The sequence below is a fragment of the Vibrio sp. Vb2131 genome (assembly GCF_033338535.1).
Taxonomy (GTDB): domain Bacteria; phylum Pseudomonadota; class Gammaproteobacteria; order Enterobacterales; family Vibrionaceae; genus Vibrio; species Vibrio alginolyticus.
The window spans coordinates 1-178,018 of record NZ_JAWOSW010000010.1 but is presented as its reverse complement, the minus strand read 5'-3'; the positions used below and the strand labels follow the sequence as shown (position 1 = coordinate 178,018).

Genomic DNA, 178,018 nt, shown 5'->3' with positions numbered 1-178,018 from the left:
TTAGCATGAGTAGTTTTACAGGCAAAGCCGAAACGGATGATAACCACCTACTGAAGTAGGTGGTTTAGGGCTGAAAATAAAAAGCGCCTTTCGGCGCTATTAATTATACATCCCTTACCCAAACGTCTTTGACGTCTTTCTTAAGAAGGTCAATCACACTCTGGTGAATAAAAACTAATCCAAAGTCTTCTTCTAGTTTAAATATTAATCGTTCTTCTAAGGGAATATTTTCTAATTTAGAGAAATCAAACTCCGTTGACTTGATATCTAACCAGTTTAACTTGCCGTATTGTTTTTCTTTGTCCGTCAATTTATAAGTTTGATGGATGTAAGGCATTCGATAATCTTCGTAAACTTTAATTTGATCATCTGTTGGTTGGCTTGGAGAACAATCGACACGAGCGTCTAACCACTCTACTCCGTGTACGACCAGTTTCTCCACTTTTGACGCAATATCGCTGATGATAAATAACTTTGGAGAAAAGGTCATTTCAAGCAGTAAATCAGGCTCAACTGGCACTATTGGCTTAGGGCTTTGCTGGAATGGGAAGTCAGTCAAAGATTGTTTAGATAAAACTATGTAGTTAGTCATTATTATATTTACCTACTTACACTAGACTCGGGGCGTCTCTTCGGATGTATCAAATGAAAAGGCAACGATACTAGTGTTTATTTTACCCTCCTCATCTAAACGGACAAGCGCTTCAAACAACTCGATTGAGAAGAACGTTTTTGTCATTCCGACAGGTTTAAAAACATGCCTCTTGCTATCCGGAAGTTCCTTGATCTTTTCATCAGATAAGTAAAAACGAGTAGTTACGTCAGTCACTTTTATGCTTTTATCATAATCAACGACATCTACTAAGTTATCTACTGCTATTAAGTAGCGCTCAGTTAACACTCCGTCTCCGGAACAGGTTAATTTTGCGGGATAAACTTCAACACCGTATGGGTCGAAACTCATAATTAGTTCAGCAATAGGCTTAGTGACATTAAAAGCACCGCCTCTGATTAAATCTAACGCTTCCATTTCATAGATATCATCATCTTTCCACACAATCTCACTTATACAAGAAGTGGGAGTGAAATCATTATCATCATAGAAAGACGACCGACTATCAACGGCTGTAAATAATGATTCACCCTCGTTAAAGTCTTCATTTATGTATGCTATTTCCATCTCAAACCTATAATTTACTAGCAACCTTTAGATAATTGAACTTAAGGGCTTTCTTATAAAAAAGTCCACTCCATATTTCTTCTATCTCCGGCCAAGTTGTATTTTTGTGTGTTCTTTGCTGACAATCTGAGCTTCTACAACCATTTCCTTTTGGAGAAAAGTCACCTCCTGTATTGTGAAGCAATATCGTAAATTCACTTATCATGTCACAAATTCTTTCCGAAAGATCATTCAGTTCTTTTCGATATACAGGAGGTGGCATTTCACAGTGTAGCTTTTCCAACGTCTCTAGCAATTCTTGCTTTACAAACTTATGATAGGCTTTAGAAGGATATGCTTTAATCTTATTTTTGTCTTTGTTCAGCATACTAGCCCTCTTCATTGGATTCCCTCCATTTAACATCGAGGTAGGCTCTGCATTAGAGTACACTTGTTCATCACTCTTAAGATTAAGTTTACTTACTGTATTTCTACCCGTATGACCGCTAGAATGCCAAGGCAATCGATACTTGCACGCAACCTTTTTAGCCGTACCTTTGTCACTGCTGGGAAGTATTACTATATTGTCTAAACTGTTCCAACTGTATTCTTTGTTTCGCATCTGTTCTGTTCGCTGAGTTGATAGCTTTTCGAACAAATTAAAGCTAATCAGATGATGTCCAGTAAGAGGACAATCACATTTTTCAGCTAATATATGATTAGCCTTTAGTAATGCTTCACCAGAAACATGTCGAGAAAAACCGTTATTGCTCATACTCATTTTTTCCTTCCTGGAAGGACACATTTTTTCTTATGTCGTTTATCGGCGATTGCCCGCTTACACACTCTACAACGAACTGTTTTAGTCCCTTTATCCTCATTTGCCTTCGCAGAACTCTTTCCTGACTGTGCAGACTCGCCAGTATTATGTTTTACTTTTGCTGGGTAAGTTTTCTCACTCTTACCTAAAATTCGAGCAAAAAGGTCATCAAACTCGCCCATCGCTTCTTTAAGCTTATCCGGTACCATCTTATCGATGATTTTTACCTCATCCGCTAACTTCAAGAAATACGTACCGAGCTCATCTGCACCCATTCTGTTTGCGTGTGAAGCCAACTCAGTTGCCACTTCAATGCAAGGTTTTAGAACATCGCTAACAATCTGGCTGGTCTGTTTTGCATAATCCATCCAATCTAACGTGCGTAGGAATTTTTCTGGATCGCCTTTACCCATGCCTCTTAAAACAGCAAGCAAAGTATCTTTTGATGTTCCTTTACCGCCTTTTAACGCAACTTTACAAGTGCCTTTGACTGCACTACCAAATGTCGGGACACAACCGATAAGCGTTAATGAAAGAGCTAGCCAGTTTTCCGACTTTTCACGTTCTTCCTCATTCAACAACGTCATAATGTTCGCTGATAAATCGCGGACATCTGCTGCTTGATCGACAACAGGGATCATGGTCAGGGCCGTATTGGCAATAATCTGTTCTACGGAGGCATCATCGTTAAAGTCACCAAGAATGACGCCCCAAACCCAGCTTGCAGCACCAGACATTCTCTTCCACGCATTCTCCCAGAAACCGACTTCTCCACGCTTAGCTTCTTCAATAATTAGCTGCGCGTTTGCACTTGGATCAAAGTTCGGGTTGGTCTTGGTTGGGACATTTGGCATAAAATCACGGCTGTCCTCGCCGTACTCTATAGCAAACTCCCCCGGAGCAACGCCACCAACAGATGCTTTACCGTTGTCGTCGAGAGTTCCTTCAAACACCGCGCCAGATTGATCTGTGAGAGTGTATGTTGCGCCTTGAACGGGTTCACCGTCTGAGTATGAGAGATACAAATCAACCGTATACGTCCCTTCCTGCTCTTCACTCACAGAAACCGATGGGTTTTGTGCGCCGCCAAGACACACAGTGTTGGCTTTGTTCATGGTCATTTGATCGGACAGGCGACATACGCCCTTACCTTCAAACTTAACCGTTGGTGAAGCTGAAATGAATTTTGCTTCGGCTTCTATCGTGCCTGAGGAAACGCCTTTTCTGTCACCGCCCGCATCGCCGGTACTTTTTGAGAACGTACTGCCCTTGATAGCGACACTGTTACCGCCATCCATAGAGACTGTCGTAGTCCCACCAGCAAGGTCTGCTGATTTAGCATTGTTGCCATAAGGGATAGGGACGACTGGCTTGCCGACCTTAGTTAAACAAACATCTGGGAGCGTTGCATTCGCTTCACCACCTGAGCCTTTATGAACTATCGAAAGTCCATTCGCACCAACTGTTACGCCCATAACCAATCCATTTGAATTTTATTGATTGAATGATAAAAGAGATCGCAAACTGCAATCTCTCTAAATAACTAGTGAATTTCACTAAAAGACCAGTGATATTCACAATAAGCCCTAAAACTGGCAGAAGATCTCATTTTAGATCTCTGGTTATCTATACATTTCAAGCAGTTGCTGAAATTTTAAGTCTATGACGATGTAGGTTGCCGCATACATAAGCGCAAACGTCATCGCACTAAGACTTAAGATCAGCTTGGGTGAAATTACCCTTTTTAACGGCTTCTTTAGATATTTAGCTTTAAGGTTGATTAAAGAAACTTTTTCTTGTTCTGCTAGGCGGTCATCTCGCACTAATCGATAAATGGTGCTGCCAATTTCCGCTAACTTTTCGTTGCCACGCTCTTCACGGCCGTACTTGCCTTGGAAACCAAGTTGAAGCAATAAATAGAGAAACTCTATAACGTGACGGTATTTGCGAGGGTCGGCTTTTAAGCGGTCGAGAATAACGAAAAACTTGTCACCACCAGATGTTTCGTTGTGGAATTCAGACAGTAAGCTGTTCTGGCTCCAGTGACTATTTGCCCCCCACTCTTGTCGACAAACAGATTCATCAATCGCCGCACACAAGCAGTAACGAATAACAAGAACCGAAGCACGATCGAGCTCCATTTCATTAAGTTTTCGTTCACCTTTTCGAATCTCACGTGCCACTTGTTCACGAAATGGCATCGGGTCATCAAGCCAAGGGATCGAAGACATACAAGACAGACTGGCGATCAACCATGAGAACTGGTCCACTAGCGGGTTAATACCCATGTTGTCGATAGATAGATCTTGTACTGCGATGTTTCTCGACAAGTCAGGCGCTGGCATTACCTCCATTGGTTTGCCAGGCTCTGGTTGGAATAAGACTACGGTGACGTCGGTTTCTGCGTAACTCATAGACGAACGGCCCAAAGTTGCAATGATAAGTTAGCGAAATCGCCCGCAACGTGAATCGCAATCGCAGCAGTGTTCTTCAATGCCATCCACTCTTCGCCCGTTTTATCGAGCTCGAAATAGGTGTAGCCAGCGTGATACGGCAGCGCGCGTGGCACAACTGGCATTGGTTTGATCTCAATCCCAGGCAGTTGAAGGTTAATCAAGTCACGTATGTTATCGATAGAACCGATCTTCGTTTGGCTGACAAACTGGGTATGCAGAACATCCAAGGTCACGTCGGCTTTAACTGCGAGGATAAAGGTTGTCGTATCAATGATCTTATTGTCAGGGATTGCTGCCGTTCTGATGCCATAGTTCTGATCTTTTAAGGTCAGTGGAATTGCTCTTTGCTCAGACATCACGCTCAATGTCATTTTCGCACTGTCTAGGACGCGAGAAAGACAGCTAGTAAGATCACCATGATTGTACTTCGTAAACTCAATAGGTCGGCGTGTCGTTGAGCACAGCGTCGAAAGCTCACCTTCTGCCTGAAGAAGAATTCGATACAAAGACTCAGGATGCACAGCTTCTGTGCTTGCGAAATGCCAAAACAAGGGTTCGTATCGGTTGAGCGCTTGCAATAGCATAAAGTCAGAAACCGATGATACGCCTTGTTGATCCACCACCCCTAATCGCTGAACTATCGATTCCGCGCGATGCTTCAACATAGAAGCAAACTCGGTCGCAAATTTACTCAGTACTGTCGACGCATGAATATCGATACAGGTAGGAATGAAACTATCATCTAAGATCACGCTGCCATCAGGCTTCACTTCTGAGATCTTTAAGATCGGAATAGACGTGTAAGCACTCTTATCTTCATGATCGTACATTAAGCAAAAGTTAAGCTTACCGACGACGATATTTGCCATGTCTTCCGAATCATAACAAGCGTCAACCGCTTCTTGAGATTCCATCGTATAGCGCGCACCGTCTTTTTTGGTACCAAATAACTCAGAACGTTCCGATGGTAACGGACAGCACAAATAAACGACTTTATCGGCAATCGAAGGATCTACATCTTTCACTTCAGGCAGCTCAGCAAGCAACGGAAGCTCAAATGGTGTCCGGTCTTGTAAAATACCTTCAGCACGAGTAATACCGATTTTACCCAGTGCTAGTAACTGAGAGTTGATTTCTAAACGTTTAATTCCCCAATGCAAAGGCGATGCATTGGCACTCAGTAGGCTCGATAGTTTACTTTGCGAACGATCGAGTTGTTGAAAATGCTGCGGCTTCATGAACATTCCATCTTGCCAAACAACTGGATTGTATAAAGACATGTTTCTATCCCTTAAAAGTAAACCTGTTCAATGCCGCGAGTGTTATCAGAAATTAACTCACTGCCCTCTAACTTGAGCTTGATGTAGTACTCGCTCTTCTCTTCAATAACTTCAACTTTTCGCCAAGACGAACCATCAATATCACGAAAAGCCACTGAAAAACCGACGGCACGAGTGTCAGGGTCTAGAGTTAGCATTTCATGAACTTTTCCACCTGGCTGTATTTGATATTCGTAACGTTTGATGTACTCATCACCCAACGACGCTTTATCGCTCTCAAACAAGGCAAAGAAATCTAAGCTTCGGAACAATACTGGCGAACTTAATTCGTGAAGACGGAGAATAACTGGAGATGACTGGCCCCCATTTCTCACATTGAGTACAGGTGATGCCTCAATAACCAATTCAATCGACGAAGTTTCTGGTGTGATACCAGTGGACTCTTTAAATTGATCCCACATGGAACAACCGGACAACATGGCAAATCCGAGTAATACGGCGATACTACGCATGGTTTCCCTTAATCACTTTGTTATAGTTTTTCTTAATCAGCCCTTTTAAGAATGTTTCATTAAGCAGGCGACGATTATTAGTGTAGAAATCTAGGTATTCGGCCCACAACTTTGACTTAGTTGAGAACAAAGACTGGCTAGTGACCCTGTTAGCAAATGCTACGGGATCGTTCGTTTCTGACTGTTCTAAAATGAGCTCATTCAGTGCTTTGTTAAACATAACTTGGTGGTCGCTCAGCTCATCGAGCATTTGTTCAACCAGTTCATTTGGAGCCAGTAATTGCTGACTATTCAAAGTGAGCATTAGCTCTGCAATGTTCGAGTTAGCCTCACTCGCACTCTGCTCATCTTTTAACGATTCCACTTCGTGCAACTCTTTCTGTAGGTTATCAATACATAAACGCAAGCAAGTGCCCATTTGCTTGAATAACTGCGCCTCGTTTGTCATCAACTCTGAGTTTCGAATACCCAAACCATCAAAAAACGCTTGCGCTATATCTTGAGAGCAAACGGCCGCATCAGTATCGACTTGTGCTTTCGTCGTACTGTTTATCGCGTGCTCTGCCGTAGGTATTTGAAGTTGCTGATTAGTGTTAGGAGAAGGCGTAAAAGATTGGGTCATCTCTTCCCATTTTGACCCTGTGTTAGCCTGCTCTACGACCATCTCAGTAACATTAGGCGTACGATGTTGTCTTTGAATCGTGCTATCTGGGGCTACTGTGCCAGGTTGCATCACCTCAGCTGAGGCAATATCGGCTCTATGTACCTCACCGCTTTCTGGCGCTAATGCATCATTGACTGATGCGTTACTCTTGGTTTCCACAGCCATCCAGTCTTCAGGGATTAGGCTTGGTTGATCAAATTCGGAATATATACTGAAACTGTCATCGACCACCTGACGTGTGCTTTCCACGGTTCTAGGTTGTTCAGATTCTGTACGCTCATTATCACGAATTAAGTAATCGTCATCTCGCTGCATCGAAAAGTTAAGGTGAGCAACAGGATCATGACAATCAATGTCATCCTGTTTAGTCTCCATAAACAAATCCTCTAAGGCACCGACTTTTTCTTCCTCTTCGACAACCGCATCTCCTAGACTAACCAGAGGATCGCTAGATACTCGCTCAGGAGCAATATCAGCGGCGATGTCTAGTGTTGAGGTAACGTGCTCAAGAGAAACACCAATCTCATATTGCCCTAAAGAAATGATGTCGCCATCAACTATCGCAACGGGTTGATTTTTTAATATTTTATTCCCATTTACCATTGTGCCGTTAGTTGATACGTCACTTATATAATAGGTATCTCCATACACGCTGAGCAAACAATGAGTGCCCGATATAAAGCGGTTGTGATCGGCTAAAGACACGCTACAGCTTGGGGAACGACCTATCGAACCACCACTTTCAGGCATTTCAATATGCTTTGCACCGGTGTATTCCTCTGGACACTTTGAGATAAATAAAACTAGCTGATTTGAGTACATTTACGAACCTCAAAAGAGCAAAGAAACTGATAGTTCAAGCCCACCAATTCCATCATTTACAACCGGAAGGATATAAGAGGCCTGCGGGATAATTTGTATATGGGCGTCAGGATTACTGCCTAACTTTATAGCAGTACCAAGGGTCACAACCGCACCTAACTCAAACTGGTCGATGTCTTCAACACTCTCATAACGATAGCCCTCTTGGTCTACTTGCCAGCGATTAGAATATTGCGAGTAACCGACAGACAAGCCCGCACCAACGTATGGCGTGAAAACACTCCAAGAAGTCAACGCATATTGAGGAACAACACGAAGTTCATAGTTCGTCGCTTCTTGATATAAGCCGTTTGCTGGCGCTTCAATATCTTCTGCTAGATAGTTTAGCCCTAACCACCAACGCCAACGGTTATTGTTTTCATCAATAGGACGAGTATGAACCAAGCCGAACCTAAGCGTATCCTGCTCACCACTTTTACCTTCATCGTATTTAATGCTATCGATAGTCAACATACTGGTAGAGAGTCCATATCGCTCCCCTTTTGCCATTGCAACAGAAGAAAATAGACACATGGCTGAAATCAGCCCAATTTGACTTGGTTTTAGCATTTCGTCCCTCTAGGAAAACCGATATTCTACTTAGAGGCGAAAGATATCAATTATATTCTCTTTTTCAATAAGCCTAAAAAAACACCTATAATTTAATACATTTCAACTATCAGGTTGGTTGTTTTACCTACAAACAAAAACTAAAGAACCGACTACAGATTAAGTGACGAGACAGTAAATCTTTCTATTTAAATAGAAGTCACAGAATTTGATTGCTAATTGAACAAACCGTAATCTCCGATAACAATTTAGTTACTTTTTAATCAACGTTCTCATCTTCATATATAAGTTTCTTCTTATAAATAGACTTAACTATTGATATTAATATTATGAACAAAGATCACACTAAAAGTAATTTAATTTCTTTTAATGAATTTTTATTATCTAATCCGCTTATTTTGTCTATAGAATTGCGGCAGATGTGCACTGCTTATAATTTAATATAACAGTAGTGAAATCCTATATAACTTAATACTTCTATATGATCAGTTGGAACTTTCCTTATGTTTTTTACCGACTTCGCTCGAAGACCAATCGATGAAAATAACCCAAGCGGCTCTAATCCTAATGGTTCTGAGGATTTTGACGAAATTAAACGTCAAATAAACAACCTGAATAAAGTCACAGGGAGAGTCTCGTGGAAAACGGTTCAAACACTCTCAAAAAAGATCTTGAGTACCCAAGCGAAAGACCTACGTTGTTGCTGTTACTTTACCGTTGCGTCAACCTATAACGACGGCTTAAGAGGCCTTGTTGAAGGGTTAAACTCAATACTTGATGTGTGTGTCGTATATTGGTTCAACGCGTATCCAGAGCATTCAAAGTCAAAGGCACGAATGAGCGCTATTGAATGGATGGTAGAGCATACTGAAAAACGAATTAATAAGCATCGAGCGTTACCAGAAGAGCTTCCATTGATAGAGGCAGCACATCAGTTATGCTTGAGGATTGAGGAAGAGCTTCGTCTTCATTACGGTATTGAAGCGCCGTCATTAGGTCGCATTCGCCGTATTTTGAATCAATGGATTGAGCAGATAAAAGAACAACAGATTGCGGCTGAGTTACGCGAGAAAAAACAAGCCAACACTAGCGCTCCTGCAGCAACGCAGAAGGCACCTGAAATTAAAGTGAATGTGTCTCCCTCTCCAGCACCGGTGTCACCACCCAACCTAAATAGCCAAGAGAAAGCATCACCGGCAAAGTCTGGTCGATTTATGATCTACTTCGTTATTGGTTTGATTGTTACTGCGATATGTTCACATTTCATGTACGAGCAACAACGTTATCGAACATTGGAACAAAAAATTAATCAAGCTTCACTTAATGAACTTGTAAATTTGGTCGCCTCGTTAGATTACGAAAATAAAAAATATGCTCAGTCATTGAAAACGCAGGCCATTAATCGTGTCGATATTATGATGAATAACTGGTTTTTAGACTCGGCAAAAGTAAGTAACGTCAGCGAGCTCGATAGCTTGACCAATGAATTAATCGCGATCTATCCGGATTCGTCTTCTGCACAGCAACTACGTCAGAACTTTTTGACACAGAGCGCCCATTTAGAAGACCAGTTTATGGATGTTTATAAGCGATTCTCAGACGCAAGAACGGTGTTTGCCAACGTAGCTAGACAGAATGTAGATAAGAACTCTGAAAAGGCGTACGAATACAGTAACTCGTTATTCCCGCTTTTAGGTCGTATTGAATACGCTGAAAAGTATTCACAGCAAAAGGAAATTGACCGCGCAACCCTTTTACTGAACATCTACCTATATAAATTGAGTCAGCTACAAGCTGAAAAAACTGACAATAAATAACAATACAATTAAAGAAGTTTTAGGCTTATGTTCAAACAAAAACTGTTTAGAAATCCAGTGGTGATTTCTACTATATTGATGTTTTTAGTGGCTGCAATTATCACCACTATTTATCTGCTTTTTCTTGACGAAATCGATCAACTTTATCTTTGGCTGACCCTTGGTGCTATCGCCATTGTTTACGTCACTTTTCAATTCACATTATGGTTGAAGAAAAAGAACAACGCTAAAGCTCAACATTTGGAAACCGAGGAAGAAGCACTTTCTATGGTTATCCAGCCTCTTCTTGCTAACTCAGGCAAGAAACCAATTTACCTGATGCTTGGTAATAAAGGGTCAGGGCGACGTCAATTTTTATTTAATTCTAGTGCAATCAAACCGATGGATCGCACTAGAACCGCTAAGAATGACTTTTTTGAATGGTACGAATCTGACAGCGCTGTATACATCAAACCAGACCAACGCTTAGTGTTCCAGGAAGTATCAAGCAGTGATGCTTCTTTATGGAATACGTTCATTGAAGAAGTTATTCATCATCGACCTCGAAAGCCATTTTCAGGCTGTCTATTCTTCACCGATTTCGAGTTCATGATCGTCTCTGAGCCAGAGCAAAAAGAGTACACCATTTCGTCGTTATTGGCGCGCTTGAGTAGCATCAACTCTAAAACGTCTTCGGCATTGCCAATCTATTTGATTATGTCAAAGCTAGACAAGTTAGATGGCTTTAAAGAATACATGCACTTTAGCTCTCTCAAGACACGTGTTGAGTTCCTCTCTATCCCACTAAAAGAAGCCAAAGGTGTATTTGCAGAGTACTACCGCGATAGCTATCGAAATCTAGTGAGAGTGCTTGAAAGTAATGCGCTAGATGCATCCGCTAATTCAACGGACATTGATGAGAAACAAGCAATACTCGCTTTTCCTAAGCAGTTTGAGCTATGTCAGTCTGAGGTCAGCTATGTGCTTGAGCGTCTATGTGATGTTAACAACGGTGTCTATTCACTAGACATCCGTGAGATTTTCTTTAGTTCGAGTCTGCAAGGCGGTCGCAAGTACAATTTACTTGCAAAAAGTTGTAGTAATTACTTCAACTTACCTATTATCGCGTCAGAGCATACTCAGTTAACAGAAACGCCTTATTTCTCTCGCTTTCTGATTGATTCACAAATATTGCCGGAAAGCGACTTTGCGGGCGAAAACAAGACGTATCTTCGTCTAATTCAGAGACAAAGCCGTTTGGCAATACTCGGCTCTATTATCCTGCTTACTGGGGGCAGTTACTTCTTTTTCACGACATTAGACAGTAACTTACATGTGATAAATCAACTCTTGAGTATCGATGACAAATCACAAGTGGAACAAGATGCAAGATTCAAAGAGCTTTTAGCGAAGGCGACGAAAGCAATAGAGCCTTCTTATGGGGCGTGGCTTAAAGGTTCTAAGGCTTTGGATGAAGAGATATTACCACTCAACATTAGCCGTTTGGATCAAAGCACTCGCATCGCATACGAAGCATTACTTAAGGACGTTGCTCAACAGTTGATACCTCTCATTGAGAAAGGTTACCGTCTACAACTGACACAAAATCAAAACACTTTTACACGCGCTTTACCTCTATTGAAGGGGTATCTAATGCTAAACGATCCAACAAAGCGTGATACCCGTTTTTTGCGTCATCAAACTCTCCAAATGATGAACGACTTGAGCAACCAAAGTGACGTCGTCAATCAGGCGATGCGCTATTTGGACGCTTACTTTCGCACGCAGTTTGAGCCAATTGATATCAATATGGATCTTGTTCGCGCAACACGTCGCTCATTGCTAGCAAATTCGAATGTTGATCTCGTTTATGCAGGCATTTTAAACGAAGCAAATTCGATTGATTTAGGAACCCTAGATCTGCAACGAGCTGTGGGTTTTGAGTTTAGCAATGTATTCAACACACCAATCGATAGCGAACGCTTGATCGTAGATAAGATCTATACCTCCACTGGTTTTAGCACTTTTTATCGACCACGCGTGGACCTAATGTCACAACAAGTCATCAGTGACAACTGGGTTTTAGGTCTGTCACAACACGTTATTCCTACTAGTGAAGAACAAGAAGCCTTCAAAGAGGAAGTACGTAAAAAATACACTGATGACTACATCAGTAATTGGCGCAATGCGCTGAGTGAACTAAAAGTCCAGAACTATGACAATGTCGGCGATCTAACGAACGCGATAGACTTAATCTCGGGCCCTTCTTCACCAATGACAACCGTACTGAAACAGGTCTATGCCAACACACAATTTTCACCCGTTGGTGAAAAAAATGCTCTGATTTCAAAACTAGACCCGAAACTCGTGGCAGCGGCAGACTCCGCATCAGACGCAGTAGAGGAAGTAGTTAAGCCTGATTACTTGTTGATGAAACGTGTTGAACAAGCTTTTCACTTATTAAACCAACTTCAGGTCAGTGAAACACCAAACTCCCCTACTCCTTGGGATGAGACCGTAACAGCGTTAAGCCGTGTTCGCACATATATGAAAGACATCGCTGATGCACCTGACCCGCAAATGGCGGCGCTAGCGGCAGCTCAGCATCGAATGAACAGCAGTGAAGCTGACCCATTAATCAAACTTAAACAGATTGCCCAAAAATCACCGGAACCCGTTCGTAGCTGGTTGTTAGATGTGGTTCAACAAAGCTGGTCAGTCATGATTAAAGAGTCCGCTAAAGGCATTCAAACCCAATGGTACAGCGAGATTTACACCAAGTTTAAAGAGATAGGGCTGGGACGATACCCATTTGATCTAACAGCGACCGAGGAAATCTCAATTGAAGATTTTGAATTACTGTTTGCTTCAGGTGGCTTGTTAGACACATTTATTCAGAAAAATTTTGCACCGTTCTACGATACCAATTTATGGACGCCCAAACAGGTGGATGGCGAGACGATGCCAATCTCTCCGGCTCTGTTAGTGCAACTGCGTAACTATAACGTTATTCGAGACACATTAATTAATAAAAGCACTAACCGCGTTCATATTCCGTTTAGTGCAAGAGTACTCGATCTTGATTCTAGTGCGATTAGAGCGAGCTTAAAAATTGCAGATACCAATATAAGTTACTACCACGGTCCAAGCCGCATTCGTGAAATGGCATGGCCACCGCAAAATGGTGACTTCAATATTAGTATCACACTCCAGGATGTAACCGATGAAGGCAGACAGCACGTTTTAAATAAGAGTGGTCAATGGGCGATATACAGATTGCTAGGTGACTCGACCTTGACAAACACTCATAACGGCAGCTTTGTCAGTGACATAAAAGTGTCAGGGAGGGACTTGAGCTTACGCATCACTCCGTTGACACAGAAAAACCCATTCACTCTTGCTGAGCTGTATAACTTTACGCTCCCAGAGTCGATTTAATAACAATATAAAAACAAAATAGGCAGAACACATGATTTCAAACATGACTTTACAAGGTTTAGATAAATTAGATCGAAAAATACTTTCAAGTCTATTGTCGAATGGGCGAGAGTCGATTGCGAATCTATCCCGAAACATTGGTTTGTCTCGAACAGCAGTAGCAGAAAGAATTAATCGTTTAGAAAAGACCGGTATTATCAAAGGCTATACCGCACAGATTCGTGTAGAAAATGAAGGGCGAAAAGCCGCTAGTTATCTACTGATCTCTTGTGAAAAGGGTAAGAAGAATGATGTAACGAATGCACTTAAAGAAATCCCTGAGGTTCGCTTAACGAGCGTTGTTGGTGGCAACTTTGATATTATTGCCCTAATTGAAGCGCCCGACCTGCAGTCTATTCATCATCTTTGTAATGAAATTGAATCATTTAACGGCATTCAAAGGCTTGATACTACCGTTGTACTGCACCAGCCGATCAGTCGTTAAGCTTTTCTGACCTCTTTGAGGAAAACATAAAGGGCCGCTCGTTGAGCGGCTTTCTTATATGCTTCCGATAAGTCGAATTTTGGCGTCTTTATCACCTGGGTTGCCAAGCCAGAACGTTTGACCTAGTTGGTTCCCTTTTCCATTACCCAGTTTGTTTTCTGGAATACTGTCGAGGTTAACTGTCAACTTTAGGTCCCACGACATTGGGTCACGCAGAATAAAGCGCATCAAGCCCACCAGCGTCTTATGTAACTCACCATCGTAGGAAAACTGCTTAAACGTTTCAAAATCAATGTTGTCGATACACAAGTTAAACTTGCCGTTCAAATCCGCAATGCTTTGTCCCAAGTGTAAGCTTTGCCCCAATACACAATTGGAACGATTGAGTTTGTTACGCTGGCTTTCAGCGATTTCTACGCGTCTATAAACCCATTCTTCGATTCGCACATTCGGCAGCGAAAAGTAGTGCGAAACAATACCGGAAATAAGCTTGGGTGAGCGTGTACGCGTAGATAACTGGTTCACGTAAGACAGAACTTTCGCTCGATCTAACTCCGCTACTTCACAATCTTGCATAACGCTAGAAAGACCAGCCAAATGCAGTATGCGCCCAGAAAAAGCATCGCTTGCCCCGCTTTTGTACTGCACGTGATATCGGTATTTCTTCCAAACACGATACAGTAAGCTTGTATAGCGGTTGTGGAAAAAGTCGAAGAAATCCTTCACTGGGTTATCATCGGGATCACGACCGACGAGTTTCTCAGTGTAAGACGCAGGCAGGGGCGAGCTTGAACCATGCAAGCCAAGAAAGTTCGTCTCAATACGTGAATATTGCTGTCCGTTTCTTTCCATATGAGTAATAAAGTCCATATCACTCTTTGGAAAGCACAGGTTTGGCGACACGCTGAACTCAATTCGCTCTTGGTGAAAGTATTTGTTCTCGCCCACGGCAACAAAATTTGAGTTTGGCTCCAGCTGGTAGTGTTTCTCTAACAGCAACACCGCTTGGTAGAAACTAAACTCATTCGACTTATCAGAAAGTGTGTTAATCATAGTATCGTCTGCTGCCCGATTAGGCTTGCCCAGTTGTAAACCTCGCCCGTCGCTTCATCGAACACCTCTAGTTCGGTAAAGGAGTTCACACTCGAATACAAACGGATAAATTCATTCAATACCGTGGCCATAAGGAACATATCGCCTTCATTTACGAAGAACTTAGAGTCCGTCACGAGCTTGAATTGGTTACCACGCACAGATACACCACGAAATACGCGATCGATTGGTTTCATCTCTGAAGAAATAATGCCATCAAGTCGATGAATCGACGCGCGGTGGGCTTGTCTATCGACTCGAGAGTGGAAATCATAAGTCGAGAGCAACACTTTCAACACATCGATATTGGCCAAAGACAAGTAGTTGAGCGACATGTTGGCAATCAACTGCCATTGAAGCTCACCATTAACCTGAGGACTTACTGACTGTGTTGGCTTAGTAATGTTTTTAAACGTCGCATACGTTGGCGATTTGTGCGTCGCGTACGTGATATCTCCTACTGACAGGCGCTCCGCTAAGTCCGCGTTACTGCATTGCAGTTTCATCAATACTGTTTCAGTCCCTAAATCCGCGATGTCGCCATTGTGAGTATGGAATGAGATATAGCGCTCTAACCCTCTTCCGCTTACTCGCTCGCCCACTTTGGATTTGTAGAACTCTCGCTTATCACGCTGGTTGATTTGGTGCTCAAACGATTCAAATTCAATCAGTGGTTTTCGGCGACGCTCGTCTTTACTCCAGCTCTCCACTTGCTCAATGGAATAAACCTCGTAATGCTCCTGAGTGTTACTTTGTGGACGCACCTTGTACTCGTTTCGTCGATGCTCTAAACGGATTGGATCGCCGTCTTTTTCAAACAAGTTGACGGCAGGTGTGCAGTGCAACCTTAAGTGTTTATCTTTAAGCACCACTTCTGAAGGCAAAGCACGCTTAAAGTGGAATTTGATTTTGACCGTACTGCGTTGGGGAATGCCTTTTAACCACTCTAAACCCTTGATGTCGAAGAACATGAACTTATCTGGCAAAGAGAAGAATTCTTGCAGCAAGCGGTAACCTGCGAAGGAGTTTTTACTGTAAGGCAGCAGCGCTTCGTCTTCTTCATGCCCCACTGGCTTAACGTATTCTGGCCCTAGGCGGTGTTTGTAGCCACCACCAACATCTAGCTCGACGTAATCTAGATAACGGAACAGCCATAAGAAGACAGTGCGAGTAATATGAATCTCACCATGCAGGTGCAATCGCAGCGTGTCTAAACCTATCCGAGACAGCTCAAGGCCATGCTCCGTCGATAACGTCACATCAATCATCGAACTGGTGCGGCTGTTAGTTTGTTCAATGTTAGTAATCGTAATTGGGTATAGATTGACGTCATAACAAGTACGGAACAAACACTGCGTGCCTTCTACCTGCTCGCTGGCCATTTCCGCACCACGTTTCACCACGGTTTTCTCAGTAACACTTCCGGTATGCGGTTTTAGTTCGCTAATGCACAAAGACGGGATCGAACGCATGTAATGTGGCCACAGCAAAGTCATCAGAGATTGCGTTAGCTCAGGAAGTTCATCGTCAATCTTTTCGCGGATGCGTCCGGTCAAAAAAGCAAAACCTTCCAGCAATCGTTCGACATCTGGATCAAAAGTTCCTTCAGAGAGAAAGTGAGTTAACTTCGGATGATATTTGGCAAACTCACTACCCGACTCGCGTAAATACGTGAGTTCATCTTGAAAGTATTTACTGTTACTCAAGTGGCACCTACTAAACGTTAAATTGGCCGTCGGTTCCCATGTAGACATCGATCGACATTGGGACTTTACCGCCGTTATGGGAAACTTCGCCGCGAATACCAAAGCCGAGTTGTAATGGATTATGGTGGTCTTCACGGTAATGAACCTCGACATTAAGCAGTCGGGGCTCAAAGCGCTCTATGGTTGACGTGATGTTTTTTTGAATATGGCGAACGAGGTTTGTGTTGTTAGAAAGTACGTCGTTAAAATCTGGCAGACCATACTCATTGTCGATCATTGCGTTGCCGGAGTGCGTATTCAACAAGTCAGCGAGATGCGAGTGAATGGATTCAATCAAATGCTTATGAGACACCACTTTCTCGTAGCAGTTTTTTGGTTCTCCTAGCTCGATCCGCTCTAAAAGACGGTAACCTTTTTCCATATGCGGTCCTACGAAAAAAGCAGCCAGTCTTCACTGGCTGCTTGATGGTTTCAGTAATGGGTTATTGGTCTAGCTTACCAACTAGAGACAAGTCGAAGCTGGCGCCCATGTACTTGAAGTGAGGACGTACAGACATCGATACTTTGTACCAGCCTGGATCGCCTTCTACGTCTGATACTTCAACCTTCGCAGCGCGAAGTGGGCGGCGACCACGAACTTCCGCTGGCGGGTTCTCCTGGTCAGAAACGTATTGACGAATCCACTTGTTCAATTCGATTTCTAGGTCAGAACGCTCTTTCCAAGAACCAATTTGCTCACGCTGTAGCACTTTGATGTAGTGCGCTAAACGGTTGATAATGAACATGTAAGGAAGCTGAGTACCTAGCTTGTAATTCATCTCGGCTTGTTTGCCTTCCGGCGTGTTCGCAAACACTTTTGGTTTTTGAACAGAGTTTGCAGAGAAGAACGCCGCGTTGTCAGAACCTTTACGCATGGTTAGCGCAATGAAGCCTTCTTCCGCTAGCTCGTACTCACGACGGTCAGAAACCAGGATCTCGGTTGGGATCTTAGTCTCGATTTGACCCATAGCTTCAAAGTTGTAAACCGGTAGATCTTGTACAGTACCACCGCTTTGAGGGCCAATAATGTTCGGACACCAACGGTACTTAGCAAATGATTCACTGATCTTAGACGCCATCGCGTACGCTGAGTTACCCCATAGGTAGTTATCATGGCTGTCTGTCACTTGCTCATCGTAGTCAAACGCCTTAATTGGGTTGTCTTCAACAGAGTAAGGCGTACGTAGCATAAAGCGAGATGTACATAGACCTAGGTAACGTGCATCTTCGTGCTCACGCAGACCACGCCATTTCGCGTACTGTGGACCTTCAAATACAGACTTCAGATCTTTTAGGTTTGGCAGCTCTTCGTAGCTGTCTAGGCCAAAGAATTTAGCCGATGCCGACGTGATGAATGGTGCGTGAGACATTGCGCCTACGTTCGCCATGTATTCCATCAGTTTGATGTCAGGCGAAGAGGCAGACATAGCGTAATCACAAATGACGGCGCCAACAGGTTTACCACCGAACTGGCCGTATTCACGTGTGTAGATTTGCTTGTACAGGCCAGACTTCACCACCTCTGGAGCGTCTTCGAAGTCATCAAGAACTTCGTCTTTCTTCGCAGAGATCAGTTCAATTTGAATGTTCTCGCGGAAGTCAGTGTGATCAACCAGGTACTTAAGGCCACGCCACGTTGATTCAATCGCTTGAACTTCTTCGTTGTGAAGAATTGCATCAACTTGCTTAGACAATTTTTGGTCGATTTCAGAGATCATCAGATCAACCAGAGATTGGTCGACTTTCTCTGTGTTCGAACTGCTTAGTAGCTCACTGATGAATGCTTCTACGCCGCGTTTTGCAACGTCAAAACCTTCATCACTTGGCTTTAAACGTGTTTCGTTAAGAATGCTATCCAGAAGTGAGCCTGATTCAACTAAGGCTGCTTCTTGTTCTGGCGCTTGTGCTTCTGCAGACATGATATCCCTTACTCTTCTTTCGCGTCTTGGTCGTTGCCAATGCTTAGTTCATCCAACAGTTTCTTTCTCGCTTCTTCATCTTGAAGAACCGATGCGATCTTCTTACGGAACGCAGGAACATTTCCTAGAGGACCTTTAAGTGCAACCAAGGCTTCGCGAAGCTCAAGTAGGCTGTTTAGTTCAGGTACACTTTTCGCGATCGCTTCAGGTGAGAAGTCCTTCATGTTTTGGAACGTCAGATCAACACCAATCTGGCCGCCTTCTTCATCAGAAAGACGGTTTTCAACGTTGACTTTAACGTTTGGAGACATGCCCTCTAGCACTTCGTTAAAGTTGTCTTTGTCGATGTTAATTGGAGTACGTTCTTCAATTGGTGTCTCATCTGCACGCGCAGTAAAGTCGCCAACTACCATCATGCTTAGCGGCAGCTCTACGTCTTCTTGCGTATCGCCAGTTGCTGGAACATAACGGATATTAATTCGCTCTTTAGGAGCCACCGAGCCGTCACGTGACATAATTCGTTCCTTATCTAACTCTTTAATTAGTCGTAAATTGCTTTCCACTCTTCATACTTCTCAGGTAGAAGATCCTTGCTTCCAAATAACCGATGGAGTGTTTTTCGAATTAGGTCTTCTAACTGTGACGATAAGTGGGGTTCCCAGCTCGCGAGATTAAACGCTTTTTGTACTTCCCACCCCTTCTCAAGATACGGCAAACACAACGGGTATAATCCAACAGACTGGTAAGCTGCTATCAATTGTAAATACAGCATGAACTGCCCACGTCCCGAGCTATCCAGCTCAAGTTTGTGGGCAAGCTCTGCGGCACATTCCCCTAGATTTTCTAGAGTGATATCCTCCATTGGCAGCGAGTCTTCCTGCGAAATCACAACCGTTTGAACAACGGGTTGAGAAGTCGAAGAAGTAGTATCTTGAGTCGATAACCAGCTCAAGGTCGCTTCATCTGCAAATGGTATAGAATTCTTAAATGAGAGGTGCTCGATGCCCTCTAGCGATTCAACAAAACGCGTCACTTCTTGTTTCACAGCAAGCGCTGCATCATCAAAGCCCAAGTTATTAAGCATCGAATACACGAAGTAATGGCCCGTCAGCCAAAACGGCGCATCCGTTAATGTGCGCTCCAAACGCTTAATCGTGTCGATGTCGCTTTCTTGGTCAGCTTTATCTCGGTATTCCGCTTGTTGATCGGACGACACTGCCAAGCTCAAAGACGTTTGATTATTTTGGTGGTCGGGTAGACCATCAATGTCATCCCAAGTCAGATGACGATAAATCCGGTAAGCCAGCGGATCACTTGGGTTCGCATGAAGCATGACTTCCGCAACCTTCTTCAAGGTGCGCTTAGAAGCCGTCGGCGAAGAGAAGTCCGTATCGACATCGACTTCTTTTGCTACCGCTTTCTTAACTGGCGCAGGTTTAGGGGCCGGCGGAACCGCCTTCACCGGTGCGGTTTGCACTTCACTCTGCGCTGGCGTTTCTTCGGCAGCAGGCTGCGTAGCTGGTGCAGGCGCCGCTTGTTCGACGTTAACGACTGCATCATCGCTCTGCTCATCAGCCGCCGCTTGTTGAGATAAAACATTGAGTTGAGTGCGAATCTCAAAGAAATCCGCTTCTGAGTCTTGATAAACCTCGTCGTATTGACGCTGCACTTCTTCAATAGTCGAAATGCAGTTTGATACCAAATCCCATGACTGAGCGCTTTCCGCTAACTTGCTGCTGACCAGTTTAAACTGATGGTTCAACCATTCGACCGCGCCATCTCGACCCCGCTTTCGGGAAGGATACAATTCAACGCCAAAGCGACTTAACGCCTCACTAAGCAGCTTTAGACCTTGTTCAAAGCCTTGCAGACCAAACTCTTCTGTTAGCGCGCGAACGAGGTAACAAATGGCTTTTAAGTCTTTGCTGTGGTGCTCTAGAACTTCGGTCGCGTGCGTTTTTACCACGCTCCAATCTACTGTTTCGCCAAACAAGGAACCGAATTTCTTCACTTCGGACTCCATCATTTCATAGCAAAACTCGTAACGGGCATCGTTTCCCACTGGAGATTCATCAGAAATAGGATTAAGCAGACGGTCGATATCAATGTTGGACAAAATTCACGTCTCCTTCAGTCAAGTAATCTCTCAACGCTCGCGCTACCGCAATTGCGCCATTTGCTGGCTTAGATAATCGATGGCTCTGCTCTATCGCATCCGACGCCATGCTATCTAGAATTTTCGTGATTTCTGTAAATTTACTTGGTGCATTCCGTTCTAAATCGGCAAGGGATTCATGTAGCTTTTGTTTGTCGTAAACGGATTGCTCCATCACGGTGCTAAACAAAATAAATTCGCTTCTTGCGACGATTAAATCCTTTATTTTTTTGTCTAGTTCTGGCGTATTACCGAAGTAGGCTTTGGCTAATTCAGCTTCTTCAATTGCTTTGGTGTAAAAGTGCGCCTCTGCATGTTTATCGATGGAGTCATTAATATTTTCCATCACAGCCTTTGGTAAGATTTGGTTGTAGAAATAGGCTTGTGACTGGTTTAACAACCATGCCTCTTTCATTTCATTTTCTGCGAGCTTAGCTTCACCATCTAAAATTAAGCGAGCAATCTGCTTATCTCGACTGCCAGCTATGGCAGATACTTTCATGGAATCGATAGACGCGACATTTAATCCAGACATCACTTTAGTCAACGCCTCATCCGCATATGGAAACAGGGCACCGTCACGAACAAGGGTTTCTCGCAAGGTGACAAGCTCTTTACGTAATTCGACTAATGCCATTGGTAAGCCATCCGCTAACGATTGATACGACGTTAACTGAGCCTGTTTTTCTTCATATAAATTCGAGAGGCTTAACTGCTGAGCTTGATATGCTGTTCGATAAGCTACTGTCATATCAATACTCTGAGTAGCTTGAGACAATTCTTCTTTGATTTTCCATGGAGGCTGAGCTAAAAAAGAAGCCGTTTCAGAGGGCGTAATAACGTGAGTTACAGTAGTGACACCTCGGGAAAAAATGGCATCCAATTGATCTTTATTCTGTTGATATAAATAACTTCCTGCTGTTGCCAGCACACTCAGCACTAAGCTCGCCTCTAATATTTTAAAGCGACCGTACGCCGTTTTATCATTTGGCTTACAGTGTGTAAGCAGCAAATCCGCGTTACGCAAGCTACTGAAAATTGGTGCGTTAGAATTTGAGCTAATTGATTGCGTATCGATTCGCGCTAACTGTTGAGCAAAAGAAATAGCGGTATAGCCATGCCCTCTTGGTTTGTTGATGACTTCTTTCAGCAATTTCCAAATATGAACCGGGATCAAAGCCGGACGCTTTCGATCTTTTAACTGCTTATTCCAAGCATCACCAAATATTGATCCTAAAAATAGGTGTCCAGCGAGCAAAGCGAGAGAGTAAACATCATCTTGCGGTTCCGCGATGCCAGTTTCTATATAAAGAGGGGAAGCGTAGCTCAAGCTTGCTTCTGCGTAAGGTTCTGTCTCTCCAATGTAACGAGCAGCGCCGAAATCAATGAGCTTAACGTAATCGCCTTCACTCACTAATACGTTAGATGGTTTAATATCAAGATGGCAGATACCTCTTGTATGCATAAACTCTAGAGCGCCAGCGAGTTGATACACCAACCAAGCGATGTGGTCGTGGCGGAAGCCTTTAGAAGAATGACGCTCCATTTTTTCTGCCAGTGATTCACCTTGGATCCACTCGTACATCAAATATGGGCGTTCGAATTCGTTGCCGATTTTTACAAAGTTAGCCACGCTAGGGTGTTGAGAAAGCTCCAGCCTGCTCGCTTCGTTAATCAACATTTTGCTCGCAAATTCTGGCGAGTCATCATTGATAACTTTGCAACAGATTTGCTTCTCTGGCTGCCCTTTTTTTGCAAGATGGTAAACCGTTGTCTTACCATTTTTAGAAGGAAGCTTGTCTAATACATCAAACTGTGAAAAAAGCACGTACTCAAGCTTCGGCTTATTTTTTTCTGCTAGCCTTTGCTCATTCAGTTTCTTTTTCTCAATAGCTTTAACAACCAACTGATCGATATATCCTTTGGCTGTACTCTGATTATTAGACACTTAGTACTCTTTGATAGAATAAATATTATTAGAGTTGAATAATATTTTCTTGAACGTACTTGTATCAAGGTTGGTATTTAAAACAAACAGTAAGCCTATTATTTTAGTTATTATTACTAACTTATTAGACCTTTTTACTTACGCTTTCACTGCATGAGTTATACGCTTTTTCATGTTACAAACTTCAACCTAATAATATGAGTATATTTTCATTGCCATTTGATCGATGAGTGCCCACTAACATTGCAGTAATTGGAGAACTCCTTTGTCACCATGAAAGTCGAACATTAACAATGTAGTTGGTTGCTTAAAGTGGTGCTCTCTGACCGCAAAGGCAATTAAAGCGAGAGAAGAACAACTACCCATTGTGCCCCACAACTCATTGATAAGCTGCGGTTGTTCTGGGTTCGTGAATCGTTCTGCTTTCGCCCCCAGAGCAAAGCCGTAATCTTCCGAATGCATGCGCAGGTTCGTCATATCGGAATACACTTCACCAAATGAATCGAGCTTTTTACTCGCACGTTGAACAAGTCGAAACATGCCTCTTCGGTCTGAAGTGTTTAATTCCGTATCAATGTAGCCAAGCTGCGCTTGAGGCTTAAGTTTCAATGTTTCTACGGTGTTTTTTCGACAAAGAATTAAACCCGCCCCACCCTCGCTCGGAATAACGCCCCATGGATTATTGGTACTCATTACCATCGCATCGTCGATGAGTGTTTGCATCGAACTCACCAAGGAATCGACACTGATACACATCATAGCATCATATTTATCCAATGATTTCATGGCCTGGAGAACGAAACTGGGCCCACTGGCATGAACAGCATTCACCACAGAGAGAAATTCAGCATAGTTACTTTCACCAAGCCATTCTTGCACCTTTACTAGTGAAACAGACGCAGGCACAGCTATAAGCAAAGGTATTGGTCTCAATGAACGTGGTAACTGTGCTAACAATGAATCAAGCAAGTGGGTGATTAACTCACACGTTTTCTCAAACTGCTCACTTTCTTTGGTGTATTCGATTTTGGCGTAAGTAAAACGCTCGATACCATCATCCCCTACACATTGGTCGAATCTTCCTAAATCAGCATACGAAACTGCACTAGCAATATCTAAATTCATACCGGTTGGCGTCATCACTTCCATCCCTAGCACGTAACGGCCTGTTGAATTATGCATGCTCGCTTACCTCTTCCAACTTAGTGATCGATGTCGACACCAACAAATGCTCCTTGCCCTGACAAGGAAACGCAGCGGTGTAACTGATTGATATAGTTTTCTTTTCCGCATCAACGAATAAGGTGTACATCGCCATATCAGCTTGATAACTTTGATCTTTGAACGTCGCGATCGCACGGTATTTTTCTTTAGGAATTCGAAATGAAAGCGTGTCATCATGACAAAAGCCACTCATCATCAAACGCTCCCCCCCACGAAGGAAGCCTTTGCACTGTTGATCAATAGGCGCGCTTTGGAAGAACCGCTTATCAAAATCGAGTGGCAACATTGGCTTGCGGTTCTCAATCCAATCGTCATCGAACGTGCCGGCCAGCTTCTGGCGCACCTCAAAGAACGGAGGTACTGGCCCGAACCCCGCAACGCGTAGTTTTTTCGCGGCGGCACTCCAGTCCTCTCGGGGATAAAAAACCGAGGGTACTTTCTGTTCAAGCAATTCTTTGTTGGAGTCGGCAACCCCACCACCTATCCGGTTACGTAAATCACCGCCTACCGCGCAAGTGTAATCAATGTCTTTTTCAATAAATGGGACTGGATTGCTCAGCGTGATACTGCCAGCATGCTCAACCCATACGCGTTCCCCGTGAATAGCGAGAGTCTTATCGATATGACCATCAATCAGCACACGACACTCTTGGTATGTCACTGGCTTTTTCGCGTAGCTGCGCGCTTTGCCGTAAACAAGTACATCTGTGTTTTCTTTGGTATACGCGAACTCGTGGTCAACTTTCATCGCAGAGAAACCTTCTTCGCCCAAATATTGGGGATCATCAAAGATTTCACTTTCACCTAATTCGTGCCAAACCACACCATCGAATTGCCAAGTACGTTTAGCGACCACAACCCACACTTCATCGCCGTTTTCGTCACGTTGAAAACGACCTTTAAGTGATAGCTCAGGGTGCGCCTCAATATCCCATAACTGCATTGCTATTCCTTAAGTTGAATCGTTCGCTCGCAGAAGGTGCGGCCTTTAAATTGTTAAAGTTCCAGTCTTGTTGATGAATCGGCATTGCCATATCCCAAGGCACGTAGGCTCTGGATTGAATACAGAGTTGACGCCATAGCCAATCGCGGAACAGCACATCAACGTTAGAATCTTGCATCGCAGCTAACGTAGACTCGAAGCTCAATGCGTAACCCAAGCGGCTTGGTAGATTTTGGATATATTTTTCGTCTTCCACCCACTCATTGAGCAGATCGACGATCTCTTCCCATTCATACTCGACACCAACATCTTGCGGAGTCAGAGGAAGAAGCTTTCCGTAGACGACATACAAAGCTTGAAGCCAAATTTCACCCTCAGCTTCCTCCAGACTTTCCAAGTGCTCGATGATTTGAGGTACCAGTTTCCAATCACCACCCAGCGCAAAATCAACAGGTGCTAATGAAGAAGAGATATCAAACGCCTCAAACTCTTTTAACTCAAGCAACTTGGCATAAGTAAGCACTTGCGCTGATGGTAATCCATTTGGTTCGATGCCAAAGCACTGACGGAACCAAGTGCCTCTGTCACGTTTGGTAATCAAACGTTCAAATAGATATTGTTCGCTGCCTGCATTGTCATTGAGCCAATCAATCCCCTCTTTCACGTCTTGTAAAGCGAGCAGTGGCAAAGCAACATGAGAGCTAATGATGCTGGCTTTGTGCCAGCGCTTGATGAGAGAAACACTTAATGTTTGACGTACACGTAAGCATTCAAAGTAAAACGCACTGGATGTCGCATTACCCTCAATAAGCTCCGAAAGCGTGCTATCCATAGATTCAACCGGAGATTGTACGGCAATGACCATTGCGGTTTTAGCGTCAATATCTTCGAGTAAACTCAAGCCGCACAAAAGGTTATCCAACGCTGAGCCCAACTCGCCTTGTAGCATCAGCCAGCTGTAGATTTCTGGCTCCTGGCCTCTTAACTGATGAATCAACCCCGGTGCTAGCCGATAAAACGACAAGTACACCTGCTTCAGTTCTTCAATTTGGCGTTCGATCAGCTTGAGATACGCCAACTCACGACTTGGATAACCCCTTTTGTGAATTTGAACTCGCTGCCTGATTAAAAACCCGATACTTTCAGAAGCAATGGACAGCTTTTCATTACAGAAATCCAGCCATGTTACTGGCAACTGGGAAAGGTCATTCACAGCGCGACCAGCTTTTGCTAACGCGCCTTCGACTTCTTGATTGGTTATGGGTGCCTTTAGGTGCTCGACACCGATTCTTTGTCGCATCTAGTTATCCGTTATTAGCGTGCCATAACGCGATTGCAATTAGTTAATACAAAGTAATTAGCTAACTCGACGTAAATTAGCTAATGCTAGGTAATTAGTTAATTGCGATCGTTCCGCCTTGAATTTTTTGTGCTTTTTCTGCTTGAGAAGTGACGTACTTCGCTTTAGTGGTAATTCGTCCATCGCGCCCGCTATAGCGAGTTTCTGTCTCACCACTTTTGACTACCAACTCTTGTTCTGTCTCGATAACCATCTTCTTCGCTCGCAATACAAACTCATCAGAGTCATCCAGAATGGAGAAGAAAATGTCCGTCACAAGAGGCAAGCTTAAGTCGTCGTTCAAAAACTCAACTCGACAACTTAATCGATTATCGATAGCCATTTGCAGTTCAGAACGACGAAAGCCACGTCCTAATCTCGCAGTGAGTGGCTGCTTAAATGGGTTACCATCAAAATCAACTCGCACACTGCCCATAGACTCATTGATAGCCACTATTCTTCCAAAACGCGAAAAGCAAGCCGTTGATTCGGCTTGCTGCTCTGATATTACTTCTGTTGTAAGAGGTTGTTTTTCCATTGTTAGTTAACCACTACGTTGCCACCTTTCACGACGACTTTGTCACTGCCTTCGATCGTAATAGCCGAGCCTGATAACTTTATTGAACCATCACTGTTCATCACTAAAGAGGAGCCACCCGTTTTCAATACAATCTTGTCGCCACTGATAATTTGCGTTGCACCATCAGCTTTATAAGCGGTGTTCCCTTTCACTGATACCGTTAAGTTGCCACCAATCGTCTGGTTATCATCCGCACCAATATCTGAACTCTTAGACGCACCGATAGTAAGGTTACTGTTTTCGCCAATATCTAAGTCATCATTTTTACCGATCTTAGTCGTACGGTTATCACCAATTTCTAAGTCAGAATTGTTTTTCACATACTGGGCTTCGTTCGCGTTGTATGTGACGGTAACGTCTTGCTCGACTGTCTCGGTAAACGTACTGTTTACTTGTGTCGTTTTATGTCCATGAATGGTTTCTTTATGGTCACCATGAACTTCATTCGTTTGGTGACGTGCAACCTTCAAGAATTCATCTTGACCGATATCACGGTAACGGTTGTTGAGCACCTTGGTCGACATGTCTTTTTGAGCGTGAATATAGACTTCTTCTTGGTTCGCTTCGTCTTCAAAACTCAACTCGTTGTAACCTGTTCCTTTGTGCGTTTGCGTGCGGAACGTGGTACGAGTTTTGTTTTCTGGCAAAGAGTACGGTGGGAAATGCAAACCGTTGTAAACTGCGCCCGTAACTAACGGACGATCTGGGTCCCCCTCAAGGAAAGTCACTACGACTTCATGGCCAATACGCGGCAAATAAACTGCGCCCCATGTTGGCGCCGCCATGGATTGGCTTACACGAATCCAACAGCTTGAATGCTCGTTGTTATCACCGTAGCGATCCCAATGGAACTGTACTTTCACTCGACCAAGCTTGTCGGTGTAAATCTCTTCACCTTCTGGTCCTACAACGACCGCCGTTTGAGGGCCATCCACTACTGGTGCCGCTAGTTTAGGCGCTTTAAACACCACATCACGTGGAATACACGAGAACTGGTTGTAGTAAGTGGTTGGCATACCACTCGCTTCATCTTCATGCACTTGCGGATCTTGACCTGTGTGCATTACAGACAACATGAGGTAATCGCGGTTAATCTCAGAACGCGGGTGGTCACTGACGTTAAAGCTGTAACCAGATGCTAAGCGCATTACGTCACTCGTTGCTTCCACTTGTTGATTATCGACTATGTGTTCCGACATCCACTCCGTGGTTCTCACCTGACCCATCAGCGGGTCAACGTATCGTCCAGGATAATCAAACTGCTTGAGATCTTGGTCTAGCTCGCCAGCCTGTGTCATCTCTTGTGGAATTTTAGGGTGTTCGTAGTTGTAATCTGTGTACGTAACCTGTCCCGTTCTAACGCGGTTAACTAACTCGAGATCAGAGATATGTTCGCGATCGGCAACACCGCCACCATCGGCATGATAAACAATCGGCCCAATGTAAGAAGCATTTAGTGGCGAGCTTATCAAAGGTGCAATCGCGTCATTACTGTCGACAATGACCATCGTATGATTTGAATCGCTATGGTCAAAGTAATACCACATACCGTGTTCAGCCATCATACGCTGCACGAAGTGCAAGTCAGACTCACGGTATTGCAGAACGTATTCTTTTGGAGGATAAGTACCCGACACTTCAAATCGGTAATCGGTGACTGCCCCATCATCGAGTACTTCTGTGATGATGTCTTGCGCTGACTTTTGCTGGAAAATACGACAATCTTGGCGCTGAGATAAGAACCAAGCTTGAGGAACCAAGACTAATTGATAACGAGAAAAACGACGTCCAGTCCCTAAGTAACGCACTTCATTCACCACGCCGTTGAACACGCGCGCAGCCCCAACACCTTGTCCGTAAAGTGTCAATGTTCCTGCTTTACGTATTAACTCATCGAACGAGATATCTGGATCAAGTGAAAGTAATGAGAGATTGATGTGGAAAGGCTTAGATAACTCTTCATGAACATGAAAGCTCTCAACCCGAAATTCATGCCCACATCCAGGCACTTCAAATTTAAATTCTACGTCATTCACCATATCTTTTACCTGATACAAATAATCGAATTAGGGCCAACAATCGTTGGCCCTGAATCTTTACGCGACGAGCAATTAAGCTTCGCGTGGAGCACGCCAGTCGTCGTTACCCGCAGTACCACAGTTTTCGTGAGTTACTTCGATCGCACGGTAAGTGAACTTAAGCACTTCTTCTGTCACGCGGTCAGCTGTTGCTGCGTCTTGACAGTGGTTCATACGAGTTTGGATATCGACAAGTAGCGCATCAATCAATTTGATTGAGTAGTAGTGCTCTTGTTTACCTTGAACTGAAGTACGGTAGAAGCGGATCACACACTCAGGAAGTTTTTCGCCAGATACTAGTGCGTTGAATAGTAGTGGAGATGAGCGATCTTGAACTTTAGTTACAACAAGTGGACGGTGTACACGTTGACCAGTTGGCTGACCACTTTGTGGATCACGTGGAACAGTTAGCACGTGATCAAGTTCTTGTACTAGGAACTCATCAACGTGAGCTTCTTGCCATGTGTTACCTACTGAATCTGCAGAGTAAGTATCTTTAGTAATATGGCCTTGAGTCTCACCTTGGATAGACATATATGCTGGAGTTGGCATCGCTATTTCCTTTTCTAAAATCTGTTTTGTTTAAATCACCAAATCGCTTATCACCGCGACTACTTGGTACAATCAAAGTCCGTGCCAACTTTAAAAATACAATAAAAACAACAACTTAAACAAACAAAGACATTATTCACTAATATCTTGAGTACAATTTATTGGATAAAAAACCAAAAAGTTGGATTAAGATAATAATAAATTGTTCTAACTTTAAAAAGTGAAAATAACCATATAAAACCGTGTAAATAAAGTCATTAAAACTAATAAATCCGACACTTTTACTATCAATTAATTTAGAATGACAACGCCATTAAAATAACCGCAAACATTAATGTCACAATAATCATTAAAAATAACCAACAAACGATAGTCAAAATATCTTGATAAAAAAAGAACGCAATCACTTTTAGTATAATAGCCGCTACCTCTTTTCCTCTAAAGAATAAAATGGCTATGATAAATATAAACCTTTCTTCATTAATTCAGCGTCTACACCCGATTGCAAAAGTAGCATTAGAAGACGCCGCTGCACTTGCAGTCTCTGAAAAAGCAAACGAAGTTCAAATTGAGCATTATTTACTGAGTCTATTAGAAAGACCAAATAGTGATTTTGACGTCTTATTAAGTCATTTTGATTGTTCTGAGAACTTATTAAGACAATCGGTTCGATCCACACTCGACACCAGCGCCAAAGGAAATGGCAGCAAACCTGTTTTTTCTGCGTTATTAATCGAATGGTTACAAGAAAGCTGGCTGGTTTCTTCTTTAGATCTATCCGAAACACAAATCCGCTCTGGTGCCCTACTCCTTACTCTTGTTAGCAACCCTCTCCGTTACGGCCAACATGGTTACGCCTCTATCCTTGAAGCGGTAAACCCTGACAGCCTTAAGCGTAACTTTGCAGAGCTAACAAGCCAATCTATTGAGGCGCAAGTTGCTACTTCAGAGAAAACACAAGCTCGTGAGGATGGCTCAGCACTGAGCAAGTTCACAACAGACTTCACTGGTAAAGCACGCAAAGGCGAAATCGATCCTGTTTTCTGCCGCGACCAAGAAATCCGCCAAATCGTGGACATTCTTGCTCGTCGCCGTAAAAACAACCCTATTGCTGTTGGTGAACCGGGCGTTGGTAAAACCGCAGTAGTAGAAGGCTTGGCACTTAAGATTGTACAAGGTGACGTACCAGACAACCTCAAAGGTGTTGAGCTTTACGGGCTAGATATGGGTCTTCTGCAAGCTGGTGCAAGCGTAAAAGGTGAATTCGAAAAACGCCTAAACGCGGTATTGGATGAAGTGAAAAACTCGCCAACCCCTATCATTCTTTTCATCGATGAAGCACACACCCTTGTTGGCGGTGGTAACCAAGCGGGCGGCAGCGACGCGGCAAACTTGCTAAAACCAGCCCTAGCGCGTGGTGAAGTGAAAACCATCGCCGCAACAACATGGTCGGAATACAAGAAGTACTTCGAGAAAGATCCTGCCCTTGCACGTCGTTTCCAATTGGTGAAACTCGACGAACCGTCTCCTGAGCAAGCAGCATTGATCATTCGTGGTCTGCGCCCAGCATACGAGAAGTCACACAACGTTTACGTGCGTGACGATGCTATCACTGCTGCGGCAGCACTTTCTGCTCGTTACATCTCTGGTCGTCAACTGCCAGACAAAGCGATCGATGTACTAGATACGGCGTGTGCTCGAGTGAACATCAGCCTTAATGCCATTCCTGCTTCTGTTGAGACTCTGCAACAAGAACTTGCAGCTCAACAGCGCGAGCTTGAAGCACTTGAGCGTGATGCTCTGCAGCAAACTGGCGACAAGCACAGCCTTGCTAACATTCCAGACCTAAAACTGGCAATGGAAACAACGAAAGAAGAGCTAGCAGAACAAGAAGCGCAATGGCACAAAGAAAAAGAGCAGATCCAAGAGATGATTGCTCTACGCTCTCGCTTACATGAACTGGTCTTTGGCGAAACAAATGAAGAAGAGCTTGTTGCAGACGAAGATTCAGAACAAGAGCAAGACGTTTCTCCATATACAGAAATGGACGAAGAAGCCGTTCGCATTGCAATTTCGGCCTGCCAAGAGCAGCTAGATGTAATCCGCAATGGCAACCCACTGGTTCACTTTGAAGTGGGCCCAGATGAAGTCAGCCATGTGATCTCGGACTGGACTGGTATTCCAATGGGTAAGATGCTTCAAGACGAAGCAGAAACCACGCTAAAACTGAAAGAAAGCCTAACACAAAGCATCAAAGGCCAAGAATACGCTATCGATGCACTGTCTGAAGGCATTCAAACTGCGAAAGCTGGTCTAGGTAACCCAGACGCACCAACAGGCGTATTCCTGCTGGTTGGCCCAAGTGGCGTGGGTAAAACCGAAACGGCTCGTGCGATCGCTGATCAAATGTTTGGTGGTGAGCGCTTTATGACGACCATTAACATGTCTGAGTTCCAAGAGAAGCACACGGTATCTCGCCTAATCGGTTCACCTCCGGGTTACGTAGGTTACGGTGAAGGCGGCATGCTGACAGAAGCGGTTCGTCAACGTCCATATTCTGTTGTTCTTCTTGATGAAGTGGAAAAAGCCGACCCTGAAGTGTTGAACCTGTTCTACCAAGTGTTCGACAAAGGCACGCTGAACGACGGCGAAGGCCGCACAATCGACTTCAAGAACACGCTGATCATCATGACCAGTAACCTTGCGACGCATGAGATCGAATCTTTGGTTCATCAATCCAAAGACATCGATGCAAACATCATCGCAGAAGCTATTCGCCCTACTTTGAACCAACACTTCAAGCCGGCGCTGTTGGCACGTATGTCAGTACTACCATTTGTTCCGCTGTCTGATGAAGCAATGACAGAAATTATTCACCACAAGCTGAACAAAGTTTCTCAGCGTCTACAGAGCCATCACAAGTTGTCTCTGAGCTACGAAGAAAGCTTGGTTGAGTTCGTACTAGGTAACTGTCGCCTTGCTGAAACGGGCGCGCGTAACATCGACGCGGTCATCAACCGTCAGTTGCTGCCGCAACTATCGACTCAGCTATTAGTGCATGACAAGGATGATTCACATACGCAAATCGAAGTGTCTGTCGATGAGCAAGGAACACTAACCTATGCGTTCAGCTAACCATAGCGAACTTAGTAACGCCCTACTTGCGATCAGTCAGTCTTTGGCTGATCGCAGCCAGCTTACCCAAACGTTGGATGCTGTGTTGACCGCTGCGAGACAAATGACCCTCGCAAAGCACGGCATCATTTACGTTTTGGACCAAACTGGGCAGGCGTTGATTCCAAGTACCGCTCACCATAACGATAAAACGATTGTTTCCCACCCTTGGGAAGCATTACAGTTAGACTCAGCCAGTGAGAACGACCCATTTAACTTTGCCATTCGTAATGGTGAAGTGGTGTTGATTAACGAGTTGTATAAGTACAACGGCTATGACTGCGAAAGCATCTATCAAACTGAGCAGACACTGGGATTAAAAAGCGAGAACTTATTGGCTTGGCCTTTGATTGATAGCGAAAGCAAAACCATTGGACTGTTAGTCTTACTCGATTTAAGTGTTATCGACAATGAAGCTGCATTGACTGAGTTTTGTCGTATGGCCGCGAGTAATATTCGCCAAGCTGTGTGGTTAGAGCAATACGGGCAAGTAATAAAAAATCTCAATGCCGACAATCAAGCCCTAGTGCGCGAGAACACTCAGCTCAAAAAACGTACCCAGAAAGCCTATCAAGGTCCTATTGCAGAGAGCGAAGAAATGCTCAATGTCTTGAATCGTCTTGATAAGGTGCTATCTCTTCCTGTCGACGTTCTGTTGCGTGGTGAAACGGGCGCTGGTAAAGAAGTGATCGCGAAATACATTCACGAAAACTCTAATCGTTCAGAACAGCCTTTGATCGTTCAGAACTGTGCGGCTATTCCAGAGCAGTTATTGGAATCTGAGCTTTTTGGGCATAAGAAAGGTTCATTTACGGGCGCAGACAAAGACAAAGTCGGTTTGTTTGAAGCAGCCAACGGCGGCACGCTTTTCCTAGATGAAATTGGCGATATGCCAATGCTACTGCAGGCAAAGTTACTGCGTGTACTACAAGAACGCAAAGTTCGCCCTATCGGTACCAGCAAAGAGATTGAGGTGGACGTTCGCGTTATCGCGGCAACACACTGTAACCTTATGCAGCAAATCAAAGATGGCGGATTCCGTGCCGACTTGTTCTATCGCTTGAATGTATTCCCGATTACATTGCCGCCCCTGAGAGCCCGTAAGTCGGACATTATTCCCCTTGCCGAACATTTCGTGCAACACACCACCAACACGCTAGGTTTGCCGCAAGCGCCAGGGTTAAGTGCCAACGTACGTAAACAGCTGCTTGCCTACCAATACCCAGGGAACGTGCGTGAGCTTAAGAACATCATTGAGCGCTCGGTGCTACTGTCCGATTTTGAAACCATTACTCACATTGAGTTTGGCGAACAAATCCCAGAAGATGTACCAAGTATCGACATGAAAGCAGCTTCACCTACCCCAGAGCAACCTGCTTACGAGCAGCAAGCACAAGCGGATTTAGAAGACGTTTCAAAGAGCCTTAAGGACGTTGTCAGCCAATACGAGCGCACAGTGATCATCGATTGCTTAAATGCTTGCAATTGGCACACAAAGAAAGCAGCTGAGCAATTGGCACTTCCAATGAGCACACTCAACCATAAAATGAAGAAATACGATATTTCTGCAGCTGGTTAAGCGAGAAGCGAGAAGCGAGAAGCGAGAAGCGAGAAGCGAGAAGCGAGAAGCGAGAAGCGAGAAGCGAGAAGCGAGAAAATCTTACTTCGGTTTGCATTGATAAGAAAAGAAAAACCGCCCGAAGGCGGTTTTTTTATTTGTTATTTTGCCTGTAAAAGAGCGATTTCCGGAGCATTAAGAGAAGACGCTTGTTTCTTTATCCAGTTCTCAACATATCGTTTCTGCTCGTTCTGTACCTCTAGGTTTTTCCAGTGCAAATGATTCGCCTCACTTGTCGGCTTTTCCTTTTCAACCGTTTCTATCCATGGCTTACCCGTCATGAAGTCTTTCACCGCAGGAACTCGAAGCTCAAACTTCGGTAGTTCATAACCTTCACTCGTATCCATTTGTTCAAATGAAGCCAACTCGAGTCTGATAGGTTTTAGATCATTACCATCTAAAACATCACCAAAAGGTCTTAAACCATTAACTAATTTGCCTGTAGGCGACACATAAGAGTAATCAAAACGAACGATATAAAGGTGTTTTTTCTCGCTTGAAGTTAATAAACCGGAGAAATTAGCGTCATTCTGATCAATAAATTGAACGGCGCTTTGCTCCAGACCTGTAAGCTTAGTAGCGTCGCTATCGTCAAGGTCTAGATCAAAAACGGTTCTTGTTTCTATTCCGTGATACCCAGTATTTGACTTCTCGGTAACAAGACGAGAACGAATGTTGACCACTCCAGCATAATGCATCACGTCATGTTTAACTGGACCATCTTTGATCTGCAGTTTCACCCCACATTCAATGGCATTGAGTAACATTGTATCGTAATCGTCACTCGCACGATCATCCCCTAACACCGCAAAACAAAGTGAGAACCGTTGCTCTTTCGACCAATCAAACTTGTTGCTTATCAGTTTATTCGCATTGCTTTCACCCCAAGCAAGGTCACCGTCAATTTCAACACCAGGCAAAATAATAAGGTTGCCATCGATCACCTTCGGTGTAGTGTCTCGGGATGATGCAGACTCACTCATGACAAACTCTTCGATTAAAAAGTCAGTGTCTGTGAGTTTCGTCTTTTCCAATGTTCGACCGTTAAAGTTTTTCGCTTCTTGTGCAGGGCTTTGACCATCGATACCAAAGTTAACTTCAGTAATATCTAGAGTGTAATTTTTATATGTACCCAAGCCCTCTAACTTACCCGCTAGCAAATCATGTCCTCCTAGTGAGAAGACATATTTCATCTGTTCAAAAGCACCAGAGTCTCGAACATATTCAAATACGCTTTGACCTGTAAAGAAGGCTTTCACCTCATCTATGACTTTAACATTTGGACATAACGGCTTGATGCCATGGATTAAAAACTCACCAAATTCATATGTTGGTTCAAATTCAAGACCATGCAATTCCTCAACACGCTTACTCTTAAAGTGTTCTTTAATCGCTTCATCAGGGTCTTCGAATTGAGAAGCATCCATTTTTGTAAACAACACATCAAAGGTTGGCCCATGAGAGTCCAAACCAACAACAGCGGCGCGATAAGCGACCTCCTGTAAAAACAGTGTCTTAGACGAGAAACCATCTTTTAAAACCACCTGTAGTTTCACACGCGTTTGTGGGCGTAGCTTTCGTCCATTCTTCTCAAATATCCATTTGATGTATGGTTCCCATATCCCATCCTCTTGGACCAGCAAGCGACTGAACTCTATATCATCACGCCCAAGTTCTTCTTTGGCTAAATTGAAGTCGTGACAAAATGCCTTTAGACCTTCTCGGATAGAAGCACTTTCTTGCAAGGACTCATCTGATTTTCGGTCCAAAAATAGACGTGTTTGTACAGGGAATCCCGTATTAAATGCACCACCTATCTTTTCACCGTAATTCCATTGTAGCGAGCTATTGATGCCAGAGTTAGAGAACAAACCAGATTTGTTAAAACGGTTTACCCAGTTCAGGGCAAGCGTATTGCCATCATTGACTGGAATTTCCCAGTTATCACTCATGACATACAGCTGAATAAACTCGTCAACTCGATAATCCTCAATGAAATCATCAAAGTCACCCGTAAGGCTCCACTTAGCGCGGAGAAGCGTTAGTAACTCAATCAAAGAATTCAAAGCATAGGAGCGCAACAAAAAGCGCTTCAACAACTCATCATGATTCGCCTGTTTTTTAAGAAAGTCGGCTAAGCCAACGGCATCAATGATCTGAGGTTGAAGATCTTGACTGATCCCCTTATACAATGAGACAAGTTCTTTATTGATACTGCTGAGCGTTTTTAGCATGCTTTTGTTATTGTACTGAGCTTTGATCTCCTTAAACGTCGCATCACCAAAAAGATCACCATAGAAATCAGTTGCAGCGCCCAAAAGATCTGCCCCCACTTTACCGGCAAAATAATAGGCAGCCACTGGTGCGGCAGGCGTCCAGATTGCGACGCTTGCCATTGCGTCAACGGCGGCAAGAATCATCTTATCTTCAGCTTCCTTTGCCGCAAGCTGATGCCCTTCCCAAATTTGATGCGCGCGATTTAATGCCATCGTTCCAGATCGGCTCGGTGGTAGAGAAACCGCGAAGTCAGGGATGATCAACCTTACCTCTACACGTCGGTTCACAGCGATATCCGCATTATCTGATCGGTCGTTAACGTCGGCATAACCGTCGATATCATCGATCAGTTGTGACTTACCCTTAAATTCAATCCACAACCTTGATTCTAGGTTCGCTCGTTCTTCTCCGCTTGTTTTGGCGAGGATGGCCTCTTTAACTACATCCGCACGCATTTTTGATATCTTTAAGTTATTTTCATGCGTTCCTATTGGCCCTGCATGGCCAATAATGGCAACTTGGTAATCAGGGTTTTGGGATAAAAGCTGGCATAATTTTTCACATACTTCTATATAGTCGATATGCAGTACTTGAACTTCGTTCTCAAACTCAGCAGAGTTAAACTTGAAGTTCATTCGAACAACGACCCCTTGACCATCAGCAAAGATCTGAGCATTCCCTTCTTTACCAAGTGCTTCCTGCACCGTTTCTGCTTTTTTTTGCCAATGTTCTGGATTATCAAAGCGACGAACAAACGTTAAAGAAGAAAGATAGTTTTCAGCGTATTTACTTAAAGTTTCTTGCGCTTCTTTCGCATTTTTAATTTGTTCAGAGAACGCCGAATATTGCTCTAACGCTTCCTTGCCACTTGCGATAACTCCAATTGCTGGTAGCGCGCGATTTGTTCCGCTCAAAAAATCACTGCTTAAACGTCCAACGCCACGCATGATTTTTGACTCTGGGCCTGCCGCTTTAAAAGCACGTTTGATATAAGGAATATCGATTACATGCTTTCTAAACACTAACGCTTGTGCTTGTTTCAGCGTTAGCTCTTTACGCGCAAAAACCTTTGCAAGGCTGACGCTCTTTTTAACACCACTGGTGGCGGCAAGTGCCGAATGTAACGCGATACCACTCATCAGAAATGGAGGTAAAGCCCCTGATTCACTGTTTTCCCATAGCGCCTGCCCGATGGTTTTCGCCATATCCGCAGGTGGGCCAAAAAGCTTAGCACCGTCAATGGAGAGAAAATCACTGCTCAACGATTCGTAGGTTTTGTTGATCGCAGCATGCAAAGATAACGGTGCGACGCCCGGCTTTTGCTTAGTTTGATAGGTTAACCCCTTTGTCGCGTAGTCTGAATAAGATGGCAACTGATTAGGAAATTGTTGGATGAGCGCTTCCTCTAAGGTGATCATGTCACCACACACGCACGCCATTTTGCCAATGCCCGCTGTCTCGATAAACGTCAGCTTTTCATGCAGCTCATAAGTATATACATTCTGCTCCACATCAGTTTTAGGGTGTTTCATAAACTGCTTTGTGGCATTGGCCTTCAACACACTTTCAGGTAACTTTTTACGTGTTTCATCGAGTGCTTTCCATTCAGTTTCCCAAAATTGGATGCGCAACAAATAAAAACCATCTTCAACTTGGCTAGGGTCAAGGTTAAACAATGCACTTGGTAAAACGTTTTTTTCACCAACTTCAATTGCCCATCTTGCAACGTTGGTATCGACTACCTTCACATTAATCACTTCTTCTGCGGCGCTCTCTAAATCGCCCGCTTTGAGCTGCTTAACCGGTCTAACTAGCGAAACTTCCGCGCCACGATAAAGATTATCAGTGAACAACACTGCACAACTGTGCGTTCTTGGCACAACGAAACCTTTCAGGGGTTTGTTTCTTTTTTTCTGACGCTCTAACCAATCATTGTAACTTTGTTGTTCTGGCGAAAGGTCACCACCAGCATAGGCAGGAGCAAGTTGGTTTACTGCAATTTCAGTAAGTTGGAACTTCACACCCGTTTGGTTTGTTTTGTTGGTCCCATCATCAATGTACTGGGCAAAATGCTTAATGTTTTCTGCAAGACTTACTAGATTTTTTGCGCCCCCAGTACTTTCTGGATCATTCAGCGGCGCAATCATCTGCGCCAACAAACGCAATGGTGGAAAGCTTAATTCATAGCTTTTCCCTTTGCAGATCCCTTCCGGTCGGTTGCCCAACTTGAGTACTTCGTAATTGTTGACATCACTCGGTACAGAACTTTCAGAGTCGACCTTTTCTCCCGATAAAGGTTGCTTACCCATTGCTTGTGGTGGCTCGCCTAAACCTAACTCGACCAATTTTCCCTCTCTGGTGGTGCCCCACAGTGCGGGTTCACCTCCCGACAAGGCATTGACCATCACTGGAGTCAAAGGTATGGGACGAATCTTACCCTCTAGCTCATTTACTTGAGTGAGATCTGGCTGGGAATGCCAGTCCGGCCACACTTCCACACCATCATCGTTCTTTACGGCACTAAAGAAAGCTCCAAACAGATAGACTTCATTATCAAACGTAAAAGCCATTAGTTCGCCTCCTTAAACCAATTTCCTTGATTTGCGGAGAGGTTATACACAATTGCAGGATCTAACGTGCGCCCATAACCCAATGGAGACCAGCTCCACGCTTGTTTAGTATGGTTTTTCTGCACCGACATCAGCATCGCGTTGTAATTTGTTAGCGAAAAACGATTATTTAAACCGATGGCATATTGCATTGCCCCATCACGCTTAATCTGTTTACCTTTCGCTAGGTCGACGACAAACACATTGTGATAGTTGCGATTAGCCGCCCAGACAATGTCCCCTTCTGGACTTATGGCTTTATAATCCGCTTTTGATTTATTCGTCGCTAAGTCCTTATCCCAAAAAACTGCTTTTGCTTTTTGATTTGTATTTGCATCGTAAATAAGCGCAGCAAAATCATTTACCTGATATCTTTTCCCGTCCTTTATGAAGCCAGTATCACTGATGTAAAGATCGGTCTTTTCCGCCTCACCTTTAGCAATATCCCACTTATAAACCACACGACCAACCTTACCAGTGCGGTAATAAACGTAGCTGCTATCTTCCGCCCATAAAAATCCGGAAGGGCCTTCAATATCATGTGGCAGCTTAATCAGCTTCTGGTTTTTGATATCAAAAAGGTAGTTAGTCAAACCAAAACCGACTGCAACGTAACGATTGTTTGGCGAGCGACTGGTTTTATCAACAGTTATGTCACCATCGCCAAGCCATGGCAAATCGGTCACCAAACGTAAATCGGTGCCATCAGTCTTCATACTCCAAATTTTGGTTCGTCCTTCGTATTCATTATACATAGGGTCTGGCTCATAGCCTGAGTCGTTTGATAAGTTGGCCCAAGTAAACTGAACGCGTGGCAAATCGTAAGAGCTCGCGTCATTTAAGTCTTCCCTTGGCCATTCTTTGGCGCGATGGATAAAGTAACGAGGAAAGTCACGTTGTTGGTATGTCGCAGAGTCAGATTTAAAGATCTCACTTGGCTCCATGGTGTAATAGTTGTGTTCACCAATGTAAGTGCGGCCGTCATCTTTACAACCCGCTATCGATAAAGCAGCAAGCAACAGTAATAGTATTTTCTTCATGGTTTAACCTAGCAATTCTGAAATGGGTACATTTTCTTCTACAACGACAAGACGTTGGCTACCGGTGGAGAGGCTCGAATGAACACCTCGAACAATATCGACGCTCTTGACCTCTTCCGGCGGGAATGCGAACCGAAGCGTCATATAACCATCGTCATCTTTCATTGCTGAACGAAAGTACGATTTGTGAATCCAATCCTGTTCTATGTTACGAAGCCCAAAGAAATCGTCCGGCTGATCTGTCAAAGGCTCGTGAAGGTAACGTATAGAAGGCAATGCGCCTCTTGGAGCCAACTTAAGCCCCGCGATATTGCTCTCTTTGTGTTCGTTGATGACTCCACTGCCGATGCCTGTCGATGCGGTACCGGAAACTGGAATAATATTCTCGCCCGCATTATTAAAGCTTTGGGATGAGGAGTATATTTGCAACTCTGAAAGAGACTTAGCAATTGAAGCAGGATCACTCTCTAGCTCAGACAGTTCCGTGTTTGTCAAAGCCAACTCGGAGTAATGGATATAACATTCTTGTGCTTTTCCCGCGACTTTATATGGCACCCAAATATGCGGTAGAGGAACGCCTTGCGCAATACGCAAACCATCTTTGCCAGCTTTATAAGGGCTTAGCACCGTTTTAACAGTGATAGGATCAATATCTAATTCTGGAAAAACAACATCTACTTCCTCATCTACAAAGCGGAATACCCTAGCACCTTGATCAAGGCTTAGATGTCCCGAATACACTTTCTGACCGGATTGATAAATCTCAAATGCTTCTTCGCCAATATAGTAGTCTGGTACAAGGTTGGCCCCATCAATGTTGACATGTCGTGTTTTCATCGAGGATTCAGGATCATTATTTCTGTAGTACTCTAAATCGACATCAGCAAAGTAGCCTTTTGGTGTAACTTCAACCTCTCGCCAAACTTTGTTATTCCAGATTACATAGAAATAACCTTCTGCAACCAACTCATGTCCATTTGGGCCCTCTAGCATAGGTAGTACAGGCACCAACACGTTATCCCACTCATCCATCTGAGTTTCTTTATCAACGGGTTGCAGGTCTTCGGCGAGTTTAAGCAAGATTGGCTGAGGCTGGTCGGAGCAAGGAATTTTGATATAAAGCGTTTTACCTTCAGCATCGAGATCTTTAAACGTCGCGAGGCTGCGGTGTTTGTTTTCTGTATCAGCCTTGCCTACAGTCACTTTTTCTTTTTGAGCTTCGGTTTTTCCCAACATCAAACATGCCGCGTTGCTAGACCACTGCCCTGCAAACTCGACAACGATTTTTTGATCTGGGCTTGGCTCAGAGGGGACATGCGTGTAACTACGAACTAAAGCAACATCGTCGGTAACCTGCTTGTATCCTGCTTTAAAAGCTTTGCTTTCATTCGAAGCAGGTACAGAGTCAACGAGTGATTTAAGTCTAGGGAAGCTTTGCAGCTGAGAGTCCGTCAATGGCGACCGACGTGCAACGGTAGATAATGACACCCAATTGCCTTTTCCCAATTCGATTCTTACAGCAGCTAGTAATGCGCTGGTCGTTTTTTTGGCAGAGATGGAAATCTTTTGCGCCAATTCTTTAGGGAGGTTTCTAAGGATGTCATCTGAATTTCGCAAACGCGAAAGCTGTCCTATACACTCGTCCGGTGTAAGAACATAAGATAGCTCGTTGGAGGATAGCTTCGAGCTAGGTATAAATTTGCAAACTAAATGCATTTGAATTCTCCACAACCAACATCGTAAATATGGCTGCGGTGACAATTAAGCTGATAAGGCTTACAAGTACGATTTGGTCTGCGTATCCTACTTACTTAGCCATTTATTTTCAACGAGATAGAAAAATCGCCCGAAATCAAAAACACCAAAAAAATGGTGATTTTTACTATTAAAACATGCGACTTGACCACAATAAAAGCCAGTAACATCACCCACTCTGTCAAAATGGTAAAATCTTACTATCTAAAAAAATTTAATTTATGGACTGAAGTTAACAAAAATCGTAGTAACGTGTGCTTCAGGTAAGCACGAGGAAATTCAGAAGTTTATGAGGTGCCCTCCTCAGCAACAAACAACAAATTGACTGTTACTGAGGAAGTTTAAATAAAAAGGTGAGCGCATTACGCACTCACAAAAGTAACTGCTCTGAAGCTTGCTAGGATTAAATTTGCTTCATCGCGAGTTAAAGAGGTGAGGTATTACCCATCGACCTCATGCAGAACACTATACTCAGAGTATAGAAACGAGCGTAAATATATAATATTTAAAAAGATTTTCAACGCGACACATTCACCACAGCTCCTGCCGAGCGACCATCACAATCACGTCATACACACCTAAAAGCAACATTGGCCTAGTTATTATAGTTATTCAGCCTTGTATTAAGACGATTCATTAATTCGAGTAACTTATCAATAAAGGCAATTATTTTGATAAATATCACAAAAAGTCCCAAAGAAATAAAGCGAGCTAAACGCTCGCTTTATTTATGCCGCATTTTTTAAAGTTTTGTTATCACTAAAATATCGGTTGTAAACAGCACCTAAGGAGGCTGTACTTGCGAAACGATCATAGTTAAATGTTGCTTGAGCCTCTTCGGCAGAGGCGGAAAGCTTGTTGGTACCATTTACATAAATCGTCACTACCCCCTCCTTCAGTCCTGAAAGATCTAAATCAGTTGTCCATGAGTCTGAAAGCACGGTAGCCATGCCTGTGGCTTCTGTACCATCAGCGTCGACTGCTTTGATATCTATGAACTCACCATCTTCAAATCGTTCACTGCTACCACTTACTGTCACGCTTTCCACTCCAGTAACATCGTTGATAACGTCTAGGTGTATTGTCGGTGTAATTGGCATGGAGTAAGCCGTGTTCTGACTACCGGTATTTCCTGATAAGTCTTGGTAGTCACGAACAAGCAACGCCACATTGAGCTCTGACGTGCTTGGTACCACCACATCACCAGTCCAAACACTTGGGTCCGCGGTTGCCACTAACGAGGTGATCGTCGTGCCACCTAACTCCGCTGCGGCGGACTGCAGATCTTTATCGAATTCCAGCGTTACCGTCACGCGTTGGCCGATGGCTTGGTGCTCAGGCGTAAACGTCGCGTTAGTCAGAGTTGGCAGAGACTGCGCGAGTGTAAAGCTCTGGCTTTCACTCACTTCAATCCCCGCCGAGTTCATCCCCGTCACCATCACGGTATAAGTGCCGTTGGTTTGGTGACTCATATCAATCGCGTCACTGATCCAAATGCCACCGGCTTGTACCGTTGCGCTGCTGCTTTTCAATACCGTCGCGCCGCCTTGGGCTTTCACTTCAAGACGCAGGGACTGACCATCAAAACGTGTCGACGTACCTTCAAATTGTAGCGTGGCGGCATGCGCTTCATCCACATTACCCACTGGCGTAATAGCTAAAGTTGGCGTGATCGGCATGGAGTAAGCCGTGTTCTGGCTACCGGTATTTCCTGATAAGTCTTGGTAGTCACGAACAAGCAACGCCACATTCAGCTCTGACGTGCTTGGTACCACCACATCACCAGTCCAAACACTTGGGTCCGCGGTTGCCACTAATGAAGTGATCGTCGTACCACCTAACTCTGCTGCGGCGGATTGCAGATCTTTATCGAATTCCAGCGTCACCGTCACGCTTTGGCCGATGGCTTGGTGCTCAGGCGTAAACGTCACGTTAGTCAGCGTTGGCAAAGACTGCGCCAATGTAAAACTCTGGCTTTCACTTACTTCAATGCCCGCTGAGTTCGTCCCCGTCACCATCACGGTATAAGTGCCGTTGGTTTGGTGACTCATATCAATCGCGTCACTGATCCAAATGCCACCGGCTTGTACCGTTGCGCTGCTGCTTTTCAATACCGTCGCGCTGCCTTGGGCTTTCACTTCAAGACGCAGGGACTGACCGTCAAAGCGTGTCGACGTACCTTCAAATTGTAGCGTGGCGGCATGCGTTTCATCCACACTGCCCACTGGCGTAATAGCTAAGGTTGGCGTGATCGGTAATTCGTGAGCGGTGTTATCCTCACCTATGTTGCCAGTCAAATCTTTAAATTGACTAACAACCAAGTCGACACTTAACAGCGCGGTGCTCGGAACTTGTACATCACCAACCCAGACCTTTTTATCTGCCGTTGCTGACAGAGAACTAATGCGATTTCCGCCAAGCGTAGCGGTCGCCTCTTGGAGCTCTTTATCAAACTCAAGCGAGACACTCACGCTTTGCCCCACGCTCTGATGCTCGGGGTTAAATGTCACATTGGTCAGTTTTGGTAAGGTTCCTTCAACCGCGATACTTAAACTGCTTCCTTTTCCAGGAATGGTGTTGATACTTTGGTAGCTATCATCCTCTACCTGTATTGTTATGTTTTTATCTTGCTTTTCTGGACTGATGTAATTAACCGTCCACGTAACGTTGTCTGAAGTGGACCACGTATCTTGCTTTAACGTTCCTGTTGCACCGTTATCACTAGCGACAAGGTGGACATCTGAGATATCAAAGTTAGTAACTTCTTCTGTAAAGTTAAACGTAAGTGTAATCTCTTCACCTCCAAAAAGAGGGGCGCTTGAGGCGGTAGAGATACTTAGCCCGGGAACGGTTGCCGCTTCCACATGCGCGTCAATAGAACTTTCACTCTTGTTATCCACTTTGTCTGTTGCTGCCACCGTGATCGTATGATCGCCTTTCGGTAACAAGTAGCTTATGACATAAGGCCCCGCTTCGGTTGTCGGCTCAGTAATCGCTTGAGGAGCCACTGTGCTACCACCACTCACCGCTTTTGACGTGACGAGATTTAAATTTTTATCTGTAATGTATGCACTAATTTCTAGTTGATACTTATCGTTTGTCGGCACCTTAGAGGTTTGATTAGCACTTAAGCCCGAAATACTTGGAGCGTCATAATCAACAATAGATTCGATAACCTTTCCATCATAACTTTTGCCTAGTAATTCAAAGCTTGTATTCTCTCTTCCAACTGAGTCCGTCACCGTCACCTTAAGGGTATATGACCCTTGGTTATCGACGGCAAAGTTCATCATTCCATTACCACTAGATGAGATAACATCACCTGAGTAACGCAAGGAATCACCGAGGCTTGGAACAAGCTCCACAGAATATTGTGAAGCTTTCACTCTTTCTCCTTCCACCGTAGATACCGTAAACGGCTGGCTTGCCTTGGTTAAAAACAGTTTCCCACCCTGCAAACTCGTAATTCCATCGAAATCAACTGTGACTTTAGGAACACTAATATCAATGACTTTTCTGATATCAGAATACAGTCCGACGCTATCTGTCGCTTTGATGTCTACTGTGATTGAACCACGCCCCTCTAACTGAGATTTCGGTAGTTCAAAGTACGTAGATGAACCGTTCCCATCCTCTACTCTTTCTTCTTGATAGCTTGGGTTTAAAATTGAATAGTTTACTTTTGCCAGGCTGCTACCAGTGTCTGTTATGTCGAAACGAAAACGAACATTATCTGGATTTGTTGGCGATTCAGTTACGATAATCTCATCGCCAACACTTGGAGATGTATTGTCAACTTTAATATCAACGGTCGCTTCACCGACTCTCGACCAAACATCCGTTGCTGTAATCGTCGTCCTGATCGTTTTTCCATCCGCATCGCTAGGAAGTTCACTTGTAAATGTTGAACACTTGTAGGTTGGATCATCTGCACACACCTCTAATTGTGCAAACTTCTCCGGATTATCTTTATAGTTGTAGGATTCCGTTCCAAACCTGGCCATCACATTGTCTAGCCTAGAGTTTTCATACAGCTTAATTCTGAACTTGGCGACAAGCTGCTGACCATTAATGGTTGTGTTTCCAACCGGATCAGTAATTTCAACGACTACCGAACCTTTAGGTAATTCAAGCAATAGATCGTGCTCTGGCGTCAAGTTTCCTGCTAAATCAGATAAGTTCTTGATTTTGTATTCTTGAGTTGTACTCAGGCCATCAATAATATCGGCATAGGATTCAGAATACGTACACTTGATATTTCCAACACCTTTGGCACAAGTCGTTGGTGTATAAGCTTTGTTGCCAAGATTACGAACCAACTTTGGATATTCATCTGAACTTTCGGTATTCACGCCTGATAAAGCATCATTAAAAGAGAGCTCAAATGTGAGCATCTTCTTCTTCAAAGCTTCATCAAACCAAACATCACTTCCTTTAAAACTGTATGAGTTACCATCTACGACTGTCGGTGCATCAATATCCACCATCGAGAAATTGAACTTGTTGATCGTTTCACGCCCATTTGTACCCAAGGTTTTAGTGATCAAAGTAACAGGTGCTTTGGTCATGTTTTGCCCAACATTGACACTACAACTGTAAGGTTCTTGCGATACGTTGATAACACCAGAAGTTGGTTGCTCATTAGTTGGTGGCGCATCTAGAGAGTTGTATTCTTCACGAACCCAACACTCTAACGTTTTGGCTTTGACCGCACTCAATGTAGTAAAGGTGACATCAAGAACACCATCAGATAAGTAATTTTGGAAGTCCAGCGGGCTTTCAACCGTTAGAACCACGCCTTCACGCTGTACGCTAAAGGTTTGGTTTACTTTTCCAACCTTTCGGTCTTTTTCATCAAGGTAACGAACTTTGTTATAAACTTTGATATCAAGTTCATAATTACCATCTTTGGCAATTTGTGTAGAAAGCAACGTTGCAGTCCAAGTGCCATCTGCGGTTTCTGAGAACGTAAAGTTAGTCCCGTTTTGCTCTCCAGAGAATCTATACGTTGAGTCAATTCGATCAACGCCACTATCATCAACAATATCAAGCGTAAGTACGATATTCCCATCTTGATAGATGGTGTTGTTTGTAATTGGCGTTCCATCCGTGTAACTCATCGCCAGCGTCACCTGCGGGATTGAGTTGTACACTTTGACGGTAAAATCTTGCTCATCACTGGTTAAGGTTGTGTTGCCACGAACATCAGACCCTTTTAAACGAATCTTGTGTGTACCCGTACCTAAATCACCAAGGCTCACTTTGAGATCCTCATTGATTTTTGTACCAGGAGAGCCAGGTAATGGTTCCAGATCGCTAAACGTCCAATACTCTAGGCTTTCTCTATTTACGCCATTAATTGAAACATCACCGTTAGCATTTAGGTCTAGCGCCGTTAGGTCAAAGACATAGTTACCTAAGTAGTAGTCATTCGCATTGAAACCACTTAATCCTAATGTTGGCCCATCACGATCAAGAATAACCTTGTGCGTGTTAGAACTAGACTCAAAACCATATATATCGGTTGCTTTTACATACAATGACGTTGTTTTTTCATCTTCAGAAATGTCTATTTTATCTGTGTCACTCTTGATAAGAGACATGACAAACTCTTTAGATGAATCCGTTGGCACAATTGTCTTAATTGGCGAATCTTTACCACTTTGATACAGCGAGACTTGCTCAAGGTCTGAATCGTCTATTACGGATTTAAATCGCACATTGAACTCACGCCCTATGACATAGTTCTCTTTAGACAATGTGTCTTCAACCCAAGGCGTATTTAGGATGATTTCAGGGCCTTTGTTATCGACTTGGAAGGTAAATTTCCCTGTTGTACTAACATTGGCAGGGTAAGCGTTGTCCGTCGCAGTGACGTAAAATTCATTCCATTCATCGTAATCAAATGCTTTTGAAACCAGTTGGACTTTGACGTCAGGCTGTTCACCAACTAGGTATGGTACGTCACACGCCTCTGTTAGAGGGTCACAGCTTTCTAATGTCAGAGCCTGACCAGATCCGCGGCGTAAATCTATTTTTACGTTATTGCCTGAGCTTAACGTCCCCCAATCAATGACAGGTGCCCATTGGTTATTACCACCTAAACGGCTTTGAACCTGCTCACTTTTTACAATAGGAGCTTCAGAGTCGATACGAATATTGAATCTCGGAGCGGTGCTAGTTAACTCTGAAACGGAGTTACCTAAGTTGTCCTCTGCTGCTGCAACAACTAACCAATCTCCATCACCAGGATAAATCGTAGAGCCTTGATTTGAACAAATCTCGCCCGTACATAGTTTGACTTTAAACGCGTCTTTCGAGTTACTTGCAAAGTTTTCTGGTGTGTATGTTACTTTTTCACCGGTTTGCTGGTAGAAAACAAGGCCCCTCGAGGCAAGCTTATCACCAACAATATCCTCAACCTTGAAGGTTAATTCATGAGTATTGTTCGCATTTAAATAAATACCGTTTTCTACACGTTTACCATCGACATCATTGGGTGGAAGGTAACTGGCCTTAGGGAAGTCGTTATCAATAAACACCGATTCTATAAACGGAGATTTACCATTGTAACCATACGCATTGCCATGTGGGTCCATAGCACTGGTCTCCACGGCAAACTCTATAATATCTTTTAGTTCACTAGACTGGGAGTTAAGGGTGAAGAAGTACTCTTTTCGATAAGTATTGCTGCTGTCTGAGTTTTCTACGATGTTGATGTCCAGTGGTATTTCAATATTTGGCTCATTGGCTTGATACCACATCGTGCTAAACTTCGGGCCGTGAGCGTCGGTTCCTACAATACCAGAAGGATCGTCTAGGACAATTTTAGAAACAACCTCGCCAGCGATATAAAGCCTATTACCAACCATCGTCTCTCTACCGCTTTCAATGGTTAATTTTGGCTGCGGAGGCAAGGTATCGATACTGCTACCCTCTGTATCAAAAATGTTCTTACCATTTAAGTCAGGATTAGCCATCGAAATATCATCAGCATAGAGCTGCGCGATATTGGTCTCAATACCGTATTTGCTCGCCATGATTTCATAATAGGATTGCGCCAGATCTTTTCGGTAAGTTTCAGCGCCAAACGTGTAAGAATCGAGCGTAACTTGACTTCCTCCTGCCCCTACACCATTTGCTTTTCCATCGTAGCTAAAATCATCGTAAATAGCAGATGCAAAATCTAATGAGTTATTTCTTGGCATTCTCTCGGCAATACTATCAATTGCTTCAACAAGGAATCGGTGTAGATAGTCATTTGATGGCTTGTCTGGAATCGCTTTAGTCGTAAGCATTTCATTGGTTGCATAAGACACAACCGTTGGGTCAAACCCAAAGAATGAGTTGTTATTCGTACCTGATAACGCGTAGCGCACCTCATCAAGAATTTGAATCGCACGTTCTGAAGTTTTCTCTCCCGCTGTCACTTGATCCCACTGGAAATCAAACAAACCAGTCTGATATGTCGATAGTTCAGTAATATAGTAAGTTTGAGAACCTTTGAGCTTAAAATACACACCAATATTGGCCTTGTTTAAGTCAACCGTTACTTTCTTGGTCCCTGGATCTCTTTTCCATTGGTAATAGTATGGCTCACTACCTTCGATACCAATTAAACGAACACGCATGAAATCATAATTCACTACGTCAGTTGTGGTTTCACAGCTCGCTACGTCAAGAGCCATAGACTGGTCACTTTCCAGTTGCTGGATAGTGGTACAACTTGCAAGTGAAGTGAATTCACCACTTGGGCTCAACCCTTCAAGTTGAGCTCGCGCACCAATAAATGGTGTCACCACTTTTATGGTTGGTAGGTCAAAGCTACTTCTAAAATATACTTCTCTTGGAGTGCTTTCGTTATCAGACTCATCGACGGTTTGAATGACTAACTTTTGACTACTGTTTTCTGATACCGATTTAAAGCTGTCACCCAAAATATCTCTTACAAAAGGAATGTAATAGATGACATCCTCTACTCGCCCATTGCTATCTAACAGCGTTTCGTGCGGAATTTTTGCGATGTAATCGTCATCGGATGCGGTTGTGTCAATAACTTGCTGAAGTGAGTAGTTGTTATCGTTGTTTTGGCTTACGAAGTACTTGACGACGAGCTTAAGCTTATTAGCGTTGGAGCCTAAAACCGTATCGGTGTTTACGTCTGAAACTTTCACACGAACATAAGGGATTTTATTCTCTTTCAATAAATTAGCGTTGAAGTTACTAAAATCTATCCCTTTTAATGAGTTCTGAATCCCTAAACTTGCGTACGCATAATCAATCTTCAGGAAATCGCGGCTTGCTTGAACATTGTCTGGGGTGTACGTATCTTGAGAGTAGATACCATCGTAAGTGGTTCGTTCACCATCTAAACCCACATTTACGTACGTCATTGACGTACCTTCAGGATAGGTTATCGTCTGTGCTGGCGCTTGATCGTCACGACTTACTGCATGCTGCGCAGAGCCCGTATTGCCTTTGCTATCCCTCGCTCGAACCTCAAAGACCGTCGTAGATAGGAATTCATCAGTTGGGTAAGCCTTACTAAACTCACAAGCATTTCCAGACTCTACAGTGACAGGAGAACATGTGACGCCCTCATGTAAGCCATCTTTAAATGAAATACTGACCGAACTAATCTCTTGCGAGCGTTCTTTTACAACGCCTTTCAGAACGTATTCTTTAAGTTGGTTATTAATTGCACTCGCCGATGTAATATCGATAACAGGCGCATCGTTATCCCATTCAAAGTTGATATGAAGACCCGAATGGCTGCCTGGAATTAACTCATTACCCAGTACATCCGCTGTATACAAGACTAACCGTGCTGCTGTTACGTTTGAGAGCCCTGTGGCAGGGTTCATATCCACACTATCGATCTCTTTGGTATTAATGTTAACTTTAACGTTGGTCTCTCGAAGGCCAACTTCAAAATCATCAAATTCAACCGAACAGAATGTGCTTCCAAAATCTTGTATGTCGTTACATTGAAATTCACCAGACCAAGAGCCATTAATCTGATACTGAATAAAGGCGGATACGTCTTCTACACCGATATCATCAACAATTTTTAGATCAACTTTATCGGTGCCTGCAAGTACATCACGGTCAATGCGTGTCACGATAGGCGCTGTGGTATCAATCTCCGTCCCATCTCGCGGTGGAATGATGCCATCTGTACTGCCATATGTACCTAAGTCATTAAGCTTCTTACTAAAGTCGACATAGTCGGCAGCATCAGTACCAGAAATATTGATACTTGGGTCGTTTACCACGATCAAAACGTGCTGAGATAAGTCACGTGTGTAAACGTCGCTGTTTATCTTTTTCTGTCCAAAGCTGAGGGGAGTCACTGCTCCTGAAGTCTTGCTCACTTCAAGACCATCAAGAACACCATCTGCAATAACATCCCGATATTGGATGTCAGCGAAGTGCATCGAAGTGTAGACGTTATCGCTGTTGCCGTATTTTTTTATAAGATCGTAAGAGTAAGACGAGTATGCTGTTAATAAAGCACCGTATTGATGCCCAGCACTAGCAAAACTGCTTTGCCCACCTTTGGTAATATCAATAGGTTTGGTCTCATTTACGTCAAAACCATACATGCTATTGATACTATCCAAAGCGGTTGAAAAGGCACTCTCATCTGTGGCCCCCTGAGAAATTTTGTACTTTGCCAAGCCTGCTGCCAAGTTCGACAGCGGAGTAAGCATTAACTTTTGCTCACTCCCCTCTTTAAAGTTCACAACACCTTCAAATTTAAGTGTCTTCGCATTACTCACAGATACCGTTTCATTTGTAAACGGATCGGTATAACTCCCCTCTTTTGCAACAACAAAAAGAGGCATTGACGACGATTCAAACTCTAGCAGATAGTTACCGAAGGCATCAGACGTCGTGTTAGCCAACTTCCGACCTAAGTTTCCATTTTTGAACTCGAAAACCTCAATCTTGGCGCCATTGACTGGGGCGTCAAACACCATACCGGAAATGCTTCCTTTGCTTCTAGCTGGAGGTGTGTTGTCTCCTCCATCACCACCACCACATGCACTCAATAAAAGAGATGTAAGCGTAAGACCTAATGTTAATTTCAGCGTATTTTTAGCGAACATAGTAATTTGGCAAAATATATTTTCCCGAGATTATATTATTGAAAAATATTTTCTCAACGTGACATTAACACCAACAAAATAGGCATAAACACCAAGCCAACCGTCACTTTGACTGAATTATTAAAATTATTTTCACATCCTATAATCATTAACTTAGTTAAAACAGAGGAATTACTCATGCTTTAATGCTAGTTTTTATTTAAAATATTATACTCTACGCACAACTGTCAGTATTGATAAATCAACAAAACTAATGACTATTTTAATAATAAAAAGGAGTGTGCAAGCTCCTACCGTAGCCCTTATCACTACTGCGTTAATCATATTGATTAGCGTATCGCTTTCTCACTACTTCCTCACTCCTGTGGATAGGCTACCTACCATCAAGCCTTTAGAATTCGAAAGTGAGAATGTGCAGCCACCAATTAATAAGAATACTCGTAGGCAAAAAATCACTATCGGTGTTGTTGAATACTCTTTTGTCGCTTCATTATTAAAATCAGGAGTGAATCAAAAAGAGATCAACTTGCTATTAGCACTTATCAAAAGCAAGTTTAATATTATTGACTCTATTAAAAGAGGTGATAACTTTATCTTAAGAACTAAATTAAATAGTAAAAATGAAACTTACATTAGTTCTTTTTACTATTTAGGCAGTAAAACTGATTTATTTATTATCAATGATGGTCACGGTAACGTATTTGATGAGCATGGTGTGTCGATAAATAATCAGTTCATGTTTTCTTCACCCTTTGATAAAAACTACAGAGTGAGCTCTGACTATGACTTAAAGCGAACACATCCAGTGACCAATATAACGACTCCGCACTTAGGCACTGATTATGCCACACCTGTAGGTACACCGATTCGTAGTATTGCTGATGGCGTCGTTTTAAAGTCCCGCTACAACCGTTTTGCCGGCAACTACATTAATATCCGCCACACAAATGGCTCTGTATCACGCTACCTACACTTATCTCAGCGCAACGTCCATGTTGGTGAGAAGATCAGCCGAGGACAAGTGATAGGGAAAACGGGTAACACAGGAAGAACAACAGGGCCGCATTTACATCTTGAACTGCACATCAATGGTGTTCCGATTGATTACGAGCGATACATTCAAAGGCACCCAAACACTGACGTAAATATAGAAATGCTGATTGCAGCGAGAAAAGAAAAAGCAGAATTAACAGCGGAATGGCAACGGTATGAGCAGTCAAATAGGTAACAACAGCCACTTCGATTCGCTCTTTCTTCATTTATCTGAAGCGAGTCCTCGTAACCTTCTGAGCGCTTCGTAGTCTGTCGCCACTAACCAATTTCAGGATCAAAAAGAGCCGCTACATGCGGCTCTTAATGATTCTAATCTTTATTTACATACCCATGAATTGATACTTTGTGACATCACGTTTCAAACTCAGAAATTCAACAATAAACGTTATTACATAAAAGAAACTCATAACTAGTATTACTAAGTAGTCACAGAAAAAATCAATTGGTAACTACGAGACAATAAAAATGAAACGGCTTACTAGTATACTAGTAGTCGAACACATCTAGTAGATCGAGATCGAATTCGACACCACGCAGGTCATGTTCATTACACAAGTTCTTTAGCTTATCATCGCAATACAGCAAGTTACACCCTTGCATCAACGACTTAAAAACATACTTATCTGCAACGCTCAACTCGATGAACTTAAGCGACGTCAAGCCAACCGGATGCTCATCAATATATTCGTGTTTCGTATTTTCCTGGTCTTCTTCTCCAAAGCTCATGACATTGAAAACCTGAAACTTCTCACCATCAATCACTATAGGTAAAAACTCACCATCTGTTTCAATGTATGGTTTAAGCACTTCAGCCGCTCGCAGCGTCAGCACTAAACACGTTCCCCAAACAGATATGTCAGGGGTTTTTACCGATGTCTTGTAGTGAGCCGTAAATTGAACACTCTCTTCTACCCAAACATCAGACAAGCCCTCTGCTCTTACTGGCTCATTGAAAAGCCTATTCAACAGATCATCATCGCCCGCATCTATGGCCCTCTGATACGGATCATGCTCAAGAACTTTAAAGTAACGATTGAGGTTTCTTACCTGATATATACTCATTAAGCTAGTTTCCAAACTGGTTCTTTCTTCACAAGAATTTGAAGATAATGACAAATATTATCTTCATGATACTTAATTCTAGTCCCAAAAACGCGTTTACAGTTTCAAATTTCGACTAATATTCCAACCTATCTCTAAAAACCGTTGCATGTATACACGAATACATCGCCGCTAAGAAAACTGAGACAAAAAGAGCGCTACTTACGGCTCATAATGATTCGAACCTCCTATCGAAACAACCATAAAGTGATATCTACGATTTCTTTCACTTCAATAGCTTACTCAAAAAGCAACCATTTGTTGATATCACTTAAAGGAACCATAAGTTGATATTTTTGTGAACCCGACAGTTTACTAAAAAACCATAGGTAAGAAAGTTACCTTCAGTATTACTGTACAACCACTTCATGTAAAGATTTCTCTGCGGGAAAAGGAATATAGCTAACCCAGCCGTATTGATATTTAGCTTCACTTGCTTCTGCACCGACCAATAGGTTTCTCAGTATTTATCCGTTGGACGTCAGACGCAAAGCTGGAGGCCAATCTAACTATCAGCCAGCATGCGAACAATTACTTGAGACTCAGGATCTTTAAGAATATGCGCTTGGGATAACGCCAGTTCTTTAAGTACGTTCAACCCGACCTCGACTAAATATTGGTAAGAGATACCAACCATGATATACATACGACGTTTGTTGCTATGACTAAAATTACAAACAGTTGAGCTCCAAATAACACTGTTCTAACTAGAAATGTAAAGGCCATCTGCCGTCTAAAACACGGGAGTGAATAAACCAATATCAACCAAGCTACCTGAGCAGCTTCCGAATTCAACAAACCCACCTTTTTTGTTCGGCTTCAGAAATAAAATCATGATACCTGCGGCAGTGTTGCTCAGGGTGCCTTTCAGAGCTAAACCAATCGCTAAACCCGCTGCACCCACTAAAGCTATCAAACTGGCAACATCTACAAGTGCGACTAAACAAACCGCATAAGAAGCCACTTGAGACAGCGAGCGATAATTTCATCTCCACCACTGACTTTGTCTGTCTTTTTGAATATCCCGAGGTTGACGAGCTTGGATACCACATAAGCCAAGATAAAATTGTCAAGAGCGTATTTTGCAAGATCAGCACAACGAGTGCCTAACGCGTATCATAAAAAACCGTAATGTGTTCCATCTTACTGCGTGACTCAATAAGTTCACTGTTCAATATTTATGTATTAAAGCGCTCCATAGATTAGAGAACTGTTGTATCCCAAATAACACACCAACAGAACAACGCCTTCACTGCGAGAAATCGTCTGTGATTTGCCAAAACGAGCGGCGGTCAACCGCAGTAATCCCGTGACAAAAAGCATCGATGTCCAGTCACGCCAGAAGACTTCAGCACCAATATTGGCAATAGGTGCAATGGTGCCCGCAATACCGATGACTGCTAAGGAGTTAAACATATTTGAGCCTACCACATTACCCACAGCTATATCATGCTCGCCTTTACGAGCCGCCACTATAGATGCCGCTAATTCGGGTAATGACGTTCCTAAAGCCACAATAGTTAGGCCAATCAATAAATCGCTGACACCGAGTTGTTGTGCGATTTCCACAGCTCCCCACACCAAAATGCGCGAGCTGATAATCAGTAACACTAACCCTGTAAACAGCCAGAAAATGGAAGACTTCTGTGACATACGTTGGCTAGACAGTTCGTAGCCCGTCTCTTGCTCTAAGTAGTCTCCCTTTGAGCGTAGTGCGCTCCAGATTGACCAACCAATCAAAAGCATGAATCCACCAATCAAAGTCCAGGCTTCTAACGTGCTGATATGGTGATTCCATAGCATTGCACCAACGTCAAGCGTAATGACTAAAAGTATGGAAAAAGTCCCTTACGAGAGTATTCAGTATCAATGGATCAGAACAAATTCATTGCACCGTAAACACTAAACTCAATTTGAACTGGTAATACCACGTGTTTCGAATCAATCTTAAATACTTTGTTAACTAGGCGAAACCTATAAACCTATATCTCGATTCATTTTCTCTCCTCTGCCAAATTTATTTGATTCTGTTTTAGCTAACTCTTCATATTCTTCACATCGGTAGTCCAGGCGAGTGCTTTTAGAACCAAACGGGTCTTTGTTTCGTAATTCGGTCAGAGCACCAAACAGCCTGAAGTTGAGCAATTCTCATACTGCACACTGAGTTTCAGACATACCAAACCCTGTAAGTTTGTTCAACTCTTTAATCATGGCGTAAGTTTCATCAACCTGAACATTGTAGTTTCTCAGGCTTAACCGCTCAACTAACAACTTCTTCACTCGATACATTGCTGTCTCTGATAGTGAGCGTTTATGGTAGCCGTATCGTTTTTTTCCACTTACACTTGGATACGTATGACATCGTGACAATCCCCTGTGTCATAAGCGCCATCACCTAATATCGCTATGATTTTACGACTTGTTTGCTTGAGCAAGTAAGGGAGGACTTCTGCATAGGTAACATTAGATAAAATCAGTTCTGCCGCAACGATTTCGTAAGTGCTGGTATCGATAGCTCAATGCCATTTTCTCCAGACTCTACACTTCCCGCCAGTTACATGCTTCTTGACCTTCCGTTTACCTTCACCATAGACCTTGAGACCTGCCGCATCGAGGGCTAGATGATATATTACACCTCTAGTCTTTGGTTTAAATAAAACCTCGACTTGCTTAGCTCTTCGACTGATACAACTGTAATGTGGACAGGCTATAGGGACGTTAGCCAATGAAAAAAACAGAATCGATAAACCCTTGCAATGTTCTCAACGGTATTGAGAAAACTCGTTTCACTATAAGCACAGTGATAATGGCTAAGCCGCTGATCTAAAAAGGTTTACCACGTTTACCTTGCTTATTCTGCTTCCACTTGCGAATGGCTTCTTCATCAATCCAGAAAGTGAGAGAACCACGGTTGATTAGAGATGTCATCCATGGCCAAACTGGTTTCAAGATCGTACTACTCTGAGGTAGTGCTCGATAGTCCAAATTGGAGCCAGTTTACCGACTTAGTCGACCAAATATATAGTAAATTTAACGAAGAAAGTGCTAACTAAAAGATAGCTATTCATTCTTGTTTTGCAATAAAGCAATTGGATGAAGCAAGGCATCCTTAGTACTGACATCCAACACTTTTACTTTTCGAAAACGTTCCGGTTCTTTGATCGCGACATCATGAGCAAATATCACAAACTTCGCTTTCTCGATGTCTTTCTCGGTAATTCGATTGATGACGCCATTCGCCCCTTGAGTTTCGACTTTAATCTTAATGCCGAGTGCACAAGCCGCTTTTTCCAATGACTTCGCCGCTAAGAACGTATGTGCCACACCTGATGGACAAGATGTAACCGCCAAAACATCTGCCTCACCTTCGCCTTGAACGGAACCATATACTTGAGAATGACCAGTGTAGCTTTCATCTTCGGTGACGGTTTTCTTTAGTGCAATCACGATCAATGCAGTGGTAACTGAGCCCGTAATCGTGCCGATGATGTAACCAATTTTTCCATCCACGACAGGGAGAACAATCCAACCGCCCCAAGGGGCATGGTTCATTACGTGGAACATAAAGCCAATCACGTTACCAACAATGCCACCAGCAACAATCGCAGGCAGGACGCGAGCTGGGTCGCCCGCCGCAAACGGAATCGCTCCTTCGCTGATACCAATTATGCCCATGATGCCCGCTGCTTTACCAGCTTCACGTTCATCACGTTTAAATTTACTTGGCGATAGGAAAGTCGCTAACGCCATGCCCAGCGGCGGAGTACAGATCGCAATACCGACACCACCCATTAGCCACGGTTGAGTATTTACTTGTGTCTGAGCAAACAAAGTCGCCACTTTGTTGATAGGACCGCCCATATCAAACGCGGTCATTGCACCTAGTACGGTACCCAACATCACTTTGCCCGAGCCCGCCATCCCCGTGAGCACATCATTCATGGTCGTCATTGCGCTGGCGATAGGCGCACCAATCACCCACATCACTGCGCCGCAGGTAACAAACGTACCAACCAGTGGGTAGATAAAGATCGAGCCGAGCGAACTCATGCTGTCCGGCAGTTGAATTTTCTTCAGCAACCAAACCACAAAGCCGGCGAAAAAGCCGACCACAATTGCACCTAAAAAACCCGTATTGTAATGACTGACCGCAATCCAAGACCCAATCATACCCGGCGCAAGGCCCGGCTTGTCGGCAATGGAATAAGCAATGTAACCGCCAAGAACGGCAGTAAACAATGTCAGGCCAGCAATCCCCATTTGGGCAATATCGGCCAGAATGCCCTCCTGTGGTACACCACCGTGTCCAGAGATCATCACCGACAACGACAACAACACACCACCCGCAACAATAAACGGGATCATGTGGGATGTGCCAAACAGCAGGTGCTCTTTAATGCGGCCAAGTTTTTGCGCCCAAGGGCTCAGGGGGTCTGATGCAAATTCTAAAGAAGTCGGGAGAAATTCATTGGATTGGGTTTGAATATCAGTCAGCATCTCAAGCGCTTCTTCTCGCGATTGAGCCAGCTTGAGCTTTTCAACAAAGCCGTCTTCGATAAGTTTGGTGGAAATTTGTGCCAATACTTCAATGTGATGATGATCATCACCATCTGGAGACGCCAGCATGAAAAACACATCGGACAGCTCGCCATCTTCGGCGCCATAATCAATCCCATTACGGCTGATCCCGACCGCGACAGCTGGTTGCGCTACAGCATCACTTTTGGCATGAGGGATCGCAATACCATCATCAAATCCTGTGTTACCGATCTCTTCTCGTTTCCAGATATCTGCCAAGAACTGGCTTTGACTGTTGAGCTTGCCAGCGGCCTCTAGCATATCGACTAGCTCTTTGAGCGCTTCATCTTTGGTTTGAGCTTTTAGATCTAAACATATCGTTTCCAGCTCAATTAGGTTTGTGATGTCCATTGCTTTACCTTCCAATATTCACGCTCGAATATATACCCAAGTGAGTTTGAGATACAGGATCCCCTGGCTCGTATGCGTTCCTACTCATTTTATTTGGGCATAGATTAACCAGTGCCTACTCTTTGATATATAGGACTAAAAGTGCATTAACTGGATTAATGTAACATGAGATTCAAACTGTGATAGAGCTCTTGCGTTAATCCAGCTCAAATCAATTCAATCTGCGGTGGCTGTGTTAATATCCACAAAAAATAAAATGGATAGAACATGAAAATCGTAGCGGTGACAGCATGCCCTACAGGCATCGCTCATACCTATATGGCGGCAGATGCACTCATGAAAGCTGCGCCAAAACATAACGTGCAAATTAAAGTAGAAACGCAAGGTGCGATGGGGATAGAGAATCAGCTCACTCCTCACGATATTGCTCAAGCGGATCGGGTTTTGATCGTGTCGGATATTGAGATAGAACAACCAGGCCGATTCGAAGGGACGCGCAAAATTCAAATCCCCATTGAAGAGGTTTTGCTGAACGTCGACAAAGTATTCCTCGTCCACTGCCGCGACTAAATTTGCAGATGAACGAATACCAAATCACCTTTTTCGTCGATAATGCAAATGCCAGTGCGCACCTTGCTCAGCCACTCAATCGAGTGGCAAAGAAGTTCAAAAGTACCTTACATATCATTAATGTAACGCAAAATCGTGTTGCGGAACTCACCAAGTCCGTGGCGATTTTGCAAGCAGGTCTACAACAAGGTGATTTGTGTCAAATCACAGCGATTGGCATTGACGCAGAGCTGGCCTGCTTCGTCATCAAAGACATGATTGCTGAACACTTTACGGTGGTGGGATCTCATATCAACTATGAGTTTTCTAGCCAACTGGCCGAGCGTTTACCGCAAATTTGCCCACCTTGTGAAATCAAATGGCACTACGCCAAAGCGCATACCGAGCTCACCAAGTTTGAATGCCTCAAAGGACTAGCTCAGCTCATCCACCCCATTTATCCCGACGAACTGATTCTTGCTTTTATTAAACGCGAAGAACGTTCATCAACTTGCGTGACTCCGGGGATCGCTCTACCTCATGTAATGTTTTCAGGTGTTGACCATATTTCCATTGCCGTTATTGCAAATGAAAAGTCGATGGATTGGGCTTCGAAAATGGGCGATGTTCATCTGGCTATAGCACTGGTGATACCAGAAAAGCCGACCCGAGAACAGATCATTGTGGCTACTAACCTCACACGAAATCTGCTTACCGAACAAATGGCGGAACGCCTACTACTAACAAAAAGCAGCGTCGACTTACAAGCGCTGCTGATGTACGCCATGTCGAGGCTGCTTGCTTAAACTTCTCTATGATCTACGCTCTCAGAGTGAAAGCTCAAATCGAACCACGATATTCCGTCGGCGTTCTGCCTGTACGGCTCTTAAATACTCGGCAGAAATAGTTCACGTCTTTAAATCCACAGCGCACTGACACGTCATTGAGTTTGAAGTTGTATTTCTTGAGCATAAACTTCGCGCGATCCACGCGCACCCAAGTAATGTAGTCTGCCAAGGTCATGTGCCCCTGCTGACGGAACAAGCGCGACAAATGGTTCGAGGAAATACAGAATCTCGACGCAATGCTGTCACGCGTGATTGGGCGATGGAAGTTCTCTTGAATGTAGATGCAGATCCCTTGATAGAGATCTTGCACACGGCTATGTGACTGCTGCTCGACTGGTGCATCCAACATCGTCTTCGCGTATTGCAGCAATGCTTGCAGTAAAAGCTCATCCATTGGTTTTTTAGTATTCTCACGAGCCAGTGAGCTCAACGCTTCTAAGATGTTATCTATCGCAAATCCTGAGCGCGTTTGGATGCTATGCTTTTGAATATCGTAAAAGTTTGCCTCACCTTTGCGTTTGCTCACCAAACTCAACCCAAGTTGTCGACGCCCAAACAAAATACTTAACACTGAGCAATTGGTATCCCAGTCTGGTTTATTCCAACAGTTAGGTGCAATAAATATCGCGTCGCCTTTTTTAGCAACGATGTGCGTTACTTTTCGATCATGACTTTCCATTTCATTAATATATTCCCCATCCAGAACCAACTCTAGGCGAGAGAAATTAACTTGATAGCTAAATTCAGGCGGCGTATGAAAATCTCCTGCAAACCAAATATTATGAAATGGCTCTCTTTCATTTAATACCGCTGAAATTAAATCATGAAAAATCATTGTTTCACACTCTATATATGCATCAATGATGCTATTTACTATAGATATACACCGGACTGGACTCTTGTGCTATTGAGCAAAATCACACTTCCACTTTGATGTTACAAAAATCCAGTTAACACATCAAATCTCCAGTAACAAAAACTCTATCAACAACACTCAATCCCTTTTCAAATGGGAGAAAAACCACATTTCACTTATCGTTTAGCTTCTTATCCATCATGTCACAGATATGCAGGTAGATTTGCCCAGTGAACGATCTAAATCACACTATAGTTAGTCGGTTACAATCCTCCAGTAAATGCATTTTTTCTTCACTACAGTCTTTTTCTCTGTAATTTAAAAATACCCCTGAAATAAAAATTATATTTATAGGGGTTCGACAATGATCACCAAACTAATAAATGAAGACTTAATTAAGCTTGATCTTAAAGCGTCTTCAAAAGAAGACGTATTTAAAGAACTGGTTGCCGTTCTTCATGCCCAAGGTCGTATTTCTGACCAAACACAATTTCTTTCAGATATAAAAGCACGTGAAGAATTAGGAAATACCGGATTTGAAGATGGCGTGGCAATTCCACACGCGAAAAGCTCTGCTGTGATTGAACCGGCGGTTGTGATCGGCGTAAGCAAATCAGGTATCGAATACGGCGCGGAAGACGGTTTGCCTTCAAAACTGTTCTTCATGATCGCTTCTCCAGACGGTGGCGATAACCACCATATCGAAGTACTTGCAGAGCTGTCCTCAAAACTGATTGAAGATGGTTTCATTGATGCGTTCTTAGGTGCAGCAAACAGCCAAGACGCACTGGCACTTCTACTTGCTAAAGAAGAGCCTCAAGCAGTGACAGACGCACCAGCAAACCAAGGCTTCATCATTGGTGTTACTGGTTGTCCTGCGGGCGTAGCGCACACTTACCTAGCGGCAGAAGCGCTAGAGAAAGGTGCAGCGGCGATGGGTTACGAAATCAAGGTTGAAACGAACGGTTCAATCGGTGTGAAAAACAGCCCAACCGCAGAAGAAATCGAGCGTGCAGACGCAATCATCGTGGCATGTGACAAACAAGTCGACATGAACCGCTTTGCCGGCAAACGCGTGGTTAAAACCAACGTAAAAGCCCCTATTCGCGATGCTCAAGGTCTGATTAACGAAGCGTTAAGCGCTCCAGAATACCAAGCAGAAGCAAGCAGCAATGCACAAGCGTCTGTTGCAAACAAAGCCTCTCAGGCTCGCTCTGACCTCTACCGCTACTTGATGAACGGTGTATCACACATGATCCCATTCGTTGTAACGGGTGGTCTGTTGATTGCACTTGCTCTTGCAGTCGGTGGTCAGCCAAGTGAAGCGGGCATGGCAATTCCTGAAGGCAGCATGTGGAACCAAATTCTCAACGTTGGTGTGGTTGCCTTTACGCTGATGATCCCAATCCTAGCCGGTTACATTGCTTACGCGATTGCTGACCGTCCTGCTCTAGCTCCTGGCTTGATCGGTGGTTGGATTGCAAACAACGGTTCTTTCTACGGCGCAGACGCAGGTACAGGCTTTATCGGTGCCATCATCGCTGGTCTGCTTGTGGGTTACTTCGTGAAGTGGATTACGTCGATTAACTACCACAAATTCATTCAACCTTTGGTGCCAATCATGATTGCGCCAATCACAGGTTCGCTATTCATCGCTGGTCTTTTCATCTTCGTTATCGGTGCACCAATCGCAAGCCTAATGGACGGTCTGACTGCGCTACTAACAAGCATGAGTACAGGTAACGTCGTTCTACTAGGCATCGTACTTGGTGGTATGGCTGGCTTCGATATGGGTGGTCCATTCAACAAGGTCGCCTTCCTATTCTCTGTGGGCATGATTGCGAGCGGTCAAACTCAATTTATGGGTGCGATGGCGTGTGCAATCCCTGTTGCACCTCTAGGCATGGCACTGGCAACGGCGCTTGGTCGTAAGTTCGACCTGTTCGAAGAATCAGAAACCGAAGCGGGCAAAGCAGCAGGCGCTATGGGTCTGGTTGGTATCTCTGAAGGTGCGATTCCGTTCGCAGCGCAAGATCCAATGTCAGTGATTCCTGCAAACGTACTTGGCTCAATGGTAGCGGCAGTAATGGCGTTCTCATTCGGCATTACCAACAGTGTTGCTCACGGCGGTCCAGTTGTGGCTCTACTTGGCGCGATGAACCACCCAGTACTTGCTCTGATTTGTATGGCAGCTGGCGCAGTAGTTACCGCAGTAACGTGTGTAACTCTGAAGAAAGTTCGCAAAGCGAAAATGATGCAAGCAGCCGCTTAATCACCCCTACCCCCAATGGCTCCTATGGCTTGGGCAATGTCGCCCAAGCCATGATTTTCTCTCATGGTGACACTCTATGTCTGATTTAACGATGTCCGATACACAAACGATTCAAACTCAAGCTAAGCATCCGATGTTTTTCCTGATGAACAACGTGATTCAAAACTACTCTTGGGGCAGTACTACTTCTGTTAACCAACTGTTTGGCATTGAAAACCCAACGGGCGAACCACAAGCAGAAGTATGGATGGGCGCGCATCCAAACGGTTGCTCATTGGTGATGGTAAACGGTGAGGAGACCAAACTCTCTTCACTGATTGCTCAAGACATGAATGCTTTTCTGAGTGAAGAAGTCGCAAACCGTTTTGGTGAACTTCCATACCTGTTTAAAGTGCTTGCCGCTGAGAAAGCGCTGTCGATTCAGGTGCACCCAAACAAGCAACAAGCAGAACTAGGTTTTGCACTGGAAGAAAAACAAGGCATTCCCCTAACCGCTGCAAACCGTAACTACAAAGATCCAAACCACAAACCTGAGTTGGTTTACGCGCTAACCGAATACCAAGCGATGAATGGCTTCCGCCCAACAAGTGAAATCATCAGCTTCTTCTCTGAGCTGGCGATTCCTGAGCTGCAAGACTTGGTGGATGACCTTATCGCAAACCAGACGCCAACAGGCTTGGCGACCTTCTTCTCGGGTCTACTGTCACTAGAGGGAGAACAGAAAGAGATGGCGTTGACGGTGCTATTGGCTCAAGCTCGCATCACCGACTTACCTCTGTTCAACCTTATTCTTGAGCTAGAGAAGCAATACCCTGGCGATATTGGTTTGTTTGCGCCACTTATGCTTAATGTGATTACCCTACAACCGGGTGATGCCATGTTCTTGGATGCAGAAACGCCACACGCTTACTTAAAAGGTACAGGTCTTGAGATCATGGCAAACTCAGACAATGTACTGCGCGCAGGTCTGACACCAAAATACATGGACGTGAAAGAGCTTGTTGCGTGTACACGCTTCAACGAGAAGCCGTTCGACAGCCTATTGCTTGCACCGAATGAAATCGACGATATGTTGGAATACCCAATCCCAGTCGACGATTTCAAATTCGCCATCGTTAAACAAGCTCACCAGCGTACTCTTGACGTTCAAACCGCTGAGATCCTTATGCCTCTGGATAACAAGCTTGTGCTAACTCACGCAAACGGCGAAACATGCGTGGTTGAAAAAGGACAATCTGTTTTCATTCCGGCTTACGCAAAACAGGTCACTTTGGATTGTGAAGGTCGTGTTGTGCGCGCTTACAGTTAGTGAACGCTAATTAAGCTTCCTTCATACTGTTACATTTTATAGTTCAGCCAATAACCGCCGTTATTGGCTTTTGATATTCATTCATCCTAGTTTTATATTGATATATTGGAGAGCTAAATCACACTTAAGCTTGTGTGATACAAAAATATAGTTATTGGATTTTTTTTACTATTTCAGAAAACCGTAACATTAATTAAATTTGCCTCATTACTTCAGTACCAATGAGTCAAAAAATGATTACAGAACTAACAAACGTCAATTTAATTAAAGGCAACCTTCAAGCAAATAATAAAAAAGAAGTCTTTGAAGAGCTAGCGCAAATGCTATTCGAAAATAATCGAATCAGCAGCAGAGAGGCTTTTTTAACCGACATCGAAGCGCGCGAAGCATTAAGCGTAACTTCAATGGACGGCATCGCTTACCCACACGCAAAAAGCAAAGCGGTTACAGAGCCTGCAATCGCTGTTGGCGTAAAGCGCGAAGGCATCGAGTATGGCGACGAAGAGGGAGTCAAACCGACCGTATTCTTCATGATTGCCTCACCAGATAACGGTGCCGACCACCATATTTATGTTCTTCAAGAATTATTCGGTAAATTTAGCGAAGAGTTTATTGAAGATATTCATAACGCAAAAGACGAAAACCAAATACTAAATATTTTAATTAATTCATAAGGCGTGAAATTATGAGTACAATCACAGCTCAAGCTAGTAATAATAGCGATTTCAAAAAAATCCTAAGTACCATGAAAGGTCACCTTTTATTCGGTACTTCTCACATGCTTCCATTTATCGTTGCGGGTGGTGTACTACTGGCGCTAGCGGTAATGGCATCAGGTAAAGGTGCGGTTCCAGCAGACGGTTTATTGGCTGATATTTCTAATATCGGTATTAAAGGTCTGGTGCTGTTCCCAATTATTCTTGGTGGCTTCATCGGTTACTCAATTGCAGACAAACCTGCTCTAGCACCAGCGATGATCTCTTCTGGCATCATGGCTGACATGGGCGGCGGCTTCCTTGGTTGTATCGTAGCGGGTTTCATCGCAGGTGGTGTGGTATTCCAACTTAAGAAGATCCCTCTTTCTGCTAACATGACTGCGTTGGGCGCTTACTTCATCTACCCTCTACTAGGTACGCTTATCTCTGCAGGTATCGTTCTATGGGGTATCGGTGAGCCAATCAAGCTCTTCATGGCGTCTATGAACGAATTCCTAGCTTCTATGGCTGGCGCTTCTAAAGTGGTTCTAGGTACGATTCTTGGTGGTATGACTGCATTCGATATGGGCGGTCCAATCAACAAAGTAGCAACACTATTCGCTCAAACTCAAGTTGATACTCAACCATGGCTAATGGGTGGTGTTGGTATCGCAATCTGTACGCCTCCTCTAGGTATGGCACTAGCAACATTCCTATTCAAGAAGAAGTTCACTAAGCAAGAACAAGAAGCAGGTAAAGCAGCAGCAATCATGGGTTCTATCGGTATCTCTGAAGGTGCTATCCCATTCGCAGCAAACGACCCTGTACGCGTTCTTCCTTCAATCGTTGCTGGTGGTATCGTTGGCTGTGTGTTCGGCTTCCTAACAGACGTACTACTACACGCACCATGGGGCGGTCTAATCACAGCACCTGTATCAAGCAACATCCCAATGTACGTTGTAGGTATCGCACTAGGCTCACTAACAACAGCAGTTATCGTTGGCTTCTGGAAACCAGTTGCTGAAGAAGAAGCAGAAGACGAAATCGTTGAAGCAGCACCTGCACAAGCTCAAGCGACTCCAGCAGCAGGCGAAGGCGAGTACGACATCGTAGCAGTAACATGTTGCCCATCTGGCGTAGCACACACATTCATGGCAGCGAAAGCACTAGAGAAAGCAGGTGCAGCAGCTGGTCTGAAAATCAAAGTAGAAACTCAAGGTCAAAACGGTATCCAGAACCGCATCACTGACCTAGATGTAGCAAACGCGAAGCTGGTTATTCTAGCTCACGATATCCAAGTAAAAGACGCTCACCGCTTTGCAAAAGCAAACGTTGTTGAGTGTTCAACGAAAGAAGCGATGCGTAACGCAGCGACTCTTGTGAAAGCTTAAACCTTAAGCTCCTCCCCCTAAGAGCCCTTTCCCCCAAAGGGCTCTATTTCAAGTTTTTAAGTTTTAGTAATACCCCTGATTTTTTTAATTATATAACCCTACAATTTACAAGGCTTTAAAAATGAAATTCAAACCTTCCCTACTCGCTTGCGCAGTTCTCAGTGGTCTAGTCGGTCTGACTGGCTGTAACGACGACACAACCAACATTTATGAAGGCGGTGAAACCAACCCTGCACTGCCGGATATTCCTGACGGCGGCAAGCCAGTATGTCCTCCAGTTGGCGATGGCGACTGTGATGACAAGCCAAACCCAGAAACACCTGAAATCGACATGGGCGTTCACATCCCGGTAGATTTCGCCGATATGGACGTAACACGCTACGTCAACCCATTCATCGGCACAGGTAACCTAGGCAACACCTACCCTGGTGCAACCACACCACACGGCATGGTGCAGCTTTCTCCAAACAACGGTTCTAACGGCTGGGAATACATTTCAGGCTACTACTACCACGACGCACGTACTTCCGGTTTCTCTCATACCCACCTTTCCGGAGCAGGTGCTGGCGACTTGAACGATATTCTCGTCATGCCAATCAACTCGCGTTCGGATTACATGATTGATGAAGGTTCGGCAACGCTAAACCTAGAAGCGTCTCGCTTCCAACATCGTGACGAACAAGCGACAGCAGGCTACTACAAAGTCGATCTATTGGATTACGACATCAAAGCTGAGTTGACGGCGTCTGATCGCGTTGGTGTTCACCGCTACACCTTCCCTCGTGATGAGAAGTCAGAAATCATCGTTAACACTGGCTTCAAAATTAACTGGGACTACACTTCAGATTCTTACTTGAAATGGGACAAAGACAATAACCGTCTTGAAGGTCACCGTTTCTCAGATGGTTGGGCACCAAGCCAAAAAGAATTCTTCGTGATGGAATTCGACCAACCAATCAAAAACGTTCGCTTTGCTTACTACGATAAAGAGCAAGGTCGTTACATGGACGTGCCAGAAGGCATTACGGAAATCGGTAACGAAACACGTGGCAAGTATCAATACGCACGCGCTTACGTTGAGTTCGACACATCCAAAGACGGCTTAACGGTTGAAGCGAAATTGGCGCTATCAAACGTTGAAATCGGCGAGAATGGCAAGTCTGGTGCTTCTCTTAACATGACAGAAGTTGCGGGCATGAACTTCGACCAAGTACGCGAAGCGGCAACGAAGAAATGGGAAGACGAACTCGGCAAGATCCAAGTCTCTGGCGACGAAGATTACAAACAGACCTTCTACACCGCGATGTACCACTCGTACCTAGGTCAAACCATTCACTCTGACTTAGATGGTCGCTACCGCCAAGTTCACCAAGGTCGTAACGCTTACCCAGATGGCAACACACCTTGGGGCGATAAGATTGATACGCTGAAAGAGTCGATCCGCACTGCCGATGCTAACAAAGATGGCAAAGCAGACTTCACGCGCTACGACACTTTCTCGTTATGGGATACCTACCGCGCAGTTCAACCGCTGTCTTCGATTCTTGAGCCAGACCGCTTAGCAGACGTTGTGCTGTCTATGCTGTCTTACGCCGAAGAAGAATGGGTAGATGACAAAGGCAACGTGCGCAAAGGTCGCCTGCCTGAGTGGACATTCAAAGGCAACGAAACAGGCATGATGATGGGTATGCACTCAACGCCTGTGATTCACGATGTGTTGTCGAAAGGCTCACTAGAAAAACGCATGATCGATCTTGGCTTCACAGAAGCAGAGCGCAAAGACGTTAAAGAACGTTTAGTTGAAGCGATGATCACAGACGCACGCGCCGCAACGAGCCAAGGCGTAGCATGGATCAAAGAGTACGAAGAACAAGGTTACGTGCCAGCGCAATTACACGATACTCCACCAGATTCTTACGGCGGTCACTCACCATTTAAAGATTCTTGGACAGCATCTTACTCGCTTGAATACTCAATGAACGACTGGGCAATCGCGCAATCGATCAAAGAAGTATTTGGTGAAGAAGATTCACGCTACACCGAGTTCGCTAACCGTTCTAAAAACTGGCAAGCGCAATTCGACTTCGGTGGTAAGCAATACCAAGGTTGGTTCAAAGCCCGTGACTACGATGGCGAGTTTATCGATGCAGGTTGGGTAGACCCAATCACTGGTCGCGCGGTTGGTAAAGACTGGCGTCCAGACATGTTTAACTGGGCATTCTCTGAATCGAATGGCTGGCAATACTCGTTCAGTGTTCAGCACGACATTCATGGCTTGATTGACCTGATGACACGCTTCGACAAGACACAAAACCCTGAAGCAGAACGCGGTGACTTGTTCGCAGCTCGCTTGGATGAGTACTGGTCAACCTACCCAGATCGCAACGCAGGCGACAACCAATTCCCAGTGTTCAACACAGGTAACGTTGGTCAGCACGTTCAAGGTAACGAACCAGATATCCACGTTCCGTACTTGTACAACTACGTCGGTCAACCTTGGAAAGGTCAGGCAGCCATCGCCGCAGCAACCAACATTTGCTACAAGAACACCGCTGACGGCATTTGTGGTAACGACGACTTCGGTACGCTCTCTGCGTGGTTCGTGTTCCGTGCACTTGGCTTCTACCCAGTGAACGCTTCTTCTGGCATCTACGAAATCGGTACTCCGCTGTTTGAAAGCGCGTCTATCGATGTCGGCAACAACCAGAAGTTCACGGTGACCGCGAAGAACGTTAGCCGCGAAAACATCTTCATTCAATCGGCTCGCTACAACGGCAAAGACTTCAACCGCACTTACCTGACTCATGACGAAATCATGTACGGCGGTGAGTTGGAGTTCGTGATGGGCGACAAACCAAATCAACGTTGGGGCTCTCTAGAGCAAGATCTTCCACCAGCACAAGGCATCGGTGAGTTCTTGCATGAAGACGAGATGCCAGCAGGTTCTCGTTAATCCCAATAGTGACAACTCAGCCGGGGGAGCGCATCTCCCGGCTATCCCTACAAGAAAATTTTATAAGCAGTCCCTTATAAACAGTCTCTTATAAACACTTTTTATATACGAATAACGACAAAACGGTATGCACATGTTTAAACGTAATCTTATCTCTTTGGCTATCCTGGTTGGTCTGACGGGTGGCTTGGCTGGCTGTAACAGCGACAACGATTCTTCCTCTTCACTGCCGGGTGATCCAATTGTTGATCTTGCGGTGTTGAAATACGTCGATCCTATGATCGGCACAGCAGCTTCTGGTCATACGTTCCCGGGCGCGACGGTACCGGCAGGTATGGTTCAGCTGTCTCCAGATACTTTCATCGGCTCTAACACAGACCATGAATCAGGGCTTAACCCTTGGCACTCAGCTTCTGGCTACTGGGATTCATCTAACTACGAAACTGGCGAAGTATTTAACACCGACGTTCCGCTGTACGGCTTCTCCCATACTCACCTTTCAGGTACAGGCGCAACGGACTTAGGCGACATCTTGGTTCTGCCATACGCAGACATGGCGAACACACAGCTGAACTCTTTCGACAAAGCCAATGAAGAAGCAAGCGCAGGCTACTACAAAACCAAGCTGAACCAAGGCCAAATCGAAGTAGAACTGAGCGCAACCAAACGCGTTGGCTTGCACAAATACACCTTTGCTGATGGCGCTGACCGTAACGTGAAGTTCGATTTGGGTCATACCCTAATTAACAACAACGGCAAATCTTTGAAGAACAAAGTAGAAGTGGTGGACGAATACACCATTCGCGGTCGTAAAACCTCAACTGGCTGGTTCCAAGGGCAAGATCACCAAGGTCAGGACATCTTCTTCTACGCGAAATTCAACCAACCAATCGCCAAAGCAATGTTGGGCGAACAAGATCTAGAACCAACTCGCGAAATGCGCAATGGCGCGGTTTACTCAGGCGATGATCTGACGGCTTACCTAAACTTCGGCACAGGCGAAGAGCCAATTGAAATCCGCGTGGGTATCTCTCCAGTTAACTGGCAAGGTGCGCAGAAAAACTTAGAAGCGGAAGCACCAAGTTTCGACCTAGCAAAAGTAAAAGAAGACGCAGAATACGCGTGGGCTGAGAAGCTGGCGAAAATCAAAGTAGAAGGCGGCACAGACGCAGAGAAAACCAACTTCTACACTGGCATGTACCACATGATGATCGCGCCAATCGAGTTCTACGATGTGGATGGTCAATACGTGGATATGCTTGGCACAGTGCGCACACTGAAAGATGGCGACACACCAAACTACTCAATTTACTCAACGTGGGATACGTTCCGCGCGGTTCACCCAATGTGGACCATCATCGACCCAGACCAAGCAACGCTATACGTGAAAGACTTGATTCGTAAATCCAACGACGAGTTTGGTCTATTGCCGAAATGGGAAGGTCACGGCTCAGAAACCGGCACCATGATCGGCTACCCATCGGCAGCGATTCTTGGCGATGCCGTAACCAAAGGCTTGATTGATGCAGAGCAAGCTTACACCGCATCAGTAAAATCAGCACGCTACACACCGCATGAGTACCCACAGATTCATGACGACATCCTAAGCTCACTCATGGCAGGTCAGTTGAACTACCACGAGAAAGAACAGTGTGTTCGTTACCCGAACTGGAACTCAGTGTCGTACTCGTTGGAATTCTCATTCTACGATTGGACGATCGCAGAAATGGCGAAAGCCGCTGGCGATATGGAAGCGTATGAAGAGTTCAAAGCTCGTTCTTACAACTCTTTGAAACACTGGGATGCAAAAGCAGGTAACGCAGACGGCACGGGCTTCTTTGTACCGACAGAACTGAAAGAAGGTGACCCATGTGCAATGAAATACGCTTCAACTGATTTCGACCCTTACAAATCTGACGCGTTCTACTACACAGAAGGTAACGCGTGGCAGTGGCAATGGGCGTTCATGCAAGACTTAGACAAGCTGACTGAAATCATGGGCGGCACTCAAGGTTTGAACGACAAACTGAACAACCTATTTACTGCCGATCCAAATGGCGGCGAAGCGCACCAAGACATGACAGGCTACATCGGTCAGTACATTCACGGCAACGAACCTTCGCACCACGTCATCTACTTGTACAACCGTACTGAAGAGTCTTACAAGGCGCAGGAATACCTAGACCAAGTTTACGACCAGTTCTACAAACCGACGCCAGACGGCATCATCGGTAACGAAGACGTAGGTCAAATGTCGGCGTGGTACTTGATGTCAGCACTGGGCTTCTACCAAATCTCGCCAACCGATCCAACCTACAGCATCGGTCGTCCAATCTTCGACAAAGCGACGGTAGACATTGGCTCTGGCACCTTCACGGTAACGGCTGAGAACAACGGTCCAGACAACATGTACATCAAAGAAGTAACCATCAACGGTAAGCCTCTGGATGTGTACAACACCTTCCAGCACAGCGAATTCAAAGCAGGCGGCGAACTGCACTTCGTGATGACAGCTGACAAGTCTGAAGCAATGCAAGCCAACCTAGGCGAATAATGATTTTGAGGGGACCTCGTGTCCCCTTTTCTCGTGGAATAAAAACAATGAAACTAAAAAGAACCCTACTCTCTACCGCAGTGTTAACCGCCATGCTTGGTCTTGCTGGTTGTGGCAGCGACTCTGACCCAGAAACTCCGGTTATCTCTACCCCTACTTTGGAATTCGTTGATACCTTGATCGGCACTAAAGGTCTTGGCAACGTTAACCCTTCTCCAGTTATGCCAGAAGGTATGATTCAACCTTCACCAGATAACTTCGATCCAAACGGTTGGAATGGCAAAGGCTCGCCTGTTGAATACGATCCTGTGCACAGCCTGCTTTCTGGCTTCTCAATGACCCATATCTCCGGCGCAGGTAAAGGTGACCTAAACGACTTCGCTTTCTTGCCATACACAGGTTTCAATACTGATGCTGTGACCATGGATAAAAGCTCAGAAGTGGCAGAAGTTGGTTACTACTCGGTTGATCTTGTAGAAACCGGCGTAAAAGCTGAACTGTCTGCAACCGACCGCGTGGCGTTCCAACGTTACACCTTCATGCCGGGTGAAGATCGTAAAGTGCGTATCGACCTGCAACACGAACTGTTGGAGCAATACGGCAACCACTCTCGCAGCATCTATTACAAGCGCGTTAATGACACCACAGTCGTAGGCGCGCGTACCTCAAACGAATGGGGTCAATGGCAAACCGTGTTCTTCGCGGCAGAATTCTCTGATCCAATCATTGAAGAGAACCTGTACACCAAGCTGGCTTCTGAGAGCAAACTGACTCCAACTGACGCTACCGAAGTCGGCTTGGAAGATTACCGTGGTTACGCAGAGCACAAACCAATGCCGGGCGAACCAGAACCTGATCCAGAACGTTTGGCGAAACGCGCAAACGATGTCCTGACGCATTTGAACTTTGGTAAGAGCGATGAGCCATTGGTGGTCAAAGTAGCGATTTCTGGCACTGGCGTTGACGGCGCACTGAAAAACCTAGAAGCGGACACCAACGGCTGGGATTTCGACAACGTCGTACAACAAAACCGCGTGGCTTGGGAAAACATCCTTGGCGAGTTTGAACTGGAAGGCGGCAACAAAGCTGACAAAACCATGTTCTACACCTCGCTCTACCGTACGTTTGTTGCCCCATTCCTATACCAAGACGTGGATGGCAAATACCGTGGCATGGATGGCAAAGTGCACCAAGCAGAAGACGGCTTAGTGAACTACTCAGTGTACTCAATGTGGGATACCTTCCGCGCCGCACACCCACTGAAAACCATCATAGATAAAGACCGCGCGATTGAACACGCACGCGATCTATTGAACAAATACCAAACAGGTGGTGTGCTGCCAAAATGGGAACTGCACTCGGATTACACTGGTGAAATGGTCGGTCATCCTGCGGTCTCGGTTATTGCCGATATCATGGTCAAACACCCAGAAGCCTTTACTGCTGCCGAGTTTGATTTGGCGTTGAAAGCCGCTGACGAAACGGTCAACTTCAACCTTGATAAAACCGAAAGCTGGGTGCCTTACCAAGACGCGTGGAACGGTGACAAACGCTTCACGGTCATGACGCGTCACAACGACTACCAAGAAGGCGTCGGCTTTATTCCAGCCAACACCAAATGGGCGCCGGATTCAGGCGATAAACCGGGTTACGTGGAAGGCTTGAAAGTCGACAAATACGACGAGCTCGTGAACGAATCGGTGTCTTACGGTCTTGAGAACGCTTACTACGACTGGTGTATCGCTCAGATCGCTAAACTTGCGGGCAACGACCAGCAGTACGACCGCTACATGGCGCGCTCTGAATCGTTCAAGAACTACTTCGATTACAACCCAGAACAATACGGCAAACTGCAAGACACCAAAGGCAACGCATTGGGTGCAACGGGCTTTATGCGTCCGGCTTACATGAACAGCGGTAGCAAGGTTTGGGCAAACAACCTGAAAGCCGAATGTTTGGACGAGAACATGGCGCTGTCTATCCCTGACGGTATGGACTACAACGCGTGTAAAGACCGCAAAGCACTCAATGAAAGTGACGTGTTCTGGCCTTACCGCGCCGAGCACCGTGCTGAAGACTTCACCGAAGGCAATACATGGCAATGGACATGGTTTGCACCGCACAACTTGAACGGTCTGGCTAACGTGATGAGTGGCGAGCACATCGACCGTACTGACTTCTCTCTTCCTGAAGACGTAACCGAACAAGGCAAAGCGGCATTCCTCGCTAACTTAAATGCGCTGTTTAATGCGGACTCCAACGCCGATACGAGCCAATCACACGACATGTCGGGTTACATCGGTCAGTTCGTGATGGGTAACGAGCCTGATCACCACGTGCCTTACCTCTACAACTGGACGGCAGAGCCTTGGAAGACACAAGAAATTGTCGATCAAGCGATGAACGAGTTCTACCACCCAACCCATGAAGGTCTGATTGGTAACGAAGACGTTGGTCAAATGTCGGCGTGGTACGTGATGTCTGCATTGGGCTTCTACCAAGTCACACCGGGCGAAGCAAGTTACACCATTGGTCGTCCTCTGTTCGACAAAGCCGTGATTCCAGTCGCGGACGGTAAATTCACCATCACCTCAGAAAACAACAGCCAAGAGAGCATCTACGTGAAGTCGGTGACCATCAACGGCAAACAATTGAGTGACAACTTCAGCTTCGCGCACAGCGATTTGAAAGACGGTGGTGAACTGCATTTCGTCATGACTTCAGACAAATCTGAAGCGATGAAAGCGCAATAACCGACACCTATCCAAATAACGAAAGGGGGCATCGAGCCCCCTAAAAAACTTCACTTCAGTGGAACCATAAAAATGAAACTAAAAAGAACCCTTATCTCTACCGCTATACTCGCTGCCATGTTTGGTCTTGCTGGCTGTAACAGTGACGACGACAACAGCAAATCTGGTACTCCTTCCCTCGACACCACACTAACTCAATACGTCAATCCATTGATCGGTACAGGCGCAGATGGCCACACCTTCCCGGGGGCGGTTGTGCCTTACGGTTTAGTGCAACTTTCTCCTGATACCGAAATGGAAGGCTGGGGCTCTGCCGCCGGTTACTTCGACCACGGCAAGCTGACTGAAATCCCAGTGTATGGCTTCTCCCACACTCACCTTTCAGGCACAGGCATTACCGACCTTGGTGACATCTTAGTTCTGCCTTTCACCAAGAAAGAAAACGCCGTTTTCAACACCTTCGATAAAGACAACGAAACCGCAGAAGCAGGCTACTACGCGGTTGAACTGAACAAAGGCGAAATCAAAGCGGAACTAACTACCACGCAACGTGTTGGCTTCCACCGCTACACCTTCAAAGAAGGCACTACGCCACACATCAAGTTCGATTTAGACCACACCCTCAACAAAGGTCACTTCAACAACCGCACTATGAAGGGTGATTTAGAGTTCATCGATGCTTACACCATTCGCGGTTTACGTAGCTCGAACGGTTGGGCGAACAACCAACACGTCTACTTCTACGCCACCTTCAACCAACCTATCGTCAAAGCCATTGCTCTAGTTGACGGCGCAGAAACGGAAATCGATGTAAACAACGACAACATCGACGCAGTGAAAACCATCGCTTACCTAGAATTCGCACCATCATCAACACCGCTAGAAATCCAAGTAGGCTTGTCACCAACAGGCACAGAAGGTGCAGAGAAAAACCTAGAAGCAGAAGCGAAAGACGTGTCATTTGATACTGCGCGCGCTCAAGCCAACGACGCATGGCACCAAGAGCTTAGCCGCATGATGGTATCTGGCGGCACGGAAGATCAGAAAGAGATCTTCTACACCGCGCTTTACCACGCCTCTATCGCGCCAATGATTTTCCAAGATGTCGACGGCCAATACCCTGCGATGCGTACTCGCATTCAAAAAGACGCGGGCGACACACCAAACTACTCTGTGTACTCCATGTGGGATACCTTCCGCGCTGCACATCCACTGAAAACCATCATCGATCCGGAACGTGCCGAAGAGTTTGCCAACGACCTGATTCGTAAATACGAAGACGGTGGCATCTTGCCGAAATGGGAACTGCACAGCCATTACACGGGCACGATGATCGGCTTCCCTGCGGTCTCTATCATTGCTGACGCGATGGCGAAAGGTTTAGACATCGACCCACAACTGGCCAAAGAAGCGGCTGAGTTTACGGTGCGTTACCACGAGGCATCTGAATTCCCAGATTGGACGGAAGACAACAACATCGGCGCAGCAAACGTTGTGCAAGTGAAGGTGTACGAAGAAAACGGCTTTGTTCATCACGGTTACTGGAACAGTGCGTCTTACACGCTTGAGTTTGCATATGGCGACTGGGCAATGGCAGAAATCGCGCGCATGGCTGGCGATGTAAAACTGCAAGAAGAGTTTATGACTCGTGCCGACAACTGGCTTAACCATTGGGATGCAGAGACAGGCTTCTTACGTCCGAAAAACCACCCGCTAAGCTCATCACCAAACAAACCGCCTTTGGAGTTCAACCAACCAATTGATGAAGAGCGTTTGGATGAGTGTGAAATGGTTGAGTGGCCAGAAGGCTCTGGCGTAATGAAAGAGAAATGCCCACTGCTGCCATTTGACCCTTACTACGTGGACGAGTTTGCCTACACCGAAGGGAACGCGTGGCAATGGAAGTTCCAACCAATGCACGATTTCAACCGTCTGAAACAAGAAATCTACCAAGCAGACTTGGCGCAAGGCAAAGACACCACGCCAGAGAAAGCGTTCCGTGAAGACTTGGACGAGCTATTCAACGCGCGTTCTTCAAACACTGGTGAAGAACTGCCAGACCTAACGGGTTACATCGGTCAGTACATGCACGGTAACGAGCCATCGCACCACATTCCTTACCTATATGCGCTAACCGATGAGCCATGGAAAGCGCAAGAGTACCTAGACCGCATCATGTCAGAGATGTACACCAGCGAGCCAACTGGCTTGATTGGTAACGAAGACGTAGGTCAGATGAGCTCTTGGTACTTGATGTCGGCAATGGGCTTCTACCAAGTGACGCCTGCAGATCCGGTCTACACCATCGGTCGCCCTATGTTTGATGAAATCACCATTCCAGTGGAAGGCGGCGAGCTTCACTTCGTCATGACGGGTGACAAGCAAGAAGCGCTTCAAGCTCAGTAACGTTTTATGTAATTCGTGTTTAAAAAAACAAGCAGATAGATTAACTCAGTGGCAGGAAGTGACGCGCTTCCTGCCTAAGGAATCAAGATTATGAACTTTACGAAAACCGCTATCGCCACCGCTGTGATTGCAAGTGTTATTGGTTTGGCTGGCTGCAACGATGACGACGATAACACCTCACCAAGCGTCGATACTTCCAACCTAAAATACGTCGACCCATTCATTGGTACCGGCTTTAACGGACACACCTTCCCGGGTCCTGTTGTGCCAGAAGGCATGGTGCAACTTTCTCCAGATACCGAGCTGATCGGCTGGCACTCTTCATCAGGTTACCACTTCGATAAAAAGACTCTATTTGGCTTTTCACACACTCACCTATCCGGCACGGGTATGGGCGGCTTAGGTGACATTCTGTTCCTGCCGTTTACCGAAGATAAAGCTAAATACATCGAAGACAGCGACGACTACCGCGAAGCGATTTCAGTCAAGATGGACAAAACCTCAGAAGTGGCAGAAGCGGGTTACTACTCTGTGAAGATTGCTGAGAACGGTATCAAAGCTGAGCTTACAGCTTCTGAACGTGTCGGCTTCCATCGTTACACCTACCCCCAAGGTCAACCACAACGTCTAAAGATAGACCTCAACTCCATCCTAAATAGTGACTGGGGTTCGACCTCTCTGCGCAACAAACTGACGGTGAGCGAAGACGGTCATACCATCACGGGCGAGCGCGATGCAGCGCACTTCTCTGGTTGGGCGAAAAACCAAAAAATCTTCTTCTATGCGACTTTCGATAAGAAGATCAAAGACGTCTACATCCTTGCCAATGGCGAACCTGTTGACGGCCTAACGGCAGAGCACGTTTCTGAATTGATTTACGATGACCAAGGTAATCCAGTTAAGCGTGTCAAAGCGGACGTCACTGCCTACATCGAATTTGAAGATGAAGGCTCACAAGAGTTGAATGCGCAAGTGGCGTTATCTGCGGTTGACCCACAAGGCGCAGAAAACAACTACGATGCCGAAGCGAATGTCTCTTTCGATACTGCGCGTAACAATGCACGCGAGAAATGGGCTAAAGCACTCAACTTCTCAATTGAAGGGGGCACGGAAGATCAGAAAGAGATCTTCTACACTGCGCTTTACCACACCAAGATTGCGCCTATGGTGCATCAAGACGTGGATGGTCGATTCCGTGGCATGGGCAAAGGCTCAATTCGTGAAGGCGAAGGGGAATACTCCATCGCTTACGGTCAAGCAACAGAAGAACAGCCAAACTTCTCGGTTTACTCTCTATGGGATACCCAACGCGCGTTACACCCACTAAAAACCATCACAGAGCCAACTCGAGCGGTGCAATACGCGAAGAACCTAGTTCAGAAGTACACTGAAAGCGGCTTGCTGCCGAAGTGGGAGCACTTAGGTGACGAAACAGGCACCATGGTTGGCTACCCAGCGGTAGCAGTGATTGCGGATGCGATGACCAAATTCCCGGAAGAGTTTACTCAACAAGAGAAAGAGCTGGCGCTGAAAGCCGCGATCGACTCTTCGACTTACGACAACTACCCGGCACTGCAAGCCGATTGGGATCAAGGCGTATTGGATCGCACTTTAACCAAGCACATCGATTACATTGAGAAAAACGGCTTCACGCCTGCCATCCAACGTGTCGATGGTGAACCAGTCTTTGAAGACTACACGGTTGAGTCTGTTTCTTACGGTCTGGAAAACGCGTTCTACGATTGGGCTATCGCACAAATTGCCAAAGCAGCCGGTGATACTAAAGCGGAAGAGCAATACCTTGAACGCTCAAAAGGCTACAAAAAATACTTCGATTACAACCCAACAGAATACGCAGAACATGGAGTGACGGGCTTTATGCGCCCAGTGATGATTGATGAAACCTTCATGACGCCATTCGACCCATACGGTACGGAACACGAGACAGGCAACTACACCGAAGGTAACGCGTGGCAGTGGACTTGGTTTGTACCGCATGACATCGCGGGCTTAAAAACCATCATGGGTGGCGATGCTGAGTTCCAGAAGAACCTAGAAGCAACCTTCACCGCAGAAAGCCAAGGTACAGAAACACCGGATATGTCTGGTTTGATTGGTCAAGTTGCGTTTGGTAACGAGCCTTCGCACCACATTCCTTACCTATTCAACTGGACCGCAGAACCTTGGAAGACACAACAAGTCGTCGACCACATTCTGGATGACATGTATTTCGCTGCGCCAGAAGGCGTCATTGGTAACGAAGACGTGGGCGCCATGTCCGCTTGGTATGTGATGTCTGCATTAGGCTTCTACCAAGTGAACGCTGCAGAACCTATTTACACTGTGGGTCGTCCGCTATTCGACAAAGCCGTGATTCCGGTGAAAGGTGGCACGTTCACCATCACTACAGAGAACAACGCCGATGACAACATGTACATCAAGTCTGTCACCATCAATGGCAAAGCTTTGGATAAAGGTTTCTTCTTCGACCATTCAGAGTTCAAACCGGGTGGTGAGTTGCACTTCTTGATGACGGGCGAGCAATCTGAAGCGATGAAAGCGCCTCAATAAGCTTCACTTGAAATGTATTCCTCAGGCTAAAATAGCTTGAGGAATACAGGGGGATTTGATGTGATGAACGTATCTCCTATCTAGCTTCGTTGCGCCAAACTAATGGCGCACTTAGTATGAGTAGAAGTAACGGACAGCGTGTTGACAAAATCGGTCGAACCTTTCCAATGCTGAATTCTGCGATTTGATCTCATATGTAGATAGTTCAAGTCTCAACTCTATCTTAATGCACTTAGTAGCTTTGATGTGATCTTCGCACCTCCCTTCTAGCACCGTTGTACCAAACTAATGGTGCAACCAGTAAGAACAGGAGTAATCATCATGTCTATTAACGTTGTCGCATCGATATAACCAAAAACCTCTTTCAAGTATGCGTGTTGAGTGCTTTGATAATGGCGTATGCCTCCCCAACTTGTACGTTGTAATTTCGAAGCGTGAGTGAAGCGCCTAGTAGTTGTTTTACGCGATACATAGCGGTCTCCGACGATGAAGGCCTGTGGTAACCATACTTTCGTTCCCACTTTTTTCGAACCATAGAGCTTTTGGTAAGAAAACAACTTCTCAATGTTTCACCTGAGCATAATCGCACCGTCAGCAATATTAATTATGTGTTAGTTAAATTGGTCAAGAGCGGTTCAACTTCAGTTGCAGTCGAAATATTGGAATCAATCTTAACTGTAGGTATGGAAGTCACGGACTTAGGTTATTTATCTAATGAGTTACTGAGCAAACATCGAGATTTACTTAACCACCTAATTACAAGGTGGTTCAAACCCTAGGTAAAAACCAATAACAACTTTGCTGTAACAATCAACTAATTGAGTAAGCCAAGGCCGGCCCAATGACTTGCAATGCTCTTCATGTACAACAAAGCGTTCCACCACCGTATGATCTATTTCTACCCTCTCAAAGACGTAAAAACTCAACATCTTTTTCCCCATCCGACGAAACTCTATTTTCACGACTCGCTCCCCCTTCTCCGCGGTCAGTAATTCGAAAGGGGCCTTCTTTTTAACCCGTTTCCGAAGGGATTCATAAGTTGGGTATTTGTACTTCGTTCCATTGTTCAGATTATGCTGACGTAATTGCCTTCGCACGCGCTTGTAGGCCCTTCTGATACGCGCTTTTCGCCCAAAGATAACTTTTTCTACAGCTTGTTTCATCAAAGCATCAACGAATGTTAGTTCTAGACTTTACTATTACCCTTATCTTTATTCCTTGGATCTATATGATCAGATACTCTGAAAACCAACCACCGGTGTATTGATATTGCACTTGGAATAATCCTGTCATATAACCGTTGTAGTACAACACGATGTGGTTCAATAGTCTTTGGAATGATTTTTCGCACTTACAGTGCTAAATAACGAAGAATGCTTAGACGAAAAGTAATTTGAGTGGCTATATTGTCAGGAAATGCAGATATATCTCGATATGTTTCTTCATCAACATCGCTGGTATCGACACCCTCTCATTTGGCTCAGGCTTTTCTTGCTGAAGTGCCGACTTCCGATGAAAACTCGAGAACGATTTCTTAGGCATAACAACCCAATTCAGATTCGAGAGGAGGTGAGGTCTCTAAGCTTGTTTTCAGTAGGCTTCGAGAGAGCAAATCACACAGGAATGGAAATATTTTTCTTCCATTTAGACAGAGGTGATGTCCTAAACTTTTCGCTGTTTGGGTACCATTCAGTTTTAACATCGTAAGGAGAGTTTGGTGAAAGTGGTTCGGTTATCTCTTGAGGAATATCGATGCAAAAGTTTAAGGTTGCTAGAGATAACCTCATCCAGTATTTCTTCCTCTGTAACCAGTTCTAGCTCCAAACCTAACGCAAACGCAAACGCGCCTTGTACTTTTGCTTCCCATTCACATTGAAATGCCGATTTTGAACTCTCCATATCGGATTTTACTTCATACAGCGTATATTCACCGGTATCAAACTGATACTAGAAAGTCTGGAACATAGGTATGGGTTTTGCTATTGAAGCAGTATCGGCTAGGAGCAAAAACGAACGATGCTAAGCTCGAAATCAAAATGATAACAAGCGGCACATTCTAAAATGATTCTACCGTGACTCTTTTTCCCATCTTAGCACTGACGTAACGGTGTATGTTTTTCACGTGATTTAGTTTAGTTTCGAGCAGGAGTGTCAAACGCAGTTTCAAGTTAAAGCAGGCTGGCTGTAGAAGGGGAAGGTAAAGCAGACATAAAACTGCCTCTTCAAAAATGTCATAAACTTAAAAAGCAATAGACTTATGAAGAGGCAATATCAAATTATGGTTGCACCAAGTATCAATATATGGTTGCTTTTACACTTTTTACATTCAGTCGATTTACTCTTTACCGAACACGTTGTTCTCTTGTTCTTGAACGCGGATGAATGTAGTACGCTTGGTTAGCTCTTTAAGCTTTGCTGCACCCACGTATGTACAAGTTGAGCGAACGCCGCCAAGGATGTCTTGAATAGTGCCGTGAACGCTACCACGGTATGGCAATAATACGGTTTTACCTTCGGCCGCACGGTAGCCAGCGACACCACCTGAGTGCTTATCCATCGCGCTCTTCGACGACATGCCATAGAATTTCATGAACTTCTCGCCGTCTTTCTCGATCACTTCGCCGCCTGACTCTTCGTGACCCGCTAGCATCCCACCTAGCATTACGAAATCCGCGCCACCACCGAATGCTTTCGCTACGTCACCCGCACAAGAACAGCCACCGTCACCGACGATCATGCCACCAAGGCCGTGCGCTGCATCACCACACTCGATGATTGCAGAAAGCTGCGGGTAACCAACACCCGTTTTTACACGAGTTGTACATACAGAGCCTGGGCCGATACCCACTTTAACGATGTCTGCACCAGCTAGGATTAGCTCTTCACACATATCACCAGTAACCACGTTGCCTGCAGAAATGACCTTGTCTGGGAACTCTGCTCGCACGCGTTCAACATACTCGACCAAATGCTCTGAGTAACCATTTGCAATGTCGATACAAATGAAAATAAATTCATCTGAAAGCGCCATGATGTCTTTGGTTTTTTGGAAGTCTGCATCAGATGTTCCCGTAGACACCATAACGTTATTCATGGTTACTTTATCTGCTGATTTAGCAAACTCAGCCCAATCTTCTACCGTGTAATGTTTGTGAACAGCGGTCATTACACCATGCTCAGCCAGCGCTTTAGCCATTGCAAAGCTACCAACCGAATCCATGTTTGCTGCGATTACTGGCACACCAGACCATTGACGACCACTATGCTTGAATGTAAAATCGCGGGTTAAATTTACTTGAGAACGGCTCTTAAGGGTAGAACGTTTCGGGCGAAACAGTACATCTTTAAAACCTAACTTAAGTTCTTGTTCGATACGCATTGTGTAATTCCTTGATTCATATGTATATGTGTCATTTCAGAGTGCGTAGTGACTTCGTTGGCAGACGAGTTCACTGTTCTTCGGACACAAAAAAACCGGAGCGTTGGCAGACGCTCCGGTTTTCAGCATTATAGGCTGTGATTTATTTCCTACAAGTCTGATATTTGAATTTTTTTTGTGATACCATCTGGAAAATCGCATATCAAAAACGCTCCCCAAGTCACCAAAACCTCTTATTATTTATAACTATCAACAACTTGAGAAAGCACTTAAGTTAACCCATTGCGCAAACCTTTGCGTCATATCTTAAAAATTAAAACGCATCACCTCTCAAATCTGCCTAAAACTCAATCACCTAATACTAAGATGCCCTGCTAATTCGTAAAAAAGTACTCAAAAAAATCGACCAATTTTCTCAGCAATGCATGAAATCTAATTAATTTCGATAGAGCTCTTGGGTGATAGCGGTACGAAGAGTGCTAACGACATCACTTGCCAAAAGACCAATTTGACCATTCTGACTCACGTTTATATCAGCAGCATGACTGTGAAGTACCACACCTAAACGTGCGGCAACAGAAATTGGTAAACCTTTGGCTAGTAATGCACCAATGACTCCAGATAACACATCTCCCATTCCCCCCGTCGCCATTCCGGCGTTACCCGCTAGACAGACGTACATTCTCGTTCCATCGTAAATAAGCGTCCCCGCGCCTTTTAAAACCACTACACCGCCATAACGCTCTTGCAGTTGTCTTGCAGCAGAGTATCGGTCACTTTCTATTTGTTGAATGGTTACATTTAGTAGTCGAGCTGCCTCTCCAGGATGCGGCGTGATCACTCGATGGTTGTCGCACACTAGAGTGCCATCGCATCGCTGGCTCAGCATCGCTAGAATATTGAGGCCATCAGCATCAACAACTTTAGGTTTCTGCTCTTGAGCCAGATATTGATAGGCTTGATAAGCCCACTCATCATCTCCAAAGCCAGGACCAAACACTAATACGTCAGCCCAGCGTATGCGTTTAGTTAAGTCGTTCTCAGTATCCCTGAGCAAGTCAGTGGTGATGCTCTGGCTCATTACTTCTGGGCAACCAACCTGCAGTGGAATAAGGCTACTCGTGTGAGTAATTGCGGCAGTTAAACCCGCTCCGGTTCTAATCGCTGCGGAGGAACATAAACGAATCGCCCCAGACATCCCTTGGTTGCCACCAACACAAAGCAACTTCCCGTTGTCACCTTTATGGACCGTTGAATTTGGCTTGGGCATTAATCTTGAAACAACCTGATGATCAATACCTAATGCACTTTCTACTTCGATAGTATCAAACTTAGTATTGACGCCTAAACCACAAAAGTAGAGCTCGCCAACTCGATCTCTCGCTTGTCCAGTGCATAAGCCTTGCTTAACCCCAATGAAGGTTACAGTATGCTCGGCACGAATAGCATCGCCTAAAATAGCACCTGTATTTGCACACAGCCCGGAAGGAATATCGACTGCTATCACTGGGGTGTGAATTTGATTGATTTGCTCAATGTAGCGACGATACTCCGAACGAACCTCACCGCTTAAACCAGTGCCTAACATGGCATCGATGATCACATCTGCTTCTAGCAATGCGGTATTCCATTCATCCCAATCATTGTTAACACCGTCGATTGACTGCCAGTCTTGGTATGCGCGCAAAGCATCACCTTTTAGCACAGATACATCACCAATTTGGAAAACATGTACATTGAGTTGAGCTTGTTTCGCAAGAGATGCAAATACGTAACCATCGCCACCGTTATTCCCTTTACCGCAAATCACTAAGATATTTTTTGATTTAGGATACAGATGTAAAAAGCGCTCATACAGGGCCATACCAGCGCGTTGCATTAAGCTATACATAGAAACACCAGCCATTTGCGCAGCCAGCGTTTCACCGTTTTTTACTTGCTCTGCGGTGTAGAGTTTTAGAGCGAGATTAAAGTCCATATTCACGTTCTACGCATTGGGAAACACAACTATAAGTATACAAAAAAGCCAAGGCGGACCTTGGCTTTTGAGAAAGTTTTTTATCGCTATTGATTCTGAGACATCAGAGCTTCAGCCGTCGCGTCTTGTATAGACAAAAACAACGAGTTGATTTTTCCAGTCGGTGTGCGCATTGGGTTCAACGTAACATTCTGGTACATAAACTCCGCTTGCTGCGTAACTGGTCGAACATTGCGACAGCAGAATAAGTAAGGTCGTTGTCGCCATGTGATGAAGCTGCGACAGCCTAGGTCATACACTGGTTTTGTTTTTAATTTAAACCACTCCTGTGGGATTTCAGGGAAGATATCAAATATAGAACGACCTATCGCATCATGAGACTGCAAACCACTGTGATGAGTCATAAACCCATTCCAGACCTGTACATTGTAATCTCGATCAATGACCACTAAGCCCATGTCGACGTTTTGTACCATATCCACCATCCAATGGAATTGTTCAAACTCTGCTGGCATATTCAACATTAGAACTCCTCCATTAGATAAGACAGTTTGTTATCAAGCAGCGGCAAGGATTCATCCACAAACATAAACAACAAGTCACAACGAATCGACGTTCCTTCAATGTTGTAGCTCACTTCGAATGTCATCGTGCGGCTGAATGCTCCAGTTGTAGATTCAATGATCGAGTCAATTGAGATATGCTGACCAAGGAGTACTGGTGGACTTTGGAAGAATCGGACTTCAGACTGCTCGCCTAAACCATTTAAGAACGACCCCACCAAAATATTAGAAATATCCATTAGCAGCTCAAGCTCTTCTAGCTCTTCGCTGTCTGCTGGTACTTTCATCAACTTTTTGAGATCAGATACGCTTGAATCACTCAAAATCACTAGCGCTTCGCCAGCAATACCTTCGCCACAAAATCCCTGACAAACACCCGATACGTTGTCATGCGACGCCAAGTCGCGTAGGGCCATGTGAAGTTCGCTCACTTCAAAGATATTGACGTTCGGCAGAGGTAGTTGCACAAACACATCAAAGTGACGCGCCAACGCATCGGCTGCTCGACCAATTGAAACGTTAGCCACTTCCATGTAAATATCGCGACGACGTAAAATCGGTAACTCAATAGAGACAGGCGTGATAATTTGAGGACGAGGTTCTGGCTCGACCAACTCTTTAAGCGCCTTCTTGAGTTCATCTTTGGCGATCGGTTTTTGAATAAACGCTTTTGCACCCAGTGCGAACACGCGCTCTTTCGCTTTAGGTTGGATATCCCCCGACACCACAACCACCGGAGTTTTATCCCCTAACCGTTGCATGTGCTCTAGTGTTTCAAAGCCATCCATTTCTGGCATGGTCAAATCAAGAAACATCAATTTAAACTCGTTTTTTTCGAGTTCTTCTAGCGCGTTTTTTCCGTGGATAGCAAACGTAATATCGGCATTCAATGTGGCTGGTAGTGATCTCGCCATCTGTTTGCGTGCTAACGCTGAATCATCACAGATGAGTACGGGAAAAGACATTCAATCACCTTTTTATATTCCACAATCTGCGCCGGAGTCTAACAGATTGTTACAGCATGTAATACGAGAAAACTGACGAGTTTTTTATTTCTTTATTATTCAATAAGCATACGCAATATGAATGAATGAGTGAACAAAATGACTAAAAAGCAAGCATCACATTCGCTGTTTAGTGACATAAAACAAACATGGGTAAAACTCCTCCACCAAAAGTAAGCAAAAAGTTGCAGCTAACATCCAAAGTCCATTTTTGCTCGAATTTCATTCTTTCCATTTCCATAATGGGTAAACAGTAACGCGCTAAAACTAAAAAGGCACCCTGCTAGAGGATGCCTTTAATAATAATTTCATCGATAAGATATCAATTCTATGGCACACCATGGCCTTTAGAAGCCACCCATACGCGATACCATTGCTCTCGAGTAAGTTCGATGTTCAATGCATTAACTGCAGTTTGCACACGCTCGATTTTACCAGAGCCAATGATTGGAATAGGGTTAGATGGCAAACGACGTACCCAGGCATAAATTACTTGGTCAATACTCGCTGCGCCCACTTCTTCACGAATTGCTTCTAATTCGTTACGGACACGAACAGCTTGCTCAGTTTCACCGCTAAAAATTGAACCACCACCGAGGCAAGACCAAGCCATTGGTCGCGTGCGCAACATTTGCATTTGATCAAGCGTTCCATCGTGAGCAACCTCAAAGTTAAGTGGGTTGATTTCCACTTGGTTAGTAACCAACGGCTTACCTAAGCGAGATTGCAGCAGTTCAAACTGGCGTGGAGTGAAGTTAGACACACCAAAGTGCTTCACTTTGCCGACTTTGTGAAGCTCAGAAAATGCTTCTGCAACCTCGTCTGCATCCATTAACACGTCAGGACGATGAATTAAAAGTACGTCGATTTCATCCACATTCAAACGTTCTAGCGAGTTATTCACCGATTGGTAGATATGTGCTGAGCTCGTGTCGTAGTGATTGATCTTACGCTCTGGCGTTTTATCGCCACACAAATTGATGTCGCATTTCGTCACGATCTGAATTTGTTCACGAACACTCTTGTCTAAAGCTAGCGCTTCACCAAACAACGCCTCACACTCGTAATTACCGTAGATGTCGGCGTGATCGACTGTCGTAATGCCTAACTCAATGTGTTGCTTGAGGAATGACAAACGCTCTTGAGCCGTCATTCCCCACTCAACTGCACGCCAATATCCTTGAACCAGCTCTGAGAACTCTGGGCCTTTTGGTGCAGTTACTACTTTTGCAACCATGGGTTTTCTCCTTCAATTGATCTGCATTCATCGTAGTCTTGTTTTCGTACCGGCTCAACGGGTAAACTTTCGCAATTCGAACTGGAGTACGAAATATGTCTTTTGCCCAACGCCTAGCCACCCTGATCGGAGAAGAAAGCATCAGCGGGTTCGCTCGACGCGTCGATGTGTCTGAAGCTTTAATACGCAAATACCTTAAAGGCAGTGAACCTAGCCTAACTAAAGCAAATCAAATTGCAATGCGCGCCAATTGCTCTCTCGAATGGTTAGCAACGGGATGCGGTTATTTATATCGCCGTGCTGAAGTCGTGGATATGGATGCGTACAAACTTGCCGTTCAACACGTTATGAATCAGCCGTTGTCAGACGATGCAGAAGAGCTACACCGTAAGCTAATCGCAGGCTATCAATACCTGCGCGCTCACAAAAAATCGGATGGTTTTTTGGATGAATCAGCAATGGCGACCTTCCTATCTCTCCATAAAGAATCTAAAAACGAGTCACTTTGACCTCGATAATTTCGCCATCACTGCGCAAGTGCACATTTAAGGACGGTGATGGCGTCAGAAACTCGTCCGGTTTTACCCAAAGCAAACTTCGAATCGCTTCTTGCGGATAGCGGTTCATCAACAAAATAACTTCTTTATCGACAAGTTCGGAAGATTTCTTTTCCAGAGCTTCAACGACATCATAGTGTTCTTGTCCGATAGTAACTCTGCGTAAAACTAACCCATCCTTTCTTAAGTTGAGAAGTAAGTCATTCAGACGCTGCCACTCGTATTCAGTGAGAAACGAGAACTGAGCACTTTCTCTTCTCAAAATTACTTCACCATACAAGTGCTGGTGGTAGTACGAAAAATCATCCAAACAAAATGCGCTGATAAACGTTGAGCTGTCTAGCAGCTGCACTTCGCAACCATACCAGCTCCCACTTTTTTCTATACGTTCTTTTAGATTGGAATATGGCATAGCTGACAACGTGTCTTGCCACCAGCTCGGCGTTGAAAGTGCCGGAAACGTTACCGAACAAAAACATAAAGAAAGTAAGAGTCGAAGATAAAAGCGCATGCACTGCTCTAGTTGGTTGACATCGAACCAAGACATTACTAACTGCAAGAAAATGTTCAAGAGAAAAATAGTGGCAGGTGGCGATGAAAGTTATGGTGATGAAAGTTATAACGCAGAAATTAAGAAGGCGCACATGTGCGTGCGCCTCTACCTCGTTACTCAATCGTGAGTGTGCGAATCGGCGATGTCTATTGATGCATCCCGAACATAAAACGAGGACTTACCGTAGGGTTTGAATCCATCCAAATTGTGTGTAAAACCTCACATCCCTCCTTCTGAAGCAGTCATGTTGCTTTACAATTAAAGCATGGTTCATTTTTCTCAAAAAACAAGTTTTTTATCCTAAATTATGAGAGCAATAGCACAATCTGAGTGAATGAATAATATCGCGACACTTCGAACACTCAATAGTGAAAAGCTAAATTGCATCTTTATTGATTAGGTCTAGACTCTGCGAAGCGTATACTTTCTTTCGTCCCTTCCCCCAGCAACAGGAGAGCTTGTTAATGACCAAACGCGAGAGAATTGTGAAATCTGTGTTGGCGCACGTACCGAAAGATGCGATTAACCAGTTTGTCTCTCGAGGGTCAACACCATTTTCTGTTCTCATTATGGCCGCCATTGTGGGTACGTTGGCTGGTTTTGTCGGTACGTATTTCGAGCTTGCCGTTCATTTCGTTTCTGAAACACGAACAGAATGGTTAAGAAGCGAAATTGGTAATGTTCTACCGTTGTGGCTGGCAGCGGTTCTCATTAGCGCACTTTTAGCTTTTATTGGCTATTTTCTTGTGCACCGCTTTGCGCCAGAAGCGGCAGGTTCTGGTATTCCTGAAATCGAAGGGGCAATGGATAATATTCGTCCAGTGCGCTGGTGGCGAGTTCTACCAGTAAAATTCTTCGGCGGCATGGGCGCACTTGGCTCAGGTATGGTGCTGGGTCGTGAAGGCCCAACCGTTCAAATGGGTGGTGCTGTAGGTCGAATGGTGACCGATATATTCCGGGTAAAGGATGACGATACCCGCCACTCCCTGCTCGCTTCTGGTGCTGCTGGCGGTTTGGCTGCGGCTTTTAATGCCCCACTCGCAGGCATTATGTTCGTTGTGGAGGAAATGCGACCTCAGTTTCGCTACTCTTTGATCTCAATTCGCGCAGTGATCATTTCTGCCATTATGGCGAACATAGTGTTTCGCGCCATCAACGGGCAAGACGCCGTTATCACTATGCCGCAATACCAGTCGCCAGAGCTTCAAACCCTATGGCTGTTTTTATTGCTTGGCGCATTGTTTGGCGTGTTTGGCGTGATCTTCAATAAACTGATTACCGTGGCACAAGACAGTTTTGTCGCAATTCACAAAAACGATCGTAAGCGCTACTTGATTGTAGGTTCGTTACTGGGAGGCGTGTTTGGCTTGCTTCTTTTGTACGTACCCCAACTAACTGGTGGTGGTATCGGCCTTATTCCTGACATTACTAACGGTAACTACTCGGTATCCATTTTAGTTTTGCTTTTCTTTGGTCGTGTAATTACAACCCTGCTCTGTTTTGGTTCTGGTGCGCCGGGAGGCATCTTTGCACCTATGCTTGCTCTGGGAACCTTATTTGGCTATGCGTTCGGAGCAAGTGCTGATGTCTTACTCCCTGCGCTTGATATCGAGCCTGGTGTATTTGCGATTGCGGGCATGGGTGCCCTGTTTGCAGCAACGGTACGTGCACCGATTACAGGTATTCTGTTAGTGATTGAAATGACGAATAACTACTACTTAATCCTGCCATTGATCATTACTTGTTTGGGCGCTGTGATTATTGCTCAATTGTTGGGTGGACAACCTATTTACAGCCAGCTGCTGCATCGCACAATCAAAAACGAAAAGTTACGCCAACAGGATCTACCGGAGAATCAATCAACATAACATTCTCTTTGTTATCACTTCGCTCCAGACTATCGAAGGGTTTGGAGCGATAAACTCTGCATTTTTACATCTTTTCCCAAATATTCGATACCAAACTCACAAAATTATCATTCTCTGATATTTGCTCACCACCTTTCATGAGAAACCCCTCTCCATACTTGTTAGTATTCGCTACTTAAATAGAGCATTTCATCCAAATCGTCATGTTTCGTTTCATTCAGGCAAAAATCAAATGGAGTAGATTTGAACTGGAGAAGACTTGTGCAGTTTTATAGTGTCCCGCCGTCTCAAGCCGCGTTGGCACTAGGTATGATAGGTTTAGGGCAAGCTTGGGCACTCTATGTTCCTGAGATTGGTGAACCGATACGTCCATTTTTGGCGTCACTCGGCGCACTTTTACTCGCCCCTGTACTCATAAAATATGCCGCTAATCCACGATTATTCATGGTCGACATTCGTCACCCGCTGAGTGGTAGTTTAATGGCACCAATGAGTATGGCGTTACTGATCCTTGCAGATTACCTTGCCGCTGTAGCGCCTATCATCGCTTATCCACTTTGGTTTATGGCGCTTTTGCTGCATTTTACTATGATGGTGCTGTTTTTTAGCTTTCAGCTAATGAACTTCAAAATGTCCAATATCGTACCGAGTTGGTTTCTTTATCCGGTGGGGCTGATCAGTAGTTCACTAGCCGGTTCTCAACTAGGTCACAACTTATTTTCCGAAACGTTAGCGATGATGTGCATCGGCATTTATTTCTTCATGCTGCCACTCGTGTTGTATCGTTTGGTGTTTTTCGGCTCTCTACCAAGGCGAGCAAGACCGACCCTCGCGATTATGGCCGCGCCGGTAAACTTGTCATTAGCAGCATACTTGGTGAACTTTCCCTTACCTGATCCGATACTAACAGGCGCATTGGCAGGGATCGCCATCACTATGACTTTATTGATCTACTTATGTTACTTCCGCTTACTTCGCTTGAAGTTTCAACCTTCTATCGCGGCAGTAACCTTTCCTTCCGTGATCAGCGCTATCGCAATGCATCGCTTAACCTCTTTTTTTGCCGAATCGCACCCTCACTGGCACTGGCTGCACGACTTTGGTTTTCTAGAGCTCAGTATCGCGACTGTATTGGTTGTTTGGGTATCGGCAGGTTACGTCAAAATGTATTGGCCAGAAATCATGAAGTCATTTTCTAAACAAGCATAAAAAAAGGATGGCGTTTGCCATCCTCTTAGAATAGTACTTGGTTACCTAGCGTAAACCGTGCAGAAATTCGGCACGCGTTGCTGGGTTGCTCTTGAAGATGCCACCCAATGCAGTTGTTGTCGTTTCGCTGGTTGCATCCATCACACCGCGAGATTTCACGCAGTAGTGTGTTGCGTCAATCGTCACTGCCACATCATCGGACTCAAGCAGCGTTTGAAGTGCAACAAGAATTTGCTGAGTCATACGTTCTTGAACTTGTGGACGCTGCGCAAAGAAGCGAACGATACGGTTGATCTTTGACAGGCCAATGATCTTGCCACGTGGAATGTAAGCCACTGCAGCTTTGCCATCGATGGTCACAAGGTGGTGTTCACAAGTGCTGGTCACTGTGATGTCCTTCACGCGAACCATCTCGCTCACGTTCATCTTGTTCTCAATCACTGTGATTTTAGGAAAGTTGGAGTAATCCAGACCAGAAAAGATTTCGTCAACGTACATCTTAGCAATGCGGTGTGGGGTTTCTTCTAGGCTATCGTCGGTAAGGTCAAGTTGAAGCAGACCTAAGATCTCACGCATGTGGTGTTCGATCTTCTCTTTCTTCTCTTCACGACTTACGTTGTTTGGACGCATTGGCGTTTCCAAACCGCGTTGCTCTAGCGCTTCTTTTACTAACTTCGCTGACTCGCTAAGACCTGACATTCCACTTCCTCTTTTGTTACTTCCGCTTTTATACAAACCCAATCAAAATTGCATTCATATTTTTCGCTTTGAGTTGCTCAGTTTCGTGTCTTTACACCAAGTCACATCAAATATAGGTACTGAGCTGATTTTATTGAGCTCCGCGGGCTTTTTTACCCCTTTCGGATGGCTGACAAGGATACTCGGATTTTTGAATAATTACACCCATATTTTATAGGTGGACATTCTTACTCGGTCCCCTTTTTATGGTAAAGTTGCCACAAAACAAAAGAACACAGGATTTTCTCAATGGGCTGCTGCGACGCACCTGGCTTGATGCCAATTGAAGAAGCGATGGACAAAATGCTATCGCGAATCAAACCTATCCAAACAACGCTTTCTCTTCCACTTGCTGACGCACTCGGTTTTGTACTGGCAGAAGACATCTTGTCTCCTATTCACGTACCGCCATTCGATAACTCAGCAATGGATGGCTACGCTATTCGCATTCAAGATCTTGAGTCGTCTTCTGTTTTGCCTCTGGCAGGTAAATCATTTGCAGGACAACCTTTTGAAGGTGAATGGCCTCAAGGTACCTGTGTTCGCATCATGACTGGCGCAAAAATCCCACAGGGTTGTGATGCCGTTATCATGCAAGAAAACACAGAAGTAACGGATGCTGGTATTCAGTTCAGCCAAACCGACGTGAAGCCGCAAAACAACATCCGCCCAACAGGTGACGACATCAAACAAGGCGACAGCGTACTGGCAAAAGGCGCACGTTTAACACCTCGCGATATTCCGATGATTGCGTCTCTTGGTGTAAGCCATGTGACAGTAGTACGTAAGCCAAAAGTTGCTTTCTTCTCTACAGGTGATGAGCTTAAACCACTGGGCGAACCGCTAGACGAAGGCCAAATCTACGACAGTAACCGTTACGGTATTAAACCGCTTATTGAGAACTTCGGTTGTGAAGCCGTTGATCTTGGCATCATTCCTGATTGCCCAGAGGCTCTAAAAGCAACCTTTGAACAAGCGCAAACATTGGCAGATGTGGTCGTGACCTCAGGCGGTGTTAGTGTGGGCGAAGCGGATTACACCAAAGACATTCTTGAAGAACTTGGTGAAATCGGTTTCTGGAAGCTAGCAATCAAGCCGGGTAAACCTTTCGCATTTGGTAAGCTAAGTACAGCTTGGTTCTGTGGTCTGCCTGGTAACCCTGTTTCTGCAGTTCTTACTATGTACGTGCTTGTTCAACCAATGCTGGCAAAACTTGCAGGCCACACCGAATGGAAAGCACCCGAGTCTATTCCTGCAACAACCAAAACCGCCTTTAAGAAAGCGCCAGGTCGTACCGATTACCAACGTGGTATCTACACATTAGAAGATGGCAAGTTTGTGGTTGAAACAACGGGTAACCAAAGCTCTGGAGCATTCCGCTCAATGAGCCTAGCGAACTGTTTTGTTGTATTGGAACGTGAACGCGGCCGAGTTGAAGTGGGCGAAACGGTTCAGATTCAACTATTCAACTCAACCCTTTACTAGGAAGACGTTGTGGATATTCTTTCCGATCAGGAAATGCTGCGTTACAACCGCCAAATCATTCTTCGTCAGTTTGACTTTGAAGGACAAGAAGCACTCAAACAAGCATCGGTATTGATGCTTGGTGCTGGCGGTTTAGGCTGCGCATCAAGCCAATATTTGGCGACTGCTGGTGTCGGTAAAATCACGCTGATTGATGATGATATCGTCGAGCTGTCTAACCTTCAGCGCCAAGTGCTGCACCACGATGCGGATATTGGTCGTAAGAAGGTAGAATCGGCGGCAGATGCACTACGCGAACTTAACCCGCACATTATTGTAGATACCATCGCAAAGCGTCTTGATGATACAGAACTAAAAAGCTTGATCGAACAGCACACAATTGTTGTTGATGCATCAGATAACGTCGATACGCGCAATCAACTTAACCGCCTATGTTTTGCGACTAAAACACCGCTAATTTCAGGCGCGGCCATTCGTATGGAAGGCCAAGTGAGTGTGTTTACTTACGACGACCCAACACAACCATGTTACCAGTGCTTGAGTGCCCTTTTTGGCAATGGCGCGTTAAGCTGTGTCGAAGCCGGAGTCATGGCGCCTGTTGTGGGTATTGTTGGCGCAGTACAAGCGATGGAAGCGATCAAAGTGATTGCTGATTACGGCCAACCAAAGAAAGGCAAAATTTTGATTCTTGATGCGCTCAGCATGTCTTGGCGAGAAATGAATCTGATGAAAATGCCCACCTGTCCGGTTTGTAGTTAGTTCTAAACCTCTAATCATTCCCAAAAAGCCCAACTCAATGTTGGGCTTTTTCTCATTTTGACAATCAGATTTACAACCCTTCTTCTTACAAATATTAAATCAATAAAATTCAACAACTTAAAACTTGGCACATTCCTTTCATTGCATATATCACGAACCAATGAGAGGGCGAATTATGAAAAGGACATCACTACTACTTGGGTCTCTAATAGCGAGCGCTTACGCACAAGCGGCGCCATTTGATACGTGCCCAAGCCAAGCATACCTGTTCCAATCAACCCCGGTTCAAATCTATGGCGTCAATTTGGTTACAGGCTCTACGACTCTTTTAGAGGACGACACAGGTTTGGCTTCGGGCATCAACGGTGTAGGCTTTAACTTCACTGACCGTTATATCTACGGCTACGACACCACAAACAAAAAGATTGTTCGTCTTGGTAAAGACTTCCAAGCAGAGACGCTTGATGTTTCGGGCCTTCCTACCGACCACACGTTTTACGTAGGTGACGTTTACAACCACGTCTACTACTTGTACCGCAAAGGCAAAGGACTTTTCTCCATTGACCTTTCTCCGCTCGATTCTGATCCAAATGCGACATTGAGCATCGTGAAAATCAGCTCAACAGCGACAGTGAACCTAACCGACTTTGCATTCCATCCAGGTGATGGCTCCCTTTACGGCATCGACAACAACTCTGGTGTGCTATATCAGTTCAACCCATCAAATGGTAGCGCAACTGCGATAGGTGACACAGGTGAGAAAGGCACATTTGGTGCTGGCTACTTCGATGTAAACGGCAACTACTATGTGTCACGTAACCAAGATGGCAAAATCTATCGCGTTGACCTTTCGGAAGGTAACGCAGCCAATATCGCAGCAGGTATCGTTCCTGCGGTTGAGTTTGTATCCAACGGTCCAAGCTCAAGCCAAAATGACGGTGCACGTTGTGCAAATGCTCCGGTGATTAACGAAGACGAGCCAATTGATTTTGGTGATGCTCCAGACAGCTACCACACAACACTTGCGTCAAACGGTCCTCGTCACGAAGTGGACGGTGTAACTTGGCTTGGTTCCGTCGCTCCAGATGGTGATGCCGACGGACAGGCAAACGATAACTCTGTGGGCACAGCCGATGAAGATGGTGTTGGTTTTGTATCCGCACTTGATCCAGGCTTAAGCTCAATTGTGAATGTGACAGCTTCTACTTCTGGCTACCTATCAGCATGGTTTGACTGGAACCGCGATGGTGACTTTGATGATGAAGGCGAACAGGTCTTTACTGACCAATTACTGTCTGCGGGTAATAATCCCCTACCGTTTGTCGTTTCAACCGCTGCAACGGAAGGTTCAAGCTGGAGTCGATTCCGTTTTAGCCAACAAACCGGATTAAACTACGATGGTGGTTCGACATCTGGTGAGGTGGAAGATTACCCAATTACCATCACTGGTAATGGCTACTCAGTGGAATATTTCCCGAGTGCAGAAGATTACGCCACCGTGGCTTATGAAGATAATTGGCCATACACCGCAGACTACGACATGAACGATGTGGTCGTGAAATTCCGCATCACTGAAACCAGTCTTGCTGGTCATGTTGAGAATATCCAGATTACAGGTGACCTAGCGGCCTACGGCGCAAGTTACAAAAATGGCTTCGCAATCCGACTACCGGGTGTATTGAGAAGCTCGATTGAAAACGGATTAACAACGCTATCCTTCAATGGTGTAGAACAAGCATCTAATGGTTTGGAAAGTATTTCTGATGAAGCCATTTTCATCATCAGTGAAGACTTAAGCACACACGCGGCTAGCAGCTGTAGCTACTTCCGTACCGAGTCTGGCTGTGATGATAACGTCTCACTCACCTTTACCTTGAATGTGTACTTCACCGAAGGCTCTGACCGTTCAGCCATTCAAGCCATGCCATACGACCCGTTCATCTTTGCAACACCGGGCACTTACCATGGCGATGGTATTACCTTCCAACCAGGTCGTAAATGGGAAGTTCACTTAGCAGACCAAGCACCAACAGAACAGTTTGATGACCAAAACCTCTTCGGTGTCGGCGTCGATGCAAGTGACCCAGGACAAGGTGTGTACTTCAAAACAGCAAACAACTTACCTTGGGCATTGTTGATAGTAGAAGATTGGGATTGGCCGCTAGAGCGTGTAGACATGGTCGATGCATACCCTCAATTCCAAACTTGGGCTGAGTCTGGTGGCGAACTAAGCACAGATTGGCACACCGCTCCAACACCTAACAAATGCTACATTCCATAGGGAGATAACATTATGAAAGCACTTATCACAATCATCATGGGATTAGCACTAACAGCTTGTGGCGGAGGCGGTGGCGGCGGAGGTGGTGGTAACAGCACACCTCCACCAACCCAAACCACGGTGCCAGAGGAAGATTCTACGCAGCAGGAAGAAACGACCGAAGAAGAGACAACGGTAACAGTAGAAGATGCAACTATGCAGGATCTAGTAGTACCAGATGACTTTAGCTACAACCCAGTGACGGAAGGTACGCTCAATGTAGACATCAGTGGTTTCTCTTCACAACGAGCACACCTAAGCGTGTACAAAGAGTTTGTCGAGAACAGTTCAGGTAACTACGATGCAAAATACCCAAGCAAAGTCGCATCGGTTCCACTCAACAATGGTACAGCAAATGTCGACTTTAATGTTTCTGATAGCCAAGGTAGCCTACTTGTTGAAATTTGGTTCTATGACGGTAGTGACCCAATTCAGAAAGTGATTACTTCTGGAGACAACACTTGGACCATGTAACTAGATAGATTGAAGGCATAGCGAAAGCGCCCCTTCATCATAAATCTTCAATCTCAAGCTTAAAAATCGCATCGTTCTTTTGAACATGCGATTTTTTTGTTGTAAAACAGTAAGATTATCCACCTAACAAACTAAAGACAATGCAAGCACTGATTAGTACTGATGAACTCAATAGCCTTCTCGGCCAACCTAACGTCAAGCTCCTCGACGCTAGTATTGCGTTTCAAATCCCTTCTGAAGGCAAAAAGATTCAAGATAAGTGGATTCCAAATACTTTACGCTTTGATTACGACAATGACTTTTGCTTACCCGGCTCCTCCCTACCGCATATGATGCCAACAGAAGAAGGCTTCAACCAAAGTGCGCAACAACTCTGTTTGAACAACGAAGATTTGATTGTGGTTTACGACAACTCTGGCACTTTAGCCGCGCCAAGAGCTTGGTGGATGTTCAAAGCCATGGGGCATGACAATGTCCGAGTCTTAAATGGCGGTCTTCCAGCTTGGATTGAAGCAGGACTCCCTGCCGAAAGTGCCCTATCGCAACCAAGCGAAGAAGGCAACTTTGCGGGCAAGCTCAACCAAAATGCCTTTTTGAGTGCACAAGATGTTCTTGCTCATTCAACCAATAAAAGTGCCAATATCATCGATGCTAGAGCCAAAGCTCGCTTCCTTGGTGAAGTGCCTGAGCCACGAGAAGGTCTACGTAGTGGGCACATTCCAAATTCGGTTTGCTTACCGTTTCAAGAACTCTTGGCCAACGGTCACATTAAACCAAATTCAGAGTTGCAACAGATATTTAGCGCACTAACGATAGATAGTGACAATTCGATTATTTTTAGTTGCGGTTCCGGTGTAACCGCATGCATTTTATTACTCGCGGCGTATCAAATTGGTCTAGACAATCTGTCGGTGTACGACGGTTCTTGGACCGAATGGGGTGCAGACCACTCTCTACCTATCGAGCGTTAAGACAAGTGTCTGTTTAACAAAGTATCTTACGTTTATCTAAAGATGATGTGTTCCAATATACTAAACGCAGCTTCTAAACCAAACTTGTCATTTCGAAATAGAAACTGGCTATGAGTGATTTGTCACCCCTCATAGCCTGACTACATCAAAAGCCGACTATTTCCGTTAGCGTTCAGATGTCGCGTTGCCGTGCATTTGCTCATCTAAGTTGAGCACGGTTAATGCGTTGCTAACGCTCGTGGCGATCACGTCTATCGCTCCAGTTCTTAATGCTCCGAGTAGAGCGAGTGGCTTGCTGTTCTCAGCTGCGATCGCAATGACTTCCGAGATCGGCCGAAACTCTTCAATACCAAGTCCAATTACTCGGTCACTCATTACCGTGTTCGCTACATTACCGTGAATATCAAAGAAGTCATAACCTGCAAAATCCCCTACCACACCTTGTTGAAGTCTCGACTGAACCACTTCATCAGGCGTAAACCAACCTAAGTCGACCATGTAACTGTTTTCGCTCATGTCACCAATACCAACCAAAGCGACATCGGCTTTACGTGCTAGGTCGAGCGTTTGTTTCACGGTTGCATTTTGCATAAAGGCCAACTTCTGTTCTCTGTTTTCTGCGTAAGCCGGCGCATAAAGTGTTTCAGAGGTTCCCCCATATTTCTTCGCCAACTGACGACAAATATGGTCGGCGTTATACATACCGCCACGCGGATGAATACCACCAATGCCACACACAAATTTACAATCACGCGGCGTAATAACACCAATATGGTGAGCGACAGACGACACGTTGCGCCCTTGTCCGACCGTCACCACCATGCCGTTTTTGAGCGTGCTAGTGAGATAATTGGACACCAATCCCGATACCTGTAGTCGTTGCGCTTCTTCATTCGGTTGATCAAGAGCAACAAGCGCGCGCTTAACGCCGAATCGCTCGATCAAACGTTGTTCAATCTTGGCGCTGAACACCGGATGGTATTTAACGGTAATTTCAACAATGCCTTCATCACGCGCCTGCTTGAGCATTCGCCCGACCTTTGCGCGTGATATGGCAAATTTTCTCGATATCTCTTCCTGAGTCGCACCGTCTTGATAATACGCGACGGAAATCTCTGTCAACAAATCCGTGTTTTCAATGGAAATATCTTGATTAGAACTGCTCATGGTTTCTCTCGCCCTTTAAGAGGATCGATATTGTATGCAATAAGTGAACATATGCTCATTGACTTAGCATATGTTCTTTATCAATTTAAACGCTACATTTGCTCATCGCAATAACATTTTCTCACTACAATTTTTTACCCTCTTGGACAACGCTCAAGCTTTGAACAATAAGGGCAATCGTTTATTTGGGTTAACCACTAAACACACAGTAAAAAAACGTTGATGAAGTTCACTATAAGTCCATTTCAGCGATTGACTTTCAGCATAGATAGGATAAATATGGACACATCATTTACTCAGCTATCGATCAAATGTTCATAGCATTTGTTCGGTAACGAAATTTTCCGTAGTTGGCTGAGCAGATGTCTCATTAAATGCGATGAGACGGTTAGCTAACTCGCTTGCAAATGCACAAGCTGTGATAACAAAAATCACGCTTAAGCCCATTTAAATAGGATGATCGATTATGAGCAACAAGTTAGAGCAACTTCGTAAACTAACGACTGTAGTAGCAGACACTGGCGAGATTGATGCAATTAAAAAGTATCAGCCAGAAGACGCAACAACTAACCCTTCTCTTATCCTTAAAGCCGCTCAAATCGCAGAGTACGCACCTCTAATCGATGCTTCAATCGAATACGCTAAAGCACAGAGCAACGACAAAGCTCAACAAGTTCAAGATACTTGTGACATGCTTGCAGTAAACATCGGTAAAGAAATCCTAAAAACTATCCCAGGTCGTATCTCTACAGAAGTAGACGCTCGTCTATCTTACGATATGGAAGGCAGCGTAGCGAAAGCTCGTCAACTAGTGAAAATGTACAACGATGCTGGCATCACTAACGACCGTATCCTTATCAAACTGGCTTCAACTTGGGAAGGCATTCGCGCAGCTGAGATCCTAGAAAAAGAAGGCATCAACTGTAACCTAACGCTTCTATTCTCGTTCGCTCAAGCACGTGCTTGTGCAGAAGCGGGTGTATTCCTAATCTCGCCATTCGTTGGTCGTATCATGGACTGGTACAAAGCGAAAGAAGGCCGTGACTTCGAAGCTCAAGAAGATCCAGGCGTACTATCTGTAACTAAGATCTACAACTACTACAAAGAATACGGCTACAAAACTGTAGTTATGGGCGCAAGCTTCCGTAATATCGGTGAGATCTTAGAACTAGCTGGTTGTGACCGTCTAACTATTGCTCCTGCTCTACTTGCAGAACTAGAAGCAGCTGAAGGTGAAGTAGTTGAGAAACTAGTTGATTCTAAAGGCGCAGCTGAGCGTCCAGCACCAATGACTCACGCTGAATTCCTATGGGAACATAACCAAGACCCAATGGCTGTTGAGAAGCTGGCTGAAGGTATCCGCAACTTCGCCGTTGACCAAGGCAAACTAGAAGCGATGATCGAAGCTAAGCTTTAATTGCTTACCAAAAGCGAGTAGCCCGTCTACTCGCTTTTACCATCAGCACTATTTTCAAAAAATTCTATTTGAACTTGTTTCGGCGAGTTCCCTCTATTTAAATCAAATATCGAGAAGTAATCACTATGGATCGTAAACATCTAGCAAATGCAATCCGTGCGCTAAGCATGGATGGTGTTCAACAAGCTAACTCTGGTCACCCAGGTGCACCTATGGGTATGGCTGACATCGCTGAAGTTCTTTGGCGCTCTCATCTAAACCACAACCCATCAAACCCTGAGTGGGCAGACCGCGACCGTTTCGTACTGTCTAACGGCCACGGCTCAATGCTGATTTACTCTCTACTGCACCTTGCAGGTTACGAGTTGTCTATCGACGATCTGAAAAACTTCCGTCAGCTTCACTCTAAAACTCCTGGTCACCCAGAGTACGGTTACGCGCCAGGAATCGAGACCACAACGGGTCCGCTAGGTCAAGGCATCACTAACGCGGTTGGTATGGCTCTAGCTGAAAAAGCGCTAGCAGCACAGTTCAACAAAGAAGGCCACGACATCGTTGACCACTTCACTTACGTGTTCATGGGCGACGGCTGTCTGATGGAAGGTATTTCGCACGAGGCATGTTCTCTTGCAGGTACTCTAGGTCTAGGCAAGCTGATCGCGTTCTGGGATGACAACGGCATCTCTATCGACGGTCACGTTGAAGGTTGGTTCTCTGACGACACACCTAAGCGTTTCGAAGCTTACGGTTGGCACGTAATCCCTGCAGTAGACGGTCACGATGCTGACGCAATCAACGCAGCAATTGAAGCAGCGAAAGCGGATCCACGTCCTACACTTATCTGTACTAAGACTATCATCGGTTTTGGTTCACCAAACAAATCTGGTTCACACGATTGTCACGGTGCGCCACTAGGTGCAGAAGAAATCGCAGCAACACGCAAAGAACTAGGTTGGGAGCACGGTCCTTTTGAAATTCCGCAAGAAGTCTACGCAGAATGGTCAGCGAAAGAAACAGGCGCAGCTAAGGAAGCAGCGTGGAACGAGAAATTTGCAGCTTATGAAGCAGCGTACCCTGAGCTGGCAGCTGAATTTAAACGCCGCGTAAACGGTGAGCTTCCTGCACAGTGGGAAGAAAAAGCAAGCCAAATCATTGCTGATCTTCAAGCTAACCCAGCAAACATTGCATCACGTAAAGCGTCTCAAAATGCTCTAGAAGCATTTGGTGCTCTACTACCAGAGTTCATGGGTGGCTCTGCTGACCTAGCACCTTCTAACCTAACCATGTGGTCTGGTTCTAAGTCTCTAGAAGCAAGCGACTTCTCTGGTAACTACATCCACTACGGCGTACGTGAATTCGGTATGACAGCGATCATGAACGGTATCGCGCTACACGGTGGTTTCGTTCCTTACGGCGCAACATTCCTAATGTTCATGGAGTACGCACGTAACGCAATGCGTATGGCTGCGCTGATGAAAATTCAGAACATCCAAGTGTACACGCATGACTCTATCGGTCTTGGCGAAGATGGTCCAACTCACCAACCAGTTGAGCAAATGGCATCGCTACGCCTAACACCAAACATGAGCACATGGCGTCCATGTGACCAAGTTGAGTCCGCTGTAGCTTGGAAACTAGCGATTGAACGTAAAGATGCACCGACAGCACTTATCTTCTCTCGTCAAAACCTTGCGCAACAAGAGCGCACAGCAGAACAAGTAGCAGACATCGCGAAAGGTGCTTACATTCTGAAAGATTGCGAAGGCAAGCCAGAGCTAATCCTTATCGCAACAGGTTCTGAAGTTGAACTAGCAGTAGAAGCAGCAGCACAGCTAACTACTGAAGGTAAGAAAGTACGCGTTGTTTCAATGCCATCAACAGATGCATTTGACAAACAAGACGCCACTTACCGTGAAGCTGTACTGCCATCAGACGTAACAGCACGTATCGCAATTGAAGCAGGTATTGCTGACTTCTGGTACAAGTACGTAGGCTTCGACGGTCGCATCATTGGTATGACTTCATTCGGTGAATCTGCACCAGCCGGCGAACTATTCAAAATGTTTGGTTTCACGACTGAAAACGTAGTGAACACAGCAAAAGAGCTACTCGCGTAATTGCAGTAAAAAGATAGTCAGTTTTCTCTATTGCGAATGTGAAAACTGAAAAGCCCCACCAGCAATGGCGGGGCTTTCTTTTATCTGGCTCCTATTCGCATAAACGCAGCCAGGACATAAACATCACAACTTTCGTTACGACTATTTGTCTTCAAATCGAAGTGCGAGCTGATAGAAATCTTGTACTTGGTCTTTCAACTGTCGGCTATTTTGCTCAACTGAATGTGTTGCTGCCAAGTTTTGTTCTGCGGTCGAAGCAATAGAATGAATGTGCTGGTTTACATCACTAGATAGCTTTAACTGGTTATTCGCCGCTTCTGCTACATCAACCATCAGCCCACTCATGGTTTGCATCATCTGTTCAACTTCAGACAAACGCAACGCGCTTTGTTCTGCTACTTGAGAACAGGCATCGGTTTGCTCTTTGTTTGCCAGAATATCTTTCTGCCAACTTTGAATCGTTGCCAACATAGTGGAGATAGAGGCTTGGATTTGTTCAGTTGCATTGGATGTTCGCCCAGAAAGCGCGCGGACCTCATCAGCTACAACAGCAAAACCACGACCTTGCTCCCCTGCTCTTGCCGCTTCAATCGCCGCGTTGAGTGCCAGTAAATTGGTTTGCTCTGCGATCCCACCAATCTCTTCCATCAAATGGTTCACCTTCTGCGCCTGATCACTCAGTTGATACGTCGTTTCCGTCGCTTTTTCAGCTTGAAGGCTTAACTTCGCTAGATTGGTGTGCGTTTGATCGATGGTCTCCTTCGCCATCAAGCATGACTTCAATGTATCATCAATCAACATATGGGCATCATTGGTACTCGAAGAAACCGAATTTGCCGACAACTCCACCTCTTGGGTAGCATCTCGCACACGATGAATATCGGTATTTTGCTGATTTAATGCAGCCGAGACTTCTGCTGTTGTTTGACTGAGCTCTTCGGCGCAATGCTGCAAAGGCAATGCGGAGTCAGTCATTCTTCCTAACACGGTTCGAATTCTTGCGGATAGCATTTTGATATGGAAATCGGCAATCGAAAATGCCGTGTTACCGGAATAGATCAAGCGACTTACGCTGTCATATTGCTTTTGTAACTTTTTAAGTTGCTGAGGTGTATCAATTAACTCTTGGCGGAATAACAGAGCTAGAACACTTGCAGGTAACGCACTTGCAAGCCAAGCCAACGGCCCTTCAACAGACAACGCATATGCGGTTGCAGGTGCGGTTAGTGCACCAAGTAGAATCGCATAGCGAATGGTTTCATTGATTTTCAACGACCAAGTTCGGCCAGACTTCTCTGCAGCACGCATGCTTTTGTAGGCTTTTGTCGCAATATCAACCCACTCTCGCTTTGGTTTCACGCGCACTGATTGATACCCAACAACATGGTTGTCTTCGTAGATAGGGGTGACATAAGCATCAACCCAATAGTAACCGCCAGACTTAGTGGCATTCTTAACCATTCCACGCCAGGCTTTACCTTGTTTAAGGCGTGCCCACATGTCACCGAAAGCGGCTTTAGGCATATCATTATGACGAACTATATTGTGGTTCTGACCGACAAGTTCTTCGTGAGTGTATTCAGCAACGCGGCAAAAGGCTTCATTACAATATGTAATAACACCTTGTAAGTTCGTTGTTGAGACGAGTTCCTCAGACTCCCTCACGAGAGTTTCTTGAGCTTTATGAGAAATATTGGCTGACATAGACGAAACTTCTTTAGTTTTTATTGATTTTCGGCAAGATATATACAGGATTTTTATTTTTATTACAAAAAGTTAGATAAAAAGTCTTATCAAATCGACATTTTTATTGTGGGAATTCACATTATCGATAAAAAGATAAAGAAGAGATTGTTGATTTGAGCTAATAAACAAACCCGACACGATCGGCCGGGTTATATATTAAGCCTTAATTAAGCGGTTTGTGATTCTGGCTTTTTATTCGTTTTTAACGCAAACATCGCGATAACGAGTAACACAAATGGAAGAACATACAAATTAAGATTCTGCCAACCTACGGTAGACTCAAGCCAACCAGATAGTAATGCGGTGATGGTGACACAACTGAACACGAAGAATTCATTAAACGCTTGAACCTTGCTTCTGTTTTTCGCTTCATAGCTTTGACTAAACAGCCCGGTTGCTGCGATAAACATAAAGTTCCACCCTATTCCTAACAGGATTAAAGCAAGGCTAAAATGCCAGATAGACACTCCATGTATGTTAATTCCAATACAAGCAACAAATAGCAATCCACCCGCTAAAATCATATTCTTAGCGCCAAACCGCTCTATCAGACGGCCCGTGACAAACGCAGGTGCAAACATACCCAACACGTGCCATTCGATCACTCCCGCCGCTTTATCAAAATCAAAGCCACAACCAATCATCGCTAAAGGAGTTGCTGTCATTAAAATGTTCATCACCGCGTACGCAACCATTGCCGCGATAACTGCCAGCATGAAATTAGGTCGACGAATAATCAGTCTCAGCTTATCCGCCTTAGCGTGTAGCGCCTGCGTGTGTGCAGGTGGAAAACGAATGGTTTGTAGCACAACCAACGCGGTTATATAAAGCACGACAAGCACAGCAAATGCACTAATGTATAAGCCATCATCTGACCACTGCTGCGAGTACACGGCCAGATTAGGCCCAAGGATCGCCGCTAACACCCCACCCGCCATAGATATCGAAATCGCCCTATGCCTTGCCGACTCTTCACACACTTCAATGGCAGCAAACCTGTATAGAGTACCGAAACCTATACCAACACCAAGCAAAAACGTAGACATGCAGAACAGATAGAAGTTTTGTTGACTTAATGCATACGTCGCTAGACTAGCACCCAAAATGCCAATGACATTACCAAGGCTAAAACCAAGGCGACGCCCTAACTTGCCCATAATTAGCGACGCAGGAATTGTCGCGGCCATCAGTCCCAAAAACTGCAGTGCAACTGGTAATGTGATAAAACTTGATGACGGCGCAAGTGTTTTGCCAATAAGGGCAATAACAGATATGAGTAAAATATTCCCTGTCATTAATAAGGCTTGGCAGAGGGATAGAAGCCATACATTACGATTCAATTCCAAATTCCTTTTGGTTACAACGTATACAGATAACATATAGGAAAGCAGAAACAATAGAAAGATATGAGAGTAATTCTCAACAAAAAGAGCCAGAGGCATAGTACCTCTGGCTCTTCACTATTCACTTTTCGCTTTTAAAAAGTTTTTCTGTTGAGCTTACTTGTTGCGGCGCGCTTTTACTGCATCAGAAAGCTGACGAAGTACCGTTTCCGTATCTTCCCAACCAATACATGCATCAGTAATCGACTGACCATAAGTGGCTGCTTTGCCATCCACTAAGTCTTGGCGACCTTCAACTAAATGAGACTCGATCATCACACCAAAAATGGCTTCTTCGCCAGCAGAGATTTGCTCGGATACATCATCAGACACCAGCATTTGACGCTTGAACTGCTTCGAGCTGTTAGCATGGCTAAAATCAATCATCACTTTTTTCGGCAGACCTGCGGTGTCCAGCTCATCTTTAATTTGAGCTACATGTGCTGCACTGTAGTTTGGTTCTTTACCGCCACGTAGAATAATATGGCAGTCTGGATTACCAGCGGTTTCTACGATCGCGGAATGACCGTATTTTGTTACTGAAAGGAAGTGATGGGAAGCGCTTGCAGAACGAATCGCGTCGCTCGCTATTTTAATATTCCCGTCTGTACCGTTTTTGAAACCTACAGGACAAGAAAGACCAGAAGCTAGCTCGCGGTGAACCTGAGATTCTGTCGTACGAGCACCGATAGCGCCCCAACTGATCAAATCCGCCACGTACTGAGGTGTGATCATATCTAAGAATTCACTTGCCGTTGGCAAGCCCATATCGGTTAGATCAAGAAGAAGTTTACGTCCGATACGTAGACCATCATTTAGCTTATAGGTGTCATTTAAGTAAGGGTCATTGATAAGGCCTTTCCAACCAACGGTCGTACGCGGCTTTTCAAAATAAACTCGCATAACAACCTCAAGCTGCTCGCCCAGTTCATCACGTAGTACTTTTAGCTTTTTGCCGTACTCAACCGCGGCAGCCGGATCGTGAATAGAACACGGGCCAACGATCACGAGTAATCGATCGTCTTTTCCTTCAAGAATATTGTGAATGGCGTTACGGCAATCAAAAGTGGTCGAAGAAGCGGTTTCAGTCGCTGGGAACTTCTCTAATACTGCAACAGGTGGCAATAACTCTTTTACTCTATTTATTCTTACATCATCAGTTTGAAACATTACTTCTACTTCCTGGTTTTATTTCCGACCCCATTTTTACCAACTGAACTCATTGCAACATTGTTCACAAAGCGAGCAGCATCAAGGGCTGTGGTCATTTTCTGTCTAGCGTTTAAGTAACTTATCGGCTTAGGCGTAGACTTGCAATCAGTTTTTGCAAATAAATGCAAATAAAAACCACCTGTTAACCACCGCGCACAATGTAAAGTAAAGTTTACGAAAAAAAGTTCAAAATAATCATCAATTTTCTTATGCACCAAAAAATCTTTACTACAATGTAAGAAATATCAGAAGTTTGTGAGGTATTTTTGGGTAGTAAATGTTGATCAAGTTCAAATATATTGTTGCTTGATATGAAATGATTAGAATATTAAACTAATTTCTTATAAACGCTGGTTTTTTCTAATTTTTTGATAAAACGAAGTAGAAGTTAATATGCAATCAATACAAGGAAACATTATGAACAAAGTAGCAATTGCAGTAGCAGCAGTGGTAGCTGGTAGTAGCGCGCTTTTAAACTCTGCTCAAGCTGAAATGTACATCGGGGGCAAAGTGGGCATGACTACACTTGACGACGCTTGCTATCTAAATAGCCCTTGTGATGATGAAGCGTTCGGTGCAGGACTACATATCGGTTATGACTTTACCGATATCATTGGGCTAGAGTACGGCGTAGACTTCTTAGGCGACTACAAAGCTAACTCGATGTCAGGGGCTAACACGGTTAATACGATTGACGGCAATCTAACGGCTTTAACACTTGCACCTAAATTCAACTGGCACTTAAACGACTCTTGGAATCTGTTTGCTAAGATCGGTGGTGCTTACATGATGTCTGATGACGAAACAGACTTTGTCCCAACAGGTTCTTTGGGGGCTGAATACTCGATCGATAGAAACTGGAGTGTTCGCGCTGAATACCAACGCTACCAAGACATGGCTGACGACGTGTGGGACGACATGGATGCTAACTTCTTTGGTATCGGTGTTAACTACAAATTCGCAGCAGCTCCAGTTGTTGCAGCAGTTGTAACGGAAGAAGTGATCGAGCCAGATCCAGAACCAGTGATGATGAGCAAGGTGCACAAAGAAGAGTACGGTACAGGTACGTTTGAATTCGATAGTGCTAAGTTAACAGAGTCCGTTTCTGAACGTCTGGACAACTTTGTTTCATTCTTGAACGAATATCCTCAAGCTCAAGTAGAGATTACTGGTTACACAGATAGCTCAGGCCCTGCGGCATACAACCAAAAACTGTCTGAGCGTCGTGCTCAATCTGTTGCTGATTACCTAACCGCAGCTGGCATTGGTTCAGATCGTTTGACAGTTAAAGGTATGGGTGAAGAAAACCCAGTTGCTGACAACAGCACTCGCGAAGGTCGTGAGAAAAACCGTCGCGTAGAAGTTGTGGTACCTTCATTTGAATACCAAGAGCTAGTTCAACCAGAATAAGCATCTATGATTCATGATCGATGATGTGGTAAAAATTAATGGGGTGCATTTGCACCCCATTTTGATCTCATATTAAGGGATATTGCCACTATGGTTTTGGGAAAAAGATCAACTCATTATCTTGCACCATAACGCAATCCATACCAGCTGCATGCGCCGCTCGCTTCCCCAGCTCAGTATCCTCGAACACAAGACACTGTGACGCCTCCAAGTCGAGTTGTTTCGCGGCCATCAAAAAGGTATCTGGAAAGGGTTTATGGTTCTCTACATCACTTGCGGTTACTACAACATCCAACTTGTCTAATAAACCTGCATGACTTAATAAGCGCATGGCACTTTCTCGTTGGCTGCCAGTACCGACTGCAATTTTCTTATGGCCTAAATATTCCTCTAACACGATGTTCGTGCAAGGAATAACGTCACCATGAAGCTCCATAGCAGCGAATGTTTCCATTTTAAATGTCGCGACAGTTTTAGGATCTAATAAAAGCTCATGCACACGATTTAGTTCCTCAACAATTTTAAAGCTCGGCATCCCTCCCAAACTGTGAAACCATTCCTGGCAAAACGGAAAATCAAAACGCTCAGCAGTTGCTTGCCAAGCTGCCAAGTGGGCTGGCATGGTATCGATTAGAGTACCATCCATATCAAATATGAATCCCTCATAGGGTCTAAAATCAATCGTGCTCATGTCTTTTCTTCTATTTGTGCATCTGTAATGTTAATTTATCAGCTCTTTCAATCGTCCTTACCGGCATTTACTTATCATGCTCAAAATTTCGAACTCCGTCACAATTCAAGAGTGGGAAATTCAATTATCCCCAATTAGAGCTCAAGGAAATGGTGGCCAGAACGTTAACAAGGTAGCGTCCGCTATACACCTGCGCTTTGATATCCGGCATTCCAGCTTACCTGACTTTTACAAAGAGCGATTACTTGCACTTTCTGATAGTCGTATAAGTAAAGATGGCGTGATCATCATCAAAGCGCAACAATTTCGGACACAAGAACAAAATAAGGAAGACGCCCTAAATCGGCTTCAAGCATTGATAAAAGCTGCCGCTTTACAGGAGAAGAAGCGTATTAAAACGAAACCAACCCGCGCTTCTCAACGCCGACGACTTGATACAAAAAACAAGCACGGAGCGAAAAAACAGCAACGTAAAAAAGTGCTGTATTAGTGAATGTCGTTTTCTCGACATGTTAGTTGAACAACGTTTGCTAGCCCTTGGAAATCTCATTGGATTTCTCTTTTTAGTTACTTATTCAGGAAACAACAATATGACTATTAGGCAAAAACTCTACTTCCTCGGAGTTATCGCCATTTTAGGCATCGTGGCCCTTTTGGGTACGTCATCCCATTTTGAAAATAAGAGCAATGATCTTAATCACGCCATCAAACTCGTTGGTGATCTAGAAATACGCTTACTCAACTTACGCAGAAATGAAAAAGATTTCCTACTGCGTAGTAATGACAAATATCTAAATAAGTTTGACGCCAATGTTGACAAGTTTATAGACACAGAAAAAGAGCTTGCGAACATACTCAAGAGTAATGAATTACCTTCCAGTCAACAATTTAAGCAAGACTTGCTCGCATACCAAAGGGGCTTTCAGAATCTGGTCAGCGCTTACCAACGATACGGGCTTGATTCAAAGAGTGGGCTTCTCGCCGGTTACGAACAAGCACTATTAGAAGCTAAACAACGTTCAGACCACCAGCAGTTATTGGCATTAGTCCGTTTTGACTCTGCGGTAAAAGCAGGACTATTCAATAGTGACTTGCTTGAGGGGCAATATGCTCCGGAGCTTATCAAAACAGGTAAGCAATTGGCGGCCCAAAAGCAAGTTGTTGGGGTTGCTTATGACAAAGGCCTACTCGGTGAAACTCGCGCATTATCCCATGCCGTAGAAGAGCAATTTGAAACCTTTTCCACAGCCCTTAGCTCTGCTGCCGCACAACGTGATGAACAAATGTCGACCATCAAGCAGGTCATTACAGCTCTGATCTTAGTCGTTATTTTCGCATTGATTTGGCAAATTTCACGTTCAATCAATACGCGAGTGAATAGCTTACTTGGCACCATTCGAAGTATCAGCGAAACGAACAACATGGGACTTCGATCTGATTTGAAAGGTCAAGACGAGCTATTTGATATCAGTCATCACCTCAATGACCTATTGGATAAGCTTGAGCATCTAATTAGTAGTACCCAAGAAAAATCGGCGCAACTCACTGCAAGTACCGATAATATGCATCGTGAGTTAGAAGGCGTTATGGAGCAATTCCACACTCAAACTGACCACACAGCATCAATGGCGACGGCAGTTCAGCAAATGGTTGCCACAATAGGTGAAATCTCTGAGAGCACATCAGTTGCGGTAGAAGGCGTACATCAGGCAGCGAATAATGCCGAACAAGGTCGAGGAGTTGTTGAGGCGACGGTAACCAACATCGGTCAACTAACCACGATTTTATCAAACAGCCAGCAGTCGATTGGCTCGCTGAATCAGCATGTAGATAAAATTGGTGGTGCCGTGAACATCATCCAAGAGATTGCAGAGCAAACCAACCTACTAGCTCTCAACGCAGCAATTGAAGCCGCGCGAGCAGGCGAACAAGGCCGCGGGTTTGCAGTTGTTGCCGATGAAGTACGCGCCCTAGCTAGCCGAACTCATCAATCCACTGAGGAAATCACGCGGGTCGTTGCAGATATTCAAACTCAAATGTCTACAGTTGTTGCTGATATTGATCAATGTAACGATCAAGGGCAACAAACACTTAATGCTTCTGAAAAACTGGATTCTAGCCTGCAACAGATCATTACTGACATGCATTCAATTCAAGGTAATTCGGAGCGCATAGCTTCAGCAATTGAAGAACAAGGTATCGTGATGAACCAAGTTAGCGGTTCAATCACCGAGCTAAACGCCATATCTGAGAATAACATGCAATCCGCTCAGGAATGCTTGCATGAAGTGAACTCTGTCTCTGCTCAAGCTCATGATATGGATGAAGCCGTTGCACAATTCAAAACTGCGCTAAAATAACCCTTTTCAAAATAGAAAGCCCGAAGCAATCAGTGCTTCGGGCTTTTTTTCAATTGTCACTTCGTGCTTACTGCGCACTTCGGATGTGATTATTCATCATCAAGAGGAACCAGCTTGGTGTTGCCGCCATGAACTTTCTCACGCTGTCTTTGCACCAGAGCGTAGAAGCCTGGGATCAAGAATGTACCTGCTAGAAGCACACACAATAGACCACCAATCAGCGACACGCCGAGTGAGTTTTGACTCACGTGCCCCGCGCCAGCGGCAAAGATAAGCGGGAAGATACCCAGGATAAATGACCAAGATGTCATATTCACAGCGCGGAAACGTAACGTGCCTCCTTTAACCGCTGCACTATCGATATCAGCATCTTTTTCTTCACGCTCTTGCTTGGCGAACTCCACAATCAAAATTGCGTTTTTCGCCGCCAAGGCTATGAGCAAGACAAGACCAATTTGGGCATACAAGTTAAGCGGCGTGCCAGTTAGATTTAACGCAAGGAAGGAACCTAACGTGGCTACTGGGACCACCAAAATAATAGCCAGTGGAATACTCCAACTTTCATACTGAGCCACCATAAACAAGTAAATGAAGATCAAAGCCAGCGCAAACGCATAAATGGCTTGGTTACCCGCGAGCACTTCCTGATAAGCCATACCTGTCCATTCATACGTGTACCCTTGCGGAAGAACTTCAGCAGCAACGCGTTCCATTGCGGCAATCGCATCACCACTAGAGTAACCCGGAGCTGGTTGGCCTTGAATGATAGCACTGCGGTACATGTTGTAACGCCATGCCACATCAGGCTCAAACACTTGCTCGTAGCTCACTAGCGTACTTAACGGAACCATATCACCGTTCGAAGAACGAACATGGAAACGCTCTAGATCTTCCATGCTGCTACGGTGCTGGCTATCAGCTTGCATGGTTACGCGGAAGTTCTTACCAAACATGGTGAAGTCATTCACATAAAGCGAACCTAAGTTGCCTTGCAAGGTTTGGAAAATAGACGACAGCGAAATACCTAATTGCTGCGCTTTCTCACGATCGATATCAACGTAGTAGTGCGGAACATTCGCGCGGAACGTGCTAAACGTGTAGGCAATTTCAGGCGCTTGGTTAGCCGCTTGGATCATTTCTCCCATGACCATCGACAAATCGGTACGACTTCGCCCTAGCGTGTCTTCAAGCACAAACTCAAAACCAGACGCAGCGCCCATACCAGGAACCGCCGGTGGTCCCATCGCAAAAACAACCGCTTGAGGTAGCTCTGTCGCCGCTCGACCGTTAATACGTGCCGCGATAGCATTAGCAGAGTGCTCTCCTTGCAGCGAGTTACGAGTATCCCAGTCATGCAATTTGATAAATACAGAAGCACCGTTTGATGCTGCTGCGCCTGTCATAAACGAGTAACCGTTCGCAACCGTCACACCATCCACACCAGGCTCTTCACCGATCATTTTCATTAAATCATTGGTGACTTCTTCAGTACGTGATAAAGAGGCTGAATCTGGTAGCTGTACGTTAACCAGCAAAATGCCTTTATCTTCTTGAGGAACAAACGCTGTAGAGGTGGTTTTCGCAAAGAAAGTGACCGCTGCGATAGCAACTATAAAGAACGTCACGAGCAGTAAAGACTTCTTCACCAAGAAACCAGCGATCTGGCCATAACGCGTAGTGATGCGCTCTAAGCCTCTGTTGAAAGCCTGGAACCAGTTAGCGGTATTGCCCCCACCCTGCTTCAATACCAGAGAACAAAGTGCTGGAGACAGCGTCAATGCATTGATGGATGAAATCACAACCGAAATACAGATGGTCAAAGCGAACTGGCGATACATGATACCGGTGATACCTGGCAGCATGGCGACGGGTATGAATACCGCAAGTAGAACCAAGGTCGACGTGATGATTGGTCCCGTTACTTCTTTCATCGCTAGCAACGTCGCTTTACGCGGTGAAATGCTTGGGTCTTTCGCCATGGTAGTATCGACGTTTTCGATAACCAGAATCGCATCGTCCACCACGATACCAATCGCAAGGATCAAGCCAAACAAAGTAACCGTATTAATGGTGAAGCCCGTTGCCTGCATGATGGCAAACGTACCAATCAGAGAAACGGGGATCGCGACAACAGGAATCAACGTTGCACGCGCACTACCCAAGAACAAGTAAGTTACAGCAATCACCAATAGAATCGCTTCAATCAGTGTTTTTACTACCCCTTTGATCGATTCAGATACGAACACGGTTGTATCGTAGCTGGTCTCGTATTCCATTCCCTCTGGGAAGTTTTTGCTCAAGCCTTCAAGGAGCTCCATGACGGCCTGACCACTTTCTAACGCATTCGCATCCGATTGAAGAGACAACGCAACGATTGACGCGTCCTGGCCACGGAACTTACCGTTACCATCGTAGAACTTTTTGCCTAGTTCAACGCGAGCAACATCTTTCAGATAAACCGTAGAGCCATTGGGATTAGCTCGAAGGACTACGTTCTCAAACTCACTCACGCTTTCCAAGCGACCTTTGGTCACAAGGTTAAACTGAACTTCTTGCGGATTGTTGTATGGTGCTGCACCTACACGCCCTGCCGCAACTTGAACGTTCTGTTCAGCCAAAGCGGCGTATACGTCTGACGTGGTTAGCTTAAGGTTGGCCATTTTTTCAGGATCTAACCAAACACGCATTGCGTATTCGCCACCACCAATCACGTTAACTTCACTGATACCTTTCGCACGAGCCAACTGATCTTTTACATTCAAGTTAATGTAGTTAATCAAGAACTGATCATCGTATTTGCCATCAGGTGAATAGAAGTTAAGCACCATCAGCAAGTCAGGTGAACGCTTTTTCACCGTCACACCAACCATGCGAACTTCTTGAGGCAGTTTTGACTCAATCTGTGACACGCGGTTTTGCACGTTAACTTGCGCCATATCTGGATCGGTGCCAACATCGAACGTGACGTTTAGGCTGTAAGAGCCATCGTTCGCGCTCTTTGAAGACATGTATATCATATCCTCAACGCCGTTGACTGAGGTCTCTATGGGGTCCGCAATGGCCTGCTCGACAACTTCCGCACTCGCGCCAGTGTAGTAAGCCGAAACGCTGACTGATGGCGGGCTTATCTGTGGATACTCAGCCACTGGCAAAATCGCCAGTGAGATCGCGCCGGCTAGCGTTAATATGATCGAAATAACCAGCGCGAATTTAGGTCTCTGAATAAAGAAACGACTTAACATAGTGCCCCCTACTGCTTATCTTCAGCAGGTGCTTGAAGGCGCACTTCTACACCATTACGCACACGTTGTAGGCCTTGTGTAATAACCGTATCTTCCTGATCGAGCCCTTCTCGAATGATAATGCCTTGTTCAACCTGAGGGCCAAGCTCGACGTTACGACGCTCTGCCACACTTCCCTCAGCCATCACCATCACAAAGTCACCTTCTAAGTCAGTCTGTACGGCACGTCGTGGGATAACAATAACGTCTTTCGTGTTCTTATCTCTCAAGTTCACTTTGATGTGTTGACCCGGAAGTAACTTCTGCTCTGGGTTTGGCACTAGCGCGCGCATAGCAATCGTACCCGTTTTGGTGTCAATACGATTACCTAAGAAATCAAGCTTACCAAGATGCTCAAAAAACTGTCCATTTTCCAGTTCAAGCTGAACTTCAACGCGGTTTGATTCAGCCGAGCCATCACCTTTTACTTGATCCATACCCATAGCTAAACGCTCACGCTCACTCACACTAAATGAGGTATGAACGGGATCTAAACTCACCAGAGTTGTCAGCACGCCAGATGACGGAGAAACCAGATCACCCGTACTCACTTTGGTATCACTAATACGTCCGCTAAAAGGTGCTCGGATTTGAGTATAGGAAAGGTTAACTTCAGCAAGTTTAAGTTGAGCATTTGCCGCTTCTAGCTCTGCTCTCGCACCAAGAAGTGCCGCAGTTAAAGCATCAAACTCAGATTGAGAGATACTACCGCGAGGCAACAAGTTTTTACCTCGAGTATGATCTAATTCGGCTTTTTTTAGCGCCGCTTTAGCTTGTGCAAGTGCGGCTTTAGCACTCGCGACTTGGGCTTCAAAAGAAGATGGCTCGATAGAGTAAAGGAGCTGCCCTTTTTCTACCATTTGCCCCTCTTCAAAGTGACGAGCTTTTAAGTAGCCAGAAATCTGCGCGGTAATATTGGTATCTTCTACTGCTTCAATGCGACCGATATAAGACTTGCTCGGTTGGTAGTCGATAACCGTGACATCCTGAGTCACTACGAGAGGCGCTTGACCTTTCGTTTGGGCATTATTAGCTTCCTCGCATCCAGCGAGGATTGCTGTAGCCGCCATTAGTGCGACAAGTGGTTTCTTTTGCATGTATTTACCGTCTTTATAGAACAGGATATTGTTGAATTCCTATCAACCTTACTCCTTGCTGCCACTGAAAACTTCACTGAAAAGCGCCCAAGGTGTTTCTAAATGTAAACATGAGAAACAAAAGGAAAATAAAGTAATTTAGTTAACAGTGGTATTCAATGAGCAATATACATACAACTCAATCATAACTATTTAATATACGCCTTAGGAGATCGCGAATTTTAGCGTGTGCTTGGAAACACTAACGGGAGTATTGTATTCGGGCGTAAAGTGAGATTCAGTGCTCAAGATAAGAACGTTTTGTGGCTAAAAAGGTAAAAAGTGACGCCTTCATACTCAAGACCCCGATTTTGACTATTTTTTTAATATAAATGGGTTATCATTCAATTAATTCAACGCCTTCGACAGAGAGGATGACTATGATTTCTAAATGGGCGAAACGCTTTTACCAGATGGCAGAACTAGTGGCGTCTTGGAGTAAGGACCCATCAACACAAGTCGGTGCCGTTATTACTAAACAGAATCGCATTGTATCTGTTGGATTTAATGGCTATCCGCATGGTGTTTCTGACAGTGTCGACACCGATGAGCGCGAGTTGAAATACCTTAAAACACTGCACGCGGAAGAGAACGCAATTTTGTTCTCAAAACGTGACTTAGACGGATGTGATATTTGGGTAACGCATTTTCCTTGCCCTAACTGCGCGGCAAAGATCATTCAAACAGGGATCTCACACGTACACTGCCCTGAGCAGTCTGAAGACTTTTTATCTCGCTGGGGAGATAAAATCCAAGTCAGTCAAGATATGTTCGATCAAGCGGGTGTGAAAGTCGACTGGTTACCACTAGAAGACATTGAAATTGAAGACAAAGACGTGCGCTAGTATTCCATCTTAATATTTAAATAGCCCAGGAAGATCTGGGCTATTTTGTTATTAAATCTGCAAGAGGTCTCGACGTGGTCTTTTAACTGTGTTTTTTCGCTGTGAGCTCAGCAATTTTGACAATAACGAGTACTGATTTTTCCATCATTTCAACAGAAATAAACTCATGAATTCCGTGGAAGTTAAAACCACCGGTGAAGATATTCGGGCACGGCAAACCCATAAAAGATAAACGAGCGCCATCTGTACCACCACGAATAGGTTTTATAATCGGTTCCACATCACACGCTTCCATCGCTTGCTTTGCCAGCTCAATGATATGAGGGTAAGGCTCAACCATTTCTCTCATATTGTAATAGCTGTCTTTTATTTTTAGCTCTACAGAACCATGGCGTAAACCCGTGTTCATTTCATCGACGAGTTTCTGCATAAAGGCTTTTCGATCCTCAAGTCTTTGACGGTCAAAGTCTCTAATAATGTAACCTAGCTCGCTTCGTGCAACGCCCATTTCTGCCGATTTTAGATGGAAGAACCCTTCGTAACCTTCGGTTGTTTCCGGAGTTTGATCTTGGGGCATTTGAACTTGAAATTTCGCAGCCAAGCTCATCGCATTGACCATTTTGCCTTTTGCAGTACCTGGATGAACGCTAACACCATGAAAAATTACATCAGCGTTTGCTGCATTAAAGTTTTCGTATTCCAATTCACCTTGCGGACCACCATCTATAGTGTATGCCCATTTCGCGCCAAATTTTTTAACATCAAACAAATCTGCACCACGACCGATTTCTTCATCCGGAGTAAAGCCGATACAAATGTCGCCGTGTGGAATGTCTGGGTTTTCCAGTAGCAGAGCTACCGCGGAAAGAATCTCTGCGATACCGGCTTTGTTATCCGCGCCAAGTAATGTAGTGCCATCGGTAGTAATAAGATTGTGGCCATGTAGGTGATGTAAATCTGGGTATTGCACGGGAGATAACACTTCATCCCCCAACCCTAATGCAATATCGCCACCCTGGTAATCTTCGATGAATTGCGGCTTTACGTTTTTGCCAGATGCATCCGGCGCGGTATCCATATGGGCAATGAAGCCGATAGGAGGAACCGCATAATCAACATTGGCTGGCAGTTTAGCCATCAAGTAGCCATTTTTATCCAAAGTCACGTCACTTAAGCCAAGTTCGAGCATCTCTTTTTTAAGTAACTCAGCAAACACAAGCTGGCCAGGTGAACTTGGGCAAAGCGTCACATGTGGATTGGATTGGGTATCAAACGTGACGTATCGAAGAAATCTTTCAACTAAATGTTTCATATTTATTCTCATTGTTTTGTACGATGAGGCCTTATCACGCATTGATAAGCTGACGTTGCCTCATCAAACCTCACGCTATGTTACGCTCTTAGCTCAATAAGAATTTGCTTTGAATCATTTTTTGATAAGAAAGGCTTTTGCGCTTTGCTTTCGCTCATTGAAGTATGAATTTAATCTAAAAGTTCCTCAGCCAGTACTCGCCACTCTTTAACCTTTTCACGAAAATGACGCCATTGCTTATCGGTCATCGAACGAGAAACATCTAATGTCAGTTGATCAACCAATGCAAAGTTAGAATCAATATTCAGAGAAAGCTGCTCACTATAATAACTCTCTGGCTCGAACAAGAGTCGCATAAATATATCTTGATAAGTCACAACATTAGATTTGTTGTCGAACAAGTATTCGAGCTCTTGATATACCGTGGCTCGATAATCTCTCCATAAAGGGCTGTTTAAAATAACTTGCTGAGAAAATGTTTGAGCTAATTGACGCTGATTTCCTGATAGATTCCCTAGCCATTCTTCCATCCACTCTTCAGTGTTATCCAGAATAATTTCACGCACTTCGTCTTCTGTCTTATCGGCATATTTTGCGTTTCGCTCTTGATAATGTTCTTGTACATTACTCAAAAACTCGCGTTCTTGATCTTTCGTTAATTGCAAACTTAACGCAAAAAGATCTGGTGCTGCTTTGCTGACCACTCTATCGTAATGCGCTCGCATTCTATCTCGATTTTGTTGCAAGTAATTTAAGGTGATATCGCTCGCTTTTAATCTCTCAAGGTCTTTTAAATGTTCGATATATATTGGTAACTCCTCTTTCTTGTGCCAGTCTGCCAACAATAATAAGCGCTCTTCCACCAGGACTTCTTGTTCCCCTTGCAACGAGACATAGTCCTCTAAGTAATCGAGCACGAACCAATCGATATTGCTGTATAAAAACTTTTTCGCACAACCGGCAAGCAGAAATACGAAACAAAATAGAAGGCCATAACGAAGCGCCTTATTAGATACATCCTTTAATTTAGTCACTTATTCGTATTCCCTTTTCTGTTGATTAAGTTCTATACTCAACCTGTATCACTTAGTATTGCGGCAAACTTACACCAGTGTGACAAATATTGATTGCCACCTTAATAATATATAGAGTTTGAAATTAACTTTTTGATCACAGCTATCCGCAAAAAAGTGAGTTAGAGCGCAATTATCGGCTAAAAAACGTACCGAACGACGCTCCCTATAACGGCATATAATTTGCATGGATGTTTTTTGGATGGTTTATGGAGGCGAAGTATGGCAGCCGCTGAGCAACTTGATACCAGTGTAGAATATGAGATTCGATATTTTGAACAGGGGAAAATGCACTGCATGAGAGTCATTGCTGAAAGCAAAAAAGTGGCTTATCAGTACTATTTGGAGTGTGGTAAGCACAACAGTGACTTGTACTCTATTCGCCCAGACAAGTAAAAAAAACCGCCTAACAGGCGGTTTTTTTATTCGTCAGAATAAATATAACTGTTTGATTTTATTTATTATTACAGATTCAAATCCAACAATGTTATTTGATGTCGCCAAAGCGCTCAAGATAAAGGACGGTTGCTGCAGTACGAGAAGGAACTTGAAGCTTTTTAAGTAAACTCTTCATATGTACTTTAACCGTAGACTCAGAGATAAAAAGACGATCGGCAATTTGCTTGTTGCGGAAACCTCTTGCCACCTCTCTTAAGATCTGAGATTCACGATCGGTCAGTGTATCAAACACGTCCTCTTGCTCTGAACGTTCACTCAAATACTTAGAAACTTCTTGGCTGTATGCCTTGTCCCCTTGGTGCGCTTGTTTTAGCAACTCAACCAACTCATCGGGCTCAGTGTCTTTCAATAAATAGCCATCGGCACCACTTCGAACTATTGCTTCGATATCTGCTGGGCTATCTGAAACGGTTAGAATGACAATTCTGGCTTCACAGCCATCTGCACGCAGTGCTTGCAAAGTATCAAGGCCAGACATGCCTTTCATATTAAGATCAAGAAGTACAAGATCCAGTTCCAGCTCATGCGCTTTCGCTACTGCATCCGCGCCATTACTTGCTTCTGCAATGACCTCAAACTCAGGCTCAAAGCTTAAAAGCTGGTGGATACCTCTTCGCATGAGTGGATGATCATCCACCAGCATTACTTTACACACTGTCACTGTTTACTTCCTTACTATGTTGGAATTCTAATTTTACGGTACAACCTTTGTTTATCGATGCTTCGATGTGCAGATCGGCATGCAGTCTAGCGGCCCGCTCTTGCATGATACTCATACCGTAATGATTTAATTTTTCGTCTTGATGTTCAAAGCCTATTCCATCGTCGCTAACGGTTACTGTGACTTTTCCATCATTATCGAGACATTGAATGTGAATATTATCTGCTTGCGCATGTTTGATAGCATTAATTGCCGCTTCTCTTATCAACTGTAGTAAATGAACCTGTTGATGTGCATCCAGTTCAGTTGATGAAAGTCTATTTTTTAGCGTAATGTCTGCAGCAGTTTGTTCACTGAGCGTTTCAACCATGTCTTGCAATGCTTGGCCAAAACTGCCCTCTTTAATCGTAAGACGAAACGTCGTCAGTAACTCGCGTAACTGCGTATAAGCGGCAGATAAGCCCGTATCTAGCTCGGCAATAACTTGATTAGCCTGCGCGATCGCCTTTTCGTCAGGCAAGTTCTTTACGCTTCTCTTCAACAAAGCGACCTGAATTTTTAAGTAAGAGAGTGCTTGAGCCAATGAATCATGCAACTCCCGAGCAATAGTGGCTCGCTCTTCCATCAGCAGAATTTGTTCTGCTTGGCGCTGCGCCCGATTGTAATACACGGCGCGTGATAAAATCTGCACGAAGTTGTCAATAAGAGCCTCGTTCGGACAAGGTAACCCTGCTTTCCAATATAAATAGCCCAAGTGCTCACCATCTAGCATCAGGGCTTTACCGTGGCAATCTTCATCACAATCTTGGCAGCATTCTTCTCCTTCCATCAATATCCAGCTCGGTTCTCCCAACTGCTCGATTTCAAGTTTGACCGCTTTAATGCCCTCAAGACTGACGATATGCTGCAAAATCGCCTGGAAATTGTCTTGATTAATACGCGACGCCGTGAGTTCTTTTGACGAGTCATACAGCACCTCTAAAGACTGGTTGGCATGCTGCAATTTACGTGTTTTCTCATCAACCGCTTGTTCTAATCCTCGGTACAACTTACCAAGGTCTGTCGCCATCCGATTAAAGGTTCGAGTCAGTATTCCCATTTCATTATCGCTGGATACATTGAGCGATATATTAAATGAGCGATTTTTAATTTGCTCGCTAGCAAAAACTAAAGCACGCAGAGGCCGAACAACTTCGAGGCGCACAAAATGAACGACAAACATACTGACACAAAGAATGCCACCCAACCCTAACCCGCCGATCCAGGCTAAGTTAATCAGTTTTTGCTCCGAAAAGCTTTGTAGCTTAAATACAAACTCATCGATTTGTTCAACAAAACCGGCTACTAGGAGTTGATATTCTGCCGGGTTGTCTCCTCTAAGCACCGCCTTGAGTTCATGCCATCTGATAATAAGACGGTAGTAATCGTGAGTGATGTCTTCTGGCACAGACCAATGCTGAAGCGCTTTCATTGAAGGTGAATATATCGAATATTCAAATGCGTCAATATGTGAAGAATAGTCAACAGATTTAACCTGAATATCATTCGCCAGACGGTAGCTTTGCATTCGCATCGAGCCAGCAACATTGACGGCTTCAGCATCGTTCAAACTGGACGCTAACGTAAAAATCGCAAAACCAGTCGTAGCGACTGAGAGCAGCAAAATAAGAAGCATCGCGGACGCAATCGTGCGCGTCACCGACTTTTTCACATTTTTAAACAATCTGAGTTCCTCGCCCATTAACAATCCTATTTTTACGTGCAATGAACCCATTACCTTTCAACTTTATCAATATGTGATCACCTGCGACGGAATTTATTGATCCAAAACAATATTGCATACCATTTACCCCCTAAGAGGTATTTATACAAATATGTCAAAAACTACAATTTCGTTAGTTTAAATGACAGTTTATTAATGAAAATTGTGGACTATGCTTAGTTTGGGTTCCAAGTTTCGAGGTGACTAAGTGGTAGACCTTTCCAGAAGAAGACTCTTTGCAAGAAAAGCGCACCCCGACAACGCCGTACGTTTGCCTTGGTTAACTAAACCGCAACAGTTTACGGACGATTGCACTCGCTGCGGTAAATGCATTGAGGCCTGTGAAACAAAGATTATAACCAAAAGTGATGGCGGATTCCCCTCGGTCGATTTTTCCATCGATGAATGCACATTTTGCTATCAATGTGCAAACGCCTGTCCTGAGCCCCTTTTCTTGCCAGAAACAGAACAACCTTGGCAAGCAAAAGCAAGTATCAACGATAACTGCTTAGCAAAACAAAATGTCGAATGCCGAAGTTGTGGGGATATGTGCGACCCGATGGCAATTCAGTTCAAATTAGAACTGGGGAAAGTAGCACAACCCAATTTAGACCTTGATGAGTGTAACGGCTGCGGCGCCTGTGTTTCAGTGTGCCCGACTTCATCCATCAATGTGAGCAATACAACAGCCTAAGCCGAATGTCGTCGGCCAAAGGCAATAAAAATAAATGAGAGAGCTATATGTCACTAAATGAAGTGCATATTTCAAGTTTGGTAGTACATGTGCTGCCGGAACATTTGGACGAAATCAAACAAAAGATAGAAGCACACGAAAATGCGGAAATCTATGGTGACAGTCCTGAAGGCAAGATTATCGTCGTACTTGAAACTGAGAACCAAGGTTTCATCACAGACACTATCGATGCCATTAACAATTTACCGAACGTCTTAAGCACGGTATTGGTTTATCACCAAATCGAAACTGGGCTTGAAGAAACGGATGAAGAAGACACTGGAACACAACATTCCCAAATCGAGGGTGAAGTATGAAAATGACAAGACGTGCGTTTGTGAAAGCAAACGCGGCTGCATCAGCTGCTGCTGTCGCAGGTGTGACACTACCAGCATCTGCAGCCAACCTGATTGCAAGCTCTGATCAAACCAAAATCACATGGGACAAAGCACCTTGTCGTTTCTGTGGTACAGGCTGTTCTGTTCTTGTTGGCACTCAAAACGGCAAAGTGGTAGCAACACAGGGTGACCCAGAAGCACCAGTAAACAAAGGTCTGAACTGTATCAAAGGTTACTTCCTTTCTAAGATCATGTACGGTCAAGACCGTCTAACTCAACCGATGCTACGAATGAAAGATGGCAAATTCCACAAAGATGGTGAATTTACACCTATCTCTTGGGATGACGCTTTCGACATCATGGCTGAGAAATGGAAAGCTTCCCTCGAGAAAAAAGGCCCAACAAGCGTAGGTATGTTTGGCTCAGGCCAATGGACAGTAATGGAAGGCTACGCTGCGTCAAAGTTAATGAAAGCAGGCTTCCGATCAAACAACATTGATCCAAACGCTCGTCACTGTATGGCTTCTGCCGTTGTAGGTTTCATGCGCGCATTCGGTATCGATGAGCCAATGGGTTGTTACGATGACTTCGAGAACGCAGACGCTTTCGTTCTTTGGGGCTCAAACATGGCAGAGATGCACCCGGTTCTATGGACTCGCATTACTGACCGCCGCCTAAGCCACCCTCACGTTAAAGTGAACGTGCTTTCTACTTACTACCATCGTTCATTTGAGTTGGCAGACCACGGCTACATTTTCAATCCTCAGTCTGACCTTGCAATTGCTAACTTCATCGCAAACTACATCATCGAAAACGATGCAGTAAACTGGGACTTCGTGAACAAACACACGAACTTCACTCAAGCAGACACTGACATCGGCTACGGTCTACGTGACGATGATCCGCTACAAAAAGCAGCGAAGAACCCGAACTCTGGCAAACTCACTTCTATCTCATTCGAAGAGTACAAGAAATCAGTAGCGCCATACACAGTAGAGAAAGCATCTGAAATCTCTGGTGTTGAGAAAGAGAAGCTTATCGAGCTTGCGAAGCAATACGCGGATCCAAACACGAAAGTAATGTCTCTATGGACGATGGGTATGAACCAGCATACTCGTGGTGTATGGATGAATAACTTGGTTTACAACATCCACCTACTAACCGGTAAGATCTCGACTCCGGGGAACAGCCCATTCTCACTAACGGGCCAACCATCAGCATGTGGTACCGCTCGTGAGGTTGGTACGTTTGCTCACCGCCTACCAGCGGACATGGTGGTTGCTAACCCTAAACACCGTAAGATTGCAGAAGACATCTGGAAACTGCCAGAAGGTACGATTCCACCAAAACCTGGCTTCCACGCCGTATTGCAAGACCGTATGCTGAATGACGGCGTTCTGAACTGTTACTGGGTTCAATGTAACAACAACATGCAAGCCGGTCCAAACATCAACACAGAACGTCTTCCAGGTTACCGCAACCCAGAAAACTTCATCGTTGTGTCTGACCCATACCCGACAGCAACAGCACAAGCAGCAGACCTTATTCTTCCTACCGCAATGTGGATTGAAAAAGAAGGTGCTTACGGTAACGCAGAGCGTCGTACTCAAGCTTGGTACCAACAAGTGGGCACGGTCGGTCAAGCAAAATCCGACCTTTGGCAGCTAATGGAGTTCTCGAAACGCTTCAAAATGGAAGAAGTGTGGCCTGAAGAGCTTCTAGCGAAAGCGCCTCAATACCGTGGTAAAACAATGTACGATGTACTTTACCGCAATGGTAACGTCGACAAATTCCCTATCGAAGAAGCTCGTGAACTGAATGACGATGCTCACCACTTCGGTTTCTATGTTCAAAAAGGTCTGTTTGAGGAATACGCAACATTTGGCCGTGGTCACGGTCATGATTTGGCTCCATACGACCGCTACCACCAAGTGCGTGGTCTACGTTGGCCTGTTGTTGATGGTAAGGAAACACAGTGGCGCTTTAAAGAAGGTTCAGACCCATACGCGAAAGAAGGTTCTGGTTGGGACTTCTACGGCAATGCTGACGGCAAAGCGAAGATCATTTCCGCGCCATACGAAGCGCCACCAGAAGTACCGAACGATGAATTTGATATGTGGTTATGTACTGGTCGTGTTCTTGAGCATTGGCACACAGGCACCATGACTCGTCGTGTACCTGAATTATACAAAGCAGTACCAGACGCAGTGTGTTACATGCACCCAGAAGACGCAAAAGCACGCAATGTTCGTCGTGGTGAAGAAGTACTCATGGCAAACAAACGCGGTGAAGTACGCGTTCGTGTTGAAACTCGCGGTCGTAACCGTCCGCCAAAAGGTTTGGTATTCGTACCGTTCTTTGATGCACGTATTTTGATTAACAAGCTTATCCTAGATGCGACTGATCCACTGTCTAAACAGACAGACTTTAAGAAGTGCCCAGTCAAAATCACTAAGATTGCTTAACCTTCAGATACTGAATGCTACGGCCGTCATTATGGCGGCCTAATAAAGAATTTAAGCCATAAAGGCGGAGATGAAATGATGAAAAAATTACTTGTCGCAGTTTTATCTGTAGGTGCGTTAGTGACAGGCATTGCGCAAGCTGAGTTGGATAATCCAGGTGGTATTGGTGGTCTAGAATCTTTACGTGGAATGTCTCAATTGGAAGATACGCGTCCAGCAGACGAGTTCAAAGACTTCCCTAAAGATCAAATTGTTGAAGACAGCTATGTTTATCAACCACCGTTGATCCCACACAGCATTCGTCACTACGAAATTTCGTTAAATGCTAACAAGTGTCTTGCATGCCATAGCTGGAAAAATGCAAAAGAGTCAGGTGCGACTAAAATTAGCGTAACGCACTATGTAAACAGAGAAGATGCGGTACTGGCAGATATGTCTCCTCGTCGTTACTTCTGTTTGCAATGTCACGTTCCACAAACGGATGCAAAACCACTAGTGGAAAACGAGTTTAAGGCAGTCGATTCGCTTCAGTAATTGAAACGCGAGTACTAAGAGGTTACTTATGAAAATACTTAAAGCGTTTTGGAAGAGACTGTCGAGCCCGAGTAAAGCTGCCGCTGGTGTGGTTTTATTTCTAGGCTTCGCTGGTGGCCTTCTATTTTGGGGCGCATTCAACACAGGTATGGAAGCAACCAACACAGAAGAATTCTGTTCTGGCTGTCACGCGCCGATCGTTGCTGAAATTCAAGAAACAATTCACTACTCCAACCGTTCTGGTGTTCGTGCGATTTGTTCAGACTGTCACGTTCCTCATGAATGGACGGATAAGATCGTTCGTAAAGTACAGGCATCTAAAGAGCTATTTGCACACTTCGTAACGAAGACGATCGATACGCCAGAGAAGTTCCAAGAGCGTCGTGGACACCTCGCAGAACGAGAGTGGGCACGTATGAAAAAGAATGACTCTCTTGAATGTCGTAACTGTCATGAGTTTGATTTCATGGATTACTCTCAGCAAGGATCACGTGCGGCAGAACAACACTCCACCGCTCTAGCTTCAGGCGAGAAAACATGTGTAGACTGTCACAAAGGTATTGCGCACAAACTACCAGACATGAGCGGCGTTGAAGGCTGGCACTAAGGAGACTTACCATGAGTACATTAGAATCTGTAATTTGGCATATCCTTGGCTACAGTGCTATGCCAGTGATTATTCTTTCCGGCTTTGTGGCGGTAGCAGCAATCTCTCTCTGGCTGCTGTCATTTGGTAAGGATAAAGAGGTGTAACGTAACGCATCTCTACTCGTCAACTAGCCTATTTGTTGACACTGAGCGCCGAGCAAATGCTCGGCGCTTTTTATTTATTAATCAATGGTACTTGCCAACAATAAACAAGCAATCATACATAAAAAAAGCGACCATAAAGGCCGCTAAGATTTACTGCTATAGGGAGTCGTTTAAGATTCTTTTACTGGCAGAACCTGTTTGACGTATTGTCCTGGCGCCTCATCAATAACCGGATGGTTTTCTGAGCCAATAGGGAAAGGCTCAACTTGCTCTTTAGGGTTGAATTGGAGTAACCACTCGTTCCAGTGTGTCCACCACGATCCCTCTTTGTGTTCCGCGTTATTCAACCACTCATCAGCAGAGTCATCCAAATTATCGTTCAACCAATAACCATACTTATTTTTAGCTGGAGGGTTCACGATGCCCGCAATATGACCAGATTCACCGAGGACAAACGTTTTGTTACCACCCGTGTTCAGCGCACCACGGTAAGTTCCCTGCCATAACGCAATGTGGTCTTCTTTCGTTGACACAAAATAGCTAGGAATTTTGATCTTATTTAGATCAATCCATACTCCACCAATTTTGACGCCTTTATCTTGCACCAGCTTGTTCTCTAAATAGAGCTCGCGAAGCAAGAAATTGTGAGATGCAGCGCTGACGTTGGTGCTATCGCTATTCCAGTACAACAAGTCGAAATCAACCGGACTGTTACCCTTCAAGTAATTGTCGACGTAGTAGTTCCAGTACAAGCTGTTTTCACGCAGTAAACTAAACGTCACGCTTAAGGAACGGCCGTCCATATACCCTTTTGCGTTATTTTGCGCTTCAATTGCACTAACAATGGTGTCATTGATATACGCGCCGACTTCACCTGGTTGAGAGAAGTCGAGCAACGTGGTGAAGAAAGTGGCAGACTTAATGCGCTTCTTCATACGTTTTGCAGCGTAGTAGGCAACCGTGCTTGCTAAAACAGTACCACCGATACAATAACCAGCAGCATTGATTTGCTCTTGTCCTGTTATATCTTCAATTGCAGCGACGGCTTTCACTACGCCTTCTGTCACGTAGTCACCAAACTCTATGTGCGCTTGTGCCTTGCCTGGGTTACGCCAAGACATCATAAATACACTATGCCCCTGCTCTAACAACCATCGAACCATTGAGTTCTTTGCTGTTAAATCAAGGATGTAGTATTTATTGATGAAAGGTGGGACGATGAGCAGCGGCGTCGCATTCACTTTCTCTGTTAGAGGTCGATATTGAATCAACTCAAACAATTCGTTTTGAAAAACCACATTGCCCTGTGTCGTCGCAACGTCATCGCCCACACGGAATGCATTGTTATTCGTCATACGAATTTTTAAAATGTCTGCGCTCGACTCAACGTCTTCTTTCAACTGCTCTAAGCCTGCCAGTAAGTTTTGACCGTTTTGCTCAAGTGTCAGCTTCAAAAGCTCTGGGTTAGTGGCGATGAAGTTGGAAGGAGAAAGGGCGTTAATGGCTTGGCGAGAGAAAAAAATAATACGTTCTTTCGTCTTTTCATCTAAGCCTTCCAAAGACTCGATGGTGTCCAGATAGGTCTTACTAAATAAAAGGTAGGATTGTTTGATGAAGCTATACATGGCTTCATTTTGCCACGCTTCGTTTGAGAAACGCTTATCCCCTTTTTCAGCTTCGACGATTTGTGCTTGGTTCCCTGCCAATGCAACATTCTGCCAAATTTGCAGCTGCTGTTCCCACCACTGTGCTTGCAGCTTTAAAATCGCAGCAGGCTGATTCGCAGCTTGTTCGAACAGTTTGGCAGTATCCTCAAAGTTCACTTCTTGCATGGCCTTGTTTAAAGGAGAGTTCACGACTGCCTTGTTCACTTCGAAATCATGCCACCACTGATGATTGGTTTCCTGAAGCTTCACAAGATAGTCCGAAAAGAAGTGTTGAAACATAGTCTTACTCCTATATTCGGAAAAAACAACGCCGCCCAAATCTAGGGGCGGCGAGAATCGGACAAATTACGCTGGAGTAACAGTCTTTAGATTTTCCGAAGTCATTTTCTCAACGTCATCTTTGAACTCTTTTGCAATCGCTTGAAGCTTGTTGCTGTCATCCATCATTTGTTGAGAAAGTTTAGTAAGTACGCTTAGTTGCTGACTGTTGAAAGCAGTCAATGACGTTACGTCTTTGATTTCTGTCGCTGCTTTCATCTGGTTTAGACCCACTTCACTGTATGTGCGAATGGCGTTCAATTGAAGCTCGGTCAACACTTCTACGTTTTTTGTCACTAGCTTGTTGAACTTCAAGTAAGGTTCTAGATTTTTTTCAGTTTGATCGCTAAATGTTTTGAAGAAATCTGTGTACATGGTTTGTCTCCTAGAGAAAGAATTAAAAATGTCCGTTTAAATAATTACTTAACTGTCTTTACAACCACAGCCGTGCCCATGCCGCCGCCCACACAAAGTGAAGCAACGCCATATTGACCATTTTGCTTATGAAGCTCGTGAACCAGCGTGACTAAGATTCGGTTGCCAGATGCACCAAGCGGGTGTCCTAGCGCGATAGCACCACCGTTAAAGTTCGCTTTATCTTGAATCGCGTTAACTGGAACTTGGTTTGTTTCCGCCAACTGATGAATCACGCCAAGTGCTTGCGCTGCAAATGCTTCGTTTAACTCGTAAACGTCAATGTCATTTACTGTGAGTTCCGCTTTTTCGAGTGCTTTATTGACCGACTCAACAGGACCTAGGCCCATGATCTTCGGATCAAGACCCGATTGCGCATAGCTTACGATCTCAGCAAGCGGCGTTAATCCATGCGCTTTAACTGCGCTTTCAGACGCCACGATAATCGCACTCGCGCCATCGTTAATGCCTGATGCATTACCTGCAGTCACAGTGCCTTCGCGGTCAAAAGCAGGACGTAGCTTGCTTAAGGCTTCCATTGTCGCGTTCGCTTTTGGGTATTCATCCGTATCAAACATCACGGTTTCACGGCGTTGCTTTACTTCCACTGGCACAATTTCGTCTTGAAATTTGCCAGCTTCGATAGCGGCTACCGCTTTCTGTTGGCTAGACAGCGCGTATTCGTCTTGCTGCTGGCGAGTTAAGCCGATTTGTTTTGCTACGTTTTCTGCCGTCACACCCATGTGATATTGGTTGTAAACATCGGTTAAACCGTCCGCTACAAGCAGATCTTTTAGCTCCAGATTGCCCATTTTGTTGCCATCACGAATGCTGCTTGGTGCGGCAAACGGAATCTGAGACATGACTTCAACACCCGCTGCAACAACGATCTCAGCATCGCCACTACGGATATGGGACACGGCATCCATGACCGTTTTCATGCCACTACCGCAAACCATGTTTACGCCATATGCAGGAACAGATTCAGGAATCCCCGCAAACAGTGCCGCTTGGCGGCCAACACCCATTCCTTGACCTGCACCAACAACGTTGCCAACAATCACTTCGTCAACCTTGTCGCCAGGCAACTTTGCCGCCTCCAACGCGCCTTTAATCGCTACTGCTGCCAGATCGCCAGCAGAAGTATTTTTCAGGCTGCCACCAAAAGCGCCGATTGGGGTACGCTTCGCCGCTACGATAAATACTTTTTCCATCATCTTATCTCCTTAGTGCATGTATAGGCCGCCGTTCACCGACAAAGTCTCTCCGGTGATATAGGCGCCCGCATCGCTGACCAAGAAGCTCACTGATGCTGCAATTTCTTCTGGTGTCGCAAGACGTTTCATTGGAATTTGGTTCGTGATAGATTCCAGCACTTCTGGCTTCATTTGCTCAACCATTGGCGTACCCGTGTAACCCGGCGCGATAACATTAACTGTTACACCCGAGCGAGCACCTTCGTATGCTAGGGCTTTAGAGAAACCGATCATCCCAGCTTTCGCCGCCGAGTAGTTTGCTTGACCAAACTGCCCTTTAAGACCATTGACTGAAGAGATATTGATGACACGACCACCGCCTTTTTCGCACATTGCAGCAAAGAGGGGTTGCGTAACGTTGAATAAACTATTGAGGTTGGTATTGATGACATCATTCCAAGCTTGCGCAGTCATCTTTTTAAACACGCCATCACGTGTAATTCCTGCGTTGTTGACAACAACATCAATGGTTCCTTCCTCCCCAAGCAATTGCGCCAATTTCTCTGCACACTCTGTCGTGTTTGTTACATCCAACTCAAAAAGGCGAACCTGATCTTTGGTAAACCCTTTGCTGTTGAACCACTCCAGCGCACATTCGTAGTTACCTGTGAAATAAGTAGCGATTACACGGTAACCGTCATTGACTAATTGAGAGGAAATAGCAGAACCAATTCCGCCTTTTGATCCAGTGATCAAAGCGACTTTCTTCATTGAAGACTCCATTCTTAACGGCATTTAAAAAGCAAACTTAATACACTGATGAAATAGTTCACCAACTGACGTGTTTATTTATTCTTTTGACAACCAATCCCGTGCTGCCTTTATTTTAAGTTAACCTAGAAATATTACATTTCAAATAAAAAACTCACCCAATTGCATAAGATTGATTTAGATCTCATTACCCGTGAAATGTTATAAAATGGTTAATTTTACATAAGCCATTGTTTTAAATCACACTTCCACAAAAGCCACACCAACAGAAATAGAAACATAATTATTAAATATCATGCACTTACATACAGAATGGTAGACGTTACATTATGTCATGATTTAAGATCTGAATTTTAAGCCTATATGATTACAACAAACTTGAGATTAGAATAATAATTCAATTATCAGTAAAAATAATTATCAAACATATCATTTAATTACTGCATTTAATGATAATTTAGTTATCAATTCGATTATTTTAATACAGTGATGATTAATACCGATAAAATATAATAAGTTAAATATATTTAATCTAAAAATGATATAAGAGCTTGTCTCATACTGGTGCAATACGCACTATTATGACGCATAGATTAAAATATAATTTCATTTTAAATTTATATATTCGAAGAACATCAACTAGCTACTAGTGAAAGTAATCGTTCGCTTTGTAGTAGCATCCTTTTCCACTTTGCACTATCTTTGTGGCTTCTCTTTAATCACTAAATCATCAACAGATATGAATCTTGCATTGCTCAGTATGTTCATCCCTACTTTCTTTTTTGTCTCAATCACGCCTGGTATGTGCATGACTCTCGCCCTAACGTTAGGTATGAGTATCGGTTATCGTCGCACGTTATGGATGATGATAGGAGAGCTTCTCGGTGTTGCGCTGGTGTCAGTCTCTGCGGTGTTAGGTATCGCTGCGATTATGCTCAATTATCCTTGGATGTTTATCGCGTTAAAGTTCATTGGTGGCGGTTATTTACTCTATCTTGGAGTTGAAATGTGGCGATCGCGAGGGAAACTTGCGATTAATGTCGACAACTTAGAAACACCAAAGAGTGACAATATCGCACTGATCATGCAAGGCTTCGTTACCGCAATCGCAAACCCAAAAGGCTGGGCATTTATGATTTCTCTTTTACCGCCTTTTATAGACCAAAACGCAGCGCTTGCACCGCAACTGATCATACTTGTCTCCATTATTTTACTGTTTGAGTTCATTTGCATGTCTCTGTACGCTACTGGTGGTAAAGGGTTGAAACACGTATTAGGTCAGTCTAAGAATGTACGTCTAATGAACCGTATCGCAGGCACTTTAATGATGGGAGTTGGTGTCTGGTTGCTACTAAGCTAAGGCAAACTGGAAACAATGAAAAATATTCTGAATAAAATAGCTAAAGTCATGGGTGAAGTATTGGACTTTCAAGCCCGAGTTTGGGTTGTGAACGTCTATAGCGGTGAGCATAAAGGCGAGTCTTATGTCGTTAATGAAGATGCTTTCTCTGTACCTCTTCAGTGGATGAAGAAGAAAGGCTACCAAGAGCCAATGTTGAATAAAGTCGAAGCAATGAAGCGCTCACAAGTCTTAGAGTTCGACTTGGGACTTGTGAAACATCGCTTGATGCGCGTGAAATAAGCACAAAAAAGCGCCACTCAAGATGAGTGGCGCAAGCACTTTTACCTTAAAAATAATGCTACGGCGCAGCGTCGATCTCAACTGGAAGATAATGTTTCGGCTCCAGTTTCAACCACTCAGGCAGCACAGTACCAATCGAAATCGAAGACCATGTCCCCGACAGAACGCCAATAAACATGGCGGTTGAGAAACCAGCCAAAGGCGCTCCTCCCATAATCCATAATGCACCAACAGTGATCAATGTCGTACCAGATGTCACCATAGTGCGTGAAAACGTCGCGATAACAGCTTGGTCATTGATGTCTTCTGTTTTCCAACTCTGTTTCGCAATCAACAGCTCACGGATTCGGTCTGCAATGATGATAGAGTCATTCAATGAGTAACCTAAAATTGCTAACACCGCTGCAAAAACGGTTAAGTTGAACTCCATTTGAGTAACTGCAAAAAAACCAAGCACTAAGATCACATCATGGGCCAAAGCAAACAGTGAACCACTGGCCAAACGCCACTCAAAACGGAAACACAAGTAACCGAGAATACTCAACACACAAATCAACAATGCTAAGCCACCTTGTTCAAACAAGTCTTGGCCAACTTGAGCGCCAACTATACTGTTGCTGACAACATCAACTTGGTGAGAGATTGGCTTCAACACCTCTTCTACACTTGGCAACGTTTGTCCATCTTCCGGCGCAGAGTAACGAATCACCCAACGGCCATCTTCACCAGAGCGTGTCACTGACGCAGATTCACCAAGCTTTGGTTGCAGAACGTCAAGCAGATCATGGTTAGTTAGCTGCTTATCTACCTTTACTTCTGTCACCATACCGCCAGTGAAGTCCAAACCTAGGTTCAACCCTTTAAAGCCTAGAGCGACGATCGCGATCACCGTTAAAATGATGGAAACTAGCGTAGTAAAGTAGCGAATTTTACGAATATTTTGTTTTAGCATTTCGACCATGATTAAACCCTCACATCACGACGGGCATCGCGGCCCCAAATTAAATTGATCATTGCTCGAGAGGCAAATACGCCTGTAAACATACTGGTTAACAAACCTAATCCGAGTGTTAAGGCAAAGCCTTGGATTGGGCCATTACCGATGGCGTACAAAATCACGGCGGTGATCATGGTAGTAATGTTGGCATCAAGGATGGTCGAGAATGCGCTGTCAAAGCCAAGATCAATCGCTTGAGCGAAGCTGCGGCCTTCACGCATTTTGTCCTTAATACGTTCAAAGATAATAACGTTGGTGTCTACTGCCATACCGACGGTTAACACTAAACCGGCAATACCCGGAAGCGTTAGAACCGCTCCTGGTAACAAGGCGATTAAGCCAAGCAAACAAAGCATGTTGGCACAAAGCGCCACGTTTGCTACCCAACCTAAGCGGCGGTACCAAAGTGCCATAAAGGTCAGTGTTAGTCCCATACCTAAAGCCAGTGCTGCAAAACCGTTTTCAATGTTTTCTGCCCCCAGAGAAGCACCGATTGTTCGCTCTTCCACAATAGTAACCGGCGCGGTCAGTGACCCCGCGCGAAGCAATAGCGCCAACTGCTGCGCATCGTCCATGCTACCTGCCCCAGTAATACGGAACTGGCTACCAAGCTGAGATTGAATAGTCGCGACGCTGATAACGCGCTCACTACGCTCAGTTACACCGCGATCGTTTGTTTTGTATTCACGGTAAACGGTCGCCATTGGCTTGCCGATGTGAGTTGCTGAGAAGTCACTCATTTTCTTACCACCAGCGTGGTCAAGAGAAATATTTACCTCTGACATGCCCATTTTGTCGACACCAGCACGAGCGTTCACGATGTGCTCGCCCGTTAGAACTGGTCGTTTTGCCAAAATCACAGTACGACCGTCATTATCTTGAAGAACAAGATCTTGGCTGCTGTGTGCTTGGCTCGCATCTTTCACTTCATAAAACGCCAAGCTTGCTGTTGCACCAATAACGTTTTTCGCTTGAGCAGGATCTTGTACACCAGGGAGCTCAATTCGAATGCTCTCTTTACCTTGGCGTTGCACTAGTGCTTCTGTGATACCAAGTTCTTCAATACGACCACGCATGATCTTCAGGTTTTGTTGAAGAGTCGACGATTGAAATTCTTGGATATTTTGTTCACTCGGTTCAAGCACAAAGCCACGAGATGAACTTTTTGAAATCCAGCCCGGGTAGTTTTGACGCAAGAACTTGTTTACTTCCGACAATGCTTGCTCGCTGTCACTGTTTACCGTAATTCGGTTGCCGCTTTCTGCTCGAACTTGCACACCACGAACACGTTGATCACGCAGATTCGCTTTGATTTCATCAATCAACGCATCACGTTGCTCTTCAAACGCTTTATTCACATCAACATTCAACAAGAACTGAACGCCACCACGAAGATCAAGACCGAGTTTAATTGGGCTAAAGCCCATCTCATTCAACCATTCTGGCGCAACCGATACGTATGAGAAAGTGATGCTGTCGTCTTTATTTAGCTCTTTGTTTAACAACGCACGAGCTTTACTTTGCGCATCTTCACCATCGAATACAATGGTTGTTTTGCCGTCTTTTTCGATGATTTTGTCGGCTGAAATATGGTTGGTTTTTAGCAGTTGATTCAGATGAACAACCGACATTTCACTGTTGTTTTGATCCGCAAACGTCAACTGGATAGAAGGCTGTTCGCCAAACCAAGTTGGTATAGCACTTAGGGTTAAAATAATGACCGTCGTGATTAATACGACATATTTCCAAGCTGAGTAGTGATTCATCAGCTTTCTGTTCTTTTGCTGCTTTGGTGTTTTTTTCATGTAAACATCATCCCTTCACAATGAAGTGAAGCTTTTAATAACAAGGCTTAACACACGACAGATGCTCCCAGAATAAATTCAGGGTATGAAATGCTCAGAACGCTCACGTCCTGTCGAATACAATCGTCGTGTTAAGAGTGCACAATGGTGCAAATAGATGGTGTTTAGGCAGAAAACTGACTATTGAGTGCGACGTACATGGCATTGGTCTCTTTCCAACCAGAAATGCGATGATCGCTTGTGAAATGATAAAATGTGGACTGGTTGTGACGCCAGTTAATGTCCATCAAGCTGTATGCGTAACCCGCATCAGCGTAAAACGGAGTAGTGAGATCGCCGACAAAATCTACGTGCTCGTCATCAAGCCCTTCCCGTAAGTAAGACGTCCAGCGCTGAGAGTTAAACAAAGCAACGGAATCGAGACTTGCATGGCCTTCAGATACTGGAGATTGAGAGCTTTCTTCTGAAACTTCAGAAAAATCGACGGAAGAGTTTGGCGATACACTTACGGCTACAAAAGGTTGTAGCTTAGAAAAGTGCGGTACGTGAGCCTTGTGATCGATTTGCGCAGCAGATACATGCACTGGTAGCAATACCATTGCAAATAGCAGCAAAATCAACTTTCTAAGGTAAATCCAAGGCATAGGAACTCACTAAAAACACAAAGAGCCAAGTTAGGTCACTTGACTCGTTGATAGTATTCCTATTGATTATGGTTCACAACTAAAAAGTTATAAATCTCTGATTTCAGGTTTGCATCGTTATTGCATTTATCAAAACGTCTTTAGAAAACTAGTGTAATTGGTGGTGAGTTATCGATAAAAAATATCGCCCTTATCAACATCTAAGTAGATCTTGTTCTCTTGCTCCAAACCGCCACAATAGATGAAGTAAACGTTGCGCTTTTTGAACGTCACAGAACGAACCCAGCCTCCGAGCTCCTCAAAATCACTCGGATCACAGGTTTCATCGTCTAACAATTGCTGTGTTTTCTTACGGAAAATATCCAAGTGAACTTTTAAATCATCCGACTTCTGTAGGTATTCATCCAATATCTCTAAGCGCTCTTGCTCTTTAATAACTGGCTCTGCATCAGATAACCCTTCAGCATTCAACCATTCGGCTTTTTCTTCTCCACCCTCTTCATAGACAAGATAGCCGGAGATTCGGTACCACCCATCTACTTTTTCTAACACCGATACTTTTTCTCCCTTATAGAGCGTATCGACAACTAAAGCATTAGGGTTAGGCTTGTTGTAAACATTGACACGACGCTCAATAACGTAGTACTCAGTAACTTCCGGGGGAACGGCTTCTAAATCCAGAATCGGTTTGGATGTTTCTTTTTGCAGTGACGATTGCTCGACTTGTGTAGCCTTTGGTGCTTCAGGTTCATCTTTCTGCATAAAGAAGAAATAGTATCCAGCCCCCGCTCCGCCGAGCAACAGCATGACAATCAATGCGACGAGAATTTTCTTCATGCCCTTTTCCTTTTCATTCTTTATTCTTATCCCACCAGCAGCACGCATGTCGTAGAAATTTGGGTATATACTCAAAAGAGCAGGTCAACTAACGCGAGCAATAATGATCAACAGACTCAATTGGATACTACTATTTCTTCTGTTCCCGATAACGGGGCACGCCAATATTCAATGTAACCCATCGTCGTGGAATGACAATCTTACCCAATTCAATCGTTTAGAGTCCAATTACAATCAGCATGTTGAGGTATTCAATACACTTTTAACCGAACATAAACAGCGTCAGTTATTGTCCGACACCTTTTCACTGCATGAGCTCGTGCTACTTTGGCGTGCCAAGTCGAACCAAAATGTGTTCAAAGCGCAATTAAAAGCATCGATTCAATACAAAGAAGAGCTCACAACTAAAGCGAATCAGCTGCTTAAATTGAGCACACAATCCCAATGGTCAGCTAATGGGTGGGAGATCCTGGCCCAAAAGTGCCGCGAGTCAAACAAAACCGTCAATCAAATAACTGCGGAATGGTATAACACCAACGCTTTGGAACTTGCTGAAGATTACAAGCGCCTCTCTTCCCAATATCAAACTCTGTCACAAGTCTATGATAAAGAAGCTCGAGCGCTTCAATACGCTCAAGATGTTTCGAAGTAAAAACAGAGCCAGTTTTGAATAGACGATGTGGTTTTTTCACTCCAATATTGGACGTTATTCGTACTTTTTATCTTTCCTTAGTCGTGAATGATATCAAATGTAAATAATGGGATTGTTCCCTTTGACAAACTTGACTAAACCATGACCAAGACAATCAATTTATAGAGACATACGTCACATTAATGCTTTACTTATGGACATTTTTTGGTTAGTTTAGCCATTAATAAAATTTAATAAAAAGTCACATTTGGCTGGAGATGATGCTACAAACATGGTTATCAATCGATTAAGTAACAGGGAATATCCTAATGCTACCAAAGCCAAGTTTTTGTCAGTAGTTAGGCACGTAAAAGAGTTCGGTTCAATCAGTGATTTGGATCTGTGTAAAATCTTCGGAGAAACAATATGGAGTGATGGGAGGGAATACCATTCAGCCGCTTTCTCATTCAAGGTTGATAGATACACAGGTAACTGTGAAATCTCACAATACAAAAACCAATAAGGCTTAAGAATTTATTAAGCGGAGTCAGGAAACGGACTTCGCTTTTTTGATCATGGCAATCGTAAAGTCGTGCTCGGAGTACCCCTCAATCAATCGTGTATTCGGACACAGCAACCGACAATAGCGAAAGACACCTTCTTTATTGTGCGACGCTAACATTTTCATGCTGGGTAGTTTGGATTCATCCAACAAGTTAAACACACAACCTTTCTCTGTCGCTCGGTACATTTTCTCAATCATTTCAATGGTGTGATTTGGGTTGGTGGATTGATAGTTCAATGCTCCGGAAGCAAAAACAAAGTCGCAACGAGGCAATACCAACGTTGAAAAGTCGCCACATATAAACTTACTTTGCGTACGAAAATCTCGTTTTCTGGCTTCAGAGATAAACTGTTTTTGCTGATCAATGCCAATATAGCTTTGAGGAAGCCCCCCATAAGTTCGATAAACGCTAACAAGTCTCCGTAGCCGCACCCAATATCTAAAATACTTGAACCGTCTAACGTTAACCCTCGGCACAACGCCTCAAAACGGCTGATCTGACTATACTTATCTGCCCATCCCAGAGTTCGGGCTCTGTCTTTACCAAACTGTCTATATCGCTTTCGATGATAGTGGGCAATCTTAAGTCTATCGAAAAATTTCATCTTTCTTATGCATAAATCGGCAAACTGCCATTTCCTTTCACTTGTCTAATCGCCAGGTGGGTATGAATATCTTTCACATTTTCTAATCGCTGTAACTTTCTAGTAAATGTTTCATAACCAGCGAGATCTTTACTGACCACCTCTAACAGGTAATCATAGGCCCCTGATACGACATGGCATGAGATCACTTCATCCATCTCAACAACGGCATGTTCAAACTCATCAATCGAAGAAGCTTGGTGGTTATTTAAACTCACTTCAACAAATACAGTCATCGCGATGCCTACGGTGTCTCTGGACACAATAGCTCGATAACCACTAATTACACCTTCCTGCTCCAAACGCTTAATGCGCCTTGCACAAGGTGATGCAGATAGCCCTACTTGGTCAGCAAGTTCTGCAGTTGTCAAAGTGGCATCCTTCTGCATTAGGCTGATAAGTTGCCTGTCAATTTTATCCATTTATTCTTCCGTGCCTTTAATCACTAATAATTAACATTTATACGCAATTTATCACCAACATCAAGCCTAATTACGTCAAACTTTGCCTCCCTTTGGCAAGAGTTTTATTCAACAATTAACACATCATTTACAAATGGATATGTCGATAATGATCTTGGGATACGCAGCTATATTAACGACCTTACTGCTTTGGTCTGGTTTCTTTATTTCTTTAAAAGGGGGCGCAATTTCTGCCTTGCAGCCAGCCGATATCGCGTTAGTTCGCTTTCTCATCCCAAGTATAATTTTATTACCATTTGTGATTAAGCATAAACAGTCGCTGCGCGTCGTGCCTAAACGCTACCTGGTTGGTGTTGTGGTTGGAAGCGGCCTTCCCTATCTTCTGGTCGTCGGAACGGCTATGCATTTCGCTCCCGTGGCGCACGGCAGTGCATTAGTACCTGGCACTTTGCCATTGTTTGTTTCTGCTATCGCGGTACTTTGTTATCAACAGTCGCCGAGTGCTCACCGCTTAATCGGGCTCTCTACGGTGTTGTTAGGGATTTTCGTATTCCTTCTTTCTAATAGCGGCGCAGAGTACAACTGGTCTCAATTACAAGGGCATATCCTGTTTCTAACTGGCAGCATCATGTGGGCTGCTTTCACCATCAGCGCTCGTGTCGCCAATCTTAATGCACACGTCTGTGCAGGATTCGTTGCAATTGCGTCTTTGGCTCTGCTCATCATCGCCGTTGGTTTCGGGTGGGTAGACAGTTATTTGGTGGTAACACCGTTCAGCCAGTGGCCATGGGAGGAGTTATTTGGCCACGCGATGCTACAAGGTGTTGGCGCAGGTTTAATCGCTTCTTTCACTTTCATTTATGCAATTAGGATCATCGGTGCCGAAGCCAGCGCAGCTTTTGGTTCATTAACTCCAGTCGTCGCGACACTTCTTGCCGTTCCAATTTTTGGTGAACAACCAGATTCTCTCACTTGGTTAGCGCTGATGTTGGTCACATGCGGCAGTATTGTGGCAAGCCAAATCTTTATGAAAGGTGGAATGAACCAAACTTATCGCCCACCACTTCACAGATAGCGATGATTTTACAAAAACTTATGCCTTACTATCTTGAATAACAAAATGGCGTTTTGATAGCCTCAGCTTAACTAAAAATTAAAACGCCAATGTGATGCCAGCCACTCATACTAAAGATGAACTGCATAGGTTTCTCAAACCGGGAATGAAACTTTCTACTAATTTCGAATTTGGGCCTAAGGATCAATATACGTATTCCACCACCTATCTTGGGATGAAAGAAAATGCTTATTTGATTCTTGATATACCAATGCGTTTGCTTGAAGAGCAAGTGATGAGGAAACTCCCCAACGCCGATGTCATCGTGCGTGGAGTATCAGATACGGAGTTAGGCCATGTCATTGCGTTTAAGTCCAGCGTGCTGACGACGACCGTTCGACCATCCCCCCTTTTGTTTATCCGCATTCCAGGAACATTTGCAACCAAACCAGTTCGGGAACATGAGCGTTACAAGTTGCAAATGGACTGTAACGTTATTCATGCAGGGAATGTCTACGACGGTAGCCTTATCGATTTTTCTCTAGCAGGTGTTGGTATATCAACCTTGATTGAGCCCGAATTCAACGTGGGTGAGAGTGTTACCATCGAATGCCCGTTAAGCCACTATATCGGAGAAGAAAATCGATGTGTCATTGCCAACATTAAGAAATTGGTGAAGGGATGGGTAGTTGGAATTAAGTTTGCCAGTCCCATTGCGATGACTCACGAACTAAAAACAGAGTTACTGGAGCAATCCTTTCTAACCAGTAACGTCTGAACTTACTGCTCGCTAAAGCGCGTCGCCTCAAAGCTGTTGAGTATTCTGTGAACCGTATAGGTCACAAGCAGCGTCGCAACAATAGCAAACAAAATACTGCTCACGCGATACAGCGCACTGAACATTAAGTCACCATCCGGAGTAAGATATTGGCCGAACAAAATGCCTAATGTGGTTAAGCCGCCAAATCCGGCTCCCGAACCGCTAGACTCTTTCACGTGCATATAGCTGAACATCATCGCACCAATCCAAAGCAATGGGACGATAAACAATAAGGTATCCGACCAATCGTATAATACAAGTTGTCCGACAATACCAAAGGTCACCCCCATCAAGGTCCCCATTGCTCTTTTTCGCGCATACCCTAAAGCACCGTTCCAATGCATAGGAAACAATAAAAGTAAGGTTGTCGCCTGAGCAGACATAGAGTCACTGAGGTCAAATAGCTGGAATACAAGGAAAGACATTGTAGCGATACTCGCCCCCATAAGGGCTTCATGACGCATTCGATGACTCTGTTTAGGCTGCGACGGTTTCGCTGGTGGCTGACGAGGTTCCGCATCGGGAATCAAAAATGTCACCACATAAGCAACGATCACTGAAATAACATTCGCTTGCAGGTTGCTAAATATTAGGTCATTTAAGTCAGTGGTTGGATAACTCGCAAAGTGCAGCATGATGCTTAAGCTCAGTACGCTGTTCGCTCCAAATAAGAATAAGCTCCCTTTTGACATACAGGCGAATTTATACAGGAACAACCCGAATGCAATGATTGTCATCATGCCTGGGTGCCCACCAAATAACCCACCAAGCACACCAACTTCTAATCCACACACAACCGCTGAAAAAATCAGTTGTCGTGCGGCATGTAGACTCATGACTGGCACCATTCCAAGTAACAGCATCGGGGTTACAGTAAAGAATACGCCATAGTTCCAACCAAATACTTTACATAAAGTGAAACCAATGGTCGCACCAGTTGCAATGCGCAAACACTGACGGAAGTCGTTTTCCGACATGGGGTGGTCCCATAACTTCATATCGCCTCCTCGTTAATAAATATAATGAAGAAGACTCAAGAATTGGATCTGGCACCTCGCTAACCAACCAGATAATGCGTTTTCTGGCAACAACTGCACGGTTGCTCGTGCCCCTGCTGGAAATGCGCGCTGCTGAGGTTCATCGATAGCTAAATGTAAACGTAAGCGCTGCGCGTCTCTCACCCAACGGTTTGAGTCAGTTGGTGTTGCTAAGCGACCATCCGCATCGAATTGACCCGAGCTGACCCCGGCATCCACACTCGTAATACGAGCTTCAAATACATCACCAGGTAAGCTATCAAAAGCCACTAACGCACGGCTGTTCTGATTAAAGTGTCGTAAACTCTTTTCACGAAAGTCGGCAATGATATCCACGTCATCGGAGACTAAAGCGACAAGAGGTGTACCAGCTGCCGCATAGGCCCCCGTCTCCAGCTGCAAGTTAGCGACAACGCCATCATGTTCCGCCGAGACTTGAGTGTAAGACAGATTAAGTTCCGCTTGTTTTAGCTGGTTTTGCGCTACGCGGATATTCACATTCGTCGCGCCTAAATCACCGCGGTTTACTTCCAACTCTTTTAAACGAGCACGTGCGGCCAGTAAGTTCGCTTTAGCTGCCGTTGCACTGCTCTGTGCGTCATCGCGCTGCTGTTGCGAAGTACCATTACGGTGAAACAGGGTATTAAGACGTTTTGCTTCGCGAACTTTTTGTTCCGCCACGATTTTGCTCGCTTCAACGTCTGCTTTTGCCGCAGCAATAGAAGCATCAAGTTGTTCGTTGTTTTGAATCACACGCTCAAGGTTAAGTTGAGCCTTTTCTACGGCGAGCTGATAAGGCTGGGGATCAATCTGAAATAGTAGATCGCCTTGGCTTATTTCTTGGTTGTTGGCAACATAAAGATGCGTAATCTGCCCACTCACACGGGGGGCCACTTTAGTTACCACACGCGTTGCCATTGCCTGAGGCGTCAACGGCATGGCGAGATCTGCAACTAGAAAATAGGCAAAGACAAGGACAAACGCGACGCAAGAATATTTGATCCAACGTGCGAATTTTTGATCTGGAGTCATAGGCGTTTACTTCTCTTTTTATTCGGTTTTCTGACTTATTCGCTAAGTGAATCAAGCGCATTGTGAGCAATCTGATCAAGAATCAATGAAAGCTGCTGAAGTTCCTGGTCGTTGATGTCCGTTAGGAGCTTGCTTCGAACTTGAAGAATTCGAGCCTCCATTTGCTTTAGTAGGGTTTTCCCCTCTTCTGTGAGGCTAACAATACGTGCTCGCTTATCGTGTTCACAGCAATGGCGAACGATCAGAGATTGCTCTTCTAATAATTTTAATGTTCGCATCAACGACGCTAACTCGATCTCAAGCGCTTCAGCCAAATGCTTCTGACTGATGTTGTCACCCATTCGATAAAGCTTCCATAACGCAGTCCAACGCGGATACGTTAGGTTTAAAGGCTCTAACTCGCGATCTGCAACCATTTTCCACAAACGAGCAACACGAGATAATTTTTCAGCCAGAGAAAGGTCTCGCAAACTGTTGATGTCTTGAATCATAAGATCTACTCAATTACTTAGCGTGCTAAGTAATATAAAATAGTTAGCACGCTAAGTAAATATCTTTTTGTGATTGAAATCACGTTGGGTGTGTCAGTGAAGGGGCAGAAATCTAAGTAACACAACACTATGTTTGAACTTGAAATGCAGCGATGTACACAACAAACGTCGAGACCAATAAAGTCTGATTTGTATAAGAGTAAAAGGGTCAGATACAAAAAAGCACAACCCGCAGTCATGGTGTTGTGCTTTTCAGATAATGAATAATTGGGTTATCTCGTAGTGAGCCAATTATTCATGTTCGCTCGACTAAGAACCGCTGTTTAAAATCCACAAATGCTTCATGGAGCGCATTTTCTTTAATCGGCTTGAGAAGCACGTAATTTGCACCCGATTCCATAAAGGCGTCACTGGTTTCTTTCGCGGTGTCAGCAGTACACGCATAAATTGGCGTGCCTAGTTTTAGCTTTTGTCGGATCTCTTTGGTCGTTTCAATTCCACCAAGATGCGGAAGTTGGTTGTCCATCAGTATCAAATCGTAAGTATGATCTTTTAAGAATTCCATTGCTTCTAACCCATCTTTCGCCCAATCAACCTGCATTTTGTACTTGTTACAAAACGCTTTTAGAATGAATGCGTTAGTATGGTTATCCTCTACCAACAACACTTTGAGACTCTCTGCAAATAGTTCACCTGGCTTAACTCGCAAACTCGAATCAAGAGGGGTGAGTACTCGCTCACGATCTTTCACTGGCATTGTAATGACAAAAGTCGTTCCTAAACCTTTCTGACTGCGGACTTGAACATCACCTTCCAGCATGTCGACAAGGCTCTTCACAATGGTCAGCCCTAAGCCACTACCACCGTATTCTCGAGTCGTTGTTGCTTCTTCTTGAACAAACGGTTCGAACATTTGGTCGAGTTTGTCAGACTCGATGCCGATACCTGTATCCGTAATTTCCACGACCAGCACGCTATTGTCAGCACCATAGAACTGCTCCAGTTCCGCATGCAAGCGCACGCTACCCGAGGGCGTAAACTTCACAGAATTACTGACTAGGTTGAATAAAATTTGGTTCAGACGAACTTGGTCAGTAAAGATTTCAACATTGGGATCTATTTTGTTTTCAATGACAAGGTTGACGCCTTTACTTTCACAAATAGGACGATAAATGTTTTCTAACGTTCGAATTGTATCAGTGAAAGAAAACGGGTGCTTTTGGATATTAAACTTACCCTGCTCAATCTTCGAAAAGTCCAAAATATCATTCAAAACAGCAAGTAAGTGCTCACCACTATGTCGAAGTACGTCAATTTGGTTATTCTGCTCTTCTGTTTCCACAGAGTCTTTTAGCAATTGAGCAACCCCTAAAATTCCATTGATTGGCGTGCGGATCTCATGGCTCATTTTAGCCAGAAAGTCGGCACGGGCTTGAGCAGATTTTTCTGCTTCTTTGCGCGCCAAGTTACTCTGTTTTTCCGCCTCAATAAGCGTGGTTATATCCTGACCTTGAACAATAATACCGCTAATATCTCCATCAACTCGAATCGGCGATAAGTTCCAGCGATATACTTTGTCTCCAATTGGCACATTAACGCCTGTCAACGTAGCTCCCTGAGCCGCCATGCGAAGGTGTGGCATCAACTTTTCTTTGAAACCTTTGAACACTGGGGGCATGGTTTCAACATCGTTTTCCATGACTAACTCTTTGCGTGCTGCCGGATTGATTTGGACAAGTACACCCGATTCAGACCACACCATAATAGGTGATAATGCAAAGTTAAACAGGTCGCGGAAAGACCGCTTTTGTGCTTCAAGCTCTTCAAAAGTGTTTTCTAGTGTCGAACCAATATGATCGAATTCCTCAATATCTGACCCCTCAAAACGCTCAAATCCTTTTTCTTCACGAGCCGAGCGAGTATATGCCATCAGGGATCCTAACTCTTCAACTACTCGATTCTCGATCCATTCTTTAGTCATCAGCGCAATCATGACCATACCGATAACTGAGGCTAGCATTGCTAGCAGGTGTTGGATTTGCAATGTCACCACGCTCTGATTGTCTTGCACAGTAAGCAAGCACAAGTCAGTCTCGGCGGCATTTACCTCAATAGGGGTTTTGATGATCAATAATTGGTCAAGCTTGTGCTGGGACTCTCGTCGTTTGAGTACGTCAAATATTTGATAAGCCTCATCTCCTACTAATGAGCTTGCCAATGGTGTGTTGTTAGCGACCAACACAACATTGTCGACGTTGCCTTCATTTTTTAACCTTTCCATCAACCCAAAGTTATTATCTAAAACAACAACATTGTAAGAGTACCCCATCACTTCACCGGTTTTAGGTTGTAAAACGGGTACGCGACGAAGTAACAGATGGCGAGTTCCCATCGGGGTCTGTGAGGGTAGATAATACCAGTTGTTGCTAAAGGTCACCTGACTGGCAAGTCGGCTAAGTATCAGGTTGTTGATGCCATAGAAATGCGCGTTGCCATCGTCCCAAATAATACCTTGATGATCGGTTAGGAAACGAAACTCCGGTGTATGGGAAGGATCACTCTGGTCAATACTCATGAAAAAGTAATTGAGTGCCTCTTCATCACGTTCTGTATAAAAATCCAATACAACATCACTTTTCGAATTGCTGTTGTGATGAATCTGAATCGCTGCAAAATGGCTATCAAAAATGTTCAGGATCAGGGCAGAGGTCTGCTGCTTGGTTCGGTCGACTTCCTGCCAAATAATCTGCTTCGAGAAGTAATAACTCTGAACAAAGATGCCTAGAATGATCGGAGCAAGTACGAGAATAATTATTTTGGTAATAAGCGTCGACAGTGAGCGACGCTTTCTTGTTTTTGATGTAGTTGTCATCAATTATCTGAGTATCTAAATGCACGTTTTCTTAATGCTTCAATTCTTTCTGGAGAGTCCGATTTGGTAACGACTTCAAAATCACCAGAGTAAACGGTGGGAACTGGCTTTCCTTCTAGATCCCACTTAATGGCCTCAGCCATTGCAATACCTGTATCATCGTTCATACGCATAACGGTAACGTCTAACTCCCCTTTAGAAAGCGCCTCTAACTCTGCTGAACCGCCGCCCCAACCATTGATCATGACATCGTCACGACCTAACTCTTTAAGAGCGTCAACAGCACCTAATGCTACATCGGTAGAACACGCGTAAATGAAATCAACGTCCGGATACTTCTCCAAACTGGCTTTTGCAGCTTCATACCCAGATTGCTTTGTTGCTTTGGTGTAGTAAGCAGATTGTAGTTCAAACTGGTTATCGCGGTTCACTTGGTTGATAAAAGTGTTGCCTCTGATGTCACTAATGTAGCCCTCCGAGAAATAGAGAACACTATAGTGGCTATGTTTAGGGAAACGCTTGCCAAACTCAACGGCCAACTCACGACTTCCTTCTGCGTGGTCGAAACCAACATAAAGAAACGGCTGATGATGTTCCCAATCCCTGACAGGTGTGGTGATATTTTGTAAAATTAACTTGGTTTTCTTTGAATCTAAGACATGCTCAACAAACTTACGATGTCTTGTGGTATCTAGAGTAAAGATCAAGTAATCGGAGTTGCTTTTCAGCGCCTCCATTAAAGACAAACTTTGCTGCTTTATATCTGCATTAGGACGAGTAAACACTTGATTTAGCTGATAGTCGATATCAAGCTTATCTAGGCGTTTTTCAAACGCGTCGATGTTTCGAATCCAATAATCAGAGATCTGCTGCCCTGGATAAACAACAGAAATTTTCAGTGGACGCTTCTTGTCTTTTGCTACGGGTACAGGGGTTTCTCTTACCACTTCAGCCAACGCACTAGTTAGCTGCTTCTGTTGTGGAAACTGGTCTAAAAACTCTTGATATGCCCAATACCCATTAAGAACTTGGGTGGCCTGCACATTCGGCGCAAAAGCGGCCATTGAAATCAGGGAGAATACTAACGCTTTTTTCATCTACTGCTCTTTTAGCTTTTTTATGAGCCTAATTCAGCTCTATTCATTACCTAGCCGAGTCATCCTATACTCTTGTAATCTACCTTCCTCTTAGTGCCTGTTTCAATAGTAAATTAGTTCTTGGTCTGAGTGGATGCAAATGAAAGTACATTGAGTCGCTTCCTTTGTCTCGATGACGCAAAGACATTTCGCGCTTTTCATATTCAGGCCCTTTAAACAGAACACCAGCCCATTATGCGTCAGTTTATTCCTACATGGTACTCCAAAAACAAAAAGAAACCGCCAATGTGACATAGGCGGTTTCCGTGTATCTTTGCGTAGCAAGGGCTTATCAGAGTGCCACTATCTCTAACATCATTTGTTGATGTTCGTCGACGACAATATTTGCTTTTGACATAACGAGCAGCTCTTTTTTCGCTTTAGTTAGTTGCTTAATATAGTACTCTGCTCGCATGGCAAGCGTCTTTGACTCAAAATCCGATGACCATTCCAATATCAAAGGGCCTTTTCCCTTCAAAGCTTTCGCTCCTTTTCCGGTTTGGTGCTGATTGAATCTTCGTTCAACATCATTGGTAACACCACAATACAACGCGTTGCGGTTATTTCGTATCAGGTAGACACTCCAACGCTGCGTTGTATTTTCCATCATGAAAGCAGTGACTCAACCTTAGCTTTTAATTCATCCAGCTCTTCTTTCAGCTGAGCGACTTCGAGCTCTAGCTGACTTACTCGATCGGAGCTCGATCTTGCAGCAGACACAGGCGCTGCAAGTTCGGACGCATCAACATCACCACAGAACAAATGCATATAACGCGACTCCCGCTTACCAGCCTCACGTGGTAATTTGACCACTAATGGTCCTTTCTCTTCGCTTGCTAAATGCTCAAGGACCGTTTCCACTTCTTTTACATCATGAAATGTCGCGAGACGATTAGTACGAGTACGAATTTCCCCAGGTGTTTGAGCACCGCGCAAAAGCATACAGCATACAATGCCTTTCTCCTGCTCTGTCAGCTTTAAATCACCAAATTCCGTATTACAGAAACGGTGTTGATACTTGCTGACGCGGCTGTTGAACGCACTTTCGTCACTGACGAGCCTGCGCTCAATAAGAGCATCAACGGCATCGAGAACGTCTGACTCAGAGAGTGACATCACGGGATCACGGTTGCTTTTTTGATTACACGCGTTGGTTAATGCGTTTAGGCTGAGGGGGTAAAGATCTGGGGTAGTGACTTCTTTTTCGATCAAGCAACCAATAACTCGTGCTTCAATTGCCGTTAGCTCAACTTTCATAATGCATTTCCTTATTATTTTTGCATTTGACTTTGTACCTAAATCGCTTCGAAATCATACTCCATAAATTCACACAGCAGTGCAAGAAGCGTTAGCGGTTCAGGTGTTGGTGTCAGGCTAAAGCATAGCGTAAGACCTGACACCCCTTACGAATAGGGTCAGGTATCAATGCTCCGAGAGAATCGGCACTCTCGTCAAATTGCCATCTTGGTCGACCATCATTATTTTTGAACGATTAAGCTCAACTTCGATGATTTCGAGTTGCTCACGGGCGTTGATATACGCCGTTTTTAACTTTTCAGCCACAGAGCGAGTGACTTGCTCATTATCTTGACTATTTACTTGCTCCGCAGTGTTACCAGAGTCCATATCAAGTTCATCATTTTGCATTCAATGGTGTTGATAATATAGTGAAGGCCACGTTATGACAATTAATCGATGGATTCTACGATGTTGGCCAAAACTCGAAGAAAGCAGCACGATTATATGGACACAGCGCAATTGGTTGAGAAATGTTCAACTCTGCATTGCTATTGATCTAAAGACTGTTATGCCACTGGATGTTGTGCTTTAATCGAGGAAGATATTCATAAAATTAGGAAAGAGAACTATGAGTAGCGTATTTGAAATCGTTAACCAAGCTCGTCGTAAAAACAAACTAAAACGTGAGCTTCTTGATAACGAGAAGAAAGTTCGTGATAACCGTAAACGTGTTGATCTTCTAGAAAACCTTCTAGACTACATCAAACCAGAAATGACTCACGATGAAATCGTCGCAATCATCAAAAATATGAAAGCAGACTATGAAGATCGTGTTGATGACCACATCATTAAAAGCGCTGAGATCTCTAAAGCACGTCGTGACATCAGCCGTCGCATTCGTGAGCTGACTGAAGAAGACAAGCAAACTAGCGGCAAAAAATAAACGCGTAAGCTAGATTTTCGAACCCCGAGCAAGAATATCTTCCTCGGGGTTTATTTTTGTCTCTAAACTAACCGCCGTGTACAATCAATCTAACTCTTATTCCTAACGCATTCAGCTTTCTATGTCTTCAACTACGACAAGTACACAACCAACGCTTGCAAAACAATTATTTACGATGACCTGGCCAATGCTTTTTGGCGTTCTGTCTTTAATGAGCTTTCAGCTTGTGGATAGCGCGTTTATCGGTCAGCTCGGCGTTTTACCGTTAGCCGCTCAAGGTTTCACTCTGCCTTTGCAAATGGTCATTATCGGCATTCAAGTCGGTCTAGGGATCGCAACGACAGCGGTCATTTCTAAAGCTCTTGGGGCGAATGAAAGTCGGTATGCCAAACAACTTGGCGGATTAGTATTGATGATCGGCTCAATTGGTGTCGCTATTTTTGGCGGGCTAATTTGGCTTTTGCGCTACCCCATTTTAGCTCTATTAAGCGCTCCAGAATCTGTTATGCCGATAATCGACAGTTACTGGCCTTGGTGGTTATTAAGCTCATGGACTGGTGCGGTTTTGTATTTTTATTACAGTATCTGCCGAGCTAATGGCAATACAATGTTACCTGGCACAATGATGATGATAACCAGCGGCGTGAACCTTGTGCTCGACCCGCTATTTATTTTCACGTTTGACTTGGGTATTAACGGAGCGGCAATAGCAACCATCGTCGCTTTTGGGTTTGGTATTTTAGTCGTCGCTCCTCGCGTGAAAAAGAATCACTGGGCAACGACACAATGGCAAGATCTTAACGTAGCCAAAAGTGTTGCATCTATCGGTAACATTATGGGCCCTGCGATGATTAGCCAACTGCTGCCACCGTTGTCTTCCATGCTAGCAACAAAATTATTGGCAAGCTTTGGAACCGCAGCAGTCGCCGCTTGGGCGCTTGGTTCACGCTATGAGTTCTTTGCTATCGTTTCGGTCTTGGCGCTGACAATGTCTATGCCTCCAATGGTTGGACGCTTACTTGGAGCAAAGAACTATGAAGATATCCAAAGGCTCGTCAGTATTGCCGTAAAATTCATTCTAGGTTTCCAACTTTTGATTGCTGCCATTACATTTGCCGTCGCAAATCCACTCGCATTATTGATGACAAGTGATGTGCAAGTGGAGCAAGTCTTGGAAATGCATTTACTGATAGTGCCGATCAGTTTGGGTTCATTAGGGGTTTGTATGCTAATGGTTTCTCTTTGTAATGCATTAGGCAAATCTTACACCGCGCTCACTATTTCAGCGCTGCGCTTGTTTGTCTTTTTCCTACCGTGCTTGTGGGTTGGCGCTCAAATGGATGGAATCCGAGGTTTACTCTTAGGCGCTTGTATCGGCAACCTGTTAGCTGGTGTTTCCGCATACCTAACCTATCGCCAAACCATACGCAAACTCGCAGGCGCTCAAGCCAACGCACAACAATGAATAATCAGAACTAAGCCCCTGAAGTGGGGCTTTATCGTTTTGAGGCCTTGTCTAAGTTGAAATGTTAGCTAGGCGAGTTTTAATTCACTAAAGAGCTCAAATAACTGGTTCGATTTATACGGCTTAGGTAAATAAGCATCCATGCCTGCCGCAAAACAGTTGTGGATGTCTTCTTCCAAAACACTCGCAGTGAGTGCGATAATCATCGTTTTTTCACGTCCTGCTTTCTTTTCCCAACGACGAATTTCTTTCGTCGCGGTCAGTCCATCCATCACGGGCATCATGCAGTCCATTAAAATTGCATCGAATTCTTCTCCCTTTGTGATGGCTTCTAACGCTTCTTGACCGTTGCTTGTTATCAAATAGTCATAACCTGCTTTATCCAGAAAAAAACTCGCTATTTTCTGGTTCATCAAATTATCCTCCGCAATTAAGATCCTCCGATGAGAGCGCGACGCTCGATATTCAGAGCTGACAACATTATTGGTGACATTGTCACTTGATATAGTCTTTTCAACCTTAGCTAAATCATCAATGACATGCTTAAATCGATTGCCAAGGAAAGGTAATGTGAGTACGGCATGTACTTTTTCTGCATTTTCGTAGGGAGTGGATAAATGATGCTGGCAAATAATCACACGGCGAAGATCGTAATTAAATGATAGATTATCCAAGATTTCATCGGTATTAGCGTCGTCACTGTGGCACAGAAATATGACATCAAAGTCATCATTTATCGCTTGCACTTCATTCACATTATCAACACCAAAGAGATTGATTTTCGCTAAGCGACACTCTTTTAATACTTGGTCGGCGTAGTCGTAATTTGAGCAGATCAAAAGCCCTTTATTAATCACCTCCGAACGCCAGCCAAACACCGGAATTGCTTCAACCTCAATCGAGAATTCAAAGCATGTGCCCACTCCTTTTGTAGATGTTGCTACGAGCTTGCCCCCCATCATCGACACAAGCTGACAACAAATTGCCAAACCCAACCCTGTACCGCCAAATTGCCTCGACACTCCTTCATCTTCCTGAGTAAAGGGTTCAAAAATCGTGGTTAACTTATCTTGATCAATGCCTATTCCGGTATCTTCTACTTTAAACGTCAGCACTCCACGTTCTTTCTCAAGTAATTCCTCATAACTAACATCAACGCATACATGCCCACTTTCGGTAAACTTAACCGCATTCGATACCAGATTCGTAACTACCTGTTTGACACGATGATCATCGACCATCACGCGAATGGGGATATTTTCAGCTAAATTAATACCTAACTTTAGCTGTTTAGATGTTGCTTTGGATTGGAATAAAATCACCGACTGATACACGACTTCTCGGATATCCGCTTCTACTAGTGACAGCTCCAATCGTCCAGACTCGATTTTAGAGAGATCCAATATATCGTTAAGTAAAGTAAGCAGTGTTTGAGATGAGGAGTCAATGTCATCAACAACTTCTTGTTGATGCGAAGACAACTCACTTTGAGAGAGTATTTCTGTCATGCCCATGATCCCGTTAAGGGGCGTGCGTATTTCATGTGACATGTTGGCAAGAAACACAGATTTTGCACGATTAGCCGATACTGCTGACTCTTTTGCATGCAGTATTTCTTCAGTTTGTCTCTGCATTTCTTCAACCACTCGATTCACTTGCTGAGCAAAAATGGTCAGTTCATCACTTCCATCAACTTTGACTTTTGTTTGCTTCTCTTCGGAGTTGATCAACGCGTTTAAAGTATGAATGATCGCATCGAGTTTGCTGTTAACTCGGAACCAAGTACTAAATCCGAGCCAACAAAGCAGGATAACCACTAAGGCGACGCCAAAACTGATCATCGCTATATTGGCCTTTTGTTCATGAACCTGCGTGAGAAGCGACTGCTCAGTTTGTTTGGTGAACCCATCAATGAGCACTTGTAAGCGCTGCACACGAAAATCGAGTTCTTTTAAATACGCGGCGTAGTCACTTTGTGACATGTCTCCTGACATTAATTGTCCGCGAGACGCTAAGTTTCTCTGATATCTCGGCGAAGTAAACAAGCCAAGCAATTTATCCACTTGCTCGTATGACCCACCTAAGTTTAAAAACGCATCCAAATTTTGCTGCTGTCGGTCAATCGCCTGATAAAACATACTTTGACTTAGCCGACTCTCAGGGTCTTGGACTAAACGGTTCGTCAGCCAAGCTTCTTTCTGTGTCCAAAAAGAGAGCTGAGCAAGGTAGGCAATAAAATTTTGCATGCGAATGCCATCGTCACTGCCATACCATTGATGATTTTGCAACAAAGAGCGCGACATATTTTGGAGCTGTTGAAATGCCCAATCACCCAGGTCGTCCATCTCACTCAATCTACCTGACAATACCCCCAGCATGGCTTCTTTCAGTTCATCAGCATACTCAGCAGTATTAGGGTTACTCACAAACTTTTGATGCAAAGAAGAAATAACTTCACCTTGTTCTTCAATATTAATGGCTGCAGAGACTTGAAGATCAGGCTGTCGGCGTACTTTCTCTATGGAGTAAATAAAGTGGGAGGCCTTGGATATCAATTGGAAACCTTGAATATTGCTAACCGTTTGATTGAGACGGCTCACGCGCAACGCATTATCAGAAAACTGCTGAACTGCAAACACCACTATTACCACAGCGGGTAATAGTGCGAGGAGTGCTAAGCGTGTTTTTATTGATAATCTCAACATCCATCAGCCTAATGGTTGATTTCATCCGTTTATTTAATATTAGACTAGTTTCTTGCATTGAAAGGCATATACGACATTGTTACTTTCAAACAACATTCACCTACTTAGATTATGGTTATTGTGAGTGTTTTATCATCGGCTAATGAAGTGGCAATTGTGATTCAAGTCATATTTTTTGATCTTAAAGTTGGATGCAAACAATAAAGTTTCACTCACAACTAAGAGTCGCATCACTTTTCAGGAAATCATCTATTGTATGTTTACCTATTGAGTTGCCTTATCGAGTCAAATCACACAAAAATGCAAAATATCCATTTTTGTCAACAAAACTAATTTGAAAGCAAACGTTATCATCGCAAAAAAAGTAAGTTACTTTCTAAATGTCAATACGTGAAAACCACTGCTTTAGTCACATTAATCCACCACTAACGTCCCCTTAAGTAGTGTTTTACACTGGATTTAATTTTCCTAGCAGAATAAGGACTCCGACCTTAGAATCCGCACACATAACTATTACAACCCGATTACATAACCCACCACACTCTTGCACGCTGCCGAAGAGGCAACAGCAGAGAGTATGGTTAGCCCCCAAAACGTGAAAGGTCTAATACAACAATGAGTCCAGAGAAATATCTCCAAGACTGGCAAACTAGCCAAACGATTGCTGAATCTATTTCCCCTCTAATTGGTAAGCTATATCGTCAAAAAGGAATCGAAGTGGTTCTGTTTGGTAAAACGCTTATTAATGCTACTACTATAGACATTCTCAAAACTCATCGCGTTGCAAGACGTTATACCGGTAACCCACTTTCGCTTGAGCACACGATGCCTATTATTCAAGCGCTTTGTGAAATGAGCATTTCTTCATGCCGTGTCGATGTTGGCCAATTGGCAACTATGTACTGGAATGAACATGACGATACAAGCTCTCTAAACGATTTCCTTATCACTGCACTTGATGGCGCTCGCGACGCAGATTCTTCACTGAAAGCGCGTGATGTGGTTCTTTACGGGTTCGGTCGCATTGGTCGACTACTTACTCGCCTTCTCATTGAGAAAAGTGGTCCAGGTTACCCACTAAGACTACGTGCGATTGTGGTTCGTGGCGGTAAAAAAGGCGATTTGGAGAAGCGTGCTAGCCTGCTGCGTCGTGACTCAGTTCACGGCCAGTTCAACGGTAGTATTGTTATCGATGAAGAGCGTAAAGCACTGATCGTTAACGGCAACTACATCCAAATTATCTACGCAAATAACCCAAGCGAAGTAGACTATTCAGCTTTCGGTATCAATAACGCGCTAGTTGTTGATAACACAGGTGTTTGGCGTGATTCTGAAGGCCTGAGCCAACACTTAGCGTGTCAAGGCGCAGAGAAAGTACTGCTAACAGCACCAGGTAAAGGTGACATCAAAAACGTTGTATTCGGTGTAAATGAGTCGGTAATTAAAGAAGATGACACCATCATCTCTGCGGCAAGCTGTACAACAAATGCAATCACGCCAGTCCTTAAGGCTCTGAACGATAAATATGGTGTTCTTTCTGGCCATATTGAAACCGTGCACTCATACACAAACGACCAAAATTTGATCGACAACTTCCACTCTGGTGACCGTCGCGGACGTAGTGCTTCACTAAACATGGTTCTGACTTCAACAGGTGCGGCAAAAGCAGTTGCTAAAGCATTGCCAGAGCTTGCAGGCAAGCTAACAGGCAACGCGATTCGCGTACCGACACCAAACGTTTCTATGGCAGTCGCTAATCTAAACTTAGGTGAAGACGTAGACCGTGATTCACTGAACGATTACTTGCGTGAAATGGCGTTGAACTCTGAGCTTTCGGCACAGATTGACTACACCGATTCAACAGAAATTGTATCAACTGACTTAGTTGGCTCTCGCCATGCAGGCGTCGTAGATGGTCAAGCGACTATCGCACAAGACAAGCGTTGTGTACTTTACATCTGGTACGACAACGAATTCGGTTACAGCTGCCAAGTTGTGCACTGTATGGAACAAATGATGGGTGTTCGTTACCAAACATTCCCTCGATAGGTGAACTTTGCTCCACAACGTTAACCACATAGCGTAGCGGACAATATCTCATATTTGTTCTAAATAATAAGCGCCATGCGCATTACTAATATTTTTCCCCGTTTATACGCCTGATCACCCTCAGGCGTTTTTTCGTTTCATTCATTTGACACTCTCCGGACAAAGTGAACGTCAGCATTCATGTTTTGTTCATGTTCACAGCATTAATCTGAGCACATAAATTACAGAGAGGTCATGATTATGAATCGGATTATTGTAACTGCACTAGCACTGATTACCGGCTTTTTTACGTTAGTATTTAGCTTGATCATTGCGATTCCGTTGACCATCGCAGCATTAATTACCGGCAAGCGTATTGAAAATCGCGTCAAGAAAATGCAGAGAGAAATGCACGAAGAATATGAATTTAATACAGGTAAAGCAGATGCGATTGAAGGTGAATTTGAAGAGGTTCGCCGGTAAGTAAATAAGATTTAGATGAGTTTCTCTCCCCCGACCGCTCCTGAGAAACTTCTTGCTTTCACCCTGTCCTTAAAATGGCAGGGTGCTTTTTTGAAAAGCAGCCACACGGGCTGCTTTTAGTATTTCTGTCTTGCGAGCTTGTCTATACCGTTACGACCACTCTAAGAGCCAGCAGCATGAGTACTACCCCTGACAAACGATCAATCAACACTGCCTTAGAGCGAATTCTGTCAACGACTTTAGAGCTCGATAGCACTAGGGTAATAAAGGTGTACCAAAGCCCATCCACAACAAACGGCGTGGCAACAATGATCATCTGATTACTCAAATCATTACCGAGCGCGACAAACTGACTGAATAATGCGATAAAAAACAAAGCAATTTTGGGACTTAAAATCGAGATAAAAAAGCCTTCTCGCGCAGACTGGATTACCGTTGTTTCCTCACCTGACTCCAACTTCGCAGCCACACCACCTTTTGAACGCAAAGCATTAAACCCTAAATACGCAAGATATGCCGCACCCACAAGGCTAATCGTCTTGAACAGCATCGGGCTTTGCTGCAAAACAACAGCGAGCCCAATCAAGGTAATAAACGCATATATACCAATGCCAAACGCATGAGCCCAAGCCGTAGCTAATCCATTGATACGTCCACCAGCCAACGAGTGCTTAGCGACAATAGCTAAACTGGGACCTGGTGACATAGCCCCTAATAAACACACGGTAAAAAGTGATAACCAAACTGTTAGTGTCATAAGAATCTCCCCTCTTTGACGCTCACTCTATCAACGGAAGAGGTATAATTAGAAATCAAAGTTATTCATACTAATCATGACTTCAAGTCATGGCTAAACGGTGTACGTATTAGCGAATGGAATATTCAGAGATTTGCATTACTGAGCGAATCTCTTCTCGCACCCATTTATGCGCAGGATCCGTGTCGTATTTGGGGTGCCACATTAACCAATATTGATGAATAGGTGTTTCGAGTGGTAATGCTTTATGGGTTAAGTCCCAATGTTTAGCGAGGTTAACGGCAATATGTTCAGGAGCCACCATCAGGTGCTCACTTGCAACTAAGCGATTGATCGCAGCAGAGAAGAATGGAACCTTAAAGGTAACGTGGCGGGTGTGCCCTAGCTCTTTCAATGCTAAATCAGTGTAGGAATCTTTGTCTCCGCCGCCAGTCACTTTGATGTGTGAATATGAAATCAAGTCTTCAATACTGATCTGGTCCTGCTTTGCTAACGGATGAGAAGATTTCATCAAACAAACTGATGAATCCTCACCAATTTTAACGCTCGACACACTCTGTGGTTTTTCTGGATACATAGAAGACGCGATATGGATGCCCGTCTCATGAAGTTTATCAAGAAAGTTGGGTTGCCACAGTCGGTACGCCATATCTAACTGTGGCGCTTGTTCACCCAAGTGAGAGGCAATATCGGGCAATACGTATTGCGCCACGTAGTCACTAGAAGCAATAACAAGCTCACCTTGCCACTGCCGCGGCTCAAAAGGTTGGTCATCGAGTAAATGGTCAAATTCAGCCAGTAATGCATCAAGCTTTGATTTTAATGCTATTGCTCGTGGCGTTGGTATCAGTTGATTACCTTGACGAATAAGCAGTGGGTCACCACACAGATCGCGCAATTGTGCAAGCTGTCGACTGACGGCAGACTGCGTAATGTGCAAACGGTCTGCGGTCCGGCTGACATGACACTCCTCTAAAAGTACATGCAAGGATCTAAGTAGATTCAAATTAATGTTGTTTAACATATTCGCTCAGAAGGGTTTTCAACATGGCATCCATTCATGGTCACTTCACAAACAGGTTCCCAGTCGTGTTAAAGAATTCAGCTAAGACGGTATGAGTCATCAGGTTTCGAAGCTCTGGACATCGTTGAATTTGATCTCTGATTTCGTTCAAGCGAGCCATCGTAGGCACTTCGACAAAAACCATCATGTCCGTCTCACCGCTGATCGCATGACACCATTTTACGCCATCAATTTTGTATAATTCGTCCGCGTATGATTCGCAATAATACGTAGAGGTTGATTTATCGAACTTTAAGGCAAAATAGGCGCAAATCGAATCCCCACCCGAAGGCGCAATTTCAGCGTGATACCCTAGAATCACTTTGTCATGCTCTAGCTTGCGAATACGGGCCGTTACCGCAGAACGAGAAAGGTTTACTTTATCCGCAATTTCAGTCACCGACAGCCGAGCGTTGTGCCTGAGCAGATCCACAATCTTATGATCAAACTTGTCCATACCGTTACCAAGCTTTCCTTATTTTTCTCATTCTATACCGATTCTAACTGCATAAGAAACCAACATTTTGTTGGAATTATTTAAAACAACCGTCATATTGACGGTTTAGTAAATCATTTTGTTATTAACATTTTGGATATGCTATTTGGCGGGCATGAGATGAGTGCTGTTATCCATTTCAACAGAAAATAGATAACACATTGAAATCAAATTCCCAACTTAAGTACTCAGCACATAAATAGCATCGCTTAAACACATAAAACGAAATAACCAGAAGCCACAAGCTTTTTCGTAATAAGCCTCATAACATTGGATGAATCAATTCGCATGGAAGAGCTCAAAAAAGACATTTCACTCACATCAGGTATCGCACAGTTATCCACCACATTAATGGGAACGGGGCTGTTTATGATCCCGGCTATCGCAGCAGGTATAGCTGGCCATTTTTCACTATGGGCTTGGATTTTATTGTTCATCGCGATTTGTCCTATTGCGCTGACTTTTGCTCAACTGGGTAAACGATACCCCAACGCGGGCGGAACAGCCTTTTTTGTACGCAAAGCCTTTAACACCAAACTGGAAAGTAGTGTCGCTTGGCTATTTGTTAGTGTCATTCCGGTAGGGGTTCCGGCCGCGATTGCACTCGCCGCAGGCTTCCTACAACAAATATTGCCAGAACCTATTAGCAACAATCTGTTTGCACAAATTCTGACGGTAGTACTACTTGTGTTCGTCAACTTGATGGGCACAAAATCATCAGGTCATTTACAAACTCTTATTGCTTTGAGTGTCTTCGCACTTGTTGGCGCATTTTTATGGAAAGGCGACGTTAACAGCGCCGATCTTGTGATGCCCGCCATCACACAAGAGTCAATTTGGCCTATTACCGCAGCGTTAGGCGTGATGTTCTGGTGTTTTGTTGGCATAGAGGCTTTTGCCCATATGGGGGAAGAGTTCAAAAACCCTCAAAGAGATTTCCCTATTGCCATTGTGGTCGGTTGTTTTGTAGCAGGGGCTACCTATTGGGCATGCTCTGTCGTTATTTTAAAATTTGGCGCGTATGGTAACGCTCAATTTGATAACGCATCCATCCCCTGGCTTAGTGCCCAACTACTAGGCGATGGAGCCAAATGGATAATCAGCTTGATAGGTTTCTCCGCTTGTTTCGCGAGCGTTAACTTATACACACAGAGCCTAGCGCGAATGGTCTGGGCTCAAGCTCGGGAACATCGTCCTTCTAGTCCACTAGCCAAGATTTCGCGTCGTGGTGTCCCTTTCTCAGCCACCATATTAGTTGGCGGTATATTATTGATATCTTGTGTGATAGGAACCCTATCACAGCTCGATCTGGAGTTTTTCCTAAAACTCGCAAACAGTGTATTCGTTCTGGTTTACATGTTGGCGATGTTAGCCGCTTTTAAATTGCTTCGAGGATTTGGTAAAACACTTGCGGGACTGTCCCTACTGCTTTGTACCGGTGTTTTTATATGTTTAGGCTGGTCAATGTTTTATGCACTTGGCATTTTTACTCTACTTTTACTGCCTTGGAAACAGTGGCGACATAAGCGACAAACACGTGTAGTTGAATAGTCATCGCTTCCCATTTCGAAATATGTGAGCTAAACGTTGGATACCAGCGTCTATGTTCTCTAACGCGATATTGCCGTAACCAAGCACGGCACCATGCCAGTGACGTGCTTGAAAATCTGGGGGTTCATAATAGCTCAAAGGTCGCAAGATGATCCCTTCATGCTCTGCCATTTTTGTAAAACGCTGCTCATCCATACCGTCTTGCCATTTCAACGTAATATGAAGCCCCGCCGCTTGGCTAACGACGCAAACACGGTCGCCAAAATACTGTTGAATGGATAAATGCATCTGTTCATGCTTAGTTTTGTACAGTCGACGCATTTTTCGAATATGACGTAATAACCCACCTTCAGTAATAAAGTCTGCCAATGCTTCTTGTGTATGCGTCGGCGAATCACCATTTAACGCATCCTTAACCACTAAGCATTGCTCTACTAAACGTTCAGGAACTACAAGGTAGCCAAGCCGCAATCCGTTAAACATCACTTTACTGAAGGAACCCACATACAACACACGATCATCTCGACCCATTTGAGCTGCTAGCCCCTGTAAGCTGGTATAGGGACGATGAGCAAACTGAAATTCGCTGTCATAATCGTCCTCGATGATCCAACTTGATTGTTCGACCGCCCAGTTGATGATCTTTCCTCTTTGCTCGGTATTGAGTGTGGTGCCCATCGGATATTGATTACTTGGTGTAATATACAGCGCATCGGCATCGCTTGAGGTCACCGCTTCCACATCAAAACCTAATTTCTCTCTTACGAACAAAGGCTCAAATTGATAGTTTTGGAACTGAATCAACTTCCGCATTTGCGCGTAACCTGGTTGCTCCATCAGAACCTTATCACCTTGTTTGAGCACTACCATCGTCGCAATTGACAACGCTTGCTGCGCCCCGGAGGTAATAATAATGCGCTCTGGAGAACAATTCACTGAACGGCTTGATGCGAGGTAGTCAGCTAAAGCACAGCGCAATGCCCAACTACCCTGAATATCTTGATTACCCAGCAAGCAAGTACGAGACATATGGCGAGTGAGTAACTTTTGCCATTGCGCCATCGGAAATGCGTCCAAATCCGGTACACCCGGTGCAAATGCGCGGTTGATATCAAAGTGAGCTTTCGGTGATGAGTCTCTCTGAACTGAACTAGGTTCAGGCAAGTACTGCTCTGGCAGTTCTACGGCAACATAAAAACCAGAACCTTTTTGGCTGTTCAAGTACCCTTCCGCCACTAACTGTTCGTAGGCAGAAATCACGGTATTCCTACTTAGATTAAGCTCTTGTGAAAGCTTCCGCGTAGAAGGCAGCTTCCCATTCTTCATCCACAGTCCTTGAACAATTTTCTTGCGAATAGCAAAAAACAACGCTTGCTGACGCGTTCCATCACTGTCTTTTAAATGCAGGTCACCGATATCAATCAAAGACAAACTGGATCCATCCATTAGTTAAAAGTGGCTCTCTTTAAGCTACCAGTTAAACGCTACATTGCAATCAAAGAATGAGGTCAATCGCTCGTAATCGTGAGCAAACAAGGAGAGAAAATGCTATCCAACACCAATAGAACGGAAATTAAGAAAGGCGCACATAAAGCCGTCTCTGATGTTAGCAAACTGCACGCCATCATAGATGGAAGCCTAATCGCTCATATTGCGATAACCAACGAGTCAGGCCCTGTGGTCATCCCTATGCTGGCATGGCGTGTCGATGATTACGTATATATCCATGGTGCCAACAACAGTCGACTGTTACGCTCACTCAAACAAGGAGTGCAAACGTGCTTAACCTTTACTTTGTTTGATGGTTGGGTATTGGCTCGAAGTGCGTTTCACCACAGTGCGCATTATCGCAGTGCTGTGGTCTTTGGCCAGTTTGAGGTGGTGGAAGATAACCAAGAGAAAGACAGGTTGCTGAATCACTTTATTGAACAGATCGCTCCGGGGAGAACAGAACAAGTCCGTTTGAGTAATGAAAAAGAACTCAAAGCCACCATGCTACTGCGTATCCCGCTCACGGAGGCATCAGTGAAAATCAGCAATTTTGGCGTCAACGACGATGCGGAAGACATGGACATCCCTGTTTGGGCAGGTGTCCTACCCTACCGAACCGTCGTAGGTCCACTGCAAGCTTGTGACGATTTGTATGAAGGTATCGCAGAGCCAGACTACCGCAGTGCCTACTCTAACCGTTGGCAGGAATAAGCACCGTAAAACGTGCGCCGCCTAAGTGACTCTCGCCGACAGAAAGCTCCCACCCCAGTTGCCGCGCAGCACTGGTAGCGATGGCAAGCCCTAAACCAAAGCCTTTCATGTCGGCGTTGCGGCTTTTGTCTAAGCGCGAAAATGGCATAAATACTTCTTCTCGCATCGCCTCAGGGATGCCCGGACCATCGTCCTCAATATCGATGCTCCAGCAATCCGCTACCGTTCGAATCGTCACCTCAACGCAGGACTCACCATAACGCTTGGCGTTTTGCAGTAAATTATCGAGGACAAGGTTACCCAAAGTAGGCTGAAAGTGAATCAATTGGTTCGCGAGTTCATTTTCTGCTCTCAACATGGCGGACTCTAAGCCTAGGTAATTCAAGCGGCTTTTACACCAAAGTGGCAGTTCCATGGTTTCAACAGAATCGATCCATGAGTGGTTTTTCACACTCAAGCGCGACAGCATGACGATGTCGGATGTTAAATCCGTCACTACATCAACGTATCGTTCAATATCGTCATGTAACTCTGCCTGCATTTCACCACTCGTTCGTCGAGCTAAATCCGTCGCTAGCTGAATACGACTCAGCGGAGTGCGCACTTCATGAGGAATAGCTTGAGTAAAGATGTGTGTTTGGCGCACTCGTCTCTCAATCTCTTCAGACATGCAGTTGAAGCCTTGGGCGAGCTCTTTCACAGGTTGCGAAAATTGCTTTAGATCGACTCGCGTATTCAACTCACCAGAACCAAATTGTTGTTGCGCAGCCGTTAGTTGCCGAATTTGGCGGTCAAGACGTCGTACAGGTATGTAAACCATAATGCCTAAACTGCATACAACAACCAAAAGCAGAGTAAGTATAAATACAATCTCAGAATCTTCATTCCAATCAACGTGTGGGCTAAAGAAGTCCGTTTTTTCTTTGAAAACTAAACTCTTCGAAGTGTTAGGCAAAGGGAATACCGCAGCATAGGTACTGCCGTCAATAAGATAAACAGGTATCCCTTGCATACGGTACAGCAGATTACAATCTCGACAAGGTGGTGATCCGTCCCAGTTTTCAACCAATGTTAAATCAAAGATAAAGAAATCTTGCTTGCCGTTTTCGGTTAACTTCTTGTAGAGAGAATCCGGAGTGCCTCGTTGCTCAATGTATTGATCGACAAAATAAGCACCATCGTTCAAAAAAACACCGACTTCTGTTTTGCGCATGTACTCTTCCCCCATAAAGAGAAACAAAGCAACAGTCAGCGCAAGGCCAGTTACTAACCCCACATATAGACGAGTAAACAGGGAAAACATGCGTCATTTACCTGTCAGCATGTAGCCGTGGTGACGTATGGTTTTAATGGTAGCCGTATGGATATGAGCCTTAGAGAATTTCTTCCTTAGTGAGGATATACGCATATCAATCGAACGATCAGTAATACAGTATTCAATGCCTCGGGCAAGACGGCAACATGATTCACGAGATACTGGCTTATCGACATTCAGCATCAGGAGCTCTAAAATTTCAAACTCAGAACTCGTTAAACCAATATCTTTTTGCAAATAAAATGCTTGGGAGCGACGAAGACAAAGACTAATGCCATATCGGCTCAGCTTTTCTTCTTCAACGATATCAACTTGACGACAATAGCGACGCAACGCTGCTTCAATACGGGCGAGCAAAATATTACCTTTTATCGGTTTGGTAAGGTAATCATCAGCACCGAACTTAAATAAGCTCACCTCGCTCATTTCATCATCGGTCGCAGTCAAAACAATGATAATACCATGATAAAACTTACGCGCCTCTTGGCATATTTCTGCGCCATTTTTTCCTGGTAACATCAAATCTAACAGCACTAGGTCCGGCTTGAGCCCCTTAATCGTTTCTAATGCATTTTGACCGTTATCGATGACAGTTACCGTATATCCTTCGGCTTCGAGGTACATTTTGGTTAATCGAGCAATCTCTGAGTCGTCTTCTACCAGTAAGATTGTATTACCCACCATGAATCATTTACTCCACCAATATGATGGAGGGAGTATATCGCTCGTCCTATACTGCGCAACCCACTTAAATGATAATTTTAATAAAAAGCAGGCTTACATACGCTTACAAACCATACATATACGATAACCCTAATCATTCTATACCCCTTAAACCATTCAATAACCTGATGTTTTATTTATTATCAGAATATAGCTTCACATAGAAAATAAAATTCGGAATAAAAATCTACTATATTTTTAAACATATCGAATAATAGGTCTTACCAAAAAACAATATCAACATATATGACTTAGTTTGCTTATATAGACAGGACTTTATGTTGCTTCTAAGTTTCTTGCTCTAATAAAGTCTACGAGTAACATGAAATGAGATATTCCAAATTAACACCTTTAGCCATATTTTGCGCGATAAGTCTAACTGCTTGTGGCGGCAGTGAATCTAATCCGAAACCATCGACAACGACACCTCCACCACCACCAGCGCCAACATTGAGCACTGTCACAATCCCAACTGTCGTTTCTACAGAGTTTCCAGCCAAGTTAAAAGTGGCTGCTGATGCTGGCTTCACCCACTATGTGAAAATCTCCCTTTCCGAAGCAAACAACAACGATACATTTCACATTGTGGCTGTTGATGACGGTGCGAATAATGAAAAAATCTTTCGTGCAGCCAAAATCATCCAACACCTTCTCACAAACCAACCAGACTCTAAGTACGGTGCTGATAAGTCTCGTATCGCTAAGACATTAGCCGAGCGTGATGCCACACTAATGCTGACCGAAAACGACGAACAGAATGATGAGATGCTAACCAAAATCTTTATCAACGAACTGATTCGCCAAGACAAATTGAACGATGCAGTTACAAGCTCGGGCTTAGCACACTCTTTTGATACGAGTTCTCTAGAAAAGTTTGTTGTAAGCATGATGGTACTTAACGAAGATGATATGGATACACTTGTCACATCTATCGCGTCAACATTAGTAACTAGTAAAGAAACACCAAACTGGCTAAGGAATAGCCAATCTTTAATGTATCGAGAACTGACAGTTGAAGGCGATTGCCATTACATGAGTAATTTTGCCGATTACTGCGCCAATCTTGGTAAAAAAGCCGAACGAGACGCCGCTTTTGAAGAAATTTTACACTTGGTCCAAGCGCAAGGTATTGCACCTAACACGGCGACTGCGGCACTGCAAAATGACATTCAAGCTCATGCGTTAAGCATCTATAACGATATTCAATCGGGCAAACCGACGGTGTGGCGCCCTACTCAGTATGACTGGGACGATTGGAAATCGGACGACTTCGATCCTGAAAGTGTGAAACAAACGGGCCCTTCATATTCTCACGAATATTTTGCTGCCGCTTTTGAAGCTTACATGGGTGTAGCAAAAGCAAACGGACATGGTTTAGATGGCTACCAAGCGTTAACGCGTGAAGAAATGCAAACCCAAGATCCACAAGCCGTTGATTGGATCAGTGGCTTATTCCACGGATACTTGCAATATACCGCGAATATCGACTCTGCGGGCGTCAAGCTCTACACAGAAAAGACAAGTCCAGGCACAGTACCTACCTTCCGTATGGCTCCCAACAAAGACGGTTTGATAGAAGCGTACACCTACAAATCTCAGTGGCTAACAAAAGTGAAGATCATTGGCGGCGACGCGATGAATGTGATCGGTAATGATCAAAACAATACTTTTGAAGGCAACAGCAAAGACAACAGCATTTATGGTGAAGGCGGTATCAACACCTATATAGTGCCACACAAACTGGCGGAATGTACTGTTATCAAAGCAAAGAGCGTTTCTGTTGAGTGCCCGAGTACAGGCACTGACGAGTTGTACGACATTCAGAACATCCAATTCACCGACCAAACCCTAGATGTAACCAAGCTATAAAAAATGAAAAACATGAAGAAACTTATTCTATTCGCTCCCTTGCTCCTTGCTGGTTGTGGTGGCCTAGCCGTCATGGATCGTACTGATGCCGTAAAAGCACAACCAGAAATGCTGATCAAAACCGACGGTGATTTTTGGGGATTCGGTGCGGATGGCCATTTTGATTTTGCTGGTAAGTACAAAGGCAAGTATTCACGCAGTGCTTCTAACTCAAGTTGGTTTAACCGTATCTCTTTCAAAGAAGGTTCAATGGGCGCAGAAGTGACTCGTATCGACAGCGGGGAAACTTGGCTTTTGAACTGCACTGGAGGCGGTATGTCGGTTAACTACATGGGCGTCGATTTTGGTGGGAATGATCCTTACACCTGTGACATTACTCAAGATGGTAAAAAAGTCGGTGAGTTTGCGATGGAGCCAAAATCCGCTCTCATCGACATCAGCTTTGAGAAAAAAGAGACAGGCGTAGTGCGTATTGGTAGCACCCACTTTAATGTAGAAACTGTACATACTAGTCCTGACGCCATGATGGCGGTAGACATTCCATTGGGTTATAGCTTTAAGGAAGGCACACAAGAAATTGCCGCAGTGCAGACGAACGGTACCATTGCGGTACAGATGCTCCCTGAACTTAGCGAACAAAAAAAGGATGTAATTGCCATCGGCGCTGTTGCAAGTGCACTAAGTTGGCGTCCTAAGAAATAGCCACCACATAAAACGACACAAAAAAATAACAAAGCCCTCAACTTTGAGGGCTTTTATTGCTTGTACTCATAGAGATAAGTGGAGCACTACTTCTCTAATCTTCCCGTATACTGCTTGGGCGTTAATCCACGATGTTTCTTAAACATACGATTGAAGCTCGCCACATTGGTGTAACCAAGGCGCGTGGCAATGTCATCAATACTCACGCGCTTACTCAACAAACCAGCTGCAATATTACTCAATACATAGCCAGAAACCGTCGAAAAATTGAGTCCTAATTTATGCAAACGACGTTGAAACTGCTGTTCAGATAAATCAAGCAGAGAAGAAACGCGCTCTAACGTTGGCAATCCATAATGGCTGCTGTAATTCACCACTTCATAAATCACTTTCAACTCATCTTCTGGGTCGGGCATATTAAGCAAATCATCCAAATCGGAAAAACTCATCGCTAGACGGTTGTCTTCTCGATGGCTCACTTGGCGAGAAGCTAGTCGGTCATCTCCCGGGATCCATATCTCTGTTTTTGGCTGACTCCATTCCACCTCGCAGCCGAAATATTCCCGGTATCTCTCAGTATTTTTTCTCGAGCCTGAAACCTTGACACGTAAAGGCTGGTAATCTTTGCCAAGAAATTCGCGTAACACCTTAATCATAAATACCGCACAGCGGATACTATCGTGCACCTTTACTGACGTTTCTATAAACGGGTTGTGGTAAGTCCATTTGATGATTTTACCCGACTGTTCGCCAGCAAAAAACGCCCCTGATTGTAGGTTGCTCACACCATAATTCACTCGCCGAATGGTACTGGCTAAATCATTGCCGGAGAATAACCAGCGTCCCACTGGCCCTAGCTTTTGCAGTTCAATACCTCGGCTGAGACTCAACACCACATCCGGGTCACCACTGGCTTGTTCAACACAACGGTACCATTCCGCAACGGCTTTTAGCGGGATCAGTGTCATTGGGTTACGAAACACCGATGCTGGGATCCCTAACTCATCCGAGTCCAAATTGTATTTAGATAACGCGAGGTTATGCATGTTTAGAATGCCCATCGCGCGAATAAACCGAACCGTTTTCATAACCAATCACATCAAATTTAATCCTGTAGTGATTGAATCTGTCACAAAGAAAGCCGCAAATCAAATTCAGATCACAATACGCCAACAGTTTGATAGAGGAGCGTTTAATGAGTTTACTGAGTGTCCCATTTGTCGGTACAGGCGCAGATACAGCGTTACATGTTGTTGCTGCTGTCGTTTTAATCGCGAGTGTCGCGGGCGCGTGTTACGGCTTTTGGAAAATCCATGAATTACCTATCAATAAAGCACACAGCAAAGATCATCATCAGATAGGGCTCATCACTGCGCTGACCTGGATAGGGTTTATCTGGCACTGGGTTTGGGTGCTAGCCGTGATCTTTGCATTTGTTGATATGGAAAAAGCCATCATCAATCTGCGTGATACATGGAAAAGTAAACCGCAAACAGAAACACAGCCAAAAGAGGAAGCATAATGTTAGAAGGTTTAGCGGTATGGGCACTCTTCATCTATCTGTTGCGTTTGGTTGGCATGCCTTGGAACAAAGCAACCAAATCGTTCGCTTATCTTGGCGGCTTGGGTTGGCTAATGTTCGTCTGGGTAGGTTTGATTAACTTCACCCCGATGGATTTATCCGGCGGTTCTGTCGTGCAGTCACCACACATCCAATTGCGTCCAGATTCAACCAATGTAAAAGGTAAAGTTGACCACATTTACATTGAGCCGAATCAGCAAGTTAAAGAAGGTCAGCTCATTTATGAACTTGACCCAACGCAATACAAAATCGCATTAAATCAAGCGAACGTATCCGCTGATTCTGCTCGCGTTGCATTAGCTACAGCAAAAGGCGACATCGAGATTGAAGAAGCTAACCACGAAGCGCTAGTGCAAGATCTAGAAACATCAAAGAGCCAGTTGGAAGCGGCGAAAGTTGACTACAAATTGCAGAAAAAAATGCTAGATCGTTATGTTGAGCAAAACCGAGTAGTGCACAACACCATCACGGAAAGCGATATCGACAAACAATCGAGTGCGGTTGATATGGCACGTCACAACGTGTTGACCCTTGAGTCTCAAATCAAGAAGAAACAAGTCGATATTTCCCGTGCAAAACTGGCGATTCATAAAGCGGAACTTGCAGTTGAAACTAAACAAGCCGAACTGCGCCAAGCTGAAGAGCAAATTGCAAAAGCGCAATGGGATTTGAATAGCACAAAAGTTCATGCCCCAACAGATGGCTTTGTCACCAACTTTATCCTGCGTGAAGGTCAGCGTGTATCGATGATGCCGCGTATCAACATGTACACTAACGAGAAGTACGTGCTGATGCGAGTCAACCACCAGGCGATTCGTAACATCAAACCGGGTCAGCCAGCGGAATTCTCTTCGTCCGTTTACCCAGGTAAGATCTTCTCAGCGACCGTCGAAGGCATTGTTGAAGCAACAGGTGAGTCACAAGGTAATCTACTGGGTTTCGATGATTCCGTACGTGTCACCACTGGAAAGAACTTACAGAACAAACACCACTTTGTTCGTCTTAAGATTGATGAGCCAGAAGGCTACGACATCCCTGTTGGCTCTGTTGGCCTCGCATGGGTCAGCGGTGAAAAACCGATAGGCTTCATGGCCTTCTTGGATGTGATTCGCGGGATCATCATCCGAATGAAGTCTCAACTGTACTTCTTCTACTCTATCTAAACTCGCAAACCGCCAGTTACGCTGGCGGTTTTCTTTTCATTTGTATCCAAACATATCCTTTTCCCGTATAACAATTAGTTAGTAAATAGCGGAGAAGATTCATGTCGGCAAAGGAAAGAAGCCTACCTACCCATCGCATCTCAAGATTCAGCAAGTTCGCTTCACTTGCTACCCGTGTCGCAGGCAATGTGATTGCAGAAGGCACGAAGCAGATAGCCAAAGGCAACAAACCAAAAGCGAAAGACCTCTTGCTGACGCCACAGAACATCGCGCGTTTAACCGACCAACTTGCTCACCTACGTGGCGCTGCAATGAAGCTTGGACAAATGCTATCAATGGATGCTGGTGATGTTTTAGAACCTGAACTCGCCGATATTCTTTCCCGTCTTCGTTCCAACGCAGACCCAATGCCTGCAAAACAACTCAACGCAGTAATGGAAAGTTCGCTAGGAACGAATTGGAAAGCTGAGTTTCTGTCATTTAACTTCAAACCAATCGCCAGTGCATCAATAGGACAAGTACACCAAGCCTACAGCGATGCGGGCGATAACCTAGCCGTCAAAGTGCAATATCCGGGCATACGGAAAAGTATCGATAGCGACGTCGATAATGTCGGAACACTGCTCAAGGTCGTTGGGTTGATTCCCGAGTCTGTCGACTACAAAGGATTACTCGAAGAAGCGAAAAAGCAGCTACATGACGAGGCCGATTACACACGAGAGGCGCAATTTGCCATTCGTTATCATGACGCTTTGAAGGAGCACCCTCATTTTGTCGTACCGAAGATTCATACTGGAAGTTGCTCAGACTCCGTTCTCGCGATGGAATTCATTGATGGTAGTCCGATTGAGCAAATCGAACAGTATGATCAGAGTACACGGGATTTTGTCATGCACAGCCTACTCGAATTACTGTTTCGAGAGCTGTTCGAATTTAAGATGGTGCAAACCGATCCCAACTTCGCCAACTACTTATATATCGAAAACACTCGTCAAATCGGCTTGCTAGATTTCGGGGCGACCCGCGAATACAGCGAACGGTTCAGTACCGGCTATCGCCAAGCTTTTGCGTCTGTCGTGAATAATGACGAACAAGGCTTAAATGATGCGCTTGAACAAATAGGCTTCTTCAGCCAAACCATCCTTCCAGACCAGCGCCAAGCGATTCTCGATCTAGTGAAAATGGCATGTGAACCTATGTTGGTCGATGAGCCCTATGATTTCAAAGCCAGCGGCTTAGCACAAAAGCTTCGCGAGGCTGGCACCATTCTAAGCATGGAGCAAGAATACTGGCATACTCCACCAGCAGATGCCCTATTTTTACACAGAAAAATCGGCGGAATGTACTTGCTGGCAGCCCGTATTGCCGCAAAAGTGAACATTCGCCAATTGGTACAGCCATATCTCACCATCAACAGCGAATAGCCTATTGTTTTTCTGTTACTTTCAAGTACCTTGAGCAAGGTTAAGATGCATAGTTGTGCATCTCAATAACATGCCATACTTCCATAAAACGAATTAACTATCGGGGTACTCGGTGAGCAAGTTTCAAGATCTCTCCACTCTAATCCAGCAAATTGGCCAAGCCGAAGAAGCGGATCAAGTCGCAACGCTCAATGAATCTATTGAAGCGGGCCTCGAGCCCGGCGCGGTTGCCCTGATTCTAGAAGCATTTCCAATCGACGATCGTGTTCGCTTATGGCGAGCTTTACCACTAGAGCTACATATCGACGTGTTAACGGAAATGCGTGCGGACGTACGTTTCTCTATCATCAATGCGTTATCTGAAGTCGAGCTAAAGCTCACTCTCGCTAAACTCGACAACTTGTCGCTCATCGAATGGGCCGATTCGTTGCCAGAGTCGATCATCAACGAAGCGCTCTCGTTGATAGAAAAAGATGAGTTGGAACTTTACGATCAAGCAAACGAGTATGCTGATGAAGAACTCGGCCACTGGGCTGAACGTAAGATCATCACCCTGCCCTTCAACATTACGATTGGGACAGCTAAGCAGTTAATGGAGCGCTATAGCTACGACACGCCTCAACAGGTGTATCTGATTAATCGTAATAAACAGTATCGTGGAACGGTCAACTACTTCGATATCTTACGTGGTGACCCCGATACTCGCTTAAAAACACTCGTTATTGAGGCTGTGACGGTTCTAGACAGTAAAATGATGCTTCCTGAAGCGGTAGAGGCATTAGAACACAGCACACTGCCCGCTCTCCCTGTAACTGATGCAGACCAAACACTGATCGGTGAAGTCGATTGGCAGTTTGCATTGAGTACACAGCGTGAAATCTACGAAGCACGTTTGATGGCCGGTACAGGTATGGATGAAGGCGATGACTTGTTTGCGCCAGTATTAAAAAGCTCGCAAAAGCGCGGTGTTTGGTTAGGCATCAATTTGCTTACTGCGATTTTGGCGTCTGTCACTATCGGACTATTTGAAGATGTAATTGCGCAGGTGGTGGCTTTGGCGGTGCTCATGCCAATTGTTGCATCCATGGGGGGCATTGCTGGCAGCCAAACGCTCACTCTAATGATTCGTGCGATGGCGCTTAATCAGATCACCCCAGGTAACCGTTTCAAGCTATTGAAAAATGAGTTGGGTATTGGCTCTCTGAACGGCATTGCTTGGGCGTTAATCATCGGCGGGCTCGCCGGATTGTGGTTTCAATCTCCGGTTCTTGGGGGAACCATCGCGCTGGCCATTATCGTCAATATTATTACCGCAGCTTTATTTGGTGTGCTGATTCCCATTATTCTGGATAAGTTTAAATTGGACCCCGCTTTGGCTGGCTCGGTGATTCTAACAACAGTGACAGATGTAGTTGGTTTTTTCGCCTTTTTAGGAACGGCGAGTTTAGTCATGCTTTAAAAGGTTCATTGTTTATTAATCAATCATTAGCATAATAGAGTCAAATTGCATAACGCAGTTGCAAATTGCAAACATACTCAAACTTTAAGCAACGCATGTCACAGAAACTACGTATTTTAGGGCATATTAAAGTTGGCACAGTAACTGCATTATATAAATCGACCCTTCTTAAGCCGAGGGTCACCTAGCCAACTGACGTTGTTAGTGAACTTGATTTTGTTCACATGTATATAAGCCAATCGCACTCTTTGCGGTTGGCTATTTTTTTATGTGGCTATTGCCCTCTTATCCTCTGACCGAGCTCGGTTGTACTTTTCTTACCCACAACAGATTGTTTACTGTTTATAAAATTCAAATATTCGCCCACTAAACCATTAGAAATGCCAGCTTCAACAAAAATAAATCACCTACATAAAATAAAACCAAGAAAACACACCCAAGAAAAGAACAAATAACGTCCAAACCAAAAACCTCATCATGAAATCGTTTTCTTTTCATAGAAATCGACTGAACAATCCAGAGTTATAGATAAATTTAATCCATAAAAACAAATAGCAATTCAAAACATTCATTTCACATAGAAAACCTGTCTATAAATCATAGAAAATACGTAAAATCAAAATTTCCACCTTTAGAATTTAAAAATCAAACCATTGTTATTAAAAGAAAAAATACACATCAAAAACAAAGCAAACGTTTAAATTGCAATTTTATCATTGACTATTAAATTTACATCACGATAATACGCGCCGTTTGCCTGAAAATCAGGTACTATAATTTAATATTTCAATGTGCGGAGGTAATAATGGCTGGAGACAATAACTACAGTCTTGGACCAGTTCCTAACACGGCCAGAAAAGGCGTGGCGTCACTTACAATGGTGATGTTAGGACTCACTTTTTTCTCCGCAAGTATGTGGACTGGGGGTTCTCTCGGTACTGGGCTCTCCTTTAATGATTTTTTCCTCGCTGTTCTCATCGGTAACCTAATCCTCGGTATTTACACTTCTTTCCTCGGTTACATCGGCGCTTCTACTGGTCTCTCTACTCACCTTCTTGCTCGTTTCTCTTTTGGTTCTAAAGGCTCTTGGCTTCCTTCTGCTCTTCTTGGCGGTACTCAAGTTGGGTGGTTTGGAGTTGGTGTCGCGATGTTTGCGATTCCGGTGCACAAAGCAACGGGCATCGATACCAATACTTTGATCCTCGTCTCCGGTTTGCTCATGACCGCGACCGTTTACTTTGGCATCTCCGCACTGATGGTGTTGTCAGCAATTGCCGTTCCTGCCATTGCGCTACTTGGCGGCTACTCTGTCATCGAGGCAGTAAATAGTGTTGGCGGTATAAGCGAACTACAACAGGTTCAACCAACCGAGCCACTCGATTTTTCAATAGCTCTCGCGATGGTTGTCGGCTCTTTTGTCAGTGCTGGTACATTAACGGCGGATTTCGTACGCTTTGGTAAAAAGCCGCGCAGCGCCGTGATGATCACCATGGTGGCATTTTTCATCGGTAACTCGTTAATGTTTATCTTTGGCGCGGCAGGTGCGTCGGTGACGGGTCAATCAGACATCTCTGAAGTGATGATCGCGCAAGGTCTTCTTATTCCAGCTATCATCGTTCTTGGCTTGAACATCTGGACGACCAACGACAACGCGCTCTACGCATCGGGTCTTGGATTTTCCAACATCACAGGCTTACCAAGTAAATACATCTCAATGGCGAACGGTCTTGTTGGCACACTTTGCGCTCTCTGGCTCTACAATAACTTTGTTGGCTGGCTGACCTTCTTATCTTTGGCAATTCCACCGATTGGCGGTGTGATCATCGCTGACTTCTTCACGAACCGTAAACGCTACGCAAACTTTGAAGCCGCCCAATTCCAAAACGTTAACTGGGCTGGCATTATCGCTGTCGTGATTGGCGTTGGTGCGGGACACTTCCTGCCTGGCGTAGTGCCGATTAACGCTGTACTTGGCGGCGCAATTAGCTTCCTGATTCTTAATCCTGTTCTCAACAAAAAAGCACTGGCTACACAGCCAGCGTAAGGAACCATCATGACAACACTACTGATCAAAAACGTAACGCTAAAAGGACAAGAAGGTCTGCAGCAAATTTTGATTGAAGATGGTCAATTCAAGCGCATTGAAAGCAACGATGTGGAGCTTAGTCATAACGGTGACATCATCGATGCTGAAGGCGGTATGGCGGTTGCGCCTTTCTGCGAGCCACACATTCACTTAGATACAACTCAAACCGCAGGAGAGCCAAGCTGGAACATCTCTGGCACATTGTTTGAGGGTATTGAACGTTGGGCTGAGCGCAAAGAAATGCTGTCGATTGAAGACGTGAAAGCGCGCGCAAAACAAACCTTAAAATGGCAGATAGCAAACGGCGTACAACACGTTCGTACCCACGTCGATGTTTCAGACCCTACCCTAATTGCCCTAAAAGCGATGGTAGAAGTGCGTGAAGAGATGAAAGAATGGGTAGATATCCAAATCGTCGCCTTCCCGCAGGAAGGAATTCTCTCTTACCCAAATGGCAAAGAGCTGCTAGAAGAAGCCGTCAAATTAGGTGCGGACGTGATTGGCGCGATTCCACACTTTGAATTCACACGCGAATATGGCATTGAATCGCTGCACTACGTATTCGAGTTAGCGAAAAAATACGACCGCCTGATCGACGTGCATTGTGATGAAATCGATGACGAACAATCTCGGTTCGTTGAAACACTGGCAGCATTAGCGCACAAGTTTGATATGGGGAATAAAGTCACGGCCAGTCACACCACAGCGATGGGTTCCTACAACGGTGCATACGCATCTCGCCTGTTCCGTTTATTACGCATGTCCGGTATCAACTTCGTGGCAAATCCATTGGTGAACATTCACTTACAAGGACGTTTTGATGATTACCCAAAACGTCGCGGCGTAACACGAGTGAAAGAGATGCTGAATGCCAACATCAACGTCTGCTTTGGACACGATGATGTATTTGACCCTTGGTACCCACTAGGCACTGCAAACATGCTGCAAGTACTGCATATGGGTCTGCACGTGTGTCAGGTGATGGGTTACGACCAAATCAACAACTCACTGGATCTGATCAGCACCAATTCAGCACGTACACTGAACATTCAAGATAAGCACGGCATTGAAGAAGGCAAACCAGGTAGTTTACTGATTCTTCCCGCAGAAAATGGTTTTGACGCAGTACGTCGCCAAGTGCCGGTTCGCTACTCTGTTCGTCACGGTAAAGTTATTGCAGAAACACAGCCTGCAACAACTCATATTCATCTTGAACAAGCAGAGCAAGTAACGTTCAAACGCTAAAAAGATCGGCGAAACTAAAAAGGCCTGACGACATCGTCAGGCCTTTTTTCTACTGGTTGTGCCGTCCTAAATAAGGTTGACACTTTCCACCCCCAAAATTGGAGAGTGTTATGAAATCAACAACTAAAAGAACT

General features: G+C 44.5%; 132 protein-coding genes and 4 pseudogenes. 57 read left to right on the top strand and 79 right to left on the bottom strand.

Annotated elements, in window-relative coordinates; all coding sequences use genetic code 11:
- Positions 1-103: 103 nt before the first annotated feature.
- From R7E38_RS12885 to R7E38_RS12845, 9 genes are all read right to left on the bottom strand, one after another.
- On the bottom strand, positions 104-592 hold the full coding sequence (locus R7E38_RS12885) for a hypothetical protein (protein ID WP_085569118.1): 489 nt from the start codon (positions 590-592) through the stop codon (positions 104-106).
- A 21-nt stretch (positions 593-613) separates the two neighbouring features.
- Entirely contained in the window at positions 614-1,180 is a 567-nt protein-coding gene (locus R7E38_RS12880) for an imm11 family protein (protein WP_226083223.1), read from the bottom strand.
- A 7-nt stretch (positions 1,181-1,187) separates the two neighbouring features.
- Entirely contained in the window at positions 1,188-1,934 is a 747-nt protein-coding gene (locus R7E38_RS12875) for an AHH domain-containing protein (protein WP_226083226.1), read from the bottom strand.
- Between the two features lie 2 nt (positions 1,935-1,936).
- On the bottom strand, positions 1,937-3,454 hold the full coding sequence (locus R7E38_RS12870) for a PAAR-like domain-containing protein (RefSeq protein ID WP_085569119.1): 1,518 nt from the start codon (positions 3,452-3,454) through the stop codon (positions 1,937-1,939).
- Between the two features lie 147 nt (positions 3,455-3,601).
- A complete protein-coding gene (icmH, locus tag R7E38_RS12865; protein WP_005373354.1) occupies positions 3,602-4,393 on the bottom strand; it encodes a type IVB secretion system protein IcmH/DotU in 792 nt (263 codons plus the stop codon).
- The gene (tssK, locus tag R7E38_RS12860; RefSeq protein ID WP_005373357.1) at positions 4,390-5,715 is read right to left on the bottom strand and encodes a type VI secretion system baseplate subunit TssK; all 1,326 of its coding nucleotides are present in this window, start codon (positions 5,713-5,715) and stop codon (positions 4,390-4,392) included. Before tssK ends, icmH begins: the two co-directional genes overlap by 4 nt.
- Positions 5,716-5,726: 11 nt before the next feature.
- Positions 5,727-6,227 (bottom strand): type VI secretion system lipoprotein TssJ, encoded by a 501-nt coding sequence (gene tssJ, locus R7E38_RS12855; protein WP_005386118.1) that lies wholly within the window; start codon positions 6,225-6,227, stop codon positions 5,727-5,729.
- Positions 6,220-7,713: a type VI secretion system-associated FHA domain protein gene (locus tag R7E38_RS12850; RefSeq protein WP_226083228.1), complete on the bottom strand. Its 1,494-nt coding sequence runs from the start codon at positions 7,711-7,713 to the stop codon at positions 6,220-6,222. The genes tssJ and R7E38_RS12850 overlap by 8 nt, the downstream gene beginning before the upstream one ends.
- A 9-nt stretch (positions 7,714-7,722) precedes the next feature.
- A complete protein-coding gene (locus tag R7E38_RS12845) occupies positions 7,723-8,322 on the bottom strand; it encodes a hypothetical protein (RefSeq protein WP_017633753.1) in 600 nt (199 codons plus the stop codon).
- Between the two features lie 503 nt (positions 8,323-8,825).
- Between R7E38_RS12845 and R7E38_RS12840 the strand changes: the two genes are divergently transcribed.
- From R7E38_RS12840 to R7E38_RS12830, 3 genes are read left to right on the top strand one after another with little or no spacing between them, the layout of a single operon-like run.
- Positions 8,826-10,139, top strand: coding sequence for a type VI secretion system ImpA family N-terminal domain-containing protein (locus tag R7E38_RS12840; protein WP_172563743.1), 1,314 nt, complete (start codon positions 8,826-8,828; stop codon positions 10,137-10,139).
- A gap of 27 nt (positions 10,140-10,166) precedes the next feature.
- Entirely contained in the window at positions 10,167-13,556 is a 3,390-nt protein-coding gene (gene tssM / locus R7E38_RS12835) for a type VI secretion system membrane subunit TssM (RefSeq protein WP_226083231.1), read from the top strand.
- 31 nt (positions 13,557-13,587) lie between these two features.
- A complete protein-coding gene (locus R7E38_RS12830; RefSeq protein WP_005373369.1) occupies positions 13,588-14,040 on the top strand; it encodes an Lrp/AsnC family transcriptional regulator in 453 nt (150 codons plus the stop codon).
- Between the two features lie 54 nt (positions 14,041-14,094).
- On the opposite strand, the gene tssG is transcribed toward R7E38_RS12830, so the two are convergent.
- From tssG to R7E38_RS12765, 13 genes are all read right to left on the bottom strand, one after another.
- Positions 14,095-15,093: a type VI secretion system baseplate subunit TssG gene (gene tssG, locus R7E38_RS12825; RefSeq protein ID WP_226083233.1), complete on the bottom strand. Its 999-nt coding sequence runs from the start codon at positions 15,091-15,093 to the stop codon at positions 14,095-14,097.
- A complete protein-coding gene (gene tssF, locus R7E38_RS12820; protein ID WP_017633756.1) occupies positions 15,090-16,838 on the bottom strand; it encodes a type VI secretion system baseplate subunit TssF in 1,749 nt (582 codons plus the stop codon). The genes tssG and tssF overlap by 4 nt, the downstream gene beginning before the upstream one ends.
- A 10-nt stretch (positions 16,839-16,848) precedes the next feature.
- Entirely contained in the window at positions 16,849-17,259 is a 411-nt protein-coding gene (gene tssE, locus R7E38_RS12815; RefSeq protein ID WP_005373376.1) for a type VI secretion system baseplate subunit TssE, read from the bottom strand.
- A 61-nt stretch (positions 17,260-17,320) separates the two neighbouring features.
- Entirely contained in the window at positions 17,321-18,796 is a 1,476-nt protein-coding gene (gene tssC, locus R7E38_RS12810) for a type VI secretion system contractile sheath large subunit (protein WP_005373378.1), read from the bottom strand.
- Positions 18,797-18,804: 8 nt separating this feature from the next.
- Entirely contained in the window at positions 18,805-19,311 is a 507-nt protein-coding gene (gene tssB / locus R7E38_RS12805) for a type VI secretion system contractile sheath small subunit (RefSeq protein ID WP_005373381.1), read from the bottom strand.
- 26 nt (positions 19,312-19,337) lie between these two features.
- The gene (tssA, locus tag R7E38_RS12800) at positions 19,338-20,912 is read right to left on the bottom strand and encodes a type VI secretion system protein TssA (RefSeq protein ID WP_226083243.1); all 1,575 of its coding nucleotides are present in this window, start codon (positions 20,910-20,912) and stop codon (positions 19,338-19,340) included.
- Positions 20,899-22,899: a serine/threonine protein kinase gene (locus tag R7E38_RS12795; protein WP_053307564.1), complete on the bottom strand. Its 2,001-nt coding sequence runs from the start codon at positions 22,897-22,899 to the stop codon at positions 20,899-20,901. The genes tssA and R7E38_RS12795 overlap by 14 nt, the downstream gene beginning before the upstream one ends.
- Before the next feature lie 237 nt (positions 22,900-23,136).
- Positions 23,137-24,081, bottom strand: a complete 945-nt coding sequence (locus R7E38_RS12790; protein ID WP_033906406.1) for a hypothetical protein — start codon at positions 24,079-24,081, stop codon at positions 23,137-23,139.
- The gene (locus tag R7E38_RS12785) at positions 24,074-25,066 is read right to left on the bottom strand and encodes a DUF2169 domain-containing protein (protein WP_226083245.1); all 993 of its coding nucleotides are present in this window, start codon (positions 25,064-25,066) and stop codon (positions 24,074-24,076) included. The genes R7E38_RS12790 and R7E38_RS12785 overlap by 8 nt, the downstream gene beginning before the upstream one ends.
- Complete coding sequence (locus R7E38_RS12780) at positions 25,047-26,366, bottom strand: hypothetical protein (RefSeq protein ID WP_226083246.1); 1,320 nt, start codon at positions 26,364-26,366, stop codon at positions 25,047-25,049. Before R7E38_RS12780 ends, R7E38_RS12785 begins: the two co-directional genes overlap by 20 nt.
- Positions 26,367-26,460: 94 nt before the next feature.
- The gene (locus tag R7E38_RS12775; RefSeq protein WP_130546348.1) at positions 26,461-26,943 is read right to left on the bottom strand and encodes a hypothetical protein; all 483 of its coding nucleotides are present in this window, start codon (positions 26,941-26,943) and stop codon (positions 26,461-26,463) included.
- A 2-nt stretch (positions 26,944-26,945) separates the two neighbouring features.
- Positions 26,946-29,024 (bottom strand): type VI secretion system tip protein VgrG, encoded by a 2,079-nt coding sequence (gene tssI, locus R7E38_RS12770; protein WP_042523523.1) that lies wholly within the window; start codon positions 29,022-29,024, stop codon positions 26,946-26,948.
- A 72-nt stretch (positions 29,025-29,096) separates the two neighbouring features.
- Positions 29,097-29,615, bottom strand: coding sequence for an Hcp family type VI secretion system effector (locus R7E38_RS12765; RefSeq protein WP_005373415.1), 519 nt, complete (start codon positions 29,613-29,615; stop codon positions 29,097-29,099).
- Between the two features lie 456 nt (positions 29,616-30,071).
- Between R7E38_RS12765 and tssH the strand changes: the two genes are divergently transcribed.
- Positions 30,072-32,750: a type VI secretion system ATPase TssH gene (tssH, locus tag R7E38_RS12760; protein ID WP_226083247.1), complete on the top strand. Its 2,679-nt coding sequence runs from the start codon at positions 30,072-30,074 to the stop codon at positions 32,748-32,750.
- Complete coding sequence (locus R7E38_RS12755; RefSeq protein WP_033906404.1) at positions 32,737-34,368, top strand: sigma-54-dependent Fis family transcriptional regulator; 1,632 nt, start codon at positions 32,737-32,739, stop codon at positions 34,366-34,368. Before tssH ends, R7E38_RS12755 begins: the two co-directional genes overlap by 14 nt.
- Positions 34,369-34,508: 140 nt before the next feature.
- Here the strand turns inward: R7E38_RS12755 and R7E38_RS12750 are convergent, their stop codons facing one another.
- The 4 genes from R7E38_RS12750 to R7E38_RS12735 form a co-directional block, all read right to left on the bottom strand.
- A complete protein-coding gene (locus tag R7E38_RS12750; protein WP_226083248.1) occupies positions 34,509-39,254 on the bottom strand; it encodes an OmpA family protein in 4,746 nt (1,581 codons plus the stop codon).
- On the bottom strand, positions 39,254-40,333 hold the full coding sequence (locus tag R7E38_RS12745; protein ID WP_033906402.1) for a hypothetical protein: 1,080 nt from the start codon (positions 40,331-40,333) through the stop codon (positions 39,254-39,256). The genes R7E38_RS12750 and R7E38_RS12745 overlap by 1 nt, the downstream gene beginning before the upstream one ends.
- 3 nt (positions 40,334-40,336) lie before the next feature.
- Positions 40,337-42,049 carry a hypothetical protein gene (locus tag R7E38_RS12740; protein WP_226083249.1) on the bottom strand — a complete coding sequence of 571 codons (1,713 nt, stop codon included), beginning with the start codon at positions 42,047-42,049 and terminating at the stop codon, positions 40,337-40,339.
- A gap of 767 nt (positions 42,050-42,816) precedes the next feature.
- Positions 42,817-52,200 carry a tandem large repeat gene (locus R7E38_RS12735; protein WP_226083250.1) on the bottom strand — a complete coding sequence of 3,128 codons (9,384 nt, stop codon included), beginning with the start codon at positions 52,198-52,200 and terminating at the stop codon, positions 42,817-42,819.
- 253 nt (positions 52,201-52,453) lie between these two features.
- On the opposite strand from R7E38_RS12735, the gene R7E38_RS12730 reads away from it, so the two are divergent.
- Entirely contained in the window at positions 52,454-53,428 is a 975-nt protein-coding gene (locus R7E38_RS12730; RefSeq protein WP_226083252.1) for a peptidoglycan DD-metalloendopeptidase family protein, read from the top strand.
- Positions 53,429-53,739: 311 nt separating this feature from the next.
- Here R7E38_RS12730 and R7E38_RS12725 read toward each other — a convergent pair whose 3' ends face one another.
- The 6 genes and pseudogenes from R7E38_RS12725 to R7E38_RS12705 form a co-directional block, all read right to left on the bottom strand.
- Positions 53,740-54,315: a hypothetical protein gene (locus R7E38_RS12725; protein ID WP_033906398.1), complete on the bottom strand. Its 576-nt coding sequence runs from the start codon at positions 54,313-54,315 to the stop codon at positions 53,740-53,742.
- Between the two features lie 544 nt (positions 54,316-54,859).
- The gene (locus tag R7E38_RS23530) at positions 54,860-55,000 is read right to left on the bottom strand and encodes a hypothetical protein (protein ID WP_372061284.1); all 141 of its coding nucleotides are present in this window, start codon (positions 54,998-55,000) and stop codon (positions 54,860-54,862) included.
- A gap of 87 nt (positions 55,001-55,087) precedes the next feature.
- On the bottom strand, positions 55,088-55,318 hold the full coding sequence (locus R7E38_RS23525) for a mechanosensitive ion channel domain-containing protein (RefSeq protein WP_373924676.1): 231 nt from the start codon (positions 55,316-55,318) through the stop codon (positions 55,088-55,090).
- Between the two features lie 221 nt (positions 55,319-55,539).
- Positions 55,540-56,190 (bottom strand): annotated as a pseudogene (locus tag R7E38_RS12715) (sodium:calcium antiporter); the annotation flags it as partial.
- A 312-nt stretch (positions 56,191-56,502) separates the two neighbouring features.
- Positions 56,503-57,282: pseudogene (locus R7E38_RS12710) on the bottom strand (IS5 family transposase).
- 132 nt (positions 57,283-57,414) lie between these two features.
- Positions 57,415-59,283 (bottom strand): fructose-specific PTS transporter subunit EIIC, encoded by a 1,869-nt coding sequence (locus tag R7E38_RS12705; RefSeq protein ID WP_033906397.1) that lies wholly within the window; start codon positions 59,281-59,283, stop codon positions 57,415-57,417.
- Positions 59,284-59,550: 267 nt separating this feature from the next.
- On the opposite strand from R7E38_RS12705, the gene R7E38_RS12700 reads away from it, so the two are divergent.
- On the top strand, positions 59,551-59,853 hold the full coding sequence (locus R7E38_RS12700) for a PTS fructose transporter subunit IIB (protein ID WP_005463048.1): 303 nt from the start codon (positions 59,551-59,553) through the stop codon (positions 59,851-59,853).
- Between the two features lie 8 nt (positions 59,854-59,861).
- On the top strand, positions 59,862-60,638 hold the full coding sequence (locus R7E38_RS12695) for a PTS sugar transporter subunit IIA (protein ID WP_226083255.1): 777 nt from the start codon (positions 59,862-59,864) through the stop codon (positions 60,636-60,638).
- Positions 60,639-60,672: 34 nt separating this feature from the next.
- On the opposite strand, the gene R7E38_RS12690 is transcribed toward R7E38_RS12695, so the two are convergent.
- Complete coding sequence (locus R7E38_RS12690) at positions 60,673-61,515, bottom strand: helix-turn-helix transcriptional regulator (RefSeq protein ID WP_104976208.1); 843 nt, start codon at positions 61,513-61,515, stop codon at positions 60,673-60,675.
- A gap of 385 nt (positions 61,516-61,900) precedes the next feature.
- Between R7E38_RS12690 and R7E38_RS12685 the strand changes: the two genes are divergently transcribed.
- From R7E38_RS12685 to R7E38_RS12645, 9 genes are all read left to right on the top strand, one after another.
- Positions 61,901-63,808, top strand: coding sequence for a fructose-specific PTS transporter subunit EIIC (locus R7E38_RS12685; RefSeq protein ID WP_226083256.1), 1,908 nt, complete (start codon positions 61,901-61,903; stop codon positions 63,806-63,808).
- Between the two features lie 76 nt (positions 63,809-63,884).
- Entirely contained in the window at positions 63,885-65,117 is a 1,233-nt protein-coding gene (gene manA, locus R7E38_RS12680; RefSeq protein WP_226083257.1) for a mannose-6-phosphate isomerase, class I, read from the top strand.
- 233 nt (positions 65,118-65,350) lie between these two features.
- On the top strand, positions 65,351-65,791 hold the full coding sequence (locus R7E38_RS12675; RefSeq protein ID WP_009697925.1) for a PTS sugar transporter subunit IIA: 441 nt from the start codon (positions 65,351-65,353) through the stop codon (positions 65,789-65,791).
- 11 nt (positions 65,792-65,802) lie between these two features.
- On the top strand, positions 65,803-67,203 hold the full coding sequence (locus R7E38_RS12670) for a fructose-specific PTS transporter subunit EIIC (protein WP_226083258.1): 1,401 nt from the start codon (positions 65,803-65,805) through the stop codon (positions 67,201-67,203).
- Positions 67,204-67,324: 121 nt separating this feature from the next.
- Positions 67,325-70,156, top strand: a complete 2,832-nt coding sequence (locus R7E38_RS12665) for a GH92 family glycosyl hydrolase (RefSeq protein ID WP_226083259.1) — start codon at positions 67,325-67,327, stop codon at positions 70,154-70,156.
- A gap of 133 nt (positions 70,157-70,289) precedes the next feature.
- The gene (locus tag R7E38_RS12660) at positions 70,290-72,710 is read left to right on the top strand and encodes a GH92 family glycosyl hydrolase (RefSeq protein WP_226083268.1); all 2,421 of its coding nucleotides are present in this window, start codon (positions 70,290-70,292) and stop codon (positions 72,708-72,710) included.
- A gap of 47 nt (positions 72,711-72,757) precedes the next feature.
- On the top strand, positions 72,758-75,463 hold the full coding sequence (locus R7E38_RS12655; RefSeq protein WP_226083270.1) for a GH92 family glycosyl hydrolase: 2,706 nt from the start codon (positions 72,758-72,760) through the stop codon (positions 75,461-75,463).
- A 72-nt stretch (positions 75,464-75,535) separates the two neighbouring features.
- Positions 75,536-77,869 (top strand): GH92 family glycosyl hydrolase, encoded by a 2,334-nt coding sequence (locus R7E38_RS12650; RefSeq protein WP_318081812.1) that lies wholly within the window; start codon positions 75,536-75,538, stop codon positions 77,867-77,869.
- Positions 77,870-77,959: 90 nt separating this feature from the next.
- Complete coding sequence (locus tag R7E38_RS12645) at positions 77,960-80,440, top strand: GH92 family glycosyl hydrolase (RefSeq protein ID WP_226083273.1); 2,481 nt, start codon at positions 77,960-77,962, stop codon at positions 80,438-80,440.
- Positions 80,441-80,804: 364 nt separating this feature from the next.
- Here the strand turns inward: R7E38_RS12645 and R7E38_RS12640 are convergent.
- The 7 genes and pseudogenes from R7E38_RS12640 to R7E38_RS12610 form a co-directional block, all read right to left on the bottom strand.
- Positions 80,805-80,985: pseudogene (locus R7E38_RS12640) on the bottom strand (IS5/IS1182 family transposase); the annotation flags it as partial.
- A gap of 207 nt (positions 80,986-81,192) precedes the next feature.
- On the bottom strand, positions 81,193-81,603 hold the full coding sequence (locus R7E38_RS12635) for a hypothetical protein (protein ID WP_225452424.1): 411 nt from the start codon (positions 81,601-81,603) through the stop codon (positions 81,193-81,195).
- A 1,172-nt stretch (positions 81,604-82,775) separates the two neighbouring features.
- Positions 82,776-83,819, bottom strand: a complete 1,044-nt coding sequence (locus R7E38_RS12630; RefSeq protein ID WP_005373458.1) for a GMP reductase — start codon at positions 83,817-83,819, stop codon at positions 82,776-82,778.
- 436 nt (positions 83,820-84,255) lie between these two features.
- Positions 84,256-85,797: an NAD(P)H-hydrate dehydratase gene (locus R7E38_RS12625; RefSeq protein ID WP_226083275.1), complete on the bottom strand. Its 1,542-nt coding sequence runs from the start codon at positions 85,795-85,797 to the stop codon at positions 84,256-84,258.
- An 86-nt stretch (positions 85,798-85,883) separates the two neighbouring features.
- Positions 85,884-86,321, bottom strand: coding sequence for a PAS domain-containing protein (locus R7E38_RS12620; protein WP_005373463.1), 438 nt, complete (start codon positions 86,319-86,321; stop codon positions 85,884-85,886).
- The gene (locus R7E38_RS12615) at positions 86,321-87,325 is read right to left on the bottom strand and encodes a response regulator (protein WP_005373466.1); all 1,005 of its coding nucleotides are present in this window, start codon (positions 87,323-87,325) and stop codon (positions 86,321-86,323) included. The genes R7E38_RS12620 and R7E38_RS12615 overlap by 1 nt, the downstream gene beginning before the upstream one ends.
- A 367-nt stretch (positions 87,326-87,692) precedes the next feature.
- Positions 87,693-88,601, bottom strand: a complete 909-nt coding sequence (locus tag R7E38_RS12610; RefSeq protein WP_025767917.1) for an aldo/keto reductase — start codon at positions 88,599-88,601, stop codon at positions 87,693-87,695.
- A 95-nt stretch (positions 88,602-88,696) separates the two neighbouring features.
- Between R7E38_RS12610 and R7E38_RS12605 the strand changes: the two genes are divergently transcribed.
- Complete coding sequence (locus tag R7E38_RS12605) at positions 88,697-89,110, top strand: helix-turn-helix transcriptional regulator (RefSeq protein WP_318081811.1); 414 nt, start codon at positions 88,697-88,699, stop codon at positions 89,108-89,110.
- Here R7E38_RS12605 and R7E38_RS12600 read toward each other — a convergent pair.
- Positions 89,091-89,705 carry a hypothetical protein gene (locus R7E38_RS12600; RefSeq protein ID WP_226083278.1) on the bottom strand — a complete coding sequence of 205 codons (615 nt, stop codon included), beginning with the start codon at positions 89,703-89,705 and terminating at the stop codon, positions 89,091-89,093. The two genes, R7E38_RS12605 and R7E38_RS12600, sit on opposite strands and share 20 nt — an antisense overlap.
- Before the next feature lie 470 nt (positions 89,706-90,175).
- Here R7E38_RS12600 and clcA point away from each other — a divergent pair, with 470 nt between their 5' ends.
- Positions 90,176-91,579, top strand: coding sequence for a H(+)/Cl(-) exchange transporter ClcA (clcA, locus tag R7E38_RS12595; RefSeq protein ID WP_005373473.1), 1,404 nt, complete (start codon positions 90,176-90,178; stop codon positions 91,577-91,579).
- Between the two features lie 261 nt (positions 91,580-91,840).
- Entirely contained in the window at positions 91,841-92,788 is a 948-nt protein-coding gene (locus tag R7E38_RS12590; RefSeq protein ID WP_005373475.1) for a TDT family transporter, read from the top strand.
- Positions 92,789-92,833: 45 nt separating this feature from the next.
- Here R7E38_RS12590 and folE read toward each other — a convergent pair whose 3' ends face one another.
- Complete coding sequence (folE, locus tag R7E38_RS12585) at positions 92,834-93,487, bottom strand: GTP cyclohydrolase I FolE (protein ID WP_005373478.1); 654 nt, start codon at positions 93,485-93,487, stop codon at positions 92,834-92,836.
- A 288-nt stretch (positions 93,488-93,775) separates the two neighbouring features.
- Here folE and moeA point away from each other — a divergent pair, with 288 nt between their 5' ends.
- The 5 genes from moeA to R7E38_RS12560 all read left to right on the top strand — a co-directional run bounded on the left by moeA (position 93,776) and on the right by R7E38_RS12560 (position 99,535).
- Complete coding sequence (gene moeA / locus R7E38_RS12580; protein ID WP_318081810.1) at positions 93,776-95,011, top strand: molybdopterin molybdotransferase MoeA; 1,236 nt, start codon at positions 93,776-93,778, stop codon at positions 95,009-95,011.
- 9 nt (positions 95,012-95,020) lie between these two features.
- Positions 95,021-95,770 (top strand): molybdopterin-synthase adenylyltransferase MoeB, encoded by a 750-nt coding sequence (moeB, locus tag R7E38_RS12575; protein ID WP_017819905.1) that lies wholly within the window; start codon positions 95,021-95,023, stop codon positions 95,768-95,770.
- 175 nt (positions 95,771-95,945) lie between these two features.
- Positions 95,946-98,051 (top strand): LruC domain-containing protein, encoded by a 2,106-nt coding sequence (locus tag R7E38_RS12570; protein WP_226083282.1) that lies wholly within the window; start codon positions 95,946-95,948, stop codon positions 98,049-98,051.
- A 12-nt stretch (positions 98,052-98,063) separates the two neighbouring features.
- Positions 98,064-98,564: a hypothetical protein gene (locus R7E38_RS12565; protein WP_226083283.1), complete on the top strand. Its 501-nt coding sequence runs from the start codon at positions 98,064-98,066 to the stop codon at positions 98,562-98,564.
- Positions 98,565-98,704: 140 nt separating this feature from the next.
- On the top strand, positions 98,705-99,535 hold the full coding sequence (locus tag R7E38_RS12560; RefSeq protein ID WP_226083284.1) for a sulfurtransferase: 831 nt from the start codon (positions 98,705-98,707) through the stop codon (positions 99,533-99,535).
- Positions 99,536-99,700: 165 nt separating this feature from the next.
- On the opposite strand, the gene R7E38_RS12555 is transcribed toward R7E38_RS12560, so the two are convergent.
- Positions 99,701-100,702, bottom strand: coding sequence for a sugar-binding transcriptional regulator (locus R7E38_RS12555; protein ID WP_005387670.1), 1,002 nt, complete (start codon positions 100,700-100,702; stop codon positions 99,701-99,703).
- Positions 100,703-101,168: 466 nt separating this feature from the next.
- On the opposite strand from R7E38_RS12555, the gene tal reads away from it, so the two are divergent.
- Entirely contained in the window at positions 101,169-102,119 is a 951-nt protein-coding gene (gene tal / locus R7E38_RS12550) for a transaldolase (RefSeq protein ID WP_005373488.1), read from the top strand.
- A 125-nt stretch (positions 102,120-102,244) separates the two neighbouring features.
- The gene (gene tkt, locus R7E38_RS12545; RefSeq protein WP_136976715.1) at positions 102,245-104,236 is read left to right on the top strand and encodes a transketolase; all 1,992 of its coding nucleotides are present in this window, start codon (positions 102,245-102,247) and stop codon (positions 104,234-104,236) included.
- Positions 104,237-104,377: 141 nt separating this feature from the next.
- On the opposite strand, the gene R7E38_RS12540 is transcribed toward tkt, so the two are convergent.
- The 3 genes from R7E38_RS12540 to aroG all read right to left on the bottom strand — a co-directional run bounded on the left by R7E38_RS12540 (position 104,378) and on the right by aroG (position 108,534).
- A complete protein-coding gene (locus R7E38_RS12540; protein WP_213871419.1) occupies positions 104,378-105,940 on the bottom strand; it encodes a methyl-accepting chemotaxis protein in 1,563 nt (520 codons plus the stop codon).
- Between the two features lie 209 nt (positions 105,941-106,149).
- A complete protein-coding gene (locus tag R7E38_RS12535; RefSeq protein WP_226083285.1) occupies positions 106,150-107,322 on the bottom strand; it encodes an MFS transporter in 1,173 nt (390 codons plus the stop codon).
- 159 nt (positions 107,323-107,481) lie between these two features.
- Complete coding sequence (aroG, locus tag R7E38_RS12530) at positions 107,482-108,534, bottom strand: 3-deoxy-7-phosphoheptulonate synthase AroG (protein ID WP_017635200.1); 1,053 nt, start codon at positions 108,532-108,534, stop codon at positions 107,482-107,484.
- Positions 108,535-108,993: 459 nt separating this feature from the next.
- Between aroG and R7E38_RS12525 the strand changes: the two genes are divergently transcribed.
- Positions 108,994-109,986, top strand: a complete 993-nt coding sequence (locus R7E38_RS12525) for an OmpA family protein (RefSeq protein ID WP_054577773.1) — start codon at positions 108,994-108,996, stop codon at positions 109,984-109,986.
- An 88-nt stretch (positions 109,987-110,074) separates the two neighbouring features.
- Here the strand turns inward: R7E38_RS12525 and R7E38_RS12520 are convergent, their stop codons facing one another.
- Positions 110,075-110,677 (bottom strand): beta-phosphoglucomutase family hydrolase, encoded by a 603-nt coding sequence (locus R7E38_RS12520; protein WP_054574702.1) that lies wholly within the window; start codon positions 110,675-110,677, stop codon positions 110,075-110,077.
- 76 nt (positions 110,678-110,753) lie between these two features.
- Between R7E38_RS12520 and arfB the strand changes: the two genes are divergently transcribed.
- Positions 110,754-111,167: an alternative ribosome rescue aminoacyl-tRNA hydrolase ArfB gene (gene arfB, locus R7E38_RS12515; RefSeq protein WP_017635196.1), complete on the top strand. Its 414-nt coding sequence runs from the start codon at positions 110,754-110,756 to the stop codon at positions 111,165-111,167.
- A 100-nt stretch (positions 111,168-111,267) separates the two neighbouring features.
- Positions 111,268-113,037: a methyl-accepting chemotaxis protein gene (locus R7E38_RS12510; protein ID WP_025767924.1), complete on the top strand. Its 1,770-nt coding sequence runs from the start codon at positions 111,268-111,270 to the stop codon at positions 113,035-113,037.
- 89 nt (positions 113,038-113,126) lie between these two features.
- On the opposite strand, the gene vmeZ is transcribed toward R7E38_RS12510, so the two are convergent.
- Both vmeZ and vmeY read right to left on the bottom strand, forming a co-directional pair.
- A complete protein-coding gene (gene vmeZ / locus R7E38_RS12505) occupies positions 113,127-116,279 on the bottom strand; it encodes a multidrug efflux RND transporter permease subunit VmeZ (RefSeq protein WP_005373507.1) in 3,153 nt (1,050 codons plus the stop codon).
- An 8-nt stretch (positions 116,280-116,287) separates the two neighbouring features.
- Positions 116,288-117,415, bottom strand: coding sequence for a multidrug efflux RND transporter periplasmic adaptor subunit VmeY (vmeY, locus tag R7E38_RS12500; RefSeq protein ID WP_054577771.1), 1,128 nt, complete (start codon positions 117,413-117,415; stop codon positions 116,288-116,290).
- A gap of 419 nt (positions 117,416-117,834) precedes the next feature.
- Between vmeY and R7E38_RS12495 the strand changes: the two genes are divergently transcribed.
- Positions 117,835-118,299, top strand: a complete 465-nt coding sequence (locus R7E38_RS12495; protein WP_005373515.1) for a dCMP deaminase family protein — start codon at positions 117,835-117,837, stop codon at positions 118,297-118,299.
- A gap of 82 nt (positions 118,300-118,381) precedes the next feature.
- Here R7E38_RS12495 and pepT read toward each other — a convergent pair whose 3' ends face one another.
- Both pepT and R7E38_RS12485 read right to left on the bottom strand, forming a co-directional pair.
- Complete coding sequence (gene pepT / locus R7E38_RS12490) at positions 118,382-119,611, bottom strand: peptidase T (protein WP_054577770.1); 1,230 nt, start codon at positions 119,609-119,611, stop codon at positions 118,382-118,384.
- 170 nt (positions 119,612-119,781) lie between these two features.
- Positions 119,782-120,645, bottom strand: a complete 864-nt coding sequence (locus tag R7E38_RS12485) for a DUF6279 family lipoprotein (RefSeq protein ID WP_017819892.1) — start codon at positions 120,643-120,645, stop codon at positions 119,782-119,784.
- 261 nt (positions 120,646-120,906) lie between these two features.
- Between R7E38_RS12485 and R7E38_RS12480 the strand changes: the two genes are divergently transcribed.
- On the top strand, positions 120,907-121,080 hold the full coding sequence (locus R7E38_RS12480) for a hypothetical protein (RefSeq protein WP_005373524.1): 174 nt from the start codon (positions 120,907-120,909) through the stop codon (positions 121,078-121,080).
- A gap of 91 nt (positions 121,081-121,171) precedes the next feature.
- Here the strand turns inward: R7E38_RS12480 and R7E38_RS12475 are convergent, their stop codons facing one another.
- Positions 121,172-121,786 carry a response regulator gene (locus tag R7E38_RS12475; RefSeq protein ID WP_031777156.1) on the bottom strand — a complete coding sequence of 205 codons (615 nt, stop codon included), beginning with the start codon at positions 121,784-121,786 and terminating at the stop codon, positions 121,172-121,174.
- Between the two features lie 4 nt (positions 121,787-121,790).
- A complete protein-coding gene (gene narQ / locus R7E38_RS12470; protein ID WP_053307260.1) occupies positions 121,791-123,527 on the bottom strand; it encodes a nitrate/nitrite two-component system sensor histidine kinase NarQ in 1,737 nt (578 codons plus the stop codon).
- Between the two features lie 247 nt (positions 123,528-123,774).
- Between narQ and napF the strand changes: the two genes are divergently transcribed.
- The 6 genes from napF to R7E38_RS12440 all read left to right on the top strand — a co-directional run bounded on the left by napF (position 123,775) and on the right by R7E38_RS12440 (position 128,389).
- Entirely contained in the window at positions 123,775-124,260 is a 486-nt protein-coding gene (gene napF / locus R7E38_RS12465) for a ferredoxin-type protein NapF (protein ID WP_005373529.1), read from the top strand.
- Between the two features lie 47 nt (positions 124,261-124,307).
- Complete coding sequence (locus R7E38_RS12460) at positions 124,308-124,616, top strand: chaperone NapD (RefSeq protein WP_005373535.1); 309 nt, start codon at positions 124,308-124,310, stop codon at positions 124,614-124,616.
- Positions 124,613-127,102 carry a periplasmic nitrate reductase subunit alpha gene (gene napA, locus R7E38_RS12455; protein WP_005389060.1) on the top strand — a complete coding sequence of 830 codons (2,490 nt, stop codon included), beginning with the start codon at positions 124,613-124,615 and terminating at the stop codon, positions 127,100-127,102. Before R7E38_RS12460 ends, napA begins: the two co-directional genes overlap by 4 nt.
- 78 nt (positions 127,103-127,180) lie before the next feature.
- Entirely contained in the window at positions 127,181-127,636 is a 456-nt protein-coding gene (locus R7E38_RS12450; protein WP_005389061.1) for a nitrate reductase cytochrome c-type subunit, read from the top strand.
- Positions 127,637-127,664: 28 nt separating this feature from the next.
- A complete protein-coding gene (locus tag R7E38_RS12445; protein WP_005373542.1) occupies positions 127,665-128,243 on the top strand; it encodes a NapC/NirT family cytochrome c in 579 nt (192 codons plus the stop codon).
- Positions 128,244-128,254: 11 nt separating this feature from the next.
- A complete protein-coding gene (locus R7E38_RS12440; protein ID WP_005373546.1) occupies positions 128,255-128,389 on the top strand; it encodes a TIGR02808 family protein in 135 nt (44 codons plus the stop codon).
- A 170-nt stretch (positions 128,390-128,559) separates the two neighbouring features.
- Here the strand turns inward: R7E38_RS12440 and phaC are convergent, their stop codons facing one another.
- The 4 genes from phaC to R7E38_RS12420 form a co-directional block, all read right to left on the bottom strand.
- Entirely contained in the window at positions 128,560-130,335 is a 1,776-nt protein-coding gene (gene phaC, locus R7E38_RS12435; RefSeq protein ID WP_017819891.1) for a class I poly(R)-hydroxyalkanoic acid synthase, read from the bottom strand.
- Between the two features lie 66 nt (positions 130,336-130,401).
- Complete coding sequence (locus R7E38_RS12430) at positions 130,402-130,749, bottom strand: phasin family protein (protein WP_226083286.1); 348 nt, start codon at positions 130,747-130,749, stop codon at positions 130,402-130,404.
- 44 nt (positions 130,750-130,793) lie between these two features.
- On the bottom strand, positions 130,794-132,002 hold the full coding sequence (locus R7E38_RS12425; protein ID WP_031777157.1) for an acetyl-CoA C-acetyltransferase: 1,209 nt from the start codon (positions 132,000-132,002) through the stop codon (positions 130,794-130,796).
- Between the two features lie 12 nt (positions 132,003-132,014).
- The gene (locus R7E38_RS12420) at positions 132,015-132,755 is read right to left on the bottom strand and encodes an SDR family oxidoreductase (protein WP_005373555.1); all 741 of its coding nucleotides are present in this window, start codon (positions 132,753-132,755) and stop codon (positions 132,015-132,017) included.
- 739 nt (positions 132,756-133,494) lie between these two features.
- On the opposite strand from R7E38_RS12420, the gene R7E38_RS12415 reads away from it, so the two are divergent.
- The gene (locus R7E38_RS12415) at positions 133,495-134,115 is read left to right on the top strand and encodes a LysE family translocator (protein ID WP_021035942.1); all 621 of its coding nucleotides are present in this window, start codon (positions 133,495-133,497) and stop codon (positions 134,113-134,115) included.
- Between the two features lie 15 nt (positions 134,116-134,130).
- Positions 134,131-134,397: a hypothetical protein gene (locus R7E38_RS12410; protein WP_005373566.1), complete on the top strand. Its 267-nt coding sequence runs from the start codon at positions 134,131-134,133 to the stop codon at positions 134,395-134,397.
- A gap of 58 nt (positions 134,398-134,455) precedes the next feature.
- Here R7E38_RS12410 and secF read toward each other — a convergent pair whose 3' ends face one another.
- The 4 genes from secF to R7E38_RS12390 form a co-directional block, all read right to left on the bottom strand.
- Entirely contained in the window at positions 134,456-135,358 is a 903-nt protein-coding gene (gene secF / locus R7E38_RS12405) for a protein translocase subunit SecF (RefSeq protein WP_054577769.1), read from the bottom strand.
- 2 nt (positions 135,359-135,360) lie between these two features.
- The gene (gene secD / locus R7E38_RS12400; RefSeq protein ID WP_005373570.1) at positions 135,361-137,199 is read right to left on the bottom strand and encodes a protein translocase subunit SecD; all 1,839 of its coding nucleotides are present in this window, start codon (positions 137,197-137,199) and stop codon (positions 135,361-135,363) included.
- Positions 137,200-137,363: 164 nt separating this feature from the next.
- Positions 137,364-137,843, bottom strand: a complete 480-nt coding sequence (locus R7E38_RS12395; RefSeq protein WP_005373572.1) for a hypothetical protein — start codon at positions 137,841-137,843, stop codon at positions 137,364-137,366.
- Positions 137,844-138,011: 168 nt separating this feature from the next.
- Complete coding sequence (locus R7E38_RS12390) at positions 138,012-138,680, bottom strand: SH3 domain-containing protein (RefSeq protein ID WP_005385650.1); 669 nt, start codon at positions 138,678-138,680, stop codon at positions 138,012-138,014.
- 103 nt (positions 138,681-138,783) lie between these two features.
- Here R7E38_RS12390 and R7E38_RS12385 point away from each other — a divergent pair, with 103 nt between their 5' ends.
- Positions 138,784-139,332, top strand: coding sequence for an ATPase (locus R7E38_RS12385; protein ID WP_138940090.1), 549 nt, complete (start codon positions 138,784-138,786; stop codon positions 139,330-139,332).
- 526 nt (positions 139,333-139,858) lie between these two features.
- Here R7E38_RS12385 and R7E38_RS12375 read toward each other — a convergent pair.
- Together R7E38_RS12375 and R7E38_RS12370 are read right to left on the bottom strand one after the other, a co-directional pair.
- Positions 139,859-140,481: pseudogene (locus R7E38_RS12375) on the bottom strand (class I SAM-dependent methyltransferase).
- A 5-nt stretch (positions 140,482-140,486) separates the two neighbouring features.
- Positions 140,487-140,942: an Lrp/AsnC family transcriptional regulator gene (locus R7E38_RS12370; protein WP_213914932.1), complete on the bottom strand. Its 456-nt coding sequence runs from the start codon at positions 140,940-140,942 to the stop codon at positions 140,487-140,489.
- A gap of 148 nt (positions 140,943-141,090) precedes the next feature.
- Between R7E38_RS12370 and R7E38_RS12365 the strand changes: the two genes are divergently transcribed.
- Positions 141,091-142,017 (top strand): DMT family transporter, encoded by a 927-nt coding sequence (locus R7E38_RS12365; protein ID WP_226083287.1) that lies wholly within the window; start codon positions 141,091-141,093, stop codon positions 142,015-142,017.
- A 94-nt stretch (positions 142,018-142,111) separates the two neighbouring features.
- Positions 142,112-142,774 (top strand): flagellar brake protein, encoded by a 663-nt coding sequence (locus R7E38_RS12360; RefSeq protein WP_064369362.1) that lies wholly within the window; start codon positions 142,112-142,114, stop codon positions 142,772-142,774.
- Between the two features lie 2 nt (positions 142,775-142,776).
- Here R7E38_RS12360 and R7E38_RS12355 read toward each other — a convergent pair whose 3' ends face one another.
- The 8 genes from R7E38_RS12355 to R7E38_RS12320 form a co-directional block, all read right to left on the bottom strand.
- Entirely contained in the window at positions 142,777-143,814 is a 1,038-nt protein-coding gene (locus R7E38_RS12355) for a DUF2955 domain-containing protein (protein ID WP_017635179.1), read from the bottom strand.
- Positions 143,815-143,826: 12 nt separating this feature from the next.
- Entirely contained in the window at positions 143,827-144,885 is a 1,059-nt protein-coding gene (locus tag R7E38_RS12350; protein WP_005373588.1) for an HlyD family secretion protein, read from the bottom strand.
- A gap of 35 nt (positions 144,886-144,920) precedes the next feature.
- Positions 144,921-145,376 (bottom strand): transcriptional regulator SlyA, encoded by a 456-nt coding sequence (slyA, locus tag R7E38_RS12345; RefSeq protein WP_017635177.1) that lies wholly within the window; start codon positions 145,374-145,376, stop codon positions 144,921-144,923.
- 295 nt (positions 145,377-145,671) lie between these two features.
- Complete coding sequence (gene luxQ, locus R7E38_RS12340; protein WP_213914933.1) at positions 145,672-148,248, bottom strand: quorum-sensing autoinducer 2 sensor kinase/phosphatase LuxQ; 2,577 nt, start codon at positions 148,246-148,248, stop codon at positions 145,672-145,674.
- Entirely contained in the window at positions 148,248-149,345 is a 1,098-nt protein-coding gene (locus tag R7E38_RS12335; RefSeq protein ID WP_005385634.1) for an autoinducer 2-binding periplasmic protein LuxP, read from the bottom strand. The genes luxQ and R7E38_RS12335 overlap by 1 nt, the downstream gene beginning before the upstream one ends.
- A gap of 331 nt (positions 149,346-149,676) precedes the next feature.
- A complete protein-coding gene (locus R7E38_RS12330; protein ID WP_053349265.1) occupies positions 149,677-149,994 on the bottom strand; it encodes a GIY-YIG nuclease family protein in 318 nt (105 codons plus the stop codon).
- Entirely contained in the window at positions 149,991-150,641 is a 651-nt protein-coding gene (locus R7E38_RS12325) for a YceH family protein (protein WP_053349266.1), read from the bottom strand. Before R7E38_RS12325 ends, R7E38_RS12330 begins: the two co-directional genes overlap by 4 nt.
- Before the next feature lie 165 nt (positions 150,642-150,806).
- Positions 150,807-151,031 carry a hypothetical protein gene (locus R7E38_RS12320; protein ID WP_005385630.1) on the bottom strand — a complete coding sequence of 75 codons (225 nt, stop codon included), beginning with the start codon at positions 151,029-151,031 and terminating at the stop codon, positions 150,807-150,809.
- Positions 151,032-151,251: 220 nt separating this feature from the next.
- Here R7E38_RS12320 and R7E38_RS12315 point away from each other — a divergent pair, with 220 nt between their 5' ends.
- Both R7E38_RS12315 and R7E38_RS12310 read left to right on the top strand, forming a co-directional pair.
- Positions 151,252-151,566 (top strand): DUF496 family protein, encoded by a 315-nt coding sequence (locus tag R7E38_RS12315; protein ID WP_005373603.1) that lies wholly within the window; start codon positions 151,252-151,254, stop codon positions 151,564-151,566.
- 121 nt (positions 151,567-151,687) lie between these two features.
- Positions 151,688-153,031: an MATE family efflux transporter gene (locus tag R7E38_RS12310; RefSeq protein WP_025767935.1), complete on the top strand. Its 1,344-nt coding sequence runs from the start codon at positions 151,688-151,690 to the stop codon at positions 153,029-153,031.
- 68 nt (positions 153,032-153,099) lie between these two features.
- Here the strand turns inward: R7E38_RS12310 and R7E38_RS12305 are convergent, their stop codons facing one another.
- On the bottom strand, positions 153,100-155,736 hold the full coding sequence (locus R7E38_RS12305) for an ATP-binding protein (RefSeq protein ID WP_171342614.1): 2,637 nt from the start codon (positions 155,734-155,736) through the stop codon (positions 153,100-153,102).
- Between the two features lie 615 nt (positions 155,737-156,351).
- Between R7E38_RS12305 and R7E38_RS12300 the strand changes: the two genes are divergently transcribed.
- Both R7E38_RS12300 and R7E38_RS12295 read left to right on the top strand, forming a co-directional pair.
- Positions 156,352-157,785, top strand: a complete 1,434-nt coding sequence (locus R7E38_RS12300) for a glyceraldehyde-3-phosphate dehydrogenase (RefSeq protein ID WP_005373606.1) — start codon at positions 156,352-156,354, stop codon at positions 157,783-157,785.
- A 240-nt stretch (positions 157,786-158,025) separates the two neighbouring features.
- A complete protein-coding gene (locus tag R7E38_RS12295; RefSeq protein WP_021035939.1) occupies positions 158,026-158,247 on the top strand; it encodes a hypothetical protein in 222 nt (73 codons plus the stop codon).
- Between the two features lie 142 nt (positions 158,248-158,389).
- Here R7E38_RS12295 and R7E38_RS12290 read toward each other — a convergent pair whose 3' ends face one another.
- The 3 genes from R7E38_RS12290 to R7E38_RS12280 form a co-directional block, all read right to left on the bottom strand.
- On the bottom strand, positions 158,390-159,004 hold the full coding sequence (locus R7E38_RS12290) for a LysE family translocator (RefSeq protein ID WP_005373611.1): 615 nt from the start codon (positions 159,002-159,004) through the stop codon (positions 158,390-158,392).
- Between the two features lie 109 nt (positions 159,005-159,113).
- Complete coding sequence (locus R7E38_RS12285; RefSeq protein WP_017819875.1) at positions 159,114-160,028, bottom strand: LysR family transcriptional regulator; 915 nt, start codon at positions 160,026-160,028, stop codon at positions 159,114-159,116.
- 40 nt (positions 160,029-160,068) lie between these two features.
- Entirely contained in the window at positions 160,069-160,524 is a 456-nt protein-coding gene (locus R7E38_RS12280) for an Lrp/AsnC family transcriptional regulator (RefSeq protein WP_318081806.1), read from the bottom strand.
- Positions 160,525-160,851: 327 nt separating this feature from the next.
- Here R7E38_RS12280 and yjeH point away from each other — a divergent pair, with 327 nt between their 5' ends.
- A complete protein-coding gene (gene yjeH, locus R7E38_RS12275; protein ID WP_226083296.1) occupies positions 160,852-162,114 on the top strand; it encodes an L-methionine/branched-chain amino acid transporter in 1,263 nt (420 codons plus the stop codon).
- Here yjeH and R7E38_RS12270 read toward each other — a convergent pair whose 3' ends face one another.
- A complete protein-coding gene (locus R7E38_RS12270; protein ID WP_318081805.1) occupies positions 162,115-163,560 on the bottom strand; it encodes a PLP-dependent aminotransferase family protein in 1,446 nt (481 codons plus the stop codon).
- 99 nt (positions 163,561-163,659) lie between these two features.
- Between R7E38_RS12270 and R7E38_RS12265 the strand changes: the two genes are divergently transcribed.
- A complete protein-coding gene (locus tag R7E38_RS12265) occupies positions 163,660-164,316 on the top strand; it encodes a pyridoxamine 5'-phosphate oxidase family protein (RefSeq protein ID WP_169628908.1) in 657 nt (218 codons plus the stop codon).
- Here the strand turns inward: R7E38_RS12265 and R7E38_RS12260 are convergent.
- Positions 164,297-165,619: an ATP-binding protein gene (locus R7E38_RS12260; RefSeq protein WP_226083299.1), complete on the bottom strand. Its 1,323-nt coding sequence runs from the start codon at positions 165,617-165,619 to the stop codon at positions 164,297-164,299. The two genes, R7E38_RS12265 and R7E38_RS12260, sit on opposite strands and share 20 nt — an antisense overlap.
- A gap of 3 nt (positions 165,620-165,622) precedes the next feature.
- Positions 165,623-166,315: a response regulator transcription factor gene (locus tag R7E38_RS12255; protein ID WP_005373624.1), complete on the bottom strand. Its 693-nt coding sequence runs from the start codon at positions 166,313-166,315 to the stop codon at positions 165,623-165,625.
- Positions 166,316-166,681: 366 nt separating this feature from the next.
- Here R7E38_RS12255 and R7E38_RS12250 point away from each other — a divergent pair, with 366 nt between their 5' ends.
- Both R7E38_RS12250 and R7E38_RS12245 read left to right on the top strand, forming a co-directional pair.
- Entirely contained in the window at positions 166,682-168,223 is a 1,542-nt protein-coding gene (locus tag R7E38_RS12250) for a hypothetical protein (protein ID WP_238852364.1), read from the top strand.
- 12 nt (positions 168,224-168,235) lie between these two features.
- Positions 168,236-168,925 carry a hypothetical protein gene (locus tag R7E38_RS12245; RefSeq protein ID WP_031778833.1) on the top strand — a complete coding sequence of 230 codons (690 nt, stop codon included), beginning with the start codon at positions 168,236-168,238 and terminating at the stop codon, positions 168,923-168,925.
- Between the two features lie 86 nt (positions 168,926-169,011).
- Here R7E38_RS12245 and R7E38_RS12240 read toward each other — a convergent pair whose 3' ends face one another.
- Positions 169,012-170,013, bottom strand: coding sequence for an AraC family transcriptional regulator (locus tag R7E38_RS12240; RefSeq protein ID WP_054574582.1), 1,002 nt, complete (start codon positions 170,011-170,013; stop codon positions 169,012-169,014).
- A gap of 107 nt (positions 170,014-170,120) precedes the next feature.
- On the opposite strand from R7E38_RS12240, the gene R7E38_RS12235 reads away from it, so the two are divergent.
- From R7E38_RS12235 to R7E38_RS12210, 6 genes are all read left to right on the top strand, one after another.
- A complete protein-coding gene (locus R7E38_RS12235; protein WP_054577756.1) occupies positions 170,121-170,447 on the top strand; it encodes an MFS transporter in 327 nt (108 codons plus the stop codon).
- Positions 170,447-171,670 carry an HlyD family secretion protein gene (locus R7E38_RS12230; protein WP_054577755.1) on the top strand — a complete coding sequence of 408 codons (1,224 nt, stop codon included), beginning with the start codon at positions 170,447-170,449 and terminating at the stop codon, positions 171,668-171,670. Before R7E38_RS12235 ends, R7E38_RS12230 begins: the two co-directional genes overlap by 1 nt.
- A 101-nt stretch (positions 171,671-171,771) precedes the next feature.
- Positions 171,772-173,094, top strand: coding sequence for an ABC1 kinase family protein (locus R7E38_RS12225; protein WP_226083301.1), 1,323 nt, complete (start codon positions 171,772-171,774; stop codon positions 173,092-173,094).
- Positions 173,095-173,206: 112 nt separating this feature from the next.
- On the top strand, positions 173,207-174,553 hold the full coding sequence (locus tag R7E38_RS12220; protein WP_005373641.1) for a magnesium transporter: 1,347 nt from the start codon (positions 173,207-173,209) through the stop codon (positions 174,551-174,553).
- An 805-nt stretch (positions 174,554-175,358) separates the two neighbouring features.
- Entirely contained in the window at positions 175,359-176,597 is a 1,239-nt protein-coding gene (gene codB / locus R7E38_RS12215; protein ID WP_064354865.1) for a cytosine permease, read from the top strand.
- A 9-nt stretch (positions 176,598-176,606) separates the two neighbouring features.
- On the top strand, positions 176,607-177,884 hold the full coding sequence (locus tag R7E38_RS12210) for a cytosine deaminase (protein ID WP_104980493.1): 1,278 nt from the start codon (positions 176,607-176,609) through the stop codon (positions 177,882-177,884).
- Positions 177,885-178,018 lie beyond the last annotated feature (134 nt).

Coding starts and splice junctions, on each gene's coding strand:
- R7E38_RS12885 (WP_085569118.1), bottom strand. CDS start 592: ATGACTAACTACATAGTTTTATCTAAACAATCTTTGACTGACTTCCCA.
- R7E38_RS12880 (WP_226083223.1), bottom strand. CDS start 1,180: ATGGAAATAGCATACATAAATGAAGACTTTAACGAGGGTGAATCATTA.
- R7E38_RS12875 (WP_226083226.1), bottom strand. CDS start 1,934: ATGAGCAATAACGGTTTTTCTCGACATGTTTCTGGTGAAGCATTACTA.
- R7E38_RS12870 (WP_085569119.1), bottom strand. CDS start 3,454: ATGGGCGTAACAGTTGGTGCGAATGGACTTTCGATAGTTCATAAAGGC.
- icmH (WP_005373354.1), bottom strand. CDS start 4,393: ATGAGTTACGCAGAAACCGACGTCACCGTAGTCTTATTCCAACCAGAG.
- tssK (WP_005373357.1), bottom strand. CDS start 5,715: ATGTCTTTATACAATCCAGTTGTTTGGCAAGATGGAATGTTCATGAAG.
- tssJ (WP_005386118.1), bottom strand. CDS start 6,227: ATGCGTAGTATCGCCGTATTACTCGGATTTGCCATGTTGTCCGGTTGT.
- R7E38_RS12850 (WP_226083228.1), bottom strand. CDS start 7,713: ATGTACTCAAATCAGCTAGTTTTATTTATCTCAAAGTGTCCAGAGGAA.
- R7E38_RS12845 (WP_017633753.1), bottom strand. CDS start 8,322: ATGCTAAAACCAAGTCAAATTGGGCTGATTTCAGCCATGTGTCTATTT.
- R7E38_RS12840 (WP_172563743.1), top strand. CDS start 8,826: ATGTTTTTTACCGACTTCGCTCGAAGACCAATCGATGAAAATAACCCA.
- tssM (WP_226083231.1), top strand. CDS start 10,167: ATGTTCAAACAAAAACTGTTTAGAAATCCAGTGGTGATTTCTACTATA.
- R7E38_RS12830 (WP_005373369.1), top strand. CDS start 13,588: ATGATTTCAAACATGACTTTACAAGGTTTAGATAAATTAGATCGAAAA.
- tssG (WP_226083233.1), bottom strand. CDS start 15,093: ATGATTAACACACTTTCTGATAAGTCGAATGAGTTTAGTTTCTACCAA.
- tssE (WP_005373376.1), bottom strand. CDS start 17,259: ATGGAAAAAGGTTACCGTCTTTTAGAGCGGATCGAGCTAGGAGAACCA.
- tssC (WP_005373378.1), bottom strand. CDS start 18,796: ATGTCTGCAGAAGCACAAGCGCCAGAACAAGAAGCAGCCTTAGTTGAA.
- tssB (WP_005373381.1), bottom strand. CDS start 19,311: ATGTCACGTGACGGCTCGGTGGCTCCTAAAGAGCGAATTAATATCCGT.
- R7E38_RS12790 (WP_033906406.1), bottom strand. CDS start 24,081: ATGCATAATTCAACAGGCCGTTACGTGCTAGGGATGGAAGTGATGACG.
- R7E38_RS12785 (WP_226083245.1), bottom strand. CDS start 25,066: ATGCAGTTATGGGATATTGAGGCGCACCCTGAGCTATCACTTAAAGGT.
- R7E38_RS12780 (WP_226083246.1), bottom strand. CDS start 26,366: ATGCGACAAAGAATCGGTGTCGAGCACCTAAAGGCACCCATAACCAAT.
- R7E38_RS12775 (WP_130546348.1), bottom strand. CDS start 26,943: ATGGAAAAACAACCTCTTACAACAGAAGTAATATCAGAGCAGCAAGCC.
- tssI (WP_042523523.1), bottom strand. CDS start 29,024: ATGGTGAATGACGTAGAATTTAAATTTGAAGTGCCTGGATGTGGGCAT.
- R7E38_RS12765 (WP_005373415.1), bottom strand. CDS start 29,615: ATGCCAACTCCAGCATATATGTCTATCCAAGGTGAGACTCAAGGCCAT.
- tssH (WP_226083247.1), top strand. CDS start 30,072: ATGATAAATATAAACCTTTCTTCATTAATTCAGCGTCTACACCCGATT.
- R7E38_RS12755 (WP_033906404.1), top strand. CDS start 32,737: ATGCGTTCAGCTAACCATAGCGAACTTAGTAACGCCCTACTTGCGATC.
- R7E38_RS12750 (WP_226083248.1), bottom strand. CDS start 39,254: ATGGCTTTTACGTTTGATAATGAAGTCTATCTGTTTGGAGCTTTCTTT.
- R7E38_RS12745 (WP_033906402.1), bottom strand. CDS start 40,333: ATGAAGAAAATACTATTACTGTTGCTTGCTGCTTTATCGATAGCGGGT.
- R7E38_RS12740 (WP_226083249.1), bottom strand. CDS start 42,049: ATGCATTTAGTTTGCAAATTTATACCTAGCTCGAAGCTATCCTCCAAC.
- R7E38_RS12735 (WP_226083250.1), bottom strand. CDS start 52,200: ATGTTCGCTAAAAATACGCTGAAATTAACATTAGGTCTTACGCTTACA.
- R7E38_RS12730 (WP_226083252.1), top strand. CDS start 52,454: ATGACTATTTTAATAATAAAAAGGAGTGTGCAAGCTCCTACCGTAGCC.
- R7E38_RS12725 (WP_033906398.1), bottom strand. CDS start 54,315: ATGAGTATATATCAGGTAAGAAACCTCAATCGTTACTTTAAAGTTCTT.
- R7E38_RS23530 (WP_372061284.1), bottom strand. CDS start 55,000: ATGTATATCATGGTTGGTATCTCTTACCAATATTTAGTCGAGGTCGGG.
- R7E38_RS12705 (WP_033906397.1), bottom strand. CDS start 59,283: ATGGACATCACAAACCTAATTGAGCTGGAAACGATATGTTTAGATCTA.
- R7E38_RS12700 (WP_005463048.1), top strand. CDS start 59,551: ATGAAAATCGTAGCGGTGACAGCATGCCCTACAGGCATCGCTCATACC.
- R7E38_RS12695 (WP_226083255.1), top strand. CDS start 59,862: ATGAACGAATACCAAATCACCTTTTTCGTCGATAATGCAAATGCCAGT.
- R7E38_RS12690 (WP_104976208.1), bottom strand. CDS start 61,515: ATGATTTTTCATGATTTAATTTCAGCGGTATTAAATGAAAGAGAGCCA.
- R7E38_RS12685 (WP_226083256.1), top strand. CDS start 61,901: ATGATCACCAAACTAATAAATGAAGACTTAATTAAGCTTGATCTTAAA.
- manA (WP_226083257.1), top strand. CDS start 63,885: ATGTCTGATTTAACGATGTCCGATACACAAACGATTCAAACTCAAGCT.
- R7E38_RS12675 (WP_009697925.1), top strand. CDS start 65,351: ATGATTACAGAACTAACAAACGTCAATTTAATTAAAGGCAACCTTCAA.
- R7E38_RS12670 (WP_226083258.1), top strand. CDS start 65,803: ATGAGTACAATCACAGCTCAAGCTAGTAATAATAGCGATTTCAAAAAA.
- R7E38_RS12665 (WP_226083259.1), top strand. CDS start 67,325: ATGAAATTCAAACCTTCCCTACTCGCTTGCGCAGTTCTCAGTGGTCTA.
- R7E38_RS12660 (WP_226083268.1), top strand. CDS start 70,290: ATGTTTAAACGTAATCTTATCTCTTTGGCTATCCTGGTTGGTCTGACG.
- R7E38_RS12655 (WP_226083270.1), top strand. CDS start 72,758: ATGAAACTAAAAAGAACCCTACTCTCTACCGCAGTGTTAACCGCCATG.
- R7E38_RS12650 (WP_318081812.1), top strand. CDS start 75,536: ATGAAACTAAAAAGAACCCTTATCTCTACCGCTATACTCGCTGCCATG.
- R7E38_RS12645 (WP_226083273.1), top strand. CDS start 77,960: ATGAACTTTACGAAAACCGCTATCGCCACCGCTGTGATTGCAAGTGTT.
- R7E38_RS12635 (WP_225452424.1), bottom strand. CDS start 81,603: ATGAAACAAGCTGTAGAAAAAGTTATCTTTGGGCGAAAAGCGCGTATC.
- R7E38_RS12630 (WP_005373458.1), bottom strand. CDS start 83,819: ATGCGTATCGAACAAGAACTTAAGTTAGGTTTTAAAGATGTACTGTTT.
- R7E38_RS12625 (WP_226083275.1), bottom strand. CDS start 85,797: ATGGACTTTAATCTCGCTCTAAAACTCTACACCGCAGAGCAAGTAAAA.
- R7E38_RS12620 (WP_005373463.1), bottom strand. CDS start 86,321: ATGTTGAATATGCCAGCAGAGTTTGAACAATTCCATTGGATGGTGGAT.
- R7E38_RS12615 (WP_005373466.1), bottom strand. CDS start 87,325: ATGTCTTTTCCCGTACTCATCTGTGATGATTCAGCGTTAGCACGCAAA.
- R7E38_RS12610 (WP_025767917.1), bottom strand. CDS start 88,601: ATGGTTGCAAAAGTAGTAACTGCACCAAAAGGCCCAGAGTTCTCAGAG.
- R7E38_RS12605 (WP_318081811.1), top strand. CDS start 88,697: ATGTCTTTTGCCCAACGCCTAGCCACCCTGATCGGAGAAGAAAGCATC.
- R7E38_RS12600 (WP_226083278.1), bottom strand. CDS start 89,705: ATGTCTTGGTTCGATGTCAACCAACTAGAGCAGTGCATGCGCTTTTAT.
- clcA (WP_005373473.1), top strand. CDS start 90,176: ATGACCAAACGCGAGAGAATTGTGAAATCTGTGTTGGCGCACGTACCG.
- folE (WP_005373478.1), bottom strand. CDS start 93,487: ATGTCAGGTCTTAGCGAGTCAGCGAAGTTAGTAAAAGAAGCGCTAGAG.
- moeA (WP_318081810.1), top strand. CDS start 93,776: ATGGGCTGCTGCGACGCACCTGGCTTGATGCCAATTGAAGAAGCGATG.
- R7E38_RS12570 (WP_226083282.1), top strand. CDS start 95,946: ATGAAAAGGACATCACTACTACTTGGGTCTCTAATAGCGAGCGCTTAC.
- R7E38_RS12565 (WP_226083283.1), top strand. CDS start 98,064: ATGAAAGCACTTATCACAATCATCATGGGATTAGCACTAACAGCTTGT.
- R7E38_RS12560 (WP_226083284.1), top strand. CDS start 98,705: ATGCAAGCACTGATTAGTACTGATGAACTCAATAGCCTTCTCGGCCAA.
- R7E38_RS12555 (WP_005387670.1), bottom strand. CDS start 100,702: ATGAGCAGTTCTAATCAAGATATTTCCATTGAAAACACGGATTTGTTG.
- tal (WP_005373488.1), top strand. CDS start 101,169: ATGAGCAACAAGTTAGAGCAACTTCGTAAACTAACGACTGTAGTAGCA.
- tkt (WP_136976715.1), top strand. CDS start 102,245: ATGGATCGTAAACATCTAGCAAATGCAATCCGTGCGCTAAGCATGGAT.
- R7E38_RS12540 (WP_213871419.1), bottom strand. CDS start 105,940: ATGTCAGCCAATATTTCTCATAAAGCTCAAGAAACTCTCGTGAGGGAG.
- aroG (WP_017635200.1), bottom strand. CDS start 108,534: ATGTTTCAAACTGATGATGTAAGAATAAATAGAGTAAAAGAGTTATTG.
- R7E38_RS12525 (WP_054577773.1), top strand. CDS start 108,994: ATGAACAAAGTAGCAATTGCAGTAGCAGCAGTGGTAGCTGGTAGTAGC.
- R7E38_RS12520 (WP_054574702.1), bottom strand. CDS start 110,677: ATGAGCACGATTGATTTTAGACCCTATGAGGGATTCATATTTGATATG.
- arfB (WP_017635196.1), top strand. CDS start 110,754: ATGCTCAAAATTTCGAACTCCGTCACAATTCAAGAGTGGGAAATTCAA.
- R7E38_RS12510 (WP_025767924.1), top strand. CDS start 111,268: ATGACTATTAGGCAAAAACTCTACTTCCTCGGAGTTATCGCCATTTTA.
- vmeZ (WP_005373507.1), bottom strand. CDS start 116,279: ATGTTAAGTCGTTTCTTTATTCAGAGACCTAAATTCGCGCTGGTTATT.
- vmeY (WP_054577771.1), bottom strand. CDS start 117,415: ATGCAAAAGAAACCACTTGTCGCACTAATGGCGGCTACAGCAATCCTC.
- R7E38_RS12495 (WP_005373515.1), top strand. CDS start 117,835: ATGATTTCTAAATGGGCGAAACGCTTTTACCAGATGGCAGAACTAGTG.
- pepT (WP_054577770.1), bottom strand. CDS start 119,611: ATGAAACATTTAGTTGAAAGATTTCTTCGATACGTCACGTTTGATACC.
- R7E38_RS12480 (WP_005373524.1), top strand. CDS start 120,907: ATGGCAGCCGCTGAGCAACTTGATACCAGTGTAGAATATGAGATTCGA.
- R7E38_RS12475 (WP_031777156.1), bottom strand. CDS start 121,786: ATGCTGGTGGATGATCATCCACTCATGCGAAGAGGTATCCACCAGCTT.
- R7E38_RS12460 (WP_005373535.1), top strand. CDS start 124,308: ATGTCACTAAATGAAGTGCATATTTCAAGTTTGGTAGTACATGTGCTG.
- napA (WP_005389060.1), top strand. CDS start 124,613: ATGAAAATGACAAGACGTGCGTTTGTGAAAGCAAACGCGGCTGCATCA.
- R7E38_RS12450 (WP_005389061.1), top strand. CDS start 127,181: ATGAAAAAATTACTTGTCGCAGTTTTATCTGTAGGTGCGTTAGTGACA.
- R7E38_RS12445 (WP_005373542.1), top strand. CDS start 127,665: ATGAAAATACTTAAAGCGTTTTGGAAGAGACTGTCGAGCCCGAGTAAA.
- R7E38_RS12440 (WP_005373546.1), top strand. CDS start 128,255: ATGAGTACATTAGAATCTGTAATTTGGCATATCCTTGGCTACAGTGCT.
- phaC (WP_017819891.1), bottom strand. CDS start 130,335: ATGTTTCAACACTTCTTTTCGGACTATCTTGTGAAGCTTCAGGAAACC.
- R7E38_RS12430 (WP_226083286.1), bottom strand. CDS start 130,749: ATGTACACAGATTTCTTCAAAACATTTAGCGATCAAACTGAAAAAAAT.
- R7E38_RS12425 (WP_031777157.1), bottom strand. CDS start 132,002: ATGGAAAAAGTATTTATCGTAGCGGCGAAGCGTACCCCAATCGGCGCT.
- R7E38_RS12420 (WP_005373555.1), bottom strand. CDS start 132,755: ATGAAGAAAGTCGCTTTGATCACTGGATCAAAAGGCGGAATTGGTTCT.
- R7E38_RS12415 (WP_021035942.1), top strand. CDS start 133,495: ATGAATCTTGCATTGCTCAGTATGTTCATCCCTACTTTCTTTTTTGTC.
- R7E38_RS12410 (WP_005373566.1), top strand. CDS start 134,131: ATGAAAAATATTCTGAATAAAATAGCTAAAGTCATGGGTGAAGTATTG.
- secF (WP_054577769.1), bottom strand. CDS start 135,358: ATGGTCGAAATGCTAAAACAAAATATTCGTAAAATTCGCTACTTTACT.
- secD (WP_005373570.1), bottom strand. CDS start 137,199: ATGAAAAAAACACCAAAGCAGCAAAAGAACAGAAAGCTGATGAATCAC.
- R7E38_RS12395 (WP_005373572.1), bottom strand. CDS start 137,843: ATGCCTTGGATTTACCTTAGAAAGTTGATTTTGCTGCTATTTGCAATG.
- R7E38_RS12390 (WP_005385650.1), bottom strand. CDS start 138,680: ATGAAGAAAATTCTCGTCGCATTGATTGTCATGCTGTTGCTCGGCGGA.
- R7E38_RS12385 (WP_138940090.1), top strand. CDS start 138,784: ATGATCAACAGACTCAATTGGATACTACTATTTCTTCTGTTCCCGATA.
- R7E38_RS12370 (WP_213914932.1), bottom strand. CDS start 140,942: ATGGATAAAATTGACAGGCAACTTATCAGCCTAATGCAGAAGGATGCC.
- R7E38_RS12365 (WP_226083287.1), top strand. CDS start 141,091: ATGATCTTGGGATACGCAGCTATATTAACGACCTTACTGCTTTGGTCT.
- R7E38_RS12360 (WP_064369362.1), top strand. CDS start 142,112: ATGCCAGCCACTCATACTAAAGATGAACTGCATAGGTTTCTCAAACCG.
- R7E38_RS12355 (WP_017635179.1), bottom strand. CDS start 143,814: ATGAAGTTATGGGACCACCCCATGTCGGAAAACGACTTCCGTCAGTGT.
- R7E38_RS12350 (WP_005373588.1), bottom strand. CDS start 144,885: ATGACTCCAGATCAAAAATTCGCACGTTGGATCAAATATTCTTGCGTC.
- slyA (WP_017635177.1), bottom strand. CDS start 145,376: ATGATTCAAGACATCAACAGTTTGCGAGACCTTTCTCTGGCTGAAAAA.
- luxQ (WP_213914933.1), bottom strand. CDS start 148,248: ATGACAACTACATCAAAAACAAGAAAGCGTCGCTCACTGTCGACGCTT.
- R7E38_RS12335 (WP_005385634.1), bottom strand. CDS start 149,345: ATGAAAAAAGCGTTAGTATTCTCCCTGATTTCAATGGCCGCTTTTGCG.
- R7E38_RS12330 (WP_053349265.1), bottom strand. CDS start 149,994: ATGATGGAAAATACAACGCAGCGTTGGAGTGTCTACCTGATACGAAAT.
- R7E38_RS12325 (WP_053349266.1), bottom strand. CDS start 150,641: ATGAAAGTTGAGCTAACGGCAATTGAAGCACGAGTTATTGGTTGCTTG.
- R7E38_RS12320 (WP_005385630.1), bottom strand. CDS start 151,031: ATGCAAAATGATGAACTTGATATGGACTCTGGTAACACTGCGGAGCAA.
- R7E38_RS12315 (WP_005373603.1), top strand. CDS start 151,252: ATGAGTAGCGTATTTGAAATCGTTAACCAAGCTCGTCGTAAAAACAAA.
- R7E38_RS12310 (WP_025767935.1), top strand. CDS start 151,688: ATGTCTTCAACTACGACAAGTACACAACCAACGCTTGCAAAACAATTA.
- R7E38_RS12305 (WP_171342614.1), bottom strand. CDS start 155,736: ATGTTGAGATTATCAATAAAAACACGCTTAGCACTCCTCGCACTATTA.
- R7E38_RS12300 (WP_005373606.1), top strand. CDS start 156,352: ATGAGTCCAGAGAAATATCTCCAAGACTGGCAAACTAGCCAAACGATT.
- R7E38_RS12295 (WP_021035939.1), top strand. CDS start 158,026: ATGAATCGGATTATTGTAACTGCACTAGCACTGATTACCGGCTTTTTT.
- R7E38_RS12290 (WP_005373611.1), bottom strand. CDS start 159,004: ATGACACTAACAGTTTGGTTATCACTTTTTACCGTGTGTTTATTAGGG.
- R7E38_RS12285 (WP_017819875.1), bottom strand. CDS start 160,028: ATGTTAAACAACATTAATTTGAATCTACTTAGATCCTTGCATGTACTT.
- R7E38_RS12280 (WP_318081806.1), bottom strand. CDS start 160,524: ATGGACAAGTTTGATCATAAGATTGTGGATCTGCTCAGGCACAACGCT.
- yjeH (WP_226083296.1), top strand. CDS start 160,852: ATGGAAGAGCTCAAAAAAGACATTTCACTCACATCAGGTATCGCACAG.
- R7E38_RS12270 (WP_318081805.1), bottom strand. CDS start 163,560: ATGGATGGATCCAGTTTGTCTTTGATTGATATCGGTGACCTGCATTTA.
- R7E38_RS12265 (WP_169628908.1), top strand. CDS start 163,660: ATGCTATCCAACACCAATAGAACGGAAATTAAGAAAGGCGCACATAAA.
- R7E38_RS12260 (WP_226083299.1), bottom strand. CDS start 165,619: ATGTTTTCCCTGTTTACTCGTCTATATGTGGGGTTAGTAACTGGCCTT.
- R7E38_RS12255 (WP_005373624.1), bottom strand. CDS start 166,315: ATGGTGGGTAATACAATCTTACTGGTAGAAGACGACTCAGAGATTGCT.
- R7E38_RS12250 (WP_238852364.1), top strand. CDS start 166,682: ATGAGATATTCCAAATTAACACCTTTAGCCATATTTTGCGCGATAAGT.
- R7E38_RS12245 (WP_031778833.1), top strand. CDS start 168,236: ATGAAGAAACTTATTCTATTCGCTCCCTTGCTCCTTGCTGGTTGTGGT.
- R7E38_RS12240 (WP_054574582.1), bottom strand. CDS start 170,013: ATGAAAACGGTTCGGTTTATTCGCGCGATGGGCATTCTAAACATGCAT.
- R7E38_RS12235 (WP_054577756.1), top strand. CDS start 170,121: ATGAGTTTACTGAGTGTCCCATTTGTCGGTACAGGCGCAGATACAGCG.
- R7E38_RS12230 (WP_054577755.1), top strand. CDS start 170,447: ATGTTAGAAGGTTTAGCGGTATGGGCACTCTTCATCTATCTGTTGCGT.
- R7E38_RS12225 (WP_226083301.1), top strand. CDS start 171,772: ATGTCGGCAAAGGAAAGAAGCCTACCTACCCATCGCATCTCAAGATTC.
- codB (WP_064354865.1), top strand. CDS start 175,359: ATGGCTGGAGACAATAACTACAGTCTTGGACCAGTTCCTAACACGGCC.
- R7E38_RS12210 (WP_104980493.1), top strand. CDS start 176,607: ATGACAACACTACTGATCAAAAACGTAACGCTAAAAGGACAAGAAGGT.